This is a genomic window from Sphingobacterium sp. UBA3519, assembly GCF_002377215.1.
Lineage (GTDB): Bacteria > Bacteroidota > Bacteroidia > Sphingobacteriales > Sphingobacteriaceae > Sphingobacterium > Sphingobacterium multivorum.
Genome location: NZ_DFPI01000001.1, coordinates 105,072 through 300,356, shown reverse-complemented (window position 1 = coordinate 300,356; position 195,285 = coordinate 105,072). Strand labels below are relative to the sequence as shown.

Here is a 195,285-nt window from a genome sequence, read left to right as displayed (position 1 = left end):
CCTTTTTGAGACAGCCTCTTTTGTTTTACCCCTACTTTACCCCCAAAAAAAACTCGCGTTACGGAGAGCAACGCGAGGCATAATCTAGGGTATTTGAAAGGGAAAATCTTTATCAATCTCTATTTTTTTTAAAAAAACAACTCCAAAACCACCGAGTCAAAAAAATAACATCGAAACCAGTTAAACCGAAACAAATCCTTTTCGAAACTCAATTTCAATACTCAAAAGAAGGAAAAAATATTCATTTTTACAAATTAAATTGAATTTTTTATCAAAAAATCATAAATAATTTTAAACTTCCAAAAATATAAACATAAAAACAGGACAATAAGTCACTAAAAACTACAATAAAACCACAAATGTTTAAACAAACACAGAAAAAAAACGTAAAAACATAAACGAAAACATAAAAACAACATAAAAAGAATAAAAATCAAGATAAAAATCAGAAAAAACAATAAATAAAATTCAAATAGATAAAATTTAACAGCAAAAAAAAGCCTGAAATATAATATTTCAGGCTTTTTTTTATTTTTCAGCTAAATTATGCTAATTGTTTTTCCAATTTCTCGTTCAATACTGATTTTGGAACAGCTCCAATTTGTTTATCAACGATTTCTCCATTTTTAAAGAACAATAAAGCTGGAATATTACGAATGCCATAACGAACAGAAATCTCTGGATTTTCATCTACATTCACTTTTCCTACAACAGCTTTACCTTCATAATCCTTAGCCAATTCTTCAACCACAGGACCTACCATACGGCAAGGACCACACCACTCTGCCCAAAAATCGATTAATACTGGTTTGTCTGCTTTTAAGACAACTTCTTCAAAGTTGCTATCTGTAATTTCTAATGCCATAATCTTTTAATTTTATAAACCGAAGTTATATCTATAATACTATTTAATTGCTAAAATCAATAAACAAAGATAGTAACTACTACCAATGTATTTGTAATCTTAATTACACAAATTCTAATCCAAACTAATTCAATCGGTAATTTATCCCTTCAAACTTATCTATACAGTCCAAAAATTCATTTGTTAGGTTTATTTTCAGACTTTTAGCTGGCATTTCGACAGATATTTCATCTTGGGGATCCCAGATTTTAAACTTTAATTGACAATTTGGCACAACTCCCTCGATCTCATTTTGCGCCAGTATATCCTTGATACCATCAAGAAATGCTTCGTTCAACTTAGGTAAAGGAATATTGATCGTAAAACTCTTCGCCATCTTCTCACGAAGATCCGAAAGCAACTGCACACTGCGCAGCTCAAAGCCCCAATTTCCAACCTGTCTGAAACGCTCCTGTACCAAACCCCGCAATTGCACAAAATATCCCTCTTGCAAATATCCCTTCAACTTAACGTATTCTTCGCCGAAAACTGCCATATCATAAGAATCACTATAATCTTCTATGATAAATGACGCAAAAGGCTTACCCGTCTTCGTCAATCGATGGTTTGCCGATGCGATAATACCACCAATCACCAATTCTTTGTTCTTGATCCGATTAAACTCCAGCAAAGTCTCTTCATCGACCTCTGCTGCCTTTACCCTATTGATTAATGCCAAATCTGAAACGGAATTCTGACAAAAATGTTCAATTTCAAACCGGTAGGTATCCAAGGGGTGGCTGGTCAGATAAATACCGATAACATCTTTTTCATATTTAAGCTTTTCAATCAATCCCCATTGCGGACATGGCGCCAAAACCGGCTCAGGCAATTCTGCAGCCCCTCCTACACCAAACAAGCTCGCCTGGGCCGAACTTTCATTTTCTTTAAAGCGCTGGCCAAATCGGATCGCCTTTTCCATTCCTGTTGAATTTTCATCCGAATGAAAATATTGTGCACGGTGCGTATTCTCAAAACTATCAAAGCCTCCAGCATAAGCCAGACTCTCAAAAGCTTTCTTGTTTACCGCACGAAGATCGATTCGTTTAGCCATATCGAAAACAGATTTATACAATCCTGATTGCCGTGTTTGCACGATAGCGTCTACCGCTCCTGCCCCAACGCCTTTCACCGCACCTATTCCAAAACGAATAGCTCCAGATTCATTTACCGTAAACTTATAATAGGATTCATTCACATCTGGCCCCAATACCTGCAAGCCCATTCGTTTACATTCCTCCATAAAGAATGTCACCTGCTTGATATCATTCATGTTATTGGAAAGTACCGCAGCCATGTATTCCGCAGGAAAATGCGCTTTTAAATAAGCGGTCTGATAAGCAACCCAAGCATAACAGGTCGAGTGGGATTTATTAAATGCATAACTCGCAAAAGCTTCCCAGTCGGTCCAAATCTTCTCCAGAACTTTTGCATTATGCCCTTTCTCCTCTGCCTGCGAAACAAACTTCGGCTTCATCTTATCGAGTACAGCCTTTTGCTTCTTACCCATAGCCTTACGCAAGACATCGGCATCACCTTTTGAAAATCCCGCAAGCTTCTGGGACAAGAGCATAACCTGCTCCTGGTAGACTGTAATACCGTAGGTTTCCTTGAGGTATTCCTCACAAGCATCCAAATCGTAAACAATGGGGTCTATACCGTGCTTACGCTTAATAAAACTTGGAATATATTCGATTGGTCCCGGACGATAGAGTGCATTCATCGCAATCAAATCGGCAAATACTGTCGGTTTAAGGTCGCGCATGTATTTCTGCATTCCAGGAGATTCATATTGGAACACCCCTATGGTTTCTCCACGCTGAAAGAGCTCATACGTAAGCTCATCGTCGATCGGAAACTGATCCGGATCCAGCACAATACCATGACTTAATTTGACATTTTCAACCGTATCTTTAATCAGTGTCAGTGTCTTTAAACCCAAAAAGTCCATTTTCAGCAAACCGGCACTTTCAACAACGTGGTTATCGAACTGCGTCACATAAAGATCAGAGTCTTTTGCCAAAGAAACAGGAACGAAATTAGTAATATCGTCTGGTGTAATAATAACACCACAGGCATGGATACCTGTATTTCGTACAGAACCCTCCAAAACCCGGGCCTGTCTGATCGTTTCCGCTTCCAATCCAGCACCATCCGCAATAGATTTCAATCTATTGACGGCTTCAATTTCCTCAGTCCTTAGCTTTTCCTTTAAACCGGCATCATCTAAAGTAAAAATCTTGGATAATTTAAGGTTCGGAATCAGCTTGGCAATTTCATTGGCATCACCCAAAGGTAAGTCCAATACACGCGCTGTATCTTTGATGGATGACTTCGCTGCCATTGTACCATAGGTAATAATCTGGGCAACCTGACTAGCACCATATTTATTGATTACATATTGCATGACACGTCCACGTCCCTCGTCATCAAAATCGATATCAATATCGGGCATGGATACACGGTCTGGATTTAAGAAACGCTCAAAAAGCAAGTCATATTTAATCGGATCGATATTGGTAATTCCCAAACAATAAGCTACTGCCGAACCAGCAGCAGATCCCCGTCCCGGCCCCACGGAAACTCCCATATCCCGGGCCGCCGCAATAAAATCCTGAACAATCAAAAAGTAACCTGGATACCCCGTTTTCTCAATGGTAGCCAACTCAAAGTCAAGACGTTCGCGAATATCATCTGTTATTTCCTCATAACGCTTCTCAGCCCCCACATAACAAAGATGCGCCAGGTATTTATTTTCACCACGTTTTCCCCCATCTTCCAGATCGGCTTCCACTTGAAATTCCTCAGGAATATCAAATTTAGGTAAGAGGACATCGCGGTTTAACTTAAATATCTCTACCTTATCGACAATCTCCTGAATATTTAGAATCGCTTCGGGCAAATCTTTAAAAAGGGCCTTCATTTCATCTGAAGATTTGAAATAATATTCCTGATTGGGTAAACCAAAACGGAATCCACGTCCCCTACCTTTTGGAGTCGATAGCTTTTCACCATCTTTCACACAGAGCAAAATATCATGCGCATGTGCATCGCCTTTCTTCTCGTAATATGTATTATTGGTCGCAACAACTTTGACCTGATATTTGCGGGAAAATTTAAGCAAGGTTTGATTCACACGATCCTCATCTTCCTGACCATGACGCATTAATTCCAGGTAAAAATCATCCCCAAATTGTTCTTTCCACCACAGCAAAGCCTCTTCGGCCTGACTCTCACCTATATTCAGTATTTTATTCGGCACCTCGCCTTGTAGGTTACCTGACAAAGCGATAACATCTTCCTTGTATTGAAGAATAAGATCTTTATCAATCCGCGGCACATAATAGAAGCCCGCGGTATAAGCAAAAGAAGCCAGTTTAGCCAAATTATGGTACCCCCGTTTATTTTTCGCCAATAACACAATCTGATAACCATTATCCTTCCTCGACTTATCTTTGTGGTTTTCACAAACAAAAAATTCACAACCAACAATTGGCTTTAAAAGCTGACCAGTAGGCTCCTCTCCATTCTCAACTGCCTCCGCATTTTGCGCTTCAACTTCTTTATTATGACTTATAACACGAGAGACAAACTCAAAAGCCCCCATCATATTTCCGTGGTCCGTTAATGCAACAGCAGGCATATTATCCTTCACCGCTGCCGAAACTAACTTATCGTACGACATCGTCGACTGCAGGATCGAAAACTGAGAGTGGTTATGTAAATGGGCAAATTTGGCATGCTTTAAAGCTGCTAACGCGTCCGCATCAACGACAACCTTGACTTCATCTGGCTGAGACCGTTTTCTAATTTCATCAGAAGCTGCTTTTAGGTTGATATGTTTCAGTCCAACAGTGGGTATAGGCCCCGGATTGTTGGTTTTAAAATCGACAAAGTAGCCCGTATCGACCTGAAGTTCTTCGGCAGTGAATACCTCTCTTCTTACAAGCTCCAGAAAACAACGTGTTGTCGCTTCAACGTCGGCTGTTGCATTATGTGCCTCAGCAAATGGCACTCCAAATAAATAAGAATGCAACTCAGTCAAATTGGGTAGTTTAAAGCGTCCTCCACGACCGCCTGGAATTTTCAGAAGTTCAGCTGTTACTTCCGTACAGGTATCCAATACAGGCATATTAGCCATATTGGACGTAACACCATAACGGTAAAATTCACAGCCCATGATATTCAAATCAAAACCAATATTTTGTCCAACCACAAACTTGGCTTTATTCAATGCCACATTGAATTTCTCTAAGACCTCCTGGAGCGGCAATCCCTGCTCTTCTGCCAATGCAGTCGATATGCCGTGTATTTTTTCAGAGTCATAGGGTATATCAAATCCATCTGGCTTAATCAAGAAATCGTGATGTTCGACCAAATTTCCCATCTCATCATGAATCTGCCAAGCCAATTGAATACAGCGAGGCCAATTGTCCGTATCGGTAATTGGTGCGTCCCAACGCTTAGGCAAACCCGTCGTTTCCGTATCGAAAATAATATACATAAAATTCTAACCCTCTTTAATACAACACATTAAATGCAAGACAATTTACATTTTTTTGAACTTGAAATTTACGAAATTATTAGAGAAGATTATGTCAGATTTTTGCGAAAATCCACTAAAGAAAATCTAGCGCCACACGATACCGCCTACCGGTTCCGCTTCAACAAGAAATAACATCATAAACTCCTCAATCTTCTTTTTTTTATGTGTATCCCATGAGTAAATATCAAACCAAATCGTAAAGCCCCCGGCCTCTTTTTTTCGTATATATTGAAGGAGCCAAGTTTATATCAAATTCAAATTAACAACTCATTTAATACGTATCTAATAGGGACTTTATAGGGACCTCATAGGGACCTCATTCGGATGAAGCCCTATAATCTACCTATTAAGTCCCTTTTATTTTAGGTTTTATTTCCTTTTAATTACAAATTTGACATTCACCTTTCTTCCACCAGTGTGGTAAAATTCTAATGGTCTGTAGGAGATAAAACGCCTCAGATTTAATATTGTAATAGTTACACTATTCTAAGTATTTAGTATATTTGGTTTTGACCCAAAAATCCATGATTAAAGCGATCTTTTTTGACATCGATGGAACTTTGCTAAGTTTCAAAACACATCAGGTTCCCGAATCTACTCAACAGGCATTTCAATTATTAAAAGAAAAAAACATCAAGGTATTTGTTTCAACAGGACGATCCTACAATCAGCTGGGACATATTCGTTATCTCGATTTTGATGGATATATCACCTTCAATGGCGGGTATTGCGTCACAAAGGAACAGGAAGTCATTTATAAAAATAACATCCCTCAAAAAGACATTCGCTCCTTATTGGATTATGCTAAAAAGCGTGAGGACCTGACTTTTTCATTTATGTCCGAAAAGGAAATTTCCTTAAACCAGGTTACACCTGAGGTACAACGAATGTACGAACAGGTCAATGTGCCGACACCACCTATTCGGGATTACGAAAAGGATTTTGATCTGGACTCCGTTATGCAGGTCAATGTTTTCATCAATCCTGAAGAAGAAGCTGAATTCATGGAAAATGTGATGCCAAATTCAGTTGCTTCGAGATGGACGCCCATTTTTGCGGATGTCAATCCGATGGGGCAAAGCAAAAAAATTGGAATAGATGTTTTTTTAGATCAGTTCAACTTTACCTTGGAAGAAACTATGTCATTTGGCGATGGCGGAAATGATATTACCATGCTAGCGCACACCCATATTGGAATTGCTATGGGTAATGCAAATCCCGAGGTAAAGGAAATTGCAGATTATATAACAGACAGTGTTGATGAAAATGGTATCTGGAATGCATTAAAACACTTCAATATCATCTAAAGTTGGATAGTTAAAGTTATTCGAGAAGTATTGCTGTTGCTATTCATCAGCAAATTATGTTTTTCCGGAAAAAGATAGTCCAATCGCTGTCTAAAATCACGTATCAGTGTACTGCTAAATTGACTTTCCAGATAATGGTTCACACGATAGCTAACTTCAAGCATAATCAACTTGGATGAGCCCGATAATCGGATCCGTACAGGATGAGAAGCCATCGTATTATAACCATTCTCAACAGCATGCTGTACCACAGGAAAAAGAATGAGCGGCGGCAACATCATCTCCTCCTGAGCCTGAAGCTTATTTTCCCATTTGACTGTAAAACCTGCTGGAAGAAAACGTTCAGCCAATTGCAAATATTGGTTCAACAAGCTAAGCTCCACCTGCATCGACTCCAATCGGTCAACATGAAGCTTAAGCAACTGCTCTTGGAAAGCAAAAAAGTCGGCTGGATCTATTTTGTTACTTTGTATTAGGTGATCGATCAAAAAACTGTCCAGCTGACTGTTCCTAAAAGACAACCTATCTGCCAGTGCCAAAAGCGCTTCATTTCTTACACTCTTTTTACCCAAAAAACGATTGATTATACTTGACATTTCTTAAATTGCTGTAGATTAGAAACACAAAAATAAGGAAACATTATGTCAAATATTGCAATAGTTATTGAAGAAAGAGCCGCTGACATAGGCAATTTCTTAGTTGGGCGACTTCTTCCTTTCAGGCAGAAACGTATGGTCGGCCCTTTTATCTTCATCGACCACATGGGACCTGATAACATTGCCGAACCGCACTTTATAGATATTGCACCACATCCGCATATCGGGTTATCCACATTGACTTATCTATTCGAAGGTAGCATTATGCACCGGGACAGCTTAGGAAATGCCGTTGAGATCAAACCTGGAGCAGTCAATTGGATGACGGCAGGTAAGGGTGTCACACACTCCGAAAGAACCCCGGAACAACTGCGATCGACGCCGCACGACCTCCATGGACTGCAGATTTGGGTGGCCCTACCAAAAGAACTCGAAAAAATGGAGCCTAATTTTGTTCACATAGAAGAACCGCAACTTCCACATTGGACCGAAGATGGCGTATCCTATCGCTTAATTGCAGGAGAAATTAAAGATCACCGTTCCGAGGTCCCCGTATACAGCCCATTATACCTTATTGAAATCAAAGCGGAAAAAGATGCAACTATTAAACTAGGTGATCATCTATATGGCGAAAGTGGATTATATATCCTGCATGGGACTGTTCATGCGGAAGGTCAGGAATTCGGTCCAAAGCAGATTTTAGTTGCCAAAGATGCGAAACTATGTGAATTCAAAATGGAGGCTGGAACCTCGGTCTACATTTTTGGTGGCGAACCTTTTCCTGAACAACGCTATATCGACTGGAACTTCGTCGCTTCGGACATTGAAACATTAAAAATAGCGCGCGAAAAATGGGAAAAACATGAATTTCCAAAGGTTCCTGGAGATGACGGCTATATTCCAATCCCGCCAGTAAATCCAACTTTAGGGCAGAAAAAAGCTTAGCAGCACTATTTATTCATTTAAACTTGGCAATCGCAAACGTATCTGCCGTACGGGATTACAATTGGAAGGACAAAACAGACGAAAACAAAAAGGCTGGAAATTGTGGACAATTTCCAGCCTTTTTATTGAATAAATCTTAAAGTCAACTGTTGCAAAGAAGTACTAATGGGCTATCCCGCTCACACCACCGGACACAACCAATTTCATGGCATCTGTTGGCGACATATCTAATTTTTTCACCTTGTCTGCACTGATAATGACAACCTGTCCCGCAAAAGAATATGAATATGGAAAATACACCATAACCTCTTCTTCAAGCCCAATGCTTTTTAAATCATGTTGCGTTAAGAAACCTATCTTCTTCAGACCAAACTCATTCACCGTTACCAAGACAGGTTCATTAAATTTCTTTGCATCACCAACAAAGGCCTCTGTAAAATCTTTAATCGAAGAATATAATGTATTTAAAAGTGGAATCCGCTGGATCTGATGATTAATCCACACTTTAATTGGATCTGTAACAAAATTTGTAAAAATAAGCCCTGCCAAAACCAACACCAAAATAACGGTCAGAATACCTATTCCCGGAATATACAAGGGATGCCCTCTATCATCTTCCAAAAAATGTTCAGTTAGATTCAATGCCGAATCAACTGATGCAACAATCCAAACTATTAAAAAAATAGCACCAGCTAGAGGAACCACCACCAGGATACCTCTTATCAAATAATTAATAAAGCCTCTAATTAATTTGCTAAACATGAATTGAAAATCAAATATTATTCAAAAATGCAGAATATCCTTTATTATTCATAAAAATATACTCTTTTTACGCGTTGGGAAATACTGGTCAGCAGTTCATAAGGGATCGTTCCTATAGCCTTCGCTGCTGACTTTATATCAGGGTACACGATAACTTCATCTTCCTCTCCAACTTCCACATCCGTTACATCCAGCATACACATATCCATACAGATATCACCAATAGTAGGGACTAAAAAACCGTTAACCAACATTTTACCGACACCATTACCAAAACGCCTATCGTAACCGTCCGCATAACCAATTTTAATCGTGGCGATCTTACTATCTCTATACAGAACACCGTGCCTATTATAACCTACGGTCTCACTTGCCGGGAGGTATTTAATTTGCGTCACATTAGTTTTCAAGGTACTCGCCTCCCTAATGGGTAAATCATGCCGCTCAATATCGATACCATAGAGACCGATCCCCAATCGTACCATATCAAAATACGCATTCGGCCACAGTTCAATACCCGAGGTTGCTGCAATATGACGTAGAAAGGAATATCCTAGACCACTTTCTAGACGTTTCGTAAAGTCATCCAGCAGATCAATTTGTCGCTGTGTAAATTCCCGGTCCTTTTCATTGCCTGCAGACGCTAAATGGGAAAAGGCAGATTTAACCACCAAAACCGCTTCCGTACGCAACACAGCTATTAAACGATTGACCTCGTCAGGCATAAAACCCAACCGATGCATGCCAGTATCTATCTTAATATGAATCGGAAAGGAAGTTATCTGTTTCGTTTTCAGAAAATTCAAGAAGGAAAACAATATTCTAAAGCTATAAATCTCCGGTTCAAGGTTGTACTGAACGATAGACTCAAAAGAACTTTCATCCGGACTCATTACCACAATAGGCAATGTGATTCCCGCACCGCGCAAATCCACCCCCTCATCCGCAAAAGCGACCGTCAGATAATCCACCCGATTAAATTGCAAAAGATTTGCTATCTCGAAACTTCCACTACCGTAAGAGAAAGCTTTGACCATCGTCATCAGCTTAACATGCTTCGGTAACAACTGGCGGTATACATTTAGATTGTTTTCCAGTGCATTCAAATTGATTTCAAGCACTGTATCATGCGATTTTGCAACCAAAAGCTGACTGATACGTTCAAAATGAAACTCCCGTCCTCCTTTCAGTAATACCGTCGCATTTTCAAAAGAAAGCGACCTTATATCGGCCAAAAAAGCAGCAGTATCGCTATATGAAATGGAAGGCACATCAAATTGTGCAGCCAATTTAGGCAACACTTCACCTATCAATATCAATTTATCCAAACGATACTCACTAAGCAAACGTCTCAGCTTGGACAAGCTTTTTTCATCTTCGATAGTAACACCGGGAATATCCGATAATATCAACATCTTGAACGGATGCTGGCCCTGTTGATTTAAAAACTCCAGGGCTATTTGTAGTGCATCCAGATCATTACTATACGAGTCATCGATAATGGAGCTATTCTTTTTTCCTTTTTTTAACTCAAGACGCATCGCCACAGGCTGCAACTCTTTAATCCTCGATGCGATCACTTCATTTTCATAACCAAAACGTAGCATCACCGCTACACAATTTATGGCATTCTCAACATTTCCTTTATCCACAAACGGTACTTCAACAGCAAAGGTGCGCCCGGTATAATAGAAGGTTACCATAGTAAATCGGTCGTTGACCTGTTTGATGGAATACACCTCCAAAGAAAGCCCCTCATCAAGCCCCCAGGAAAATTTTCGTGGCCGATAAGGCAATTGAACATTTTCAAGGTAAGTATTCGGAAAAATCATGGTTTCAACATGTTTAAACAACTCGAGCTTTTCATAAGTCTTTTCCTCCTTCGATTTAAAACCGGCTTTATGGGCCACACCAATGTTGGTCAATAGTCCTATGGTTGGTTTTATCATCTGCTCAAGGCGCTGCATTTCTCCTTTCTCTGAAATCCCCGCTTCGATCAGCGCAAGATTATACTGATCGGATAGTCCCCATAACGAAAGTGCGACACCGAGTTGAGAGTTATAACTCTTGGGACTTCTATAGATCTTATATTCAGGAGACATCAGCTGAAAAAGCCATTCTTTCACTATCGTTTTACCATTGCTACCAGTGATTCCAATGACCGGGTAATCGAATTTCTGCCGATGAAAAGTTGCCAGTTCCTGCATAGCGACCAAGCTATCCGCTACCCAAAGAATGTTAGCCTCCAAAAACTCCATTTCCTGTGCACTATCGATTTGAAGCACAAAATTACGAACTCCCTTATCATAAGCTTCTCTAATATAACGGTGGCCATCTCTATTCTTCTGAAGTGCAAAAAAAATCCCGTTGTCCGCTTGGACAATTTTACGGCTGTCGTAAAATAAATGCTGGACAAAAGAATTGGGATCCGTGATAAATGTGCGATTGGGATGTAAAATCTGGGCGATTTCCGATATTTTGTACATTCTCCTGATATTTTTGATTGTGTCAAAACTGAACATTTTTTTAGTTATTTCATATTATTTTTGAAATTTTGACAATATGTTTGACGAGGAAAAAAGAAATAAGAAGATATTAACGCAGCATCAGGCACAGTTGAAAGCGGAAAGCTATTGCGTCTATCAAGAACGCGCACAGCAAGAAGTACGCGATAAGCTCTACAGCTGGGGACTACACGAAGTAGAAGTCGAAAATATTTTGGCCAATTTGATCGCCGATAATTTTTTAAATGAAGAACGCTTTGCTATTGCCTACTGTAACGGAAAGCTCCGCATGAAAGGCTGGGGCAAAGTAAAAATCAAGCAGGCACTCAAGGCAAAACGGGTATCCGAGCAATTGATAAAAATTGCATTTAAGCAAATCGATCTCGATGAATATGAACAAATCTTAAATCACATCATTGACAAAAAACTCCGTGAAATTAGTGGCAAGGACCGCTATGCAGTTAAAAACAAAGTTTATCAGTTTGCACTATCCCGCGGATTTGAGAGTGATTTAATTTTTTCTATACTGAATTCAAAGGAGTTATAAAAAACACAGAAAGAAAGTAAATAAATATTTTGCAATATTGAATTTTCGCTCTATATTTGCATCACCAAAAAGGAACGCAAGGTTCTTTTGAAAATTGAAATAAAATTCCAATGCGAAAATAGCTCAGCTGGTAGAGCACAACCTTGCCAAGGTTGGGGTCGCGAGTTCGAATCTCGTTTTTCGCTCACCTGCCTAGGTGGTGGAACTGGTAGACACGCAGGACTTAAAATCCTGTTCCCGTTAAGGGAGTGCGGGTTCGATTCCCGCCCTAGGTACAAGAAAGCTCATCTAACGATGGGCTTTTCTTGTTTATATGCGTCTGTAACCTAGAATAACCCTATCAAATTCACTCCCCCCTTCAATCTTTTATAAATTTGCTCGCGAAGCTCATCAGTCGATGGACATTTTTATTTTATCGCCATAAAAATAAGAGAAAGCCATAGGCCAAACTTAACAGTATAAGTTTCAACATGCCTATTTTATAGTTGAATAAAAGAAAAAGTGAAAATAGCACCCATACCAAAGCCATCGGCTCAATGGCATACCAAGAACTAACCCCACCTGGAAATAGAATTCCTAGTCCTAAATAACAGGCTAAATTAACGATTACACCAACGACCGATGCTGTTACTAAAGACAGCATAAATTGTATACATGCATTTTTTTGGGTCCGTTCGATCAGTGGTGCCCCAACAAAAATCAGGGCAAAGTTTGGCAAAAAGGTAAAATATGCTGTAGCGATCAAACCTAGTGCTGCCATAGAATAGGACTGATGGAAATGATTGAAGCCGGCCATGAAACCAACATAGGCCAAAACGACCACTAAAGGCCCCGGGGTTGTCTCTGCAAGCGCAAATCCATCTATCATCTGGCTTTTGGAAAGCCAAAACAATTTCTCTGTCACAAGGGCCGCAACATAGGGAATGATTGTATAAGAACCTCCAATCGTCAAATAAGCAGACTTTGTAAACAAAAAGGAAAGTGTCTTCCAAAATTCCGTATCGATAGTAAAAAATAGTAAAATGGACAGCGGAATCAACCATAGTAAGAAAAACAGCAGAACCTGAAGAGAAATACGACGGTAAGATATAGGGGGTAGTTTTTCGAGCGTATTGATATAATAAACTGATTCGAGCTGCTTATCTTCCTTTTCATGATGGGCATTTATTTTGGAAGTTTTTGACAAGATTGCATAGCATAGTACACCGAAAGCGATCACGCCCACAATAATCCAGGGCATTGGAACCCCAGCAAAATACGAGAGCAGAAAGGCAGCCAATGCGACCAAATAATGCCATATGCTGACAAGAGATTTCTGCCTCACTCGAAAGGTTGCAAATATAATGATCGCTAGAACGGCAGGTTTTAAAACCGAAAATAAAGCAATAAGCAATGCGGAGTTACCATAGTGCGCATATAGTGCACTGAGTCCAAATATAATGAGAAGTGAAGGAACAATAAAAAATAGTCCGGCCAACACACCTCCTTTTAAGCCGTGCAACTTCCATCCATCGTCAATTGGTGCGCCTCAGGTCCTGGCAATAACATACAGGCATTGAGTGCCTGAAAAAACTTCCTGTTGCTTACCCATCTTTTCTTTTCGACCAAAAAATCGTGCATAATGGTCACATGACCAGTTGTTCCACCAAAACTTATCCAACCTAACACAAACCAAAACCACATGGCTTCCCGAAAAATTGGCTTTTGTCTATGATCTTCTTCTTCTAAATTCATCTTTTTCAACGCTATTTCCCCTAGACTCGTACCTTATCGAAAACAATCTCCACAGCGCGAGCCTCCTACCGATATCTCCTATTTAAAATATCTCGTTTGGGGAGACGGTATACAACGATTTAAAACCGCGATATAACTGCATAAAAAAAGCGGGATATCTTAAATACCACGCTTTTTTATATTAAGAATTGGTCTGATAAACTATTTTTTATCTAAAATAGTAACTTCCACTCTTCTATTTTTTTGGCGTCCTTCCGGAGTTTTATTATCGCCAACTGGATTTGACTGACCGAAACCTTTTGCCGTGATGCGTGATTCAGCAACACCTGAATCTACTAAGAACTTCTTAACAGACGCTGCTCTTTTATCGGAAAGCCACTGATTATACTCAACAGTACCCGTAGCATCAGTATACCCATCAACTTTGATCTTATTATTACTTTCTTTCAAGATCAACGCCAATTTACTAACTTCAGTTTTTGCCTTCTCAGATAGATAAGAAGAGTTTGTTGGAAACAATAAATCAGACGATATACTAAACTTAATCCCTTCATCAGTTCTTTTCGCATCATTAAAATCCTTCTTCACATTTTTCAAACCATCATCAGTTCCATCTTTTGTTACAACAGCACCCGGATTGACTACAATAGCTTGTTGTTTACAGGAAAATAACGATAAACTTGCACATAAGGTTAAAATCCCCAAATTAATTTTTCTAAGCATGTCGTTTCTAACGTATTTAATATCGATTTAAGCAAGTAAATATAGCGAAAAAAGTCCAATATGACATCCCTTCTACGCCATAACTAACGTAACAAATCTATTTCTTGGTATATACTTTTTCTAAAGTCTTTTTTACCTCAGGAATATTCTCATACAATTTCCAGATCATGCCTGAATTTGCATTCTCGATCATTACGGCAATCGTTGCCTGATTCCTCGCACGATAGCTTTCAGAAACATCGTTGTTTTTAATATCAATCCAGCTTCTGAAACCATATTGCGTAAATAACACATCGGCGTATTCTTCGTAAAACTTACGTAATGCTTTTAGACCGATCTCCTTTTCAAATGGGTACGCTGCAATAGCTACCGCAGGATTCACCAAATATCCCTGATACGTGTCTTCCACATTTTCCACGCCCCAAATATCTGTAAATCGTGTCCCTATGCTCATTTCATTATCTCTACGTTTATAGGCCAAAATATAATTCGACAAATATTTCTTGTAATCGACAAAGTCATCCACTTTTCCTTTCGGATCCATAATCAAAAAGGGACGATAAACGGACATCAACGATTCATTTAAACTACCGCCGGCAATATTCTTGGCGAAAATAACTTTATCGTCGGAGTAGATCGAAACACCAGCATTTCCAGCATCGCCAATTAAAGGGTTTGCACTTATTGAACACGCTAAAGAATCATCTAATTTCATTTTGAGTTCAGGAGCCAAATCATTGGTGTCATCCCCAAAATACAATTCGTGACCTTTATGTTTGGTTGCAAATCCATTGATATAAGCTGAAATCGCTAAAGGATGGGTAGGTGAAGACATCGCCAGCAAGTAGGTCCCCAGACTCTCGTTAAATCCCCCCAAAGGCCTCGATCTAGCTGTACTGTCTACTGGAGACCACTTATTCCAAAGTACATCAGGATGCTGTGCATCCGTAAAATAGTTCCAGTTTATGCGCTCCCAGAGCTTCGTAATAGTATTCCTCAAGGCCTGTTCCTCAGGATCCTCTTTAGAAAAATATTGTCGGGCGATCAAAAGCGATTCCATAATATGGGAGGTACCGCGCAAATCGTACGTTGGAACTGAATCGCGATAATAAGGTACCCCTGAGCGGCCATCGTAAAGCGCTGTAAAGACCCCTTGATGTTGTTGTGCACTGCTCAAAAATTTCACAATCCGTGTTAACCTGACCAAAAGAGCTTGTCGCGAGATCAAATTGTTCTCTCCTGCCACAAGCAAACCCAAGATCGCATAGCCGGTTTCATTTGTTGATACAATAGCTTGTCTATTACCTCGGTCAGGTAGAAACATACCACTATTCACATCATAGTTGTCTATAAAATAATTCACATGAGCATTTCGGATAAAATTCAACATCTCTTTATCCGTCCCTTTTTTTGTTTGTACCTCCCTAACCTCAGAAAATGGAGATTCAACATAATTATAATCTACCCAAGCGATTTTGTAATAATAAGATTTATTATATTCATTAACCCTATCCAGCGACTTCTGTACATAGATGGGTAAAATTGCTATCGGCTGAAAATTGAGTTTATCTTCCGAACGGTAGATTTTCACATAGCGGATACTTGGTGTCAGCGGCAATTGCCAAACCAGCTCAACTTGTTTATCTACGGAACTGATCTTCGATAAGATAGCTGCTGATGAAAGTCTTACCTTTGGATAGTTTTTGGGCAAAAACTCAATTTGATCGATAAATAATTGATTTGTCTGCAGGGCAGTTCCGTTTTGTTCCAGAATTAAAGCCGAAACAGACTTCCCTAGTGAAATTCCTCCAAATTTATTGACTGGAATGGACACATTAAGCCAGGTATCATAAGCAAAATCATCGATATAATTTGCGATATCCACAGCATTTGTCTTCGTGTCGTTTTGTTGTAAGGTAACTTTTGGCAATTGTCCCTTTTCAGTATTGCTTTGAATAAAGAGCTTAAAAGTTAGATGATCATCCTTGGCAATTAAATAGGGAAATTTCTGTTTGTCGTTTAAAATACTTGCCTCCCACTTACCATTAGGAGAAGAAACGTACCGCAAAGAAAGCGAATTGCCTGGCGTAAAAAACAAACTATCGGAAACCGGAAGGCTATAGCTCACATTTTGGATCCATGATTCACCGGTATAATGAGCGATACTCTTCGCATAACTCCCGTTGATTACACTATTGTCAAATAAAACCTCAGGATAACTTTCTGACCGAACAAGTGTAGGTAAGATCAGTAATAAAAGAAAGTAAAAATATTTTTTCAGCATAAGTCAACATTTTTCACAGACCTACAATCAAAAACTAAGCCACCAGTACGATTATAACGCAAATGTAACAAAGGAATTCCAATGATATTATCCTCCCTAATTTTAATTTCAGAAAAAATGCGCTAAATTAGCCCTCTGAATATTTTCATAAAATAGATATATGAAAACCACGTTTGATTTTGAAAAGCCAATTGCAGACTTGCAATTGCAAATTGAAAAGGTAACTCAAGTTGCCGAAAAAACTCAAGTTGACATGAGCGCAACCGTTCGTGAGCTTGAAGAAAAGCTTGCTTCTACTGAAAAAGAAATATACGGCAATTTAACAGGCTGGCAGAACGTTCAAATGTCGCGCCATCCGGATCGCCCTCAGACTTATGATTATATAGAAGCTATCTGCGACGAATTTATCGAGTTGCATGGTGATAGAACCGTTAAGGATGATAAAGCGATCGTCGGTGGTATGGCTTCTATTGATGGTAATGCCGTTATGATCATCGGTCATCAAAAAGGTAAAAACACCAAAGAGCGTCAATATCACAATTTTGGAATGGCCAATCCTGAAGGCTACCGAAAGGCATTACGTTTAATGAAAATGGCGGAAAAGTTCAATAAACCTGTGATCACTCTAATTGATACGATGGGTGCTTATCCAGGACTTGAAGCTGAGGAACGCGGACAGGGTGAAGCGATTGCGCGCAACCTCATGGAAATGGCTGTCTTGAAAGTTCCGATCATCTGCGTTGTTATTGGTGAAGGAGCTTCAGGTGGAGCTTTGGGTATTGGTGTTGGAAATAGAGTTTACATGATGGAACATACCTGGTATTCGGTCATATCACCTGAATCTTGTTCTTCCATCCTATGGAGAAGCTGGGATCACAAAGAAAAAGCCGCTGAGGCATTAAAATTGACTTCAGAAGACATGTTGGGCAACGGATTGATTGATGGTATTATCCCTGAACCGCTAGGTGGTGCTCACCAGGATCCTGCGGCAGCAGCGGCTAATCTAAAAAGCCAGTTGTTGAAAGATCTTGCCGAATTGACGGCTAAAGATAGCGATACATTAGTTACTGAAAGAATTGATAAGTTTAGCAAAATGGGTGTGGTAACTGAATAATGTTATCCATACAACCCCTACAGCATAAAAAAAAGTCAGCAATTAGCTGACTTTTTTTATGACCATTCTAGCTTAAAAATACGCTTCCTTGCTCCAAAAAACCTCCGCTATACTAATCCTTCCTATCCCCAAGTGTTTTAAAAGGCCTTTTAAACAAAAAATAATTCAGTAATTTTTAAATAGTTACAATTTTTATCAACAAAAAAGATAAAAACATTTTGCACAAATAACTTATTTTTCTACCTTTGCATCACTTTCAAAAACAGAAAGGATTCCGTAGCTCAGCTGGTAGAGCAATACACTTTTAATGTATGGGTCCTGGGTTCGAATCCCAGCGGGATCACAGAAAGAAAAGCTAATCGTAAGATTAGCTTTTTTTGTTTAGGAATATCAGGATTTGAAGGAAGTGTCGGTAGGGTTTGATCCAAGGAGGCACAAGGATGGACCAGTCATAACACACAAGCTTGTTCTGTGAAATATTATTCCGGAAGCAATATGGCTTCTGAAAATTTCACCATTTCTGCTCCCGCTATAGTATGGGCACGTAATTCAATCACTTGCTTGCCCTTTGGCAATGTCACCGTACCCAATTCAAGCTGATGTTCACGCAAACCAACGGAAGAAGACGGATCTATTGTAAAATCAATATTCTTCCCCCCTAAATTCAAGCCCAGGTTCCCTCCTGTACCTACAACATCTTTCACATACCGTATAGCCACCTTGAAGCGTCCGCCATTTAACACATGGGTATCCCATCTTAACCCTTGACTTAACCTAGTCCAACCCGTCACATAATAGCGATTCTTTTTACCGTCCCCAAACTTCATCGGATTCCCGATCTGTTTTGCATAAAAGGTCAGTAGCCGATTTTTATTGACATGATGATCCACATACATTAAAGTAGGATTTATTGGATTAGCTATGCTATCCTTCAATTGCACCACTACGACCAGGTCATCATCCTCAGAAGCAATTTGATCTATAGGAATATGCAGTCCATCTTTGTCGGACCTATATTTTCCGATAGTTTCTCCCGACAATAACGAAACCGAATTAACCTGAGCAATCAATCCGCCGACAATCAGATCATTCCGTTGAGGGCGCTCAAACACGTGTAAATACAGGGTATTTTTACGCTGAGTAATGACTCCCCAAGGCTGACGAGACAAGCGAGATGGTGCAACATCAATGACACTTTCACTATTCCCCCGCATCCACCGACCTAATCCCTTTAAAATAGCGACATCAGCGCTGTCGATGCTTCCGTCGCCCTTGGGTCCAATATTCATTAGAATATTCCCACCCATGGCTTTAGCCTTGGCTAAGAGTTTGATAAAATGCGCTGCTGGTTTATGGCTCTTGTCAGTCGACGAATAACCGTAGGATTCATTGGTAGTTGGTATGGCCTCCCAATAAGCGCCAGAAGCAACTGGATAATATTCCTCAGGTCGATCTGCCGTATTCAGGTAATCGCCGTAATTCTTTTCCTCGGTACGTGCCAATCGACCATTGACAATAATATTCGGATCAGCTGTTCGAATAGCCTTTAAAATTCGCAGGTTTTCAGACAGCGGCAACTTATGCGATGTGTCAAACCATAACAAATCCGGATGATAGCGCTGAATAAGTTCCTCAATCTGAGGAATCGCCTTTTGATCTACGTAATGCCGAGCCTTTGTCAACCATTCAGGATGTTTGTCAAACCAATTTGTGCCACCCAACAATTTATCCCCGCCGGGATTACGGTAATCCCAGTCATTACCGGGAGCATCCGGATGCTCCCAGTCAAAAGCATGCGAATAATAGAAGCCAAACAAGAGTCCATGTCTATGGCAGGCAGCTGCTAATTCCGCCAACGGGTCCCTTTTGAATGCCGTGCTTGACAATGAGTAGTCACTTGAAAATGCAGAAGGATACATCGCAAAGCCATCATGGTGCTTAGCCGTAATAATAAAATATTTCATCCCTGCATTTTTTGCCAACAATACCCATTCCTCCGCATTAAACTTTAGGGGATTAAATCGACGTGCTGAATCAAGATACTCACTACGTGGGATTTTCATCACACGCATCAGATGCTCCGCATAGCCCCCGCCCGCCTTCCCTTTCCAAATATTTCCATATTGGGAATAAACGCCCCAATGAACAAACATACCAAATGAGGCGGCCTTCCATTTCTCCAAGCGTTGTTCACGAGTTAATGCGGCACGTTTCCACCAACCGGTTTCTGCTTCAACAATCGCATTTTTATCACGTGTTGTCGCATCATTAAACATATTTGGAGCCTCATTGCCTTCATTTACATTTTTAGTCTGTGCGCTCGAAAAAAAAACGCCCGAAGAAACCATAAAAAGAAAAAAACACTTGATTTTAAACATAACGTTGGTTTTATGAAGACAGCAAATACCACCTGAAAGATTTCAGACGGATACCTTTTCTAAATTTATTGGATTATCGTTCCTTGCGACCTAATGGAAGGAATGCAGGATCAATTTTAACTATAGTCAAAAATACGCTAAAACTACATTTTACAAGTGTACAATTCGTTCCTTTTAGGGGAAATATTGATCCAGGTCCCCAAAATGAAAACCTATTCTTCAATAAGGTGTTTATATAGTCTATACATCTTAAAATAATAAACAGTGATTTGGACAATAGATTGGTCCATGGTCACGAAAAGATCTTTTTCAATATTTTTAATGTAATCAGATACAAGCTATCTGTATTTATTGAATATTTGTCTAAAACTTTAAATTAATATGGAAAAACTAACCGCCAAAGCCAGTATCCAAATTCAGAAACCGATCAACGAAGTTTTTGAGGCTATTGTAGATCCCAATAAAATGAATCATTATTTTATAAAATCTTCGACTGGACGTCTAGAGACAGATAAAACGGTAGAATGGACATTTCCAGAATTTCCCGACAGTTTTCCCGTGACAGGAAAAACCATCAGGCCCAATTCATATATCTCTTTCGACTGGAGCGGGGGACTTCCCAATCAACTGGTAGAAATCGCACTATCCACATTCGGAGAAAACGCGACCGTCATAAAGATTACAGAACACGAGATGAACAACGATGCAGATGGAATTTTAATGATGATGCGACAAACAGAGGGTTGGGCCAACTTTTTAGCTTGCATGAAAGCGTATCTAGAATATGGTATCAATCTGAGAACTGGGGCTTTCGATTTTATGTTCCAAAGATAGTTCTCTCTAAAAATAGCTGCTCATCGAATTACTTCAAATATAATATATTCAATTGAGATTATCCGAATATCCGTCAAATACATAAACTATACATGGCAAAAAATAAAACGGCATATACCGAAGCACCTGTCCAAGACTTTATAAAAACAGTTGACGACCCACAAAAACAAATCGATAGTGCAACACTGATACAATTAATGGAAACCACAACGGGTGAGCCGGCTAAAATGTACGGACCAACGATCATCGGATTTGGAAACTATCATTATACCTATATAAGTGGGCACGAAGGCTATGCTCCTTTGATCGCATTTAGCCCCCGAAAATCAGCAATCTCCCTTTATGTATTTACCGGTGCCGATGAGCATCGACATTTAGTCGATCAGCTCGGGAAATTTAAAATAGGCAAAGCCTGCATATACATCAAGAAATTAAGCGACATCAACATAGAAATACTCCATCAGCTTATGTCCGAAACGATACAGTTTATTGAAAATAAGTATACGAGAATCAAAGAATAGCACAAATTATGACAACGAGCATCGCAACAATAGACGAATATATCAATCAATTTGACGGGGAGAAAAAAGAATATCTGATCAAGGTGAGACAGCTTATCGCTGGCCTAGTCCCTCCCGATGCAGATGAAACGATCTCCTATCAAATGCCTACTTTCAGATACAAGGGTAATATCATCCATTTTGCGATGAACAAAAACCATTTGGGCCTATATCCAGGACCTGCTGCTATCGAGCACTTCATTACAGAACTCAAAAATTTTAAAACCACAAAAGGGGCAATACAAATCCCTTTGGATCAACCGATTCCAACACAAATAATTACCGATATTGTCAATTTTAATATTGATACACTTAAAGACAAACAAGGCCCCAATTGGTACCAAAGCCGAGGGAACTGGCAGGAGGCTGAAGAACTCATGCAAGAGATCATCCAGCAAACTTCCTTAAAAAAGGAATTCAAATGGGGGAGCTATATCTATACGCATAAAGGGAAAAATGTTATTGGTTGGGGCGGCTTTAAAAATTTCTTCTCCCTCTGGTTTTATAATGGTGTATTCTTAACCGATCGGGATAAACATCTCATTAGTGCCTCCGAAGGAAAAACGAAAGCATTACGACAATGGCGCTTTGAAGACGTTAAGGATATGAGTGCCGAAAAAATAGCCGCATATATCCAAGAATCCATCCAAACCATTGACGAGGGAAAAGAGCTCAAGCCAACTAAATCTCCAATGAAGGCCCCTGCTGGTCTATTATTGGAAGCACTGCAGACGGATCCGACCTTCGCAGAAAGTTTCCAGGCTTTAACACCAGGAAAACAGAAAGAATACATCGAGTACATCGATGAGGCCAAGCAAGAAAAAACGAAACAATCCCGTATTGAAAAAATTAAACCGTTGGTCCTCGCTAAAAAAGGCCTGAACGACAAATACAAATAGGTGAACGCTAAAACAAAAAAAGATGAATAATTCAATTATCCCATCCATTTGGTTCGATCAAAACGCGAAGGAAGCCTTTGATCTTTACGCTGGTACCTTCCCTGGAAGCCATATTAGCAACAGCTCTCCCATCGTTGTTGAAGCTGTCCTAAGCGGTGTGAAATTTATTGGAATAAATGGAGGTCCTACATTCAAACCCAACCCATCCATATCATTTATGGTCATTTGCGAAAGCAAAGAGGAAATTGATCGTATCTGGAATTCACTTGCTGTGGAAGGTAACACCTTAATGCCTTTAAACTCCTACCCTTTGAGCCCTTACTACGGCTGGTTGGCCGACAAGTTTAGCGTAAATTGGCAATTATACCTCGGTAAACTGAGCGATACCAACCAACAGGCAATTGTACCTACGCTAATGTATTGCGGAGAGCAACAAGGAAATTGCGAACAAGCACTAGCATTTTATGCAGAATTATTTCATGATTTTCGAAGCAATGGGATCATGAAATACACAGAAGGTGAATATACCGGATCAATCCAACATACCCAATTTTTAGTCCGGGATTTTACACTCATGGCAATGGATAGCGGAGTTCCACAAAATTTCACTTTTAACGAAGGCATTTCACTCACTATTCTATGTAAAGATCAGCAGGAAATTGATTATTTCTGGAATACGATCACGAAGAAAGGCAAAGAGAGCATGTGTGGCTGGTGCAAAGACGAATTCGGTGTAAGCTGGCAGATCGTACCCGAACAAATTGCAACATTACTAAAGCGACCAGGGGCAAATGAAGCGCTCATAAGAATGAAAAAGATCATTATTCAGGAACTCATTGGATAATTTCAAAATAAATCTCAAGCTGAGGGGAACAGCTTTTAAAATAGTATTAAGAAAAAAGGGGATGAATAATCCCCTTTTTATGCTTTCACTTGCAACGCCAGAGCGTATAATTTCATTTGCTTAATCATGGATAGCAAGCCATTTGCCCGAGTTGGTGACAAATGTTCTTTCAGCCCTATTTTATCCACAAAATATAAATCGGCATCAACAATCTCCTTGGCGGTATGTCCAGATAGTACTTTGACCATTAAACTCACCAAGCCTTTTGTGATAATTGCATCGCTATCTGCCGTAAAATACACTTTTCCATCCTTTATTTCCGGAAAAAGCCATACTTTGGACTGACATCCTTTGATGATATATTCATCTGTTTTGTATTGTTCATCAATTAGAGGCACTTCTTTTCCCAGCTGGATGATGTACTCATATTTTTCCATCCAATCCGTAAAGAAAGCAAAATCCTCAATTAATTCATCCTGTATTTCATTAATGGTCATACCTATTTTTTATTAAACCAACATATTGACCGCGCGTTGGATACCGGCGACCAAAATATCTATTTCCTCTTTTGTATTATATACGGCTAAAGAAGCACGAATAGTTCCCGGAATACCGAACCTATCCATGACAGGTTGGGCACAATGATGGCCTGTACGTACAGCGATCCCCAATTTATCCAAGATCACACCAACGTCGTAAGGATGCGTGCCATCAATTACAAATGAAATAACGGAACATTTCTGCTCGGCCGTTCCAATAAACCGCATGCCCGGAATTTCAGCCAACTTCTCCGTAGCGTATTGCAACAAATCATGTTCGTAGGCCTCGATATTTTCCAGACCTATTGAATTGATATAATCGATGGCCTCGTTCAAACAGATACCGGCTTCAATATTAGGCGTACCCGCCTCAAATTTAAAAGGCAATTCATTATAGGTCGTTTTTTCAAAAGTAACCTCTTTAATCATATCTCCACCACCTTGATAAGGTGGCATCGCGTTCAATAGCTCCTCTTTGCCATATAACACTCCTACACCTGTAGGACCGTACATTTTATGTCCGGAAAATACCAGAAAATCTACATCCAGCTTTTGAACATCAATCTGTATATGTTGAACAGCCTGCGCAGCATCGACTAAAACAACAGCACCATGTCCATGAGCAATTGAAATCATCTCACGCACAGGATTGATTGTCCCAAGGGAGTTTGAAACATAGGTTACAGCAACTAATTTGGTTTTCTCATTAAACAAATTGCTGTAGGCATCCATATCAAGCTCACCTTTATCATTCATCGGAATGACCCGAATTTTACAGCCCTTTTCATCACAGAGCATCTGCCAAGGCACAATATTGGAATGGTGTTCCATCGCTGAAATAATAATCTCATCACCCTCGTGAATAAAAGCTCTGCCATAACAAGTGGCAATCAGATTAATTCCATCTGTTGTTCCTTTGGTGATAATGATTTCCTTATCTTCAGCAGCATGGATGAAAGCCTGAACTTTTTTTCGAGTCACCTCAAAAGCGTCCGTCGATATCTGACTAAGATAATGTACGCCCCGATGCACATTACTATTCATATCTGTATAATAATGTACAATCGAATTGATAACAGAACTCGGCTTCTGTGTTGTCGCGCCATTATCCAAATAAACCAATGGTTTACCATTTACTTCTCTCTTAAGAATCGGAAAATCGGCTCGTATTTTATCTATATTAAATTTTTCCAACGTCGTCTAAATAATTTATACAAAGTTAATAGTATTTTATCGAATACAGGACGGTCAATCTGTTTTTTATGTCATTATCAATGTCGGTTTTCCAAGGTATCCTCAGCCAAAAAAGTAATTTTTGGCATTTTAAACAATTATAATTAGCTTTTATAATTTATTGATGCTATTTAGTACCTTTGTAATCATATGCAAGAATTACCTCTAAATTTACCGGAAGGCTCACGTAAAGAAGTGATGACCTATTTGGAACCGTTCATGCTCAATGAGATGAGCGAATACCTGAAGCCTGTTGAAGAGATGTGGCAACCTGCCGATTTTCTTCCAGATTCTTCTAGGGACACTTTTTTTGAGGAAGTAAAAGAGTTGCAGGAAAGTGCAAAAGAGCTCTCTTATGATTTGGTCGCAGTATTGGTTGGAGACACCATCACCGAAGAGGCCCTTCCAACGTACGAATCGTGGTTGACCATGGTAGAAGACGTTGACAAAAACGAGCAAGGTGGATGGATGAAATGGGTACGCGCTTGGACGGCTGAAGAAAACCGTCACGGTGACCTATTGAACAAATACCTTTATTTGTCGGGTAGAATAGACATGCGCCAATTTGAAATGTCTACACAATATCTTATTCAAGACGGTTTTGATATTGGTACTGGTGCAGACCCATACCGGAATTTTATTTATACTTCATTTCAGGAATTAGCGACCAACGTTTCCCATCGTCGTGTATCTGGGCTTTCCAAAAAAAGCGGCGATAAACTTTTGGCAAAAATGTGTGGGGTCATCGCATCTGATGAGGCACGTCATGCTAAAGCTTATATGTCTTTTATTTCAAAAGCAATCACCGTAGACCCGAGTGAAGTCATGATTGCATTTGAGGATATGATGCGTAAAAAAATCGTTATGCCGGCCCAGTTCTTAAGAGAAGCCGGTGAGCCCCAAGGAGAGGCATTTGCACATTTCTCGGACGCAGCCCAACGATTGGGAGTATATACTGCTTTGGACTACGTGGATATCTTGAAAGAGCTGAACAGTGAATGGAAAATAGATCAAGTTAATGGCCTGAATGATAAAGGTGAGAAAGCGAGAGATTATCTACTAAAACTACCAGATCGTTTGGCTAGACTGGCTGATCGGATGAAGGTTCCAGAAAAAGATTATAAATTCAAATGGATTTATTAATATAAAAAAAGCTTGATTTAATAATCAAGCTTTTTTTTATATCAATAACTTTAATGTTTCAAAGTTGCGCACTTTACTTTACATTCCCCATCAATTTACGTACAACAGGAGATAAGGCTATAAGCACCACACCAGCAATCAAAGAATACAAGCCCAATTGTTTATAACTCTCCGTATAAGTCACCAGTTTATCCGCCAATGAACTTCCTTCCTTAGCTTCAGCCATACTAGCACCAATCAAGCCTGCTACGTATTGACCGTAAGCACTTGCCAAGAACCACATGCCCATCATGATACCTTGTAATCTTGCTGGAGACAATTTCGTCATAATGGAAAGACCAATTGGTGATAGACAAAGCTCCCCAACGGTAATCACAAGCAGTGCCAGAGTAAAGACATCCAATGAGGTCATACCATCGTGAGCAAATAAACGCGTAGCAAATAGGACATAATAACCTAATCCCAAGAAAACAAAGCCAAGACCAAACTTAATAATGGTATTTGGCTCAAGTTTACGTTTGCCCAGCCAAATCCAAAAAAGACCAAAAAGAGGTGCTAATGCAATAATAAATAATGCTCCACCTGAATTGTTAACGCCATTTGGATCGAGCGTCATAACGCCCAATAAGGAATCATTCAAATGCTTAGCAGCAAAGATGCTTAAGGAACCGCCACTTTGCTCATATATACCCCAAAAAATAATCGAGAAAAGGATAAACACCAGCGCGGCAATTAATTTATTCCGCTCTTCAGCAGTCACTTTAGACATTTCATAAAAAAGATATAACAGCGTCAATGGGCCGATCGTGTACATAAAATAGTCTGTATACTGCGTTTTTGACACCATGATCTGAATAATAGGGATAAAAATCAACGTGGCAATATATACGGCATATTCTACCCATTTCGGTAATGCTTTCGTCTTTACTATGGCCTCAGGATCCCCAGGTTGAAGTCCAATTGGTCCTAAATGCCTTTTGGTAAAGTGAAAATTCACTAAACTAACCAACATGCCTACCGCCGCCAAACCAAAAGCAACATTCCAGCGATGTCCCTCAGAAATAATTGACGTCAGCATATATCCTTTACCGATCGCAACACAGATATATCCGCCTAAGAATGCGCCTAAATTTATTCCCGCATAAAACAAGGAAAAGCCGCCATCACGACGAACATCACCTTTTTTATACAGCTCGCCTACCATCGTCGATATGTTGGGTTTAAAGAAACCCGTACCTATAATGATAAATGATAAACCAAAAAAGAAATATTTATGCGGATCTGCTGCAAGAAATAAGCTTCCTACGATCATCAATAAGCCACCCCAGAATAAAGACTTTCTGAAACCAAGAATTTTGTCTGCAAACAGCCCTCCTATGAATGTAAACGCATATACAAATGCTTGTGTCGCTCCATACTGTAAATTGGCATCCTTTTCAGCAAAGTTTAGCTGTGTGATCATAAAGAACACCAACATCCCGCGCATACCATAGAAACAGAATCTTTCCCACATCTCGGAAAAAAACAAACTCCAGATTTGCTTTGGGTACTTCCCGTCAAAATTTTGAATCTCTTCTAGCGATTCCCTTGTACTAACCTCCATACTAATTTATATTAATCAAAAAAGCTTCTTTCGCAAAAGAAGCTTATATATTTGTTATTTAATTCCGTGCATCAATCGTTTAATCAATGGATTAAACAGCATTACTAACAGGCCTGCTAAGGCAGGAATTGCTGTAAATAAGAAGAAGAAATAACTCAAGGAGTGCTCCTCCTGAATTGTTTCCACTTGTCCGCCCAATACCGCTGCAACCTTCTGTGCAATAGCAATCGCCAAATACCATATTCCAAACATAAATGCGAGCATGCGAGCCGGCACCAATTTGGATACGTAAGAAAGACCTACCGGCGAAATAAATAATTCGCCCAATGTATGGAACAAATAGGTCAGCACCAAAAATACCATCGAGATTTTAGCCCCTTGGCTTATCCCCATAGATCCCAACCCGATAATAAAAAATCCTATCGCAACCAAAATCAAACCAAAGCCATATTTAAAGGCTGCCGATGGGTTATATTTGGACTCCCAAATTTTGGATACCGAGGAGGCAAGTGCAATGATAAAAAATGAGTTTAGGATCGAAAACCAGGAGACTTTAATTTCTGATGCTTCTTTATTGAATTCATTGTACAACATCCAGATTACTGCTCCCCAGATCAACCCAAAACAGATAAACAATACGATATTTGAAATGGCAATTTTGTTCCAGGTTACTTTTGCCAATTTAATCAGAACCCAAGAGATAATCGAAAGCGGTACAATCGTCAATAAACCATTTACCACATTAAAGGTCGTCAATGCAGCACCAGTAAGTGATCTATCAATATTATCTCTCGCCACAAGAACCAACGAAGTTGCCCCCTGCTCAAAGCTCATAAAAAAGAAGACCAAGAAAAACGCTAGCAACACGACCGCAAACATCCGATCCCTTACAACCTTATCATAACGCAAAATCCGTGTCACAATAAGATATATGAAGAGAATTAACGCCACAATGACCATAATATATTGACCTCTAAGAAACGGTGTATCCAAACCAGAAAACACATCAACAATACCATTCTTAGACAAAGGGTCATTGAAAGCATATACGAAACCGATAATAGAAACTATCGCGATCAATACATAATCCCGTATGGTAAATGGATTTCTGGTATCGGTATCCTCAGCGATAACTTGGTGTTCCCCTGAGGTCGACTTAGTTAAAACACCCAGATTTCCCATGAGCGGTTTTGCGAAAACAAACTGCAGTGTTCCCAAAAGCATAAAGATACCAGCCAAGCCGAATCCCCAATGCCAACCATACGTTTCGGCTATATATCCACATAGCATCATGCCAAAGAAAGCACCAGCATTGACCCCCATGTAGAATATGGTATAAGCTCCATCTTTTTTCTCTGGTAGATCTTTATACATTTCACCTAAGATAGAAGGCATATTGGGTTTGAAAAAACCTGTTCCAATAACTAAACAGATCAAACCCAGAAAAAACATAATGGAAGTATCAAAGGCCATGGCAGCATGTCCAAGCGTCATAATCGCCGAACCGATGATCACAGCTTTCCGTGATCCAATATATTTATCCGCTATAATCCCTCCTAGAATAGGAGTTAAATAGAGCATCATGGCATAGGTTCCATAAAGTGCTCCCGCTTGTTGTGCAGTCCAGGACCATCCCGAGAAAGGACTACCTTGAATAACTGCAGCAGTTAAAAACTGCATTAAGAGTACACGCATCCCGTAGAACGAAAAACGTTCCCACATTTCAGTAAAGAAAAGGACAAAGAGTCCTGAACGCTGTCCCAATACATTTGACTTAAAAAAATCAGTCGACGGGCTATTCGTTATATCCCCGTTTAATCTCCCCATAAATAATTAACCTTTATTTTTTGATAAAATACTTACAAAGAAACAAAAACAAAATCACTTTTGACCAAAATAAAGTTGCATAAACAAAAAAAGGCAACCCATTTGGATTGCCTTTTCGGTAACATTTTTAATATGCCTTATCTTTTGTGCAATTGCTCATAAAGATCAATAACCTTTTTCTGCAATTCAATTACTTCGCCATCGCGTTGTTGTAATTTTTGCGTCAAAGCATTCACCTCGTTTACATACTCTTTATCTTCTTCAGAATCTGAAGTAGATAAAAGTTGAACAACTGTCAAATTGAATAATTTTGAGATTTGATTCAGGCGAGACAAATTCACATCTGTAATCCCTGTTTCAATTTTAGAAAATGCTGGGATTGAGATATCCAATCGTTTTGCAACATCCTCTTGACTCCACCCCTTTTGGTGTCTAAGTAATCTGATTTTTTTTCCTAATGCATTCATCTGGTAGATATTTTAAACAAAAATAATAAATTACAATTTAATTTACATTAAATTATAATTTTTTCTCTAAAAATCTCTAAAAAACCGATCAGCCAGCACAGACAAATTAACCCCATTATAATTATTTAAACTCATAAGAAGTAAATTGTAACCTTTTGATTTGACACCATCTAAAAATGAATAGAGCCCATCCAAACTCACAACAACCTCTAAATCAGGGTTATTAAAATTATTCTTAATATTATTGGGGACACTTTCGATATCTTTATTAAGTTCTTTACAGGAATTTATATTCACGTAGACCACAGAGACATCCGACTCTTTCATTGAGTTTGCATATTGTAACAAAAACGATGAATCTAAACTATCATACGAGTTTAATTCGATAATTGTAACCAATTTCTGATTAGGAAATTGCTCTTTCACGGCGTGAATACTTGACTTCACTTTATCCGCATTACAGGCATAATCCTGATAAACCACAGATCCTTCCGAGCTTGCAACAAACTCCAAATAACGAATCGAAGTATTAAAACTTTTTATGGCCTCAAAGAACTCTTTCTTTTTGATCCCCAACCATTCGCAGATCGTATACGCCCCAGCAATATTAGATAGGTTGTGCTTACCAAACACTTGCAATGGAACGTCGCCATCCGGTGTATTGATGTAAGTCACCCCTTTATTAATTGTATAATCAGGAATCTTATAGCCATGTCTATTGATCTTACAATCTTTTGTATCTTGAAGAACCTTCTGTAACACAACATCTTCCTTATTATAAATTAAGGTACCTTTAGGCGGAATTGAGTCAATAAAATCTTCAAATTGTTTAATATATTCCTCTTGAGATATTTTTGAGTTAAACTCATTCCATACAATACCCGAAATTAACGCTATATTCGGTTTATAATACAAAAATTTGGACTTCGGATCAATCTTAGATGAAACATATTCATCTCCTTCGATAATAATAATCTTATTATGCTTAGTAATATCGACCAACTTATCAAAGCCTCTTAATTGAGCTCCTACCAAATAGTCAAATTCTTTTCCTAGAAATCGCATAACATGCATCACCATGCTCGTTATGGTTGTCTTACCGTAACTTCCAGCGATAACCACCCGGATTTTATCCTGCGAAAGCTCTTGTATAAATTCTGGAAAAGAATAAATTTTAAGACCTAATTCCTGGGCCCGCTTTAATTCAGGATTATCTGCCTGGGCATGAGCGCCCAAGATCACAGCATCAATATCCTCCGTTACTTTTTCTTCAAACCACCCCAATTGATTAGGAAGCAATCCTGCTTCAATCAAATGAGAACGGGAGGGCTCTACGATCTGATCGTCAGAACCGGTCACTTGATGCCCTTGTTTTGCCAATGAAATAGCAAGGTTATGCATCACACTACCACCTATTGCTATAAAATGAATCCGCATAGCTAAATTATCGCTTCACAAACTTGGCTGCACACCAATTATTTAAAACTTTATTGGAGATAAACTCAAAACCCAATGCGGTCGCCGCATCGCTTAAGATTGCTAAATCTTCCTGCTCATAGAAACCACTTAGGTACAGCTCACCCCCTGTACGAATGCTCAAGGCATACTGAGGTAATTGTTCTAAAAGAATGTTACGGTTAATATTTGCCAAAATCACATCAAAGACCCGACCGGCCAAAACTTCGTAAGATCCACAGAGCGCTTCGATATGCTCAACATGATTGAGTGCCCTATTTTCGATTACACTTTCAACACATATCTCATCATAATCCACAGCCAATACAGCTTTCGCGCCTTTTTTTGATGCTAAAATGGCCAGTATCCCTGTACCGCAGCCCATGTCCAAAACCTGCTTGCCCATAAAATCATTCTCCAAAATATACTGAAGCATCATCGAAGTTGTTTGATGATGGCCGGTGCCAAAAGACATCTTCGGATCTATAATGATTTCATAGGGAAACTCAGGTTTGGCCTCATGAAAAGTTGCACGCACATAGCATTGCCCTCCTACCTCTATTGGGTTGAAATTGCTTTCCCACAATTTATTCCAATTCTGATTTTCTATTTCCTGTATCTTATAATCGACCTCCAGGCCTTCATAAGGTTGAAGCATCAGCGTTTCTAATGCTTGCAAGTCAAGATTTGCAGCTGAAATATAAGCTGCAAATCCAGATTCGGTATCCTCAAAAGTATCAAAGCCAATATCAGCCAAATCAGATATCAACAAATCCTTCTGCCATTCTTCACCTGATCGCATTTGAAAGATAACCTCTACGTATTTCATTTCTAAAAATTAGCCGTTAAATACTTTAGCGATATCAATAAAATCTCTCGATTTTAAAGAAGCACCTCCAATCAAACCACCATCGATGTCGGCTTGAGCAAACAAATCTTTTGCATTACCTGGATTACAAGACCCTCCATATAGAATACTTGTATTATCAGCAATCTCCTGACCATATTGATCAGCTAACACCTCACGAATAAATTTATGAACCTCCTGTGCTTGCTCAGGGCTAGCTGTCAAGCCAGTACCAATTGCCCAAACTGGTTCATATGCCAACACCACAGCTGCAAAAGCTTCTTTAGACAAGTGGAACAATCCATCTGTCAATTGTGTTTTGATCACATCAAAGAAAGCTCCAGATTCGCGTTCCTCTCTTGTTTCTCCAATACAGAATATTGGGGTTAAATCATGCTTTAATGCAATATCCACTTTAGATGCCAACAATGCATCAGTTTCACCAAAATAAGCACGTCTTTCAGAGTGACCTAAAATAACATGTGAAGCACCTACTGATTTTACTTGTGAAGCCGAAATCTCACCTGTATAAGCACCCGACTCCGCTTGGTGAATATTCTGAGCACCAATATTTACATTCGCGACATTTTTAGACAGTTGCCCAAGACTTGACAAATGAATAAATGGACTACAAACAACCAATTCCTGGTTTCCAATCACTTCATCTTTGGCCATATTGATAATTTCAGAAAACAAGCTCAATCCTGATTGATAGTCTAAATTCATTTTCCAATTACCAGCTACGATTTTTTTACGCATGATTTTACGATTTAATTATATTTTTTGTTAAGTTGATTCAATTTATCTTTAATCTGCTCCGTGAGCTCTTCCCCTTTTGATGCATACAGCGTCTCCAGATATGCCATAAACTTATCAAATTCATAAGTCTGAGCACCTCCGTCAAACACCCAAGCAAATGACGGTACAAATTTAGCATAAAAACTTGTATCTGCTAGCATGCTTGCAATTCCAATTACTGTTCCTGTATTTAAAGCCGAATTGATGCCAAGGCGAGTATAGTCTCCAATAAAGGCACCGCATTTTAAAAGACCTGTATCCCGAACACTATCTAATGCATAATCGTAAATTGAAACAGTCTTTAAGTTATTCTTCAAATTGGAATTAGAGGTACCAGCTCCTAAATTACACCAATCTCCTATTACCGAGCACCCTAGATAACCATGATGCCCCTTGGCCGAAAAATCACCAATGACCGAATTCCCGATCTCTCCCCCAATAACACTCTGCTTCCCTACCGAAACATTCCCATAAATCGTAGCGCCCATTTTTACAACGGCTCCTTTACCAAGATATAATGGACCACGCAAATGCGCGCCCTCCATAATTGTAACATCTTCATCGATATATATGGGACCTTGTAGGGTATTGAGCGTAGCACATTCCATGCTAACGCGATCAGCTACATAAAGATCATTACCCAACAATTGATTTGTTCCAGATATACTGGACGACTGAACACTTTGTACCAGATGATTGAAATCATGTGTTATTTCAGTTCCTGTGAGCAAAAACAGATCTTCTATCCCTTTTAATAGATCAACGGATATATCAACCTCTTGCACACGATAAGAGTCTATATGTGTATAACAACAAGCTAAAACGTATCCGTCCTGTACAAGGACCTCTCCTACACGCAAGCGCTGTAGAAGCTGTAATAAGGCTACTGACGGAATAACGTTCTCAGACACCCATATAAGCCCCTCCTTATCCGCATCGTTGGCAACATAGTGTACATCAAATTTTAAAGCTAATTTTCGCCATTTCTCCCGTAAAGTCAGTATACCAACCCTAAGGTCCAAACAAGATTTCACGAAAGTAAATGGATAAAGACCCTTTCTATCAAAAGTAGTTAATGGGGAGCTAAGCTTATCCAACAATTGGATCGAATCAAAGCAATCTGTAAAGAAGATTTTCACAAATTAAAAATAACAAAAAAAACCCGACAAATTATATTTATCGAGTTCTTAATATTGTAATATACAGATCTGCTACAATTATTTTTTGTTGTAACGGTTACGGAATTTGTCGATACGACCAGCAGTATCAACCAATTTCATTTTACCTGTATAGAAAGGGTGTGATGTATGAGAAATCTCTAATTTTACAACTGGATACTCATTTCCGTCTTCCCATGTAATAGTCTCTTTTGTATCAACACAAGATTTTGTAATAAAAGCATAGTCATTTGACATATCTTTAAATACAACTAATCTGTAATTTGAAGGATGCAAATCTTTTTTCATTATTATTATGATTACGTATATTCAATTATTGAGGTGCAAAGATAACTTATAAAAATGTAACTTACAACAATTACGAAGAATAATTAGTTGAAATTTTCCACATTTTAGTTAACAACACTTATCAAGGGCACAAATGTAACAATCTTTATCCTAACCAAAGAATAATTTTGTTTATCGACTTTTTTACCTAACTTAACTTACTACAATTAAATCACTTACATAATTATGAGCAAATTAGATGAAAAAATTGCTGCATATGTTGCAGAATCAAAAGAGCTAGGCTTATCATTAGATGAAGCATTTATTGCAAAAGTAACAAAAGGAATAGGACCTTCCATTTACAATGCAGACTCGGAAACCATTGCTGCATCAGATCCCGAAGAACTTAACCGTGTCAAACAAAACTTTTTGATCAAAAAATTAGGCCTAAAAGATGGCCCTGATTTAGACAAGGCACTAGAGGAAGTGATTACCGCTATTGGCAAATCCAATAAAAATAAATACCGTGTATTAGTATATGCTTTATTGGCAAAGAAATTCAAAAAAGAATTTGTTTACCAATAAGCATCACCTTTTTTCACTCAACTCCTAACCAAAGACCATTTCTCCAAAAAACTCAGGGAGATGGAAATTAGGAGTTGGGTTTTCTATTTTATTCCAAGATATAAAATGTGGTTGTTTGAGATGATCACCACATTTGTAAAAATTCCCATGTATCCGTTTACCTTTCAGGTCTACAACATCGTCAAACTGAAATACAGCAAGTGGAATGACCTCAATCATACTCCATCGCTTATCGGAACCATTACGCTCAATTAAAGAGTAAGTACGCACCTGTTCTATTGTTGTACTATCCAATCGATTTCTATTTGCCTTTTCGGCCGGACCATAACCGATCAAGCCTGTTCCAATTAGATTAAATTCCAGGTTATAATAATGTTCGCGTCCATCAAAAGAAATAAAGAACTCCACACAGCTATCTTCCCATACATTTTGATTTGTTTCGGAATAATTACCCCGAAGTTGTTCTTCGACGACATCATATTGCAACACAAGATACTCCTGGGTATAGCCAATCTTAAATTGTACCTCAGGTTTATACGGGAAAGATTCGCTCCAGTTATTAAACTCCAGCGAATGTGATTCAAAATTGCTCAAGAGCTTCGACAAAGTATGATAATCAAGTGTATTGGCCAGCTCCGCTGCGATAGGCAAAATGGTTAGTTTTTTCATTCGAATATTTTTTTACAGAAAAAAGAAGCTTCATCTACGCGATGGAAGCTTCTCAATAGGATTAAAGGTATAAAATTGTTAAATGCAATCAAAAACTACCTTCCGCATAAATGCTTCATTCTTTTCCATCTCTTCAACCAATTTCAATTGCGTATTTGTACGCACCAGATTATGGTCATCATATTTAGTCTTGTAGTAATGATCTCCTTCCAAATAGTCCGTTAAGAAACGTACTCCTTGCATATAGGGCAATAAGAAGGCCCCATCGACTAATGTTTCTTTCTCTAAAGTTGTCAAGAAGTCATTAGCTTCCTTCAAATAACCTTCGGCATAGGCCTTATATAAGGCAAGATTTAGCAGAATTTTCGAAACATCCATCTCATCTTCAGCAACAGGGTTAATAATCGTCCGAATCGCATCTCCAAAATCGTATGCCACATAGCCTGGCATAACTGTATCCAAATCGATCACACATTGCATCTTATCGTGGCGATCTAAGAGCACATTATTAAACTTGGTATCATTATGTGTAATGCGCAGTGGAAGCTCCCCCTTGTTACCAAGTTCAAGAATGGTTTTCATTCGATCTTCACGACTAAAGATAAAATCCAATTTGTCCTTTACCGACGCTACACGTTGGCACACATCTTTAGCGATTGCTTTTCGAAGATTTTCAAGTCTAAACTCTATATTATGAAAGTTGGGAAGTACTTCAACGATCAACGAAGCATCTAAATCCGACAGCTGTTTTTGAAACAACCCAAAAGCACGGCCACCTTCGGCTGCTTGGACTTCAGTCTCTACAATATCATAGCTTTTCGTATCCTCTATGAGAATAAACATGCGCCAATAATTATCCTGACTATCTTTTATATATAATTCCCCACCTTTTGTAGGAACAATTGTCAATACATGATCGCTGATTCTTTTTCCTTCAGCGACTTTAACTTTTTTGCTAAGATGCTTGGTGACAATCTCAATATTATGCATTAATCCATCCACGTTCGGAAAAACATGGTGATTAATACGTTGTAATAAATGCGATATACCGCTATCTACAGTAGTAACTACACGATAGGTATCATTGATATGACCAGAACCAAACGGTTGCACTGAAATGATATCTCCTTCTAATGTGAATTGTTTTGCTGCGCTCTCTACTACTAATTGGTTAAAATCAGACATTAAACTATGTTTTTTAAATCATCAATGTGCTTGCAATATCACAAATTGAATTAATAAATGATAATTTTTATTTCAATCAAACGTTTGCATGAAATTTAATAAAATTAAGCAAACGTTTGCACTTTCATTTATCCCAAATGAAATAATATATTTGTTAATAGTACCCAGTCTCAAAGACTGTTTTCAAACAAGTAAATAACTAATATACAAACTCCTTATATCTCAAAACAATGGATAGAAGAAATTTCATAAAATCGACTGCCATCACTACAGCTGGAATCGGTGTCCTTTCAAGTACAGAATTATTTGCCCAAACAAATGGCAAGATAAAAATCGGTTTTATTGGTGTGGGTCTTAGAGGACGTAATCACGTTCAAATTGCCCTAAACAGAGATGATTTAGAAATTGTGGCTGTCTGTGACACCCAAGAAGAATCTCTAGCACAATGCCGTAAACAATTCAACGCAAAAAGCACCAAACTTCCAAAAGAATATACTGGTGGCGTTGATGCTTACAAAAAGATGTTAAGCAATGAAAAATTAGATGCTGTCATTATTGCAACACCTTGGCAATTCCACAAAAACCAAGCTATTGACGCAATGAAAGCTGGACTATACGTAGGTTGCGAGGTTATAGCAGGTCTAACGCTACAAGATCACTGGGATATTGTGAAAGTATCCGAAGAAACCGGAAAGCCTTACATGACCCTAGAAAATGTGGCATTCCGTCGTGACGTACTTGCTGTATTGAATATGCACAGACAAGGACTATTTGGTGAATTGTTGCACCTGGAAGGCGGTTATCAACACGATTTACGCGAAGTATTATTCAATGACGGAAAAGCGTATTATGGCCATGGCGTTGAATATGGCCCGAAAGCGATTTCTGAGGCACAATGGCGTACACAGTTCAATATCGATCAAGATGGTGATCTATATCCTACCCACGGTTTAGGTCCAATTATGCAATTTGCAGATATCAACAAGGGTAACAGATTCACCCATATCACTTCGTACTCAAGTAAAGCCCGTGGATTGGCAGCCTATGTCAATAAAGTTTCCCCAGGACACCCCAACGGTAAGATCAATTACAAAAATGGTGATATCACACAAACGATGTTACAATGTGCAAATGGAGAAACCATGTTATTAACGCATGATACACACTTGCCAAGACCTTACTCTATCGGCTTCCGCGTACAAGGAACAGATGGTATTTGGATGGATGTTGCAAAAGGTATTCACATCGAGGGTAAATCCAAACCACACACGTGGGATTCTGCAGATGAATGGGTAAAGAAATACGATCACCCAATCTGGCAAAAATATGAAGCGGTAGCAAATGGTTCTGGTCATGGTGGCATGGACTGGTTTGTATTCAATGCTTTCATTCAGGCAGTAAAACAAAAGGTACAGACGCCAATTGACGTATATGATTCAGTAACCATGAGTGCTGTATTCCCATTATCTACCGAGTCTATTGCAAAAGGAAACAAAACGTTGGAATTCCCTGATTTTACAAAAGGAAAATGGAAAACCAAGAAAAATACTTTTATGTTAGATGACAGTGGAATGTAATTGAAAAAACATTCTTATTATTATAAAAGCCGTATTGAAAGATATACGGCTTTTTTTATGGATGCTTGACATAATCATAATAATCCTACTTTTTAGCTGGTCTTTTCCGTAAATTAGCACTAGCAAACAACTTTTTCAACTCATTATGCTTACCGAAGCAATTATTATTTTAGTCCTGATTATTCTAAACGGAATACTATCGGCATCAGAAATATCCATCGTATCCAGCAGAAAGGCAAGGCTACAGGCTGAAAGCGATAAAAACAATGCGGCAGCCAAAATAGCGCTAAACCTAAAAGAATCGCCCAACAACTTTCTATCCACTGTACAAATAGGCATTACCCTTATCGGCATTCTAACCGGTTTTTTTTCTGGTGGTAGTATTTCCACATATCTAGTCGGCATATTTAATAAATCCAGTATTATAGCCCCCTATAGCGAACAGCTCGCTGTAATCATTGTCGTCTTTATCATCACCTACTTTTCGTTGGTGCTTGGTGAATTAGTCCCCAAACGTATCGGTATGGCTATTCCGGAGAAGTATGCCATGCTAATCGCTTACCCGATGAACCTGCTCAGCAAAATCGTACGACCATTTGTATGGCTACTCAGTATGTCGACAGAGTTTATTGTCAAAATACTCAATATCAAGAGTAGCGGCAATAGTGTCACGGAAGAAGAAATTAAGGCGCTAGTAGACGAAGGTGTCGACAGTGGTGTCATCGAAGGTATTGAGCACGATATCGTCGATCGTCTATTGAGTTTAGGGGACAAAAAGGCGGTCAACCTAATGACTCACCGCAAAAACATTGTTTTTTTGGATCTGGAAGATTCTTTTGAAGAAAACAGAAAGATCATACTGGACAACAATCATTCCATCTACCCGGTCTGTGAAGGTGGACTCGACAATATTAAAGGTGTTGTTCATGTAAAGTCTTTACTACGACAATGCCTCCAAAACGAACCATTTGATCTAAGAACGCTCATGTTACCCATCAAATTTGTGAACGAATTTAGCTCATCTTATAGCATCATGAATACCCTGCGCACCTCCAGTATACATCAGGCGGTTGTCATTGATGAATATGGTTCGCCACAGGGAATTATTACGTTACGGGATATCGTTGGCGATTTGGTAGGGAACATCACAGAAAGCGACCTAAGTGCCCGACCGACAATACGTCAATTGGAAAACGGCGATTATGTTGTCGACGGACAATATCAGATCGAGGACCTTTTGGATGAATTTGAAATCGGTCTTTCTAAGGAAGACGAAGATGAGATCAACAATGTAACTACTGTAGGAGGCCTAGTGTTCCTAAGATTAGATCACGTGCCCGAAGAAGGCGAACGTGTCCGATTTAAAAATCTAGTTTTCGAAGTGCTTGATATGGATGGCCACCGCATCGATAAACTACTTTTGAAAGTGGAGGAATAAAAGAATATAAAAAGCGGTTGGTTGATCGATATACTGATCAGCCAACCGCTTTTATATGCTCACCTTCTACAACAATTTAGTTGATGCCGTGCATCATTTTTTTCAATAAGGGGTTAAAGATGATCAACAACAATGCAGTAACTCCCGGAACTATTGCAAATATCATAAAGAAGTAAGACATCGAATGTTCTTCTGTAATGCGATCAATGTATGACCCTAAAAATCCACCGATAAAATTGGCAATAGCCGAAGCACAGAACCAACAACCGAAAAGAAGTCCCAAAAATTTCTTTGGAGAAAGCTTACTGACATAAGACAAACCAACAGGTGACAAACAAAGCTCTCCTGCAGAATGGAAAAAATAGGTGATTACAAGCCAAATCATACTGACAGAGGCTCTCTTGGCACCTTGGGGAATTTCACTCGCCCCATAAGCCAATGCTGCAAATCCGATACCTACTAATATTAAGCCCAATGCAAACTTAACAGGACCAGACGGATTCCATATTTTTTCCCAGAATTTACTAAATGACGATGCCAGTGAAATGATAAAAAATGCATTCAAAATCTGAAACCATGAAGCGCCGACTTCTGATCCAGTTATTCCTATTTCTCTAAAGACTTTCCAAAGTCCCAAACACCAAATTATACCAAACGAAATACCAGTAAATAAAATCGTTAATGGATATTGTTTATATATCTTTCTAGCCAATGCTGTTAAAACAATTGTGACTATAACAATAGGCACAATGGTCAAAATAGTATCAATCCATTTAAACGTCACCGCCGAACTTCCAGACAGAACCCTTTGCGTATAGTCCTTGGCAAAGATTGACATCGATCCTCCTGCCTGTTCAAAAGACAGAAAGAAAACTACACTAGCCAACATGAATATGGTGACGACGATCAATCTATCTCGCACAACATGTGCTGGAATGACCTCTTCCTTTTCTTCGTGATTCTTGATCTTTTTTTCATGGTAAGCCCGAAGTGCTTTAGGAGAATCTCCGATGATACCAAATATCTTTTGTCCAAAATAGAATTGCAACATACCAAAGAACATAAACACTCCAGCAAGTCCGAATCCATAATGCCAACCGATCTTCTCACCAATGTAACCACATAATAGCATTCCTAAAAATGATCCGGCATTGATTCCCATATAAAATATGGTATAACCAGCGTCCTTTTTAGGACTTTGATCTGGGTAGAGATTTCCCACCATGGAAGAAATATTAGGTTTAAACATCCCGTTTCCTAGGATCATTAAGACAAGACCTAAATAAAAGAAATTTGAATTTACGCCCTCAAATGCCATAGACAAATGCCCCAAGGTCATGACCAAAGCACCGATCAAAATTGCCTTTTTAAAACCGGTTAGCTTATCCGCTATCATTCCACCGATCAATGGTGTCAAATAGACGAAACCAGTATACAAACCGTAAAGTTTCATGGCCCGTTCATTACTCCATTCCCATCCTCCATCAGCAATGGAACTTATTAAAAATAAGGTCAACAATGCCCGCATACCGTAGTAGCTAAACCGCTCCCACATCTCTGTAAAGAATAGCACAAATAATCCGGCAGGATGTCCATTTACCATCTTGTCATCGATCCCCTGCTTAGCAAGATGCGCTACAAGAACTTGATCTTTTTCTTGATTCATATAATTTCAATAATTGTTTTATAACTCAGGTTTTGTTTTTATTTTGATAAAAATCGCTTGAAGATACACTATTTTTCTATGAATTAATCAATTCCATGCATCATCTTTTTTATTTTTTTGTTGCCTAGAATAAGAAATACAGCAGCCACCATAGGGATCACTGTAAACACAGCAAAGAAGTAAGACATCGAATGAGATTCAGTAATCTTATCAATATACGACCCAATAAAGCCCCCTATAAAATTAGCTATGGCATTGGCACAAAACCAAAAACCAAACAATAACCCCAGGAATTTTTTGGGCGATAGTTTACTGACATAAGAAAGTCCAACCGGACCAATACACAATTCGCCCACTGTATGAAAAAAGTATGCCAATACCAGCCATATCATACTAACAGAGGCCGTCCTTGCACCGGTAGGAATCTCGGAGCTTCCAATAGATAGTGCCGCAAAACCAACTCCAACCAGTGTCAGTCCCATTGCAAACTTAATTGGACCAGAAGGATTCCATACTTTCTCCCAGATCTTACTAAATGATGTAGCCAGCGTAATGATAAAGAAAGAATTTAACATCGGAAACCAGGATACAGTAACTTCCGAATTCATACCATAATATTCCCGATAAACCTTCCAAAGACACAAGGACCAGATGATCACAAAAGAAATGCTCGAAAAAAGTATAATCATCGGGTATTTGCGTATGATTTTCTTCGCTAAAACAAACAATACCCCAGTAATTACCACAATCGGCAAAACCGTCAATGCAGCGTCGAACCATTTAAATAAAACCGCCACGTCACCACTCAATACCCGCTGTGTATAATTTTTTGCAAAGATCGTCATCGAGCCACCCGCTTGTTCAAAAGCTAAATGGAAGACAATACTTGACAACATAAAAATGGCTATTACAAGCAAACGATCACGCACAATATGTTGCGGATTTTCTTCTTGACCCGCTGCAATATCGGTTAGCTCTTCTTGTTTCTCGGGTGTATTGCCAATCTTTCCGAAGATGCGCTGCGCAAAATAAAATTGCAACATTCCCAAAAACATAAATATTCCGGCAAGCCCAAAACCATAATGCCAGCCGATCTTCTCACCAATATAGCCGCATAGCATCATACCCAAAAATGCCCCTCCATTGATACCCATATAAAAAATGGTATACCCCGCATCCTTTTTACCGCCTTTATCTGGATATAATTTTCCTACCATCGAAGAAATATTGGGTTTGAACAGACCATTTCCCAAAACAATCAGCACCAACCCTGCCAAAAAAAAGCTTTTATTAAATCCCTCTAAAGCCATAGCGATATGCCCGAGAGTCATAATTATAGCCCCCACCATAATGGATTTTTTATATCCTGTAAGACGGTCGGCTATAATCCCGCCGAACAAGGGCGTTAAAAACACCATCCCGGTGTACAAACCGTAAAGCTTCATCGCTTCGGAGTTGGTCCAGCCCCATCCTTGTTGGGCGATGGTAGAAACCAGAAAATTCACCAACAGCGCCCGCATACCATAGTAGCTAAAACGCTCCCACATCTCTGTGAAGAATAATACGAACAAGCCGGCTGGATGCCCTTGTACCAATACATGTTCCGCCCCTACTTTTTGCAAATGGGTTTCAAGAACAGCATTTTTTTCAAAATTCATGTTTTTTTAGTCGTTATTTTTCAAAATAAGGTAGTGCGATTTCCATTTATAAGTATACCATCAGTAAATGGAAAAATCCGATGGTCCTCTACACCAAGAAAGTAGTTATTCACTCATCTTCATATACTCAAGCAAGATAGTGAAGATTTTAATAGGTTTCTAACAAATGGACTTCAGTTTTTTTAGTTGTTGCATCCGAGCAACACATCAATTAAAACCTATTTAACTATTCGAGTTCTTTCCATTGACAGAAAAGAACTCGAATAGTTAAATTTTAAATCAAAGGACGCAAACGTTCCAATAATTTTTTAGTAGCAAAAATACCCTCTTCCTCACTCAACTTACTTCCCTCATATTCAATCCCCACATAACCTTTGAATTTTGCTTTTTTAACAATCTTCAACATACGCTCATAGTCAATTTGCGTTTCATTACCATTGGCATCAAAATCATGTGTTTTGGCACTCACACCATGCGCATAAGGCATTAAATCCGTTACACCTTGGTAACGATCATACTCATAGAAATTACCAAGATCGGGTAAACTTCCACAATATTTACTACCCACTGCTTTTAATGTATTGGCCAACCAGTCACCATGCGAAGAGATACCACCATGGTTTTCTACAATTATGCTAATGCCCGCTTTTTTACCGATATCAGATAGTGTTGTTAAACTTTCAACAACACGCTTACTCACTTCCTCAGGCGTTCCTTTTCCAGCCGCATTGACACGAATGGCATGACAACCTAAGAAATTAGCTGCAGAAATCCACTTATAATGGTTTTGCACAGCTTGTTTTCTCTTTGTTTCATCTTCGTCACCGAGATTTCCTTCACCATCAATCATAATGAGTACATTACGTACACCATTATCTTTCGCGCGCATATTTAGCTCAGTAAGGTAATTATTATCATTAGCCTTATCCTTAAAAAATTGATTCACATATTCCACCCCATAGATACCGTATTTTTTGGCAGCCAATACTGGAAAATCCAAATTGTTCAAATCTCCCTTAAACAAGGATTTATGCAATGACCATTCAGCCAAGGAAATGTCAAACCAATCTTTCTTTGCTGCCGCAAAACTCTCCAAAGAGGGAGCTAATGCTATACCAGCAGATGCTAGCGCAAGGTTTTTAAGAAAATCTCTTCTTGAATTCATGTGTTTAGATTTAATGTGTTATTTAAATATTTCCCCAGCCAGTGGTCAACACATCAACGAGGTGCATCGTCTGAATGGGTAATTTATGTTTATCGATATAAGATTGAAGCTGTAGCAAACAAGATGAATCAGTGGAAATAATATAATCCGCATTCAGATCAAGTGCATTGCGCACTTTTTGCTCAGCCATTGCTGCGGATATTCCTTCGAATTTCACGGCAAAACTTCCCCCAAACCCACAACATGTCTCGCTATCTTTCACCTCCACCATCTCCAAACCTAAGACCTTACTCAATAATTTCCGTGGTTCCTCTTTAATTTTGCACTCTCGCAAAGCCGAGCAAGAATCATGGTATACCGCAACACCCTCCAATTCAGCTCCAAAATACTCTTTTTTTAGCACGTTTACTAAAAAATCAGAGATTTCCATCACCTGTTGTTGTATTTTATGACATTGATGGGAATCTGCCGAATTTGCGAATAAATCATTATAAGCATGTCGTACCATACCAGTACAGGACGCCGAAGGAGAAATAATCACATGATCTCCCGAGAAGTCACCTAAAAACTTCCGTCCGACCTGTTTCGCATCATCCCAAAATCCAGCATTATAGGCCGGCTGGCCACAGCATGTCTGCTCAGGATTATAGACGACCTCGCAACCGACTTTTTCTAATAAACGAACCGTATTAAAAGCGGTTTCAGGGTAAAGCTGATCTATAAAACAAGGAACAAAAAGTTCTACTTTCATATGCAATTCAATCAATAAAATTAAGATTTATTGGATACTAATATCCGGACCAAAAGTAACAATCCAATTACAAAAAATAAAGAAAGAACCAATGCCGAATATCGAATATTATGTGTTACCTGTTCTATAAACCCGAATGAGAATAATCCAATGACAATAGCAACTTTTTCTGTAACGTCATAAAAAGAGAAGAAAGCCGTCGTATCTTTAATATCCGTCGGAATTAACTTAGAATAGGTTGAACGTGATAAGGACTGAATCCCGCCCATAACTAAACCGACCAGTGCAGCAATTATATAAAACTGAAGTGGAGTAGATAAATAAAATGCTGCAATACAGATGCCGATCCAGATCATCACCACAACGATCAACACCTTAATATTTCCAAAAAGCGTAGATAAATAAGACATTAAAAATGCACCTAAGATAGCCACGAGCTGGATGAGAAGAATTGTCGCAATCAACCTTTCTGCGCCTAAATGCAAAATTTTCTCTCCAAAAGAAGAGGCTACAATCATCAAGGTCTGAACACCAATTGCATAAAAGAAAAAAGCCGGCAAAAACTGTTTTATTTCTGGAATACCTTTGATCTTTTGGATAACATGGCCGAATTCATCCCGTACATTCTGTACAAAACTCTTACCGGTGTTATTCTCGGTCGCATCAATTTTAGGCAGGTATTTAAAAGGGATCATTGAAAACCCAAGCCACCACAATCCGACCATTAGAAACGATATACGAGCCGGCAGTGAGGCATCTGTAATACCAAACCATTCAGGTTTAAGCACCACTATAAAACAAAGAATCTGTAAAGTAACACAGCCAATATATCCATAAGCAAAACCTTGCGCACTCACCTTATCTTGTTGATCGACAGTCGCCAAAAGCGGTAAATAAGAATTGTTAAACAAAACACCGCCAATATACCCCATCGCCGCAAGAACAAAACATATGATACCAATTTCCAAGGTTTCAAGCTTGAAGAAAAATAAGCACATACATGCAACCGCTCCAACATAGGTAAAGAATTTCATAATGTGTTTCTTTTTCCCCTTTGCATCAGCGTAGGAAGAAATAAAAGGCAAAGAAAAAGACATCAGCAAATAGGCAAAGGCCAAAGAAAAATTGGAAAGTGCGGTATTGACGACTTCAATCCCAAAGAAACGAACAACATCACCATGCTCTTTTGTCGTCGTAATTGCGGTATAGTAAACAGGGAATATCGTGGAAGTAATAACAAGGTTGTAAGCAGAATTGGCCCAATCGAACATGGCCCAAGAACGAATCAATTTTTTATTGTTTTTTACAATTGCTTCCATTTAAATTGGCTTAATAAGTTTGACGAATATAAGTAATTATTTTAGCCATTTCTTTACGAATTACACTTGCTCGATCATCTATATAATTATTGTTCATAAAAGAAAATGCCAAGCGCCTTCCTGTCCGCGTAATCAGATAACCGCTCTGATTATAGACAGATGTAATCGTTCCCGTTTTAGCAAAAACAAACGGTTCACCGAGATCTTTGCTATAGGTACGTTTTAGGGTGCCATCGACACCTCCAGCCGGAAAAAGACGGAAACGCTCTTGCTCATCCGGCAACTTATTTTTCAAGAGGACCAATAGATCTACATTATTCTGCGGAGTCACCTTGTTATAGGACGACAGACCAGATCCATCAAATAAGGCGACCTCAGCTGAAAAGTATTTATAAACGTTATTCTTCATCCAGTCCCGTACCAAGTAAGTATCAAATTGACTGAATTGTTTCCACGAACACATCATCAAAAACTGTTCAGCAATAAAATTATCACTTGGCAACATCATTTCACGGATTAAATTTTTGGTACTGCCGGAATAGAGTATCTTGGTATTGCTTGGTTTTTGGTAAGATAGTAAGGTGACGGATTTACCTAGACTGTCCGCCAATAATTTAATAAATAAGCTATCAGAATAGATAAATGGAACTTCATTGACATAACCGCTCGGAACGGGACGTTTGGACATCCAAAAGGAATTTGCATGAAATGAGCGGGAAAGTTCAAAATCACCGACCTTGGGTTCCGGCAAAAAATCCAGTGAATTTTGAAAACTTGCTGGAGAGGTCGATAGATAATTATAACCTTTCTGTCGAAAAGTGACCACATTGCCATAAATAGGAAATGTACTGATTTCAGGTTGATAGTAAGCCTCAAAATCTTCCACAGCCCAACCATGCGCAAAGAACTTATTCTTCATTGTTCCTGGCACAACAAAAATGCGTTTATTCGTATTTTTCAAAAAGTTGTATACTACCCGGGTATCTAAACGATTATGCAGAAAGGTCGGATCACCAGTCCCCCAGATAAGCAACGAGTCTCCGCGTTCCACATACTCCAAACCAGGTATTGAATCGCCCAACAGTGCCAGTGCAGCATAGGTGGTATACATTTTCGTATTGGAAGCCGGCGTAAAATGCTTATTGCCGTTTATATCCATGACATATTTATTGGCATTGAGGTCGTATAAAGAAAAACCAACAAAATGATCATTTAATATTTTAGATTCTTGAAATAGCTGATAAACATCCTCAAAGCTCTGAGCCTTCGCTACAAAAGTAGCAGCGGGCAGAAACCAAAGCAGCAATAATGCACTTAAAATTTTTTTCATCAGTTCAAACATACAAAAAACTGCATGAACTCCCTTTCGTCTATTGCCAAAATTCAGATACAAATCCTTAAAAAGGAAAGGGGAAGACAACGCCTCCCCCTTTCCTTTTTAAAACTATCAAAAATTAATATCCTTGATTTTGTGTCAGAGCTCCACCACTTCTGTCAATCTGCGATTGTGGAATTGGGAAGTAATCATTTTGTGGTTTATAGTTTAAGCCTTTATAACGTGACATAAAACCACCTTCAAACGTTGCGTAGCTTTCCAATACAGTTTTCGCCTCACCCCAACGCACGAGGTCATAGAAACGATGTCCTTCCATCGCTAATTCTAAACGACGTTCAAAACGAACAGCTTTGCGCGCATAATTTTGGTCTGGGAAAGAAGTATAGGGTTTAACAACATATACTGCCGCCGCAACATTATCGCCAGTCGTTTTTGGAGGTAATTTTGCCGCACGTTCACGAACTGCATTTACGAGATTCATCGCTGCACCTAAGTCGCCCAATTCAACTTGACATTCCGCTGCCATTAAAACAACATCAGCTAAACGAATAATATTAACATCCAAGTCAGTAATATATGCCGCTCCTGACGCCGTATGTGTCGCATGCAGACTCTTCGGAATCATTGTTTTTATACCAACAAATGGTCCTCCCGAGCTCACCTCACGAATCCATGCATCGCCTGGCATGACACCATAATCATAGAAATTTACACCTCTACGACCAACCGTATAGTCCAACCGTGGATCAAAACGAAGCGTCACATCAAGTTTGTATGTTTTCTTTGCCTCATCAGACAAACCGAAATCTGATTTATATGGATTATTGCGATAAGAACCGTCCAACAATGGTAAGCCATTTGCATCAACTTTATACGCATTGACCAAATCAATGGTCGGTTGATAGAAACCGCAACAACCTACCGGATTACTTCCATTTAATCCAGACAACATATCGCCAACATTGGCATTGTCACCAGATCCATCTGGGTTAATCACATGTTTAGATACCAGTAATGCCTCTGGGCCATCTTTTGTAAGGACATCAAAGTTATTTTGATACGGCATCGTACGAAGATCTTTTGCACCGATAACGTCTTTAAACAAGGCCAATGCATCAGCATATTTTTTCTGGTATAAATAAACCTTACCTAAATATGCCTTAGCGATATTTTTATCCATACGGCCTGATTGTTGGTTGATCTTAGTGGCAGGAAGATTATCCACTGCAAATTTCAGATCGTCGATGATCTTAGGCAGTACATCATCTTTATTAGGTTTAACCTTGGCCTCATCCACCGTCATAGTCTCATCCACGTAGGCTAAGTTTTTGAAAACACGCCAGAGGTAAAAATAATAATGTGCACGCAATAACCTGGCTTCACCTTGAATTTGCTTTGCACGGTCCGCAGTCACTGTTTTTGCACCTGCCTGATCCGCATTCAAAAGTCGTAACGTATTATTTGCTCTGAGCACACCCTCATAGTATACCTCCCACATCTGGCTCAGGTTATCATTAGAACTATTTGGTGTATGAAACTCGATCATATTCATATTAGGTTGATCCGTAGCTTCAGAACCTTTATGGGCGTTATCCCCCGCAACCTCTCCAAACAACCACTGGCTAGGTGCTGAAGAATAGTTTCCCCAAGTACCATTGACATTGCCATTTAAAATGCCGTATGCACCAATCAATTCAGCTTCAATACCCTTTGAGTTAGCAACCTGCGTGTCAGACAACTCCCCCTGTGGAATACGTTCCAGGAAAGATTTACCACAAGAAGATAGCAAAGCCATTGATATTCCGAGAACGACGATTATATTTCTTTTTTTCATTTCAATCAAATTTTAACTTAAATCATTAAACCTTAAAAACCAAGACTCACACCCAACATATACTGACGTGCTTGTGGATACACTCCGAAGTCTACCCCCAAAGCAGAATATGTTGAAGGTGTTGCACTTACTTCTGGGTCTAGGCCTTGATATTTTGTGATTGTAAATAGATTTGTTGCACCAATATAGGCACGCAATTTTTTGATACCGGTATTATTACCGAACACCTTATTTGTATCAAAATTATATCCAACCTGCAGATTCTTCAACTTTAAGAAGCTCGCATCCTGAACGTAATAGCTCGAAGAAGCATATTCGTACGCCGATGCCCCCACCACTTGCGACGGAATCATGCTTGAAGGATTTGTTTTGGCATCCCATGCGTCTAAGACACGTACACTTTTTTGGCCTCTAAATACGCCAAAATCCGTAAAATAACGCGTCGCCTCATAATTTTGGTTACCCTTTGACCCATAGAAATAAGCCATAAAGTCAAAATTTTTATAAGATGCATTGATATTGAATGAGTACACAAAATCAGGATGTGGACTACCTATGATCGTACGATCGCTGGCATCGATTTTTCCATCACCGTTAATATCCGCAAATTTAAGTCCGCCTGCTCGCGATTTTCCATCCTCATATTTGGCCACGCTTGCATTTGACATATCTGCATCCGAATAGATACCGATTACCTTATAACCATAAAAAGCACCAATTGGCTCTCCTGGTTTTAAGATAGAAGTTTCCATACTTCTAAAGCTACCGTAAACCTGTTGAGTAACAGAAGGCGCCAAGGCAACAACTTTGTTCACGTTTCGCGATATTGTAGCCGACAGATCGAATTTAAATTGGCTTTCTTGACGTCTTCCATAATGGTAATTCAATGAAAACTCAACCCCTTTGTTTTGCATATCACCAATATTTACATAAGGTGATCCCGCACGACCGGCGGCAACAGCAGGTAATGGCAGCAGGTATAACATGTCTTTCGTTTTCTTGTTATACCAGTCGAAAGAACCATCAAAGTCACCTTGGGCAAGCGTAAAGTCCAAACCAATGTTCAATGCGGATACTTGTTCCCATTTTACATCAGGATTATTATACGCATTCTGCCACATACCGGATGTTAAACTTCCATCGATTGGATAAGAAGAAGAATTAATAGCAACTTGATAGCGATTTAAATATTGGTTAGCTGGAATACGTTGGTTACCCGTTACCCCATAACCTGCTCTGATTTTTAGGTCAGAAATCCATGAAACACCTTTCATGAACTCTTCTTGCGACAAACGCCAAGCCGCACTCGCCCCTGGGAACGTTCCATACTTGTTGTTCGGTCCAAAGTTAGAAGAACCATCGCGACGTACAGTTGCACTTAAGATATAACGATCTTTGAACGAATAATCCACTTTTCCAAAGATCGAAAACAGTGATCCAATTGCACCCGAACCATCACTTACACGACCTGTAGATGCAGCACCCAAATAGAGATAATCAAGACTTGACATCGTGAAAAAGCCATTTCCTTTTCCTGAAATTTGTCTATTACGATTTTGAATTGCCTCTGTACCCGCAAGAATACTTAACGTATGCTCGTCATTAAATGACGCTTTGTAATTTAATGTATTTGTCCAGGTCCATTCTTTATTCAATCCAAAATATTCATTTATTCCATTATTAAAACTTCCTTCTGTAAATTCAGGATTTGGATAAGTATAAGAAACACCATTGTAATTCTCATACTTCATACCAAAGCTGCTTCGGAAGGTCAAACCTGAGACAATATCAAATTCACCGAAAACGTTACCGAAAAACATATTGCTCTTGTTTCTATTGTCTTTTGCACGGTAAGCAATAGCTACCGGATTTTCACCATTACCAAATTGGCCACCAACGGATCCCGCAAAATTTCCACCTTCATCATATACTGGAATAATATTGTGTATACGATATGCAAAACCTAATGCACTACCTTCACCGATATAATCACCAGCAACATTGGTATTTACACCTACACCAAATCCCTCCGTAAAGCTATATTGCATATTCTCCCCAAAACGCAATTTATTGTTGAAAGCCGAAAAACGCGTATTTGAACGAAGATTGTATTTTTCGAACCCCGTGTGAATAATTGTCCCTTTTTGTTTCAGATAACCACCAGAAATCGCGTATGAAGCGTTCTCTCCGCCGCCTAAAACACTAAGCTGATGTGATTGTGTGGGGGCATTTTGAGACAAAGCATCAAACCAGTTCGTTCCGGCCTTATTTGCTTTCGTAATCTGATAGAAGTCCGAACGGCTGCTTGCATCGTATTTATATTTTGACATATCGATATCCGCTGCAGTGATTACATCTTTACCGCCTACTTTAGGTCCAGCGATAAGATAGTCCGGAAGCACATTATTTGTGCCATTTAATCTATTTTCTATATCCAAAGTTTGTTGTGGAGACAACATTTTTGGAAAACGTGAGCTGTTTGGTACTTGTACACCATAGTAAGAATCAAGGTTAAATTGAGGTTTTCCCTCTTTACCAATTTTAGTTGTAATAATTACGACACCGTTGTTTGCGCGTGAACCATAAATTGAAGCTGCTGATGCATCTTTTAACACCTGCATTGTTTCAATATCATTTTGATTCAACCAGCTTAACTTTCCTTCATAAGGCACTCCATCAATAATGTAAAGGGGTTCATTGTTGTTAATCGTACTATAGCCACGAATTTTAATCTGTGGTGTAGAACCAGGAGCGCCGTCCACTACGATCTGAACCCCTGTTGCTCGCCCTTGCAATGCCTCAACAGCACTCGCAGCCGGTGTGGTCTTCAATTCCTTCACATTGACAACAGCGACCGCACCTGTTAAATCTTTCTTACGTTGTGCCGAATAACCTGTCACAACGACCTCTTCCAAGGCGTCTTCTGAACTGCTTAACGAAATTGAAAGATCAGCTTTCGAAGAAACAGTAATCTCAGTGCTTTTGTACCCAATGTAACTGATGATCAACACATCGCCTACTTTACTTTGAATAGTAAATGCACCATTCTCGTCGGTCGACGTCCCGGTACTACTTCCCTTTACTTTAACAGAAACGCCTGTAATACCTTGACCTGTAGCAGCATCCTTCACGATCCCCTTGATAGGCGTCTGTTGTACACGCTTTGTTTTCATTAATGAAACGACTTCAACTTTGCCATGGCTAACTAATCCACTGGCAAATCCATGAGTGGTCATTCCTCCCCCAATGAGAAGAGAACTCATAAGCAGAAACCTCTTATTGAACTTTTGGCCCAATATGAGATCAAAACAGCAATTTTTGTCCGTTTTTTTCATCATAATTTTACTAAATAGGTGGTTTAAAAAATTTATGTTTATTCTTTAGATGTTTTAGCTGATATTGGTTTATTTAAGTTCTTGGTCATTTTTTTTAGGTCTGACGACAACAATGCGATATCGTTGATAGGTTCATTCCCCATGGTTATTCATTTTTCACTTAATTTGGTTATTTTCCAGAAATGTTAAAATCTGTTAAATAAATGTAAAGAATAATAAATGTAAAAAAAAAGGAAAAATCTTAATTAATTCACAAAGTGCTATAAATCAAGTTATTGTATTTTATACACTAAGCCGAATTGCAATACTATTGTTACACAAGCACATCCTTTTGTTTTCGTTACCGAAAACCTTTCCCAAAATTCAATGTGCATTGTCAAATATTCTACAAATAGGTCCAAATAAGCTAAAAGCTCCTTATATTTGTTGTTGATGAATGTAAGTAATTTATTAGAACGGGCGCTCCGATTTGAGTTCCTATCCAAGGAAGAAGGTGTTTTTTTATATCAAAACGCACCTACAGCTGATTTGACTTTCGTAGCCAATGAATTGCGTAAAATACAAGTGCCACATGGTAAAGTAACCTGGCAGATCGACAGAAATGTCAATACCACCAATGTATGTATTGCAAATTGCAAATTTTGCAACTTTTTCCGCCGTCCCGGTCATGAAGATAGTTACATCACCGATATCGAAAGCTACAAGCAAAAGATAGAGGAAACTTTTAAGTACGGTGGTGATCAACTGCTGCTGCAAGGTGGCCATCACCCGGATTTGGGTATTGAGTTTTACAAAAACCTTTATAAGCAATTAAAAGAGCTTTACCCTACGCTAAAACTACATTCACTCGGCCCGCCTGAAATTGCGCATATTTCCAAGTTGGAGAACATGAGTCATATTGAAGTTTTGAGACAATTGAAAGAAGCTGGACTGGACTCTCTACCTGGAGCCGGAGCTGAAATTCTCAATGATCGCGTAAGACGTCTTATATCAAAGGGAAAATGCGGTGGTAAAGAATGGCTAGATGTTATGCGGGCAGCCCATAAAATTAATCTACCAACTTCTGCCACCATGATGTTTGGTCATATCGAAACAATAGAAGAGCGTTTTGAACATTTGGTGTGGATTCGCGAAGTACAGGATGAAAAACCGCAGGAATCCCATGGTTTTATAGCATTCATCCCTTGGCCTTTCCAGGATGATGGCACCTTATTGAAAAGACTTCGCGGTATTACCAATAACGTAACAAGTGAAGAATATATCCGCATGATTGCTTTGAGCCGCATTATGCTTCCTAATATCAAAAACATACAAGCATCCTGGCTCACTGTCGGAAAACGTACTGCTCAATTGTGTCTGCATGCCGGAGCAAATGACTTTGGTTCTATCATGATCGAAGAAAATGTCGTCTCTGCAGCAGGGGCCCCCCATAGATTCACATCTAAATCAATACAGGAAGCTATTTTGGAAGCTGGATTCAGTCCACAACTACGAACACAAAAGTACGAGTTCCGTGAGCTACCAGCCCATATGGTCGAACAGGTCATTAACTATTAATACGATACATTGAAAGACGTCATAAGAAATATTGAAGCAATTATATTTGCTTCTGCGGAAGGAATAGATCTTGCCGACATCAAACAGATTTTGCAGGAAGCATTAGCCATCGAAGTATCCAGAGACGAGCTACGTGACTTGATTAAAAAAATTGAAACGAAGTACCAGGATGAAGATTATGTACTCGAATTACGTTACATCAACAACGCCTATCAGTTTTTGACAAAAGCTGTTTATCATGAATCGATACAACAGCTCCAAAATCATAATAACAAGCGAAAATTAAGTCAATCAGCGCTAGAAACACTCGCCATCATTGCTTACAGACAACCGATAACAAAATTAGAAGTGGAGCAGATTAGAGGTGTCAGCTGTGATTACGCTATTCAACGTTTACTGGAAAAGAAGTTAATCAAAATTGCGGGAAAAGCAGATAGTATCGGAAAACCATTACTTTATGCAACAAGCCAACAGTTCATGGATCACTTCGGAATCAATGGTGTGAGAGATCTCCCACAATTAAAAGACATCGTTACCGAGGACAATGCGATTGGCGAAACAAATGAATAAATAAAATAAAATAAATTTTTATTTTCAAAATACAATTCAACATATTGATTAACAGAAAAATAAAGCTTAATAATTTTTTGAAAAAAAGTTTTAAAAAATAGTTTTCTTCTCTAATTTTACAACATTGAATAAGAAACAATAAAGTATTATTTTATGAACACGGCAACTTTAGCTAACGAAGATCTTGAAGAAGTAAAATTCGCATCTTTCAACGGTCCTGATGACGATGATGATGATTTCGATGATGATTTCGATTTACCTGAAATCGACTCGATTGGAGGATTGGATGACTTCGATGATGACGATGAATTTTAATATTTTAGTGCGATATAACACTACCTATTAAAACACCAGAGTATCATTAAAAAAATAAGGCGTTCAATCAAATTGAACGCCTTATTTTTTACTTTGCCTGATCGATCAATTTATGTAATTCCATCTTGGGAATCATGCCGCTTTGTCGCCATATTTGCTGTCCATTTTTGAACAGCACAAAAGTAGGCACGCCACTTACCTTATAAATCGAAGCAATTTTGGGATTTTTATCTACATCAATTTTAATGATGGATAGATCTTCCTGATAAAATTCCTTTACATCCTGTAAAATCGGCGCCATAGTCTGGCATGGACCGCACCACGTCGCAAAAAAATCCACCAAAACCAGCGAATTTGATTGAATAATCTGGTCAAAAGTAGCCATTATTGATTCTCCTTTACTTCTTCTTGCAATGCCTTATACCCACCTTGGATATTGCATATATGTTTAAATCCTTTAGCACTTAAAATAGATACAGCCACTGCACTCCTATATCCTGATTGACAGTGTACATACAGCTGTTTATTGTCTTTTTTAAGTGTAGAACCAAAATTAACGAAATCTGTTAATGGAATATTCATTGCATTGTCAATATGTCCATTACCAAATTCTTTATTTGTTCTTACATCCACAATATGACCTTGACCTGATCTTTTCCTAAATTCTCCTGCACTAATATTGCTCAATGAGACTACATCTTCGTTACTTTTCCAAGTTTCGATGCCACCATCTAAAACTCCAATAACATGAGTATAACCCAATTTTAATAAATGGTTGTAAACCGTATCCTGACTATCTATTTCTGTAATCAATAAAATTTTTTGCGCTTTATTGGGAAACACTTGTGCCAAAAAGTGATCAAATGGACCTTTAAAACCTATATTTATTGATTTCGGCACAAATCCTTGCAGGAATATATCGCCAGGCCGCGTATCAAGAACTTGAATAGCTGTTTCACGGCGCATTTTTTTAAATTCCTTCAATGTTAATCGTGGTAAATCTGAAGCGGGCTGCGACATCTCGGCCTGATGGTTCTTCGATGCTGCATGCAATTGCACTTGATCATTGAACAGTGCAAAACAGACCCCACATAATGTGATAAAAACGCTACGCATATATTTGACTATTTAAAAGGAATAAGCAGCTTTTCCAATTCCTCAATTTTACCATTGTATATATTTAAGTCCACATTGCCCTGAATGCCTCTGACAGAGCCTTTTTCAGAAAATTGCCAGAAAGCCCAATGCTCCTTGGGGTTCTCAACCCAAAAGTTGTAATTTGCAATCCATAGCGTATAAGCGGCAAACTCCTTTTCCAAAAAATCACTATAAAACTTATCTCCGGAGTAAAGAATGGGCTTTACTTTGTAGTGAGCTTCGACTTCTTCAAGCCAACGTTTTAGCCCAACTTTCAAGCTATCCATAGATTGTTGTTTTGGATGCTCCTCAATATCCAAGACCGGTGGAAGATCGCCAGGCTGTAATTTAACTTTTCGAATAAAATTCTTCGCTTGCTTTACCGAGTTTTCATTGGGTCTAAAATAATGATAAGCCCCTCTCAAAACCGCCCTATTTGCCGTTTTGCTCCAATTTCGACTAAACTTATTATCCATTCCTTTCTCACCCATTGTCGCCCTGATAAACACAAAATCTATCGGAAAATGATCATTGATTGTGCTTACCTTTTGCCAATCTATTTCTTCCTGGTAGGTAGACACGTCTATACCAAACACCTTATCATCGTGCTTGCTCATAATCTCAATATTTCGAATATCGTATTTAGCCTCCTTCGTCAGAGACTTGTCTTTGGAGGTAGCCACACGAAAATAGTATATAATTCCAGCTCGATAATGCCACATTACAAGACAGAGGAAAAACACCAGCATTCCTGCTATCATCCAGATCCACTTTGTTCCTCGGGCTTGACTTCCTTTTGTGCTTGTTTTCTTTCTTTTTAATCGCTGTTGTGCCATGGCACGATGAAGTTACGGCAATAGCAATTAACTCGCAAAATTTTCACAACAATTTATATTTTTGTGTATGATCGTGTACAACCCCAAAGACTGGCTTTCGGCAACTTTCAAGTTGCATAAATCAGATACCTTCAAAAAGTTACTGCCATTTCTTGTTTTAATCGCTTTTTATTCCTGGATGATTGCCTTTCTTGAATTGGAATACCTCAAATTAAATGAAAAGAGCTGGGTCAAAAACATTACCATTGTCCACAATCTTCTCGGTTTCGTTATATCGCTTTTACTGGTATTCCGAACAAACACAGCCTATGATCGTTGGTGGGAAGCCCGAAAGCAATGGGGTACATTGACCAATATAAGTAGAGCCTTTTCGTACAAACTAAATGCCATGCTGGATGTAGATGACAAAGTGAACCGTAGCTTTTTTAGAAAGGCAATCCCCCTATTCGCAGAGACACTATACGATTTTTTAAGATCGGATTACACCAAGTTTATGCTCGACGAAAACGAACACCCTGAGTTAAAAGCTTTGGATAATAAAAAACATGGCCCCAATCAAGTTTCTACCATGATCTTCCACAAAATCAATGATCTATATAAAGAAGGAACTATAAGTGGCGATCAGCTTATTATCCTTAATGAGGAAATTACTACTATGACACATGTTTGTGGAGCTTGTGAACGTATTAAAAATACGCCAATACCATTGGCATATAGTGCATTTATCAAGAAGTTCATTATCTTCTATACCATGACCCTTCCAGTAGGTTACGTTTTCTCCATCGGTTACTTTGTTGTGATTGCTGTACCATTTATTTTATATGTTTTAGCATCTCTCGAATTAATTGGCGAGTCCATTGAAGAGCCATTTGGTATCGACCAAGACGATTTACCGATCGACAAAATTGCGGCCAACATCAGGAAACACTGCCATGAGATTATCCCTGTATAGCCTTTTTTAAAAACAATCTAGCTCATTTTCAAACCCTAAGACTATCTATAGAAAATAAGTTTTGTAAATCTATTCGAAATTTCTACTTTTGTCGCGGAGAGTTGGCAGAGTGGTCGAATGCGGCGGTCTTGAAAACCGTTAACTGTCACAGGTTCGGGGGTTCGAATCCCTCACTCTCCGCAGAAAAAGCCTTTCAGAAATGAAAGGCTTTTTGCATTTTAGCCCAATCCGTCCCCTTACTCTTCTTAAGAACTAACCTCAAGTTTATATCCTTTACCACGTATAACCGTAATTTTGATAGTCGGATCAAACTCCAATTTTTTTCTAAGTTTTGATATAAACATATCTAGACTGCGCCCGACAATAATTCCCTCATCTTCCCAAATTTCTTTTTGCAGCCGTGTTCGCGCTATCGTTTGATTAGGAGACAAGGCTAAAATATGTAACAAACGGGTTTCCGTTCCAGTGAGATTTATGGTGTTTTCATTAATGATCATTTCTCGCTCCTGCGGATTAAACAAAACGGCCCCAAAGGTTAAAATACTGTTATTTTGATCGTCTAACACAATGCTTCGCCTCCGATCCGATTTCAAAAAAAAGAATCCAGCAAATGCTAAAAACAACACGATACCAAGAAAATAGTTATTCGCTGCTGTATTTATCCCGCTCGGTTTAAATTTAATATTGATCATGTAACATCCTTTAGGTTGCACTCTACCTCTACAAGCAATAATATCATCTTTTTTATTATGGGAAATAGCATATCCATAAGCTACACTCGAATTGCCACAGTTGAGTACATTAACGACATAATCACGGGCAAGAGGATCATTGACCAACAGCCGCTGAATAGTACTCACCATGAGTCTGGTTTAAAGGTGATTTCATTCTCAAACCTGATCCGATATTCATTTTCTTGAATCTTTTCTACCGGAAGTACCCTTGATCTACTGTCACCCGACTGTGTAAGCAGTTCATCCCCTATCCGCCGAAGCAAAACTTCTCTCCTGGCGCTATCAAAATCGTCTGTACCAGTCTTATCAAAAGCGATAAAGGCCATTGCAATAAACAAGAGCATTATCCCGCCATACAAGTACTTCCGGTTCCCTGAGAAAATATTTCGGCTTTCAGACATACGATTTACAATTTATTTACAAAGATTACATCACTATTTACAGTCTAAATCCCACTATATAAGTATCATCAACGTATTTTTGTTACATCACGCTAAAAAGGATACGAGAAAAAAGTTTGAACGGATCTAATTTACTGGGATAAATCTAATGTTCATTAAACTTTTAAAAATATGAAAAAAATTATCTACGTATTGGTTTTACCGCTCGCTATAGGAAGCGGCTTGGCCTTTGCCAATCGCGAAATCAAAAATGAAACCTTAAAAAAAACGACCCCGAATTCACGCACTCGTTCTGAAATGACCGCCGAAAGGAATAAATGGGAAGCGAGTCCTAATGGTATAAAGTTCAAAAAATGGCAAGAATCTCCCGAAGGCATAAAAGTACTTGACAACGCGGCGAAAATAAACAATCAGATAAAGAATTCTGCCGACATAGCCGCAGTTGTAACTTCGCTTTATCTTCCACTAGGAGCACAGTTAGGTTTCGGTGTGATGGTTAGAATTAATCGTGAAGACTATATTCTCAGTTTTGGCCTGGAAAATTCCAATGAATTTCAACAATTGCGAAGCTTGAAAGTAAACGACAAAATAACGATAAGGGGTCGTGGTGTCATGTACGCGCCTAAGTATTCGTATCCAATAGTAGCGGGCGACTATGTACAAAGAGATAACAAAATAATTTATAAACGCATACCTAACCAAGGCGCTTGCTGAGTAACGTAACAACCACTCCACAAGAAAAGCCTTTCAGCATTGAAGGGCTTTTTTGCAAACACAACTATTTGTACAAAAATTAAAATCACAACGAAAGTAACCTTGTTACTCAAATTAAGTCACCAAACCAACTCGATAAATTTCGACAGCCTAGCAACCGACCTAAATTGGATGAAAGGAAAAATAACAAGCGAATTAAACAAATCTGATCAACAACGAACAAACCAAAACACCAGGTAAAAAAACTGATTACCAACGGTTAAGAAAAAAAACACAGAAAGTATCTAAAAAAAACTTCAATTTTTTTTTAAAAAACACTGTGGAATCCATTCTTTTCTGCCATCATTATAAGGAGTAACAACAACGTGTTAACCTAAAGATGACGATCATGGCAGAATTAAATCAAAAAACGCAAGAAACGGGAAAGAAAAAAATAAGAAGCAGGAAAATGGCCCCTAAAGTAGATTTAACAGCGATGGTAGACCTCGCATTTCTTCTCATTACATTTTTTATGTTGACCACAACATTAAATAAACCATCTGCAATGGATATCGCCATGCCAGACAAAACTAAATCAGCTATAGAAAGTTCGGTTCTTATTGATGAAAACCGCACGGCAACTCTTATCCTGGGCGAAGGAAAATTCATGTGGTATCATGGGGATTTCAAAAAACCGATCAGCTCTTCACAAATACCGGTAGATATCGACAAAGGGCTCTCGGCTGTTATTGCACAGTTAAAAGCTAAGATTAGCACCATGCCCAATACAAAGGACATGATTGTATTGATTAAACCTAGCAAAGAAGCGCGCACGAAAGATGTTATTCAAACGATAGACCATTTGAAGGACCAGCATATCGCACGTTACGTAATCAGTAAAACGCAAATCGAAGAAGAAAAGCAATTGCTCGCTGCACTCCAGTAACATTGATTTAAACGATATCTTGTCCATGCTTTGAGATAACCTATTGAATGAGCCTTTCATAGGTAAAATCAATGAGTGTCATCAAAAAATGCGGAAATGCTTACTATTTGATCAAATATACAATAACAAGTTTACCGAAAGATCGTATGATCCATCGATCTTTCGGTAGATTCCAGACGCGTAGCCTATATTATCTTTTATCCAGATTATTCCAATAACGTTCCACATTTTCTTTTACCTCAACCGGTAGGGATGCATAATTGTCCGAAAACGTTGTTTGGCTATAACCATCTGCTTCCTCTGCACGGAGACGGTAAAACTTATTCTTATAAAGAACTAGTCCAATACAGCTTAGCTGCTTTTGCAGGTCATCCTTTGGATGCCTTGAATAGATAAATAATGCATCCAATTTACCATCCCTATCCGCATCAAAAAATGCCTTTCGAGATTCCCAAACCGACGTAACAATCCCTTCTTCGGATATCAATTCATCAGCCACAAGCTGCCACATTCCATCGATCTGCTGAAATTGTTGTACATAAAGTTTGTCGGGATCAGCACCCCGTTCCTCTTTTGAAAAAACAATATAATTATCTTCTTTTGGAGTCTGAAGGCGTTCCACTTGTAACACACGCTTCCCCTTAAATGGAAAACCAGAAGACTGAAAATTTTCCTTATTGATCGAAATTGTTGTAACCTGTGCCTCAACAGCATAAAATCCCATCGATAATAGGATTAAAAGAACGTATTTTCCCATATGTTTTTCCCTTTGTATTGAGTCAATTTACTGACAATAAAAGAGAATTACAAAATTTCAACGAGACATCTTTACATCCAAGTGATGCGATTCTCTATAAATGTCACTACATTTAATCCAGATAAACATCATGAAAAAGTTTTTGATCCAGCTATAGGCCTTTATTCATGAGCATAGATCATACGCCGATGAAACAGGATATTCAGACACTCGATGACATTAAAGTATTAGTAGATCAATTCTATACGACGATACGTAAAGATACTTTGCTCGGACCTATTTTTAAAGAACGAATCCAAGACAATTGGGCTATACATCTTGAAAAGATGTATAGTTTCTGGCAGACTATCCTACTAGATGAACATAGTTATTTCGGCAGCCCTTTTCCACCCCATATCAATTTACCCATTGATGCACAACACTTTGGTCAATGGCTCAATTTATTCGAAGCAACAGTAGATTGCTTATACAGTGGACAAAAGGCCGAAGAGGCTAAATGGCGTGCGCAGAAAATGGCCCAAATGTTTCAGTTCAAACTGGAATACCTGCAGGCCAATCCCAACAAGAAACCCTTGATCTAAAGTTGGCCTACAAAGCCCACTTGATCACATTGATAAATAAAAATTAATCCAAAAAAAAGCCCTTGGAAACTATCCAGGGCTTTTTTAGTTGATGTGATTCAATTTATGCTTTTTCTTCTTTTAAGGAAGTAGATTCTTTTTTGGGTTCCTTTTCTTCGAAACCTGAGCGTAAAATTTCATCCCATAAGGAAGAACTTACTCCAAAGCCTTTTTCGGGATCAGAATAATGATGCAACATATGGTGCTGCTTGATGCGTTTGAAAATGCCGCTTTTAAAATTAGCATGGTGCATCGCATAATGACATTCGTCATAGATCAAATACCCCACCATAAAACCTGAGAAAAAACAGGCTAAGATAAACTCATTCGAAAAAAACAATGTAAAACCAAGATAGACCAAAAGAGCGAGTGGAATACTCGCTGACAACGGCATCACCAAACGCATACGGTCTCTTGGGTAATCATGATGCACACCATGGAAAATAAAAGCGATTCGCTTTCCCCATTCCGATGTCGGATGAAAATGAAACACCCAACGATGTAACGCATATTCAAAAGCAGTCCAAAAAGCTAAACCAAAAATAAAATACCCAATGTAGGTTAAAAAGGAAATGTCTCCCCAAACTAGCGCTTTATACGAAAAGAAAACAACCACGGGTACATAGAAAATCAAAGGTACACTCCAATGCACTTTCGTCAAAGACTCTAAAAAGTCATTCTTGAACATGCGCGTAGATTCCGTAGAATTTGAAACATAATTACGCTTTGCCATAATACTATTTTTATTATTCCCTCACAAAAATAAGTATTTTAAGCACAAATGAAGAAGGTTTCTGATGAGAAAAACAAAATAACTGACCTTTTTAATAAAAAGGTTAAACAATAATCATTACCCCAATCAAGCTAAACCCTTTTTATTTCATCTATTACCTCAAATTTCCACTCTTTTCTATAAAATCAACTAAAATGAACTCGCACTAAAATTGACAAATCCAAGACAGTTTACTTATTTAAAGTTGACTGTTCCTCCGGCCATTTTCTTTTCTACACGTTGTTCTGGTTTTCCATAGACATCAATGACACCGCCACCACGTGTTTTGGTTTCGATGGAATCAGTAACATAAACATTCGCTTTACCACCACCATTAACGGTGACCACCGTGGTGTTCGTCTTAAAATCTTTTCCTTCATATTTACCGCCAAAATTCGAAATGATCTCCTGTTTGTTTGCCTTTCCATACAAAGCGATTGTAGCACCTGAGGTCACTTTTATTTCAGCTGTTTTTACCGCTGTATAGAGATCGACCAGACCACCTTCTGAAGCATATACTTTTAAGTGATCAGCAGCAACTGTATTATTTGTGGTCGCAAATACCTTGGCGCCTTTTTTTGCTTCCACATTGTTCAAACTCTTGTAATACACCTTCACAGAGATATTCCCCCCTTGCAGCATGTTCAACGTATTCATTTTCAAAACCAAGGATCCATTTGTGTTGACCACCTTAACATTCTCGTGATTCTGTCCTTCAAACGTCACCAAGGACTCGTCGGACTTAATCAACTCCACCTGAATCTTGTCTGTCGCTACCACCGAAGAAAAATCGCCAACATTTTGCTTCACCTGCCCAAACCCCATTTGGGCAATTAATAAAAGAATTACACTGACTCCTAAAAATTTCATATTTACTTGACTTTTTATTGTTGTTCGTCAAAAAATAAGCCAATTCCTACTAAGACCAGTATTTTTAACCTATTTTGACATAAAAAAATGCCCCCATAAAGTGTTTAACTTTTTGGGGGCACTAAAGACGTTTTTATAATCTATTTTTTAGCTTATACTTATAGTTTGCTATTGACATCTACTGCATTCAAATCAGCGAATGCTTCTTTCAGACGAGCAACAAACGTTTCTTCACCTTTACGTAACCAAACGCGGGGATCGTAATATTTTTTATTTGGAGAATCAGCTCCTTCTGGATTACCGATCTGACCTTGCAAATAATCATGGTTTTTCGCTTCATAAGCTCTCACACCATCCCAAAACGCCCATTGCATATCGGTATCAATGTTCATTTTGATTGCACCGTATGAAATCGCTTCTGCAATTTCTTCAGGAGATGAACCAGAACCACCGTGGAATACAAAGTTTACTGGTTTTTCAGCAGTAAGATTATATTTCTCACGAATATATTCTTGTGAATTGTGTAATATAACTGGTTGCAACTTCACATTACCTGGTTTGTAAACACCATGAACGTTACCAAATGCAGCTGCCACTGTAAATTTGTCAGATACTTTAGACAGTTCTTCAAAAGCATAGGCAACCTCTTCCGGCTGAGTATACAGTTTTGAACTATCTACATCCGAGTTGTCAACACCATCTTCTTCACCACCTGTAACACCCAACTCGATCTCCACGGTCATACCAAGTGGTTTCATACGTGCTAAGTATTTAGCTGAAATTTCAATATTTTCTTCAATTGGCTCTTCCGATAAATCCAACATGTGAGAAGAGAACAATGGTTTTCCGTGTTGCTCAAAGAATTTCTCGCCAGCGTCCAACAAACCGTCGATCCAAGGTAAAAGTTTCTTAGCTGCGTGATCTGTATGCAGAATAACCGCTACACCATAATGCTCAGCTAATAAATGAACATGTTGTGCTGCAGATACCGCTCCCAATACACAAGCTTGTAAATTATCGTTGTTCAAGGTTTTACCAGCGTAGAATTGCGCTCCACCATTTGACAATTGAATAATTACAGGAGAATTTACTGCTTTCGCAGTTTCCATAACTGCATTGATAGAGTTTGTTCCGATAATGTTTACCGCAGGCAAAGCAAACTTATGTTTCTTCGCTACCTCAAACAACTCTTGTACTTGATCTCCTGTCAATACACCTTTAAAATCTTTTAGGCTCATATTTCTGTTATTGATTTATTTTAATCTTTCATTATACTTGAAGCTACTAAATTATTAAAAATTATTATTACTTCCTAATTTTTATAGTGTACTAAATACACTATCAATCCATAGGGAATATAGAATCTTAACAAATCATAAACCTCTGATTATTCCTTTGAATAGAATAGTCCACTTGTCCCTATTTTTCCCAATACCATGAACAACAGGTTATCCGCAATTATCATTGGATCACAGATAAGGCATCTTGAATGTATTCAGAAATACGAATTATTTTAAATATTGTGTCGAGATTGATTAAATTTGGATTCACCAAATTGTCACTATTATGCTACAGGTATACGGTATCAAAAATTGTAACACAGTAAAAAAAGCACTTACATGGTTGGAAGACAACAATATCCCCTTTCAATTTCATGACTTCAAAAAAGAAGGTGTCAGTGAGGATAAATTAAAAGAATGGGAAACACAGGTAGACTGGCAGGCCTTAGTGAATAAAAAGGGAACTACATGGAAAAAACTATCTCCGGAAACTCAAGAACAAGTCGTAGACAGTAATAGCGCCAATAAGGTGCTTCAGGAAAACACGAGTATGATTAAACGTCCCGTTATTGAATACAATAAAGGCATATTACTTGGTTTTAATGAAACAGAGTACGTAACAAATTTAAAATAGTTCCAGAAAGCTCCCTGGAATGGAGGTCTTAAAAAGCCTCCAATTGTACCAAATACACCTTTAAAGTCCCCCTTTTTCCCTTAACTTTTAAGACGTCGTTTTCGTTTTTTTTGGCTCAATGTACTTTTCATTGTATATTGGAGCAAATAAACATAATTTAAGTAAACGTATGATGAAAAGAATTGCACTGGCTTCTTTAAGCCTTGTTGCGTTGAGCTATGCTTATCCGGCCTTTGCACAGGAGAAAACATCCAATTATAGCTATACTGAGGCCTTTGCACCCTTGTTTTTTAAAAATAATGGTAACGAATATCGTTCCGCAGCCGGAAAACCGGGCCCTGCCTACTGGCAAAATGCAGCCGATTATAAAATTCAGGCTTCCCTGAATGATCAAAATGATCAAATTACAGGAGCTGTTGAGATTACTTATAGTAACAATAGTCCGGACAATATGAACTATCTGTGGTTGCAGTTAGATCAAAATATGTTTTCACAACATGGCCGTGGTCAATTGATCTCCCCCTTGACCGACAGCCGTTACGGTGATGGCAACTCCACTTTTGATGGTGGATATCAGATACAATCGGTTACGGACGTAAACGGAAATACGATCGAACATATTATTGACGATACCCGCATGCAGCTTCGACTTCCGACGGCATTAAAGAGCAAGGGCGGAAAAATAACTTTTAAGATTAAATACCAATACACCGTTCCTAAATATGGAGCTGATCGTACCGGTATACTTGATACAAAAAACGGAAAAATCTATGCCATTGCACAATGGTTCCCAAGACTGTGTGTCTATGACGACATTAGAGGTTGGAATACGCTTCCTTATACAGGACCAGGAGAGTTCTATCGTGAATTCGGAAATTACCAGGTTGAGATCACTACTCCAGCAAACCACATGGTTGTCTTGGGTGGCGAATTGTTAAACCCACAGGAAGTATTTACAGCTGAGCAACTCAAACGATACCAACAGGCACAACGTAGCGATGAAACCGTAATCATCCGCTCCGCCGAAGAAGTTACCGCAAAAAACTCCAGACCTGACAAGAAAACCTTAACCTGGAAATATCAACTTAATAATGCGCAAGACATTGCCTGGGCCTCCTCTACGGCATTTATAGTAGATGGTGCGAAGATCAATCTGCCCAGCGGAAAAAAATCCCTTGCTTTGTCAGCCTATCCAATTGAAAGTAACAGTAACAATGCCTGGGAACGCTCGACAGAATATACAAAAGCCGCAATTGAAATCTATTCAAAAAGCTGGTTTGAATATCCTTACCCTGTAGCGGTCAATGTAGCTTCCAATGTTGGTGGAATGGAATACCCAGCCTTGTCGTTCTGTGGCAATCGGGCCAAAGCAGGTTCACTTTGGGGGGTTACTAACCACGAGTTTGGTCACAATTGGTTCCCAATGATTGTCGCATCCAACGAACGTGAACATGGCTGGATGGATGAAGGGTTCAATACATTTATTAACGAACTCGCTACAAAGGAATTCAATAATGGTGAATATTACCGTAATCAGGCGAGCAGATCCTACATCTTTACTGCCCGTAATCTTGAACCGATCATGAGTACTCCGCAAAACATGAAAGAACGTAATATTGGTGCTTTGGTCTACTATAAGCCAGCTTATGGACTGAAATTATTGCGAAACGAAATCATCGGTCCTGAGCGCTTCGATTACGCTTTTAAAAAATATATCCAAGAATGGGCTTACAAACACCCTACTCCAGAGGATTTCTTCAAAGCCATTGAAAACGGTGCTGGAGAAAACCTAAACTGGTTCTGGCGCGGGTGGTTTGTCAACAACTGGCAAATGGACCAAGGTATAAAATCGGTATCCTATGTCAACAACGAGCCAAAATTTGGCGCACTTGTCACCGTGGAAAATCTCGAAAAATTACCGATGCCAGTTATTATTGAAGCGACAACCGTATCGGGCAAGAAGATCCGAAAAAAACTACCGGTGGAAATCTGGGAAAGAAATGACGTATGGCAATTTAAAATACCCACCACAGAGTCATTGCAATCTGTACAGTTAGATCCTGACATGGTCATGCCGGACAAAAACCCAGACAATAATTCGTGGAAAGCAAATTAGCAGATTTTCAAAATCTATTCGTTATTTTTGGCTAGAGAACAATCATGAACGTACGGCGTAAACAAAACAGCAAATATCCTGTTCATTCATAGATTGAAAATACATAACTATATTTATTCGCATGAAAATCTTACAAACGATTCTAAGCTGCTTACTTATTACGCTAATGAGTGGACATCTTGTTGCACAGGAAAAAACCAAGGGGATTATTATGGAACTTGTCAGCGGTGAGAAAATCGAGGCTGCACAGATCCAAAATTTAAGAACCAAGGTTGAAGTACAGACCAATAGAGATGGCTCCTTTGCTATTGACGCCAATATAAACGACCTCTTGTTGATCAAGGCTGTGGGATATGAACAAGATACTGTTTTCATTTATGATAGCAGCTTACGCAGAATCTATTTGAACAGAATGAATAATGTTATCGAACTGAGTGAAGTTGTCGTCGAACGGATGACAGACAGCAGACTTGCTGCTGAAATCCAGCGCGAGAAGACTTTAGGAAAGTATTCTGACGCCAGTCAAAATCGCGGTGGAGTACGGATTTCTCCAAGCCGCATATTTAGTAAAGAGGGAAAACAAGCGCGTTCAAACTATAAACTTCTGGTCGATGAACTCGAAAAAAGAGCAGTTGACAGAAAGTTCACAGAAAACCTGATCAAAGAATTGACTCCGCTCAATGGTTCGGATCTAGCCCTGTTTAAGGAAAGATTTAGACCATCTTATAAATTTATCCAAAACAGCAGCCAAGAAACTTTGAAGGTCTATATCATGGATAGTTATAAAAAATTTAACGAGAAAAAATAAAAAACAAACACTTTTATCACGTGATTGTCAGAAGGTTTTAAACTGTAATAATTTTTATTTCAGTTTAAAACCTTTTCTGTTACTTTGTGTTATAATTTAGAAAAATCAGCAGAGGATGTTACACAACTTGAGGTTCGCAACAGCATTACACATTATGGTTTTGGCACAGTTAGAAGAGTCGAATCAATGGCTTTCTTCTGAATATATTGCGTCAAGCATCCAGGTCAATGCGAGTGTGGTTCGCAAAGAAATTGCATCTCTCAAAACAGCATCTTTATTGACAAGTAAAGAAGGTAAGGGCGGCGGTATTCGCATAAATCCCGAGAATCCAACGATTACCTTGGCTGATATTTATATTAGCTCCAAGCAAAGCGATTTCGGCGGGAAATTTAACAATCCCAATCCGGCCTGTGTTGTTGGCAAAAATATCAACTCCAAACTCCAGGATCTGTATCAGGAAGTCGACACTGATATTGTACAGCGTTTGGAAAAGATAACCCTAGCTGATTTTAGCAAAACATTTAATTAAAGGAAACATGAAAGTAGCAGTAATTGGATCCACAGGATACGTAGGATCTCATCTCGTAAAAGAATTGGTAGACCGCAACTATGACGTCGTTGCAATCGCCCGCCACACCGAAAATATTCCATCGACTGAAAAAGTAACCAAACTCCAAGTAGATATCAATGATAATAATCAATTGGTTTCTGCTCTAAAAGGTGTTGATGTTGTTGTTTCGGCTTTCAATGCCGGATGGACCAACCCTAATCTTTATGAGGATTTTACAAAAGGTGCATTGGCAATCCAACAGGCTGTTAAAGATGCCGGTATCAATCGTTTAATTGTTATTGGTGGTGCAGGAAGTTTATTGATTGATGGAAATAGACTGGTCGATTCACCGGATTTTCCCAAAGAAATTAAACCTGGGGCATTAGCTGCAGCAGATTATCTGAATACCATCCAGAAAGAAGATCAACTTACCTGGACCATGTTTAGTCCCGCTATAGAAATGAATTCCCATGCTGGTGGAACACGTACCGGAAAATACCGCACAGGCCTTGATGCTCCTGTATTTGATCAGGAAGGTCGTTCTAGATTATCAGTAGAGGATCTTGCTGTAGCAATAGCAGACGAAATTGAGAACAAACAATTCCTCAATAAACGCTTTACAGCAGCGTATTAGTACCCAAACAAGCATTTGATTCAGATTTTATTACAAAAGGGAGGAGCAATCTTCCCTTTTTTCATTGAGATCATTTATATTTGACATTAATTAAACAATTGAAAAGCTAAATAATCGTAAAGAATTAATCCTATGCTATTTAAAAAATCGATTCCTCAACTCATTGCTGAAGCAAATGAAAATGGAGAACACACGCTAAAGAGGACACTGTCCAGCTCGGGCCTTATCGCCCTCGGTGTCGGGGCCATCATTGGGGCAGGACTTTTCTCCCTAACAGGGATTGCCGCTGCTGAAAATGCAGGGCCAGCTGTTATCCTATCTTTCATTATCGCAGCAGTAGGCTGCGGATTCGCAGGTCTTTGTTATGCCGAATTTGCCTCTATGATCCCTGTTGCGGGAAGTGCTTACACATATTCCTACGCCACAATGGGTGAATTTGTCGCCTGGATTATCGGCTGGGATCTCGTCCTAGAATATGCACTAGCAGGAGCTACAGTAGCCGTCAGTTGGTCCCAATATTTCAACCAGCTCCTGATGATATTCCATATCCAGCTCCCCGACACCCTACTCAAAGGCCCTTGGGAAGGTGGAGTGGTCAACTTACCGGCTATCATTATTGTTTGTTTACTATCGCTATTGCTGATGCGTGGCACACAGGAGTCATCCCGTGTAAACAATATATTGGTTATCCTAAAAGTCGGTGTTGTATTGATTTTTATCGCCTTGGGATGGAGCTTTATCAATCCTGCAAACCACGATCCATTTATCCCTGTAAATGCAGGTGAAGAGCTTGTAAAAAGTGGACAACAAAGCTTCTGGTCATTTTTAAAGAGTGATGACTTCGGTCACTTTGGTATCAGTGGTGTATTGCGCGCTGCTGGGGTTGTCTTTTTTGCATTCATCGGCTTTGACGCAGTGAGTACAGCTGCCCAGGAAGCGAAAGATCCAAAAAAAGGTATGCCAATCGGTATCATCGGCTCGTTAATAATCTGTACACTTTTGTATGTTTTATTCTCTTACGTAATGACAGGTATCGAAAACTATACGATGTTCAAAGGTGACGCTAAGCCAGTTGCGACAGCTTTTGCCAGAACAGGCTACCATTTCTTAAATACAGCGTTGATTATTACGATTATTGCAGGATACACTTCAGTTATTCTCGTGATGTTACTTGGTCAGAGCCGCGTATTTTATTCGATGAGTAAGGATGGTTTGCTTCCAAAGATATTCTCAGACTTATCCAAAAGACAGACTCCTTGGAAAACAAACGCTATTTTCATGGTATTCGTCAGTATATTCGCAGGTTTCGTTCCAGTTTCAGACCTTGGCCATATGGTAAGTATCGGTACCTTATTTGCCTTCACCCTCGTATGTGTGGGTATTTTAGTACTACGTAAAACAGACCCCAATTTGGAGCGCCCATTTAAAACACCACTGGTTCCTTTCGTTCCGATCATGGGAATCTTGGTCTGTATTTTAATGATGGCTTCATTGCCAATAGAAAGCTGGGAGCGTTTGGCCGTCTGGCTTGGTATAGGCTTATTGATTTATTTTGTATACGGCAAAAAACATAGTGTCATTAGAAAACAACATCAGAACCAACAATAAGCTGGTTAAACATAAAAAAGGCTTCTTTATAGAGAAGCCTTTTTTATGTTTAAGAAATCGAATAGCGCATTCCCTCTATAACGCGCTCAGTTTAAAATAGCCATTCGCAATGGTATCTTCTTCCAAACCGGTCTTTGGGGTAATTTGAATACTATACTGCTCTTTATCACGAGGTAATAGCAAATCTTCGATCTCATAAATATCATCAACATCCAAACCATACTTATCATCGATGTGTGCCGAACTGTGGTGCTTCCAAAAAACAGTCCGTTTTGCCTTTTCAGTAGCCTTGGCCAAACTCGATGCAACAATAAGCTCTTTGTAATGGAACTCATCAAATTCATTCGGTTTGTATCCCCCTAAATTAACAAAAAACAATTTCACTTCCGAATCAACAGCCTGTCCATTCCCCCTTTCAGTAACCTTAATTTCATATTCCCCGATCTTATGGACAATACGGTAGGCATCAATATGGATTTTACCATCAGCCTCAGGCCAAAAATCTTTAATGGGATCAACAAAATCCTTGAGCTCATTCCCAATGCCAAAGAAAATGTCATGCTGTTCTGTCCGTCTATTTTTCGGCTTACAACCGATCAAAATCATAAATAACTTCATAGTCAAAAACCAGTCTTTCAATGTCCATACTAGAATATCCAGTTTATTTTTCAGCGATGTTTATGCGTACGAATCATGGATATTTCATAACTTAAGCCCTATAAAAAATAAAAATAACTATTATCCACCACATTTAACATACATTATAACTTCACAATGCACAAAATATTCCTATCATTTACGTTACTATTCTTATCATTACTGTCCTTTGGACAAAAAGCCGCTACCGATAAAAAACTCGAATCACAGATAAAACAGCTCATTCAGGGTTTTCAAGGCGATGTTGGCATTTATGTACACCATCTTAAAAAAAATAAAGAAGTCAACATTCAGGGCGACAGCATTTTCCCTACAGCAAGCATTGTCAAAATCCCCATTTTAGTCGGTATCTTTGATAAAATTGAAAAAGGTGAACTACAACTTGATCAGCAACTACTCTACCGTTCGAGTCAACGCTATGGTGGCTCAGGACTTATGCAGTTCTTTAAGGATAGTACACAAGTTGACCTGAAAACCTTGGTCGCACTTATGCTATCGTATAGTGATAATGTAACCAGCATTTGGAATCAAAAGCTAGCAGGAGGAGGTATCGCAATCAATCAATTAATGAGTAGCCTTCAACTGCCCCATACACGTGTCAACTCGCAGACAGAGGGGCGGAAACCGGATTGGGAAAAATATGGTTGGGGCCAGACTACACCAAAAGAAATGGCCGACTTGGTCACACTAATCCGACAAGGCAAAGTTGTGTCCTCAAAATCTTCCGATCAGATGTATCGTTTTATGGGCAACATGTTCTATGACGAGAGAGGGCTATCGCAAATCCCTTCCACTATCAAAACAGCTTCAAAAACAGGCTCTTTAGATGACGTACGCAATGAGGTCATTTTGGTCAATGCGCCGAAAGGAGATTACGTTTTCAGTATTTTCACCAAGAACAACACGGACAAAAGCTGGGGTAAAACAAATGAAGCAGAGGCACTGACCCGTAAGCTCTCCAAATTGTTATGGGATTATTACCAATAAGCGTATTGAAGTCAATATGATAACGATATGATATAAAAAAGGTGGGCACTCAAAAAAGTGCCCACCTTCCCTATCTTTAAAATGAAATACGTCGACTAATTCTTTAACGCTTCACCTACATTTTTTGCTTTCCGGCTAATATCGTCACCTACTTTTTTGGAAGCATCTTTTACATCTTTAGCGGCCTCTTTCGTTCCAGTCGCAACATCATTTGCAACTTTCTTCGTACCGTCAGCGACATCTTTTGCAGCATCCTTTGTTTTATCAACAGCCGTGTTCGTTGCATCCACTGTCGCATCTTTTGCATCTTTCAATCCCTCTTTTACATCCTCACCGGCATTACGTAGCGCAGCCTTGGTTTTTTCCCAGGCAGTATTAGCTTCTTCAGAAGCAGCGCGAGCTTTTTCTTCAGCTGCTTTATCACCTTTTGCGATAGCTTCATCCAGATCCTTTTTTGCTTGTTCTGCTTTCAAACGCGCATTTTCTTCCGCATTTTTTAAATCTGCGATCGCCGCATCTACATGCTCACCGACTGTTTGTGCCGAATCTGTCGCTGTAGTGTCTTTTTTCTCCGAATTGTTGCAAGAAGACATCACCAATGCTCCTGCTACGACTGCTAAAAGTGCAATTTTTTTCATTATAAATTGATTTATGAGTGTAGTTTTCAACGGCTCATCAGAGCGCGCTTACATCAATTTACAACTTCTATGCCAAATAGACAAAATTATTGCTTTGGATAGATCGTTCCTTTCGCAGCTTCGAGCGTATTTTTCAATAAACCAACAATCGTCATCAAACCTACGCCTCCTGGAACAGGTGTAATCCACGAGGCCTTAGGAGCAACATTTTCAAAATCAACATCCCCATATAACTTAAAACCAGATTTCGTTGCTGTAGAAGTTTCTCTATTGATACCCACATCGATCACTACTGCACCGTCTTTAACCATGTCGGCCGTAACAAAATTTTTCTTACCAATTGCTGCAACAACGATGTCGCCTCTCAGAACCTCCGTTTTAAGATCTTTTGTACGACTATGTGTTAATGTCACTGTACAATTACCTGGATTGGAATTACGTGCTAGTAAGATACTCATTGGCGATCCTACGATATTGCTTCTTCCAACCACAACGGCGTGCTTGCCTGCAGTATCGATCTTATAATATTCCAACATCAGCATAATACCATATGGTGTTGCTGGAATAAAACAAGGAAGATTACGTTGCATGCGCCCGAGGTTGATTGGGTGGAAACCATCCACATCTTTGCGGTAATCAATTGCTTCGGTAACTTTATCCGGATCAATATGTTTTGGTAAAGGCAGCTGAACAATCAAACCGTCAATAGACTCATCCTGATTGATTTCTTTGACCTTAGCGATCAATTCATCCTCTGTTATGTTTTCATCATAACGAATGTTTGTTGATTCAAAGCCGACCAGTTGACAGTTGCGCATTTTGCTAGCTACATAGGTTTCGCTACCACCATCATTCCCCACAAGGATAGCAACCAAATGAGGCTTACGGCCAGTCTGTGTCGTAAATTCAGCCGCATCTAACGCAATTTGCTCTTTAATTTTTTCGGAAACTAGTTTACCATCTAATAGATTCATGTTTAGGAGATTTTATTGTATTTAAAAGGAGCCCAAGAGCTCCTTTATTATAGTGTTATTTTGATTAATCTAATTTCAATACCGCCATAAATGCAGATTGCGGAATCTCTACGTTCCCAACCTGACGCATGCGTTTCTTACCTTTCTTCTGTTTCTCCAAAAGCTTACGCTTCCGGGAGATGTCACCACCATAACATTTTGCTGTAACATCTTTACGTAAAGCGGAGATCGTCTCACGTGCGATGATCTTTGCGCCGATTGACGCTTGAATACGAATTTCAAATTGTTGACGTGGTAACAGTTCTTTTAGTTTTTCACAGATCTTTTTACCAAAATCATAGGCGTTACTTCTGTGAATTAACGACGACAGGGCATCTACAGGTTCATCGTTCAATCGGATATCCAATTTGACCAAGTCTGACTTGCGATAACCAATCTGGTGGTAATCAAATGAAGCATAACCTTTAGAGATTGTTTTCAACTTATCATAAAAGTCAAATACAATTTCTCCCATTGGCATTTCAAAAACCAATTCAACACGATCTGACGTCAAATAATGCTGATTCATGATCGTACCACGTTTCTGGATACAAAGAGACATAATTGGTCCTACGAAATCCGATTTCGTAATAATATTAGCTTTGATATAGGGCTCTTCGATTGAATCCAATTTACTTGGATCCGGTAGATCTGAAGGATTATGTACGATCACTTCCTCTTTATCTTTGGTCATATAGGCCTTATAAGATACGTTGGGAACTGTCGTGATAACCGTCATATCAAACTCGCGCTCGAGGCGCTCCTGAATAATCTCCATGTGAAGCATACCCAAGAACCCACAACGGAAACCGAAACCCAAGGCTGCCGACGACTCTGGTTCAAACACCAAAGAAGCATCGTTTAGCTGCAAACGGTGCATCGATTCACGCAACTCCTCGTAATCCTCCGTATCTACAGGATAAATACCCGCAAAGACCATCGGTTTCACCTCTTCAAACCCTTGGATAGCCTCAGAACAAGGACGATCTTTATGCGTAATGGTATCCCCTACTTTCACCTCCCGTGCCTCCTTGATACCAGAGATAATATAACCTACATCACCGGTCTTAATGACTTCTTTAGGTACTTGATTCAACTTCAGCGTCCCAATTTCATCGGCAAAATATTCTTTCCCAGTGGCAACAAATTTCACGCGGTCGCCTTTACGGATTTCACCATTTTCAACTTTAAAATAAGCCATGATACCACGGAATGAGTTGAAAACAGAGTCAAAAATCAAGGCTTGCAAAGGTCCATCAGGATCACCCACTGGATGTGGAATACGGTCCACAATAGCTTCCAAAATATCCGGAACACCAAGACCAGTTTTACCAGATGCAGGAATAATCGCATCGCGGTCACCACCGATCAAATCCACAATCTGATCTTTGACTTCTTCCGGCATAGCACCAGGAAGGTCCATTTTGTTGAGAATTGGGATGATTTCCAAATCATGCTCCAACGCTAGATATAAATTTGAAATCGTTTGCGCCTGAATACCTTGAGATGCATCAACGATCAATAAAGCGCCCTCGCAGGCAGCAATTGAACGCGACACCTCATAAGAAAAATCCACGTGTCCCGGGGTATCAATCAGGTTCAAAATATATTCCTGACCATCTCTTTTATAATTCATTTGGATGGCGTGACTCTTGATCGTAATACCACGTTCACGTTCCAAATCCATATTATCAAGTAATTGTGCCTGTGCCTCACGCTGACTGATGGTATTGGTATACTCTAAAAGGCGGTCTGCCAAAGTACTTTTGCCATGGTCAATATGCGCAATAATACAGAAATTACGAATGTGCTTCATATAGGATTTTTAAACTCTTTTGCTAAAAGGCAAAGATACCTTTTTTTATATATATTTATATAAACTAGCTTTTTTTTAGTTTACTATACGCGAAGACATCAGACTAGACACTATTCCTATTAAGAACGGTAGAAACTGCATCCGCTATTCAGCAATAGCATATAAAAAATGTTTCTGATTTCGTGTAACATTGTCTGTGTCCCACGAAATTCGTCCTCGAAATTGCTCCGAACGAATTGGGCAATTGTCGACCTGACAATATTGGCAGCACTGTGGAAGACAAGGATCCGCATGAACGAAAAATTCGGTCCGTACCGACATCTCCTTATTAACAATCTTATCCACAGCAGAAATTTCATCGTGCACCTGGATAAGGTCAAGGTAACGGGGTAGTGTGAGATGGCAATCTACATGGAGTTCGTTCCCATAGCGCTGTACACGAAGATTATGAACATCAATCCATTCATCTTTCCGATTGCGCTCCAAGATTTCGACGACATCTTGTACGAGCGCTGTATCCGATTCATCCATCAATCCACCGATCGATTGGCGAAGTAGCTTATAACCATTGAAGAGGATAAAAAGCCCCAATACAATTGAAATGACCACATCGATCCATTGGAAACCTGTCAGTCTCATCAATAGTAAACCCAGTATCAATCCGACCGTACTATAGGCATCTACCTGCAGATGTTTTCCGTCCGCCACCAAGGTAATAGAGCCCAATGCACGTCCACGCTTCATGATATAGAATCCTACTGCAAAATTTATCACAGATGTAATACCGATCAAATAAATCCCTTGTTCAAGGTGCGTTAACGCTGCCGGAAAGAAAAGATTGTAACAAGCCTTGGCTAAGATAATGGCGCCGGCGATAAAAATAAGTCCACCTTCCAAAAACACCGAAAAGAACTCCACTTTACCATGCCCGTAGGGATGATTCTCATCCTTAGGTTGCGCCGAAAGATAAATACTATAAAATGCAAAACCCGAAGCAATCACATTAACGATACTCTCTGCCGCATCTGTAAAGATTGCACTGGAGTCCGTTAAAAAGTAGGCAAAAAACTTCACAATCATCAAACCTATTCCCGTAAAAAGCGATAGTAAAACCAATCTTCTTTGTCTTGACATGATGCTTATCTTCTATATGAAACCTTCTATGAGCTAATGATGAAATGAGGACTAGCCAGCATTTTTGTGAGCGCAAAGGTAAAGATATAACGACAAATCAGAACGATTAGTTTTGAACATCCAACGTCAGGGATCAATTAAATAACTGTGCTAAATCGCTTCAACAGCCCTTTTATTAAAAAAGCTCAATAAAAGAGCTACTTTTCTTTGTAAATTCTCAAAAATAAAGAAGATTATTTGCAACGTATATAATATCTTTGTCTTACCATGAGCACATCATCATACTTATCAGACAGGATAAATAATTTGTCCGAATCGGCTACACTTAAAATGACCAAGTTGGGCCGCGAATTAGCAGCAAAAGGCGTTAATGTAATTAGCCTTAGCGTAGGTGAACCTGATTTCAACACCCCTGAGCATGTAAAAGATGCAGCGAAGAAAGCCCTAGATGAAAACTGGACGCGTTATTCGCCGGTACCGGGATACCCTGAATTGCGCCAGGCAATTGTAAACAAGTTGAAGACAGAAAACAATTTAGATTATGATATCTCTCAAATTGTTGTTTCTACAGGTGCGAAACAATCCCTGTCTAATGTAATTTTGACTTTGATCAACCCGGGTGATGAGGTAATTATCCCAACACCCTATTGGGTATCATACTCCGAAATGGTCGTTTTAGCGGAAGGAAAATCGGTATTTATCAATACAGAGATCGACAATAACTTTAAGATTACACCAGCACAATTGGAAGCGGCAATTACACCAAAAACCAAATTGTTTATGTTCTCTTCGCCAAACAACCCCACAGGAACAGTTTACAGCAAAGATGAATTGGCTGCATTAGCTGAAGTTTTCGAAAAACATCCACAGGTATTTATCTTATCCGATGAAATCTACGAGCATATCAACTTTGTAGACAAACACGAATCCATCGCACAATTTGAAAGCATCAAAGATAGAGTAATTATCATCAATGGCTTTTCAAAAGCATTTGCAATGACGGGATGGCGTTTAGGTTATATCGCTGCCAACAAAACCATTGCTGCCGCGAATGATAAATTACAAGGACAGACAACCTCAGGTACATGTTCAATTTCTCAACGTGCAGGAATCGTCGCTTATGAACAAGGATTAGAATCTGTCAACAAAATGAAAGAAGCTTTCGCTCGTCGTCGCCAATTGGTATACGATCTATTGACTGAAATCCCTGGCGTAAGAACAAATCTTCCAGAGGGCGCATTCTATTTCTTCCCAGAAATCTCTTCGTTCTTTGGTAAAAAAGACCAAGATGGTAATGTCATTAAAAACTCATCTGATTTGGCATTGTACTTATTGAATGTTGGTCACGTAGCTACAGTAGGTGGAGATTCATTCGGTAACGACAATTACATCCGCTTGTCTTATGCTGCTTCAGACGAAAGTTTGATTGAAGCTTTGAAAAGAATCAAAGAAGCATTAGGAAAACTGGCCTAATCTCCTATCCAAATATAAAAAAGAGCTCAGAGGAGCTCTTTTTTTATGCAGTTCTAATTTTCCTCCTAAATTTTCGGCGCAGCCTAAACGCCTATTCGGTCAAATATCATCTCAGCCCCATAATTTAAGCAGATGTTATCGCTTGAAATAAATATTTATTACATTTACTCCTATGAGTATTTTAACAGAAAAATTTAAAACGCAGCACGACACGGCTCCGTTTTCACAGATAAAAAACGAAGATTATATTCCCGCATTTGATGAGGCTATTCAGAAGACAAAAGATGAAGTCGATGCTATCGTCAACAATCCCGAAACGGCAACTTTCGACAATACCATCGCTGCTATGTCCTACTCTGGACAGACACTAGATCGTTTGTCCAATATCTTTTTCAATCTGCATTCCGCTGAAACCAATGCTGATCTCGAAAAGATCGCACAGGATGTCGCCCCAAAACTATCTGCTTTAGGCAATGATATCACCTTAAATTTCGATCTTTTCAAAAGGGTTAAGGCTGTATACGACCAGAAGGATCAACTGACATTGACGGCAGAGCAAACCACCTTATTGGAAAAATCCTATAAGGATTTTGTACGCAACGGCGCACTTTTAAATGATGAACAGAAAGAAAAGCTCCGCGAAATAGATGCCGAGCTATCGCTTTTAAAATTGAAATTCGGGGAGAATGTCCTGGCCGAAACCAATGCCTATCAGCTGTTGGTAACAGACGAAAAAGATCTTGCTGGACTTCCAGAGGGTGCTGTAGAAGCTGCCCATGCTTTGGCTAAAGCCAAGGAAAAAGAAGGCTGGCTTTTTACCCTGGATTTCCCGAGCTATCTTCCTTTTGTCACTTATGCCGACAATCGGGAACTTCGCAAAGAAATTACCCTCGCCGCAGGCCGTAAAGCTTTTCAGGATAACGAGCACAACAACGTAGACAATGTCCTTAAAATTGTAAAACTGCGCTTCGAACGTGCTAACTTATTAGGCTACGCCACCCATGCAGACTTTGTCCTTGCCGAACGTATGGCGCAAAACCCAAGTAAAGTCACCGAATTCCTAAACGACCTCCTTGGAAAAGCGAAACCAGCGGCAGTGAAAGAATTTGCAGAATTATCCCAATTTGCAAAAAACATGCATGGCATAGACCAATTGGAAAAATGGGATGGCGCCTATTATGCCGAAAAGCTGAAACAGGAACGCTTTAATTTGGACGATGAAAAGCTCAAACCTTATTTCAAACTCGAAAATGTCTTACAAGGTGCATTTGAAGTAGCCCATCGCTTGTTTGGCATCAACTTCAAGGAAGTCGATACAATAGATACCTACCACGAAGAAGTACAAACATTTGAGGTCAGTAAAGACAACGGTGAATTAGTCGCTATCTTCTATGCCGATTTCTTCCCGCGTAAAGGAAAGAGAAATGGGGCCTGGATGACATCTTTCAAACCACAGTACATTCAACAGGGTAAACAAGAACGTCCGCATGTCTCCATTGTTTGCAATTTTACGCGTCCTACAGCTTCAAAACCTTCGCTGTTGACCTTTCAGGAAGTGACCACATTATTTCACGAATTTGGACATGCCCTACATGGTATGCTAGCTGATAGCACTTATCCTACACTATCTGGAACCTCTGTATATTGGGATTTTGTCGAGTTACCGAGTCAGGTGATGGAAAACTGGTGCTACGAAAAAGAAGCTCTTGAGCTATTTGCCAAACACTATGAAACTGGCGAAGTGATTCCGATTGAACTTGTCGAAAAGATCCGCGAAAGCGCTTCATTTCTTGAGGGTATGGCAACAATGCGCCAATTGAGCTTTGGTCTATTGGATATGGGCTGGCATGGACAGGATCCAACCGCGATCTCGGACCTCAAATCATTCGAAGATCAACAGTTTGCTTCGACAAAACTCTATCCCGATGTCAAGGACAATGCCATGAGCACAGCCTTCTCCCATATTTTCAATGGCGGTTATTCTTCGGGCTATTACAGCTATAAATGGGCCGAAGTACTGGATGCAGATGCATTTGACTACTTTAAACAAAACGGTATTTTCAATAAGGAAATCGCAACCAAATTCAAGGATAATATTCTTTCAAAAGGTGGAACCGAACATCCAATGGTTCTTTACAAACGTTTCCGGGGACAAGAACCTTCGGTAGAACCTTTGTTGAAAAGGGCTGGATTGATCAAATAATTGGATTGATCAAATAATTGGATTGATCAAATAATTGGATTGATCAAATAATAAAAAAGCTGGATTTTATATCCAGCTTTTTTATTGGAAACATAAATCCATCAAGAACTTTCTGCCTATCAAAATCCCTGTAAAAATAACAGAACACTCAGCCAGTCAAATAAGGTTCGATTCTTTAGCAATTTTATTAAAGCATCATTTGTTTTCCATTCAGAACCAAAGCATTAAACAAGAATCGCACGTATCTTGCTGATTAAGCAAAAAAATAGTACCTTTGTAAGACATAATTGGGGTTGACCGGAATTGACAGGATGGAGACGGTTATGTAAGCATGTAGTGCGTTGTTAGTAGAGCACTTTAATCTGAACTTTCAGAATTATAACTGGCGAAGAAAACTACGCCTTAGCTGCTTAAGTTAGACTTAACATAGCTATTTGTCCCGTTAGATCCTGTTCTTTGGTTTAACATTCGGGGCATCGAACAATAGAACTGGCAAGTGTGATGTTGCTAAGCACTTGTGAGAAACAGCAACTACGGCGTACGGTATAGGTAAGCGACTCACCTTCCCTCGCTCGACAATTAAAGAGAAGCTAAACATGTAGAAAGCGTATACAGTACCATGACTGGACGAGAGTTCGAATCTCTCCAGCTCCACAAACAAAAAAGCCTAACTCACGTTAGGCTTTTTTGTTTATTCTAGAATACCTTTGTAGACGGCATCCCGTAAGACACCTCCTGCTGTATCTCCCGCGTATTCCCAGTACATCGCACCGAGTAGTCCTGTCGTGTGTACATAATCGCATTTAAGTGCAATCGATTCTGGCGTTTCATAAGTCAGTACAAAATCCCCTTTATCGTTGACAAGATAATGCGCTTTAGCCTCATCGTCCCATTTCTGCTCAAAGCCCTGAAGTGAAAGCAGATCTTTATAATCGATAAAACTCTTGACTTCAGTTTTATTGCCCCGACCATAGAATGGAATTCCCAGCACCAATTTTTCAACAGGCATACCGCCCTCGATGTGGGCCTTAACGGCCTCCACACAAGTTGTATGTCCAGATAAAGGTGAACGGTGTAAACTCGCGTGATGATAAGGCGGATGACCCGAATCATAAGTCATGATATTCACAAAATCCACATCATTCTTAATCTTGTCAAAAGCAATATACTTACCGTTCGCAACAGAAGCCAAAGTCAACAGTTTCTTCTTACCAATAGCCTTGCGGATATCGTGCATGAGCAAGGTGAAATTCTCCGTATCCGCTAAAGAAGACGAGATCCCTGCAGAAGAATTCGTTGGATATTCCCAGTCAATGTCAATACCATCAAGATTAAATTCCCTCATCACACGCCAGCAGTCTTTGGCAAACTTTTGCCGATTAGATTCATTAGCAGCCATTTCGCTAAACCGACCGCTTCCCCAGCCGCCAACGGACAGCAATACCTTTAGATGTGGATGTGTTTTCTTAAGATCCGTAATAGCCTTCAATCTAGATTCATTATCTATACGTAGGCCGTCAAAGCTGTCGCTGACATGTGCAAAGGCATAATTGATATGCGTCAGATAAGTCGGATCAGGCATCACTTTAGACCAGGAAGTGACATAGGCGATAACAACTTTTTTGTTTTTCGCTCGTGCACAACTTACACTAGGATACAACAATAAAGTCAATAACAGAACAGTGAAGGTCTGACTAAATATTGATTTCAATTTACATTCCATAATAGCTTCTTATTTTGTTTCTAGATGATAGTGATCGTTCTAATATATAATCCGTAAAGCATTCACATTTGATGCTTACTCGCTAGCTAAAGTTTCAGATAAATATGTAGCTTCTTCATCAATATTGCATACCACAACATGGCTAAAGCCCAAAGCAATGAACCGGCAATAGCTAAGCTCATATAATCCGATTGTTTATAGAAGAATAGTGGTAGATGAAAACCCCAACAGACAAAGTAGATCAGATCAGGAGCAAGATAGGTCGTTAATGAGTTCTTTCCGGCCTCCTCAAACAATCCTATCCCGCGATGGTAGCCTTTCACATCAATGAAATAATAAAGTGGTATCAAAAGCAATACGCTAATCCCGCAACAAACCAATGCCCAGCTCGGCGTACCATGGATCTTGGATAAAATAAACCAAAAACGCAATACAAAACCTACAACTAGCCAAATCAAACCAATAACCAGCAAAAAACGCAACAATACCCGCGGATTTGCCGCATAACGTTTCATAAGCATCCCTATGGTTGTTCCAGACAGCACAATACAGGGTATATTGCCAGCTAGAAGAACATGTAAGTATCTTCCGGCACCAGGGAATTCAACTTTAAATCCCACTTGGCTCAGCATATTGAGTACCAAAAACAGCAACCAACCACATACAACCACAATTATCTTTCCCCTGCTCAATAAGAAAATAGACGCCGCGGCAAAATATCCCCATCCAATCAGCCCTAAAATCCCCCACCACCCTACTTCCAAGCCTTTTCCATTCGACGCTTTGAAAATATACAGGAGATAAATAATCCCCATAATACCAACTGCACGCAGCCCCTTATAAATGGACTGATATTGCATGTCTTTCGGATAATGATTCCAAATCAGAAAAACGAATACATACAGCAGTGCCAACCACAACAAATGTGACATCCCCGTCAACTGTGGATCAACTCGCGAACCATTCAATATCAATACACCAATAAGCAATAAACTTAATGTTCTGATCAGCATATGAACAAAAATGACCGCTGTCGATGAACCTATCTTTTCCCTGGCCGCAACAGCATAAGGCACTGCCATTCCAACCATAAAAAGAAATCCCGGAAATACCCAATCCGCCAATCCCATTCCGTCCTCATCTGCTTCCGAATGAACCAGCCATTTAGGTACACCTGGAATAAACAAGTCATTGACAAATAACATCAAGAACAGCGTGAAACCACGCATAACATCCATTGAACGGATTCGGATTTTAGGTACAGCTTGCAATGCGTTCATAATTGATTCGTTGTATTCAAAAAAGTAGCTAACAGCATGGCTGCTAGCCAATCTCTTCCCTAGATCCTTCTTAGCTAATTTTTTAGTGATTTTATGGCGACCGGAACTCGGTGAAAAATTCCTGTTTAGAAAAGTTCCTGTATAACTAAACGAAAAGACAAGCTATTTCGCTAAGATCTATCATCAATAACGCTGATGTCTCTTCGTTGAATGATCTAAGATGAGAAAAAAAATAACACTATGTAGTGAAATATTTGTTCAAATTAGTGTAAATTTCACTCATAAAATACAGAAATCGTGCAATTTACCCCTGTGATCGATATAAATCAGCCAGAAAAACAACAAGAAATGTCTCACATGTATGAATTGTTACCTTTATGAAGGGTAATTGTATTGCATATAAAAAGCAATTTATCTAAGTTTGACAAAAACAGATTTAATATAAAGCCGATCTTCATGAAATTCATTCTTTTTATCTGCTTGTTATTCGCAACACAGGCTATCTTCGGGCAGCATATCAGAGTCGTCCAAACAACAATTAAACAGTACAAACCATGAATCAATTAAAATTTCGCGACGCAGCACAACATGATTTACCACGCATAGTAGAAATATACAACTCTACAATAGCCTCCCGCATGGTTACTGCAGACACTGCCCCAGTATCTGTTGCCAGTAGACAAAAATGGTTTGACGAACATAACGCTTCGAAAAGACCCCTGTGGCTGATAGAAGATGAAAATAACCAGATACTTGGATGGGTAAGTTTTCAATCTTTCTATGGTCGTCCAGCTTATGACGCAACAGTAGAAATCAGTATCTATTTGGATGAACAGCAACGTGGTCGAGGCCTGGGTAAACAGATTCTCCAGTACTGCATTGATAAAGCTCCAGATTTAGGCGTACATACCTTATTGGGATTTATCTTTGCACACAATCTTCCAAGCATTGCATTATTTGAAAAAATGGGTTTCAAGGAATGGGCTAACTTACCCAATATAGCAACCTTAGATCAGGAAGAACGTAGTCTAAAAATACTAGGCATACGAATTAAATAACAACGTGACGGCCTAAGTAGCTGTCACTAAAAATAAAATTGTTAAATTAAAGTATTAACTTGATAAGATCTATAATTCGGTAATATGAAACATTTAATCCAATTCTCCTTGATGTTGATTGCTTATCTATTGGTCTTTTCCAGCCCCCTGTTGGCACAAAATCCAGACCGTACTAAAACTATCCCGATCGCAAGTAATTCGGCATATAACAAGATAATACAAGTGCTTCAGGATGGTGGTTATTTTATTGTACAGCTCGATCGGCCTTCGGGATTTATTCAAACCAGTACGTATTTTGAAAACAGTAATTTTCTAAGCAACAAAGAAGGGGAAAAATTAATATTCAACTTCCTGATCAGCCCTTTACAAGCTGAAAAATCAAAAATAGTTCTAAATATATTTTCAATACAAAGGCGCAAAGGAGGGAGCTTTGACGCACCTAATTATTATGATGAAGATAAGGGGATCGTCCGGGACAATAAAGCCTACCAGCAAATTTGGGATAGGATACTCCCCCTATTTCAATAAGTACAATCAAGATAAAGCCCAGCTGATCTCAGTTCACCTGGGCTTTTATAATAAAAAAAATTAGATCGAGATGGTCAGTAAAGGAACATCCAGACCCGATGCCATCATCCGTGTTTTACTCCGGTGGGTCAATGAGCTCCAAAAACCGTACTTATAGGGGATCATGACCAGCAGATCCGTACTGCTCTCTTTTACTTCGTCCCGGATCGCTTTTACAACCTCATTGGAGGTTACATTTTTGTAGTAATAACTTACGATTCCCATCACATCGTTGATGGTTTCACGTGTTTCTTTTCCTTTTTCCTCATTCAGCTGCTCAACAGTTTTTCGAATATTGAGAACCTCCAGTACCGCACCAAATTCAGCGGCAAAATCCTTGACTTTTTCAAGAATTTCCTTTTGTACACCACGAACAATATCACAGGCAAAAAGAATATGCTCCAGACCCGTAAATTTTGCGCCCAGCGGAACGGAAAGGATAGGTATTTTTAACTTACTGATTGCTGCCGTGGTGGTATTCCCCAGCATGTCCTGATCAAAGGAACGTTTGGCCATTCCCATCACCAACAAATCCGCATTCGTCTCCTGGATGCATTTTGTCATCTGGTCATAAAACAAACCTGCCGCAAGATAAGGAATAGTCAAAACACCACTTTCGGCCGTAATCGCCTCGGCTTTACGTCGTAAAACCTTACTTTGATGTTCAAAAATCTTGAACATAGAATCGGGAGAAAGTCGAGCGTTCATTGCATGAATGGAAGGATTTTGAAGAGAAAATAAAACGAGCTCGTATTCTTTTCCTGCAAAAACTTCCATAATAAACTTTAAGGCATGTTCGGCCTCTTCAGCATAGTCTGTGGCAACAATAATCCGTTTCATATGGTCTAATTTAATTCAATAAAAAATCCCTTTTTATTACATTCAAGTTAACGAAAAATAATAAATCTATCAAACGGAGAATTGTCTCAACTGGGTCAGTTTTCTCCCTATTTTTGGCTATTTTAAGTAGCTAGCCTTTACAAAAGATGCTTTTTTCAGATAATCGATACTTTGTTGTAAACCGGTATAAATATCGTTACGTGTTTCTTCCAGCTCAACAAAAATATATTGCAGGCCAGCAACTTTTGAATTGTTAAAAATTGCATCGAAACCGACCATACCACTTTGGCCAATTTCGCGGTGGTCCTTAATGTGCAAAGCCTTGAATCTGCCCGCATATTTATTGAAGTAATCAACCGGACTAACTTGCCCCATGACCGCCCAATAGACGTCCATCTCGAAGAATACATGTTCAGGATTTGTATGCTCTAACATATAATCGTACATCACTTTATCTTCCACTTTTCTAAACTCATGCGAGTGGTTGTGGTATCCGTAAATGATTCCTTGCTGACGGCATTTCGCACCCACAGCATCCAGGTAGCGACATTGCGTTTCCAGATCCTTAAGTGTTTTAGGTACATCCATCCAAGGCGTGACGATGTATTTCATTCCCGCTGCTTTGTGCGTAGCAATACATTCGTCCCACCATTTTAGGGATTCTGTAAAATCTCCAGAGCTTAACTCTTTCTCTGATAGCGTTTTCGTTGCATGTGATGAAATCACCTTCATTCCAGCTTTTTCAACTTTTGCCTTAAACTCTTGTGGGCTCAAGTTATATAATTTACCATCTTTGTATCCAGCAGCTTCCACTCCTGTATAACCCAATGCTGAGATCTTTTGCAGAATCTGGTCGAAATTGGCGTTTTTACCGATTTCTTCACGTACAGAATATAACTGTAGACCAATTTCCTTTTTTGCAGCTTTCTGTTGTGCAAATGTTGGACTAACAGCCAACATCATACATCCAGCTACCAATGTTCCGATAAGAGTTCTTCTTTTCATTTAGTGCTCAATTATTTATTACAGACTTCGTTTAACGCAAAATTATTTGTAAACGCAGGTTTACAGGTTGTTTAGGTTTGTCGCGTTAATTATAGCCGCAATGTATGCAAATACTCGAAAAAACACAATGCTTTACCGTTTTATTTATTCACGTCGCGTGCTCAGCGCTCCATAACATGCTTTTTTATAGGAATAAAAATATACCCAACTCAACGATTTACAATTTGCAACTGTTCTATTTACAATAACAAACAAGTTGAGTGATGGAAAATAAATATGAAACCCCCGAACATAGCGATCAAAAACAGGAAGAGAAACTACCTGATGTTGCCGTTGAGGAAAAAGATGATGAACCTGCCGGTCGAAATCTCAAACGTACACTTATTATTGCAGTATGTGTGTTGATTGTGTTTTATCTGATTTATTATTTTATGAGTGGACAATAACAGGCGAATAGCCGCAACCATGCAACTCACCACAGCTCCGGCGGAACTTGACGGATTCTTGGAAACCGAAGCCGGGCAAGTCGACTTTTGTCGTCATACACAATCTGGTAGAATCTGACCAAAATTTCGGTCATTGTGCCGACGTACTCGACAATTTACCACGGCTCCGGTGGAACTTGACGGATTCTTGGAAACCGAAGCCAGGTAAATCGACAATATCTGCTTAAATAATTTCGTTTTTCATTCGCCTGTGTGCTACTAGATAATAACTTTTTATATTGGTTTACACAGGACGGTGACGTAGGGTCTATTTACTAAACAAATCTCAGTACCGATTAAATCATCTGTTATAACAAATATAAAAGAAAAAATAATAAATACAAATTTTTAAACAAAATAATGAACTATATTTTGCGCAAATTGTCATTCAATTCGTTGTATGACGGATGAAGACAAAGCATTACTGGAAACAATTGGTTTACGCTTTCGCGCGAAACGAAATGATCTTTATTATTCACTACGGGATCTATCCCATCTAACAGGCATTTCAACAGGAACACTCAATGGTATAGAAAAGGGAAAAGACTTAACGCTCACAAACTTTTTAACTTTATGCCGCAGCCTGGAAATCCAACCGACGGTATTTTTTCAGCATGATATTGTTTTTAATTCGCCCTATTCCCTACCTCCTGATGCGCAGGAAAGAATCACGCTAAGCAAAAAACTGGATGACCTCGTCTATCATTCGGATTTTTTCCACTCAGCACGACGTGTTTCGGAAGTGTTGGTCCAATTGGGTATTGACAAGAGCCAAAGCAACAAATTCTCTGTTTATCTAACCAACTATTGTGAAGAGGGAGCCCTCGTCTATCAGCAGCATGGTAACTATAAAATCTATCGTAAAAAAAAGGTAAATAAAAAGGACTAAACTTCTTTGTTGGAAAGTTCACGAAAACGGTTTGCCCTTCTAAACGTTCCCAAATCATTAAAACGAACCCCATACTTGCGCAAAATTTCTTGTGCCTTCTTGCGCCCAATATGACGTACGTAAAATGTCTCATTGACGACAAAATGATGGATGCTATGTGTCCAACCGAAAAAGAAACAAAACAATTGCATCGGAAAAGTCCACCAAACTGTCAATACTTGCGTCTGCTCAATAACATTTCCAGCTTCAACATCACCAAAATAATGCATGTTTGATGTAATAAAATGCAAACAAAACTGACGTAATAAGTTTGGCAATAGAATAACATAAATGATCCCATGCAGACTTATCAACATGTTATTAACATAGTGTGGAAAACTCAAATCTAACTCAAAAACCTCACTTAACCAACCAAATAACAGGTCTGCAAAAAAGAAATATAAAATCACATGTGCAAAAATCGTCACTGGAACAATGCTCAAAAACATAATCCGTTTTAGTTTTGAAGAAGTCTCCAACTTTAGATTTCCATTTTTCACCTCGCTGTCCATATCGTTAAACATGCGATGCAGTCGAAAGAGCCCACCCAACACAACATCGGGAGTTGTTAACAGACGTTTGATCGACCACTGCTCGCCATTCGTAACACTGCGTTCCTCAACATCATGTAATGTACCCGAAAACTTATGATGATGATGATGCAAGGTCCTGCGTATCCAAGGATTTACCGTCAATGGACGTAATATCCATACACTAAAAAGCATAAAATGATGAATTGCCTTTTGTCTTTTAAAATAAAGCCAATGAATCAGATCATGCTCTATTTCATGCAACACGCCCATAAAAAACGCATTACTGACAATCATAAGCCAAGTTGGAACAACAGCGCGAAACCAAGCTATCGATACAACGACAATTGCCAGGATCGCCAGTGCGAATAGAGCCATTCCGATACTGTTCTGACTTTTTAAGATGGGATACATTCCTTTAAGCTGCTGGTAGGAAAGATTTATTTCCCTCCTAATCTGGCTCGACTTTTCCTGATGTGTCAAATTCGATGTGATTTAATTGGTAAAAATAAGTTTTTTTTTCGCAAACACCAATTTACCAACACCTCATCAATAAGCGATTTCACCCAAAAAAAATAATGCACTTAAAGGGATTTGGTAGGGACTTTATAGGGACCTTATAGGGACCTCATTCGGATGAAGCCGTCTTAACTACCTATTAACTCCCTATTACGTAACACCTTATTTACAATTATTTAATAGATTAAACTAAACTTATCTATTCGTTGTGTGTTAGTACCCCTACACATTTAATTTAATACTATGGCAAATGTAACACAGGGTGTAAATGGTCCTCCCTCGGGCAAAGTGGGGGCAGTTGTTTTTTGTAAATGGAAAGAGATCAATTATGTCAGGTCTCTTCCGAGGGTGAATAAAAAAAGAGCACTTTCTGAAAAGGAAGTGAACAACCGAAACAAATTTGGACTTATGCAACAATTCTTAAGTCCTTACACGAGAGTCATACGGCTCGGTTTTTCCCTCTACGCCAAAAATATGACAGCATTTAATGCGGCGATGTCCTATAACCTTCACCATGTCATGCAACAAGACGATGAAGGTTTTCATATCGATTATGAAAAGATTGCCATAAGCCGAGGTTTGGACGAAGAGATTACAGGGGCAACATTTCAATTGTTGAACGAAACTATCCATATCACTTGGGAACTAAAAAACACCGAAAAACTCTTGTACGAGGATCTGACAGATTTCCGAACCTTGGTACTCCTCATTCCTGAAAATCCAATAAACGCTTCACAAGGTGTTTTACTTCAAAATTACATTATGGATTTGCGAGAATCTATTCAAATACCGAAACTAACCCAAAGTGATACATATCATCTATATCTAGGTTTTGTTGCAGCTGACGGAACTAATCGGAGCATGAATAGCAGCTATCTCGGAAATATAAACCTAGAAAGAGGATTAAGTTCCTTCCGGGAATTAAATTCATCAACAGGAGAAATAAAATAATTCAAAAACAAACACACAACACACTTAATCACAATAAGATAACAACATTTTAACACCGAATTCATGTTAATATGCTTACTTCGTATAAGCGATATGATTTACAATCGATGGTTTCAACAGCCACATCAATTTCGGCCATGAAGCCAATCGTCTTTATATCTAGTAGGCATTTGGTTACCCCCTCAGCAATCCTCAACACATATCCATGTGCAAGTCCTACTACTTTCTCTATTCAGTTCGGCAAGCTCATACCTTGCCGAACATTCTATTACCCAACGGATCCCCGATTACGATTTAACTTCCAAAAGGATCTGTCTTTTTTTCGGTCTTTACGATTTTAACCAAATGCTCCAATGCATTTTTCAGACGCTTAGCATCTTCTTCCGTTTGGATCGCCCATAAAATTTCATCCGTGCTTGGCGAAGACTTAAATCGAATTTGATAACCGGATTTTACTCTTGCAATGACAAGTACATCTGATTTGGCAATATCACTTCTAAAATGCTGGCCACTGGAAAGAAAGACTGTTAACACCTTCCCATCTACCGTTACCGTGTCAATTTTCGTATCCTTATAACGGTAAGCTACCTTATATAGCTTATTAATATAAGCCATGGTCTGTTGTTTATTCAAGCTCGCATTTTGGGCTACTGATGGCACTGTAATACCAATAGCCAAAAGAAAGCACAAGAAAAAATTCTTCATTTATCTAACATTTTTTATTTCCATATACTATAACAACACATCGCTCAGATTGCACTTACTCACCAAATATCACATAGCGCAAATCAGCAGAAGCAAAATACGTTCCTTTTATTGATGAACTAAAAATATAGATTTTATTTACTTTTTTACTTATTGCCCCACAAACTAAACTTATTTCCAGTAGCCGCATTTCGATTGCTGCTACTGAAAAATTCATCTTTAGCCATTTTTAGTTATTCTTTCGATCTCGATAAATCCCGTGCATTCTCTGCCATACGGATAAATTCAGCACGATAACCTTCCTCATCTTTGCCTTTGGAAGCTTTTGCGCGCGCGATGAGCTGATCAAAACTGGCCTTTTGCTTAAAATCAGAATCACGAAGTAATAGACCAAGTTCCGCTACCGCAGTGGCGAACTGTAAATCTTCACTCACGCGATTCAATTCCGTAACAGTAGTTCCTATCACCTTTTGTTGCAACTTGCTTTTCTCCCCTTCGGGCTCCTTATACCGAAATTTCACGGTTGCCAGTTCAGCATTTCTCCGCTCAGCTACCGGATCCGCTTGTTGTTGATATTTTAAGGGGTCTACCGTTCCGACCATCCCAGACTCCACACCGACCGGTACAATTTCATATAGGGCTGTCACCACATGACCTACCCCCATATCACCACCCATCTTTTGATCGTCATTGAAATCTTCAGCTTCCAACAAGCGGTTTTCGTACCCCACTAAACGGTATGCCTGCACATAACTGGGATTAAATTCGACCTGGATCTTGACATCTTTCGCAACGGTAAACAAGGTTCCCCCGAATTCGGTCACCATCGCTTTTCGTGCTTCAGAAATGTTGTCGATATACGCATAATTCCCATGCCCTTTGTCTGCAAGGATTTCCATCTTACTGTCCTTCAGATTCCCCATGCCATACCCCAATACTGTGAGGAAAACCCCCGATTTACTTTCTTTGGCAATCAGCTCTTCCATCGATTCGTCACTGCTTTCCCCAACATTGAAATCGCCGTCACTAGCCAAAATAATCCGGTTGTTTCCACCTTTGATAAATTGTTGCTTCGCAATTTCGTAAGCCTTCTTAATTCCTGCAGCTCCAGCAGTACTTCCACCGGCTTCCAGCTCCTCAATAGCCGATTTAATTTTCATCTTTTCATCACCGGGCGTACTCTCCAGTTTTACCCCTGCCGATCCAGCATAGGTCACAATGGCAACATGGTCTACAGCACGTAGTTGATCAACCAACATCTTCAGCGAAGCTTTCACCAAAGGCAGACGCCCCGGTCCCATCATTGATCCCGACACATCGATCAAAAACACCAGATTGGAAGCTTTAAGATTCGCCGTCGGTATATCTTTCGCCTTTAATGTTACGCGCATGAGCTGATGTGTAGTATTCCAGGGTGCCTTGGTCAATTCGGTGACGATATTTACAGGTTCGCCATTCTTAGGTCCGGCCACTTGATACTGAAAGTAATTGATCATCTCTTCAACCCGTACCGCATCTTTTTCAGGTAGTGTTCCTGAATTGATAAAACGACGTACGTTACTATAGGAAGCAGCATCAACATCGGCCGCCAACGTTGATAAAGGTTCTTTTCGTGGATTGATAAACTTGTTTTCCTTTATTTTTTGATAAGATTCTTGGTTCTGATTAGGCACATAACCCGTCCCTCGAATATACAGACCCGATACTTGCCCTGACAAAGCTGCATTAACATTCATCACCGACGCCGTCTGACGCTTCGCCCTGCGCTCAGATCCGGTCACCACAACTTCATCCAGTGTGGTGTTTTGTTGCGCCAAGGCCACATCAATCGTTGTCCGATGGTTGACCGCTATCCGTTGCTCAAGATATCCGATATAACTAAAAATCAAGGTATTTTTACCGTCAAGGACTTGAATACGATAGTTTCCCTTATCGTCGGTCCGCACCAGCGCTTTTGTAGCAACATTGCTAACCTGTACGCCCGCAAGGGCAGTCCCTGTATTCGCATCGACAACCTTACCGCTGACCTCATATCCCTGATTGGCATGTCCACCTAAGGATAGCAACAAGCCTATTACAAAAAGTATTGCTCTCATATCTTTACATTTTTGCCAAGGGATGCCACAAATATTAAATTTCCATAAACCAGAAAAAAAAAATATTTTTAGCCAATAAAATGTTCGCATTCAAGTCGTCAAAAATAGATACAGCACAAGACCACGAGCTCTTGCTGCACTACCAGGAATCCATGGAGCTCCAGGTATTGGGGGATCTATACCAGCGACATACCGAGATGGTATACTATGTTTGTTTACGGTATCTCCAAGATTCCGAATTGAGCAAAGATGCTGTCATGAATATCTTTGAAGAATTAATATATAAAGTCAACAAGCAAGAAATCAAGGACTTCCCAAGATGGCTTTATGTACTAAGCAAGAACCATTGTTTGATGTATTTAAGGTCTCAAAAGAACAAATCTCAAATTTCTTTGGATGAATTTGTGAAATTTCCAGGAGACGTGCATCAGTATGAACAATATGATGAAAAAGAAGAACAGCTAACAGCCATGGAAGGCTGTCTGGAAAAGTTGCCAGACAAACAGCAGCAGTCGGTCAGACTCTTCTTCTTAGAGGAAAAATGTTACAAAGAGATTAGCGAATCTACCGGTTATAGCTTGAACGAAGTAAAGAGCTATATACAGAATGGGAAACGGAATTTAAAAAATTGCATGGAGGCTTGGAATGAGCAACAGTAATTACGACATAGCATACTTAAAGAAATACGTCAACGGCGAATTATCTCCTACGGAGATGTACGCGCTTGAACGTGAGGCACAGCGTGACCCCATGCTGGCCGATATTCTTATGGGTATGGAAATGGATCAGAATAAAACCGTACTTACAACAATCAACAACCAAATTGCACAACGTGTTCAGAAAAATAATACCGCTAAAATAAAGGTCTTTGATTGGAAGAAACTTGCCATCGCCGCAGCGGCAGTGATCGTATTGGGGATTGGTCTCCTCCTTTACCGTCGACAGGACAAAAATTCATCCGAAGCGAGGCGTACCGCCGAAGTAAGTATTACGCAGGAAAAACCCAAAACAAAGGTTACAGCAGCAGATTCTATCATTCCTTCAGATGATATTGCATCAAAAATAGGATCTCAAGATCATTTGCCACAATTAGCCGATAATAACCGAACGCGGCTTCATGAACAGCATCCACTCGAAGAGGTGACCGTTTTATCCCGGGAACCATCCCTGCGTGTAAAATCATTGGAAGAAATGAAGGAAGGTCTCAATAATGATCGCCCTGTATTTGGATTAAGGCCTGCAGACAGTACAATTGTTATCGGTTATGCACCAATGGCAAAGAAAAAAGATGCTTCCCAAACCATTATGATTCGTGGAACATCAAGTTTAAACAATACCCTTGCAGGCAGAGCTCCGGGTATTGCGATGCCACAACAACAAGGTACCCCGCTACAACTTACAATTCGGGACAAAGAGACAGGCTTACCTATTTCGGGAGTGACAATCATTCAACCCAATAGCAAGTTTGCGACGAATACCGACGCACAGGGACAAGCGACCATCCAACCCAGCACAATGGATTCACTCGTCGACATCATGGCTCTGGGCTACAATTCTGTCGCATTGAATATGCGTCGCAGCAAAAATACGACGATCAAAATGCAACCTTCCGGCGCCTCACTTGATGAAGTCGTCGTTACAACGATGTCTTCACGCAAGTCAAAAAGTGCCGAACCTATCTGGGGCTGGAGATCGTTCAACAATTATATCAAGAAAAAAACAGCTAAAAGCCGTTATGAGGGCACTGTCCGTTTAAGCTTCTATATCGATAAAGATGGACTCCCAACAAATATCAGCGTTCTCCAAAGTGCAAATGATTACCTCGATGCCAAAGCCAAAGAGATTCTACTTTCGGGACCAAAATGGAAAGGGGAAGACTACCGCTATGTCACGTTAAGCTTCGAATTCACCTTGTAAGGATGCGATCTGAGCACATCCTATCTAATTACAACACAAGTTTATCTCGCTATCGGGACAAATAAGCAATCGCAATTGATCGATCCATTTATCTTTTCAACCAATTTAATTTATAAGGGTTTGGATTTAAAATTATTTCATACTTTAGTGTTATAATTCTTAACCATACAGTCATTTTTTATGAAAAGTTTTTTCACTGGCCTCCTCCTGCTTAGTGGTGTATACCTACAAGCGCAAGATTTTTCGTTCGGTAAAATAAAAAAGGAAGATTTTGCCATTACTGTTGACAAAATAGATACAGCAGCAAATGCCTTTGTCTTACGCGAATATGGATCAGCCGAAGTAAATTATGATAAAAACAAAGGTCCGGTTGTTCAATTTTTCAGACACGTCCGCATTAAAATATTAAATAAGGAAGCTTATAATTACGCTAATTTCAGTATCCCTTTATATAAAAGCGGCAACGACCGGGAAGTCCTTATGGACATCAAGGGAGCGTCCTATCACCTCGTCGGAGATAAGGTTGTAGAAACAGAGATGACGAAAGCGAATATTTTTAACGAAAACGCCTCAGAAAACTATGCGGTAACGAAAGCGGCCATTCCGCAGGTCCAAGAAGGTACAATTATTGAATACCGCTACCGCACAGAATCGCCATTTATTTTTAACTTAAATGCCTGGGAATTTCAGGAAGATCTCCCAAAAATTTATAGCCAATACGTCACGCGTATTCCCGAAGTTTTTCATTACAAAGCCAATTTAAAGGGGGGATTAGCCGTCAGTGACCGGAAGGTAGAAAATTACAACACAGGCCTGGATTCTCAAGTTGGAGAAGTCTTAGGCAATAAAACCACCTATACCATGGAAAATATTCCGGCTTTCCATACCGAAGATTACATGACCTCTTCCAAAAATTTTAGGTCAATCATTTTCTTTGAGCTTGGTCGGTATAGCATTCCAATGGGACCGACAAAAGACTTTTCGCTCACGTGGGAAAATGTCAGAGATAAACTCGTACAGGACGAAAGTTTTGGTGGACAGGTAAAGCGAAAAACGGCATTGAAAGAGTTCATTGAACCGGTATTGCAGGATTCAAAAGATGACCTGGAGAAAGCGGTACGACTGTATACCTACTTCCAGAAACAAATAAAATGGAATAACCGCCATTCGATCTACGCAAAAAATATCAAAGAAGCCATCGAAAAAAGAACAGGCAATAGCGCCGATATTAACCTTGGACTGGTCAATGCCTTACGTTATGCGAAACTAGATGCCATCCCTGTTATTTTATCGACACGTGAGAATGGCTATGCAGGGCTCTATGCACCAGCGATATCAGAGTTCAACCATGTCATTGCCCAGGTAAAAATAGGTGAAAACTACTACCTGCTGGATGCGACCTCTCCCTATGAGATGTTTGGAAATATCCCAATGAAATGTGTCAACTTTCAGGGAAGATCAATTCCCCTGGAAGGCGAATCTGACTGGGTAAAGCTCGAGGCAAATCTTGCATCTACTTACAGTAACTTCTTCTACGGTGAACTGTCGGAAGATGGTGCATTAAAAGGAAAATGGATTACCTCACGTAACGGTTACGGTGCTTCCAAAATGCGTGAACGCCTTCAAGGAAGTAATTCTGAAGAAGAATTCTACGAAAAAATAGATGAAGAAAACAATCGCATCAAAATCAATAGTTTTAAAGTATCGAATCGGGAATCCCTTGATAAACCGCTAACGGAGGAGTTTGAAATTGAGATTAAGAATTTTGCAACCCTGCAAAATGAGCAACTTCTATTCAATCCTTATATTGACACAAAAATGTCCAAGAATCCCTTCAACCTTACGGAGCGGAATTATCCGATCGACTTTGGTTCTTTAGTCCAAGAAGAGTGCTACATTGAAATCAAACTGCCAAAAGGCTATGCATATCCAACGGAAGGAAAGTTAAAAAACATCAGTATGGCTCTTCCTGAACGTGCGGCCCGATATATTTTCAAAATCAATAATACAACACCGGATGTTCTGATCATCGAATCTGCAACACAATTAAACAAACCCTTGTTTATGCCGGAAGAGTATTTTGATTTAAAAGAGTTTTTCAGTCGGATCATCCAGGCAGAAAAATTAGATGTTGTACTCAAAAAAATATAACGATATCACTTAACACAAACTTCATTTTATATTGACGATTAGCTTAAATAAGGGTGATAACTTTGAATATCAAAAAATAGTAAAATGATTAAAGATTCAGATTTATTCGAACTAGAGAATACCTTCCTTGGTGAAGGTTTCGAATTAGATGGTGATGATATTATCACCGATGAAGACTAGGTCTTCACTTTTTTAGCAAGTATTATTCCCCTTATATAATCTCAAAGCCCAGACATTCTTTGCTGGGCTTTTTCTTTGCTCCGTTGTTCGGCAATTTGGCCAAACCTTATTATTTCTCTATCTTTATGTCATCCTGACAATCCGCCGTTGAGCTAACCCAGCTTCTATTATTACGGGAACGCAAGTAATAGGTTTAAAGCAAATAACACACATGAGAAAAATAATATTGGATCTGGCCATGACCTTAGATGGCTTTATTGAAGGCTCACAGGGAGAGGTTGACTGGTGCATTATGGATGATGACATGGATTTCGATGGCTTTTTGGCTTCGGTCGATACCATCTTTTATGGCCGGGTGAGCTATGATGCCTGGGGTAATTTCCAACCGGGTGCTACGGCCGATGAAACGGAAATAAATCTTTGGAAAAATGTCCATGCGAAGAAAAAATATGTTTTTTCCAGTCAAGCAAGACAAGATGAAAACGCTACTTTCATCCAAACTAATATCACTGAACATGTTCAGGAAATAAAAGCACAGCCCGGAAAAGATATTTGGCTATATGGGGGGCACGTCTAATCACAACATTCATCCAAGCCAACCTTGTTGACGTCTATCGCATTTCCGTTCACCCCATTGCCCTGGGAAGTGGCAAGCCTTTATTTGAAAACTTACCTGAACGACTATCTCTAAAACTTGTTCAAAGCGTCACATTCAAATCGGGTGTTGTTCAGTTAATCTATATCCCTCAACATGAATCTTAACTGTCAGGCAGCCCCACAGATCGCTGACCAGATGATTAGGAAAGTGCTAGATCAACTCGAAAGTATATTTATGCCCCATTGCTCGCACCTATCGGAAGATCAACCAGGTAGAGCCTATTATGGTTTTAATTTTCAACTGGGCAACAAAAACTTCAAATTTAGGAAGGCTAAGATAACACCAAGAAAAGTGGGGTTATTCATTGCTCTTTGGAAACGTGACAGCGATGGTCGACCATCCCCTTTACTGCAGATGATCCTTTCGATTATTACCTTATTTTAGTTGGGCAAGACCAGCATTGCGGCTTATTTGTTTTTCCAAAACAGGCGCTCATTGAACATGAAATCCTCACAGCAGGTTGTCAAGTGGGTAAACGCGGATTCCGAATTTATCCAAATTGGAGTACCCCAACCAACAAACAGGCTAACAAAAGCAAACAATGGCAGCACACATACTTTGTGGATTGCTGTGGGTCCCCTCAGGAAGGTAATAACAAATTGGCCCATATACTGCAAAGCAACTAGTCGATATTTCCGACCAAATCGGCATAAGCAGCATGCAACAAAGAAATTGCCGTCACCATACTTTGTTCGTCAAGATGGGCAAACCCCAACCGCAATGCTGTAACGGTTTTATTTTGATAAAGGCAATTACTCGGCAACAAGAGTCCTAGCAACCGCACTTTTTCTTGCAAGGCTGTCAGCGAAACAACCCGATTAAACTGTATCCAAAAAGCCAGTCCCGAGGACGGGATTTCAAACCGGATCTGATCTTCAAAATGCCGTAACAGCAATTGGGCAAACAATTCTTTTCGCTCAGCAATTGTTTTCTGAAATTTACGCTGATACCGAAAGATATCACCCTGATGGATAATTTCACCCAAGGTTTTCTCGATCATAAAATTCGGTTTTCCGAAGATATTCAAATACTTTTTACCTTCATCCAACAGATCCTGTGGTGCGATCAAAAAGTTCATTTGGAAACCAGGGTCAAAGAAACTACCGAAAGCACCTGTATAAATCACGCGGTTACCGCCATTTTTCCGAAAAAGTGATTCGCCTTTCTCCTTAAAAAAAGAAGACTCAAAATCCACATCATCCTCAATAATGATAAAGTTATACTGCTCGGCCAACGCTAATAATTGAATTTTCCTCCGCTCGGAAAGGTTAACCGTCGTTGGATACTGACATCTGGTATTGAGGTAAACACATCTGATTTCTCCGGGTTTATATTGATCTCCGATTTTATCTACATTCATCCCCTCCGCATCTACTGGAATGGTTTTTAGCTTGGCCCCAGCTTGACTAAAGATCATGTTAGGTAAAAAATAACTTAAATTTTCCACCAGCACAATATCACCTGGTCGGATCAATAATCTGGATAAAATTGAAAAAATCTGCTCGCGGCTGGCAATAGGCAACAAGAAATTCCGGGAAAGATGAAACCCTCTTGTTAAATTCAGATAATAGCTTAACTGGTCCCTAAAAAACAAATTCCCTTCAGTCGTCGTCGGAAAATCATCACTTTTCTTTTTCCGTTTCACCATGGATGCATAAAAACGCACCAGTTCCTCCGTTCCAATGACATTATAATCCGGTGTTCCATCCGTAAAATAGTACCTTTCGGGAACCTCTGAAATAGGCATATCTAAGATGAGTTCCTTTCTAAAAAAGTAAGGTGCAAAATCAGGCGGCTGTCTAAATGCCTTAACTGCAGACCTGGAGGTACCGATACGCTCGGGATTTTTCACAAAAGTTCCGCGATTAGGTAAAATTTTTACCCAGCCCTGTTCCTGCAATTCCGCTAAAGCAGCTACAATGGTTTTTCGGTGCACATTTAGTTCATCAGCAATCTTCCGACTTCCCGGCAACAGATCGCCATCTTCCAATAGATTACGTTTGACGGCATTGATAAATTGATAAACAATCTGCAGATAGATGGCATCTTCCTTACGGCGATCTATCTTAATAATGGAATGAAAACCTATACTAACCGGACTACTCATTATGTTTATTTCGGACTACCAAAGTTATCATTTAAACTATAATCTTTGCAATCATCAAGAAAAAATAATCGCGTTGAATACTCAATCCCAATGGTCATTAAGCAAAATAGACCTGACTTTCGCATAAAAATTAGCAATAATATGGAAACAAAACCACAATGGACGCAGGAAGAAGTTGTTGCTTTATACAACAAACCAATAATGGATCTTCTTTATGAAGCGGCATCGATACATCGGAAATATCACGACCCCAATAAAGTACAAGTGTCCACATTGATCTCAATAAAAACAGGTGGCTGTCCCGAAGACTGTGCCTATTGTCCACAGGCCGCACGTTACCATACGAATGTAAAAGCGGAAGGCCTAATGAGCCTAGAGCAGGTAAAGGAGCAGGCACTGGCGGCCAAAGCGGGCGGTAGCTCACGAATCTGTATGGGGGCCGCCTGGCGTAATGTTAAAGATGGCCCTGAGTTTGATCATGTACTGGAGATGGTCCGCACATTGAATAGACTTGACATGGAAGTCTGCTGCACACTAGGTATGCTGACCGAAAACCAGGCACATCGTCTTTCAGAAGCCGGACTATACGCCTACAACCACAACCTCGACTCCTCTGCCGACTACTATAAGGAAATTATCTCGACCAGAAGCTATGATGATCGCCTGCAAACGATCGAAAATGTACGTAAAACCAACATAACGGTATGTAGCGGTGGTATTATTGGGATGGGAGAAAGTATCGCCGACCGTGCAGCGATGTTGGTCACGCTTGCTTCGCTCATTCCACAACCCGAATCGGTACCGATCAATGCACTCGTTCCTGTACCCGGTACTCCAATGGAGGTCATGGAAGCAGTTTCGATATGGGAAATGGTACGCATGGTCGCTACAGCCCGAATTTTATTACCCACCACACAGGTTCGCCTTTCTGCAGGGCGTACCAACATGAGTACAGAGGGACAAGCTTTATGCTTTTTCGCAGGAGCCAATTCGATTTTCTCGGGCGACAAACTCCTCACCACGCCCAATCCCGCTATCAACGAAGATATGGATATGTTTAAAACACTGGGGTTAGTGGCACAGCAGCCTTTCGAGAAAAAAAATCAACCCGAAACCATCGCAACGGAGATGGCGCATTACCATGATCTTGATGAAAGACCAAGATGGTCAAGACCAGAACATAAAATCCAGCGTAACATCGCTAAACAGCAAGACAAATAACAAACCCTATGCAGCAAACCATAATGGAAGGAAAAGAAATCAACCAACACGACCTTATCGATGATTTTGACAGAGCGCATTTATGGCATCCGTATACAACCATGACTAATCCCTTACCTGCCTACAAGGTTAAACGGGCAGATGGCTGTATAATCGAGTTGGAAAATGGGCAGCAACTTATCGATGGTATGTCCTCTTGGTGGTGCGCCATCCATGGCTACAATCATCCCGTCCTGAACGCTTCGGTCACAGCACAGCTCAGCAGCATGTCACACATGATGTTTGGCGGACTTACACACGAACCAGCAATTGCCCTCGGTAAAATACTGCTTGATATCACCCCTGCTTCACTCAACAAAATATTTTATGCCGATTCGGGTTCTGTTGCAGTGGAAGTTGCGCTTAAAATGGCTACTCAATACTGGGTATCACAAAAAAAGACCAATAAAACAAACTTTGTCACGATTCGTTCGGGATACCATGGCGATACCTGGAACGCGATGTCGGTCTGTGATCCCATTACTGGCATGCACCGCATCTTTGACCATGCTTTACCCAAACGCTATTTTGCCCCTGCCCCAAAAATAGGATTTGATCAGGAATGGGATGCCAATGATATTCAACCCTTAGCAGACCTGATCTGCTCGCATAAGGACGAACTGGCCGCTCTCATCCTCGAACCTATCGTTCAGGGAGCCGGTGGTATGCGTTTTTATCATCCGGAGTACTTGCGTCAGGCAGCACATCTTTGCAAAGAAAATCAACTGCTATTAATCTTTGATGAAATTGCTACCGGATTTGGACGCACGGGAAAGCTCTTTGCCTGGGAGCATGCCGGAATAGTGCCCGATATCATGTGTATCGGTAAGGCTCTGACCGGAGGTTATATGACGCTATCAGCCGTGATCACTTCAGATCAGGTTGCAACTACAATCTCCAACGGTAAACCGGGTACATTTATGCATGGGCCAACTTTTATGGCCAACCCCTTGGCTTGCGCTGTAGCCCACGCTTCTATCAAATTACTGTTGGCAACGGACTGGAAAGCGAAAGTAACATTAATCGAGCAACAATTGAGACGGGAACTTAGCGCTGCTACAATGCTGCCCCAAGTTGAGGAGCTCAGAATTTTAGGTGCAATTGCAGTTATCGAGATGAAAAACTCCGTCGATCTATCCCGCATACAACAGCGGTTTATCGAAGAAGGAATTTGGGTTAGGCCATTCGGAAAACTGATTTATATCATGCCCCCTTTTATCATAAACGAAGGCGAGCTACACAAGTTAACACAGGCATTACTAGCCGTAATCAGCACAATCCAATGAGTGAAAACAGTTTAATCCAGCGCATTGAAGACGAATTATTTACCCTTGAAAAACAAGGGAATATACGAAAACTCCCCCTTACCACACAGCAGGGTAAAGCAGAACAGGAGTATGTTAACGCGCATCACAACCTCTCTTCTAACGATTATCTTGGCCTGGCAACAGATCAGATACTTCGTCAAGAATTCCTAAACTCGGTGACAAAGGATAATGCGGTATTCAGTGCTTCCTCTTCACGTCTACTCACAGGAAACCATGCAGGCTATACGCAATTGGAAACAACGCTGTGCCGTATGTTTGGCACGGAGAGTGCATTGGTCTTTAACAGTGGCTATCATATGAATGTAGGCATACTTCCTGCAGTGTGTGATACACAGACACTAATTCTCGCCGATAAGGGCATCCACGCAAGCCTAATTGATGGCATCCGACTGTCCAATGCGGCCTGCTACAGGTACCGCCATTCCGATTACACCCACTTAACGCAATTATTGGCAAAATATGCCCATCGCTTCACACGCATCATCATCGTCACAGAAAGTATTTTTAGTATGGATGGTGATTGCACTGACCTCCATTATCTGGTCAGTCTAAAACAGCGTTACCCCAACACCTTACTCTATGTCGATGAAGCGCACGCCGTAGGGGTACGCGGAATACGGGGGCTTGGCTGCGCAGAAGAACAGCACTGTATTACCGACATTGATTTCCTGACAGGCACCTTCGGAAAAGCGCTAGCATCGCTTGGTGGATACCTGCTCTGTAAAGAACCCATCCGGAATTATTTGATCAATAAGGCTCGTACGCTAGTTTTTACAACCGCGCTACCACCGATCAACCTTTTATGGACCGCGTTTATTCTGGAACGCTTAAGCGACTTCACTGACCGGCGCCAACAGCTGCACAAAAATAGCCTATTGCTTCAACAGCAAATAATTGCCAAAGGCTTTAATTCTCCGTCAGAGAGCCATATTCTACCAGTCATTATCGGTGATAATAAGGAAACGATACTGAAAGCAGAAGACCTGCAGCGAAAGGGATTTTACGTACTTCCCATACGTCCGCCGACAGTACCAGAAGGAACTTCAAGAATCCGGCTTTCATTGACAGCAACAATGACCTCGGCCATGATCAAACAACTCGCAGCAAGCTTATGATACTTAAAAGAATCTCCCCTAAACGGGTCACTTCAGCCGATAATTTCCCAAGGCAGTATCTTCACCCAAAATCCAACGAAAAACTGCTTTTATTTTTTGCAGGCTGGGGCATGGATGAACAGCCTTTTTTGCACTACTCTCCTGTGGGCAAAGATCTTATTGTTGCCTATAGCTATACGGATTTACTGTTGGACGAAAGTCTGCTCGCAGGATACCGGGAAATTGAGGTTTTCGCCTGGTCTATGGGGGTATGGGCAGCAGCAACGGTACTGCCCGAGCTCCAAAACAGCAATTACCCCATCAGTACGTGTACCGCAATCAATGGAACACCATTTCCAATAGATGACGAAAAAGGAATTCCAGCCCAGTTATTCAAAGGAACATTGGATACACTGAGCGATAAAACACTGGAAAAATTCAGATTCCGCATGTGTGGCTCTAAGGACCTTTTTAACTACTTTCTTGAGAGAGCCCCCCAATGGGACATCGAAGACCTCCGTTCTGAGCTCATCGCCATTGAAAAAACCGCAAGTACAAAATCACCAACAGCATTTCAATGGCATCAGGCATATATCGGTAAAGAAGACCGAATCTTCCACGTAGAAAATCAAAAACGTGCCTGGTCCGATACCGCATATACGATAATTGACGCTACGCATTATCCCGAACAATTATTTAAGCACCTTTTAAAATGATCATCATGATTGACAAACAAAGGATTATGGCCCGTTTTTCTAAAGCTGCGCGGAACTATCAGTCGGCAGCGACTGCTCAGTACGAAATAGCAAAAAAAATGATCAGCTTAATGCAGGAGTACATACCGCTCAGACCGCAAAAAGTATTGGAAATTGGCTGCGGCACAGGACTTTTTTCGCGGTTGATGCTACAGCATCTCAAACCTCAAAAAATGGTTTTAAATGATATCTGTCCAGCAATGATGCCCGAAGTAATGGATATTTTGACCTCGCCGCACACGTTCAGCTGTGCTGATGCAGAAACCTATGCTTTTCCCAAAGATATCGATCTAATCGCTTCCTGCTCTACGATTCAGTGGTTCAACAATCCCCGCGCTTTCTTTGAGAACTGTTATGTATCGCTACCGAACTCGGGTATCCTTGCCTTCAGTACTTTTGGTCATGACAATATGCACGAGATCAATGCTACTGCAGATGTTGGACTAAGCTATCGATCTAAATCCGAACTTATCGCCGAACTTTTAACATTGAATTATACGATCCTCGTTGCACAAGAAGAACATTTACAACTATACTTTGAAAGCCCTTTACAAGTTCTGCTCCACCTGAAGCAAACGGGAGTGACGGGAATAAAAAATCACCGGTGGACAAAAGGCACGCTCCGGGCTTTCTGCGACCAGTATACTGCTCGTTACGGGACAGAAAAAGGCGTATCGCTAACCTACCATCCCATCTATATTATTGCAAAAAAAAACATCAGCTGAACACGCCAATCACCAACAATCGGACAACCAACAAAAGAAACATAGCAATGAATGAAAATATCTATTTTGTTTCCGGCATAGACACCGGGATCGGAAAAAGTTATGCTACTGGCCTCCTCGCGAAACAATGGAATACAAGTGGTATACGCACCATTACTCAAAAGCTGGTACAAACTGGAAATACAGCTATTTCCGAAGATATCGCCCTGCATCGCCAACTCATGGAAATCCCATTAACGGTGGAAGATCATCAAAAAATCACCATGCCGGAGATTTTCACCTACCCGGCCTCCCCGCATCTGGCAGCGCGCCTAGATAATCGTGAAATTGATTTTACCAAGATCAGACAGGCAAGCTTGACATTAAGCCATCGCTACGATGCTGTGCTTATTGAGGGCGCAGGTGGATTGATGGTTCCATTAAAAGAAGATTATCTGATTATTGATTACATCCAAGAAATGCAATATCCTCTTATTTTTGTCACATCGGGAAAATTAGGGAGTATCAATCATACCTTACTAAGTCTGAAAGCTATCGCCAAGCGCAAGATCAATCTACACACCCTGGTTTACAACACGTTCCCCGTTCATAAAGACCGCACCATAAGTTCTGATACGGAATTATATCTTCGTCGTTATATAGAAAAACACCATCCGGAGGCCTTATTTGTCCGCCTGTAAATAAGGTCAACCGGATACGATTGTTAGACCGATAGAGCAACAGCAGGTAGACCAGTCAAAAAGAATTGGCCGCCATTCCTGCGGAAACAAGTATAGGTTATGCTAATAATGGATCAGTTGTACACTCGACACCTGTTTCCAATCGCCCTGCGAGCTGAATGAGGAAGCTGCTGTCTTCCTTGAGTCGTACAGCAATATCATACCAATTCCCTTGCCTTTCAACATCGAGGATCAATGGCACTTCTTCGGCGGGAGCGATTTCTTTCGTTACGGCATATTTTCCATAGCTAAGGCTCTCGACAACTACGGTTACCCGCTGGTCGCTATTGTTCCCGAGTTTCAATTGCAATTTTCCTGTTGCCGCCTGAGTCAGCGCTTTGAGCTCCGGAGAAACGGTTGCCGCTAGCGCCACAGCTCCTTTCTGTCCAGAAAATTTTCGATAAAAACCATTTGGACCATGTAATTCAAAAGCATAGCGGTCTCCTGCAAATCGTGCCAGGTCCCACTGATATGTCAAACGATCACCGGCCTTCACCGCAAAATTCCAATTGCGGTAGGTTTCACTTTGCCCCTGTTCATCACGATATTCCAACGGACTATACACGTTGAAAGCTGTACCGGAAGTCTTTTTTCCGAAAAACTTGTTGTCTACAGTCATCGCCAGATGAAACTGTCCATCTTTCACATAGCCCACCGCATCATGCGCATAAGGCAATTGCAGGGATTTACGAATCCCCCGCTCCTGTATTCGGTCAAATCCCGGAATCCATCCGTTTTTAGTTGCTAGATCAGGATCTTTGACCTCAACAAAGCCTTGTGGATCATCTTTGAACTGCGCATTGTATATCGTTTCGATATATTGATTCCGATCAAGAAAAGGAAGTTGTTCCTTTTGCTGCGTAAAAGGTGTAAAGGCGCTTGTTAAATCACCACAGATTGTTCTACGCCATGCACTGATGTTTTCCAAATGCAGATTCTTGTTCAGCTTTTTATTAAAGAAAGATTCCAAAAATTGCAAAGTAGAGGTATGATCAAATACCTGAGAGCAGACCTTACCACCGCGCGACCAAGGCGACGCAATATACATGGGAACACGAAAACCTAGGCCCACAGCCCCTTCGCGTGCCTGTTTTTTAGGAATCCCCTGTTTTAGCTCATTTTCTAAACGAACCATCTCCACCTCCGTATCGATCCCTGGAGAACAGGCACCTGTATCTTTCTTTTTTAAATCTGGCACCAGAAAAGGTTTAACATGGTCGTAGTAACCATCGTTTTCATCATAGGTAATGATAAAAATTGTTTTTTTCCAAACTTCGGGGTTCTTCGTTAAGATATCTAAGACTTCAGATACATACCAAGCTCCATACCAGGGCGCACTCGGGTGGTCCGAAAAATTCTGCGGACCGGCCAACCAGGATACGGCAGGCAGTTTCCCGGTATCAACGTCTTTACGGAATTGATAAAGAATATCTCCTTTAGGGACTTCCAGCGTGCTTTTTTTTCCCTGTGTCTTAAAACGTAAGGTATCAAGCGATCTGTAATTTTTATCCCCCTTGTTTACCGTAAACGCCCGCTCATTTAATGATTTCGTAAAATCACTTAGCTTGTTATAATTGTTTGCATTGAATTCCTTTAGTTCGGTCTCAGCTCGCTCCAGTGCTTCACTTTTTTTGCGAATATCAGCGCGTATCTTTTCTGCTTGTTCCTCGGAAGAAGGTGACTTCTCTTCCAACTTGGAAATCTGCATGGGCAAATCCCGAACCTGTGTTTCCAGGCTTCTGATATAGTTCTCCTTAAATTTAACTTGATAAGCCTGAAAAAACTCCAGTAGATTACACCCAAAATTGGATAACCATGCTCTTTCCTGTCCAGAAAAACCTCCGCCACAGCTGGTCTCATTTTGATAGAAACGCCAGTTAATGCCGTTCTTTTCAAGCAATTCCGGAAAAGTTGCCCAGGTCATTTTACCATAGCCAAAGTCATCGTTCCGAATATTCACTTTTTGCAGACCATCTTTCATCTCTGTAATCTTACCCGTCCAGAAAAAGGAACGGTTAGGCGTCGTGCTTGTCATGCCCGAGCAAAAATTCTGGTCACATACTGTAAAAGCATCCGCTAAGGCATAATGAAAAGGTAGATCTTCCCGTGTAAAGTATCCCAATGTCAGTGGCATCGCCGCATATTGTTTATTCCCTGATTGCTTCGATAACAGCCAATGATCGTAACGTCCTCGGTTAAAGGCATCCACCTGGCTTGCTCGACTATGTGGAAGCGAACCCATCCAGGTCACTTTACTTTCTTTCAGATTTAATCGAAAAGGAGCATAAGTTTTTCCCGCTTTATCCGTTTGATACCAGACGGGTAAACCGTTTGGTAAACGTATCGAACGGGGATCATTAAACCCCCGAACTCCCGAAAGACTACCTAGCGTATGGTCAAAGGAGCGGTTCTCCTGCATCAGGATGACAATATGCTCGGCATCTAAAAAACTGCTTCCTGGGGCAGGGTCTATCGCAAAGGCTTTCTGGATCGATGCGGGCATAAAGCTGGCAATACCTGCTGCTCCCGAAAATAGTAGGGTCTTTCGTAGGAATTCTCTTCTGCTTTCCATAACACTTATTTATAATTTCGATTTGAATCTACTTAGATTTCTTTTTGTTTCATATTTCTTCGTGTAAATCTTATGTTACCAAATTAAGTACGAAGAAAACATCTCCTTGATTGGATGACAAAAATTTGTTTATTTTTACGAAAAGACAACAGATATACATATGGTGGACATTTTGCTGCTCGAAGACGACAAGGTACTCTCTAAGGAGATCCGATCTTTTCTGTTAAGCCAGGGTTTTACCTGTGATCAAGCCTTTGACGGTATTGAGTTTTTGGCCAAAACGCACCAGAAAAAATATGGTTTTTATCTATTGGATATCAACGTGCCCAAAATCAATGGACTGGAGATCTGTAAAAAGATAAGAAGCCATGACGCCTTTACACCAATTATTATTCTCTCAGCATACGACGATATAGATGATAAAAAGGAGGCATTTCTCCGGGCCGCGGATGACTATTTGGTCAAACCTTTTGTTTTAGATGAGTTACTGATGCGGATCTATTCATTGCTGCGTCGACAACAACATAGCGAAAGCAATGAAACAAAAACATGGGTAGTCGATGATCTGATCATTTATCCTGATGAGGCTCGTGTACTACGTGCAAATGAAGAAATTAATCTTACTCAAAAAGAATTTCAACTGCTGCTTATCTTAGCGCAGGCAAAGGGCCGCACCTTATCCAAGCAACATATTTCGGAGGAAGTATGGCAAAACCAATTTCAAACAACACAGAATACAATTGAAGTCTATATCAACTTTTTGCGTAAGAAGATTGATAAAAACTTTGAAAATAAACTAATCCATACAAGACCTGGATTTGGTTATTACCTATCGGCAGAAAAATGAATTTAAAAAAGAAGATAGCGATTAGCTTTAGTATTGCATTCTCCGTGCTTTTCGGTATGGCGATGTTGATTATCTACTATGCTAGTTTCGATTTTCGGAAAGATCAATTTCGCCAGCGACTGATTGATAAATTGGATAATATCTCCCATTACATCGCCAGTAATCCTTATTTCAACCGTCAGTCTTACAAAAACTATTTCCACGATGACGAAGATGGCCTCTTCTATGAAGATGTGATCATCCTTGACAAAAACAAACAACTGGTCTTCAGCACCGTAAAGGATCAGACCATTACCTGGAATGCCTCGATTGTCAATCGGCTAAATCAGGAAAAACAGATTTTCTACTATCAGGATCAATACGAAACCTTGGCCAAATATTACCGCATCAACGGTTTACCTTATTATATTATCGTAAAAGCACAGGATTACTCCGGGAATGAAAAAATGGATCATCTGGCGCTCGTCCTAACCATATTATTTGTACTGAGCGCTGTGCTGGTCTGGATATTCAGTTATAACCTTATCCAACGTTTATTGATCCCACTCGATAAATTAAAAGATAATATCACCCAGATCAATGCCAGCAAACTGACCAAACCTGTCGAGTATACCGGTAAAACAGATGAGATTGCTGTACTAACCCGAGCATTTAACACCATGCTGCTACGGCTTTCGGCTGCTTTCGAATCGCAGAAAGAATTTAATTCCAGCGCCTCTCATGAATTGCGAACACCGCTTGCCCGAATGTCCTTCCAGCTGGAGAACCTTTATCATCAGAATCAGTTGAGCGAAGAAGTAAGGCAGGTATTGCGTAATATATCCAAAGAAACCTTACATCTTTCGGAGGTAACCGATTCGTTGATGTTACTTTCAAAATTCGACTCCGAGCGTTTGAAAATGACTTATGCGGAGGAAAGAATTGATGAAATTATCTTTACGGCTTATGAAAAGGTAGCCAAGGTATTCCCCGACCTACAACTGGATTTTTCAATTGGCGGAATCGAAGATCCCAAACTGAGTATTTTCTGTTCTGCTCAATTGATTGAAATCGCTTTTGTGAACTTATTTAAAAATGCCGCGCTTTATTCCGATACCAAGGAGGTAAAAGTAATGATTGTAGAATCAACGTGGGAACTTAAAGTGCTTGTCAGCAATACTGGCCCGGCCTTGAGTACAATCGACCAAAAACGAATTTTTGATGCATTCAGCCGCGGTGAAAACGCGAGTGAAACAACAGGATCGGGCTTAGGACTACGTATCGTTCAGCGTATCATGCAGTCGCATCAAGCAACAATAGCATATCAGGCGGACCTAAAACAATCTACGCATACTTTTGTATTACTATTTAAATTGTTTCCTAACCGGGAAGTATAGTTGCTTAAGTGCGGTAGACAATGTCAAGTCTATGAGCAATAAACGCATATATTATTATACCTATCCATAGCTATCCGCCGATCTGAAAAACATGCTTTTTTAAGCTTTTTTTAAGCATTTATTAAGGGGTCTTTAATCTTCGACCAGTTATTTTGTTACATAAGTTTTGAAACACATGACAAAGACACCCCTTATATTTTTATTGCTTTGCAATAGCATGGCTTTTGCTCAACAAAAACCACCACAGGCAGATTACTTGAGCATTCATGAAAGTACATTTGGAATAAAGCAAAGTGAGATCTCGGGAAAAAAGATGACGCTTCAAGAATGCGAAGAAGCCTTTATTAAAAGTAATCTCTCCCTACTCGCACAGCAATATGATATCAGCCAAGCCGAGGCTGACGCCATACAAGCCAAAATATGGGATCTACCACAATTGCAGCTATCGGCCAATGCTTACGACCCACAGAACAAAAAAGCATTTCATATTGGTCAATCCAAGGAAGCAAGCGTATCCCAATTGATTTATCTCGGTGGAAAAAAGAAGAATGAAGTTGAATTTGCTAAATCAAATGTTGAACTTGCTAAGTTGCAATTCAGTCAATTACTGGCAAGCCTTCGTGCGCAACTGCGTACAACCTTCTACTCCCTTTACTTTGAGCAACATAAGTTGGCCGATATTAAAATTCAGTTGGATTACCTCAACAATCTGCTTGCGGCTTATAAAGAGCAAGGAAAAAAAGGAAACGTTTCTTTAAAAGATCAGGTTCGTCTTCAAACAATGGCCATCGATCTCAACAACGAAAAAACGACAGCGATCAATAATAGCATCAATCTACAGCAACAATTACGTGTGCTTATTTCCAGTCAGGAAGATGTATTACCAAAGTTAACAGATCAAGAAGCAGATCAGGAACTTGCCGTAAAGCCAACAATGCCTTTGGAAAACATCTACCAATTGGCCTTGGAAAACAATGCTGATTATCAATTTGCCTTGAAGACCTCGGAAAGCGCACAGTTATTTACCAGATGGCAACAGTCTTTAAACACACCGGATATCAACCTTGGCCTTTCCTACAGCCAAAATGGAGGTGTATTCCGCAATGAGCTCAATTTCACAGCCGCCATTCCGATCCCGTTGTGGAAACAAAATAAAGGAAATGTGATCAAAGCGAAATACGCCGAAGAAGAGGCAAAGAAAAATATTGAAGTCCAACGGCAGCTGCTGGAATCACAGATCCGTTCCAACTATCAGTCCTGGGAAAATCAATATACCCAATATTTTACTATCACACCAGACGACCTGCATAACATCGCTGTGGTCTATGATGGCATATTCAATAATTTTAAAAAAGGGAATATTTCTCTAGTTGAGTTCACGGATTTTATGGACAGCTATCGCATATCCATTCTTAAGCTATACGATATGAAAAAGGAAATCATTCTCAACGCCGAACAATTAAACTACCTGGCTCAAACTTCTATATTTAATTCAACTCATGTCAACTAAAAAACTTCTTATAGCCGCTGTGGCAGTAGTACTACTTTACTCTTGCCAAAATCATAAAGAAACAGATAATGCAGCCATTGTCAAAGGTTTCGAAATTAGTGAGACGATGCTTAAATCGACAAGTTTTGCTACGGTAAAAAAAGAAAATGTGACCGAAGAACTCAACTTCTTTGGAAAGATATCGGCCGATCAAAACAATTACATTGATATTTTCCCGCTCGTTGGGGGGAATGTGGTCTCCGTTAATGTTTCTCTGGGTGATTATGTCCATAAAGGTCAGGTATTGGCAACAATCAGAAGTACGGAAGTTGCCGGTATACAAAAGGATCTTTCCGATGCCAGAACCGATGTGTTACTCGCCGAGAAAAACTACCGTGTGGCCGAAGACATGTATAATGGTAAACTGAGTACAGACAAAGACATGATGGAAGCAAAGGGGCAATTAACCAAAGCCAAAGAGCAACTACGTCGTTCAGAGGCCGTCAGTCAGATCTACAATGTGCGTACAGGTAATATTTATTCGGTCGTATCTCCAATCGATGGCTACATCGTCCAAAAGAACATCAATAAGGACATGCAGTTGCGTAGTGACCGCAGCGACAACATCTTTGATGTGGCCAATACAAAAGATGTATGGGCAATTCTTAACGTCAACGAAACGGATATCGACAAGATTAGTATGGGCATGCCGGCTATTGTGTCTACCCTGAGCTACCCGGACAAAAAATTCCAGGGCAGTATTGATAAAATCTTTAAGATCATCGATCCCCAAACGAATTCAATGCAGGCACGCGTGGTGCTAGACAATAAGGATGGTTTACTTATTCCGGATAGTAAAGCGACCATTAAAGTGTTGCATCGCTCCAATACGGAAGCGCTTGCAGTTCCTTCTGATGCGGTCATTTTCGATCAAAACAAATATTTCGTATTGATCTATAAATCCCAAAATGATATTAAGATTCGCGAAATATTGCCGATCAAACAAAACGAAGGAACAACTTACATGGCTACGGGGCTACAGGAAGGTGAAAAAGTTGTTGTCAACAATAAACTTTTGATCTATAGAGCATTGAATAATTAATCGGTCTTAGCATTTACACGAATGAACAAATTCATTAAAAATATCATCGCCTTTTCCATTAAAAATAAAGCGTTTACCTTTATTTGGGTCGGTATTTTGGCTATTGCTGGTTTCATTAGCTTTAAAAGCATGCCCATTGAGGCATTTCCCGATGTGACCAATACACAAATAACCATCATTACCCAGTGGAACGGAAGGAGTGCGGAGGAAGTCGAACGCTTCGTAACGACACCAATCGAACTGGGCATGAGTCCAGTCCAAAAGAGAACTAGCATACGGAGCACCACCATGTTTGGCCTTTCTATTGTTAAAATCATCTTTGATGATGGTGTCGACGACACTTTTGCCCGCAATCAGGTCAACAACCTCATGCGGTCTGTGAGCCTGCCAGACAATGTAGACCCTGAAGTACAGCCCCCCTACGGCCCTACAGGCGAAATCTTCCGTTATACATTGCATAGCGATCAACGCAATTCGCGCGACCTCCTTACTTTGCAGACCTGGGTCATTGACCGCGCTTTGCGTGGTGTCCCTGGTGTAGCCGATATCAACGTTTTTGGTGGACAGGATTTGGTTTACGAAATAAGTACCGACCCCATCAAACTCGACAAATTTAATCTGACCCCGTTACAGGTATTTGATGCTGTCAGCAAAAGTAACCTGAACGTCGGTGGAGATGTCATCGAAAAAAGTGGCCAGTCCTACGTCGTACGCGGTATTGGTTTGGTCAACTCGATCAATGATATCGAAAACATCACGGTAATCAACCAAAAGGGAAATCCGGTCTTTGTTAAAAATGTAGCCGAGGTCAGAGAAAGCGCAATGCCTCGGGTGGGCCAAGCTGGTTTTGGTAAGAATGATGATGTGGTAGCAGGAACCATCGTGATGCGGAAAGGCGAAAATCCAAGAGAGGTCCTGACCGCTGTAAAAGCGAAAATAGACGAGCTCAACAACAAAATCCTTCCCAAAGATGTCAAAATGCAAACCTTCTATGACCGTGACAATCTCATGGATTTCACGACCCATACCGTTATGCACAACTTGATTGAAGGTATTGTCCTCGTCACCTTGATGGTATTGCTCTTTATGGCAGACTGGCGCACGACGGTCATCGTTTCTATCATTATACCCCTCGCCTTACTTTTTGCTTTTCTATGTCTTAAACTAGCTGGCATGAGCGCCAACCTGTTGTCTTTGGGTGCAGTAGACTTTGGTATTATCATCGACGGTGCCGTGGTCATGGTGGAAGGGATATTTGTCATGTTGGATCACCAGGCTCATAAGCTGGGTATGGAGAAATTCAACAAAATGGCCAAAGCCGGCTGGATCAAACAGACAGGAACAGGTTTGGGAAAAGCAATCTTTTTCTCCAAGCTGATTATCATCACCTCCTTGATGCCCATATTCTCCTTCCAAAAAGTAGAAGGAAAGATGTTTTCGCCACTAGCCTTTACCCTGGGTTTTGCTTTGCTGGGTGCATTACTGTTTACCTTGACACTCGTTCCGGCTTTATCGCATATTCTGCTCAATAAAAATGTAAAAGAACGCCACAATCCATTTGTTGAATTCTGGAATAGAATTGTCGCCAAAGGTTTTGGATTTACATTCCGAAACAAGCGTCTGAGTATGATCGTTGCAATTACTTTACTAGCTGCAATCTTATTTTCTGCAAAATTTTTAGGGACAGAGTTTTTACCGACATTAAATGAAGGTTCCCTTTGGGTTACTGCCGAGATGCCCATGAGCACTTCATTACGTGAATCGGTTAAAACAACCAAACTGTTAAAGGGTACTTTAGAAACTTTTCCTGAGGTCACCGGCGTACTTTCCCAAACTGGACGAAGCAACGACGGTACCGACCCCAATGGGTTTGGCTTTGTTCAGTTTGCTGTGGCCCTAAAACCTAAAGAGGAATGGACACGTAAAATCACCATGGATCAGCTGATTGAAGAGATGGACCATAAACTCAAACAATTCCAGGGGATCACCTATAACTATTCGCAGCCTATCTCGGATAATGTTGCTGAAGCCGTTGCTGGTTTCAAGGCCGAAAACGGCATCAAGATCTTTGGCGATAACCTCGCGACCTTAGACCGCCTGGCGAAAGAAGTTTATGCACAGGTCAAAGGTATTCAAGGTATTAAAGAACCTGGTATCATCTTAAATATCGGCCAACCTGAAGTTAGTGTGGTATTGGATCGGACCCGTATGGCGGCATTCAATGTCCTGCCAGCAGATGCACAGGCGGTACTGGAAATGGCCTTTGGCGGAAAGACCGCTTCCATTTTATACGATGGTGAGCGCAAATTCAACATTCGACTGCGTTATGCGCCCGAATATCGGAAAACAGAAAAGGATATTGCACAGCTGATGGTTCCATGTGGTGATGGCACATTAATTCCGTTGAAAAGTATCGCGACCATTGAAAAAGATAATGGTGCTGCTTTTATCTATCGCGACAACATCAAACGTTATATCGGCATCAAATTTTCCATCCGTGACCGTGACTTAGGAAGCACCATAGCTGAAGCACAACAAAAAGTAAGTAAAATTAAGCTTCCGGAAGGATATTCTATTGGCTGGACTGGACAATTTGAAAATCAGCAGCGTGCGACACACCGCCTAGCACAGGTTGTACCGATCAGTTTGATCGTCATCTTCTTTCTATTGTTTATTCTATTCGGAAATATCAAGGATTCGCTGCTCGTGTTGGCCAACGTTCCTTTTGCACTGATCGGTGGAATTATCGCCTTGCACGTGACGGGTATGAATTTTGGAATCTCGGCAGGGGTAGGTATGATCGCATTATTCGGGATCTGTATCCAGAATGGTGTTATCCTGATCTCAGAATTCCATCAGAATAAGAAGGAAGGCCTACCCAATGACCAATCGATTTATAAAGGTGTAAAATCGCGAACACGACCTGTGGTCATGACGGCACTCATGGCTTCCATCGGGCTGTTGCCGGCTGCATTATCGACCGGTATAGGTTCGGAATCACAGAAACCTTTGGCGATCGTCATCATTGGCGGATTAATCTCAGCGACGATATTGACATTGTTGGTATTCCCAATCATCTACGATATCTTCAACAGAAAAGAAAAGGTACAACAAACAATAGCTGAATAATATTGTCCATATTTTATATACTATATACTTAGACCAATAAAGGTCATCGGTACTGCCTCAGGCTGTGAAGCGACAGGCAGTACCATTTTTTTAATAATACTTTTGATGTAACATTTGTATCTATTCCAGGTTTAAAGTTTCAAAAGCAATAAAAAGCCCTTAAGTTTACAACAAATTACCTTCCATTAAACAGCTGCTGTTTTTTGGATCACACAAACAAACACATATTTATGACTATTCTCACCTTTACAATCATCCTTCTCCTGGGTGCTTTTGTAGCAGGGCTCTTAGGATCCCTGACAGGCTTAGGCGGAGGGGTCGTTGTCATCCCTTTATTGACTCTTCTGTTTCATGTCGATATCCGTTATGCCATTGGAGCGGCCTTGTTGGCTTCCATAGCGACATCATCCGGTGCAGCCACAGCCTATGTCAAAGAAGGCATCACCAACATCCGGCTTGGCATGTTTTTAGAAATAGCGACCACGATTGGTGCTGTTATCGGGGCTGTCATCGCCATTTACATGCCGACGAATACCATTGCAATCATTTTTGGTATTGTACTGATCTTCTCCGCAGCAATGACTATACGGAAGAAAAACGAACATGCGCTATCCGGCGGTTCTGCTTTGGCTGAAAAATTGAAACTGAATAGCACCTACCCTGCTGATGGAAAATTGATCCCGTATAAGCTGACCAACGTCGTCGGCGGCTTCTCTTTGATGGGGGTTGCAGGAATACTTTCCGGATTATTAGGCATTGGTTCGGGCTCCCTTAAAGTACTCGCGATGGACAGCATGATGAAAATTCCATTTAAAGTCAGTACGACAACGAGCAACTTTATGATCGGTGTCACCGCAGCTGCTTCTGCAGTGGTCTATTTACAAAGAGGATATATGGATCCAGGTATTGCTTTTCCGGTTATCCTGGGTGTATTATGCGGTGCCATTACAGGATCCAAACTCTTAAAGCGCATGAACCCAAAGACTTTACGTATCATTTTTGCCGTCGCTATTACTTTGGTGGCCTTGGAAATGATCTTCAACGGATTCCAGCATAAATTCTAAAAACGGTAGCTTACCCGATTTAGGATTTTAAGTTTGTAACGTCCTTCCGCTAGACAATGAAGGACCTAATTACTCAAAATGAAACAAGTATTTTCGAAACACTATTGGGGAGACAAAGACATCTCACTGTTGGTAGGACAAATTTTAAGAATAGGCGTTATATTGGCTTCCTCTATTCTTATTCTCGGCGGTATCTTCTACCTGATTGTTCATGGACAGGACACCGTACCGAATTATCGAGATTTTGTCGGTGAAGGGAATTCCAATACAACAATTACTGGAATTATTTCGGGGGCATTTAGCCGAAATATTCCCCAAGTTATACAGCTGGGTGTTCTTTTATTGATTTGTACACCTATCGTACGGGTGATTGGTTCACTGTTTGGTTTTGTAATCGAAAAGGACAGACTTTATATCATCATTACATTGATTGTATTAACCGTCATTATCGGCAGTATACTTAGCGGCATCAAGGGATAATAAGGCTTTATCTCTTGATCCGCCGCCAAGCGGATTTTTCCAATGCGTATTCAAAATTTTTACGTTCTGGCTCATTTACATAGCTGACCATCTTTTCGGCCACTTTAATAGCGCCCAAACGTTCCACGGCCTTCTGAGAACGATAGTTTTCTGCCCCCACATGCAGATAGATTCGATCCACAAAGTTGAAGGCAAAGTCAAACATCATCTCTTTGACCAAGGGATTAATTCCTGCCCCCCAATACGCACGGGCATAAAACGTATATCCAACAAAAATAGATTTTTCCGCCTCATCAAGTCCATAGTACCGGGTGCTCCCAATGCAGGCTCCACTTTCCTTATCCAGGATCAAATAAGCAGCCTTACTTTCCAAGGCCCCTTCAAAAAATCCCTGAAAAACCTCTTCCTTCCAGCGATCCTTATTGGGATGCTGTTCCCAGATCAGGGGATCTTTGGCAACCTGATACAGCGTATCAAAATCCGTTGGTTCGATGATGCGTAATACGACCTTATCATTTTCAAGGGTGTTGGGGGCGACAAACTTCATGAGACACTTTTATAGTTATAGCAATTCAAAGATTTTAAATCTGACAAAAGATACCAATTATTGATCAAACTATCTGAATTTTGCGAATATCCGGTCAAATATTACACCAAGATGTAGATTTTATCACCGTGTTGACAAAATTGAATGCAAGAAATCCCCTGCAACTGAATTATTTTACCTTAGAATTGATAGGAATTGGACAACTTATTCAATTAGCATGGCAAAAAATTCGTATTTTACAGCCAAATGGAACAATTCAGGGAATTTGTAAAACAGCGTATTGATGTCACTGAGGAAGAACTAAATGACATCGTCTCACGTTATCAGGTACGGAAAATAAAGAAAAAAGAATACTTTCTCCGGGCAGGCGAGGTATGCCACCATGAAGCATACGTAATCAGCGGTTTATTTAAATCATTCTATGTCACCGCCGATGGGATTGAACATATCCTACAGTTTGCAATTGAAGATTGGTGGATCGGTGATATTGCCAGCTTCAATTATCAGGAGCCGGCCCTCCAAAACATTCAGGCCCTGGAAAACTCCGTCGTCCTGACCCTTTCAAAAAAGGCTAAGGACAAACTTTACGAAGATCATCCCATCTTCGAGAAACTCTCCAGGATTATGGCACAACGTGCGCAAATCGCATCGCAGCACCGTATTATCTCGAGCATAGGTTTCACTGCACAGGAACGCTATCTGGATTTCATCAAAAGGTACCCTAAAATCTATCCGAGGATCTCCAATATGCAATTAGCCTCCTATCTTGGTGTTACGCAGGAGTTTCTTAGCCGCCTAAAAAGGCAGATCTTAAAGCCGAATCGAAATTCTTGACCTACATCAATTTTTTCTTTGTCTGTTTATCCCACCTTTGCAGAAGCTTGTTCAAACAAACAATTTGAACTTTTGAAGGTTAGATAAATAAAAAAAGAAAATAAGATGAATAAATTTTTCCAAATTCTGGCAGTAGCAGTATTAATGGTTAATGTTGCTGTGGCACAAGTAAAATGGTCTGCAGACCCTGCACATACCAACGCAAGATTTGATGTAAAACACCTTGGTATCAGCTTTGTTGATGGTGAATTTACTAAGGTAGAAGGAACAGTTGAAACCCCAACAGGAACAAGTTTCAATAATGCCAAAGTTAATTTCGCTATCGACGTCAACAGTATCGATACGCGCATTGCTGCACGTGACAACCACTTGAAGACCGATGATTTTTTTGCTGCGGAAAAATTCCCTAAAATGACATTAAAGTCTATCAGTTTTAAAAATGCGAAAGTAAAAGGAAAATATGTGATGATAGCGGATCTGACGATCCGTGATGTAACGAAAAAAGTAACTTTCGAGGTAACACAAAACGGTGGAATCATTACGGATCCTTGGGGAAAAACACGTGCTGGATTTACAGCTAAAACAAAAATTAACCGTCAGGATTTCGGCATGAAATACAATGATAAATTACCTTCAGGTGTAGAAGCGGTTGCTTCTGATGTCGACATCATTGTCAACACCGAATTGGTGTTGAACTAATTGAAAATAATAAATCACACTAACATTAAGGGGTGTCCAAACGGATTGGACACCCCTTTTTATGCAATTTTACACCGAGTTCTGGCTACAGCAATCAGCTATGGAATGCTCAAATCAAGGGCTTTGACCTGACGTAATTGAGCAGCTCATTTTTTATAAGCCTTTTAACATCCCGCCGTCCAGAGGAATATTGGCTCCAGTCAGATAACTTGCATATTCGGAGCAAAGGAAAGCGACGAGATAACCGTATTCTTCAGGTTTACCCAGACGCTGCGCAGGAACCTGTTTTAACCGCAATTGTAGCGCTTCCTCGTAGGATATACCCATACGTTGAGCGTCAAGGTTGGTTAGCGACTGGATACGGTCCGTATCAAATAGGCCTGTCAAGATGCTATTGACCGTCACCCCTTCTTTAGCGACATCCGTTGCCAGCGATTTACTCCAGCTAAGCAATGCTGTACGGATCGTATTAGACAACACTAAATTAGATACCGGTTCTTTCACAGTTGAAGAAGACACATTAATAATACGTCCGTATCGATTTGCCAACATATAAGGCAGCGCACATGAGGTCGTGTAACAGTGATTTTGAAATAAGAGTTCAAAAGCATGCTGGTAATCCGCCAAATTTTTTTTGTCTATGGTTCCTGCTTGCGGCCCATTCGAATTGTTGATTAAAATATCAACCTTATTCGACTCAAAATAATGTGTTATCTGCTTTTTGTATGCTTCGTGATCATTGTAGTCCACCACGATATATTGGTGTACCTGTCCTTTGGAGGTATCAAGACCTTCACAGGTACGTTGTAGCTTTTCCTCCTGTCGGGAAGCCAATGTTACAGATACGCCACATGAGGCAAGCACTTGGGCAATACCTGCACCTATACCAGCAGAGCTCGCTCCGATCAGGGCTTTTTTCCCATTTAGATTGATTTCCATATCTTTTTATTTTTTATTTTATAGCGTGTATGTATGCATAGCCAATCATCATGGCTGAAAATGCGTTCTAACCCCGGTTAATCGTTGTCCTTTGCTCGGATCATAGCAACAAATAAATATATGGCAAAGACCCATGCTGAGCCAAGGCATATCCAAGCAAAAATGGGAATTCCCCACCACTGTGGTTCTACGCGTGCGACAATAATCATCCCACCTAGTAAATTGAGTGACATAAACATAATTCCGATGACAATACGATTGACCCCCTTGCGTAAAATAGCATTAAAAGATCGCGCACTGATCAATCGATGGTTGAGTGTAAAATTTCCTGTTCGAAATAAGCGCACAAGGGCGCGCATATCTTCAGGAAGTTTTTCGACATCGCGCGCAAAAGATTCAACTTTATGTTTTCCTTTTTTGAAGATTGCCTCTGGAGAGAGCCGCTCCATCATAATCCTACGTGCAAAGGGCTTGATACTCTCCATAATATTAAGATCGGGATATAACTGGCGTCCAATACCTTCCATCAACGAAATGCCCCGCATCAACTGATAAATATATTCCGGAAAATACAAGCGGTTGTCACCAATGATGTTCCACAATTTATTGAACAATAAATCTAAGCTAAGATCCCCGAGAGATACATTATCAATCATATCGAAAATCTCATATAGGGATCTTTCAAACCGGTTACGATCCGGAATATGGCTCACCACGGCAACGTCTTCAATCACGTCAGCAAGCCGGACAGCATCTTCGGAAATAGCCGATTGAATAAACTCTTCAAGCTGCCTACGGTCTATCCCCAATAATTTACCCATATTTCCAAAATCCAAAAAAGCAATCCGCCCATCCGGCATCACCATCATATTGCCGGGATGCGGATCGCCATGAAAGAAACCATGGATAATCACTTGCTCAAGGTATAAATTGATCCCATTTTTTACCAGCGTTTGGACATCCATTCCCCGACGCTTAATTTCATCGGCATCAGTTACCTTGAAACCATCGAGATATTCCATGCAAAGAACATGGTCCGACGAGAGTTCAGGATAAACACGGGGTACCTTGATCAGTTTATTTCCTTTAAAGTTCTTTGTGAAGCGTTCGATGTTATGCCGCTCAATCACCAGGGACATCTCTTCCTGCATGGTCGTAGCGAAAGATTCAACAATCAGCAGAAGGTTAAGGTTTTCCAGTACATCATTGTACATGGTCAGGATTTTGGCAATATCACGCATGAGTGCTAGATCACAGCGCATAACCTCATCGATACCGGGACGTCGGACTTTTAGAACCACATGGGTTCCATCTTTTAAGGTTGCGCGATATACCTGTGCAATAGAAGCCGCAGCAAAAGGTTCCGCAGCAATCTCCTGGAAATGCTCCTCAATATCCAGCTCCAGTTCTTCCTTCAGATAAGATTTAATATCCACTTCAAAGGGCGGAACATTGTCCTCTAGACGCTTCAGTTCCTCTACAAGCTCTTTGGGCAACAATCCTTCCCGGGTCGAAGCAGATTGTCCAAGCTTGATAAAAGCCGGACCGAGCTCCTCAAGAGCCATGCGAATACGGGCATAAACACTGATCTCATCGACATCAATAGGATGTTCTACGGCTGATCTGGGTCCTTTCCACGGCAATCGAGCGATTGCATCTTTAAAACCATATTTGGCCAATATACTTAAGATCTGAGAACTGCGCTGTAACTTCTTTGTCGGATTATACATAATGGACAATGATTTTCGATAACAATATACGAAATATCCTCGCGCTATAAACACGAACTCCTGTAAAACAAAGTAGATATTTCATATGGTCGCTCTATTCCGTTTCCATTTGATCCAATTTCTCCTTGATCTCCGTGATATACCTACTGTAGTAGCAACGAATCATAATTTCTGTCAGGCCAACAACAAGGACGATAGACACAATTGCCGAAAGAATCATCCATACAATAAAGTTCGGTTCCTCTTGGAAAGTTTCCTTGAAATGGTACAACCGATCAAACCACACCGTTGTCTTATTCTGTGCTATCATAATAAGATATAGAAACAAAGCTTGTGGAATCATCACATAGGCCGCAATACGATAAGTCTCTACGGCATACTTCAAATCGTAATACAACTTGAGCAAGTGTTCTTTAGAAGCCAACAACTCGATCTTTTTCGTGCTCTTTACCAAATAAAAGAACCTCCGGTAATATAAAAGACTTGATAATGATATCTGTACTATAAAAAAGTAATAGGCAAATGCCGCATAACCTTCAATCTTATACATTGGCAAGATAGGCACCAAAAACAAAAAGCCCATACAAACGACCCAGGAGATAAACTCGCGTTTGATATTCTTGCGCAACTTGCCTATGATATTGCCAACTTCCTTATAGTATTTGAGATTTGGATTCTGTAAATCCTCATCTGTGGGCTGTTCCTGCCAAGATTTCTTTAACTCATCAAAATTCATACTTGTATTTTTTAATGATTTGTTGAATTCGCTCCTTCGTGCGGTTTAATTTTACGCGGGCGTTGACTTCCGATATACCCAGATTCTCTGCAATCTCGCGATGACTTTGACCTTCCAAAAACAAAAATATCAGGGCTTTTTCAATTGCATTGAGCTCTTGAACGGCCTGGTAAAAGACTTTCAGTTGCTCATCTTTATCGGTATCGTAAGCTTCTTCTGCAAAATCATGTCGCTCCTCTAACGCATCATAAATCTGATGCTTCTTTTCTTTTTTTAAGAATACCATTGCGGTATTGAGGGCAACACGGTACATCCACGTTGAAAATTTACTCTGTTGCTTAAATGTCGCATAGGATTTCCACAGCTGATACACGATTTCCTGATACAGATCTTGCCGCCCCTCATGATCATCCATATACATACGGCTCACCTTAACGAGAATACCTTTATTCTCGTCAATCAGTCGAAGAAATTCTATTTCCGATGGGTTCACCTAGCGATTTTTCTTTAAATATATTTAGGTAATAAGTATAGCAAACAAACAAAGTGTTACAGCTTTATTTAAAAATATGTAAATTGTTATTAAAATAGAGACTAATCGCTGAAGATTATGGAGAATATATTTTATCAAGGTCAAATTATATGGGCGCAGATCGACGCAAATAGACATATGCGGCATTCTGCTTACGCAGACATATGCGCTCAGGCCCGTAGTAATATGTTGAACAAAATGGGCTTTTCACTGGATAAATTTGCCGAATTTCATATCGGTCCGATTTTGTTCAGGGAAGAACTTATCTATTTTAAAGAAGTACATTTGGATGAATATGTACAGGTAAAAGTAGAACTGACGAAATACAACAAAACAAATAGTCGTTTTTCATTTATACATCAGGTTTTTCGTAATGACGGAGTTTTGTGCTGTACCGTTAACGTCGATGGAGCCTGGCTGGACCTTCAAAAGCGGAAATTAACCAAATTACCAGAAGAGATGGAGCCTTATCTCGCCAAAATTCCCCGATCTGAAAACTATACGGAAACGGAATAGTCTTTTCATCATGTCAAGACCATCCTTATAAAAGAAAAATCCCTCGGAACACAAACGGAACTCCGAGGGATTAAAACATAAACTAAACCTAAAAACTATTGTCTTTTATTCATCTTTTGGTCATTCCCAAAATGAACTATTTCCTGTGTATTGCTGAATTATTTAACTTCAATCAAACGTTTTGCAATGATTGCATCTTCTTTCTTGCCAACAGTCAAAATTAATATCCCACCTTCATAGGCAGCCTCGATATTGCTGTAATCTACGGTCTCTGGCAATGTAAATGATCTTGAGAACGAAGAGTAATTGAATTCTTTTTTGCTGTATAATTTTTCTTCACTAACACTTTCCTCTTTTTTCTCAGCTGAAATCGTAATTAGATTTTTATCTACATTGATCTTAAAGTCAGATTTATCCAATCCGGGCGCTGCCATTTCAACTTTAAATGATTTTTCGGATTCCGATATATTGACCGCCGGCACACGGGATACCAAACGATCTGAGATGAAGTTATCATTGAATAAATTGTCAAATACAGTGTTTACAAATGGATTTACTGCATCAGTGTTTAAACTTTTTGTAGGGAATTTAATTAATGCCATTTTTTGTCCTCCTAATTTTTTGTTTTATTGTTAAGCTTTTTTTGTTCTACCTATTTGAAGAGAGCTATTCAATTTGCGTACCAGCAGGTTTTAAAAGACAAAATGTCATTTAAAAATAAAAAATAATGTCATTTTGTCTTAAAAACAACTGTTTCCAACTACCTAGCGATCAATTTGTCATTAGCGGGCTCCCTGCCCCCTATCCCAAATTGTCCCTATACACAGACTAACGTATAGGAGATAAAACAGTTTATCAGAAATTGTCATTTTTTATTAAGAGTCTGAAACAGAGCGCTCAATTAGCAGCGTACCGTATAAGAGAAAAATCTTTTATGAAACGTTGTTATTTTTACTGAGCACCTCAAACAGAGCGTTCGAATAGTAGTGTATCATATAAGAGAAAAAGATTTTATCAGAAGTTGGTATTTTATTAGGCATCCGAAACGTAACGTTCAAAAAACCATTAAGGTTGATTTTGTTCCAGCGAAGCAATCAATAAGAATTTGACAGCATCGTAAATATAGTCCTTAGCCTCTGCATAGGAGATCCCATAGCGTCGAGGTACGACATCAGCATAATGTGGAAATGGCGTAAATAATTTATCATAATATGCATCCAACTGCAGCATTGTCGGCAACTCAAACGCCAAACGAAGCTGAAACCGACGGATAATGGCTGTATCCAATATTTCGGGATGGTTGGTTGCTGCAAGCAATACCGCTTCAGCAGGAAAATAATCGATCAGCTGTATAATGGTATTCACGAGACGACGCATTTCACCCACATCCTTTTCTTCACTAATCCGCGCCTTTCCGATCTGATCGAATTCATCTAAAAACAGAACTGCTATTTTACGCCCAGCTTTATCGAAGACCTGTTTAATGTGCTGCGAGGTTTCACCAATACGAGAAGAAATGAGGTTGCTCAGATTCAACACATAAATTGGTTTTTCGAGCGCTGTGGCCAAGGCTTTCGCCGTTGTTGTTTTTCCGCAACCAGAATAACCGTGCAGTAAAATCTTATTGCTAACCGGCAGACCATATTGTGAAAGCTCTTTAATATAACGATGCTCTTTAATCAGCTGATGGAGCTTCTGACGGCTCTCCTCTTCCAAGAAGACATCTTCTAAAGCTATCCTTTCCTTATCGGCAATTACAAGATCGTAAATATTCATACTATTAATTTAAGACTATCAGATAACAGTTGGCAAAACTAAATCTTTCAGCCAGCATATCGCTGATCCAGTTTCAATTTAATCCTTGAAATATTTAAGGCCAACTTGGGAGCAAGAAAGATCTCCACCAAAGGGAGGGTTCGATTTACGTATCACCACTTCGATCGTCACAGCATCGGCCACCCGCAGCCTAATCTGATCTAGTATTTCTGAAGCTGCAGATTCGAGCAATTTTCGTTTAGGCTTCATAACGCTAGCGGTAATCTGATAGAGCTCTTCGTAATTGAGCGTATTTTTTAAGTTCTCTGTCTCCGTATTCAAAAAGGGAAAACATACATCAATAGAAACAAAAAACTCATTGCCAAGCACCTGTTCTTCTTCATAGTAACCTATTGGTGCATAGAATCGGGCTTCTTTCAGCGATACTGTTTGTAAAATGGTTGCCATGTACAAACCTAAGGAAATTGTTCCATACAAATGGGATTATTTGTATATTTAGCCATACCAAAAACCCAACAGATGAACTTTTTTTTATCATCAGCACTAGCAACAACGCTCTTATTTGGTGCCACAGCACTGCAGGCCCAAACCAATATGAAAGCCAGTGACACGGAATATTATAGTCCTGTCCCTCCTACATTAACGATCGATCATGGTATTCCAAGCGATGCAATTGTCCTTTTTGACGGGAAGGATCTCAGTAAGTGGAAAAGTGAAAAAGGAAAAGCCAATTGGACTGTAGCCAACAACGTACTCGAAGTAAAACCGGGAGCTGGAGCCATTGAGACGAACGAACACTTTAGCGATTTTCAACTGCATGTTGAATGGAAAAGCCCCGAAGTGATCAAAGGTGAAGGCCAAGGAAGAGGAAACAGTGGAATTTTCTTACAGGGGTACTATGAAATCCAGGTATTGGACAACGATAATAACCCCACTTATGTCAATGGCGGAGCGGGTAGTCTTTATAAACAACGGCCGCCATTGGCGCAAGTAATTGCACCAGACAAATGGCATGTATATGATATTATTTATAAGGCTCCTCAATTCAGTAAAGATGGAATATTGACCGCTAAAGGAACAGTAACGGTTTTACATAATGGAGTCGTTGTGCAAAATAACACCCAAATCGACGGTACGACAGAATATATAGGACTACCGAAGCAGATAAGCCATGGCCCAGGCCCAATTATACTACAGGATCATGGTGATTTAGTCCAGTTCAGAAACATCTGGTTACGTAAACTATAGCTAAACAGCAAGAAGTAGAAGACTACAGCAAACAATTTAAGTTAGAAAAGCAACAATTCTGTACTAGGTTTTATAGGGCTATTTCCCTAATTTAGCCCTATAAAATTTAAAAACAAACGGAATGTAATGAGCTCCTTGCGCCATTAATTTCTTACCGCAATAGACTTAGAAGCCTTATGTGAGTGGATTAATGACACGCAAATAACCACTGGAATGGGCTCACTTATGCCGTTGAGTATAAACATTCACACAATATTACAGTTTAATGAAAAGAATTGCGCTATTCTTCTTGTTGGCAAGCTCCATCAGCAGCTATGCACAACGTAACCTCAATTTAGAAGAAACAGTATTTGGTCCCCGCACGTATGCCCCAACATCGATAGCCGGAGCATCGTGGATCCCAAAATCAAACAACCTCTCCTATCTCGATAAATCGTACCAGAACCTATTATCCAAAAGCGCTTCCAGCAACTGGAGCGAAACAAATCTCGCTTCTAAAACAGACCTCGAAAAAGCACTAAAAACGGCTATTCCGAACGAAACATTTAATTTGCGCGTATTTCCTTACGACTACAAATGGCGCGACGGAAATACACTATTACTGCAAGTTGAAGGAAAAGATAAAACCTATACAGTAGCTTACAATATTAAATCAAAAAATATTGAAAGTTTTATCGGTAATGACAACAAGGGAGCGAATCGCGAGATCAGTTCGGATTTTTCAAAAATCGCCTATTTAGTAGACAACAACATCGCAATTGTTGACAAAAACGGCAAAATTACCGCTGTAACCAACGATACAGACAAAGGAATTGTCAATGGAAGCGATTATACACACCGTCAAGAATTTGGCATCAAGAAAGGAATGTGGTGGAACAATCAAAATGACAAACTGCTGTACTACCACAAAGACGAGACGATGGTTGCCAATTATCCGTTACCGCAATGGAGTCCGAAAATTGCGGATATCAAATGGATCAAATACCCCATGACAGGCCAAAAATCAGAAGAAGTTTCTTTGATCGTTTACAATACCACCACTGGTCAAAAGGTAACCCTTCAAACCGGCGAGCATTCAGAGCAATATTTAACCATGGTTACTTGGGATCCTTCTGGTAAATACATCTACGTCGGAGTACTTAACCGTGGGCAAAATGATCTTAAAGTCAACAAATACAATGCAGAAAACGGTTCCTTCGTCAAAACCCTGTTCGAAGAAACTGCGACAACTTGGGTTGAGCCAGAAAACCCATTGACATTTTTACCAAACAAACCGGATCAATTCCTTTATCAATCCGATAAAGATGGCTATAATCAACTTTACCTCTATAACACGGAAGGTAATTTGATCAAAAAATTAGGCTATAAAGACATTGTTATGGAGTCATTGCTTGACTTTTCGGCTGATGGCAACAAAGTAAGTTACACCGGAGTCACCAACAACGGTTTAGATCGCCAATTATTTGAAGTCGATCTAAAATCAGGGAAAACGGTTCAATTAACGAATGAATCCGGCATACACCATGCTGCGCTAAGTGGCGATGGCAAGTACATCTACGATCAATATAGCAATTTAAAAACACCAAATAAAGTTCAGATCAAAGAAGTAAAATCTGCTAAAGAAACAACCTTAGTCAATGCAGAAAATCCTTTTGCCGGAAAAATAAATAATCCTAAAATAGAATTTGTACAGTTGACATCTGCAGATGGAAAATACCCATTGACAGGACGCATCATTTATCCCAACGATTTTGATCCTGCGAAAAAATACCCCGTCATGTACTATTTGTACGGCGGATCACATTCGCAGCTGGTTTCCAACAAATGGCTAGGAGGCGCTGGTTATTTTGACATGTATATGGCCCAACAAGGATATATTGTGTTTACCATGGACAATCGTGGCACAAATTACAGAGGCCGTGATTTCTATACTGCTACGCATCGCAACCTCGGTCAAAATGAAATGGCCGACCAGATGAAAGGAATTGAGTTCCTAAAATCAAAATCTTTTGTTGACCAACAACGCATGGGTATTTTCGGGTGGAGCTTCGGTGGTTTTATGACGACTTCCTTCATGCTACATCATAACGATATTTTCAAGGCTGCTGTAGCCGGAGGCCCTGTAATCGACTGGAAATTTTATGAGGTTATGTATGGCGAACGCTACATGGACACGCCGCAAGAAAATCCGGAAGGTTATAAATTGACATCTCTGCTCACTAAAGCCGATCAACTGAAAGGAAGACTATTGATTATTCATGGCGCACAAGACCCTGTCGTTGTACAGCAAAACAGCATGGAGTTTTTAGAAGCCTGTATTAAAGCCGGAAAGCAAGTAGATTATTTTCTATACCCGACTCATGAACACAATGTAATGGGAAAAGACCGTATTCATATGTACGAAAAAATTGCGGACTACTTCAATCAGCACCTCAAAAATCCGTCATAAACTCAGGAAAACAAGACAACACAAAAAGGGCTATCCAAAAAGATTTGGACTGCCCTTTTTTATGCAATTTAGTACAGGTTAATGTTACTCCTGATCCAGGCCTTCGGATAAACTATACAATGTCCAGTGTTTTGTTTTTATGGCCTGAGATTCTGTCCGAAGCAATCGGATAAAATCCTGCACCCCAACTTCCTCATTCCCATTACCATGAATCAGGACAATACTTCCGTTTTTGGCCTGCTGTCCTTTAGCCAACCAGGCATCCGAGCCTACCGCAATAAGACCATAGGACAATAGCTGCTCAATGATGCGCCGATCGGAAACTAAGCCCGGACAACGAAAAAATACCGAAGGCAGAAGACCGTTTTTCAGCATCAATTTTTCATTCTCCAACACTTCATAACCTAGATTCGTATTTTTGGAAAGCAAAAAATTGGATGTTAAAGGATTACTAGTAAAAACATGGTCATACGTATGATTTACCCAGGTAATCTTTACTCCCTTTGCATCCAATGACTTTAGCCATGCTAGATCTGCGGCGTGATTTAGCATCCATTTACCCGAAACAGAAACGGCCAGTGGCAGGCTGCGATCTATCCCCTTAAATGCAGCGAGAAGATCTTCAAAAATAGCCCTGTCCAAAGGTTTATGTGAAGGACATAGATCAATCGTCAAATTAATACCAGCCTCTTTGGGAAGCCTAAAATTCAGCCCCGCATCCTGTAAGTTGTTTTCAGTTTTTCTGACTAAAGAGAAGCAGCTTTCGTATACCGAACCACTTAGACTTTTCGTAACCTGAGCCGCATCTTTGTACAGAACGCTTACTGATCGATCTCCTACTACACGCGTTTGCAATGTAGTAGGATCTACCGTTAAATAATATTTTACAGCATTTTTCGTGAAACTACGGATCCCCACCAGGGAATTATTATTTTCACGAAGGATTAACCACTCTGTTCTGTAGTTTTCCAAATTAGCATATGAAGCCTGTCCATAAGAAAACAAAAATGAGCTGTTTCATCATCAATTACCACTTGTTCTTTTTGACTGTAGATTTGTTGGCCATACCGTCTGCTTGCCATCTTTATCGATTGGCAATATGATCTTTTCCCGGGAGACCAAAGTTGGTTCTTCACAGGCTAGGTAAGTTAAAATCGCAACGATAATGGCGTTTTGTTTCACCTCATCAAACACAATCTTATCGTAGGTATCGCGATTGGTATGCCAGGTCACTTTACCATAATCCCAGGAAGTGGAAGAAAGCCCAAAGGCTGGAATTCCTTTTTGAACGAAAGAAGAGTGATCACTCCCTCCCGTCCCCGGCATGCCCGGAAAACTGGTTTGGATTTCATTACGGAACTCTTCAGGCAAATATTGCACCCAGCGGCTAATGTATTCGTAGGACTTTTCAAAACCACTCCCCCCGATACGGACAATTCTCCCCGTCCCGTTATCCTGATTCCATACCACCTGTATATTTTTAGCGATCTCGGGATGGTCCTCGACAAATGCGGAAGAACCGTTCAGCCCCTGTTCCTCACTTCCCCAGTTACCGACCAAAATCGTTCTTTTATTTTCCGGATAAACCTTTCTTAAAATACGGACTGCCTCCATCATTGTAATCACCCCGGTAGCATTGTCTGTCGCACCCGAAGCGCCGTCCCAAGAATCCAGATGTGCAGAAAGCACAACATACTCGTCCGGTTTTTCTTTTCCTTTGATCTCCGCAATACTATTATAGGTTTTTGATGTCCCAAGCTCCTTTGAATTTCCCTGTAGTGATACCCGAGGTTTGACCCCATGTTCTGCCATGCGGTATAACAGACCATAATCTTCCAATCCGACATTAAATACCGGAATCTGTTTGGACTTTGCGTCAAAAATCCGTGTGATGCCCGGCAACTCCGTCCAGTAAGAATCTATGACACCAACTGCCCCGGCATTCTCTAAAGCCAAGGGAATTGTCCGACGGGTGCTTCCCGTGTAAGACATACTAGTTTCCCATTTCTTCAACTGATCATTCTTTAAGGTTTGATATTTTTCATAACCTTTCGGGGAAGCAGACTCCTTCCAGTTGGCATCAGATCTTCCCGACAGTGGATTCATCCCAATCAATACAATCTTGCCTTTAACTGTTTTTAGCCACGACTGAAAATCAGATTGGGAGCTAAACAAAGGCATAGCGACCACTTCTGCCTCGATCCCTTTCTCCTTCGTCATAGGACTAAAAGCCAACTGTGTACCTTCTAAAGACTTTATTCTCGGATAAGTCATCGTCACTTGAGAAGTTCCCCGTTCCCAGGAACGCCATTCACCATAAGGCTCATTACGAGCCTGTGCTCCAAGCGCATTATAATTTTTGACAACCCAATCATGTGCTTGTTGCATTTGTGGACTCCCGACAAGACGGGGGCCAATCATATCGACAAGCTCAAACGCATACTTCTCCAATTGTGAATTTGCATTTGCCTCCTGCACAATTGACGAAACCATCGCGTCTTTATTTTGAGCAAAAATAGTTGGAGCGCTCAACAATAGAAGTGCCAGCCCCAAAGATTTCATTCCACGGTGTTTCATTGAATCTATCTTCATCTGTATATCATTATTTATAATAAATTGTTAACCAGCGAACACGGCCATCGGGAGTATACTTAATTGTACATTCACTTTCCTATTTTGTTCACCTATAGCTAATTTAGAAACCCAAAGTTTCCTGTGATTGGTTTTTCCGAAAATTACTAAACAATATTTAAAAACACACATTCATTTTTAATCAATTAAATGATATACCCTTATTTAGTTGAAAAAAAACATAAAAAGCCTGAAAAGAAACTTTCCAGGCTTTACCAAATATAGATATGAGGGTTGATTAGTTACACGGCTTCCACTTTGGATTTTTCGTAGCTCTCTTGGTGAACCGAGGCCACAGCCCGACCCGATGGATCATTCAGATTCTGGAAAGAAGCATCCCAAGCTAAGGCTTCCGGCGTACTGCATGCGACAGATTTTACCGATGGAACAGTTTGTGCTGCCGCTGTTGAAGGAAAATGTGATTCGAAAATTGTCCGATATAAAAACTCTTCTTTGTTTTTCGGTGTGTTTATCGGGAAGCGCGTTGAAGCCTCGGCAAACTCCTGATCAGAAACTTTACTTTCAGCCTGCTCTTTCAAGGTATCGATCCAGCTATAGCCTACACCGTCAGAAAATTGCTCTTTCTGGCGCCATGCGATGCTTTCTGGCAGATAGTCTTCAAATGCCTTACGTACAACCCATTTCTCCATCCTTCCTTCGCGAATCATTTTATCGGAAGGATTGATACGCATCGCAATGTCCATAAATTCTTTATCTAGGAAAGGTACACGCCCTTCAACACCCCATGCTGCAAGTGATTTATTTGCCCGCAGACAGTCGTACAGGTAAAGCTTTTTCAGCTTACGTACAGTTTCCTCGTGAAATTCCTGTGCATTTGGCGCTTTATGAAAATAAAGATACCCACCAAAGAGTTCGTCTGACCCTTCACCCGACAATACCATTTTAATGCCCATTGATTTGATTACACGAGCTAATAAATACATCGGTGTAGAAGCGCGTACCGTCGTGACGTCATAAGTCTCCAAGTGGTAGATCACGTCACGGATCGCATCCAATCCTTCTTGGATGGTAAAGTTGATCTCGTGGTGTATTGTTCCGATATGATCTGCTGCTTTCTGTGCCGCAATTAAATCCGGTGCTCCCTTCAATCCCACCGCAAATGAATGCAGTTGAGGATACCAGGCATCTTCTTTGTCGTCACTTTCGATACGTTTGGATGCAAACTTCTTCGTTACCGCAGCAATAACCGATGAATCCAATCCACCAGACAGCAGTACACCGTAAGGTACATCTGACATCAATTGACGATGCACCGCATCTTCCAAACCTTTGCGCAAAACAGCGATATCGGTCTCGTTGTCTTTTACAACATCGTAACTTTCCCAATCACGTTGATACCAGCGCTGCGGAGCTTTCCCCATTTTGCTATACAAGTAATGCCCCGGAGGAAATTGTTCAATCGTCGTACAGAAACCTTCCAGTGATTTTAATTCGGATGCAACGAACAATTGCCCCTGCTCATCTTCACCATAATATAGAGGGATAATTCCCATATGGTCACGTGCGACAAAAAAGGAATCATCACGTGAATCATAGAGTGCAAAACCAAAAATACCATTTAATTCATCCACAAATGAGGGACCTTTCGCTAAATATAATGCCAACACAACTTCAGAGTCACTTTGTGTCGAGAACTCATAATCAGGAAGGCTATTTCTTAATTCATGGTGGTTATAGATCTCGCCATTAACTGCTAGTACAACTTTACCGTCCGGACTGTACAATGGTTGACTTCCAGATTTAGGGTCAACAATAGCTAACCGCTCGTGTGCTAATAAAGCTTTCTCACCAGTGAATATACCCGACCAGTCCGGACCACGGTGGCGAATACGTTTTGACATTTCTAATACTTGAGATCTCAATGAGCTTGCAGGTTGCTTTAATTCAAAAGCGCCAATAATTCCACACATATTATGAAAATTTTAAATATTTCGTTTTTACATTATGTTATTGACACAAAGTAAAACAATTAAAAACTAAATTCATAATAATTTTTAATATTTATTATATTTTTATCAAAAATACTTTTCAAAACAAACAAAATTATCAATGAAACACTTATTTGTTTACAATAATCACACAATCTATTAACAATTGATCTGCAGATTAATCGTTAAATTAACTTCGTAATCAAATAACCAGGACATGGATCTAATTAGAACCTTCTATAGTGAGCTTGCACTAACTCCTCAGGAATTAACTGCAATTACAGAAAAACATGAAGCCATAACCGTCAAAAAGGGCGATTTTATATTGACCAAAGGACAGGTTTCAAATGCTTATTACTTGATTGAGTATGGACTTACACGCTCCTTTTTACACGATTATGAAGGCAATGAAGTTACCATAAGCTTCTGCACGGACAATGATGTTGTCATTGAAGTCGCCTCTTTTTTTCAACGCCATCCAACGGTGGAAAATATCCAGGCACTCATGGAAACCCGTCTCTGGAAAATAAAGTTTGAAGATTTTCAGGAACTTTTTCATCAGATTCCTGAATTTAGGGAATGGGGGCGTTCTTGGATGGCCAAGGAACTTGTTCACAGTAAAAATAGGGCTATTGCCATGATTACCGAACCTGCTACTACCCGCTATTTGCGCTTGATAAAAGAAAAACCAATATTGATACAGCAGGCACCACTCAAGCATATTGCTTCCTACCTGGGCATCACCGACACTTCCCTAAGCCGCATCCGGAAAGAAATTGTCCACGGAAATTAAACCGTGGTAACGCCCAAAGGACTACTTTTTTAAATCTTGCCTTAAGGCAAGATTTTTAAGAAAACTTCAGCTTAATTTTACCAATGTGCTTCCAAGCTATTTATTTATAGTCTTAAAAGAAGGAAAAATTGAGAAAAGAGTTAAAAGAAGTAATCATTATATTCAAAAATTAGAAATCATGGCAAAATTACACGCTTATCTAAATTTCGACGGAAACTGTGAAGAAGCATTCAACTTTTATGAAAAAGTCTTCAATACAAAAAATCCTGGCTTCATGCGTTATGGAGATATCCCTGCCGACCCACAGATGCCACCTGTTCCAGACGAAGCAAAAAACAAAATCTGTCATACAGCAATTTCGATCAACGGCGATAGTATGCTGATGGGAGCTGATGTTGTTCCTGCTTTTGGACAACAATATATCCAAGGAAACAACAGCTATGTCATGCTGATGTGCGAAAGCACCACCGAAGCGAAAGCTTTGTACGATGCACTGAGCACCAATGCAAAGGTCGTTGAAATGCCACTTGGCGAAACATTTTTTGCCGAACTATACAGCGCTTTTCAGGATCAATTCGGTATCTGCTGGATGGTTTATTTTGGTGGGAACAAAGACCAGGATTGCGAAAGTAATGCTTAAGCCAACCGCTTAGCTGACAAAATAGTTGAAAAAGAGAGGGCAGTAATCTATTGTTACTGCCCTCTCTATTCCCGTGGTTTCGTTATCGTGTAGCACCTATGCTACCCTGTGGAATGGCCATTTCAATTTTGTCTTTTCAAAACTGCCACAACAAGATGTTTTCCTGTGCATCTCAGGTTTTTACCGCTACTAGGTTAAATTTATTATTTTTTCACCAGTACTTCTTCCTCAAACAGGATCCCATCCCAACCATTTGTCCTAAATTGACGAATGTTCTGGTGGCCATCTCCGTCTGGATTATCGAGTACATTTCGATAATGTTCGGCAAAAAGGCGCAATGTATCCTCCTGCGAAAGATTATTTAACTGTGCAAAATAGAAAACTTTTGCACTACCTTGATTTTCTTCTTTCGAATTTTTCAGCGTCCCATTTTGAAATGCACTGGGACTATAGCTGTACTGATCGGCAATATGCGCCAATACTTCCTGAAACTGTAATTCGCTTCCTTTTGATTTATTCAATAATTCTGTTGTAGTCATCTTGATATTAAACCTTTTAAAATCTATTCTAAATTAATTTTTCAACCATAAACCTGAATGAACAGGAATTAGCGCTCTTAAATAATTCCGTGTAGTGACCCTCCCTTTGCAGCAAGTTGATCCACACGCCTTTCCACCGCTTCGTCTTTAATCAACGCCGGCGCATGATGGGGTTTTGTCCGCGCATCAATAATTAGCGGTCCTTTACAACCCCAATGTTTAAATGTTGTAAAACTATGTATTCCATAAATATCAAACGCAGGGTTACTTCTGGTAAACGTTGTCCAAACAAAATTATTGACGGTAGCGGCGGTGAAGTGAGCATCATCACATAAGACGATCAACGGGAAACCTTCCCAGGCGAGTCCTGCGGCAGCGCGGCACCATTCGGCCATTATTTTCGGCTCATGCTCGTAAGTAGTGAATGCCTGACCATCAATGGCAATAATACCGGGCATAACAAATTTTGCCTGATTGAAAGGTCGGGGTAGTTCAAAACCAGCCGGCAATTCACGGCCCAATTCTCTTTTCTTTGTACCAGCGGCAGCAAAAACCACCTTGGAACCGGTATTTAATCCATCGCCAGAATAATCCAAGGTATCGATAGTCGTATTAGTCTGAAAATGAACATCTCGAGTAAGGTCTATGCGTTCAAGAATATGACCCAAAAAAGCCGGAATATCATAAATATCCAATTGCGGATTATCTTCATTTGCTGAAATAAACAAATATTTAGCGAGGCTGAGCTGATTTTTACCCAGTATCTGATTGGCTATCGTTAAAATTTCTTGCGGTCGATCCACACGCTGATAAGGCGTATACCGTTCAGACCCTATTGCAAAAAGTAAGGGATGTACACCAGCGGCATCAACAGCATTAACTGCATGGAGACCCGAAATCTCCTTTGGAATAGCCGCACCCGTAATTTCATGGATTAAAGCACCAAAGCTAGTATCTTCCTGCGGGGGTCGTCCCACAACGGTAAAAGACCAAATTGGATTTTTCTTATGGTACACATTATGCACCTTCATCAAAGGAAACGGATGAGTTAAGCTATAATAGCCGATATGGTCCCCAAAAGGACCTTCCGGTTTATTTTCGTTGGGATAAACGGTACCTGTAATAACAAAGTCCGCATCCGCAGAGATACAAAAGCCTTCATCATCATAAAAATAGCGAAATCTTCTATTTCCCAATGCTCCGGCAAAGATCATCTCAGAGAGTCCTTCCGGTAGCGGCATTACAGCAGACAAGGGATGTGCTGGCGGTCCGCCGACAAAAATACTCACCTTTAAAGGTTTACCGAGCGCATTTGCCTTAGTTTGATGGATTCCGATACCACGATGCAACTGATAATGCAAACCAATCTCCTGATCAGGCAGATAATCATTCCCAGAAAGCTGAATCCGATACATCCCCAGATTGGCCTGCATAATACCGGGTTTGGCAACATCTTCTGTATATACCTGCGGCATCGTCACAAAAGCACCGCCGTCCATTGGCCAGTTGACGATCTGCGGAAGTTTACTAATTGATGTTTTACCATGAAGTATGGGAGCCCCCGATTTTTTTTTCCAGGGTAAAGCCCCAAGGGCTGTCATCGAGGAACCAATATATTGAAAAGGATTTTTAAGTACTGCAGCAGGATTCATCTTAACATCCACCAATTTCTTCAGGTGGTCTAACGAATCCCGGAACATAAACTTCGAGCGTTCCAGCGTTCCAAACAAATTAGATACAGCCGGAAATTCCGAACCTTTGATATTTTCAAAAAATAAGGCGGGCCCTTCAACATCAAACACCCGCATATGGATGGCGGCCATTTCCAAATAGGGATCGACCTCTTCTTTGATCCGGATTAAATGACCATGTTTTTCAAGATCCGCAACACATGCTTCTAAACTATTGTATCCCATATATTAAATCTGCTTCAACATGTTAATCCACAAATTTAACAGAATAATTTATTAAACAGGATATAAAGAAAAAACCTTTAGCGATCTTGGATCCCGCTCTCTTATCATCAGTATAACAACCTCAACCATTACCTAGGTATCCATGCAGACATAGGATTTCAAGGGCGTAAATTCAAATGCCTGTACGCGCTGCCAAGTTGAATTATCTACATTTTTCTCATAATAAAGTACTCGCCTAAATTCATCAATATCTTCTTTATTGATATCATTCAACCTTGTCAACAAGAGCTTAGCAAAGAATTTATTGACGCCTATTTCTCTCTTTTGGCCTTCGGAAGTGCACTTCAGGAAATGGTAAAATAAGCCTCTAAATGTCATTTCCTCATTGCCACCGAGGTAAATAACTTCTGATATAAAATTATTTTCCCAAGGCATTTCTCGTAGCCAGCGGTAAACATCGAGCAAAGGCAGGGGGCGAAACTTCAGGGAAGCCACCCAGTTCCAATAAAATATGGTCTGCCGTTTGGCAAGTTTCGCAAATATGCGGTTCAAGACACTCTCCTTCCCGATGACGCTACTTTTAATCACGATGGTATATTGGACGCGTAAATTTTCCAGCAGATCGCGCACAGGCTCCAAAAAATGTTCATCCATTAGCCTCGCGACATAAATGACGCGGTTATTTCCTGCACGTCTACAAATTTCCACGAAATTGCGCAGACCAAGCAATTCAAGCTGAAGCTGTATATCATTGTCAAGTGAGGGAACCTGCGTAAAATAAATTCCAAAATTGAGTTCAGCAATCTGAAAATTCTCAAAAGCTTCCCCTTTTCGCAACAGGTCCAATTCAAAAAGCTTTGCCGTCACCTTTTCCTTTACTATTTTATTAAAAAGGGATAAGTTGCGCACTAATCCAGTCACATCAAAATCTCTGGATTGCAAATAACAGGATGCCCGTCGTCCCAAATAGGTATTTAGCCCGCTGATTAAAACCTTTTTCATTCGAATTCTCTATATTTTTGGCTTTGAAACTACCACGATTTAATGATTCGTTCTCACGATCGTGAGCCATTAAATAGGATCGTTCCTTCCTAGTACGCTGAATTTATATATTACCCTTTTATTCGCTAAAACGAATAAAATCCCTAGGACGGTTCCATTGGTGATGCAGCAATCTTTTCCATGTTTTTCTTACGCTTTTAGTATGTTACTCGGATTGTTTCAAGAGTAACGGAAATAACTTACAAATATCATAATTCCCTGATTTTAGAACAGAGAAACCTCAAATAAGTTTAATACTATTTTTATTTTTTCCTAACCAAAATAGCGTAAACCATCCAAACAAGTACCGCCATTGTCCTTTTTTTGTCAATTCGCGCATAAATACTTTCAAGAACACAATATCCTTATATATTTGTAAATCTTCTGAAAATAGGCTGCACTAAAAAGTATTTATCTTCACCTCTATGGACAAAAGGGCTACAATGATCTGGTTTCGAAATGATTTAAGACTTCATGACAATGAAGTATTTTATCAAGCTTCTGAAAAAAGTTCATTCATCATCCCGGTATACTGTTTTGACCCCCGATATTTCGACCGCAATCAATTTGGCACTTTAAACACAGGTGTTCTGCGAGCGGCCTTTGTCATTGAAGCCGTGACCGCTTTAAAAGAAAAATTAAAGAGTCATGGTAGCGACTTGTTGACTTATATTGGCAAACCTGAAGATATTATCCCAAGAATAGCACAAAAATACCAAGTCAACGAAGTTTATCATCACCGCGAGGTGGCACTTCGGGAAACTTCTATTTCGGAAAAAGTAGAAAGTGAGCTTTGGAGCAGCAAAATAAATTTGCGCCATTTCATCGGTCACACCCTCTACCATAAGGAAGATCTTCCTTTCCCTATTAAAGACATACCCAATGGTTTTTCCATTTTCAAGAAAAAAGTAGAGCGGGAAAGTCTGGTGAGGCAACCCATCCCATTTCCGACCAATTTCCTTACGCCGCCCCATCTTGAGGACACCAAAATTCCTTCATTAAAAGATTTGGGCTATTCAGTAGAGGAGATCAAATCTGTTGATGACATCTATATTCTCGGTGGCGAAGACACTGCGCTTAGTATTATGCATGCGCTATTGTCAACCTTTCCGGAGACAGAACAGGACCCTTTGATTCTAGGGCCTTTTATAGCGTCAGGGGCCTTGTCGCCTATTTTACTCTATAACAATATCAAAAAACTTGGTGAAGGTAAGAAAGACAAACGATTTGAAAAGATTGTCGACATTCTGCTCTGGCGCGATTATTTTAGGTTTATGCTTAAAAAATATCCGAATATATTCTTTAAGCCACAAGGCACTAAAAACAGCTCCCCTCAGGATCATCCGGCCTTAGACGGGAATGAAGAATTATTTGAAAAATGGAAATCGGGCCACACGGAACATGATTTTATAAACAGTGTGATGATCCAGTTACAGAAGACCGGCTATATCCCTTATCAAGCACGCTTAATCGCAGCCAGCTATTTAGTTCATGAGTACCAGGTCAACTGGCTTCGTGGCGCTTCCTGGTACGAGGAGCACCTATTAGACTATTCTCCGGCAACTGTTTACGGACAGTGGTCTCATATTGCCGGAGTTGGGACAAGCGAAAAAGACAATAAAGCGCTGGACTGGCAAAAATTGATCAAAACTCATTTCCCAAATGGACTTCCAAAATTGGACGAAATACTTGTTAAATAAATCTTCGGCAGAAATAAATAATTCCAATAGAAAATAAATTTGTAGTACGCTAGAAGCCCTTTTTAAATCATGCTAAAAATGTTAAGAATTGGATAGATTTATTGATTAAATTATTCAACTTCAGTATTAGAAACTCTTTTTTTATTCATAACTTTGACAAATTTCATAGTTTTAATTGTAAATGGACAATCTGACATATTTGAGTAATGCTGATTCGGCTTATGTCGATGGCTTATATCAATCGTACAAGCAAGATCCCCAATCGGTAGATTTCGGATGGCAAAAATTCTTTGAAGGTTTTGATTTCGGTCAAAATGCTGGTGGAACAACAAGTTCAGTAGGCGAAGCTACTCCTGAGCACGTATTGAAAGAAATCAATGTGCTGAACATGATCAATGGCTACCGTGACCGTGGCCACCTATTCACACACACTAACCCTGTTCGTGAGAGACGTAAATACTATCCTGGCAAGGAATTAGAAACGTTTGGTCTTGCTGAAGCAGACATGAACACCGTTTTTAATGCAGGTGTTGAAGTCGGTTTAGGTCCAGCAACATTAAAAGACATCCGTCAATTGGTGGAGGATACTTACTGCCGTTCTATTGGTGCAGAATTCAAATATATCCGTAACCCAGAAAAAATTAAATGGTTACAGGACCGTATGGAAGCGGACCGTAACATGCCAAAATTCTCTTTGGACACAAAAAAGAGAATTTTAAACAAATTAAACCACGCCGTTGTATTCGAAAACTTTTTAGGCACTAAGTTTTTAGGTCAAAAACGTTTCTCATTGGAAGGCGCAGAAAGTTTAATCCCAGCATTAGATTCAGTCATTGAAAAAGGTGCAGAAATCGGTATCCAGGAATTTGTTATCGGTATGGCTCACCGTGGCCGTCTGAATGTATTGACTAATATCATGGGTAAATCTTACAAATCAGTATTCTCTGAATTTGAAGGTAAGACTTACGCTGATGATCCTGAAGTAAACTTTGGTGGTGACGTAAAATACCATTTGGGCTTTTCATCTGAGGTCAAAACAAACGATGGCAAATCTGTCCACTTAAGTTTGGCTCCGAACCCTTCGCATTTGGAAACTGTAGATCCAATCGTTGAAGGTATGGTCCGTTCTAAGATTGATTTCAAATACGAAGGCGACTCTTCTAAAATTGCACCGATCATCATTCACGGTGACGCAGCAATTGCTGGACAAGGTGTAGTCTACGAAGTAACCCAAATGTCCAAACTCGATGGTTACAAAACTGGCGGTACGGTACATATTGTCATCAACAACCAGATTGGATTTACAACGAACTACAAGGATGCGCGTTCTGGAACATACTGTACAGACGTAGCAAAAATCACTTCTTCACCTGTGTTCCATGTGAACGGTGATGATGCTGAAGCGGTAGTTTATGCGATTAATTTAGCGGTTGAATACCGTCAAAAATATAAAACAGACGTATTTATCGATCTGTTATGTTATAGAAGATTTGGACACAATGAGGCTGATGAACCAAAATTCACGCAACCATTGTTGTATAAAATCATCGAAAAACATCCGAACCCGAAAGAAGTTTACGCTAAAAAATTAATTACTGAAGGAAGTATTGACGAGGCGTATTCTAAAAATATCGAGAAAGAATTTAAAGCTGAATTGCAAACTAAATTTGAGGAAGCTAAAACAGTTGAGGTATTGACTGAAGAGATCCCGATGTTTAAAGGTGCATGGGAAGGATTGCGTCCTGCTAAAAAAGGTGAAGTATTAACAACTTCAGATAAAACGAAAGTTGCAAAAGATCTATTCTTAAAATTAGCGAAAGAAATCACAACCTTACCTTCGGACAAAAAATTCTTCCGTAAGATTACACGTTTGTTTGAAGATCGTGCCAAAATGATCACTGCTGATTCATACGATTGGGCAATGGGCGAATTGATGGCCTACGCGACATTATTGGATCAAGGTAACCGTGTACGTATCTCGGGTCAGGATGTACAACGTGGAACATTCTCACACCGTCATGCGGTATTGACGCTTGAAGATTCGGAAGAGAAATATGTTCCTTTAGCCAATATTAAAGGTGGCGATAAATTCTCTATCTACAATTCGTTACTTTCAGAATATGCTGTTTTGGGTTTTGAATATGGTTATGCATCTTCTAATCCAAATTCGTTGACAATCTGGGAAGCTCAATTCGGAGATTTCTATAACGGTGCTCAAATTATCGTTGATCAATATTTATCGAGTGCAGAGACAAAATGGAAACGTTCTAACGGTTTAGTTATGATGCTTCCTCATGGTATGGAAGGTCAAGGTCCTGAGCACTCTTCAGCACGTATCGAAAGATTCTTAGAGTTATGTGCAGATGAGAATATGATCTTAGCAAACTGTACTACTCCGGCTAACTATTTCCACTTGTTGCGCCGTCAACTTGTACGTGAGTTCCGTAAACCATTGGTTGTATTTACGCCAAAATCATTGTTGCGCCACCCTAAAGTGGTATCACCGTTGAAAGATTTTACAGAAGCTGCTTTCCAAGAGGTAATTGATGATGCAAATGTTGCGGCGAAAGACGTTAAACGCGTGTTATTCTGTTCGGGTAAAGTTTACTACGACTTATTAGAAAAACAAGAAACGGACAAACGCAAAGATATCGCTATCGTGAGATTGGAACAATTATTCCCAATTCCTACAGAGCAATTGAAAGCGATCCGTAAAAAATACAACAAGGCAAAAGAATTTGTTTGGGTTCAGGAAGAAAATGAGAACATGGGAGCATGGTCTTACTACTGCCGTAAACTAATGGGTACTGAGATTGCATTTACAGGTTTTGTTGCCCGTAAAGAAAGTGGAAGTACAGCTACGGGTTACATGAAACAACATGTTGCACAACAAGCAGAAATCTTAAATAAATCATTCGAATAAAAACAATTTAAAATCAATTGCGTCTTATCTATAGGACGCAATTGTCAATAAAGAACATTATATATGAGCTTAGAAATTAAAGTACCAACCGTAGGTGAATCAATCACGGAGGTAACCTTATCACAATGGTTGAAACAAGATGGCGATTATGTGGAGATGGATGAAAACATCGCCGAACTGGAATCAGACAAAGCAACGTTTGAATTACCAGCTGAGAAAGCGGGTATCTTAAGAATCATTGCACAAGAAGGTGATACTTTAGAAATCGGTGCCGTTGTTTGTACAATTGAAGAAGGCGCTGCTCCTGCCGGTGGTTCAGCTCCAGCTGCTGCCCCTGCTGCAGAAGCGTCAAATGCAGCTCCAGTTGCGGCTGCCGCTGCAAAAGATGAAGATCCAGATAGCTATGCTGCTGGTACAGCTTCTCCTGCTGCTGCAAAAATCTTAAGAGAAAAAGGAATTGATCCTTCTACAATAAAAGGAACAGGTAAAGAAGGTCGCATCACAAAAGAAGATGCCGAAAAAGCTCAACCTGTCGCTAAAGCTGCTGCACCAGCAGCAAAACCTGCCGCTGCTCCTGCTGCGACAGTTGCTCCGGTAGCGGGTGCAAGAAACGAACGTCGTGAGAAATTATCTTCATTACGTAAAACAATCGCGAAACGCTTAGTTGCCGTTAAAAACGAAACGGCTATGTTGACAACATTCAATGAAGTCAATATGCAGCCGATCATGGATCTTCGTGCTAAATATAAAGATACCTTTAAAGAGAAATTTGGAATCGGTCTTGGCTTCATGTCATTCTTTACAAAAGCTGTAACAACTGCATTAGCTGAATGGCCTGCCGTAAATGCACGTATCGAAGATAACGAGATTGTATATTCTGATTTCGCAGATATTTCAATCGCGGTTTCTGCCCCTAAAGGTTTAGTTGTTCCGATTATCCGTAACGCTGATGCAATGTCATTGGAACAAATCGAGAAAGCAATCGCTGCACTTGCCGTTAAAGCACGTGACAACAAATTAACGATTGACGAGATGACCGGTGGTACATTTACAATTACCAACGGTGGTGTATTCGGATCAATGATGTCTACGCCAATCATCAATGCTCCACAATCCGCAATCTTGGGTATGCACAACATTATCCAACGTCCTATTGCTGAAAATGGTCAGGTGGTAATCCGTCCAATGATGTATATCGCACTTTCTTATGATCACCGCATCATCGATGGCCGTGAATCAGTAAGCTTCTTGGTTCGTGTAAAACAATTATTAGAAGATCCAGCTCGTTTATTGTTGGGTGTTTAAACCTCAATAAAATTGGAAATATAAAAGACCTATGCTTTGCGGCATGGGTCTTTTTTTTCTGAAAGAGTCTCCTATTATTGGCCAGAAATAACCTTCAGTTCGCTTCCATTGCTGTGGGTGCCTGCGAAATCATGAAGTTTTTTATTGACATCGGAATAGAAGCAATATACTTGACAAATATGAATCGGAGATAGACGAATATAAATCGCCTTTTTAATTTCTCCTTTTTAATTTTTACTTTCATCTTGTTAAAGATCAAGCATATCCTAATATACAACCGACACTGTCATTTAAAGGCCGGCATACGAATATGAAACTTGATGTTAAGCAAACAATATCAAGCAAATGAAGTATAAAATTCTACTAACAACTGTATATCTATTACTCGCTGTAATGACATTGTTTGCCAACATGGCAAATCCAATGAGCCCCCATAGCATAACAGGACAGCTTGTTCCTGCCGCAAAGCTGAAAGTTACCAATGAGCGTATTGACATTCATCTTTTGGCAGACACTGCTGATTATAATTCGGACTATCGCAGTCACTTCAGCATTGACTATAACATCCATGCAGAAGAGGCTATCGAATTACCACTGGTATTTCTCGCTTTAAATATGGACGGATTGGATCGCATCCTTGTCAATCAGAACGAAATTGAAGGAAAAAAAATGGATCAGCCCGGTTCAAAATTTCCCTTTTTACGTTTAAAGGATGGCTATTATGAAATCAGCTACGACAGCGATGAATGGAAAAGTATTTCGCTGAATGATGCATTTCATTTTACCGCTAAGCTTCACAAAGGTGATAACAGCATTCAGGTTCAATACAGCGCTTATATGGGCTATGACCGACGGGATATTCGGACCAGATACCAAATTGACTACCTCCTATTCCCTTCCAGGTACTGGTCGTCTTTTGGCCCGATTGAACTGTATCTGCACCTCGACGGGAAGATGGATGTACTTACACAGGATCTGGGAACAGCCAAATTACAAACAGATTCCATTGTTCACTGGAGAATTGATCAGGTAGAAAAGAAAGAGAGTTTTCATATTGAAGTTGGCTTAAAAACCTCCATGTTAGCACTAGCAATTCTTTGGGTACATCCCGAGCTGCTCGCCCTGATCGGGTCAATATGCCTGCTCTGCCTGCATATCCGCTGTATTTATCTAAAATACAAAACTGGCCGATACCGCTATGCACTCCTACTTGGAAATCTAATCATTCCAAGCTCTTTCTACTTCTTCATCTGGTTTTGGTCCAGTCTGGCCAACTATCTTGTCAATGGAGTCTTTGACGAAAAGTCCCGCGGTTTTATCCTGTTGGTCATCTTCACCTTACCCCTGATCTACCTCGTCTATGATTTGATTTTGTTTATTATCGATAGAAGCATTCGCGCTAAATTGAACAGGTAGAAAACCGGCTGTTATTTTTTATAGGTCAGCTTGTTTTCAATCATACGATTGTTATATTGCTGGATAAAAGCTTTCATCTTGGTCTCCATCGTATCCAATACCGTCGGATGTTGTTTTAACAGATCCTGTTTCATCAAGCGGTCCTTCTTAAGATCATAAAATGAAGTCACTTTCAGTCCATCATAAGACATCATATAATCTTTATAGTAGAGATTATAGCTTCCTGAGTTATTATTAAGCACAAAATTATCCTTACCCGGTTTGAAGGCATCTGAACCAAATGCGAAATAAGGCTCATCATAGTGCAGATAATTCAAAATAGTAGGCATAATATCTATTTGCTGTACCAGTTTATCCGCTTTGCCAACTAGATTATCACCGGGTGCATAAAATATAATAGGGATTTGGAAGCCCCCTGCTGCCGTTTGATATTCCGGCAGGTAGCTTACAGTAGCGTGGTCTGCACAGATAACAAATACGGTATTCTTGTACCAGGGCATTTTCGATGCTGTTGCAAAAAATTCACGCAGCGCATTATCGGTATATCCAATGGGTTCCTGTACGGGCAAAGGTCCTTTAGGAAATTTCCCCTGATACTTTTCAGGTACCTTAAATGGGTGATGCGAAGATAAAGAGAAGAAACTAGCGAAAAATGGCTGATGAAACGTGTTGATCTTGTTCGCTACAAATTGCAAAAACGGTTCATCCCAGATTCCCCATATACCATCAAAGTCAGCGTCATTGTTATATTCGTTTTTACCAAAATAATGCTGGATACCCGCCAGTTTCATATAAGCGGAGAAGCCCATGCTGCCATTGGGTGCTCCGTGGAAAAAAGCAGTCTCATATCCCTTTTTCCCTAAAAGCTTCGCTAAGCTTGTGGTTTCATTTCCAGAATATATCGAAAGCACAAAAGGCTCACCAATGGAAGGAATGCCGGTAATGACTGATGGTAAAGCATCAATTGATTTACGGCCATTGGCATAAGTATCTGTAAATGTGTAAGCATTGCGGATTAATGAATCCAAAAAAGGCGTATAACCTTTGTATTTTCCATCTTGGATATCTTTATTCAACTCACCAAAATGTTCTTTTGCAAAACTCTCTAAAATCAGAACGACGACATTTTTCTTCGCAAAGGGCTGGTCTGATTGCGGTACATGAATAGGATTGTATAACTGTTCAAGCTCTTGTTCGGAATAATAATGGACAGGTTTAAGATTAACAGCCTTCAATGTTTTCAATATACTAAATGGCGTATTCAGCACAATATTCATTTCTTCCGGTGTCTCCACATAATCACCCGCATTGCTCAATGTAATGGGACGGGTACTATGGGCCCAACCGCCACGCACACCACCTATGAAAAGAAAAGCAGTCAGTAAAAATAAAGGCAATTGGATCAAAAATGACTTCCAGCTATATTTCGTAGTCCTTTCAATCTGAATAAGCTTATACGATTTAATCAAACCATACACAACCAGTACCAACACTATAATGAGATACCAATAATCCAAACAGAAATCAAAAGCCAGCTTCAACAGGTTGGATTCATTGGAAAATTGGTCAATTACCGTTCCTGTCGTCCTTTTTAGGGTAAATGGATAGTAGGCAAAATCAATCAGATTTAACGCTATACCAATTGAATTGGTCACGACAAAGATCCATTTTGCAACTTTTTGATAGATTTTATTCGATTTAAACGGACCTGGAACAGTCAGCATCACAATATAAAGAATATTAAAATACAGCAGGGCTACAATGTCGAATCGTACACCACCCGCAAACATCACCAAGAGCTTACCTGCATCGACATGGGGAAATAAGGAAGCATTGACGCCATAAAACCCCAATCGCAATAACGCATAGATGACCAAAAGAAAGATAAAACGAATTGCGACAGCAAAATAAGGTGCAAATACTCCTCTTAATTTCATAGCTCTAATATTTTAAAAATTCACGATATACGTCTTGATAATACGCTTTACCGATATTCAATAAGCTGTCTGTTTTGCCAGCGGGATATTCCTTATGGGACCTATAATTAATAATCCGTCCTACATTATCAAAAGAAACAGCCTGTTGAGGTGTGATCACTCCAAAGGCATCTTTGGAATTATAGAACGCTATTTGAGGTGTCGTCGGATTAAAAAGATCCCGGCTCCAATGATAACGATCTGTAGGGAGTTTCAGTTGTGTCAATAAGGTAGTCGCCAAATCCGTTTGATTGCCGATTCTATTGAATATTTTCCCACGATATTCAGGTTTGATCACATCACCGAAAAAGATCAGCGGAATATGAAAGCGATTGGGGTGAAATAGCTCCCATTTTTCTGAAGGAAGGCGATGTCCATGATCAGCCACAATTACGAAAAGGGTATTTTTATACCAAGCTTCCTTTTTAGCTTTATTGATAAAATCAAAAACAGCTGAATCCGTATAGTTTGCCGTACTTCGGAATTTATCCGCATTGGTAGCATTGCCAAATTTATAGCCGTGTTTTAACTCAAATGGTTCGTGATTAATTAAGGTAAAGATCGTCGAAAAGAAAGGTTGTTTTTCTTTTTTAAAATCCTTGATCATCTGATTAAAGACCACATGGTCATATACACCCCATGAGGCACGTTCTGCATCCAATCCAAAATTGGCATTATCCACCACCCTAGACATCCCATGCGTCAGCATATACGATTTAAAATTGTAAAACTCGCTCTGACCACCATGATAAAATGATGTTTCATAGCCGGCATGATCGAACTCCTGTCCAATGGCAGGCATATTTTCATGTTTGTCGATATACTTGATAATACTCTCGGGTCCTTGTGCCGGAAAACCGCTCAACACCGCTACCATGCCCTTATCGGATCGATCAGCAGCAGAATAAATATGGTCAAACAAAATACCGCCTTTAATCAATTCTTCCATGTGTGGCGTAATTCCCTTTTCCCCGCCAAGAGACTGAATGAGATCGCCGACAAAACTTTCCAACAAAATAATAACGACATTCGGACGAGTCGTTGACAATACCTCAACGGCAGAATCAGGTTGGCTTTGAAAGGCGGGTCGTAGCTTGTCCTGAATATCCTTCTGATCCGCGTAATAATTATAGGGGTTTTTCAGTTTGGTACTTTCGGCAAAGAAATCCCGTAAAAAAGACCATTGGGTATTAACCGCTGCATGATTATAAAACGTTTCCTCGGAATAATAGGCTTTACTAGGGTTTAGTGTCGCTCTCCCATAACCACCGCGGATAAACGTGAAAAGTACAAAGACTCCGATTGCCAGTTTGAAAAAATTACCTACAGGAGATTTGATATTGAAAAAAGAGACTTTTTTAAACATCCAACGGTACAGAAAATAACCACAGAATATACCGATCAACATCCCAACGATGGGGAGAAACACCGGCGTGGATTCAGCCGAAGCGACGGCACCCGAAGGCGAAGCAAAAAATGCATCTATGGCACGTTTAGAAATCTTGTCGCCCCACTCCCGATAAATATTGACATTGATAAAACTTGTCACAAAGAACAATACCAGGACGATAATGGTATAAATATCGAGGATCAGTCTTTTGGGTTTCAGTTTTGGAAAGAAACTTAATAGGCAATACACCAGAAATGGTAATGCACAGATATAGGAGACTGCAGAAAAATCCAGATTCAGACCATGGTAATAAATCCTGAAAATTTCTGTGAAATTAGAAAAACCTATCTTCTCAAAAAAAGCAATAACAAAAATCAATCTATCTATAAAACAGATAATTAACCAGAACAGAAAATACTGTGTTAAAGCTCTAAGCTCATTAGCAAATCGTTGCATCCCTTCGTGTAAAAATAAAACAGGCAAATTTACATTAATTTACATGAAATACGGGCTAATTACTTAGTAATATGAAGAAAAGATTAAAAAAGTATAAATCTTACGTTATGCTTTACCTCACTGCAATAAACGCCTCTTCTGCTTAGGAGGATCCTCATTAAACGTATTGCTTAGCCATTATTCATAACTTCTTTTTGTTTGAGAACAAGATCAATGGATTACTAAGGAAAATAACATAGAATTCCTTACTTTTGTGTTCCTTAAAAGTTTGAATACAAAAATTTAAAATGAGCATAGCGAAAACTTACAATCCAAAAGAAGCTGAAGAAAAATGGTACAGCTATTGGAAAGCGAATGGATTTTTCCGTTCCACCCCGGACGAACGTGAACCTTACACGATTGTGATGCCCCCTCCGAATGTCACGGGAGTATTGCACATGGGGCATATGCTGAATAATACCATTCAAGACGTTTTGATTCGCCGGGCACGTATGCAGGGGAAAAACGCTTGTTGGGTACCGGGGACCGATCACGCCTCCATTGCCACTGAAGCTAAGGTCGTCGCTATGTTGAAAGAACAAGGAATTGATAAACGATCTTTATCTCGTGAAGATTTCTTAAAACATGCTTGGGAATGGAAGGAAAAATACGGTGGTATTATTCTAAAACAGCTCGAAAAACTTGGCGCTTCCTGTGACTGGGATCGTACACGTTTTACCATGGATCCAGAATTATACCAATCTGTTATCCGTGTATTCGTCGATCTATATCATAAAGGATTAATCTATCGTGGTTACCGCATGGTCAACTGGGATCCTGAAGCAAAAACAAATATCTCAGACGAAGAGGTTATTTATAAAGAGAAAAACGGCAAATTATACCACTTGAAATATCAGGTTGAGGGAACAGATCAATACATTGTTGTGGCGACTACCCGTCCTGAAACCATCTTTGGTGACACAGCCGTGTGTATCAATCCCAATGATGAACGCTATACCTGGTTAAAAGGAAAGCAAGTCATTGTGCCGATCGTTGGCAGAAAGGTGAACATCATCGAAGATGAATATGTCGATTTGGAGTTTGGTACTGGATGCCTTAAAGTTACTCCAGCACACGATGTGAACGACTATGCACTAGGTAAAAAGCACAACCTGGAATTTGTCGACATCTTTACCGACGAAGCAAAACTAAACGACAATGGCCTGCATTACGCAGGTATGGATCGTTTTAAAGTACGTAAAGAAATCGAGAAAGAGCTTGAGGAAAAAGGGTTATTGGAGCAAGTTGAAAACTATACCAATAATGTTGGAACTTCAGAGCGAACAGGTGCTGTTATAGAGCCAAAAATCTCCAATCAATGGTTCCTAAAGATGGAAGATCTTGCAAAACCGGCATTGGATAATGTGATGAATGATACCATTAAATTTCATCCGACAAAATTCAAAAATATCTACCGCAACTGGATGGAGAATGTTACCGATTGGAACATTTCAAGACAATTGTGGTGGGGACATCAGATACCGGCGTATTTCTATGGCGACGGAAACGAAGACTTTGTGGTTGCACAAACGGTTGAAGAGGCCCTTGTTCTAGCGCAAGAAAAATCAGGTAATACAGCGCTTCAATTGACCGATCTACGTCAAGATGAGGATGTGCTTGATACTTGGTTTTCAGCTTGGCTATGGCCAATTTCAGTTTTCAATGGCATCAACGAACCAGAAAATGCAGAAATTAATTACTATTACCCTACGCAAGATTTAGTCACTGCTCCGGATATTATCTTCTTTTGGGTAGCACGTATGATCGTTTCGGGCTATGAGTTCCGTGGACAATTGCCTTTTGAAAATGTTTATTTCACAGGTATTGTACGGGACAAACTGGGCCGCAAAATGTCTAAATCACTGGGCAACTCTCCCGATCCGATAGATTTGATGAACGAATATGGTGCAGATGCAACGCGGATGGGCATGTTATTGACTGCTCCAGCAGGTAACGACCTTCCTTTTGATGTAGAACTTTGTGTACAGGGCCGTAATTTTGCCAATAAAATCTGGAATGCCTTCCGCTTGGTTAAAGGTTGGGAAATTACTGCTACTCCGGCTTCAGATTCAGATAAGATTTCAGCATCTTGGTTTGAGGCAAGGTTAAATCAAGCCTTGGTCGATATCGAAGAAAACTTCAAACACTATCGTTTATCAGATGCATTGATGACAACCTACAAATTGGTATGGGATGACTTCTGTGCTTGGTACCTTGAATTAGTGAAACCGGCTTATGGCTCCCCTATTTCTAGTGAAACCTTAGAGACAGTAAAATCTTTTTTCCAACGTATACTCACTTTAGTACACCCTTTCATGCCTTTCTTGACAGAAGAATTGTGGCACGACGAACTGTTCGGTGTGAAAGACGAGAAAGATTGCATTATCGTCGCCGCTTATCCGACAGCAACTGATTTTGATGAGCAGCTTATCAAAGATTTCGCTGTCGCTCAGCAAATTATTTCGGAAGTTCGCAATATCCGCAATTCTAAAGGTATCTCCCCTAAAGTAGCATTGCCATTGGCTATCAATCAACAATCAGATATCAATTTAGCACAATATATTGACATCATTACCAAAATTGCAAACTTGGAAGGCGTAACTTTTGTTTCTGAGAAAGTAGCCGGAGCCGCAAGTTTCCTTGCTGGCAAAGACGAATGTTATGTTACTTTGGAGAACAATATTGATGCGGATGCTGAACGTGAACGTATTGCCAAAGAATTGGAATACCTAAAAGGTTTCCTTGTATCTGTAGACAAAAAGCTTTCCAATGAGCGGTTTGTGCAAAATGCTAAACCTGAAATTGTTGAAAACGAAAAAAGTAAAAAGGCAGATGCCGAAGCAAAGATTAAAATTCTTGAAGAAAGCTTAATAGCATTGGGCTAAGACCTATGCAATAGAGCTAATAAATTTTGTAAAAAGTCCCGTGCGCTGCGCGGGACTTTTTTTATATTTCAAGATAATCAAATTCGGAGATCCTTCGGTGCTTCTTCGGTGCTTGTTCGGTACTTCTTCGGAGCTTATTCGGTCGCAACCGAATAAGCTCCGTCCTATATCCGTATCATTTACGTTAAATAATCGTGTAAATGATGAAGTCGGTTCCTAGCTTTTACACACCGAAAATCCGGTTTCTGCAAAATGCTAAACAGGCGGTTCAAGAGAATTTCGGTTGGCCATTCACAGGTAATATATATGTTAAGGATGCACGATATAAACTTGTAAAGTAAAAATGCAACATGAAGTTCTCCCGTTTAAACAGTGCACTTTATAATTGCTCAGCAACAAACAATGCAATTAACTTTATACGGATTCCTGTAAAAAAATGAATAACTTTATAGGAGCGAACTTAAATTATAGCATTATGGGATTCAAAGAAACATTTCAGATTAACGGTGAAAACCTTTTACAGAAAATCAAGGAAATCATTGCCGAGGGCAATGTGAGCAAAATCAGCATTGCGGACAAACATGGTAAAGAAATCATGAGTTTTCCGGTGACTATCGGCGCAATAGGCTTGATCTTAGCACCTGTTTTTGCAGCAATTGGTGCTGTCGCAGCATTGCTTACAGAATGTACCATCACTGTAGAACGAAATACAAACAAGGAAGAAAAAAATGACGAGGATAACAGTACTGATCCGCCAACAACGATAACAGTAAAATAATGAACTAAAATTGACCGTTATGAAGATTTTTAAAAATATACTTTGCATTTTATTTGCCTTGCTTTTCATCAATGCGGGGCTAGATAAGCTTTTTCATTATATGCCTACGCCACCTATGGATATGGACATGAAAAAGGTATTTGAGGCTTTTGCTACGATAAAATGGTTAATGCCACTAGTCGGAATTATCGAACTCCTGAGTGGTTTACTGTTTATTTTTCCAAAGACAAGAACTTTGGGTGCATTAGTCATCTTTCCAATACTCATTGGCATTTTTACCCACAATATGATTTTTTACAGCCAACTGGGATTAATTATTTGGGCCGTACTTTTCATTATATGGCTATGGGTGGTATTTGAAAACTGGGGCAAGTATAAAAAATTGATGGAATAATTGCCTTATCTTCCCCAAAACAACTATTCGACAGAATACTACATGTATTAATTACCTATTTTTTTGACAAATTAATAGGTATTTAATGCTTTTATTAACATAAAATTAAAAAACAAAAAACTTTGTACGGCTAGAATGGTTTGGTCAATTATTTGATGTGTTTTTAGAACAGCCCCGAAGATATAATGACTTTATATAAGGGAAATTAGAAACTATCTAATATCTGCTAGCAGGTATAACACAGAAATTAAACTTGCATTTACAGGCAAATTTATCTTAGTTTGCTGAAATAGTGGCGATATATGTTAATATCTGTAAACTTAGCAAACTTTTTTCCGTTTTAATTTTTATTAATAGATACTTAATCAAATAATACGTTGAACAGATTTACCCGAATTGCTTTTAAAACAATATTGTGGATTATTGGAGTCATCATTGCGCTGGCTATTCTTATTGTATTTTTAATCAGAATACCTGCCGTTCAGAATTATATTGCCGGAAAAGTAACGCAATATGTAGAAGGCAAAATTGGTACCCCTGTTAAAATTGGCTACATTAATATTGATTTTCCTAAAAAACTGGTATTGGAGGATATCTATTTAGCCGACCAAAGTAAAGATACCTTAGTAGCAGGAAAAAGCATTGCTGTTGATATCAATATGCTCAAGCTATTGAAAAACACAGTTGAAATACAGCGTCTCGAAGCAGAAGGAATCACTGCAAAAATTCGACGTACATTGCCGGACAGTTCGTTCAACTTTGATTATATTGTTAAAGCTTTCGCTTCCCAAAAAGAAAGCACAGCAACTGCAGACAGCAGTTCAGCCCTCCTATTTAACCTCGATAAAGTCAAATTTGACAAATTTCATATTGTTTATGCCGATGACGTCATTGGAACAAGTGCCGATGTTTACCTGAACAGCCTAAATACCAATATCAAAAAGTTCGACCTCACAAAAAACATGGCCTTCAATCTTCCAAAAGTGAAAATAGATGGTCTGAGCGCCACAGTGAAACAATGGCGGCCGATTAAGGACGGTACAGCTCCCTCGGTCGAAGACTTTGGCATTACGGATAAAACCGCACAAACAACCGCCTTGCTTCCCGATGTCGGTATACAGATCGCAGACCTGACGAATATCTTAGTACGCTACGAGGATCAGTCTAGCCTGTTGAACACCAAATTTTATATTAAGAACCTCCATGCGGACATTAACAAGATCGACCTTAACAAAGAACTTGTCGATATTCAGACGATCAATCTTGACGGTTCAGACAATACTGTGCTCTTTGGAAAGATCCAGAAAAAAGTAAACGCAGCAGCGAAAAACACCGCGGATACAACCAAAATAAACTGGGTTGTTTCTGCCAAAGAAATCCAGATCAATAAAACAAGCTTAGCTTATAGAGACGATAATCAGGCCCGTATGAAAGGCTTTGATTACTTCAACATTAAGATCCCTGGGATGAAAACCAGTTTAAATGATCTTTACTACAGTGCCGATTCCATCAGTGGATCACTCAAAGAACTTGTAGCCTCCGATCAATCGGGGTTTGTGATCAAGCAATTGAAGGGGGATTTTAAGTATACAAATACCGGTGCGGAGATCAAAAATCTATATGCAGAGACGCCACGCACTCTGCTGCGTGATTACTTAAAAATAACTTATCCTTCTTTGGATGTTATCGCTAAAAAACCAGAACTGATCTACGTCAATGCAACCATCAAAAAGAGCCGTGTTGATATGCGCGATATCTACTATTTCGCTCCTTTTTTGGACACCATGCAGGTGATGAAACCGTTGATGGACAAAAAATTTAATATTGATGGTCGCGTTGTCGGGAAGTTAAATGACCTCAATATTCCGGCAATTGATTTTCAAACCCTGTCCAACACACGTGTCATTGCAAGTCTACATTTAAAGGGGCTACCCAATGTCGATAAAATGTCCATGGATCTTAATTTAAAAAAATTGACTACAGGACGTTCGGATATCGAAAAGCTGGTTTCAAAGAAAATGTTGCCGAGCGGAATAGAATTACCCAATACAATCGGACTTACCGGAACTTTTAAAGGCGGAATGAATGCGTTTAACACCAATCTTTCGTTGGTAACAGAGAAAGGGACGGCCAAATTTGATGGTAAAGTAGGCATGATAGGCCGCGATACAACCTATGATGCTTTCGTCAGTATTCGTGATTTTGACATCGGTAAGATCATGAAAATGGACAGTACGTTAGGCATACTTTCCTTTGAAGGGAAAATTAAGGGTCATGGAACAGATCCCAAGAAGCTTGTCGCCAACTTTGATGGCAAAGTAAATCGGATGGATGCCATGGGCTATCGCTACCAGAATATCGATATGAATCTTACAGCAGACAAAGGGGACATAAAAGCCGCTGTCGTCAGCCCTGATCCAAATATCCAATTGAAGTTAAATGCGATAGCCAATATGAAATCCAAGTATCCACAGGTGGATTTTGAGCTTATGGTAGACACTATCAATCTTAAAAAGTTAAAATTGATGGATGACGAGTTCAAATACCATGGTAAACTCGTTGGAAATTTCAGTTCAGCCGATCCAAATTTTTTGAACGGAGAAGCACACATTACCAATTCATCCATTGTTTACAATGATGCTTATTACTCGCTAGACAGTATATCACTAATTGCAAAAGCGGATACTAGCCGCAACTTGCTACTTTTAAAATCGGACTTTTTAAACGCCCATTTGGTCGGAAAATACAAAATTCTAGAATTGCAGAATGCCGTTCAAGACATCTTACAGGTATATTACCAACCAGGCAAAGCTGTTAAAGTGCCCAAATACGACCCACAGAACATCGAGTTTTCGGCCCAATTGACGCGAACTAAGTTTATCAAAGATTTCTTGCCAGAACTGACAGAGATGTCGGATATCACATTGGATGGTATGTTTAACAGTCAATCAAAAACGATTCTCGCCAAGTTGGATGCACCGAAAATAATCTATAATGGCACTGAAATCAATAACGTTACTTTGGATATCAATACCCTCGACAGTACACTGTATTACTCGGCATTGATCAATAAAATCAAGGTAAGCAATATTGAACTGGTGAATACCGTATTCAGTGGTAAAGTCATCCAAAACAATTTGGATTTCGGTCTCTGGATAAAAGACAAGAAAGAGAAAGAGCAGTATCATTTGGGCGCCAATATGCGCGTGGATAATGGAGCATTTGTTTTTAGCCTACTTCAGGATGGCCTTATGCTGAACTACGACAAGTGGACGATAAATCCAAACAATGTACTCAAATTTGGAAGCACAGGTATTCAGGCCAGTGATTTTATCTTAAGTAATAAAGGACAGGAGCTGAGCATATCATCGCAGGATAGTGTGCTCAATTCGCCGCTCAACATTGCATTTAAGAATTTCCGCATTGAGACATTAAGTAAAATGCTTGAAAGTGAAACAGTCGATCTTGGCGGCGGCATTAATGGCCAGGCAACGATATCACGCCTAGAAAGCAGCCCTGTATTTGTTTCTGATCTTGTGATCGATAAATTTTATATTGGAAAAGATACCGTTGGTAATGTCAATATAAAAGTGAATAATCAAAAAGAAAACACCTATAATGCGAATATCAGTATCAGTGAAAATGGCAATAATGTCGTATTAAGTGGTGATTTTATCAGTCCTCCTCAGGGAGAGGCAAGCCTGGATTTCACTTTAGATATTGCACCGCTTTCTATGCAGACGGTTCAGGCATTTAGTCTGGGCTATCTAAAAGACTCGAAGGGAAACTTGGAAGGCCAGTTAAAAATAACAGGATCGCCATCCAAACCCCGCATTAACGGCGATGTTAAGTTTAAAGATGCTCAGTTCAATATTGCGATGTTGAATGCACTATTCAAAGCGAAAGATGAAACCATTCATTTGGATGAAAGAGGCATTACTTTCCCAAAATTTGCATTGGAAGACAAAAAAGGAAATATTGCCAAGGTAACGGGATCCATAGAAACCAAAACATATACTGATTTTGATTTCAATCTCAATGTCAATACCGACAATTTTGAGGTACTCAATTCAACACAAAGCGACAACGACATGTTTTATGGTAAAATGTACCTTACGTCGAACCTGCGCATTCGGGGGAATCTGGATAAGCCTATCGTTGATGGGACAATCAAGGTGTTAGATGATACGGACTTTACCTTTGTTATGCCAAACGAGGATCCTGGGATGGCCGATCGTAAAGGTGTTGTCGAATTTGTTGATAAGAGTGATACAACAAGAGCCAATGTATTTGCAAAATTAGATTCTATGACTGTTACCCGATTGACGGGAATCGACGTAGATCTAAATCTTCAAACCGATAAGGACGCCAAATTTAAGATCCTCTTGGATGCTGGTTCACAAGATGCACTGAATATCCAGGGTGAAGCGGAACTGAACGCCGGTATTGATGCAAGTAGCAAAATTACCTTGTCAGGTACATTTACAGTAGACAAAGGAAGTTATTCCTTCAGTTTTGGCCCCGTGAAAAAGGATTTTACATTCCGAAAAGGAAGTACCATCACTTGGAATGGAGATCCCTTGGATGCGCAGCTAAATATCACGGCAGCATACACAACCAAAGCACCAACCCTCGAACTTGTAGCGACGCAGCTGGGGTCGGAAAACGCTAATTTGTACAAGCAGCGGATTCCTTTCAATGTCTTACTGAAGATTACAGACAAACTGTTCCAACCGCAACTAAATTTTGATATCGACTTGGACGAAAACAACTCGGTTGTTTCGCAAGATGTGATTAGCAAGGTTAATAATGCTTTGACCACCTTACGTGAAAATCCGTCTGAGCTGAACAAACAGGTCTTTTCACTGATTGTTTTGGGGCGCTTTATGTCGACCAATCCATTTGAGAGTTTATCCGGTGGCGGCGGTACGGAAGCCATTGTCAGAAATAGCATCAGTTCGTTCCTGAGCGGTCAATTGAACCGCCTTGCCTCCGAGCTTATCACCGGAGTAGAGCTGGACTTCAACCTAACTTCGGAAGAAGATTACGCTACTGGAGCTGGCCAGACCCGAACAGATCTGAATATCGGCGTGTCTAAAATGCTTTTAAATGACCGTTTAAAAATTACCGTTGGCTCTAATTTTGAAGTTGAAGGAAATACACGTCCGGGAGAAACAGCCAACAACATTGCTGGAGATATCCAATTGGATTACCAACTTTCGCAAGATGGCCGCTATTTTGCGCGGGTATATCGTAAAAATCAATATCAGGTTACACTCCAAGGTCAATATGTAGAAACGGGTATCGGATTTATCATCAATATGGATTACAACCGATTTAAGGAGATCTGGATGAGTTCGAAAAAACTCAAAGAGTATTACGACACCAATAGCAAGGGTTTCAGAAAACGTTTCGATGTAGAACGTATGGAAACCGATTCAGTCTATCGCGACAGTGTACGCACCGTTATCCGAGATAGTTTGATGACCCATAGTCCTGAATACAGAAAGCGTATGGAGGAAAGAGAAAAAGAGAGACGTAAGCAACAGCTGGACTCAACGAAACGTACGCCGAAAAGCGATAGTCCAAAATCAACTATAGATACCATCAGAACGACAGCTATAAAAAATGAAGATGAGGAAAGGAATTACCATGCAAACTAAACTGAAGTATATTGTGGGAATAGTTTCATGCGCTGCATTCATAGCATCCTGCTCTTCCACCAAGAATCTAAAAGAAGGGGAAAGCTTATATGTCAAGGGCAATGTAATAGTCGATTCGGACACGATATCCAAAGAAAATAAGGAAAAGATTGCGACTCATTTAGAAGCTGCACTGATGCCAAAGCCCAACAAACGTTTGGCCGGCGTGCCATTCAAGCTCTATTTCAACAATATGGCCGGGGACTCTGCGGGGAATAACATCATTAAAAAATTCCTCAAGAAGATCGGTGAAGAACCAGTACTATTGAGCGACGTCAATCGCGAATATAATGAAAACCTATTGCGCAATCGTCTGGAGAATTTTGGATTCTTCAATGCGGAAGTGAAATCGGACACCTTAGTTGAAGACAAAAAAGCAACCATTAATTATACAGCCAAGCCTAATCTGATCTACCGAATCAGATCTGTTCAATTCGACATCGACAGCACAACACAGTTGGGTAAAGATATCCGTTCGAGCTCGGATAAAAGCCTCTTGCAAGTGGGTAAGAATTACAGTTTAGATGTTATCCTCAATGAGCGCGACCGCATCGACAATGACCTCAAAAATAGAGGGTATTATTATTTCAGTCCCGATTACATCCTAGTTCAGGTAGACAGTTCGCATCGGAACAACAAAGTCGATATGTATGTTACGGTGAAAAAGGAGACACCGGCACAGGCAAGGGTACCGTCCAAGATCAATAAAATCTACATTTTCCCGAACTACACGGAAACAAGCTCCGGTTATCAGCGATCCACCCGCAATGCGGAACTATATGATAGCAGTTACTATTTTATAGACCGCCAGCATCTGTATAGAAAGCCTGTGATCGCGAATCATATCTTCTTCCATCCAGGCGACGTCTATAACCGTAATGCCCACAATCAAACCATCAGCCACCTGGTGAATCTCAATAGCTGGAAGTTTGTCAAAAATAACTTTGTCGACAGCAAAGAAGTCCCCAACGCACTGGACGTCTACTACTACTTAACTCCATTGCCCAAGAAATCACTCCGTGTGGAACTTTTAGGAAAAATGGCCTCAGTATACAATGGTACCGAGGTCAATGTCAACTGGACTTTACGCAACGCATTTAAAGGCGCGGAGCAGTTGAGTTTTAATGTATTCGGTGGTTATGAAACCCAGACCGGTGGGTCGGCTGACCTCAATTCGAGTTATTACCGTTACGGGATGGAGGCTACACTGACTTTTCCACGGATATTGTCCCCTTTTGGACGGATTTCACCGACACGGCGTTTTATCCCGAAGACTTACGTCAAAGGACGGTATGAATTTTTAAATCGCCGCAAAGCATATACCTTAAATTCCATCGCATTGGATTACGGTTATATCTGGCAGGAGTCTGAGGAGAAGCAGCACGATCTTGCTTTAATGGAGATTACCTATGTCCAGCCTAAAGGGATCTCAGAAAACTATCAAAAACAAATGGATACCATTCCGGCGTTAAGGCATGCAATAGATCCACAATTTACGATTGGCCCAAATTACAACTTTACGTTTCAAAATACGATGAAGCAGCATTTGAAAAATACCTTTTATTTCAAAGGCAACTTGGACCTCTCGGGAAATATACTCGGTTTGATAAAAGGAGCAGATTTCAATAAAGGGAAGACCTTTAAATTGTTCGATGCATATTTCTCCCAATATATCAAGATCAGTGGCGACGGCAGACATTATCTCAAATTGTCGGAGAATTCGCAGCTTGCCTCGCGGGTCAGTCTGGGCTTAAGTTATTCGTATGGCAACTCGCGGTCACTCCCCTATTTAAAACAATATTATGTGGGTGGACCTAACAGTATCCGTGCTTTTGGTGCTCGTGCAATTGGTCCCGGAACAGTTGCCCCTGAAAAATTAAGCAATGGGCTTTTCTATGCAGACCAAACCGGTGACATCAAATTAGAGCTGAATACCGAATACAGAGCCAAATTAGCGGGCTTTGTTCATTGGGCAGCGTTCATTGATGCGGGGAATGTGTGGTTGCAACGGGATGACGTCAACAAGCCCGGCGGTAAATTCAGCAAGAACTTTTTGAATGAATTAGCTGTTGGCGGTGGCGCTGGATTACGCTTCGACTTTACTTTTCTGATCATACGTACGGATATGTCAATACCTTTCCGCATCCCGTATCTTCCCAAAGGAGAACGTTGGGTATTTAAGGATATCGACTTTGGAAGTTCAAGATGGAGAAAGGATAATTTGATGTTTAATTTAGCCATCGGTTATCCATTCTAGGATTTAAAATTTGATTTACACGATAAAAAAAACAGGCTTGAACGAATTTCAGGCCTGTTTTCTTGGGGGGTATTCCATCAGAATCATACCCTTTGGACACTATCATTATGCATTATTCGTTCAATGGCATTTGCCTTCTTATCGATTATGTCAAAAAACAAGTTATTCCCACGAAATACATTGATTTACTAACAATAATTGATTAAATTCAAGAATTATTTATTAATCCACATCAATGCACATGAAATATCCATGTAAAGAATACGCGCATTCGTGAAGAGAGACTGGATATTTTATACGGCATAGAAAACCGCCGAAGGCAGCATGAATTCTTAAGCGGAAATTAGCTCATGAATAAACAAATAATTTACATATGAAAGTAACTATTGTTGGTGCCGGTGCTGTAGGAGCAACTACAGCGGACAATTTAATCCGTCGAAATGTCGCCGAAGAGATTGTATTATTGGATATTAAAGAAGGATTTGCGGAAGGTAAAGCGCAAGATATGGCACAAACTGCCGCCTTGTTGGGTTTTGAATCAAAAATCAAGGGAGTAACCAATGACTATCTGTCCACTGCAGGTTCTACCGTTGCCGTCATTACGTCGGGAATTCCACGTAAACCCGGAATGACGCGCGAAGAACTAATTGGCACAAATGCGAATATTGTCAAGTCTGTGGTGGAGAACCTGGTAAAATATTCTCCGGATATTATCATTGTCATCGTTTCCAATCCCATGGACACCATGACTTACCTGGCACTTAAATCAAGTGGATTACCAAAAAATAGAATCATTGGAATGGGGGGCACATTGGATTCAGCCCGATTCAAATATCAACTGAGCGAAAAACTGAATGCTTCTGCGGCCGATCTCAATGCCATTGTCATTGGCGGCCACGGAGATACAACGATGATTCCACTTATCAAGCACTCCACGTGGAACAGTATTCCAGTCACTGATTTCCTTACCCCGGAAGAGCAGGACGAAATTGTACACAAAACGATGGTTGGTGGCGCAACCCTAACCAGTCTAATCGGGACCTCAGCCTGGTATGCTCCAGGAGCCGCAACAGCCGCAGTGGTCGAAAGTATCGTGCGTGATCAAAACAAGTTATTTACTGCATCCGTTTACCTCGAAGGTGAATTTGGCCAAGAAGATATTAATCTTGGCGTACCGGTTATCATTAATAAAAAAGGATGGGATCGGATTGTCCCCCTTCAGCTGGATGAAGAGGACAAAGAAAAATTCAGTAAAAGTGCAGAAGCAGTGCGTACAATGAATGATGTATTAAAAGAAATAAAAGCGCTGTAGCGCATAAACTATAAAAAGGTGAAAGGCTGTTATTCTTCAAATAACAGCTTTTTTTATGATCGGCTTAACGCATAAACGTTTTCAGGGCATTTTAAACATACGCTAGAGGCCTTAAATTTCTTTTTTAAGGGATTTTTTGGGTATGTTTGGTTATATGACAACAGTACCATTTCAATTACTGGATCTGCAGGGCCAGGGCACACATATTTTAGTCGATGTGGAATTATATAGCCGTTCATTCAAGATGGTGATTGATACAGGTGCCTCTAAAACTGTATTTGACAAAACACAGTTAGTCCATCTTTTGGAAGACCAATTACAGCTTGAGCCTTCAGAAACATTATCAACAGGACTTGGCACCAATTCGATGGAGAGTTTCAACATGAAAATTCCGAGTCTGACCATAGGTGAATGGCGGATAAAAAACTTAAATACGGCGGTATTGGATTTAAGCTCGATCAACTATGCCTATCAGCAGATGGATCTGGAACCCGTGATCGGCGTATTGGGTGGAGATATTTTTGCAGACTATGGCGCTGTCATTGATTATGCCAAACGCACCTTAAAATTAAGAAACCGGAAATTAAAACTTAAATAGGCGTTTGTGGATATGGAGCCGGAGATAGCCATAGTATACGATTGCGATCAATATCCCCAATCCACCCATGACGTATAATGTCATTCGAAGCCCACTGTAACTCGCTAAGGAACCGATCATCAACGTCCCAATGGGAAATATTCCCTGAAAAGCCATAACGTAATACGAGAGTGCCCGGGCGCGATAGATTGGTATGGCATGCGTCTGAATATAGGTATTGATACTTGAGTTTTGCATCATCATGGCAAAGGACACCAACATCACATAGACGAGTGCCATCTGCAGCATACTTGAATGCGCCAAAAACAATAACGCAATTCCCATAAGTGCAGCAGCACCCATCACCTGATAGCGCAAATTGGTGCCCGATTTTAAACGGGCCATATTAAATGCACCAATCATTGCACCCAAGCCGGCGGCACTTTCAAACCAGGAAAACGTACGCTCATCGCCATGAAACATTTCTTTCGCTATGGCAGGTAGCAACGAGGTATACGGAATAACGATCAAGCTGGAGAATGTCATGATAATAATCAGTGAAGCAATATGCGGTGAGCGTTTGAGGTAACGAAAGCCTTCGACCAAGCCTTCCCAATTGCTTCCCTTGCTCAGTTGAACATGGGTTTCATCGACCTGCATCATCAACAATGTAATAATGACCGGAACAAAACTGATAAAATTTAGGGCAAAACAGACGAGTTCACCGTATGTACTCAGTAAAATACCTCCTATTGCAGGTCCCAACATTCGGGCACCATTGAAAATTGTTGAATTCAGGGCAATGGCATTCGGCAGATCTTTACGGTCACCAACCAGATACATCATCAGCGATTGACGACCCAAAACATCGAAGGAATTAATAACCCCTTGTATAAGACCCAAGATGGAAAGCCATAAGACACTCTCCCATTTCAGATAAACGACCAAGGTCAAGATTCCAGCCTGTATCATCAAACCAATTTGGGTCATCAGAACCAATTTATACTTTTTGTGCTTATCGACAAAACTGCCGATAAATGGAGACAGGACCAAAGAGGGCAATAGGGAGATAAACTGAACAAAACCAAGCCAAAACACTGATCCTGTCAATTCATAGACCAACCAACTGATGGCTATTCGCTGCATCCAGGTCCCCATAAGGGAAATTGCTTGTCCTATAACATGTAAACGGAAATTTCTATAATGGAGAGAACGAAAAACCTGCATACGTAAAGATAATAGTATATTAAAAGTATAACAAAAAATTAGGAGAAGAGATTCCTTTTTGCTAAAATAAAGATACAATAGGTGAAAATCAATGCTTCAATACTGGAATATAATCAATAACTTTGCGTCATTATTTTGAACATTAGAATAATCAAACAATTATCATTCAATAACATATACAATGAAATTTTTTATTGACACAGCGAACCTAGAGCAAATCAAAGAAGCCCAAGACTTAGGCGTATTAGACGGGGTAACAACCAATCCAAGTTTAATGGCTAAAGAGGGTATTAGCGGTGATGAAAACGTAATCAACCATTATAAAGCGATCTGTGCAATCGTTGATGGCGATGTCAGTGCTGAAGTTATTTCTACAACTTATGAAGAAATGATCAAAGAAGGAGAAGCTTTAGCAGCTCTTGACAGCAAGATTGTTGTAAAAGTCCCTATGATCAAAGATGGCGTAAAAGCAATTAAATATTTCAGCAAAAAAGGTATTAAAACAAATTGTACATTGGTATTTACAGCTGGTCAAGCACTATTGGCTGCTAAAGCTGGGGCAACTTATGTATCTCCTTTTATCGGTCGTTTGGATGATATCTCTACAGATGGATTAGCGTTGATCGAAGATATTCGTTTAATCTATGATAACTACAACTACCCTACACAAATTTTAGCAGCTTCTGTACGTCACAGCGCACACATTTTAGGCTGTGCTAAAATCGGTGCTGATGTCATGACAGGTCCATTATCAGCGATTGTAGCTTTATTAAAACACCCATTGACAGATAGCGGTCTAGCGACATTCTTAGCTGATCACGCGAAAGCTGCAGGCAAATAAGATTCCTATATTTCATATAATAACGAAAACCGATAGGTAAGATGACACTAATCTTAAACTTATCGGTTTTCTTATTTTTAAGAGATTCCGTATTTTTGTACTGTAAAAATGATCTCTGAGAAATGAAACATTCAGTTTCTGTTTCTTACAGATCTATTTAAAGGGAAAAAATACGATGAATAAATCCGTCGGATAGTTTTTAAACTTGCAAATAAGTTTAAATTTCTCTTAGTTTGTATTTGATCTAAGGCTTAACGAAGAAATCCATGGAAGATTCCAACACTGTATATCCAGAAATTCTCAAACGAAATAGTTTAAAAGTTACCCAACCCCGGTTGAAGGTACTTGAAATTATTTCGAGGAAAGACTCGGCAATTTCGCAGCCAGAGCTAGAGAAATTACTGGGCAAGGATATTGACCGTGTCACATTATACCGGGTATTGGCCAGTTTTGAAGAGAAAGGGATTATCCATAAAATCTTTGATCTACATGGTACAGCGACTTATGCCATGTGTTCGACAAACTGTTCAGAACATGATCATCATGATCAACACGTGCATTTTATTTGCCGGGTATGCAATTCTGTATACTGTCTGGAAGATATGACCTTACCAAAGGTGTCGATCCCAGCAGGTTTTAGTCTTGAAGCGATCGCAGTAAATGCACTTGGAGTGTGTAATCATTGCAAAAAGTAAATCAGGCTGTACCAATCCAAAACTATTTTTCTGCTGAACTGTCTTTACATTGGCTATCGGAAGGTGCTCCGTTTAGCTCCTTATTGTCCTGTCAAATGCAGTTTTTTTCGTATATTGTATTGGCATCGATCTTGATGTACAGCGCTCGTAATCTGTGGTAAAGACTGTTTTTTTGAAATCCATTATCGTAGCCAGTCAAAGGATCCATTGGGCTGTAAAAGACCAATGTAAATGAATAATAATAAATAATAAGTGAATGAAAACAAGAAAAGAAAATCCATATAAAGAGGTGTTAACACAACTGATTATCGATATTTTCGAAAAATCGGGTAATAAGCCCCTCAACTATAAACAAGTTTCGTCAAAATTGAACCTCAACGATAACGACTCGAAAGTCGCTATCGCCGATATTTTACATGACAATGTAAGGAATGGGCTTTTTATTGAGGTGGATCGAGGCAAATTTAATTTGAAGCAACTCAAAGTGTATGTCACAGGGAAAGTAGATATGACCGCCGATGGTTCTGCCTATGTAATTCCGGATGACGAATTTGAAAATGATATTTATATCGCTCCACGGAAACTTAGACAGGCACTCCATGGCGATATTGTCAAGGTCCATACCTTCGAAAAAAGAAAAGGTGGCCGCAAAAAAGAGGGTGAAGTCGTTGAAATTCTGCAAAGGGCCAAGACTGATTTCACGGGAACAATCAGCATCTCCAACAATTTTGCTTTTTTTATTGCGGATGACCGCAAGATGCTACACGACATTTTTATTCCTTTGGACAATCTGAATGGAGCCAAGGACAAAGAAAAAGTGGTCGTGTCGATTATCGACTGGCCAAGCGGGAGCAAGAATCCTGTTGGAACGGTTAAACATGTCTTGGGCACCAAAGGGGAAAATAACACCGAGATGAACGCTATTTTGGCCGACTATGGTTTCCCATTGGAGTTCCCTAAAAAAGTAGAGGATGAAGCGAATAAAATTCCAGAAGAAATAAGCAAGGAGGAAATTGCCAAGCGGCGTGATTTTAGAAACATTACAACCTTTACCATTGATCCCGCGGATGCAAAAGATTTCGATGATGCCATCTCTTTTCAAAAATTAGAGAATGGCAACTATGAAATCGGTGTTCACATTGCGGATGTTTCGCATTTTGTGATACCCGATACAGAATTGGACAAAGAAGCATTTAACCGTGGTACATCGGTCTATTTGGTGGACCGTGTTATCCCGATGCTTCCGGAGCGTCTTTCTAATGGCGTTTGTTCCTTACGCCCACATGAAGATAAGTTATGCTTTTCGGCTGTTTTCGAATTAGACGAAAAAGCCAATGTACACCATCAATGGTTCGGCCGCACCATCATTCATTCGGACCGCCGTTTCAGTTATGAAGAAGCACAGGAGGTGATTGAAACGAAATCGGGCGATTTCAGTGAAGAGATTCTGAAATTAAATGAACTGGCCTATATTCTTCGGGAACGTAAGTTTAAAAATGGTGCAATAGCCTTTGAAAGTGAAGAAGTAAAATTCACTTTGGATGAAAATGGCAAACCTACCGGGGTATATACCAAGGTCCGTAAGGATGCACACAAGCTGATTGAAGATTTTATGCTATTGGCGAATCGTAAAGTTGCCGAGTTTATCGGTAAACAAGGGCGCGGAAAAAACAAGCTAACGTTTGTATACCGGTTTCACGATGTACCTAATCCGGAGACGCTGACGACGTTCTCTCAATTTGCAGCGCGTTTTGGCCATAAATTAACCATCAAAACCGATAAGGAAACAGCAAAATCTTTAAATGCTTTGATGACCAAAATAGAAGGCAGCAAAGAACAAAATATGCTGACTTCGCTTGCTGTACGTTCGATGGCCAAGGCGATCTATACGACAAAGAAGACAAGCCACTATGGATTGGCATTCGATTATTATACCCATTTCACCTCCCCTATCCGTCGTTATCCCGATGTGATGGTACACCGTCTTTTGCAATTCTATCTGGAGGGAGGTACCAAAATCAATGCGGAACATTATGAGAAGATGGCCGAGCATTCTTCCCAAATGGAGAAAAAAGCAGCTGAAGCCGAACGTGCATCGATCAAATACAAACAGGCCGAATACTTGCAGGATCAGATTGGCACTGAATATACAGGTATTGTCTCAGGTGTTACAGAATGGGGTATGTATGTGGAGATTGAAGAGAATAAATGTGAGGGTATGGTCAGGCTGCGGGATATCACCGATGACTTTTACGTACTTGATGAAAAGAACTATGCCATTATTGGTCAACGGAAGAAAAAGAAATTCCAGCTGGGTGATGAGGTGCAAATCCGGGTAAAGAAAGTAGATCTGGATAAACGGCAGATTGATTTTACGTTATTGTCTTAATATAAAACCACCATAACTGGTCCAACGAGCTTATTAAACGTACCCAATCGGATTTAAGACATGAAAAAGCGGTATTGAATTTAGTCAATACCGCTTTTTCATTGGAATAAGAAACAAAAAGTTATTGTTTCGTTCCTTCGAAAGTATAAAAGACTTCTGTTGCACTTGTTTTCTCTCCCTGGCAAAGAAGGGTCTTATTTTTTACATCAAACAAGAATGTTCCTTCGGGAGAAACACCTGCTGTTTGAATCGATACATTCATATTATTAATAACCTTAAATTCTTTCGTTGGTATTTTTAATGCTTTGTCCCCGATCTCAACTTTGAGTGTGTTGTCAGATACTTTTGTAACCGTCACGATTTTATCAAACATAGGACCAGTTGTGTTTGATAGATCCAATTTACCTTTATACGTACCTACAGCTGCATCGATGCTACCACCTGTTTGGATAGGTTCATCTTTGTCCTTTGAACATCCAACAAAAGCGAAAGTGACCAAGGCCAATACCACTGCATACATTAATTTCATTTTGATTTTCATAACTTGAATACATTAATTTGTTTCTACTAAATATTTATACGTTTTTATCAAACGCTTTGCCAAACAGAACGCAAAAACAGGCAAAGCAGGCAATATACTCAGAAACCAGTAGAAGAGAAATTTTGAAAAAAGGCTGTTTTTAAAGAATATTCCACAGAGAAAGAACAGCTTACGGCAGATATAAGAAAAAACCTATTCACCCCATTGAGTGGCTATTCGCCCCCCCTAAAATCGTCTATATTTTTGTACAACCAAGCATAAGGAGTTATCTCTTCGATTTTGGCAACATATGACAGCATAAGTGGCTGACAAATTAGTTTGATAGTGGAAGCGTACAAATGATGAAGATGTTGGACTACAGGCTAAACATCCCGGAGAGGGCGACCAGGTCATTAGGATAGTGAGATAATAAAGAAGCATGAAGAGGTAATAAAGAAGGGCATGGGTATATTCCAGAAAAGAGCAGCGCCAATTCAAAAAATAATCTAAATTTTATACACTAACTATTTCATATTCAAAAGAGAATCAGTATCTTTGCGAACTTAAAATATTTAAGGTACAAAATTTATAAACAAAAACAGGTAAATGCCTACTATTCAACAATTAGTTAGAAAAGGTAGAGTAGCTCTGGTTGATAAGAGTAAGTCACCAGCGTTGGACTCATGTCCACAGCGAAGAGGTGTATGTACACGTGTATATACTACTACCCCTAAAAAACCAAACTCAGCAATGCGTAAAGTAGCTCGTGTACGTTTAACAAACGGAAAAGAGGTCAACGCTTACATCCCTGGAGAAGGTCACAACTTACAAGAGCACTCGATCGTATTGATTCGTGGTGGTCGTGTTAAGGATTTACCAGGTGTACGTTACCACATCATCCGTGGTGCATTAGATACTTCAGGTGTAGCAGGTCGTAACCAACGTCGTTCTAAATACGGAACTAAGCGTCCTAAACCAGGACAAGCAGCTGCAGCTCCAGCAAAAGGTAAAAAGAAATAATTAAACGGAGGAAAGAAAAATGAGAAAGTCAAAACCGAAAAAGAGAATCATTTTACCTGATCCAAAGTTTAATGACGTTCAGGTAACACGTTTCGTAAACAATATGATGGTGGATGGTAAAAAATCTATCGCTTATTCTATTTTTTACGATGCAGTAGAATTAGTAGAACAAAAAACACAAGAAAGCGGTTTAGAAGCTTGGAAAAAAGCTTTGAACAACGTTATGCCTGCTGTTGAAGTTAAATCACGCCGTGTTGGTGGTGCTAACTTCCAAGTTCCTATGGAAGTTCGTCCAGATCGTAAAATCGCTTTGGGTATGAAATGGTTAATTTCATACGCTCGTAAACGTGGTGAAAAAACAATGTTCGAAAAATTAGCAGGAGAAATCATTTCAGCTTCTAAAGGTGAAGGTGCTGCTGTTAAGAAGAAAGAAGATACGCACAAAATGGCGGAAGCTAACAAAGCGTTCTCACACTTCAGATTCTAATTTTGAAGACATTCAAAAAAATATGATTACACCGACCTCCGATAAAAACAATCTTTTATCAAGGTCGGTGTACTTATTTAACATTACATTTAAACACATAAGACCATTAAGGTCCGCTGCTTAAAAATATTATGGCAAGAGATTTAAAATTCACTAGAAATATCGGTATCGCTGCCCACATTGATGCTGGTAAAACTACAACAACTGAGCGTATCCTTTACTACTCAGGTGTAAACCACAAAATTGGTGAAGTTCACGAAGGTGCTTCTACAATGGACTGGATGGAGCAAGAAGCTGAGCGTGGTATCACGATTACTTCTGCTGCTACAACAGTATTCTGGAACTACCGTAACAACAAATACCAAGTAAACGTAATCGATACTCCTGGACACGTGGATTTCACGGTTGAGGTAAACCGTTCATTACGTGTACTAGACGGATTAGTATTCTTGTTTTCAGCTGTTGATGGTGTTGAGCCTCAATCTGAAACAAACTGGCGTTTAGCTGATGGGTATAAAGTACCTCGTATCGGTTTCGTTAACAAAATGGACCGTTCAGGAGCTGACTTCTTGAAAGTTGTAAAACAAGTTAAAGATATGTTAGGTTCTGATGCAGTTGCTTTGCAATTGCCTATCGGTGCTGAAGATAGTTTTAAAGGTGTAGTTGACTTGATCAACAACCGTGGTATCGTTTGGAACGAACACGACAAAGGAATGACTTTCACTGAAGTTCCTATTCCTGATGATATGTTGGACGAAGTTGCTGAATACCGTGAGAAATTATTGGAAGCAGTAGCTGGTTATGATGAGACTTTGATGGAGAAATTCTTCGAAGATCCAGATTCATTGACTGAGCGCGAGATCTTAAATGCATTACGCGCAGCTGTATTGGATAACTCTATCGTTCCTATGGTTTGTGGTTCATCTTTCAAAAACAAAGGTGTTCAAACTATGTTGGATTTGGTCATGGAATTATTGCCTTCACCGCTTGATGTAGAAGCTGTAAAAGGTACTAACCCGGATACAGGTGAAGAGATTTTCCGTAAACCATCGGTAAACGAACCTTTCGCAGCTTTAGGTTTCAAAATTGCGACTGACCCATTCGTAGGTCGTTTATGTTTTATCCGTGCTTACTCTGGTAAGTTAGATGCAGGTTCTTATGTATTGAACACACGTTCAGGAAACAAAGAGCGTATCTCTCGTATCTTCCAAATGCACGCAAACAAACAAAACCCGATCCCTTTCATCGAGGCTGGTGATATCGGTGCTGTTGTAGGTTTCAAAGACATCAAAACTGGAGACACTCTTTGTGACGAAAAAGCACCTATCGTTCTTGAATCTATGACTTTCCCTGAACCAGTAATTGGTTTGGCGATCGAGCCTAAAACTCAAGCTGACGTTGATAGATTAGGTATTGGTCTTGGTAAATTGGCTGAAGAGGATCCTACATTCGTTGTAAAAACTGACGAAGAAACTGGTCAAACAGTTATCTCTGGTATGGGTGAGCTTCACTTAGAGATCTTGATCGACCGTTTGAAACGTGAATTTAAAGTAGAGGTTAACCAAGGTGCTCCTCAAGTATCATACAAAGAGTCTATCAACGGTACTACTGAGCACCGTGAGGTATTCAAAAAACAATCCGGTGGTCGTGGTAAATTCGCGGATATCAAAGTTGTTATTTCTCCAGCGGACGAAGATTTCGATTTAACAAAATCACCGCTTCAATTCGTTAATGAAATCGTTGGTGGTAAAATCCCTAAAGAATTTATCCCTTCAGTTCAAAAAGGATTTGAAACTTCAATGAAAAATGGTGTATTAGCAGGATTCCCATTATCAGGAATGAAAGTTCGTTTGATTGATGGTTCATTCCACGCTGTCGATTCAGATTCATTGTCTTTCGAATTAGCTGCTCGTCAAGCATACCGTGAAGGCTTGCCTAAATGTTCTCCAGTGTTAATGGAACCAATTATGAAAATAGAGGTTTTAACACCAGAAGAAAACATGGGTGATGTAATGGGTGACTTAAACCGTCGTCGTGGTCAAATGCAAGGTTTGGATTCACGTAACGGTGTACAGGTAATCAGAGCATTGGTTCCACTTTCTGAGATGTTCGGTTACGTAACGCAATTACGTACAATCACTTCAGGTCGTGCAACATCTACGATGGAATTTGATCACTTCGAAGAAGCTCCTCGTAACGTTGCTGATGAGGTGATTGCAAAATCAAAAGGTAAAATCAAAGGTTCTGTAGAATAATATAGAACTCAAAAATAAACCGACCGCTGGTTGTTAATAGCTCTAATCAGCGGTCATTTTTAAATAATATCATATACTATGAGCCAAAGAATCAGAATTAAATTGAAATCTTACGATTACAATTTGGTTGACAAATCAGCTGAAAAAATCGTAAAAACAGTAAAACCTACAGGTGCAGTTGTTAGTGGTCCTATTCCATTGCCTACTGAGAAAAAAATCTACACGGTATTACGTTCACCACACGTTAACAAAAAAGCACGTGAGCAATTCCAATTATGTGCTTACAAAAGATTGTTGGATATCTATTCATCAAACGCTAAAACTGTTGACGCATTGATGAAACTTGAATTACCTTCAGGTGTTGAAGTAGAAATCAAAGTGTGATAGATTTCAATCACTGAAAAAGAAAGGGCCTTTCGGAAGAAAAGCCCTTTTTTTGTGAATGTGTCTGATATTATTAGCCAGAAAGAAACCTTCAGTCGGCTTCCATTGCTGTTGCTGTCCGCGGAATCATGAAGGTTTTGTTTGCGCAAATATTCCTCATGAAACTAATAAATCCAAAACATGAGGTGAAAGACATTTTTCGACCAATTAAAATTATAGCTGATAACCAAGTCCGATTGAAAATACACGATTATAGGTACTAATCTTATCATCTAGCTTGATATCTAAAAGACCTAACCCATATCCGCCATGCACCGAAAAGCCATTTGTTAATTTAAATCCCGCTAAAAAATTTAATCCAGCATCATATTTCTTCATCTCATTGCTATTTTTTCTAGTCCCAAACTGAATTTCTTCTACAGTCCTAGAAAATTTCTCTTTCCCAGAGATTGCAACACTTGTATATGGTCCCCCAGCTAGAAAAAATTGTCCAAAATTATTTTGAGGAAAGTAATACATTAAGTTTAAAGGGACTTCAAGATATTGTACCTTACGCCAGCCATCCATCAAAATTTCACCATTTTGCGAACCTGTACTCATTTTGGATCCTGTCTGTTGAAGAGCCACACCAGGTTGCAAAGCAAAATTATTACGCAATGCAAGCTCTACATATGCTTCTACATGTAATCTTGTAATGGCAGGATAGGCCGAGCTTCCATAGCTTGAATATCTCACTTCCTTTGCAAAATTGGCTGCCGTACGAAGGCCGAAAGACATTTGAGCCTGAAGCCCGGTTGTCATTCCCACAATGGCAAATGTGGTTAATAATATTCTCTTCATATAATTACTTTTATTCGCTATGCTTGAGATAGCGGGCAAAAGTAATAAAAAAACTATTCGGCTTCTTTATCAATTTCAGTCGAAGGGGGAAGTTCATGGTGCAAGGTCGCGTACATATCATTGTAAACGTCATCCTTACTATCTTCTTCCCCTAAAAGAAATCCCCAAGGTTTTAACTCCTTAATGCGGTCCATTATAATTTTGACAATCGCCAAAATAGGAATCGCCAAAAACATACCGGAAATACCCCATACCATTTCGCCAATAATAATGGAGAGCATAGCAAACAGCGAATTAACTTTCACCTTAGAACCCACAATCTTAGGGACAATAAAGTTGCTGTCGATCATATGTATAATAATGAGGGCGATGATGACCAGGACGACATGGGTAAAAGAAGATGTTGCAAACGTCAGAATGGCAATGATGAGCATTGAGGAGAAAATACCAACATAAGGCAACACATTGAATACGCCAGTAATCAATGCCAAAAGCAGACTGTATTTTACCCCAATTAAAGAAAGGACAATAAAGACCAAAAGGGAAACCAAGCTCATTTGGATCAGTAGGCCAATAAGATATTTTTTGACGACATACTGAACCTGTTGAACGACGTCCAGGACAATAGGTCGGTCCTCTATACGGTTGACAAATAAAAGAAACTTGACAATATGTCCCCTATATATCAGTAAGAAGAATGTGTAAAGAAAGGTAAAGACAAACAGAATAAACATCGACGACAGGGAAACCAATGCAGTACCTAAAAATAAAGTTCCCGAATCAACGGATTTTGATGCTGTTTTATTAATAAAATCAATCTGATCTTTATGCTGTATTCCAAACTGCTGGCTCACCCAAGTCTGTAAATTGCCCACACCATCCATAATCTGTTGCTTAAAAGCCGGGAAATCTTCTTTAAGGAGTGTAAGCTGAGAAGCTAATAGAAAAAGTCCGTAACCTAACACACCGAAAAATAAAATAACGCTCAATATGCCAGCCAATGTCCTTGGGAACCGCAGCTTTCGCTCCAAAAAATTACTTAACGGAATCAGCAGCAGCGAAAACAACAAGCCCAAAATCATGGGAATAAGTATGGTATCTCCGATCTTTGCCAAATATCCCAATAAAAGTATACTGATCAATACACTGACAAGTTTAACATAAAAGGGTAAAGGAAGAAATCTTTTCATGCAGCAATCTTTTGAATAAAAATAACAATTTCGGTTGACTTAAGTTTAATCCAATAAAAAAGTCCCCACAAATGCAGGGACTCTTTCCTCATAATAAGTTTAAGTACTTATATTTCTTATAGTCCGAAACCGATACCCACAGACCAAACACGGTTTTTCGTTGAAAGGTTAGATACTGGAGATAAATTAGTTAAACCAAGTCCGTAACCAGCATTAATCTGAAAACCGTTTGATAATTGATAGCCTGCCAAGAAGTTAATACCGAAATCGGTACGTTTTAATTCATCACCATCTCCACTACCAAATTTTACATCCCATTCTCTTTTTACACTAGCATTATTTGAACTTGCCTCAAATTTATTTTTACCACTAAGTGCAAATCCCACGTAAGGGCCAGCTCCAATAAAGAAATTACCAGATCCTCCCGTAGGAAATTTAGCAACCGCATTTACAGGGATATCCAAAGACATTATACTTTGTTTTAACTCACCTGTAGCGTTATCAGAAGTTGCTGTATATTTACCACCTTTATTTTGCAAAGACAACCCCGGTTGGATGGAAAAGTTTGGAGAAATAGGTGCATCTAAATAACCCGTTACAAAAAAACCCGTGTTAGATTCAGAACTTCCATTTTCAAATGAATATTTAGGAATATTTACCCCCGCACGTAGTCCATATCCCAATCCACCTTGTGCAAAGGCTCCTAATGAACCAAATAAAATTGCTGCAGATAATAATAGTTTTTTCATGTTTCCTAATTTAATTTACTTTCTTCTTTTATCACTTAATCTCATAATTTCCTGTATGAGATTTATTACATTCCCATTTGCAATATCTATTCCAAAATCCATAAGCCTTTAATTTACAAAGTAAAACATCACAAAAAAGTATCTTTTCACGATTTAGCATTGTCCTTTAAAAGATACAGTGATTGGCGTATTATTTCAATCTGATGGCGAGCTGCAAGGGATTCGGTGTTTGATTTTACCGAGGAAAGTGCTTTATCAAAAACGTCTTGGTTATCCCAAGCTGAAAACCCTCCGGTATGTTGCTGCTGACTATCGCTCAAAGGATCACACAGCAAAATACCAGCTTGGTTTTCAGACCAATGCTTAAAAACATAAAAGTTTTATCATAAAGATTTTTTAATTCCAATTATAAGTTTTATTTTTGCAGACCTTCAAAAGGAAAAAAATAGGGTCGGATGGCCGAGTGGCTAGGCTGAGGTCTGCAAAACCTCCTACAGCGGTTCGAATCCGCTTCCGACCTCGTTTTATTTTAAACAATAAAAATATTATCAAAATGGGAGTTACACGTTTAAAAAGAAAAGATAGAAGAAATAAAACTGTTTCACGTGTTGAAGTTCAGTTTTTGAAATTAGGAACTAACGTAGAGTTAGGTTCTAGATCAAAAATGAAAGCTAGCAACCAAATCGTTAAAAACGATGCTATCTTAAATCAATTAGCTTCAGAAGCTAAGTAGTAAGAAGAATTTAATAGCCTTTAAAGTACTACTTTAAAGGCTTTTTAATAGGTCCACCATTTGGTGGACTTTTTCTTTTGAGCTAATCCACTGTGCCTCATCCATTCCATTGACCTGACTCTGGTTAAACCTCATCTTCGACACATGCAATTCTTTCGCTGAGCTATGTATTGCAACTGCACCAGTTTGCTCTAAAATATGAACTATATTAGCTGCATCGACACCTGCACCAGGCATAATTACAACACGGCCATTTGCTTGTTGAACCAACTGTTTGAGTAATGGAGCTCCAGCTAAAGCAGAATTTTGCAGACCAGATGTCAAAATACGATCTATCCCCAGTTCAATGACATCTTCCAATGCCTGAAAAGGATCTTCCACGCGATCAAAAGCACGATGAAAGGTAACATGCATGGGACGCGCAGCTTCCACCAATCGCAAAGTATTCACTTTATCCACCGTACCATCTGCGTTAAGAATACCTATTACAACACCATCTATCCCCAATTCCTTGCACAACTGAATATCTGAAATCATTTCTAAGATCTCGGTCTCTGTATAAAGGAAATCACCTCCACGCGGCCTGATAAGCACATGAATACCAATATTCACCAGTTCCCGCACTAACTGCAACTGACCAAACGAAGGTGTAGTCCCTCCATTTTGTAAATTTTGACAAAACTCTACCCGAGTCGCTCCTCCTTGTTCGGCTTCAATTGCTGATGCTACGGAATTTGAACAGATTTCTAGTTGGTAATTTCCAATTGCCTTTTCCTTCATTATATTATATCTTAAGCTATTTTTCGTTTACGCGAATAACGTAAAAAAAAAGGAAATAACCTACTCCCCTACTTATGGTCAAACTAGTATAAGCTTTAGAAAAGACTACAGTTACAAAGATACTTTACCTTCATGGTAAATTTTGCTTCTAGACAAAGATCTACAACTTTAGCTTATAATGATGTACCTCTACTTTTTTCCACTTCCAATCTGGTCCTTTTGAGGTACTCATGCCACCTGACAGCTCCCTTGAAGAAGGAGGGTCTAAGAAACGCTCCCGTTTAATATAAGTTGGCAATTGGAAGCCAGGCGATGTATTTAGCGTTTCAAAACATTCCCACGCGAGTTTCATAATGTCATTCCGATTTTCTGCATTGCTTTCAATTCGACTTCCTATATAAGATTCCGGACCATACAATTGCTCATAAATAGCAGAATCTTCAAAAGGTTTGAATTTCAGACGCATCATTATTTGCACCAATAGAGCATACAGATCGTTGTCCGTTGGTGTCAGAACCAACTTATCCAACACCTTTGGTATCAACTCCCACATCATCAATTCAACCGCTAAATCTTTGGTATTCTCACCAATGAAATCGAGTGTAGGCCACATCTGGTCCACATACCGTACAACAGAATCTCTATTTCCATGCAAAGCAACCAACTGTCTTTTGCTCCAATATTCCAGCGGTATGTCCCCTCGATAAAAGACTCCAAATATATGTTGACCTTTCAACCGCCCCAAGGAACCACAATTTTGCATCTCAAACTCAGGTGCAAGCATACAGTAACTAAACATATCACGCGTATTTAGCGTTTTAAATGTTTGTATCGAAAGAGAATTCCATAAAGCAGGATAACGTTCCCTATCCATACTATCCTCTCCTGACACCAATCTATACACGTAATAGTCTTTCAGTAATATTCGCAAGATTGCTTCACGACCACCTAGGGGATAATTTCTAGACTTAATCTTCCCCATTCTTCCGAGATACCTGGGCAACTGATCGTTTATAAATTTTGTAGAATCTTTCAGCTTATATTGGCCATGACACATGGGCAAGCTGCATACCAATAGCAATGCTAAAAAAAGGACATAGGACCTCCTCTTCTTAAAGAAATCAACAAAACTAGATGCTAACATAGTTAATACATTTACACTGTATTGGCTACAATACAGCATATTAAATATACTTAAAATTAAATAGTATTAAATAAATTAGGTTTCAAAAAAAATCTACGATTTGAAAACGGGACCAAAAACCAAAAAAACTCAGTTCCGTTTTAAGCTCAGTCTCTTCTTTTATATACAAAAATCATAACCGAATTTTAGAAATGTAAAACATTCGGCTGAACTATTTGTATATACCTTACATGCTTTTATTTAAATAACTAAAAACCAAGCGTATACATTTTTAAGTAAAATATCATGGCAATTATATCAAAAAACATGGAGACCCAAGAAAAGATCATCAGTACTTTTGAAGAGCTCCAAAAAGCTATATATGACCTGAAACATCAAATTGTTGAATTTGAATTGCTTTTTAATCAGGCTTGCAACAGACATATTGACTCCAATTTCCAAAAGGAATGGTTGCTGGACCGAATATCTTCACGTCATGATATGATTACACTTCGACATGATGCCATGCTGCTAATTCGGGATACTGTGTCTGCGTTCCGGGATTTCGACGGTTATTTTCTAGATCTCAAACAGCTACTCCAATCGATCGAGTTACTCATGCTCAACCATGCCGATGAGGAAAAGTATGAAATTGCAGCTATTATCAAAAAATGGTATGAAAAATTTGCCCAAGCGATTGATTTCGTTGGTGACTTAACCTATTAAGTCGCCGTTTTATTATACTTTTGCAGCATTGTAAAATATTGAGAAATGCGCAAACCACCAGCTATCGTAGACTTACACACCGATACTTTCCTTGAAGATTGGGAAGATTATTCGCCAGAGGAGCTCTTACAAGAATCCATGGATTTTATGCGATCTAATCTAGACGCAGCTATTTATTGGGAAATGAACGAAATAAAGTTTATTCATGGCAAGGGAAAAGGAATGTTAAAAAAAATGGTTTTTGAAGAGCTGCAAGATTACAAAGCTCACGGATCCATTGAACGCTATTACACCTCCTACCAGAATGAAGATATTGTAGTCGTTGTCATAGGGATTTAAAAAGGCTACCTTTTCAGATAGCCTTTGTATCATGTTATGCTATTTAATAGCTGGAGTAATAATTACTTTTCGGAATTCCACAGGACCATGATCACCCTGGAAATAGATCGGACCAGGTTCAGCCTCTCTACTATCCAGTGCTCCGCCGGTAATCCCCGGAATCTCTTGATTGCTGATCACTGTTTTACCATTGGCAACCACAGTCACCAGGCGTCCTATCAATGTAATATCATAGGTCTGCCATTCTCCGGCCCCTTTGTTCACCATCTCATTTGCTGCAAGGAAACCATAGACGCCCGCAAAAAGTACGGCATTAGGATGTGCGTCTTTTGGACTATCTTCTATCTGAACCTCATAACGGCCTCTTAAATAGACACCACTATTACTTCCTGCTGGAATTTTAAATTCAACATGTAATTTAAAATCTTCAAATTTTTGCTCAGAGACCAAATTAGAACCAGATTGCGGGCTAGTCAAAATTCCGTTTTTCACCACCCACTGATTCGTTTTACCGGTAGCTTTCCATCCTGACAGATCCTTGCCGTTGAACAGCTGATTGGGCTTCCCCCATTTTACTGCAGCTGTTCGCTTCAGCTCCGGAGCACGAACACCTTTAAAGCGATATGTTTTCCCATCAGGCTCTGTTATTGTCCCTTGCAATACACCGTTTACAACCTCGCCTTCCACGCTTAGGTTCATCTTTCCACCCTCCCATTGTGGCGGGATGGCAAATTTGAACTTCCCTTTCTCATAAAACACCTGAGAAACTGGCCGGGCACTTCCGGAAGTACTCACATAATGACCTACTAAAGTTCTATAGCCCGACAATTTAACTTCCAGCCAAGATGGCGCAGGAGTACCATTAATATCCACTTCGATATCCCATCGACCAATCAGCTCTTTGCCTTCTACGTCCTGTTGATAATGAATAGATTCTCCAATGGAATGGTTAGCAAAGGTAACTTGCGGTAATGCACAAGAGGCCAAAATTCCTAAAAGAAATGCCGCTTTTCTGTTCATATTATTTATGTTTATATTCTAGTTGACAATAAATTTCAAGCAATTTAACTGTTTAACAGCGGGTTTACAAGGATATAATGTTAAAAAACATAAAGAAAGCCAGAAACAAAAGACTTCGAACAAGCTTTATACATTCTTTAAGAAACCGCTCACATCGTTCGTCGTAACGATAAGCTTCATCCCAACCGACCATGGACCAACCCTGATATCGCGTATCTTTTACAGTTTGCGCAAATTCATCGAATAGCGATTTTTCTTCTTCGATATTACGAGGAAAGATATCGTTTGGAAATTGCCATAAACTAGCACACAGACTGAACAAATGTTTTAGATTGTATTGGTATGGCGTATAGTCATAAAAATATTCCAGTAGACCCAAACATGCTTGTTCAATAGCTTGGTTATAAAGAAGCACTTTAATTTCAACCTCTTCGGATTGATCTATCGCTTTACCTCCATTGTAGAAGCCACTCGCGTTATTTTCTCTTAGGTGCCATTTTGTCTTCGCCTCTTTCATTTCGTCTTGAGTACGCTCTCCATTGTGTTCATGAAATTCCCACTTCAATAAATTGATCTCAGTACCATGAAGCGGATCCACATATTGCAAAGACCGATGAAAGAATGGATTATTTTTGTCCAACTGTTTCTGTATTTGATCTCGAGTGAAAGAAAGTAATAAAACGGAAACTTCCAATTCTTTATTTATCGATGCTTGAATATTACCTATTGTTTCACGAATATCACTTTCGCTAACAATTAACAAATCGAAGTAGTAATCATAAATGTCAGTATTTGAAGGTTTATTAATACCATTGATGACAAATGATCTAGTTCGCTGACCAAATAGATAGATACCTTGTATGTCAATTGTATTCTTCAAACGAGTAATAATTAATTCCAACTTCTTATCAGCAGTGCTTTTGTAGATATCATATTCTGGCATCATAGTATCGTCATTAGAAATGCTTCGTAGCGACTTTTCTTGACTTTCGACACTATCTTCTAATTTCTCTTTCGGATTATCGACCTCAAAAGAGTAGTTTTTAAAATTCGTCACGGAATCCTCAAACATCGTGTCTGTGATCTGCATAAAGTTTTCCATCCGTTCTTCCAGCTTCAGTAGAATATTAAGATCCACGTCAAAATTATCTTCATAGCGTGTCGCCCGATATACCCCCTCTAAAAATTGGAGCATAATTTCATCTTCTGATTTGCCTTCTTTAAATATAGTGGCTAGTGACGGTGCCATTCTAACCAGATAACGATGGTGAGACCTGATAGAGTGCGTTGCGCGTTCTTTTCCCATGACCATAATCTCCATGCATCTATACCGCAACTCAAATACCTGATGCAGCATAAATCCTGCATGCGACAGCGAATCTCGTTCCTTGAAATAATAGTATCCTTCTTTAAACTCATTTACTTTATGATTTTCGCGGTCAAATAATTCGTTAACCGACTTCAGTGTGCTTTCTTGAGAATGCCCTTCAGGGTATAGGTCAAATTTTGACGATGGATTTTGATAAATAAGTTTATGTGGATGGCAGGTCATGTGTAAGTATAAGTTCCCATCAATAAGCTTACTTTTTACCTGAAACGCTACCAAAGTGACATGTTGAAACTTCGGAAAATCCTTTAAGGACATTCTAATCTGTGGATCTAGTTCGCCTACAGATTTATGCTCCTTGTTAGATAATAGGATAACCAACTCGTAGAAAGGAACATCAACAGCATAGTAGGTGTTCAGGAATACCCGATCGATATTGTATTTGCTCGCTAGAATCAGAATGATGCTATTCAAATCAGTCCGATCATTTTTATTTGTAATTCCCATAACTTATAAATTTTCGGTTTCATTTTCAACTTTTTGTAATTCTGACTGCTTGTCATGATCGAATATTGGCGGATAGCATACACCTTCATTCTTGGTTCTACGTTTTCGCAGATCCAAAACGATGAGGGTTAGCACATCCAAAACTTTCAGTAGCCGTTCTCTTGTGATAATTTGCTCTTTGCTCAAATCTGTATATTTTTCGGAATATTTATCCTCTAGATAAGTCATCATCCTACATTCAACCCTGTGTATTTCGTCTCGTACATTAACGCTATAAAATAATTTAGACAAAGTCTTTGGAATGTTTCTTCGTCCTTTCTTGCTTAAGCTCTTCGGCTTCCAAGTTGCTATATCGGCTTCTGCAATAGGGCAGCGCAAAAAGTCTATTTTGTCTGGATCAAGCCAGTTTTCAGGAAAATAATCTGTTTGTAAAAACATCCATCCAGCTTGGAACAACCACCTTAAAACATATCGCAGATCACGAGTAGTTAATACTATGGTGCCTCTTTCACAACTGCATGTGGGATATAAATACAAAATACTTTGTCTAATATTAGTGTAACTTTGTTCATAGAAAACATCACCGGTCATTTCGAAAGGGTTTGCACTTTGATAGCCATTTATATAATCCGATCCTAAATAATCAACTATTAAGTGTTTGTTCGGTGGTGGATAACTAATCGCTGCCCAGTGGTAAGCGACATAACAAGCTTCACATAGTTTTAAGAGTTGTTCGTAAGTTTTTAAAGGTGCGTATTCGCCACCACTTTCGAAGATGGATTCCTTCTCATTTATACATCTTTTCCAATCATCTAATAAGTTCAGCCAAGAAGACAGATCCATTTCGGAGAAAAAATTCTCAAATGCGATCACAAAATTTTGAATCTCTTCTCGTGTTAGCTGAGCGAAATTGTAATCGAAATGCGCTAAATGATGATTGAGCTTTTCGTCTTCGCGAGGTCGATATTTTTCTAAACAGCGATAAGGATTTGGTAGCCATTGGATATCTATCCAATCCTCTTCATACTTTAATCGCTTTTTATGATGCAAAAAATAATGACATCCCTTAACCATTAAGACGATGTTATCTAAATGATCAATTATGTATTCTTTTTTTGTTTCTTCTGGATTGTTTTGAGATGTGAGAATAACAAGGATGTTCCATAGCTTTTTCTTGAATGATTCATAGGTACCATATTGAATGGATTCAAGTATGCCCCCTTCAATTAGATACCACCGAATATCCCACTCATCTTCCGGATTTTTTATATAAGCATTGTTCATAGCTGATAATTTTTAATTTTTATTCTATCACCGACATTGTTTTGTCTTAATGTAACAGCCTTCATCTATCTGCACTACTTTCATTCTAGGGCTTCCGCGATATTCCATTTTACTACGTCCGTACAGTCCGAACTCTACCTCTTCTTTGAACCATACAGACGCCTTAGCCTCGTCGTGGACATGCACATTACCTTCCGACGCTTCCAGTTCTGATCCATCATAGACACTTCTTTGATGCGCCAAGACATAGGAGATGATTGTTCCGCCGGAAATTTTTGCGCACCCACTTTTTATCACGGTACAGTCGATTGAAAAAGCATTTACTGATATATCTATGCGCCCTTCTCTGACGATCATGCCCAACTTCTGTAATTTGAGCGTTCCATCAGATTCTACAAAACACTTATCCAGCATCTGCAGTCCCGCCAAGGTTTTATAGCTAATCGTTATCTGCGGATAATAATCATGTAGCAGTAGGTAACCGTAATATTCAGGCTTCGTGTATACGACTACTAATTGATCGTTGAGGATAGCTGTATTTACCCAATTCGCCTTTTCTCCACTTTCGTTGATAGAGAAAGGTGATTTTTTGCCATGTTTAAGTATAACTTTACAACGGGTTTGTATAATTAAGGCGTTAAACTCATTCATGATTTTTTAGTTAGTATTCTTGAAGTACAGAAATATCACCCATTTGTCTATTTTTTTCAAACCAGCGTTTAAACCAGTGCTGCTTATACATATGATTATTTTTCCAAAACAGCTTCTTATCCTCGTGATCCATCCCGTCTATGGTTTCATAAATTTCTCGTTCAGCCTTTAATTCATCAAACATCTGTTTGACCTGATTTTTAGTATGCAAAGACTGGCCATACTTGCAGTTGATAAAGAACTTATTTGCTGCTTTTCGTTGTTTAGGTGTAGCTGAATTATGATGGGAATAACTTAACATCCACATAAAATCGGTTAACAGTTTCTCGACCTTGACATCCAGTATGGCACACAACATTCTGAGATTTGATGGAATATCCAATTTTATCTCTCTGACTTTACTGGAATACATTTCATCGATTTCAGCATACTTGTGATACATGTCCACGGTTACAACCTTGGGATTCTTTTTCTTCTTCATCAATTTATTTGGGTTTACACAAATGAACACAGCATCATCCACGTACCGAACCAAAACAGCTTGTATAAAACCAATAGCCCTTGTATCGTACAACGCTATCCTTGTTTTGTACCATATGAAGATATTTCGTATCTTGAACGATGAATAATTTGTTAACTTTGGATTTATGAGTACAACCAACACGACAAACCATATAGGAAGAAAAATCAGCCGCATTCGTGAACTGCGTGGTATGAAGCAGGAAGCTTTAGCATTCGAATTGGGTATAAGCCAACAAGCTGTATCAAATATGGAGCGCAATGCCGAGATTGAAGCAAATCTATTGATTCAAGTTGCTGAAGCATTAGGGGTTACTCCACAAGCTATTGAGAATTTTAGTGAGGAAGCCGTGTTTAATATTATAAATAACACTTTCCAAGACAGCAGTTCAAACAATAACAATTACTTGTGTACAATTAATCCGCTTGATAAAATCATTGAATTGTACGAACGCCTTTTGGAAGCCGAAAAATCTAAGGCAGAGTACTTGGAGAGGTTGTTGAAGGATAAGTAGGTATTCATGTCTAAAAAGGATCTGCACATCACTTTTGGTTTCTCCGGAAATGCTACACTCATTCAGAGCAAATTAATCGATGTAGAGAAAGGTGAAATTTTAGGTTTTACCGAAGCACTTAGTCTCGGACCTCTATGTGATTTGGGCGATGCGGAAGCTATTGAGAGCAGGAAGGCATGGTGGACTAACGTTTTTGGTTCTATCCAGTCTGAGGGGAGCAATAATTTTGTAGATGACAATCTAGCGCTTTTGAAAAAGGTAATCTCTTCTTCCGATCGGTATCGCCATATTTACTTATGGCTTGGTGACGATGTCAACGAAAAGATCATTATAGCACGTTTACTCTCCCACTTGAAAGAATCTTCGACACCTATTCATAAACTCAATTTCCATCATATGAATTTTAGGAACGAGAAAGGAGAAAAGCTAAATCTCCGTTCCTTACAGGTGATGCGAGAAGACAATATTGTGGAGGCTGCTAAACACTTTGAAAAGTTAAGTGAAGATGATATTCAATCCTATTCATCACTTTGGTCGCATATTCGTTCGAATGATGCAGTAGTTAATCTATTTGATGATTCAGGGAAACATTTAGCTGGCGATGAGACATTTTTTGATGCATATCTTTTGAAAAGGTGCAACGAGACACCTCAAAGGTCGGCATTGATTGTTGGCTATACACTTTGTGATATATGGGATGAATTCTATGATAGTTCCGTAGGCGATCTTTTTCTCTTTTATCGATTGAAAGAATTGGCAGATATGGGCAAGATCGAGATTTCCAATCCACATGAAGATCCTGAACGAGCGAAGATAGTATTTGATGTTAGGAAGAAAGATTAACTCTTTGATAGTAAGCTTTTAGTCTTTTTCTCCAATCTTTTAGATCCGGATTTGATTCCGCGTTCTTGTTTAAACTGCGAAGCGTAGCCGTAGCGGACATCTAACATTTTCTGAGGTTTTAGGTGCAATCATTACACTATTGTTTTATCGGCAAACCATGGGTTCAACAGTAATGCTGGTACAAACTAGTGAAAATTTTCTCTATATTGCTTTTACTTTACTATTCTCAAAAGCCCCAGTTTGACGCAATTGACGCAATTCATGACGCAATTCAATTTAAGGTATAATAAGCTCCTGCACCTTTAATTCCACTAGATTTAAATAATTTTTTATCAATCAACTCCTTGATATCTCGAGTAGATGTTTCTCTAGAAACACCTGCCAATTTCTGATAATCACTATTCGTAATCTTTCCTTTGTTCTTTGTAAATAAAACAGCCTTCACCTGTCGGCTATTCAAACCAAGCGATTCAAGATACTCCGTATTATAAATATCCTTCTTAAATACAACCCAGAAATCTGATCCCTCAACCAAGTAACTTGGCTCAGGCAATCCTTCAGCCAAACACTGCTCTGTCATCTTACTAATGCCACGGCCCCAGGATTCCACATAGCCACTACGAAAAAATGCATTTGCTATATCAGGATTATAGGGCCTCGAAGAATGACTCTTTAATAAGTTACTCACGGTCCAATTTTCCGGAAGATGTCCCTCATTCCAGATCATAAGCTTATCAGGGTATACACGAATCTGAATAGGAGTTAATCCCGAATAATCTTTATGAGCGATGGCGTTTAATAAAGCCTCACGTACAGCTTCTTTAGGATATTCATAAGTTTCATTACGATGGATCCCATCATAACTAATTAGCGCTTTGATATACTTCGTAAATAAAAGATCGATGGTCCTTTCAACCTGTTCAAATAAGTTCCCATGAACCTCATCCTGAAATATCAAATCCGTTTCCCCTTCAAAATAACCAATCTTCACATAAGCTCCCGTCATATACTTTTCCGGATCAGGATGAAACAACAAAATAGCAGCTCGTTTCAAATAACCATTCTCAATCAACTTCAAGTTTTCAAGTAAATGCTCGTCACGGTCAATCAAACTGTCTTCAGACAAACGCTTATTCTTAAAACCACGTTGACGAAAAAAAACAAACGTTTCTTTCTTTAGATCATCAACGGATACTCGAGGAACAGCAGCTCCATCCCAACGAACACCTTTCTTTTGTAATAAAAACTTATCCAACGTAGCACCTTTCATTTCCTGTTTTGTGCTACCGCTTCGATAGTGATATTGACCTTTATAATTTACAGCATTAGGATAAGGCTCCACAATAATCTCTAAGAAATCCCCTTCAACAGTCTCATGCAGATTTACATCAACCAAAATACCCAATACATCACGCACCTTGTTCGGAATATCCTCCAACAATTTCTTAGCATCAGCTACACCAACAGTCTTGCCGCCATCATCCTTACCAATGAAAATAGTACCACCATTTGCATTTGCGAAGCCACATATCCATTTGAGATATTCATCCCTCCAGCTCTGCTTGTATTCAATATTTTGAGATTCTGCCATAATGCCTTTATGAAATTGACTCCTTAGTCAATAGCTCTTTCTGATTCAGTAACTTTTCGATGGTACTTCTGGACACTTCATTTTCCAAAGCTTTTTCTGCTATTTCCTTTTTCAGTATCATCTAGTATTGTTTATTGGATATGTCTAACAATTCCTCCCGGCTGATATTCAATCGCAATCGCCATTCTGCGACAAATTCACCTTCTTCCAATCCCTGGGGATCAAACAAATTATATTTATTTTTTACCTGCATCTTGGCAAAATCTATAAAAGGATCCATGCCTGTAATTTGTAGAAGTTCAACCAAATAGCCAATTCGTTTGGTAACCGCTATATTATTCACAGCCTTGCAATACTCGACTAATTTAGTGGGTTGCATTTGCGCTTGACTAACTGCTCGAATCAGTTCCGCATAGCCACCAGAATGTTGAGGTAGGTCAAAGCAATCGACTATTGTTTTCTCTACATCGGTTATCGAATAATGAAGGTTACCGTAACCATTGTCTATTATTCCTGTTTTTTTATTAGGTGCTATCCTAACGAATTTATAAGAAGTACCTAAGATTGACTTGTCGTTTTTCTGATTAGTCGTCTGAATAAAAACGGTATTAGAAAATTGTTCGGTCAATCCGTGCAAATTTAATGCAGACCAATACGCGACAGCACTATTTTCAGCGACGAAAGTACCGATGACATATTCGTCCCGAAAACCTTGTTTGCAAAATTTACCTTTTTCCATTCGCACAAGTAGTTCCTTGTCGACTAGATTCTCTAAGATTTCACTTAAGTTGTCAAACTTTTGTTCTAGCAACTGTTCAATTTCGGAGAATTTGAACAACTGTACTTCATAGTCATCCAGCAACTTTAAGAACCCAAGTTGGGGCTTCGTAAGATGTTCTGATATATAAACGCTGTCTGCCATATTACCTTTTGTGTTACGATAAGACCTAAAAAATGGGTCTTATCGTAACACGATTGGTAAAGATAAGTAACAATTATTCAAAAAACAACGCTTGATATCAAATCTCAATAGTCACTTTGAATAAACGAAAGTGTTCCAGATTATTAATATTTTTAAGATGTATATTCTAATTCACTTATCTTAATACCAAAATAAAAACAAGTGGAATTCACTAACGAGGACATAATCTATCTTCTCAACCTTTTTAGAGGTCGCGAAGACGTATTTGCTTTACGCTGGGAGAAGGGAAGTAAAGGCGGGTACATGCCGGCCTATAGCTATGACCCATACCATTATCGACTACATAAAGCTAATGGCGGTACTTTTCAAAGCTATGCCCACAAAAGCTACCTGCCATTGTCAGAAATAGAAATTACGAAACATCTTAACGGCCTTCAGCAGATCGGAATTTACCCACTGTTGCAAGATAACACTTCTTGGTTTTTAGTAGCTGATTTCGATAAATCCGATTGGCAACAACAGGCTTTGAAATTTCTCGAATCATGTACCGCTAAAAATATCCCTGCTTATCTTGAACGGTCCCGTTCCGGCAATGGCGCACATGTCTGGATTTTCTTTGAAAGCCCTTATCCAGCAGCCAAAAGTCGTAAGTTATTTATACATATCTTAGAAGGATGCGGTGCATTCTCGCCATTTGATAAAAGCTCCAGCTTTGACCGTTTGTTTCCAAATCAAGATTACCTGTCTGGCAAAGGTTTAGGAAATCTAATTGCAATGCCCTTATTTTCACCTGCTGTACAGAATGGCAACAGTTCCTTTATCGATCCCAAAACGATAGATCCATTTCCTGATCAAATTGCATATTTAAAAGAAATTAAAAGAGTGAGTTTGGATTACCTAGAGGAGCTGTTCAATCAAACAAGAGGAAGTAAAGAAAGCTATGTACCCGTTGTTGATGGAAAACTTAAAATCGCCCTGAGCAATTCGATCCGTATAAATAGTCACGCTATACCATTTGTACTCATCAATTTTTTGAAGGAGCAACTTAATTTTGCTAATTCAGCCTTTATCATCAAGAAAAAGTCAGGGAGAAGCACTTTCGACACGCCAAGATTTTTTAAATTAATTGAAGAAACGGAAAATGAAATCCTCATCCCAAGAGGGTTTATTGGGAAAATACTGCGATTCTGCAGAGAAACACAGGTAGCACATGACTTTGTTGATAATAGACACGAACTCCCGGCAATCCAATTCTCTTTTAATGCCGCATTGCGAAAGCATCAGACCAATGCTGTCGCCGCAGTAGAAAAAAAGGATTTCGGTGTGATCGTTGCTCCACCAGGAACAGGAAAAACTGTTATTGGCTTGAAGATTATTGCAGACAAACAACAACCTGCACTTATTGTCGTGCATCGTAAACAGCTGTTAGATCAATGGATAGAACGTATCGAATCATTCCTAGGGATACCGAAGAAAGAAATTGGGATTATAGGCCAGGGAAAAGCAAAATTGGGTGCTGATAAAATAACCGTTGCAACGATACAAAGTCTTCCAAAACATATTGAAACAATTCAGGACAAATTTGGCGCGATCTTAATCGACGAGTGTCATCATATTCCGGCGGAATCTTATCGTACCACCGTCGGAAAACTAAACAGTGTTTATTGCTACGGTCTCACAGCGACTCCTTTTCGGAAATATAATGATGATAAATTGATCTTCACCTATCTCGGTGATATCATTACAGAAATCCGACCAGAGGAAATTGAAGATTACAAAAGGGCAAATATCATCGTACGGAATACCACACTCCATGTTCCCTATAATTCTAAAACCGACAGTTTCGAAACACTTTCCCAAATTCTAATTCATGATACAGCAAGAAACCGATTAATAGTAAACGATGTATCCGCCGAGCTAAACCAAGGAAAAAAGGCAGTTATAATTACCGAAAGAAAAGAACATATCGAGACGCTGAATCTATTGCTAAAATCAAATTATGAAACCATAACGCTCAGCGGAGATGATTCAGACAGCAGTAAGAAAGCGAAATGGAAAACATTATCAGAAGGGAATTTTCAAGTACTAATTACGACAGGTCAGTATTTTGGCGAAGGTTCGGATATTCAGCATATCAGCACACTACTTTTGGCCTATCCCTTTGCTTTCCATGGAAAATTGATTCAATACATCGGTCGGGTGCAGCGATCCGAGATCAATCCAACTATATACGACTATCGGGATGTACAGATCGATTATCTAGACAAGATGTTTCTAAAACGGAATATCTATTATCGTAAAATCACCAAACAAGCTACACTTTTTGATGAACCAACGATGGATTACCAGTCTCAAATAGGTCATTTATTTACCTTAGAAAAAAGTACCAAGATACCCATTGAGGATCTATCGTTTCATTATGGCCATGTGGTCTTCACTTATAAAGTAGAAGAGATGCATACGGTTTTGGAATTTCAAATCGAAAATTTGGAGATTAGGCCTGAGTTTGAGGTATTAAAACCTTACTTTATCAAGATACTGAAATCTAAAAACATCAACGTTCAGTTAAACGCTGAATTTGAATACGGAAAACTGGTCGCGCAAATCGCTACTTCCGATGATATAGAACGAATAAATAAAGAAATTGTAGAAGGTGTGAAATTCCAGTTTCTGAACAAGGGACTATTAGGCAAGCTACCTTTGCAAAAACAAAATATTTTGACTTCAGATCAGTTACAGAATGGCGATACTGTATATCAAAACGCCGAAGAGTTACTTTCTGAAATCCTTAATTTACGAAAATACAAACACTCTCGTCAAGTTCAATTCTTAGCCGATCACCACCAGAGCAGTATTATGAAGATTAGATTCGTGCTTAGTCCCTTTGCATTTGTATTTCTTCTATCCGGAGAGAGCCAGTACCACATCATCCTTGAAACCTTAGATACGGAGGAGGCGACTTATATCTGGCACACAGATAAAAATAAAACCGTCTTGAAAGACGCTGTTGCGATGATAGATAAAGATCTGCAGATTATTCGTGAAAAAGGTAGACAGGCTTTCTTAGAAAACCATACTCCCGAAAGATTTAATCGCATCCTTCATGACTACAGCGATCCAGAAAGAGGTTTTATCCTCTGGAAAGCATTTTTGGAAGAAACCCTTCGCTGAGAAAAATAAGTTTAAGGTTTAGGTCAGCACCGTGTGCTATTGGTGGATATTTAAGTACGTGTATCATGAATCCCACTTTTCTTAACTTTACAAGCTTTAAAAAACAAGGGAAATTTGTCCGAAATATATCCAAAAATAGAAAAAGCCACTGATTACCAGTGGATTTTATCGGGGTGGCAGGATTGACTCAGCCGCACTTTCCCCAAACACCCCCCCTGAGCCTCCTACGGATCGAACCTACTAATATCTTAAAAGGTCGTACGTTCGCACCCTGCCCTGAAACAAAAAAAGCCCTAACTTTCGTT

Annotated in this window: 164 protein-coding genes, 5 tRNA genes, 1 other RNA gene and 2 pseudogenes; 88 read left to right on the top strand and 84 right to left on the bottom strand. The window is 39.7% G+C overall.

The genetic code is table 11. The features are described 5' to 3' along the window. Positions 1–544 precede the first annotated feature (544 nt). Both trxA (B3297_RS01335) and dnaE read right to left on the bottom strand, forming a co-directional pair. Entirely contained in the window at positions 545–865 is a 321-nt protein-coding gene (gene trxA, locus B3297_RS01335; RefSeq protein WP_046671752.1) for a thioredoxin, read from the bottom strand. Between the two features lie 124 nt (positions 866–989). Then, positions 990–5,408, bottom strand: coding sequence for a DNA polymerase III subunit alpha (dnaE, locus tag B3297_RS01330; protein WP_286778296.1), 4,419 nt, complete (start codon positions 5,406–5,408; stop codon positions 990–992). Between the two features lie 566 nt (positions 5,409–5,974). Between dnaE and B3297_RS01325 the strand changes: the two genes are divergently transcribed. Then, a complete protein-coding gene (locus B3297_RS01325) occupies positions 5,975–6,757 on the top strand; it encodes a Cof-type HAD-IIB family hydrolase (protein ID WP_286778295.1) in 783 nt (260 codons plus the stop codon). On the opposite strand, the gene B3297_RS01320 is transcribed toward B3297_RS01325, so the two are convergent. Further along, the gene (locus B3297_RS01320; RefSeq protein ID WP_286778294.1) at positions 6,754–7,353 is read right to left on the bottom strand and encodes a hypothetical protein; all 600 of its coding nucleotides are present in this window, start codon (positions 7,351–7,353) and stop codon (positions 6,754–6,756) included. The genes B3297_RS01325 and B3297_RS01320 overlap by 4 nt on opposite strands. 45 nt (positions 7,354–7,398) lie before the next feature. Here B3297_RS01320 and B3297_RS01315 point away from each other — a divergent pair, with 45 nt between their 5' ends. After that, positions 7,399–8,298, top strand: coding sequence for a pirin family protein (locus B3297_RS01315; protein WP_286778293.1), 900 nt, complete (start codon positions 7,399–7,401; stop codon positions 8,296–8,298). Positions 8,299–8,460: 162 nt separating this feature from the next. On the opposite strand, the gene B3297_RS01310 is transcribed toward B3297_RS01315, so the two are convergent. Together B3297_RS01310 and B3297_RS01305 are read right to left on the bottom strand one after the other, a co-directional pair. Next, complete coding sequence (locus tag B3297_RS01310) at positions 8,461–9,060, bottom strand: DUF502 domain-containing protein (RefSeq protein WP_046671757.1); 600 nt, start codon at positions 9,058–9,060, stop codon at positions 8,461–8,463. Positions 9,061–9,104: 44 nt separating this feature from the next. Next, positions 9,105–11,546, bottom strand: coding sequence for a bifunctional UDP-N-acetylmuramoyl-tripeptide:D-alanyl-D-alanine ligase/alanine racemase (locus tag B3297_RS01305; protein WP_112375607.1), 2,442 nt, complete (start codon positions 11,544–11,546; stop codon positions 9,105–9,107). 76 nt (positions 11,547–11,622) lie between these two features. On the opposite strand from B3297_RS01305, the gene B3297_RS01300 reads away from it, so the two are divergent. The 3 genes from B3297_RS01300 (at position 11,623) to B3297_RS01290 (ending at position 12,386) form a co-directional block, all read left to right on the top strand. Continuing rightward, on the top strand, positions 11,623–12,111 hold the full coding sequence (locus tag B3297_RS01300) for a regulatory protein RecX (protein WP_286753194.1): 489 nt from the start codon (positions 11,623–11,625) through the stop codon (positions 12,109–12,111). Positions 12,112–12,223: 112 nt separating this feature from the next. After that, positions 12,224–12,296, top strand: a tRNA-Gly gene (locus B3297_RS01295). 5 nt (positions 12,297–12,301) lie between these two features. Continuing rightward, positions 12,302–12,386, top strand: a tRNA-Leu gene (locus tag B3297_RS01290). Between the two features lie 137 nt (positions 12,387–12,523). On the opposite strand, the gene B3297_RS01285 is transcribed toward B3297_RS01290, so the two are convergent. The 4 genes from B3297_RS01285 to B3297_RS01270 form a co-directional block, all read right to left on the bottom strand. Beyond that, complete coding sequence (locus B3297_RS01285) at positions 12,524–13,588, bottom strand: chromate transporter (protein WP_286778292.1); 1,065 nt, start codon at positions 13,586–13,588, stop codon at positions 12,524–12,526. An 11-nt stretch (positions 13,589–13,599) separates the two neighbouring features. Next, entirely contained in the window at positions 13,600–13,845 is a 246-nt protein-coding gene (locus B3297_RS01280; RefSeq protein ID WP_201638680.1) for a chromate transporter, read from the bottom strand. A gap of 201 nt (positions 13,846–14,046) precedes the next feature. Continuing rightward, complete coding sequence (locus tag B3297_RS01275; RefSeq protein ID WP_046671760.1) at positions 14,047–14,568, bottom strand: OmpA family protein; 522 nt, start codon at positions 14,566–14,568, stop codon at positions 14,047–14,049. A gap of 97 nt (positions 14,569–14,665) precedes the next feature. Then, positions 14,666–16,852 (bottom strand): glucoamylase family protein, encoded by a 2,187-nt coding sequence (locus B3297_RS01270; RefSeq protein WP_286778291.1) that lies wholly within the window; start codon positions 16,850–16,852, stop codon positions 14,666–14,668. A gap of 160 nt (positions 16,853–17,012) precedes the next feature. Here B3297_RS01270 and B3297_RS01265 point away from each other — a divergent pair, with 160 nt between their 5' ends. Further along, complete coding sequence (locus B3297_RS01265; protein WP_046671762.1) at positions 17,013–17,966, top strand: acetyl-CoA carboxylase carboxyltransferase subunit alpha; 954 nt, start codon at positions 17,013–17,015, stop codon at positions 17,964–17,966. Positions 17,967–18,236: 270 nt separating this feature from the next. Next, positions 18,237–18,309, top strand: a tRNA-Lys gene (locus B3297_RS01260). A 136-nt stretch (positions 18,310–18,445) separates the two neighbouring features. On the opposite strand, the gene B3297_RS01255 is transcribed toward B3297_RS01260, so the two are convergent. Next, a complete protein-coding gene (locus tag B3297_RS01255) occupies positions 18,446–20,344 on the bottom strand; it encodes an alpha-L-fucosidase (protein WP_286778290.1) in 1,899 nt (632 codons plus the stop codon). Between the two features lie 381 nt (positions 20,345–20,725). On the opposite strand from B3297_RS01255, the gene B3297_RS01250 reads away from it, so the two are divergent. The 4 genes from B3297_RS01250 to B3297_RS01235 all read left to right on the top strand — a co-directional run bounded on the left by B3297_RS01250 (position 20,726) and on the right by B3297_RS01235 (position 23,481). After that, the gene (locus B3297_RS01250; protein WP_201638679.1) at positions 20,726–21,178 is read left to right on the top strand and encodes an SRPBCC domain-containing protein; all 453 of its coding nucleotides are present in this window, start codon (positions 20,726–20,728) and stop codon (positions 21,176–21,178) included. A gap of 92 nt (positions 21,179–21,270) precedes the next feature. After that, positions 21,271–21,699: a DUF1801 domain-containing protein gene (locus tag B3297_RS01245; protein ID WP_070566081.1), complete on the top strand. Its 429-nt coding sequence runs from the start codon at positions 21,271–21,273 to the stop codon at positions 21,697–21,699. Between the two features lie 8 nt (positions 21,700–21,707). Further along, on the top strand, positions 21,708–22,637 hold the full coding sequence (locus B3297_RS01240) for a DUF1801 domain-containing protein (protein ID WP_286778289.1): 930 nt from the start codon (positions 21,708–21,710) through the stop codon (positions 22,635–22,637). Positions 22,638–22,659: 22 nt separating this feature from the next. Further along, complete coding sequence (locus B3297_RS01235; RefSeq protein WP_286710428.1) at positions 22,660–23,481, top strand: VOC family protein; 822 nt, start codon at positions 22,660–22,662, stop codon at positions 23,479–23,481. A 77-nt stretch (positions 23,482–23,558) separates the two neighbouring features. On the opposite strand, the gene B3297_RS01230 is transcribed toward B3297_RS01235, so the two are convergent. Then, entirely contained in the window at positions 23,559–23,978 is a 420-nt protein-coding gene (locus B3297_RS01230) for a SufE family protein (RefSeq protein ID WP_070566085.1), read from the bottom strand. Positions 23,979–23,990: 12 nt separating this feature from the next. After that, positions 23,991–25,214, bottom strand: a complete 1,224-nt coding sequence (locus tag B3297_RS01225) for a cysteine desulfurase (protein WP_070566087.1) — start codon at positions 25,212–25,214, stop codon at positions 23,991–23,993. Between the two features lie 189 nt (positions 25,215–25,403). On the opposite strand from B3297_RS01225, the gene B3297_RS01220 reads away from it, so the two are divergent. Further along, positions 25,404–26,396: an acyl-ACP desaturase gene (locus tag B3297_RS01220; RefSeq protein WP_070566089.1), complete on the top strand. Its 993-nt coding sequence runs from the start codon at positions 25,404–25,406 to the stop codon at positions 26,394–26,396. Positions 26,397–26,469: 73 nt separating this feature from the next. On the opposite strand, the gene B3297_RS01215 is transcribed toward B3297_RS01220, so the two are convergent. From B3297_RS01215 to B3297_RS01180, 8 genes are all read right to left on the bottom strand, one after another. Beyond that, positions 26,470–27,999, bottom strand: coding sequence for a peptide MFS transporter (locus tag B3297_RS01215; RefSeq protein ID WP_070566091.1), 1,530 nt, complete (start codon positions 27,997–27,999; stop codon positions 26,470–26,472). A 54-nt stretch (positions 28,000–28,053) separates the two neighbouring features. Next, a complete protein-coding gene (locus B3297_RS01210; RefSeq protein ID WP_070566093.1) occupies positions 28,054–29,826 on the bottom strand; it encodes a peptide MFS transporter in 1,773 nt (590 codons plus the stop codon). A 137-nt stretch (positions 29,827–29,963) separates the two neighbouring features. Next, complete coding sequence (locus tag B3297_RS01205) at positions 29,964–30,293, bottom strand: helix-turn-helix domain-containing protein (RefSeq protein WP_070566095.1); 330 nt, start codon at positions 30,291–30,293, stop codon at positions 29,964–29,966. Positions 30,294–30,359: 66 nt separating this feature from the next. Beyond that, positions 30,360–31,730, bottom strand: coding sequence for a Mur ligase domain-containing protein (locus tag B3297_RS01200; RefSeq protein ID WP_070566097.1), 1,371 nt, complete (start codon positions 31,728–31,730; stop codon positions 30,360–30,362). Between the two features lie 7 nt (positions 31,731–31,737). Further along, entirely contained in the window at positions 31,738–32,577 is an 840-nt protein-coding gene (prmA, locus tag B3297_RS01195) for a 50S ribosomal protein L11 methyltransferase (RefSeq protein WP_070566098.1), read from the bottom strand. 9 nt (positions 32,578–32,586) lie between these two features. Next, positions 32,587–33,354 carry a triose-phosphate isomerase gene (gene tpiA / locus B3297_RS01190; RefSeq protein ID WP_070566100.1) on the bottom strand — a complete coding sequence of 256 codons (768 nt, stop codon included), beginning with the start codon at positions 33,352–33,354 and terminating at the stop codon, positions 32,587–32,589. An 11-nt stretch (positions 33,355–33,365) separates the two neighbouring features. Further along, on the bottom strand, positions 33,366–34,532 hold the full coding sequence (locus tag B3297_RS01185; protein WP_286778288.1) for a putative sugar nucleotidyl transferase: 1,167 nt from the start codon (positions 34,530–34,532) through the stop codon (positions 33,366–33,368). 78 nt (positions 34,533–34,610) lie between these two features. Beyond that, positions 34,611–34,859 (bottom strand): type B 50S ribosomal protein L31, encoded by a 249-nt coding sequence (locus B3297_RS01180; protein ID WP_046671774.1) that lies wholly within the window; start codon positions 34,857–34,859, stop codon positions 34,611–34,613. A 225-nt stretch (positions 34,860–35,084) separates the two neighbouring features. On the opposite strand from B3297_RS01180, the gene B3297_RS01175 reads away from it, so the two are divergent. After that, the gene (locus B3297_RS01175) at positions 35,085–35,423 is read left to right on the top strand and encodes a DUF2853 family protein (RefSeq protein WP_286778287.1); all 339 of its coding nucleotides are present in this window, start codon (positions 35,085–35,087) and stop codon (positions 35,421–35,423) included. Positions 35,424–35,447: 24 nt separating this feature from the next. Here the strand turns inward: B3297_RS01175 and B3297_RS01170 are convergent, their stop codons facing one another. Both B3297_RS01170 and B3297_RS01165 read right to left on the bottom strand, forming a co-directional pair. Next, the gene (locus B3297_RS01170) at positions 35,448–36,092 is read right to left on the bottom strand and encodes a carbohydrate-binding family 9-like protein (protein WP_070566104.1); all 645 of its coding nucleotides are present in this window, start codon (positions 36,090–36,092) and stop codon (positions 35,448–35,450) included. 78 nt (positions 36,093–36,170) lie between these two features. After that, positions 36,171–37,277 carry a phosphotransferase enzyme family protein gene (locus B3297_RS01165; RefSeq protein WP_286778286.1) on the bottom strand — a complete coding sequence of 369 codons (1,107 nt, stop codon included), beginning with the start codon at positions 37,275–37,277 and terminating at the stop codon, positions 36,171–36,173. Between the two features lie 230 nt (positions 37,278–37,507). Here B3297_RS01165 and B3297_RS01160 point away from each other — a divergent pair, with 230 nt between their 5' ends. Then, the gene (locus B3297_RS01160; RefSeq protein WP_201638675.1) at positions 37,508–38,854 is read left to right on the top strand and encodes a Gfo/Idh/MocA family protein; all 1,347 of its coding nucleotides are present in this window, start codon (positions 37,508–37,510) and stop codon (positions 38,852–38,854) included. Positions 38,855–38,999: 145 nt separating this feature from the next. After that, the gene (locus B3297_RS01155) at positions 39,000–40,292 is read left to right on the top strand and encodes a hemolysin family protein (RefSeq protein ID WP_286778285.1); all 1,293 of its coding nucleotides are present in this window, start codon (positions 39,000–39,002) and stop codon (positions 40,290–40,292) included. Between the two features lie 76 nt (positions 40,293–40,368). Here B3297_RS01155 and B3297_RS01150 read toward each other — a convergent pair whose 3' ends face one another. From B3297_RS01150 to B3297_RS01115, 8 genes are all read right to left on the bottom strand, one after another. Beyond that, on the bottom strand, positions 40,369–41,958 hold the full coding sequence (locus tag B3297_RS01150; protein WP_286778284.1) for a peptide MFS transporter: 1,590 nt from the start codon (positions 41,956–41,958) through the stop codon (positions 40,369–40,371). An 83-nt stretch (positions 41,959–42,041) separates the two neighbouring features. Beyond that, complete coding sequence (locus tag B3297_RS01145; protein ID WP_083295945.1) at positions 42,042–43,616, bottom strand: peptide MFS transporter; 1,575 nt, start codon at positions 43,614–43,616, stop codon at positions 42,042–42,044. 274 nt (positions 43,617–43,890) lie between these two features. Further along, on the bottom strand, positions 43,891–44,781 hold the full coding sequence (locus B3297_RS01140) for a TIM barrel protein (protein WP_046672364.1): 891 nt from the start codon (positions 44,779–44,781) through the stop codon (positions 43,891–43,893). 22 nt (positions 44,782–44,803) lie between these two features. Beyond that, the gene (locus B3297_RS01135) at positions 44,804–45,532 is read right to left on the bottom strand and encodes a (Fe-S)-binding protein (RefSeq protein ID WP_070566110.1); all 729 of its coding nucleotides are present in this window, start codon (positions 45,530–45,532) and stop codon (positions 44,804–44,806) included. Positions 45,533–45,552: 20 nt separating this feature from the next. Continuing rightward, entirely contained in the window at positions 45,553–46,851 is a 1,299-nt protein-coding gene (locus B3297_RS01130; RefSeq protein WP_070566112.1) for an MFS transporter, read from the bottom strand. A gap of 10 nt (positions 46,852–46,861) precedes the next feature. Continuing rightward, entirely contained in the window at positions 46,862–48,181 is a 1,320-nt protein-coding gene (locus B3297_RS01125; protein WP_236586001.1) for a D-alanyl-D-alanine carboxypeptidase, read from the bottom strand. 124 nt (positions 48,182–48,305) lie between these two features. Further along, complete coding sequence (locus tag B3297_RS01120; RefSeq protein ID WP_070566116.1) at positions 48,306–50,021, bottom strand: RagB/SusD family nutrient uptake outer membrane protein; 1,716 nt, start codon at positions 50,019–50,021, stop codon at positions 48,306–48,308. Positions 50,022–50,053: 32 nt separating this feature from the next. Next, on the bottom strand, positions 50,054–53,359 hold the full coding sequence (locus B3297_RS01115; RefSeq protein WP_236586000.1) for a SusC/RagA family TonB-linked outer membrane protein: 3,306 nt from the start codon (positions 53,357–53,359) through the stop codon (positions 50,054–50,056). Positions 53,360–53,788: 429 nt separating this feature from the next. Between B3297_RS01115 and mqnC the strand changes: the two genes are divergently transcribed. From mqnC to B3297_RS01100, 3 genes are all read left to right on the top strand, one after another. Then, the gene (gene mqnC, locus B3297_RS01110) at positions 53,789–54,913 is read left to right on the top strand and encodes a cyclic dehypoxanthinyl futalosine synthase (protein WP_070566118.1); all 1,125 of its coding nucleotides are present in this window, start codon (positions 53,789–53,791) and stop codon (positions 54,911–54,913) included. Positions 54,914–54,922: 9 nt separating this feature from the next. Next, on the top strand, positions 54,923–55,483 hold the full coding sequence (gene scpB, locus B3297_RS01105) for an SMC-Scp complex subunit ScpB (RefSeq protein WP_046672370.1): 561 nt from the start codon (positions 54,923–54,925) through the stop codon (positions 55,481–55,483). Positions 55,484–55,636: 153 nt separating this feature from the next. Further along, positions 55,637–55,798 (top strand): hypothetical protein, encoded by a 162-nt coding sequence (locus B3297_RS01100; RefSeq protein WP_167450446.1) that lies wholly within the window; start codon positions 55,637–55,639, stop codon positions 55,796–55,798. An 88-nt stretch (positions 55,799–55,886) separates the two neighbouring features. Here B3297_RS01100 and trxA (B3297_RS01095) read toward each other — a convergent pair whose 3' ends face one another. The 3 genes from trxA (B3297_RS01095) to B3297_RS01085 are packed head-to-tail and all read right to left on the bottom strand — an operon-like array spanning position 55,887 to position 57,771. After that, positions 55,887–56,183, bottom strand: coding sequence for a thioredoxin (gene trxA, locus B3297_RS01095; RefSeq protein ID WP_046672371.1), 297 nt, complete (start codon positions 56,181–56,183; stop codon positions 55,887–55,889). Beyond that, positions 56,183–56,914 (bottom strand): rhodanese-like domain-containing protein, encoded by a 732-nt coding sequence (locus B3297_RS01090; protein WP_070566120.1) that lies wholly within the window; start codon positions 56,912–56,914, stop codon positions 56,183–56,185. The genes trxA (B3297_RS01095) and B3297_RS01090 overlap by 1 nt, the downstream gene beginning before the upstream one ends. A gap of 8 nt (positions 56,915–56,922) precedes the next feature. After that, entirely contained in the window at positions 56,923–57,771 is an 849-nt protein-coding gene (locus tag B3297_RS01085) for a glycoside hydrolase family 25 protein (RefSeq protein WP_070566122.1), read from the bottom strand. Between the two features lie 67 nt (positions 57,772–57,838). Between B3297_RS01085 and B3297_RS01080 the strand changes: the two genes are divergently transcribed. Further along, positions 57,839–58,723 (top strand): bestrophin family protein, encoded by an 885-nt coding sequence (locus B3297_RS01080; RefSeq protein WP_070566124.1) that lies wholly within the window; start codon positions 57,839–57,841, stop codon positions 58,721–58,723. Between the two features lie 95 nt (positions 58,724–58,818). Beyond that, positions 58,819–58,903: transfer RNA gene (locus tag B3297_RS01075), tRNA-Ser, on the top strand. 65 nt (positions 58,904–58,968) lie between these two features. On the opposite strand, the gene B3297_RS01070 is transcribed toward B3297_RS01075, so the two are convergent. Both B3297_RS01070 and B3297_RS01065 read right to left on the bottom strand, forming a co-directional pair. Next, the gene (locus tag B3297_RS01070; RefSeq protein WP_286778283.1) at positions 58,969–59,586 is read right to left on the bottom strand and encodes a winged helix-turn-helix domain-containing protein; all 618 of its coding nucleotides are present in this window, start codon (positions 59,584–59,586) and stop codon (positions 58,969–58,971) included. After that, complete coding sequence (locus B3297_RS01065) at positions 59,580–59,858, bottom strand: hypothetical protein (RefSeq protein ID WP_286766974.1); 279 nt, start codon at positions 59,856–59,858, stop codon at positions 59,580–59,582. The genes B3297_RS01070 and B3297_RS01065 overlap by 7 nt, the downstream gene beginning before the upstream one ends. Before the next feature lie 171 nt (positions 59,859–60,029). Here B3297_RS01065 and B3297_RS01060 point away from each other — a divergent pair, with 171 nt between their 5' ends. Beyond that, the gene (locus tag B3297_RS01060; RefSeq protein WP_286766973.1) at positions 60,030–60,572 is read left to right on the top strand and encodes a hypothetical protein; all 543 of its coding nucleotides are present in this window, start codon (positions 60,030–60,032) and stop codon (positions 60,570–60,572) included. A 388-nt stretch (positions 60,573–60,960) separates the two neighbouring features. Then, a complete protein-coding gene (locus B3297_RS01055) occupies positions 60,961–61,497 on the top strand; it encodes an ExbD/TolR family protein (RefSeq protein WP_070566193.1) in 537 nt (178 codons plus the stop codon). A 190-nt stretch (positions 61,498–61,687) separates the two neighbouring features. Here the strand turns inward: B3297_RS01055 and B3297_RS01050 are convergent, their stop codons facing one another. Next, complete coding sequence (locus B3297_RS01050; RefSeq protein WP_070566135.1) at positions 61,688–62,254, bottom strand: hypothetical protein; 567 nt, start codon at positions 62,252–62,254, stop codon at positions 61,688–61,690. Between the two features lie 167 nt (positions 62,255–62,421). Between B3297_RS01050 and B3297_RS01045 the strand changes: the two genes are divergently transcribed. Next, complete coding sequence (locus B3297_RS01045; protein WP_286766970.1) at positions 62,422–62,835, top strand: group III truncated hemoglobin; 414 nt, start codon at positions 62,422–62,424, stop codon at positions 62,833–62,835. Between the two features lie 103 nt (positions 62,836–62,938). Here B3297_RS01045 and B3297_RS01040 read toward each other — a convergent pair whose 3' ends face one another. The 3 genes from B3297_RS01040 to fbaA form a co-directional block, all read right to left on the bottom strand. Beyond that, on the bottom strand, positions 62,939–63,607 hold the full coding sequence (locus B3297_RS01040; protein ID WP_286766969.1) for a sterol desaturase family protein: 669 nt from the start codon (positions 63,605–63,607) through the stop codon (positions 62,939–62,941). 234 nt (positions 63,608–63,841) lie between these two features. Beyond that, positions 63,842–64,516, bottom strand: a complete 675-nt coding sequence (locus B3297_RS01035) for a head GIN domain-containing protein (protein WP_286766968.1) — start codon at positions 64,514–64,516, stop codon at positions 63,842–63,844. A gap of 158 nt (positions 64,517–64,674) precedes the next feature. Continuing rightward, on the bottom strand, positions 64,675–65,754 hold the full coding sequence (gene fbaA / locus B3297_RS01030; RefSeq protein WP_070566139.1) for a class II fructose-bisphosphate aldolase: 1,080 nt from the start codon (positions 65,752–65,754) through the stop codon (positions 64,675–64,677). A gap of 328 nt (positions 65,755–66,082) precedes the next feature. Here fbaA and B3297_RS01025 point away from each other — a divergent pair, with 328 nt between their 5' ends. The 6 genes from B3297_RS01025 (at position 66,083) to B3297_RS01000 (ending at position 72,146) form a co-directional block, all read left to right on the top strand. After that, on the top strand, positions 66,083–66,430 hold the full coding sequence (locus B3297_RS01025; RefSeq protein ID WP_070566141.1) for an ArsC family reductase: 348 nt from the start codon (positions 66,083–66,085) through the stop codon (positions 66,428–66,430). A 169-nt stretch (positions 66,431–66,599) separates the two neighbouring features. Next, entirely contained in the window at positions 66,600–68,546 is a 1,947-nt protein-coding gene (locus B3297_RS01020) for a M1 family metallopeptidase (protein WP_239468752.1), read from the top strand. 121 nt (positions 68,547–68,667) lie between these two features. After that, entirely contained in the window at positions 68,668–69,354 is a 687-nt protein-coding gene (locus B3297_RS01015) for a carboxypeptidase-like regulatory domain-containing protein (protein ID WP_286778282.1), read from the top strand. A 115-nt stretch (positions 69,355–69,469) separates the two neighbouring features. Continuing rightward, positions 69,470–69,883 (top strand): Rrf2 family transcriptional regulator, encoded by a 414-nt coding sequence (locus B3297_RS01010; protein WP_070566147.1) that lies wholly within the window; start codon positions 69,470–69,472, stop codon positions 69,881–69,883. Positions 69,884–69,890: 7 nt separating this feature from the next. Continuing rightward, complete coding sequence (locus B3297_RS01005; protein ID WP_286778281.1) at positions 69,891–70,538, top strand: NAD(P)-dependent oxidoreductase; 648 nt, start codon at positions 69,891–69,893, stop codon at positions 70,536–70,538. A gap of 132 nt (positions 70,539–70,670) precedes the next feature. Further along, positions 70,671–72,146, top strand: coding sequence for an amino acid permease (locus tag B3297_RS01000; RefSeq protein ID WP_286778280.1), 1,476 nt, complete (start codon positions 70,671–70,673; stop codon positions 72,144–72,146). A 75-nt stretch (positions 72,147–72,221) separates the two neighbouring features. Here the strand turns inward: B3297_RS01000 and B3297_RS00995 are convergent, their stop codons facing one another. Further along, positions 72,222–72,764 (bottom strand): DUF1543 domain-containing protein, encoded by a 543-nt coding sequence (locus B3297_RS00995; protein ID WP_046672388.1) that lies wholly within the window; start codon positions 72,762–72,764, stop codon positions 72,222–72,224. A gap of 156 nt (positions 72,765–72,920) precedes the next feature. Between B3297_RS00995 and B3297_RS00990 the strand changes: the two genes are divergently transcribed. After that, positions 72,921–73,790 (top strand): serine hydrolase, encoded by an 870-nt coding sequence (locus tag B3297_RS00990; RefSeq protein WP_070566153.1) that lies wholly within the window; start codon positions 72,921–72,923, stop codon positions 73,788–73,790. Between the two features lie 95 nt (positions 73,791–73,885). Here the strand turns inward: B3297_RS00990 and B3297_RS00985 are convergent, their stop codons facing one another. The 4 genes from B3297_RS00985 to B3297_RS00970 all read right to left on the bottom strand — a co-directional run bounded on the left by B3297_RS00985 (position 73,886) and on the right by B3297_RS00970 (position 78,391). Beyond that, on the bottom strand, positions 73,886–74,428 hold the full coding sequence (locus tag B3297_RS00985) for a hypothetical protein (protein ID WP_070566155.1): 543 nt from the start codon (positions 74,426–74,428) through the stop codon (positions 73,886–73,888). Positions 74,429–74,514: 86 nt separating this feature from the next. Continuing rightward, a complete protein-coding gene (locus B3297_RS00980; protein ID WP_046672391.1) occupies positions 74,515–75,402 on the bottom strand; it encodes a bifunctional 5,10-methylenetetrahydrofolate dehydrogenase/5,10-methenyltetrahydrofolate cyclohydrolase in 888 nt (295 codons plus the stop codon). A 64-nt stretch (positions 75,403–75,466) separates the two neighbouring features. After that, positions 75,467–77,257, bottom strand: a complete 1,791-nt coding sequence (gene lepA / locus B3297_RS00975; protein ID WP_046672392.1) for a translation elongation factor 4 — start codon at positions 77,255–77,257, stop codon at positions 75,467–75,469. Between the two features lie 144 nt (positions 77,258–77,401). After that, the gene (locus tag B3297_RS00970) at positions 77,402–78,391 is read right to left on the bottom strand and encodes a cation diffusion facilitator family transporter (protein WP_153846845.1); all 990 of its coding nucleotides are present in this window, start codon (positions 78,389–78,391) and stop codon (positions 77,402–77,404) included. A gap of 267 nt (positions 78,392–78,658) precedes the next feature. Between B3297_RS00970 and B3297_RS00965 the strand changes: the two genes are divergently transcribed. From B3297_RS00965 to ssrA, 3 genes are all read left to right on the top strand, one after another. After that, positions 78,659–79,864, top strand: a complete 1,206-nt coding sequence (locus B3297_RS00965) for a pyridoxal phosphate-dependent aminotransferase (RefSeq protein WP_232475608.1) — start codon at positions 78,659–78,661, stop codon at positions 79,862–79,864. A gap of 172 nt (positions 79,865–80,036) precedes the next feature. Continuing rightward, complete coding sequence (locus tag B3297_RS00960) at positions 80,037–82,067, top strand: M3 family metallopeptidase (RefSeq protein ID WP_286778279.1); 2,031 nt, start codon at positions 80,037–80,039, stop codon at positions 82,065–82,067. Positions 82,068–82,356: 289 nt separating this feature from the next. Continuing rightward, positions 82,357–82,724: a transfer-messenger RNA gene (gene ssrA / locus B3297_RS00955) on the top strand. Between the two features lie 34 nt (positions 82,725–82,758). On the opposite strand, the gene B3297_RS00950 is transcribed toward ssrA, so the two are convergent. Both B3297_RS00950 and B3297_RS00945 read right to left on the bottom strand, forming a co-directional pair. Then, positions 82,759–83,790, bottom strand: coding sequence for a glycoside hydrolase family 18 protein (locus B3297_RS00950; RefSeq protein ID WP_286778278.1), 1,032 nt, complete (start codon positions 83,788–83,790; stop codon positions 82,759–82,761). 86 nt (positions 83,791–83,876) lie between these two features. Then, complete coding sequence (locus tag B3297_RS00945) at positions 83,877–85,070, bottom strand: DUF5009 domain-containing protein (protein ID WP_286778277.1); 1,194 nt, start codon at positions 85,068–85,070, stop codon at positions 83,877–83,879. A 554-nt stretch (positions 85,071–85,624) separates the two neighbouring features. Between B3297_RS00945 and B3297_RS00940 the strand changes: the two genes are divergently transcribed. Further along, positions 85,625–86,128, top strand: coding sequence for a GNAT family N-acetyltransferase (locus B3297_RS00940; RefSeq protein WP_075994058.1), 504 nt, complete (start codon positions 85,625–85,627; stop codon positions 86,126–86,128). 84 nt (positions 86,129–86,212) lie between these two features. Beyond that, positions 86,213–86,656 (top strand): hypothetical protein, encoded by a 444-nt coding sequence (locus tag B3297_RS00935; RefSeq protein WP_286778276.1) that lies wholly within the window; start codon positions 86,213–86,215, stop codon positions 86,654–86,656. A 60-nt stretch (positions 86,657–86,716) separates the two neighbouring features. Here B3297_RS00935 and B3297_RS00930 read toward each other — a convergent pair whose 3' ends face one another. Both B3297_RS00930 and B3297_RS00925 read right to left on the bottom strand, forming a co-directional pair. Continuing rightward, positions 86,717–87,535, bottom strand: a complete 819-nt coding sequence (locus B3297_RS00930; RefSeq protein WP_070565812.1) for a universal stress protein — start codon at positions 87,533–87,535, stop codon at positions 86,717–86,719. Positions 87,536–87,652: 117 nt separating this feature from the next. Beyond that, the gene (locus B3297_RS00925) at positions 87,653–88,540 is read right to left on the bottom strand and encodes a sugar phosphate isomerase/epimerase family protein (protein ID WP_070565810.1); all 888 of its coding nucleotides are present in this window, start codon (positions 88,538–88,540) and stop codon (positions 87,653–87,655) included. A 263-nt stretch (positions 88,541–88,803) separates the two neighbouring features. On the opposite strand from B3297_RS00925, the gene B3297_RS00920 reads away from it, so the two are divergent. After that, on the top strand, positions 88,804–88,986 hold the full coding sequence (locus B3297_RS00920; RefSeq protein ID WP_070565808.1) for a hypothetical protein: 183 nt from the start codon (positions 88,804–88,806) through the stop codon (positions 88,984–88,986). Between the two features lie 439 nt (positions 88,987–89,425). Continuing rightward, positions 89,426–89,914 carry a helix-turn-helix domain-containing protein gene (locus B3297_RS00915; protein ID WP_286778275.1) on the top strand — a complete coding sequence of 163 codons (489 nt, stop codon included), beginning with the start codon at positions 89,426–89,428 and terminating at the stop codon, positions 89,912–89,914. On the opposite strand, the gene B3297_RS00910 is transcribed toward B3297_RS00915, so the two are convergent. Beyond that, positions 89,911–90,966: a fatty acid desaturase gene (locus B3297_RS00910; RefSeq protein WP_083295925.1), complete on the bottom strand. Its 1,056-nt coding sequence runs from the start codon at positions 90,964–90,966 to the stop codon at positions 89,911–89,913. The two genes, B3297_RS00915 and B3297_RS00910, sit on opposite strands and share 4 nt — an antisense overlap. Positions 90,967–91,245: 279 nt before the next feature. On the opposite strand from B3297_RS00910, the gene B3297_RS00905 reads away from it, so the two are divergent. Continuing rightward, a complete protein-coding gene (locus B3297_RS00905; RefSeq protein ID WP_070565802.1) occupies positions 91,246–91,953 on the top strand; it encodes a DUF6266 family protein in 708 nt (235 codons plus the stop codon). A 294-nt stretch (positions 91,954–92,247) separates the two neighbouring features. Here B3297_RS00905 and B3297_RS00900 read toward each other — a convergent pair whose 3' ends face one another. The 3 genes from B3297_RS00900 to B3297_RS00890 are packed head-to-tail and all read right to left on the bottom strand — an operon-like array spanning position 92,248 to position 94,754. Then, complete coding sequence (locus B3297_RS00900) at positions 92,248–92,658, bottom strand: hypothetical protein (protein ID WP_070565800.1); 411 nt, start codon at positions 92,656–92,658, stop codon at positions 92,248–92,250. A gap of 55 nt (positions 92,659–92,713) precedes the next feature. Beyond that, positions 92,714–92,875 (bottom strand): hypothetical protein, encoded by a 162-nt coding sequence (locus B3297_RS00895; protein ID WP_159333293.1) that lies wholly within the window; start codon positions 92,873–92,875, stop codon positions 92,714–92,716. Positions 92,876–92,891: 16 nt separating this feature from the next. Then, positions 92,892–94,754, bottom strand: coding sequence for a vWA domain-containing protein (locus B3297_RS00890; protein ID WP_070565845.1), 1,863 nt, complete (start codon positions 94,752–94,754; stop codon positions 92,892–92,894). A gap of 80 nt (positions 94,755–94,834) precedes the next feature. Here B3297_RS00890 and B3297_RS00885 point away from each other — a divergent pair, with 80 nt between their 5' ends. The 5 genes and pseudogenes from B3297_RS00885 to B3297_RS24775 all read left to right on the top strand — a co-directional run bounded on the left by B3297_RS00885 (position 94,835) and on the right by B3297_RS24775 (position 100,286). Beyond that, positions 94,835–95,413, top strand: coding sequence for an RNA polymerase sigma factor (locus tag B3297_RS00885; protein ID WP_070565798.1), 579 nt, complete (start codon positions 94,835–94,837; stop codon positions 95,411–95,413). Then, positions 95,400–96,671: a TonB family protein gene (locus B3297_RS00880; RefSeq protein ID WP_070565796.1), complete on the top strand. Its 1,272-nt coding sequence runs from the start codon at positions 95,400–95,402 to the stop codon at positions 96,669–96,671. The genes B3297_RS00885 and B3297_RS00880 overlap by 14 nt, the downstream gene beginning before the upstream one ends. 180 nt (positions 96,672–96,851) lie before the next feature. Then, complete coding sequence (locus tag B3297_RS00875) at positions 96,852–98,822, top strand: DUF3857 domain-containing protein (protein WP_070565793.1); 1,971 nt, start codon at positions 96,852–96,854, stop codon at positions 98,820–98,822. A 391-nt stretch (positions 98,823–99,213) separates the two neighbouring features. Beyond that, a pseudogene (locus B3297_RS00870) lies at positions 99,214–99,764 on the top strand (dihydrofolate reductase family protein). Beyond that, a pseudogene (locus B3297_RS24775) lies at positions 99,754–100,286 on the top strand (MepB family protein). Before B3297_RS00870 ends, B3297_RS24775 begins: the two co-directional pseudogenes overlap by 11 nt. Here B3297_RS24775 and B3297_RS00855 read toward each other — a convergent pair. After that, positions 100,283–101,767, bottom strand: a complete 1,485-nt coding sequence (locus B3297_RS00855) for a PLP-dependent aminotransferase family protein (protein ID WP_070565789.1) — start codon at positions 101,765–101,767, stop codon at positions 100,283–100,285. The pseudogene B3297_RS24775 and the gene B3297_RS00855 sit on opposite strands and share 4 nt — an antisense overlap. Before the next feature lie 141 nt (positions 101,768–101,908). On the opposite strand from B3297_RS00855, the gene bioB reads away from it, so the two are divergent. From bioB to bioD, 6 genes are read left to right on the top strand one after another with little or no spacing between them, the layout of a single operon-like run. After that, positions 101,909–102,988 carry a biotin synthase BioB gene (bioB, locus tag B3297_RS00850; protein ID WP_070565843.1) on the top strand — a complete coding sequence of 360 codons (1,080 nt, stop codon included), beginning with the start codon at positions 101,909–101,911 and terminating at the stop codon, positions 102,986–102,988. A gap of 8 nt (positions 102,989–102,996) precedes the next feature. Continuing rightward, positions 102,997–104,313, top strand: a complete 1,317-nt coding sequence (gene bioA / locus B3297_RS00845; RefSeq protein WP_083295922.1) for an adenosylmethionine--8-amino-7-oxononanoate transaminase — start codon at positions 102,997–102,999, stop codon at positions 104,311–104,313. Next, entirely contained in the window at positions 104,310–105,470 is a 1,161-nt protein-coding gene (locus B3297_RS00840; protein WP_070565787.1) for an 8-amino-7-oxononanoate synthase, read from the top strand. The genes bioA and B3297_RS00840 overlap by 4 nt, the downstream gene beginning before the upstream one ends. Continuing rightward, on the top strand, positions 105,467–106,165 hold the full coding sequence (locus B3297_RS00835; RefSeq protein WP_070565785.1) for a DUF452 family protein: 699 nt from the start codon (positions 105,467–105,469) through the stop codon (positions 106,163–106,165). The genes B3297_RS00840 and B3297_RS00835 overlap by 4 nt, the downstream gene beginning before the upstream one ends. A 5-nt stretch (positions 106,166–106,170) precedes the next feature. Next, on the top strand, positions 106,171–106,929 hold the full coding sequence (gene bioC, locus B3297_RS00830; protein WP_070565839.1) for a malonyl-ACP O-methyltransferase BioC: 759 nt from the start codon (positions 106,171–106,173) through the stop codon (positions 106,927–106,929). A 47-nt stretch (positions 106,930–106,976) separates the two neighbouring features. Next, entirely contained in the window at positions 106,977–107,609 is a 633-nt protein-coding gene (gene bioD / locus B3297_RS00825) for a dethiobiotin synthase (protein WP_286778272.1), read from the top strand. A 97-nt stretch (positions 107,610–107,706) separates the two neighbouring features. On the opposite strand, the gene B3297_RS00820 is transcribed toward bioD, so the two are convergent. After that, a complete protein-coding gene (locus B3297_RS00820; protein ID WP_201638581.1) occupies positions 107,707–110,220 on the bottom strand; it encodes a phosphocholine-specific phospholipase C in 2,514 nt (837 codons plus the stop codon). Between the two features lie 160 nt (positions 110,221–110,380). On the opposite strand from B3297_RS00820, the gene B3297_RS00815 reads away from it, so the two are divergent. The 7 genes from B3297_RS00815 (at position 110,381) to B3297_RS00785 (ending at position 119,707) form a co-directional block, all read left to right on the top strand. Further along, complete coding sequence (locus B3297_RS00815; RefSeq protein ID WP_204990845.1) at positions 110,381–111,067, top strand: response regulator transcription factor; 687 nt, start codon at positions 110,381–110,383, stop codon at positions 111,065–111,067. Further along, a complete protein-coding gene (locus B3297_RS00810; RefSeq protein WP_070562859.1) occupies positions 111,064–112,443 on the top strand; it encodes a HAMP domain-containing sensor histidine kinase in 1,380 nt (459 codons plus the stop codon). Before B3297_RS00815 ends, B3297_RS00810 begins: the two co-directional genes overlap by 4 nt. 175 nt (positions 112,444–112,618) lie before the next feature. After that, positions 112,619–113,953: a TolC family protein gene (locus tag B3297_RS00805; RefSeq protein WP_286778271.1), complete on the top strand. Its 1,335-nt coding sequence runs from the start codon at positions 112,619–112,621 to the stop codon at positions 113,951–113,953. Positions 113,954–113,972: 19 nt separating this feature from the next. Next, positions 113,973–115,034: an efflux RND transporter periplasmic adaptor subunit gene (locus B3297_RS00800; protein WP_201638577.1), complete on the top strand. Its 1,062-nt coding sequence runs from the start codon at positions 113,973–113,975 to the stop codon at positions 115,032–115,034. Between the two features lie 21 nt (positions 115,035–115,055). Continuing rightward, the gene (locus B3297_RS00795) at positions 115,056–118,163 is read left to right on the top strand and encodes an efflux RND transporter permease subunit (protein ID WP_201638576.1); all 3,108 of its coding nucleotides are present in this window, start codon (positions 115,056–115,058) and stop codon (positions 118,161–118,163) included. A gap of 230 nt (positions 118,164–118,393) precedes the next feature. Further along, a complete protein-coding gene (locus B3297_RS00790; protein ID WP_070562867.1) occupies positions 118,394–119,227 on the top strand; it encodes a sulfite exporter TauE/SafE family protein in 834 nt (277 codons plus the stop codon). A 78-nt stretch (positions 119,228–119,305) separates the two neighbouring features. Further along, complete coding sequence (locus B3297_RS00785) at positions 119,306–119,707, top strand: DUF1634 domain-containing protein (protein ID WP_070562870.1); 402 nt, start codon at positions 119,306–119,308, stop codon at positions 119,705–119,707. Between the two features lie 7 nt (positions 119,708–119,714). On the opposite strand, the gene B3297_RS00780 is transcribed toward B3297_RS00785, so the two are convergent. Beyond that, positions 119,715–120,254 carry a GNAT family N-acetyltransferase gene (locus B3297_RS00780; protein ID WP_046672418.1) on the bottom strand — a complete coding sequence of 180 codons (540 nt, stop codon included), beginning with the start codon at positions 120,252–120,254 and terminating at the stop codon, positions 119,715–119,717. 246 nt (positions 120,255–120,500) lie between these two features. Between B3297_RS00780 and B3297_RS00775 the strand changes: the two genes are divergently transcribed. Both B3297_RS00775 and B3297_RS00770 read left to right on the top strand, forming a co-directional pair. Further along, positions 120,501–121,088, top strand: a complete 588-nt coding sequence (locus B3297_RS00775; RefSeq protein ID WP_070562877.1) for a Crp/Fnr family transcriptional regulator — start codon at positions 120,501–120,503, stop codon at positions 121,086–121,088. Positions 121,089–121,193: 105 nt separating this feature from the next. Further along, positions 121,194–121,787, top strand: a complete 594-nt coding sequence (locus B3297_RS00770; RefSeq protein ID WP_070562880.1) for a YceI family protein — start codon at positions 121,194–121,196, stop codon at positions 121,785–121,787. 153 nt (positions 121,788–121,940) lie between these two features. Here the strand turns inward: B3297_RS00770 and B3297_RS00765 are convergent, their stop codons facing one another. The 4 genes from B3297_RS00765 to B3297_RS00750 form a co-directional block, all read right to left on the bottom strand. Beyond that, positions 121,941–122,726 (bottom strand): SDR family oxidoreductase, encoded by a 786-nt coding sequence (locus B3297_RS00765; protein WP_070562883.1) that lies wholly within the window; start codon positions 122,724–122,726, stop codon positions 121,941–121,943. 77 nt (positions 122,727–122,803) lie between these two features. After that, positions 122,804–124,456, bottom strand: coding sequence for an ABC1 kinase family protein (locus B3297_RS00760; RefSeq protein WP_286778270.1), 1,653 nt, complete (start codon positions 124,454–124,456; stop codon positions 122,804–122,806). Positions 124,457–124,550: 94 nt separating this feature from the next. Next, positions 124,551–125,192: a hypothetical protein gene (locus B3297_RS00755; RefSeq protein ID WP_286778269.1), complete on the bottom strand. Its 642-nt coding sequence runs from the start codon at positions 125,190–125,192 to the stop codon at positions 124,551–124,553. Next, a complete protein-coding gene (locus B3297_RS00750; RefSeq protein WP_075994087.1) occupies positions 125,182–125,685 on the bottom strand; it encodes an RNA polymerase sigma factor in 504 nt (167 codons plus the stop codon). Before B3297_RS00750 ends, B3297_RS00755 begins: the two co-directional genes overlap by 11 nt. 117 nt (positions 125,686–125,802) lie before the next feature. Between B3297_RS00750 and B3297_RS00745 the strand changes: the two genes are divergently transcribed. Continuing rightward, positions 125,803–126,240 (top strand): acyl-CoA thioesterase, encoded by a 438-nt coding sequence (locus B3297_RS00745; RefSeq protein ID WP_145328322.1) that lies wholly within the window; start codon positions 125,803–125,805, stop codon positions 126,238–126,240. Between the two features lie 158 nt (positions 126,241–126,398). Here B3297_RS00745 and B3297_RS00740 read toward each other — a convergent pair whose 3' ends face one another. The 3 genes from B3297_RS00740 to B3297_RS00730 all read right to left on the bottom strand — a co-directional run bounded on the left by B3297_RS00740 (position 126,399) and on the right by B3297_RS00730 (position 128,463). Continuing rightward, positions 126,399–126,842, bottom strand: coding sequence for an Hsp20/alpha crystallin family protein (locus tag B3297_RS00740; protein WP_075994089.1), 444 nt, complete (start codon positions 126,840–126,842; stop codon positions 126,399–126,401). A 463-nt stretch (positions 126,843–127,305) separates the two neighbouring features. Beyond that, complete coding sequence (locus B3297_RS00735) at positions 127,306–128,016, bottom strand: AAA family ATPase (RefSeq protein ID WP_286778268.1); 711 nt, start codon at positions 128,014–128,016, stop codon at positions 127,306–127,308. A 78-nt stretch (positions 128,017–128,094) separates the two neighbouring features. Continuing rightward, positions 128,095–128,463: a dihydroneopterin aldolase gene (locus tag B3297_RS00730; protein ID WP_286766946.1), complete on the bottom strand. Its 369-nt coding sequence runs from the start codon at positions 128,461–128,463 to the stop codon at positions 128,095–128,097. Positions 128,464–128,535: 72 nt separating this feature from the next. Here B3297_RS00730 and B3297_RS00725 point away from each other — a divergent pair, with 72 nt between their 5' ends. Continuing rightward, complete coding sequence (locus tag B3297_RS00725; RefSeq protein WP_286766945.1) at positions 128,536–129,264, top strand: 3-keto-disaccharide hydrolase; 729 nt, start codon at positions 128,536–128,538, stop codon at positions 129,262–129,264. A gap of 265 nt (positions 129,265–129,529) precedes the next feature. Then, positions 129,530–131,713 carry a S9 family peptidase gene (locus B3297_RS00720; RefSeq protein WP_286778267.1) on the top strand — a complete coding sequence of 728 codons (2,184 nt, stop codon included), beginning with the start codon at positions 129,530–129,532 and terminating at the stop codon, positions 131,711–131,713. Positions 131,714–131,797: 84 nt separating this feature from the next. Here B3297_RS00720 and B3297_RS00715 read toward each other — a convergent pair whose 3' ends face one another. The 3 genes from B3297_RS00715 to asnB all read right to left on the bottom strand — a co-directional run bounded on the left by B3297_RS00715 (position 131,798) and on the right by asnB (position 136,275). Further along, a complete protein-coding gene (locus B3297_RS00715) occupies positions 131,798–132,685 on the bottom strand; it encodes a polysaccharide deacetylase family protein (protein ID WP_286778266.1) in 888 nt (295 codons plus the stop codon). Between the two features lie 51 nt (positions 132,686–132,736). Then, positions 132,737–134,305: a M20/M25/M40 family metallo-hydrolase gene (locus B3297_RS00710; RefSeq protein ID WP_286778265.1), complete on the bottom strand. Its 1,569-nt coding sequence runs from the start codon at positions 134,303–134,305 to the stop codon at positions 132,737–132,739. A 281-nt stretch (positions 134,306–134,586) separates the two neighbouring features. Then, the gene (gene asnB, locus B3297_RS00705; protein WP_286709733.1) at positions 134,587–136,275 is read right to left on the bottom strand and encodes an asparagine synthase B; all 1,689 of its coding nucleotides are present in this window, start codon (positions 136,273–136,275) and stop codon (positions 134,587–134,589) included. Between the two features lie 235 nt (positions 136,276–136,510). On the opposite strand from asnB, the gene B3297_RS00700 reads away from it, so the two are divergent. Together B3297_RS00700 and B3297_RS00695 are read left to right on the top strand one after the other, a co-directional pair. Next, positions 136,511–137,086 carry a Crp/Fnr family transcriptional regulator gene (locus B3297_RS00700; protein ID WP_070562917.1) on the top strand — a complete coding sequence of 192 codons (576 nt, stop codon included), beginning with the start codon at positions 136,511–136,513 and terminating at the stop codon, positions 137,084–137,086. 178 nt (positions 137,087–137,264) lie between these two features. After that, positions 137,265–137,726, top strand: a complete 462-nt coding sequence (locus B3297_RS00695; protein WP_070562920.1) for a VOC family protein — start codon at positions 137,265–137,267, stop codon at positions 137,724–137,726. A 203-nt stretch (positions 137,727–137,929) separates the two neighbouring features. Here B3297_RS00695 and B3297_RS00690 read toward each other — a convergent pair whose 3' ends face one another. From B3297_RS00690 to B3297_RS00680, 3 genes are all read right to left on the bottom strand, one after another. Beyond that, the gene (locus B3297_RS00690; RefSeq protein WP_115046714.1) at positions 137,930–138,265 is read right to left on the bottom strand and encodes a HopJ type III effector protein; all 336 of its coding nucleotides are present in this window, start codon (positions 138,263–138,265) and stop codon (positions 137,930–137,932) included. 77 nt (positions 138,266–138,342) lie between these two features. Then, positions 138,343–140,181: a UbiD family decarboxylase gene (locus tag B3297_RS00685; RefSeq protein ID WP_115046712.1), complete on the bottom strand. Its 1,839-nt coding sequence runs from the start codon at positions 140,179–140,181 to the stop codon at positions 138,343–138,345. Between the two features lie 132 nt (positions 140,182–140,313). Beyond that, positions 140,314–141,183, bottom strand: a complete 870-nt coding sequence (locus tag B3297_RS00680) for a hypothetical protein (protein ID WP_286778264.1) — start codon at positions 141,181–141,183, stop codon at positions 140,314–140,316. A 482-nt stretch (positions 141,184–141,665) separates the two neighbouring features. Between B3297_RS00680 and B3297_RS00675 the strand changes: the two genes are divergently transcribed. From B3297_RS00675 to B3297_RS00660, 4 genes are all read left to right on the top strand, one after another. Beyond that, complete coding sequence (locus B3297_RS00675) at positions 141,666–142,922, top strand: deoxyribodipyrimidine photo-lyase (protein ID WP_286774906.1); 1,257 nt, start codon at positions 141,666–141,668, stop codon at positions 142,920–142,922. A 181-nt stretch (positions 142,923–143,103) separates the two neighbouring features. Next, complete coding sequence (locus B3297_RS00670) at positions 143,104–145,845, top strand: 2-oxoglutarate dehydrogenase E1 component (RefSeq protein WP_286778263.1); 2,742 nt, start codon at positions 143,104–143,106, stop codon at positions 145,843–145,845. 63 nt (positions 145,846–145,908) lie between these two features. After that, positions 145,909–147,150 carry a 2-oxoglutarate dehydrogenase complex dihydrolipoyllysine-residue succinyltransferase gene (gene odhB, locus B3297_RS00665; protein ID WP_115046705.1) on the top strand — a complete coding sequence of 414 codons (1,242 nt, stop codon included), beginning with the start codon at positions 145,909–145,911 and terminating at the stop codon, positions 147,148–147,150. Positions 147,151–147,495: 345 nt separating this feature from the next. After that, positions 147,496–148,566: a hypothetical protein gene (locus B3297_RS00660; protein WP_286778262.1), complete on the top strand. Its 1,071-nt coding sequence runs from the start codon at positions 147,496–147,498 to the stop codon at positions 148,564–148,566. Between the two features lie 11 nt (positions 148,567–148,577). Here the strand turns inward: B3297_RS00660 and B3297_RS00655 are convergent, their stop codons facing one another. Together B3297_RS00655 and B3297_RS00650 are read right to left on the bottom strand one after the other, a co-directional pair. After that, the gene (locus tag B3297_RS00655; protein WP_201638568.1) at positions 148,578–150,503 is read right to left on the bottom strand and encodes an LTA synthase family protein; all 1,926 of its coding nucleotides are present in this window, start codon (positions 150,501–150,503) and stop codon (positions 148,578–148,580) included. Positions 150,504–150,507: 4 nt separating this feature from the next. Then, a complete protein-coding gene (locus tag B3297_RS00650; protein WP_070562944.1) occupies positions 150,508–152,388 on the bottom strand; it encodes an LTA synthase family protein in 1,881 nt (626 codons plus the stop codon). 287 nt (positions 152,389–152,675) lie between these two features. Here B3297_RS00650 and B3297_RS00645 point away from each other — a divergent pair, with 287 nt between their 5' ends. The 7 genes from B3297_RS00645 to B3297_RS00615 all read left to right on the top strand — a co-directional run bounded on the left by B3297_RS00645 (position 152,676) and on the right by B3297_RS00615 (position 166,353). Further along, on the top strand, positions 152,676–155,312 hold the full coding sequence (locus B3297_RS00645; RefSeq protein ID WP_112375522.1) for a valine--tRNA ligase: 2,637 nt from the start codon (positions 152,676–152,678) through the stop codon (positions 155,310–155,312). Positions 155,313–155,748: 436 nt separating this feature from the next. Beyond that, positions 155,749–156,090 carry a DUF4342 domain-containing protein gene (locus B3297_RS00640; RefSeq protein WP_236560276.1) on the top strand — a complete coding sequence of 114 codons (342 nt, stop codon included), beginning with the start codon at positions 155,749–155,751 and terminating at the stop codon, positions 156,088–156,090. A 19-nt stretch (positions 156,091–156,109) separates the two neighbouring features. Then, positions 156,110–156,484: a MauE/DoxX family redox-associated membrane protein gene (locus B3297_RS00635; RefSeq protein ID WP_070562952.1), complete on the top strand. Its 375-nt coding sequence runs from the start codon at positions 156,110–156,112 to the stop codon at positions 156,482–156,484. A 377-nt stretch (positions 156,485–156,861) separates the two neighbouring features. Beyond that, positions 156,862–162,147 (top strand): translocation/assembly module TamB domain-containing protein, encoded by a 5,286-nt coding sequence (locus B3297_RS00630; RefSeq protein ID WP_070562955.1) that lies wholly within the window; start codon positions 156,862–156,864, stop codon positions 162,145–162,147. Next, entirely contained in the window at positions 162,113–164,443 is a 2,331-nt protein-coding gene (locus tag B3297_RS00625; RefSeq protein WP_070562958.1) for a BamA/TamA family outer membrane protein, read from the top strand. The genes B3297_RS00630 and B3297_RS00625 overlap by 35 nt, the downstream gene beginning before the upstream one ends. 373 nt (positions 164,444–164,816) lie before the next feature. Next, positions 164,817–165,755 (top strand): malate dehydrogenase, encoded by a 939-nt coding sequence (locus tag B3297_RS00620; RefSeq protein ID WP_070562960.1) that lies wholly within the window; start codon positions 164,817–164,819, stop codon positions 165,753–165,755. 154 nt (positions 165,756–165,909) lie between these two features. Next, on the top strand, positions 165,910–166,353 hold the full coding sequence (locus B3297_RS00615) for a retropepsin-like aspartic protease (RefSeq protein WP_070563232.1): 444 nt from the start codon (positions 165,910–165,912) through the stop codon (positions 166,351–166,353). Here the strand turns inward: B3297_RS00615 and B3297_RS00610 are convergent. Next, positions 166,339–167,559: an MFS transporter gene (locus B3297_RS00610; RefSeq protein ID WP_286778261.1), complete on the bottom strand. Its 1,221-nt coding sequence runs from the start codon at positions 167,557–167,559 to the stop codon at positions 166,339–166,341. The genes B3297_RS00615 and B3297_RS00610 overlap by 15 nt on opposite strands. 181 nt (positions 167,560–167,740) lie before the next feature. On the opposite strand from B3297_RS00610, the gene fsa reads away from it, so the two are divergent. From fsa to rnr, 3 genes are all read left to right on the top strand, one after another. After that, a complete protein-coding gene (gene fsa / locus B3297_RS00605) occupies positions 167,741–168,400 on the top strand; it encodes a fructose-6-phosphate aldolase (RefSeq protein WP_070562966.1) in 660 nt (219 codons plus the stop codon). Between the two features lie 266 nt (positions 168,401–168,666). Then, positions 168,667–169,095: a Fur family transcriptional regulator gene (locus tag B3297_RS00600; protein WP_046671865.1), complete on the top strand. Its 429-nt coding sequence runs from the start codon at positions 168,667–168,669 to the stop codon at positions 169,093–169,095. Between the two features lie 256 nt (positions 169,096–169,351). Then, positions 169,352–171,484, top strand: a complete 2,133-nt coding sequence (gene rnr, locus B3297_RS00595) for a ribonuclease R (RefSeq protein WP_201638564.1) — start codon at positions 169,352–169,354, stop codon at positions 171,482–171,484. A gap of 121 nt (positions 171,485–171,605) precedes the next feature. Here the strand turns inward: rnr and B3297_RS00590 are convergent, their stop codons facing one another. Next, complete coding sequence (locus tag B3297_RS00590; RefSeq protein ID WP_083295824.1) at positions 171,606–172,025, bottom strand: hypothetical protein; 420 nt, start codon at positions 172,023–172,025, stop codon at positions 171,606–171,608. Between the two features lie 585 nt (positions 172,026–172,610). Here B3297_RS00590 and rpsL point away from each other — a divergent pair. The 4 genes from rpsL to rpsJ all read left to right on the top strand — a co-directional run bounded on the left by rpsL (position 172,611) and on the right by rpsJ (position 176,150). Next, positions 172,611–173,024, top strand: coding sequence for a 30S ribosomal protein S12 (rpsL, locus tag B3297_RS00585; protein ID WP_002993550.1), 414 nt, complete (start codon positions 172,611–172,613; stop codon positions 173,022–173,024). 19 nt (positions 173,025–173,043) lie between these two features. Further along, positions 173,044–173,511 (top strand): 30S ribosomal protein S7, encoded by a 468-nt coding sequence (gene rpsG, locus B3297_RS00580; protein WP_046671863.1) that lies wholly within the window; start codon positions 173,044–173,046, stop codon positions 173,509–173,511. Between the two features lie 131 nt (positions 173,512–173,642). Continuing rightward, complete coding sequence (fusA, locus tag B3297_RS00575; protein WP_070562972.1) at positions 173,643–175,766, top strand: elongation factor G; 2,124 nt, start codon at positions 173,643–173,645, stop codon at positions 175,764–175,766. A gap of 78 nt (positions 175,767–175,844) precedes the next feature. Further along, entirely contained in the window at positions 175,845–176,150 is a 306-nt protein-coding gene (rpsJ, locus tag B3297_RS00570; protein WP_028070501.1) for a 30S ribosomal protein S10, read from the top strand. Between the two features lie 213 nt (positions 176,151–176,363). On the opposite strand, the gene B3297_RS00565 is transcribed toward rpsJ, so the two are convergent. The 3 genes from B3297_RS00565 to B3297_RS00555 all read right to left on the bottom strand — a co-directional run bounded on the left by B3297_RS00565 (position 176,364) and on the right by B3297_RS00555 (position 178,929). After that, positions 176,364–176,990, bottom strand: coding sequence for an outer membrane beta-barrel protein (locus B3297_RS00565; RefSeq protein ID WP_070562975.1), 627 nt, complete (start codon positions 176,988–176,990; stop codon positions 176,364–176,366). A 53-nt stretch (positions 176,991–177,043) separates the two neighbouring features. Beyond that, positions 177,044–178,180 (bottom strand): AI-2E family transporter, encoded by a 1,137-nt coding sequence (locus B3297_RS00560; RefSeq protein WP_083295825.1) that lies wholly within the window; start codon positions 178,178–178,180, stop codon positions 177,044–177,046. Positions 178,181–178,296: 116 nt separating this feature from the next. Then, positions 178,297–178,929, bottom strand: coding sequence for a porin family protein (locus B3297_RS00555; RefSeq protein ID WP_070562978.1), 633 nt, complete (start codon positions 178,927–178,929; stop codon positions 178,297–178,299). Between the two features lie 449 nt (positions 178,930–179,378). Here B3297_RS00555 and B3297_RS00550 point away from each other — a divergent pair. Then, positions 179,379–179,449, top strand: a tRNA-Cys gene (locus B3297_RS00550). Positions 179,450–179,482: 33 nt separating this feature from the next. Next, positions 179,483–179,662 (top strand): hypothetical protein, encoded by a 180-nt coding sequence (locus B3297_RS00545; RefSeq protein ID WP_046671880.1) that lies wholly within the window; start codon positions 179,483–179,485, stop codon positions 179,660–179,662. A gap of 33 nt (positions 179,663–179,695) precedes the next feature. Here the strand turns inward: B3297_RS00545 and B3297_RS00540 are convergent, their stop codons facing one another. Together B3297_RS00540 and B3297_RS00535 are read right to left on the bottom strand one after the other, a co-directional pair. Then, positions 179,696–180,442 (bottom strand): copper homeostasis protein CutC, encoded by a 747-nt coding sequence (locus B3297_RS00540; RefSeq protein WP_286778260.1) that lies wholly within the window; start codon positions 180,440–180,442, stop codon positions 179,696–179,698. A gap of 160 nt (positions 180,443–180,602) precedes the next feature. Continuing rightward, positions 180,603–181,586 carry a hypothetical protein gene (locus B3297_RS00535; protein ID WP_286778259.1) on the bottom strand — a complete coding sequence of 328 codons (984 nt, stop codon included), beginning with the start codon at positions 181,584–181,586 and terminating at the stop codon, positions 180,603–180,605. Positions 181,587–181,871: 285 nt separating this feature from the next. On the opposite strand from B3297_RS00535, the gene B3297_RS00530 reads away from it, so the two are divergent. Next, positions 181,872–182,291 (top strand): hypothetical protein, encoded by a 420-nt coding sequence (locus tag B3297_RS00530; protein ID WP_286778258.1) that lies wholly within the window; start codon positions 181,872–181,874, stop codon positions 182,289–182,291. A 45-nt stretch (positions 182,292–182,336) separates the two neighbouring features. Next, the gene (locus B3297_RS00525; RefSeq protein WP_286778257.1) at positions 182,337–182,630 is read left to right on the top strand and encodes a Smr/MutS family protein; all 294 of its coding nucleotides are present in this window, start codon (positions 182,337–182,339) and stop codon (positions 182,628–182,630) included. A 39-nt stretch (positions 182,631–182,669) separates the two neighbouring features. Here the strand turns inward: B3297_RS00525 and B3297_RS00520 are convergent, their stop codons facing one another. The 5 genes from B3297_RS00520 to B3297_RS00500 all read right to left on the bottom strand — a co-directional run bounded on the left by B3297_RS00520 (position 182,670) and on the right by B3297_RS00500 (position 187,900). Further along, positions 182,670–183,650: a 3-keto-disaccharide hydrolase gene (locus B3297_RS00520; RefSeq protein WP_286778256.1), complete on the bottom strand. Its 981-nt coding sequence runs from the start codon at positions 183,648–183,650 to the stop codon at positions 182,670–182,672. A 64-nt stretch (positions 183,651–183,714) separates the two neighbouring features. Next, the gene (locus tag B3297_RS00515) at positions 183,715–185,484 is read right to left on the bottom strand and encodes a hypothetical protein (protein ID WP_286778255.1); all 1,770 of its coding nucleotides are present in this window, start codon (positions 185,482–185,484) and stop codon (positions 183,715–183,717) included. Between the two features lie 3 nt (positions 185,485–185,487). Continuing rightward, positions 185,488–186,768, bottom strand: coding sequence for a hypothetical protein (locus B3297_RS00510; RefSeq protein ID WP_286778254.1), 1,281 nt, complete (start codon positions 186,766–186,768; stop codon positions 185,488–185,490). A gap of 27 nt (positions 186,769–186,795) precedes the next feature. Beyond that, positions 186,796–187,419, bottom strand: a complete 624-nt coding sequence (locus B3297_RS00505) for a GIN domain-containing protein (protein WP_286778253.1) — start codon at positions 187,417–187,419, stop codon at positions 186,796–186,798. A gap of 10 nt (positions 187,420–187,429) precedes the next feature. Beyond that, complete coding sequence (locus B3297_RS00500; protein WP_286778252.1) at positions 187,430–187,900, bottom strand: hypothetical protein; 471 nt, start codon at positions 187,898–187,900, stop codon at positions 187,430–187,432. Between the two features lie 166 nt (positions 187,901–188,066). Between B3297_RS00500 and B3297_RS00495 the strand changes: the two genes are divergently transcribed. Next, entirely contained in the window at positions 188,067–188,453 is a 387-nt protein-coding gene (locus B3297_RS00495; protein ID WP_286778251.1) for a helix-turn-helix domain-containing protein, read from the top strand. A 6-nt stretch (positions 188,454–188,459) separates the two neighbouring features. Beyond that, the gene (locus B3297_RS00490) at positions 188,460–189,296 is read left to right on the top strand and encodes a DUF1835 domain-containing protein (RefSeq protein ID WP_286778250.1); all 837 of its coding nucleotides are present in this window, start codon (positions 188,460–188,462) and stop codon (positions 189,294–189,296) included. Positions 189,297–189,567: 271 nt separating this feature from the next. On the opposite strand, the gene B3297_RS00485 is transcribed toward B3297_RS00490, so the two are convergent. Continuing rightward, positions 189,568–190,887, bottom strand: a complete 1,320-nt coding sequence (locus tag B3297_RS00485; protein ID WP_070563014.1) for an ATP-binding protein — start codon at positions 190,885–190,887, stop codon at positions 189,568–189,570. A 121-nt stretch (positions 190,888–191,008) separates the two neighbouring features. Then, entirely contained in the window at positions 191,009–191,809 is an 801-nt protein-coding gene (locus B3297_RS00480; protein WP_286778249.1) for a type IV toxin-antitoxin system AbiEi family antitoxin domain-containing protein, read from the bottom strand. A gap of 201 nt (positions 191,810–192,010) precedes the next feature. Between B3297_RS00480 and B3297_RS00475 the strand changes: the two genes are divergently transcribed. Next, positions 192,011–194,980, top strand: a complete 2,970-nt coding sequence (locus B3297_RS00475) for a DEAD/DEAH box helicase (protein WP_070563020.1) — start codon at positions 192,011–192,013, stop codon at positions 194,978–194,980. Positions 194,981–195,285: the final 305 nt, after the last annotated feature.

What these genes read in the sequence shown, in the direction of transcription:
- trxA (WP_046671752.1), bottom strand. Translation starts at nt 865, where the DNA reads ATGGCATTAGAAATTACAGATAGCAACTTTGAAGAAGTTGTCTTAAAA.
- dnaE (WP_286778296.1), bottom strand. Translation starts at nt 5,408, where the DNA reads ATGTATATTATTTTCGATACGGAAACGACGGGTTTGCCTAAGCGTTGG.
- B3297_RS01325 (WP_286778295.1), top strand. Translation starts at nt 5,975, where the DNA reads ATGATTAAAGCGATCTTTTTTGACATCGATGGAACTTTGCTAAGTTTC.
- B3297_RS01320 (WP_286778294.1), bottom strand. Translation starts at nt 7,353, where the DNA reads ATGTCAAGTATAATCAATCGTTTTTTGGGTAAAAAGAGTGTAAGAAAT.
- B3297_RS01315 (WP_286778293.1), top strand. Translation starts at nt 7,399, where the DNA reads ATGTCAAATATTGCAATAGTTATTGAAGAAAGAGCCGCTGACATAGGC.
- B3297_RS01310 (WP_046671757.1), bottom strand. Translation starts at nt 9,060, where the DNA reads ATGTTTAGCAAATTAATTAGAGGCTTTATTAATTATTTGATAAGAGGT.
- B3297_RS01305 (WP_112375607.1), bottom strand. Translation starts at nt 11,546, where the DNA reads ATGTACAAAATATCGGAAATCGCCCAGATTTTACATCCCAATCGCACA.
- B3297_RS01300 (WP_286753194.1), top strand. Translation starts at nt 11,623, where the DNA reads ATGTTTGACGAGGAAAAAAGAAATAAGAAGATATTAACGCAGCATCAG.
- B3297_RS01280 (WP_201638680.1), bottom strand. Translation starts at nt 13,845, where the DNA reads ATGAATTTAGAAGAAGAAGATCATAGACAAAAGCCAATTTTTCGGGAA.
- B3297_RS01275 (WP_046671760.1), bottom strand. Translation starts at nt 14,568, where the DNA reads ATGCTTAGAAAAATTAATTTGGGGATTTTAACCTTATGTGCAAGTTTA.
- B3297_RS01270 (WP_286778291.1), bottom strand. Translation starts at nt 16,852, where the DNA reads ATGCTGAAAAAATATTTTTACTTTCTTTTATTACTGATCTTACCTACA.
- B3297_RS01265 (WP_046671762.1), top strand. Translation starts at nt 17,013, where the DNA reads ATGAAAACCACGTTTGATTTTGAAAAGCCAATTGCAGACTTGCAATTG.
- B3297_RS01255 (WP_286778290.1), bottom strand. Translation starts at nt 20,344, where the DNA reads ATGTTTAAAATCAAGTGTTTTTTTCTTTTTATGGTTTCTTCGGGCGTT.
- B3297_RS01250 (WP_201638679.1), top strand. Translation starts at nt 20,726, where the DNA reads ATGGAAAAACTAACCGCCAAAGCCAGTATCCAAATTCAGAAACCGATC.
- B3297_RS01245 (WP_070566081.1), top strand. Translation starts at nt 21,271, where the DNA reads ATGGCAAAAAATAAAACGGCATATACCGAAGCACCTGTCCAAGACTTT.
- B3297_RS01240 (WP_286778289.1), top strand. Translation starts at nt 21,708, where the DNA reads ATGACAACGAGCATCGCAACAATAGACGAATATATCAATCAATTTGAC.
- B3297_RS01235 (WP_286710428.1), top strand. Translation starts at nt 22,660, where the DNA reads ATGAATAATTCAATTATCCCATCCATTTGGTTCGATCAAAACGCGAAG.
- B3297_RS01230 (WP_070566085.1), bottom strand. Translation starts at nt 23,978, where the DNA reads ATGACCATTAATGAAATACAGGATGAATTAATTGAGGATTTTGCTTTC.
- B3297_RS01220 (WP_070566089.1), top strand. Translation starts at nt 25,404, where the DNA reads ATGCAAGAATTACCTCTAAATTTACCGGAAGGCTCACGTAAAGAAGTG.
- B3297_RS01215 (WP_070566091.1), bottom strand. Translation starts at nt 27,999, where the DNA reads ATGGAGGTTAGTACAAGGGAATCGCTAGAAGAGATTCAAAATTTTGAC.
- B3297_RS01210 (WP_070566093.1), bottom strand. Translation starts at nt 29,826, where the DNA reads ATGGGGAGATTAAACGGGGATATAACGAATAGCCCGTCGACTGATTTT.
- B3297_RS01205 (WP_070566095.1), bottom strand. Translation starts at nt 30,293, where the DNA reads ATGAATGCATTAGGAAAAAAAATCAGATTACTTAGACACCAAAAGGGG.
- B3297_RS01200 (WP_070566097.1), bottom strand. Translation starts at nt 31,730, where the DNA reads ATGCGGATTCATTTTATAGCAATAGGTGGTAGTGTGATGCATAACCTT.
- prmA (WP_070566098.1), bottom strand. Translation starts at nt 32,577, where the DNA reads ATGAAATACGTAGAGGTTATCTTTCAAATGCGATCAGGTGAAGAATGG.
- tpiA (WP_070566100.1), bottom strand. Translation starts at nt 33,354, where the DNA reads ATGCGTAAAAAAATCGTAGCTGGTAATTGGAAAATGAATTTAGACTAT.
- B3297_RS01180 (WP_046671774.1), bottom strand. Translation starts at nt 34,859, where the DNA reads ATGAAAAAAGATTTGCATCCTTCAAATTACAGATTAGTTGTATTTAAA.
- B3297_RS01175 (WP_286778287.1), top strand. Translation starts at nt 35,085, where the DNA reads ATGAGCAAATTAGATGAAAAAATTGCTGCATATGTTGCAGAATCAAAA.
- B3297_RS01170 (WP_070566104.1), bottom strand. Translation starts at nt 36,092, where the DNA reads ATGAAAAAACTAACCATTTTGCCTATCGCAGCGGAGCTGGCCAATACA.
- B3297_RS01165 (WP_286778286.1), bottom strand. Translation starts at nt 37,277, where the DNA reads ATGTCTGATTTTAACCAATTAGTAGTAGAGAGCGCAGCAAAACAATTC.
- B3297_RS01160 (WP_201638675.1), top strand. Translation starts at nt 37,508, where the DNA reads ATGGATAGAAGAAATTTCATAAAATCGACTGCCATCACTACAGCTGGA.
- B3297_RS01155 (WP_286778285.1), top strand. Translation starts at nt 39,000, where the DNA reads ATGCTTACCGAAGCAATTATTATTTTAGTCCTGATTATTCTAAACGGA.
- B3297_RS01150 (WP_286778284.1), bottom strand. Translation starts at nt 41,958, where the DNA reads ATGAATCAAGAAAAAGATCAAGTTCTTGTAGCGCATCTTGCTAAGCAG.
- B3297_RS01145 (WP_083295945.1), bottom strand. Translation starts at nt 43,616, where the DNA reads ATGAATTTTGAAAAAAATGCTGTTCTTGAAACCCATTTGCAAAAAGTA.
- B3297_RS01140 (WP_046672364.1), bottom strand. Translation starts at nt 44,781, where the DNA reads ATGAATTCAAGAAGAGATTTTCTTAAAAACCTTGCGCTAGCATCTGCT.
- B3297_RS01135 (WP_070566110.1), bottom strand. Translation starts at nt 45,532, where the DNA reads ATGAAAGTAGAACTTTTTGTTCCTTGTTTTATAGATCAGCTTTACCCT.
- B3297_RS01130 (WP_070566112.1), bottom strand. Translation starts at nt 46,851, where the DNA reads ATGGAAGCAATTGTAAAAAACAATAAAAAATTGATTCGTTCTTGGGCC.
- B3297_RS01125 (WP_236586001.1), bottom strand. Translation starts at nt 48,181, where the DNA reads ATGAAAAAAATTTTAAGTGCATTATTGCTGCTTTGGTTTCTGCCCGCT.
- B3297_RS01120 (WP_070566116.1), bottom strand. Translation starts at nt 50,021, where the DNA reads ATGAAAAAAAGAAATATAATCGTCGTTCTCGGAATATCAATGGCTTTG.
- B3297_RS01115 (WP_236586000.1), bottom strand. Translation starts at nt 53,359, where the DNA reads ATGATGAAAAAAACGGACAAAAATTGCTGTTTTGATCTCATATTGGGC.
- mqnC (WP_070566118.1), top strand. Translation starts at nt 53,789, where the DNA reads ATGAATGTAAGTAATTTATTAGAACGGGCGCTCCGATTTGAGTTCCTA.
- B3297_RS01100 (WP_167450446.1), top strand. Translation starts at nt 55,637, where the DNA reads ATGAACACGGCAACTTTAGCTAACGAAGATCTTGAAGAAGTAAAATTC.
- trxA (WP_046672371.1), bottom strand. Translation starts at nt 56,183, where the DNA reads ATGGCTACTTTTGACCAGATTATTCAATCAAATTCGCTGGTTTTGGTG.
- B3297_RS01090 (WP_070566120.1), bottom strand. Translation starts at nt 56,914, where the DNA reads ATGCGTAGCGTTTTTATCACATTATGTGGGGTCTGTTTTGCACTGTTC.
- B3297_RS01085 (WP_070566122.1), bottom strand. Translation starts at nt 57,771, where the DNA reads ATGGCACAACAGCGATTAAAAAGAAAGAAAACAAGCACAAAAGGAAGT.
- B3297_RS01080 (WP_070566124.1), top strand. Translation starts at nt 57,839, where the DNA reads ATGATCGTGTACAACCCCAAAGACTGGCTTTCGGCAACTTTCAAGTTG.
- B3297_RS01070 (WP_286778283.1), bottom strand. Translation starts at nt 59,586, where the DNA reads ATGGTGAGTACTATTCAGCGGCTGTTGGTCAATGATCCTCTTGCCCGT.
- B3297_RS01065 (WP_286766974.1), bottom strand. Translation starts at nt 59,858, where the DNA reads ATGTCTGAAAGCCGAAATATTTTCTCAGGGAACCGGAAGTACTTGTAT.
- B3297_RS01060 (WP_286766973.1), top strand. Translation starts at nt 60,030, where the DNA reads ATGAAAAAAATTATCTACGTATTGGTTTTACCGCTCGCTATAGGAAGC.
- B3297_RS01055 (WP_070566193.1), top strand. Translation starts at nt 60,961, where the DNA reads ATGGCAGAATTAAATCAAAAAACGCAAGAAACGGGAAAGAAAAAAATA.
- B3297_RS01050 (WP_070566135.1), bottom strand. Translation starts at nt 62,254, where the DNA reads ATGGGAAAATACGTTCTTTTAATCCTATTATCGATGGGATTTTATGCT.
- B3297_RS01045 (WP_286766970.1), top strand. Translation starts at nt 62,422, where the DNA reads ATGAGCATAGATCATACGCCGATGAAACAGGATATTCAGACACTCGAT.
- B3297_RS01040 (WP_286766969.1), bottom strand. Translation starts at nt 63,607, where the DNA reads ATGGCAAAGCGTAATTATGTTTCAAATTCTACGGAATCTACGCGCATG.
- B3297_RS01035 (WP_286766968.1), bottom strand. Translation starts at nt 64,516, where the DNA reads ATGAAATTTTTAGGAGTCAGTGTAATTCTTTTATTAATTGCCCAAATG.
- fbaA (WP_070566139.1), bottom strand. Translation starts at nt 65,754, where the DNA reads ATGAGCCTAAAAGATTTTAAAGGTGTATTGACAGGAGATCAAGTACAA.
- B3297_RS01025 (WP_070566141.1), top strand. Translation starts at nt 66,083, where the DNA reads ATGCTACAGGTATACGGTATCAAAAATTGTAACACAGTAAAAAAAGCA.
- B3297_RS01020 (WP_239468752.1), top strand. Translation starts at nt 66,600, where the DNA reads ATGATGAAAAGAATTGCACTGGCTTCTTTAAGCCTTGTTGCGTTGAGC.
- B3297_RS01015 (WP_286778282.1), top strand. Translation starts at nt 68,668, where the DNA reads ATGAAAATCTTACAAACGATTCTAAGCTGCTTACTTATTACGCTAATG.
- B3297_RS01010 (WP_070566147.1), top strand. Translation starts at nt 69,470, where the DNA reads ATGTTACACAACTTGAGGTTCGCAACAGCATTACACATTATGGTTTTG.
- B3297_RS01005 (WP_286778281.1), top strand. Translation starts at nt 69,891, where the DNA reads ATGAAAGTAGCAGTAATTGGATCCACAGGATACGTAGGATCTCATCTC.
- B3297_RS01000 (WP_286778280.1), top strand. Translation starts at nt 70,671, where the DNA reads ATGCTATTTAAAAAATCGATTCCTCAACTCATTGCTGAAGCAAATGAA.
- B3297_RS00995 (WP_046672388.1), bottom strand. Translation starts at nt 72,764, where the DNA reads ATGAAGTTATTTATGATTTTGATCGGTTGTAAGCCGAAAAATAGACGG.
- B3297_RS00990 (WP_070566153.1), top strand. Translation starts at nt 72,921, where the DNA reads ATGCACAAAATATTCCTATCATTTACGTTACTATTCTTATCATTACTG.
- B3297_RS00985 (WP_070566155.1), bottom strand. Translation starts at nt 74,428, where the DNA reads ATGAAAAAAATTGCACTTTTAGCAGTCGTAGCAGGAGCATTGGTGATG.
- B3297_RS00980 (WP_046672391.1), bottom strand. Translation starts at nt 75,402, where the DNA reads ATGAATCTATTAGATGGTAAACTAGTTTCCGAAAAAATTAAAGAGCAA.
- lepA (WP_046672392.1), bottom strand. Translation starts at nt 77,257, where the DNA reads ATGAAGCACATTCGTAATTTCTGTATTATTGCGCATATTGACCATGGC.
- B3297_RS00970 (WP_153846845.1), bottom strand. Translation starts at nt 78,391, where the DNA reads ATGTCAAGACAAAGAAGATTGGTTTTACTATCGCTTTTTACGGGAATA.
- B3297_RS00965 (WP_232475608.1), top strand. Translation starts at nt 78,659, where the DNA reads ATGAGCACATCATCATACTTATCAGACAGGATAAATAATTTGTCCGAA.
- B3297_RS00960 (WP_286778279.1), top strand. Translation starts at nt 80,037, where the DNA reads ATGAGTATTTTAACAGAAAAATTTAAAACGCAGCACGACACGGCTCCG.
- B3297_RS00950 (WP_286778278.1), bottom strand. Translation starts at nt 83,790, where the DNA reads ATGGAATGTAAATTGAAATCAATATTTAGTCAGACCTTCACTGTTCTG.
- B3297_RS00945 (WP_286778277.1), bottom strand. Translation starts at nt 85,070, where the DNA reads ATGAACGCATTGCAAGCTGTACCTAAAATCCGAATCCGTTCAATGGAT.
- B3297_RS00940 (WP_075994058.1), top strand. Translation starts at nt 85,625, where the DNA reads ATGAATCAATTAAAATTTCGCGACGCAGCACAACATGATTTACCACGC.
- B3297_RS00935 (WP_286778276.1), top strand. Translation starts at nt 86,213, where the DNA reads ATGAAACATTTAATCCAATTCTCCTTGATGTTGATTGCTTATCTATTG.
- B3297_RS00930 (WP_070565812.1), bottom strand. Translation starts at nt 87,535, where the DNA reads ATGAAACGGATTATTGTTGCCACAGACTATGCTGAAGAGGCCGAACAT.
- B3297_RS00925 (WP_070565810.1), bottom strand. Translation starts at nt 88,540, where the DNA reads ATGAAAAGAAGAACTCTTATCGGAACATTGGTAGCTGGATGTATGATG.
- B3297_RS00920 (WP_070565808.1), top strand. Translation starts at nt 88,804, where the DNA reads ATGGAAAATAAATATGAAACCCCCGAACATAGCGATCAAAAACAGGAA.
- B3297_RS00915 (WP_286778275.1), top strand. Translation starts at nt 89,426, where the DNA reads ATGACGGATGAAGACAAAGCATTACTGGAAACAATTGGTTTACGCTTT.
- B3297_RS00905 (WP_070565802.1), top strand. Translation starts at nt 91,246, where the DNA reads ATGGCAAATGTAACACAGGGTGTAAATGGTCCTCCCTCGGGCAAAGTG.
- B3297_RS00900 (WP_070565800.1), bottom strand. Translation starts at nt 92,658, where the DNA reads ATGAAGAATTTTTTCTTGTGCTTTCTTTTGGCTATTGGTATTACAGTG.
- B3297_RS00895 (WP_159333293.1), bottom strand. Translation starts at nt 92,875, where the DNA reads ATGAATTTTTCAGTAGCAGCAATCGAAATGCGGCTACTGGAAATAAGT.
- B3297_RS00890 (WP_070565845.1), bottom strand. Translation starts at nt 94,754, where the DNA reads ATGAGAGCAATACTTTTTGTAATAGGCTTGTTGCTATCCTTAGGTGGA.
- B3297_RS00885 (WP_070565798.1), top strand. Translation starts at nt 94,835, where the DNA reads ATGTTCGCATTCAAGTCGTCAAAAATAGATACAGCACAAGACCACGAG.
- B3297_RS00880 (WP_070565796.1), top strand. Translation starts at nt 95,400, where the DNA reads ATGAGCAACAGTAATTACGACATAGCATACTTAAAGAAATACGTCAAC.
- B3297_RS00875 (WP_070565793.1), top strand. Translation starts at nt 96,852, where the DNA reads ATGAAAAGTTTTTTCACTGGCCTCCTCCTGCTTAGTGGTGTATACCTA.
- B3297_RS00855 (WP_070565789.1), bottom strand. Translation starts at nt 101,767, where the DNA reads ATGAGTAGTCCGGTTAGTATAGGTTTTCATTCCATTATTAAGATAGAT.
- bioB (WP_070565843.1), top strand. Translation starts at nt 101,909, where the DNA reads ATGGAAACAAAACCACAATGGACGCAGGAAGAAGTTGTTGCTTTATAC.
- bioA (WP_083295922.1), top strand. Translation starts at nt 102,997, where the DNA reads ATGCAGCAAACCATAATGGAAGGAAAAGAAATCAACCAACACGACCTT.
- B3297_RS00840 (WP_070565787.1), top strand. Translation starts at nt 104,310, where the DNA reads ATGAGTGAAAACAGTTTAATCCAGCGCATTGAAGACGAATTATTTACC.
- B3297_RS00835 (WP_070565785.1), top strand. Translation starts at nt 105,467, where the DNA reads ATGATACTTAAAAGAATCTCCCCTAAACGGGTCACTTCAGCCGATAAT.
- bioC (WP_070565839.1), top strand. Translation starts at nt 106,171, where the DNA reads ATGATTGACAAACAAAGGATTATGGCCCGTTTTTCTAAAGCTGCGCGG.
- bioD (WP_286778272.1), top strand. Translation starts at nt 106,977, where the DNA reads ATGAATGAAAATATCTATTTTGTTTCCGGCATAGACACCGGGATCGGA.
- B3297_RS00820 (WP_201638581.1), bottom strand. Translation starts at nt 110,220, where the DNA reads ATGGAAAGCAGAAGAGAATTCCTACGAAAGACCCTACTATTTTCGGGA.
- B3297_RS00815 (WP_204990845.1), top strand. Translation starts at nt 110,381, where the DNA reads ATGGTGGACATTTTGCTGCTCGAAGACGACAAGGTACTCTCTAAGGAG.
- B3297_RS00810 (WP_070562859.1), top strand. Translation starts at nt 111,064, where the DNA reads ATGAATTTAAAAAAGAAGATAGCGATTAGCTTTAGTATTGCATTCTCC.
- B3297_RS00805 (WP_286778271.1), top strand. Translation starts at nt 112,619, where the DNA reads ATGACAAAGACACCCCTTATATTTTTATTGCTTTGCAATAGCATGGCT.
- B3297_RS00795 (WP_201638576.1), top strand. Translation starts at nt 115,056, where the DNA reads ATGAACAAATTCATTAAAAATATCATCGCCTTTTCCATTAAAAATAAA.
- B3297_RS00790 (WP_070562867.1), top strand. Translation starts at nt 118,394, where the DNA reads ATGACTATTCTCACCTTTACAATCATCCTTCTCCTGGGTGCTTTTGTA.
- B3297_RS00785 (WP_070562870.1), top strand. Translation starts at nt 119,306, where the DNA reads ATGAAACAAGTATTTTCGAAACACTATTGGGGAGACAAAGACATCTCA.
- B3297_RS00780 (WP_046672418.1), bottom strand. Translation starts at nt 120,254, where the DNA reads ATGAAGTTTGTCGCCCCCAACACCCTTGAAAATGATAAGGTCGTATTA.
- B3297_RS00775 (WP_070562877.1), top strand. Translation starts at nt 120,501, where the DNA reads ATGGAACAATTCAGGGAATTTGTAAAACAGCGTATTGATGTCACTGAG.
- B3297_RS00770 (WP_070562880.1), top strand. Translation starts at nt 121,194, where the DNA reads ATGAATAAATTTTTCCAAATTCTGGCAGTAGCAGTATTAATGGTTAAT.
- B3297_RS00765 (WP_070562883.1), bottom strand. Translation starts at nt 122,726, where the DNA reads ATGGAAATCAATCTAAATGGGAAAAAAGCCCTGATCGGAGCGAGCTCT.
- B3297_RS00760 (WP_286778270.1), bottom strand. Translation starts at nt 124,456, where the DNA reads ATGTATAATCCGACAAAGAAGTTACAGCGCAGTTCTCAGATCTTAAGT.
- B3297_RS00755 (WP_286778269.1), bottom strand. Translation starts at nt 125,192, where the DNA reads ATGAATTTTGATGAGTTAAAGAAATCTTGGCAGGAACAGCCCACAGAT.
- B3297_RS00745 (WP_145328322.1), top strand. Translation starts at nt 125,803, where the DNA reads ATGGAGAATATATTTTATCAAGGTCAAATTATATGGGCGCAGATCGAC.
- B3297_RS00740 (WP_075994089.1), bottom strand. Translation starts at nt 126,842, where the DNA reads ATGGCATTAATTAAATTCCCTACAAAAAGTTTAAACACTGATGCAGTA.
- B3297_RS00735 (WP_286778268.1), bottom strand. Translation starts at nt 128,016, where the DNA reads ATGAATATTTACGATCTTGTAATTGCCGATAAGGAAAGGATAGCTTTA.
- B3297_RS00730 (WP_286766946.1), bottom strand. Translation starts at nt 128,463, where the DNA reads ATGGCAACCATTTTACAAACAGTATCGCTGAAAGAAGCCCGATTCTAT.
- B3297_RS00725 (WP_286766945.1), top strand. Translation starts at nt 128,536, where the DNA reads ATGAACTTTTTTTTATCATCAGCACTAGCAACAACGCTCTTATTTGGT.
- B3297_RS00720 (WP_286778267.1), top strand. Translation starts at nt 129,530, where the DNA reads ATGAAAAGAATTGCGCTATTCTTCTTGTTGGCAAGCTCCATCAGCAGC.
- B3297_RS00710 (WP_286778265.1), bottom strand. Translation starts at nt 134,305, where the DNA reads ATGAAGATAGATTCAATGAAACACCGTGGAATGAAATCTTTGGGGCTG.
- asnB (WP_286709733.1), bottom strand. Translation starts at nt 136,275, where the DNA reads ATGTGTGGAATTATTGGCGCTTTTGAATTAAAGCAACCTGCAAGCTCA.
- B3297_RS00700 (WP_070562917.1), top strand. Translation starts at nt 136,511, where the DNA reads ATGGATCTAATTAGAACCTTCTATAGTGAGCTTGCACTAACTCCTCAG.
- B3297_RS00695 (WP_070562920.1), top strand. Translation starts at nt 137,265, where the DNA reads ATGGCAAAATTACACGCTTATCTAAATTTCGACGGAAACTGTGAAGAA.
- B3297_RS00690 (WP_115046714.1), bottom strand. Translation starts at nt 138,265, where the DNA reads ATGACTACAACAGAATTATTGAATAAATCAAAAGGAAGCGAATTACAG.
- B3297_RS00685 (WP_115046712.1), bottom strand. Translation starts at nt 140,181, where the DNA reads ATGGGATACAATAGTTTAGAAGCATGTGTTGCGGATCTTGAAAAACAT.
- B3297_RS00680 (WP_286778264.1), bottom strand. Translation starts at nt 141,183, where the DNA reads ATGAAAAAGGTTTTAATCAGCGGGCTAAATACCTATTTGGGACGACGG.
- B3297_RS00675 (WP_286774906.1), top strand. Translation starts at nt 141,666, where the DNA reads ATGATCTGGTTTCGAAATGATTTAAGACTTCATGACAATGAAGTATTT.
- B3297_RS00670 (WP_286778263.1), top strand. Translation starts at nt 143,104, where the DNA reads ATGGACAATCTGACATATTTGAGTAATGCTGATTCGGCTTATGTCGAT.
- odhB (WP_115046705.1), top strand. Translation starts at nt 145,909, where the DNA reads ATGAGCTTAGAAATTAAAGTACCAACCGTAGGTGAATCAATCACGGAG.
- B3297_RS00660 (WP_286778262.1), top strand. Translation starts at nt 147,496, where the DNA reads ATGAAGTATAAAATTCTACTAACAACTGTATATCTATTACTCGCTGTA.
- B3297_RS00655 (WP_201638568.1), bottom strand. Translation starts at nt 150,503, where the DNA reads ATGAAATTAAGAGGAGTATTTGCACCTTATTTTGCTGTCGCAATTCGT.
- B3297_RS00650 (WP_070562944.1), bottom strand. Translation starts at nt 152,388, where the DNA reads ATGCAACGATTTGCTAATGAGCTTAGAGCTTTAACACAGTATTTTCTG.
- B3297_RS00645 (WP_112375522.1), top strand. Translation starts at nt 152,676, where the DNA reads ATGAGCATAGCGAAAACTTACAATCCAAAAGAAGCTGAAGAAAAATGG.
- B3297_RS00640 (WP_236560276.1), top strand. Translation starts at nt 155,749, where the DNA reads ATGAATAACTTTATAGGAGCGAACTTAAATTATAGCATTATGGGATTC.
- B3297_RS00635 (WP_070562952.1), top strand. Translation starts at nt 156,110, where the DNA reads ATGAAGATTTTTAAAAATATACTTTGCATTTTATTTGCCTTGCTTTTC.
- B3297_RS00625 (WP_070562958.1), top strand. Translation starts at nt 162,113, where the DNA reads ATGAAGATGAGGAAAGGAATTACCATGCAAACTAAACTGAAGTATATT.
- B3297_RS00620 (WP_070562960.1), top strand. Translation starts at nt 164,817, where the DNA reads ATGAAAGTAACTATTGTTGGTGCCGGTGCTGTAGGAGCAACTACAGCG.
- B3297_RS00615 (WP_070563232.1), top strand. Translation starts at nt 165,910, where the DNA reads ATGACAACAGTACCATTTCAATTACTGGATCTGCAGGGCCAGGGCACA.
- B3297_RS00610 (WP_286778261.1), bottom strand. Translation starts at nt 167,559, where the DNA reads ATGCAGGTTTTTCGTTCTCTCCATTATAGAAATTTCCGTTTACATGTT.
- fsa (WP_070562966.1), top strand. Translation starts at nt 167,741, where the DNA reads ATGAAATTTTTTATTGACACAGCGAACCTAGAGCAAATCAAAGAAGCC.
- B3297_RS00600 (WP_046671865.1), top strand. Translation starts at nt 168,667, where the DNA reads ATGGAAGATTCCAACACTGTATATCCAGAAATTCTCAAACGAAATAGT.
- rnr (WP_201638564.1), top strand. Translation starts at nt 169,352, where the DNA reads ATGAAAACAAGAAAAGAAAATCCATATAAAGAGGTGTTAACACAACTG.
- B3297_RS00590 (WP_083295824.1), bottom strand. Translation starts at nt 172,025, where the DNA reads ATGAAAATCAAAATGAAATTAATGTATGCAGTGGTATTGGCCTTGGTC.
- rpsL (WP_002993550.1), top strand. Translation starts at nt 172,611, where the DNA reads ATGCCTACTATTCAACAATTAGTTAGAAAAGGTAGAGTAGCTCTGGTT.
- rpsG (WP_046671863.1), top strand. Translation starts at nt 173,044, where the DNA reads ATGAGAAAGTCAAAACCGAAAAAGAGAATCATTTTACCTGATCCAAAG.
- fusA (WP_070562972.1), top strand. Translation starts at nt 173,643, where the DNA reads ATGGCAAGAGATTTAAAATTCACTAGAAATATCGGTATCGCTGCCCAC.
- rpsJ (WP_028070501.1), top strand. Translation starts at nt 175,845, where the DNA reads ATGAGCCAAAGAATCAGAATTAAATTGAAATCTTACGATTACAATTTG.
- B3297_RS00565 (WP_070562975.1), bottom strand. Translation starts at nt 176,990, where the DNA reads ATGAAGAGAATATTATTAACCACATTTGCCATTGTGGGAATGACAACC.
- B3297_RS00560 (WP_083295825.1), bottom strand. Translation starts at nt 178,180, where the DNA reads ATGAAAAGATTTCTTCCTTTACCCTTTTATGTTAAACTTGTCAGTGTA.
- B3297_RS00555 (WP_070562978.1), bottom strand. Translation starts at nt 178,929, where the DNA reads ATGAAAAAACTATTATTATCTGCAGCAATTTTATTTGGTTCATTAGGA.
- B3297_RS00545 (WP_046671880.1), top strand. Translation starts at nt 179,483, where the DNA reads ATGGGAGTTACACGTTTAAAAAGAAAAGATAGAAGAAATAAAACTGTT.
- B3297_RS00540 (WP_286778260.1), bottom strand. Translation starts at nt 180,442, where the DNA reads ATGAAGGAAAAGGCAATTGGAAATTACCAACTAGAAATCTGTTCAAAT.
- B3297_RS00535 (WP_286778259.1), bottom strand. Translation starts at nt 181,586, where the DNA reads ATGTTAGCATCTAGTTTTGTTGATTTCTTTAAGAAGAGGAGGTCCTAT.
- B3297_RS00530 (WP_286778258.1), top strand. Translation starts at nt 181,872, where the DNA reads ATGGCAATTATATCAAAAAACATGGAGACCCAAGAAAAGATCATCAGT.
- B3297_RS00525 (WP_286778257.1), top strand. Translation starts at nt 182,337, where the DNA reads ATGCGCAAACCACCAGCTATCGTAGACTTACACACCGATACTTTCCTT.
- B3297_RS00520 (WP_286778256.1), bottom strand. Translation starts at nt 183,650, where the DNA reads ATGAACAGAAAAGCGGCATTTCTTTTAGGAATTTTGGCCTCTTGTGCA.
- B3297_RS00515 (WP_286778255.1), bottom strand. Translation starts at nt 185,484, where the DNA reads ATGGGAATTACAAATAAAAATGATCGGACTGATTTGAATAGCATCATT.
- B3297_RS00510 (WP_286778254.1), bottom strand. Translation starts at nt 186,768, where the DNA reads ATGAACAATGCTTATATAAAAAATCCGGAAGATGAGTGGGATATTCGG.
- B3297_RS00505 (WP_286778253.1), bottom strand. Translation starts at nt 187,419, where the DNA reads ATGAATGAGTTTAACGCCTTAATTATACAAACCCGTTGTAAAGTTATA.
- B3297_RS00500 (WP_286778252.1), bottom strand. Translation starts at nt 187,900, where the DNA reads ATGAAGAAGAAAAAGAATCCCAAGGTTGTAACCGTGGACATGTATCAC.
- B3297_RS00495 (WP_286778251.1), top strand. Translation starts at nt 188,067, where the DNA reads ATGAGTACAACCAACACGACAAACCATATAGGAAGAAAAATCAGCCGC.
- B3297_RS00490 (WP_286778250.1), top strand. Translation starts at nt 188,460, where the DNA reads ATGTCTAAAAAGGATCTGCACATCACTTTTGGTTTCTCCGGAAATGCT.
- B3297_RS00485 (WP_070563014.1), bottom strand. Translation starts at nt 190,887, where the DNA reads ATGGCAGAATCTCAAAATATTGAATACAAGCAGAGCTGGAGGGATGAA.
- B3297_RS00480 (WP_286778249.1), bottom strand. Translation starts at nt 191,809, where the DNA reads ATGGCAGACAGCGTTTATATATCAGAACATCTTACGAAGCCCCAACTT.